The sequence below is a fragment of the Stutzerimonas kunmingensis genome, assembly GCF_014764705.1.
Lineage (GTDB): Bacteria > Pseudomonadota > Gammaproteobacteria > Pseudomonadales > Pseudomonadaceae > Stutzerimonas.
In genome coordinates, this window is the sequence record NZ_JACXXG010000002.1 from 110,171 (window position 1) to 335,231 (window position 225,061).

Consider the following 225,061-nt stretch of genomic DNA (forward strand, 5'->3'; position numbering starts at 1 on the left):
CGGCAGAGCTGGCCGACCTGCAGCCCAAGCTGGAGGCCAAGCACAAGATCAACAAGCTGCGAAAATTGCTCGACGGTCTTGCCGAGGACTATGACCGGATTTACCTCGACACCCCGCCGGCGCTGAATTTTTATACGGTCTCTGCGCTTATCGCAGCTGATCGCTGCCTGATTCCCTTCGACTGCGACAGCTTTTCCCGCCAGGCGCTGTACAGCCTGCTCGACGAGATCGAGGAGATGAAGGAAGACCACAACGATACGCTCGAGGTCGAGGGCATCGTGGTCAATCAGTTCCAGCCGCGTGCCGCGCTACCGCAGCAAATGATCGATGAACTGCTGAGCGAGGGTCTTCCGGTGCTACCGGTCTACCTGATGAGTTCGGTGAAGATGCGCGAGTCGCACCAGGCCTGCACGCCGCTGGTTTACCTGGATCCGCGGCACAAGCTGAGCCAGCAGTTCGTCGAACTGCATGAGCGGCTCGAAGCGAACGGCTGAGTCGGTTCGGCTTCAGTCCTCGGCACGCCGCTCCAGCTTCTTGCCCAGCCGCGAGGCATAGAGTTCGCCGATCATCCCGCGGCGGAACACCAGTACGCAGACCATGAAGATGATGCCGGTGACCAGCGTCACCGGTAGCTCCGAGGTGGCGAAGTAGTTGCCCAGGCTGGTCACCAGCGCGGCGCCGAAGATCGGACCGACCAACGTACCGATGCCGCCAAGCAGGGTCATCAGCACCACCTCGCCGGACATCTGCCAGCTGACGTCGGTCAGCGTGGCGAACTGGAACACCAGCGCCTTCAGTCCGCCAGCCAGTCCGGCCAAGGCAGCGGACATGACGAAGGCGCCGAGCTTGTAGCGCGACACCGAATAGCCCAGGGAAATGGCACGGTTCTCGTTCTCGCGGATCGAGCGCAGGATCATGCCGTACGGCGAGTTGATCACGCGCCAGATCAGCAGCATCCCGGCGAGAAACACCGTGAGCACGAAGAAGTACATGTACAGCGGCTCCTGCAGATCGATGAAGCCGAGCAGGTGCCCACGTGGAACGTTCTGAATGCCGTCCTCACCATGGGTGAACGGAGCTTGCAGGCAGAAGAAAAAGAACATCTGCGACAGCGCCAGGGTGATCATCGTCGAGTAGATGCCCTGCCGGCGGATCGCCAGGAAGCCGATGATCAGCCCGAGAAACGCCGCGCCGGCGACGCCGACGAGAATGCCCAACTCCGGTGGCAGCCCCCATTCCTTCACCGCGTGGGCGGTGAAATACGCCGCGCCGCCGAAGAATGCCGCGTGGCCGAAGGAGAGGATGCCGGTGTAGCCGAGCAGCAGGTTGAAGGCGCAGGCGAAGAGGGCGAAGCACAGCACCTTCATCAGGAAGATCGGGTAGAAGTAGAACGGTGCCAGCGCCAGCGCGACCACGCCGATCAGGATCAGCACGGTCTCCAGGCGCAGCAGCGGGCGTTTGGTGGTCGGCGTGACGTTCACCTGGCTGTTCATCAGGCGTCCCTCCCCATCAGGCCGGCCGGGCGCACCAGCAGCACAATCGCCATGATCACGAAGATCACGATGTTGGAAGCCTCCGGATAGAACACCTTGGTCAGCCCCTCGAGAATGCCCAGCATGTAGCCGGTGATGATGGCGCCGAGAATCGAGCCCATGCCGCCGACCACCACCACCGCGAACACCACGATGATCAGGTTCGAGCCCATCAGCGGGCTGACCTGGTAGATCGGCGCGGCGAGCATGCCGGCCAGGCCGGCCAGCGCTGCGCCCATGCCGTAGGTGAAGGTCAGCAGCAGCGGCACGTTGATGCCGAAGGTGCGCACCAGCGTCGGGTTTTCCGTGGCGGCACGCAGGTAGGCGCCGAGCTTGGTCTTCTCAATCAGCAGCCAGCTGGCGATGCAGATCACCAGGGAGGCCAGCACGACCCAGGCGCGGTACTTGGGGAGGAACATGAAGCCCAGGTTGTAGCCACCGGCCAGTTCTTTCGGCACGGCGTAGGGCTGCCCGGAGGAGCCATAGAAGTAGCGAAACGCGCCTTCCAGGGCGAGCGCCAGGCCGAAGGTGAAGAGCAGGCTGTAGAGGTGGTCGAGGTTGTATAGCCGCGATAGCGCGAGGCGCTCGATCACCGCGCTGCACAGGCCGACGATGATCGGCGCGAGGATCAGCGCCGGCCAGTAGCCGATGCCGAGGGTCGCCAGCAGCAGATAGCCGGCGAAGGCGCCGATCATGTATTGCGCGCCGTGGGCGAAGTTGATGATCTTCAGCATGCCGAAGATGATCGCCAGGCCCAGGCTGAGCATGGCGTAGAACGAGCCGTTGATCAGGCCGATCAAGAGCTGGCCGAGGAACGCCTGGATCGGCACATCGAAAATCGTCGTCATCAGACCCCCAGGGCTTCGTTGAGCATGGTCATGCGGCCGGACAGATCGGCGACGTCGAACGAATCGATGACCTTGCCGTGATCGACTACATAGAAGCGGTCGGCCACCTTGCTGGCGAAGCGGAAGTTCTGTTCCACCAGCAGGATGGTCATGCCGCGCTGCTTAAGTGTCTGCAGCACCTCGCCGATGCGCTGGATGATCACCGGCGCCAGGCCTTCGGTGGGTTCGTCGAGCAGCAGCAGCTTGGCGCCGGTGCGCAGGATGCGCGCCATCGCCAGCATCTGCTGCTCACCACCGGATAGCTTGGTGCCGGGGCTCTTGCGGCGTTCCTCGAGGTTGGGGAACAGCTGGTAGATCTCGGCCAGGGTCATGCCGCCCTTGGCGATCACTGGCGGCAGGGTGAGGTTCTCCTCAACCGTCAGGGTGGAAAAGATGCCGCGTTCTTCCGGTACATAACCGATGCCGTGGCGGGCGGTGCGGTGCAGCGGCACTCGCAGCATGTCCTTGCCGTCGAAGCGGATGCTGCCGCTGCGCTTGCGGATGATGCCGACGATCGAGCGCAACGCGGTGGTCTTGCCGACGCCGTTGCGGCCAAGCAGGGTTACCGTCTCGCCCTGGTGCACGTCGAGGTCGATGCCGTGCAGGGCATGGCTTTCGCCATACCAGGCGTTGAGGTCGCGCACGCTGAGCAAGGGTTCAGTCATCGTCGGTCCCCATGTAGGCCACGCGCACGCGCTCGTCCTGGCTGACCGTGCGGTAGTCGCCGGAGGTAAGGATTTCTCCGCGCTGCAACACGGTCACCTGATGGCAGAGGTCAGCGACCACCTTGAGGTTGTGCTCGACCATCAGCACCGCGCGCTGGGTGGCGACCTCGCGGATGATCTCTGCCACCACATGCACGTCTTCGTGGCCCATGCCGGCCATGGGCTCGTCCAGCAGCAATACCTTGGGCTCCAGCGCCAGGGTGGTGGCGATCTCCAGTACGCGTTTGCGACCGTAGGAGAGATCAGCCGCCAGCTCGTTGCGCTTGTCGGCCAGGCCGACCGACTCGATCAGCTGCATGGCGCGCTCGTTGAGGCGGTTGAGCGAGCGCATCGGCAGCCAGAACTGCGTGGCCAGCCCGCCCGGCCGCTGCAGCGCGACGCGCACGTTGTCCAGCACGGAGAGGTGCGGGAATACCGCCGAGATCTGGAACGAGCGCACCAGCCCCATGCGTGCCACCTTGGCCGGGTCGGTGCGGGTGATGTCATGGTCGAGCAGGCAAATGGTTCCGCTGGTGGGCTGCAGGAACTTGGTCAGCAGGTTGAACACCGTGGTCTTGCCAGCGCCGTTGGGACCGATCAGGGCGTGCACCCGTGCATGGCGCACGTCCAGATCGACATCGTTCACCGCGACGAAGCCGCCGAACTCCTTGCGCAGGCCGCGGGCAGAGAGCATCACCGGCGAGCCCGTGGCTGTGCCGGCGGCCGAACCGTCGGCGTCCAGACCTTGCACTTCCGCCATGCTCACTGCCCGACCAGATCACAGCCACTCTCGGCCGGATCGATGTAGGCCTCGTTGCCCGGCACGGTCGCCAGCACCTTGTAGTAGTCCCACTCGCGCTTGCTCTCTTCGGGCTTCTTCACCTCCATCAGGTAGACGTCGCTGATCAGCCGGCCGTTGGCACCGACCTTGGCGTTGCGCGCGAAGACATCGTCCACCGGCATCTCGTGCATCGCCTTGGCGACCGGCTCGGTGGCGTCGGTGCCGGCCTTCTCGATCGCCTTGAGGTACTGCATGACGCCGGAGTAGGTGCCGGCGTGGACCATGTTCGGCATGCGCCCGGTGCGCTTGAAGAAGCGTTCGCCGAACTCGCGGGATTTGTCGTCGCGGTCCCAGTAGAAACTTTCGGTCAGGGTCAGGCCCTGGGCGGCGTCGAGGCCCAGGCCGTGCACTTCGGCGAGGGTGAAGAGCAGCGCGGCGAGGCGCTGTCCGCCGGCGACGATGCCGAACTCGGCGGCCTGCTTGATGCTGTTGGCTGTGTCCAGGCCGGCGTTGGCCAGGCCGATGACCTTGGCACCGGAGGATTGCGCCTGCAGCAGGAACGACGAGTAATCGGTGCCCGCCAGCGGATGGCGTACCGCGCCCTTGATTTCGCCGCCCTTGGATTTGACGAACTTGCCGGTCTGCTCTTCCAGCGAGTAGCCGAAGGCGTAGTCGGCGGTGAGGAAATACCAGCTGTCGCCACCCTGGGAAACCAGTGCGCCGCCAGTGCCGACCGCCAGCGCATGGGTGTCATAGGCCCAGTGGAATCCATAGGGTGAGCACTGCTTGCCGGTCAGCTCCGTGGTGGCGGCGCCGGTCACCAGGTTAATCTTCTTCTTGCTCTTGGAAATGCCCTGTACCGCCAGCGCCACCGAGGACGTGGTCAGCTCCATGATCGAGTCGACCTGCTCGCGGTCGTACCACTGCCGCGAGATGTTGGAGGCAATGTCCGGCTTGTTCTGGTGATCGGCGGTCACGATCTCGATGGGGGCATCGAGTACCTTGCCGCCGAAGTCCTCGGCAGCCATCTTCGCTGCCTCGAACGACCACTTGCCGCCGAAATCGGCATACACGCCGGACTGGTCGTTGAGGATGCCGATCTTCACCTTGCCGTCGGAAATCTCGGCCGAGGCGGGTACGGCGGCCACTGCCGTCAGGGTTGCCGCTGCGATTGCTGAAAGCTTCATGCGTATCTCCTTGCACGGTTTGCTCGGCATACGGGCTCGCCCCATGCGAAGCGGTCCGTATGGGCGGGTTAGGGGAAATCTGGGCAGGCGGTCAGGCGCGCAATGCCGTGGATCGCCGGCGGGCTGAATGCAGCGGCCAGGCATTGATGCACGCACGGCGAACGCACTCGTGCGCGGGGCATCACGTCGTCGTGGAAAGTCGCAGAGATGGGAGCTGGAAAGCGGGACCAGAAACGAGTCGAAGCGAGGCTCATGGGCGTCTTCTTCTTATTGTTGTTCTGGCTCTAAACGTAGCAGGGGTTTGCAAGGACGCAACCTGATGGCGGCGTGCCGATCAGTGATGCTGTGCTTGCATGCACCTGCGCCGTCGGGCGCAGGCGGGCAGAGACGCGCTTCAGCGCGCGATCAGGATGTCGCAGGGCGGGTTGTCGATAAAGTGCCGGGCGAGGCTGCCGAGCAGAGCGCTGCTCAGTTCACCGCGGCTGTGACTGCCAAGGGCCAGCAGCTGCGGTTGCAGGTCGCGCAATGCCGCGTCCATGCAATTGTTGCGCTCGCCCTGATGCAGGCTGTAGCTCAGCAGCGCGCCGGTATCCGGCAGCTGCGGCTGGATATCTTCGATCAGCTGGTCGAACAGCTCCTGCTGCAGCGACAGGCCTTCGTAATCGGGGCCATGTACCTCGGCCATCTCGTCGATATGCAGGGCATGCAGCTCGGCACCTTCGCCCAGCAACTCCCAGGCGCAGTGCATAGCGCGCGTGGCGCAGCGGGAGAAATCCAGCGCAGCCACGGCGCGATAATACGGGGCGTCCGCCGGGGTTATGGCCAGCAACAGCGGCGCCCGGCTTTCCAGCATGATGCGCTCCAGCGTGGTGCCGGCGAATCCCTGGCTCGACCCCTTGTGATGGCGGCCCAGCACCAGCAGATCGGCCTCCAGCCCCTCCGCCTGGGTGAGGATCTCCTCCACCGGCTGCCCGCGGCGAATCCAGGGTTCGAGCTGACCCAGCCCGTTCTCCTGCAGGCGTTGCTGCAGGAGTGCGCGTGCCTGCTGTTCGTCGCTCCCTGCGTCGCGCTCGTCGAGTACGTAAAGCAGGCTGATGCGAGCACCGGTCTGGCGCGCCAGGCCGGCGGCACGTTGCAGCGCGAGATCGGCGTCCGGGCTGAGATCGTGGGCGACAAGAATGTGCTGAACCCGATTGTGCTGAAGCATGGGCGGCCTCGCGAAGCTGGCGAAAGGCGCAAGTATGCCGTGGCAGTGGGAGCATGTCCCGTCCGTGACCCGTGTCGCTGGGTTGATCGGGCGCAACAACTTCATGGGCAATGGTCACTCGTGCTTTTGTCGATCCGATCCTGCGGCTATGCTTGCCGGCATTCGAGCAGGAGTTAAGGATGAGCAAGGTCAGTGTGCTGGTAGTGGATGACGCGCCCTTTATTCGGGATCTGGTGAAGAAGGCGCTCCGTAGTCACTTTCCCGGCATTCGCATCGAGGATGCGGTCAACGGGCGCAAGGCCCAGCAGATGCTCAGCCGCGAGCGCTTCGACCTGATTCTCTGCGATTGGGAAATGCCGGAGATGTCGGGGCTGGAGCTGCTGACCTGGTGCCGCACGCAGGATGCGCTGAAGACCACGCCGTTCATCATGGTCACCAGTCGTGGCGACAAGGAGAACGTGGTGCAGGCCATTCAGGCCGGCGTTTCGGATTTCATCGGCAAGCCGTTTTCCAACGAACAGCTCACCAGCAAGGTACGCAAGGCTCTCGGCCGCGCCGGCAAGCTGGATGCCCTGGCCGCCAGTGCGCCGACGCGAAGCCTGGCGACCGGCATGGCCAACGACTCGCTGGCCGCGCTGACGGGCGGCAAGGCCGAGGTGGTACGACCCGCCGCTCCGGCCGCCGAAGCCAAGGCCTCGCCGCTGATTCAGCCCAGTGCAGCGCCTGCCAGCGCACCAGCCGGTGCCGCGTCCGGTCGCGGGCAGGGCCAGTTGCGCCTGGCCAACGGCAGTGTCGCGTGCGTGATCAAGGCACTGAGCCTCAAGGAAGCGCTGCTGGTGGTCAAACGCGGCGAGCAGTTGCCGCAGGTGCTGGAAAGCGCCGTGCTCGATCTCGAGCAGGGCGAGGGCGGTGAGGTCGCCCGTCTCAATGGCTACCTGCATGCCGTCGCCGCGTTCGAACCCAAGCCCGACAGCGAGTGGCTGCAGCTGTCGTTCCGCTTCGTTGATCGCGATCCGCAGAAGATGGACTACCTGTCGCGCCTGATCGCCCGTGGTACCGCGCAGCGGCACTTCGTCCCAGGCGCCTGATTCGATCCGGCCAGGTGACCGTTCGGCGCCTGGCCACGCAGACAAACTGACGAGCATCACACCCCGACGGTCGGTGGCTCGCACAGGTTCTTCGGCACTGCTAGTCTTCCCGCTCTAACACTATAACCACTAGAAAAACTGCCGTTATGCTGGGGCGCATTCTTATGTTGCTCGGGCTGCCGCTGCTGGCTACGCCGGCGCTGGCCCTGACCATCTACAAATACACCGACGCCAATGGGGTCGTGACCTACAGCGATCAGGCTGCGCCTGGCGCGCAGGTTTTCGTCTTCAGTGACCGCATGGTGGAAAAGCTCGACACCCAGGTCAAACTGGAAACCCACAAGCACGCGGCTGGCGAGACGCTGCTGGTGCGTAACGACCTGTTCGCGCCGGTCGATATCGAGCTGAAGCTGGAAAACGTCGTCAATGCCGTCGGCGCACCGGCCAAGCCGATTCGCTGGGTATTGCCGCCGCGCAGTCAGATTCGGCTGGCCACGCTGGCCCCGCGCGATGCCAGCAAGCCACTCAAGTACACGCCCAAGCTTCGCCATGCCCTGGGCGATCCGCGCCTGCTGCCCAAACCTTACAAGTATCCGCTGCCATGGCGCGGCGGTCCGTTCCGCCTGACCCAGGGCGCCAACGGCCAGTACAGCCATTTCACGCCCAAGGGTCGCTACGCCGTCGACATCGCCATGCCCGAAGGCACGCCCATCGTCGCCGCGCGCGGCGGCATGGTAGTAAAGATCGAGAACGAACAGAGCGGGCGGGGCAACAATCCGGCCGGCAACTTCGTGCGCATCATGCATGACGACGGCACCATGGGTGTCTACCTTCACCTGATGAAGGGCTCGGTGGCGGTGCGTGAAGGGCAGCGAGTCGAGAGCGGTACGCGCATTGCACGCTCCGGCAATACCGGCAACAGCACCGGCCCGCACCTGCACTTCGTGGTGCAGCGCAACGTCGGCCTGGCGATCGAGTCGATTCCCTTCGACTTCTCCCAGCCGGTCAACAGCCTGCCGAATTTCGCCGTGGGGGGTGAGTAGCCGCGCTGGCCGCTCACCGGTCCGTTCATGACAGGTCGGCAACTTCAGCGACTCAGAATGCCAGGCCGACCTTCAAACCGACCTGTTCCTGCTTGAGCTTGCTGTTTTCGGCGAACTCGCTGTCACTGTCGATCTCGTAGCGGGTCTGGGTGTAGTACAAACTGGCGCTGATTGGCATGTTGTTGATGCCCTTGTTCCACAGCACGCTCAGCTCACCGTAGGGGTTGACCTTGTCCTTGAGGTCGACGGTGTCGCTTTCGCCGCCAACCTTCAGCTTGCTGTCCGCTTCAATGGAATAGCGGGCGCCCACTTCAAGGCGCACGGTGTAGTCGGGCGTCAGGTAGTTGTAGCCGATACCTGCCTTGGCGAATGGCGAGCGGGTGGTCAGCTTGACGTCTTCCTCGAAGATGCCGACGCGCACGTCATCCTGCTCGATGCGTCCCCAGTCGTAGCCGCCGCCGACAATCAGGTCGACATAGTTGTTGGTACTCAGGGCTGCGCGCAGGCCCAGGTCGAGATCGGCGCGAGCGGACAGATATTCCACATCGTCTTTTTCACGGTACTGACCTTCGATTCCGGCCTGGTAGATGAAGCCTTCGTGTCCGGTCATCTTGTTGCCGAAGTTGTAGTACAGCCCGCCCTGGTTGAGGCGCTCCTTGTCGCTTTCGTCGTTCACGGTCAGCTTGTACTGATTGTGCGAGCCAATGACGCCGAACGTGGAGATCGGGCCGGTGGCCGATTGAGCGAAAGCCTGAGAGGTGGCTGCCAGGCACAGGGCCAAGGCGGTTGTGGTAGTCAAACCATTGATGCGCATGCGGGAAGCTCCATCGTCATTCGATAAGAAATCGGTGGCGGCTCAAGCGAGCCGCCTATGGCGTGGACTGGCGCTGTCTGAAAATAATTCTGCGTATCACGATGGGCGGTCGTTAATACTTGTAAATCAAGGATTAGCGAGCGGTATGTAAACGAAAAGGTAACTGTGATTGGCCAGCAATGGCGGGCGATCTATCCCGGAAAACGAAGAACCTTGGCCAAAACGATCTTCGGTCCGCGCATTTTCTTGATGACGATCTGCAGGCCATCGACCTGGAGCACTTCGTCTTCATCGGGGACACGTTTCAGCGTCTCGTAAACCAGACCGGCAAGGGTTTCGGCCTCGACGTGATCGAGATCGATCTCCAGCAGGCGCTCCAGCTTGAACAGCGGGGTGTCGCCGCGGACCAGCAGCTTGCCGGGCTGGTAGGCAAGCACGCCGCGTTCGGTCTTGCGATGTTCGTCCTGGATGTCGCCAACCAGCACTTCGAGCACGTCTTCCATGGTCAGGAAGCCAATCACCTTGTGGTCGCCTTCCTCGACCAGTACGAAATGCGCCCCTCCCTGACGAAACTGCTCGAGCAGGCTGGCCAGCGGCATGTGCTTGGACACCCGCTCCAGTGGGCGCAGCAGCTCGTTCAGGCAGAAGTGCTCGGGCAGGTGATCATCGGCGGCCAGCGCCAGCAGCAGATCCTTGATGTGCAGCAAGCCGACGTACTCGCCCTGCTGGTTGTCGTAGACCGGGTAGCGGCTGTACTTGTGGCGGCGAATGACCTCGAGGACCTCGCTCAGCGGCGCATCGTGCTCGAGTTGCAGCAGATCCTCGCGGGAGTTGGCCCAGTCAACGACTTCCAGCTCGCTCATTTCCACCGCCGAGGCCAGCACCTGGATCTGCTGGTTGCCGGGGTCGCGGGCGCGGTTGGAATGCAGGATCAGCTTGAGCTCGTCGCGGCTGTAGTGATGATCGTGGTGCGCCCCCGGCTCGCCCTGGCCGGCAATGCGCAGAATGGCGTTGGCACTGGCATTGAGCAGGTAGATGGCCGGGTACATCAGCCAGTAGAACAGGTACAGCGGAACGGCCGTCCACAGCGATAGCAGCTCCGGCTTGCGGATCGCCCAGGACTTCGGCGCCAGCTCACCAACCACGATATGCAGGTAGGAAATGATGAAGAAGGCAGTGAAGAAAGCGATGCCGTGCACCAGCGCCTGGGACTGGATGCCGATGCTGGCCAACAGCGGTTCGAGCAGGTGCGCGAACGCCGGCTCGCCGACCCAACCGAGGCCGAGCGAAGCCAGTGTGATGCCTAGCTGGCAGGCCGAAAGGTAGGCGTCGAGCTGAGCGTGAACGGTGCGCAGAATGTGCCCGCGCCAGCCGTGCCGGCTGGCAATCGCTTCCACCTTGGTGGAGCGCAGCTTGACCATGGCGAACTCGGCGGCAACGAAGAAGCCGTTGAGCAGCACGAGGAACAGGGCAAAGAGAATCAGGCCGAAGTCGGCGAAGTAGGACGAGGCGGCGTAACTGGGGGAGGGGTCCATGAAGGGGTCGGGTAGCCAATGATCGCGACAGGATGGCGGCGGCGGGCCGGCTTTTCAAGCGATGAGCCGGGATTTTTCCGGCTCGCGCAGGCAGCGGGTCAGCGTTCGGACACCTGGCTGTTCTGGAAGTGGCAGGAGAAGCGGCTGCCTCGGCCAGGTGTACTGCTGATATCCAGGCGGCCCTGGTGGCGCAGCAGCACGTGCTTGACGATGGCAAGCCCCAGTCCCGTGCCGCCGGTGCTGCTGGCACGGCTCGAGTCGACGCGGTAGAAACGCTCGGTCAGGCGTGGCAGGTGCTTCTGCTCGATGCCGATACCGCTGTCCTCGACACTCAGGTGCGCGCCCACCTCGTCACTCCACCAGCGCACATGCACGCTGCCACCATCGGGCGTGTACTTCACTGCATTGAACACCAGGTTGGAGAAGGCGCTGCGCAGCTCCGTCTCGCTGCCCTTGAGCAGCAGCGCCGGGTCGGCATCGAGGCTGATCAGGTGGCCGCGGCTGCCAGATAGTGCGCGGGCATCGCTGATGATCGATTGCAGCAGCAGGCCCACCGCCACCGGCTGGTTGTCGGTCGGGCGACTGCTAGTTTCCAGACGAGCCAGCAGGAGTAGGTCATTGAGCAGGTGCTGCATGCGCCCGGCCTGCTGATTCATTTGCTGCAGCGCCCGGAGCCAGCGCGGGTTCACCGCGTCGGCGTTTTCCAGCAGCGTCTCCAGATAGCCGGCGATGACGGTGAGCGGCGTGCGCAGCTCGTGGGATACGTTGGCGACGAAGTCTTTGCGCATCTGCTCCAGCTGGTGGAGGCGGGTGACGTCGCGGACCAGCAGCAGGTGCTCGCGGTTGCCGTAGCGAGTGATGTTGAACTGCAGGCGAATGCGGTCATCGACGGGAGATGCCAGCTCCAGCGGCTGGTCATAGTTGCCGCCGTCGAAGTACTCCTTGAACGCCGGATGACGCACCAGGTTGCCGATCGGGTGACCGGCGTCCTGCGGCTTCTTCAGCCCCAGCAGGCGGTTGGCGGCGGGGTTCCACCATTCCAGATTGCCATCGCTGTCGAGCATGATCACCGCATCCTTGAGTGCGGCGGTAGAGCCCTGGGCGCGATCGATGATGCCTTGCAGTTCGCCGCGCAGGCGCAGGTCGCGGCGCTGCAGCTGGTAGAGGCTGTCGAAGATATCGCCCCAGATGCCGGCCGAATCCGGCGGCGCTTCGTCCGGGTCGGCACGCCGCAGCCAGCGCTGAAGGCGCAGCAGCTGGCGCAGGGTCCAGATCAGGTAGCCGGTCAGGCCAAGGACCAGCGCCCAGGCATATTCGCCGGTCAGCAGTCCCAGTAGCAGGCAGCCGCCCAGCAGAAGCAGCAGGCGACGCACGAGGGCTCCTTGCCAGTCCTGATTCAACCGATGTACTCCAGAAAGGTGGCGATGATGGGGTGGAAGACGCCGGGACGTATGCTCACCCGGCGTGCTCAGCTTTTGCTGGAGAAACGATAACCGGTGCCGCGTACCGTCTGCACCAGGTTCTCGTAGGCTTCGCCGAGCGCCTTGCGCAGTCGGCGGATATGCACATCGACGGTGCGCTCTTCTACATAGACATTGCCGCCCCAGACCTGATCGAGCAGCTGGCTGCGGGTGTAGGCGCGTTCCTGGTGGGTCATGAAGAACTGCAGCAGGCGGTATTCGGTTGGACCCATCTCGGCCGGCTTGCCGTCGATGGTGACGCGATGGCTGACCGGATCGAGCAGCAGGCCGCCGATCTCGATCGGCGATTCGCTGTCCACTGGCGTCGCTCGGCGCAGCACGGCCTTCAGGCGGGCGACCAGCTCGCGCGGCGAGAAGGGCTTGGTGATGTAGTCGTCGGCGCCGACTTCCAGGCCCTGGATCTTGTTGTCCTCTTCACCCTTGGCGGTGAGCATGATGATCGGCGTGTCGGCTGTCAGCTCGTCGCGCTTGAGGCGGCGCGCCAGTTCGATGCCCGAAGTTCCGGGCAGCATCCAGTCGAGCAGGATCAGGTCCGGCTTGCGGTCGATGATCAGCGCGTGGGCCTGCTGGGTGTTCTCTGCTTCGAGACAGTCATAGCCGGCCATTTCCAGGGCGACGACGATCATCTCCCGGATCGGCGCCTCGTCATCGACGATCAGTATGCTCTTGCCGTTCATGGTCAAGCCTCGGGTCTGTTCTTGTCGTCCGGCATTAGATAACGGAATTATTGCAGCCATGTGACAGGCAGACGGCAGCAGGCTGCCGTGCTCCGGCGCTCTAGCCCGGCGCGCCTGGGCTTAAGCCTTGGTAGCGTAGTCCAGCACGATGCCCGCCAGGATCGCCAGTCCTGCCCAGTGGTTGTGCAGGAACGCCTTGAAGCAGATCTGTGGTTTGCGCGATTGGGTTTTCCAGAACTCCCAGGCGAAGCAGCCGGCGGCGACCACCAGCCCGAGGTGGAACCACTGGCCCAGCTCGAAGCGCACGCCGGCAAGGAGCAGGCAGAACAGCGCCAGGCCCTGCAGGGTGACGATGATGACGCGGTCCGCTTCGCCGAAGAGGATGGCGGTGGACTTGATGCCAATCTTCAGGTCGTCCTCGCGGTCGGCCATGGCGTAGTAGGTGTCGTAGGCCACCGTCCACAGCAGGTTGGCGATGAACAACAGCCAGGCCTCGGGCGGCAGGCTGCCGGTCTCGGCGGTGAAGGCCATCGGCATGCCCCAAGAGAAGGCCGCGCCGAGCACCACCTGCGGATAGAAGGTGTAGCGCTTCATGAACGGGTAGCAGGCGGCCAGCGCCAGGGCGCCGAAGGACAGGTAGACGGTGGTCGCGTTGGTCAGCAGCACCAGGCCGAAGCTCAGGCCCACCAGCACGGCGAACAGCGTCCAGGCCTCGCGCGAGCTGATCTTGCCGGTGGCCATGGGACGGGCCTGGGTGCGTTGCACGTGGCCATCGAAATTGCGGTCGGCGAAGTCGTTGACCACGCAGCCGGCGGCGCGCATCAGGATGACGCCGGTGACGAAGATGAACAGATTCTTCGCGCTGGGCACGCCTTCGGCGGCGATCCACAGCGCCCACAGCGTCGGCCATAGCAGCAGATAGGTGCCGATGGGCCGGTCCAGGCGCATCAGCTGGATGAAGTCCCAGGCGCGCGGGTGCAGGCGATTGCACGATTGCAGCAGTTTTAGATACATCAACGGCTCTCCTTGGCGGAAGGGGCATGCAGAGCGGCGCGCTCAGGGCGTGACGGCGGCGGCCTGCCACAGCTCGGGGAGGAACACCTCGGCGACCAGCACGCCGAGCCGATTCTGGCGGAAGCACGAGCGCCGCGCCCAGAGGCCGTCGACACGGCACGCATCCGGTAGCCAGCGCGCGGGGTAATGACAGGCCTCTAGCGTGCCGCGGGCAAAGGCCGGATCGCTGAACAACAGCTCACCCAGGGAACGATTGCCCAAGCGCTGCAGGTCGAGGCCGGAGTCCTCCAGCTGCGCTCGCGCGGCGACGCTGCGGGCGAACACCCAGGGCTGGCCATGACCGCACAGATAGACCTCACGCACCCAGCCCTCGCTGTCGGCCGGAACGCCGAGCGCGGCGCACTCGTCGGCGCGCAGGGGCTGCCAGGCTTCGTGTAGCGGCGTCACGCTGAAGGCGCCATCGGCCAGCTCGGTCAGGCGGCGGGTGAGCGAGCCCTTGTCGACGTAGAGCCAGTCGTGCAGGGCGGGATCGAGGGGGGAGGGGAGGCGGTCGGCACTTAGCCAGTCATGAATTTCGGACACGGTGCGTCAGAGCTAGCGGAAAAGAGCGGCGAGTCTAGCATGCGACTTGGGCGCGGCACGGGTGCGGCTCTCCGGCCAGGGCTGTAGCCGCGCTCGGTAAACGCTACATACGCCTCAGGTCCAGCCTTCAAGGCGCATGGTGGCGCGCACCAGGCGCTGCTCTTCCTGCTCGATCTCCTTGAGATTGTCGCGAATGCCGTGGATATGGTCGCGCGCGGCGCGCTGGGCCTGTTCCGGCAGACGCTCGATCACCGCGTGATAGAGACGCGAGTGCTGGCGGTCGATCTGCCTCTTCTGCGCCGGTCGGTGGTAGAGGTTGTTCACCGAGGCGAACACCGTGCTGAGCATCAGGTCGGTCAGCGACTGCAGCGTGTGCACCAGCACCGGGTTGTGCGAGGCCTCGCAGATTGCCAGATGAAACGCGTGGTCGAGGCGGGCGTGCTCGCGGGGGTCGGCGCCGTCCTCGCTGGCGTGGGCGGCGAGCATTTCCTCGTAGCGGCGGCCGAGCAGCACGAAATCCGCATCGGTGCCGCGCAGTGCGGCCAGCCGCGCCGACTCGCTTTCCAGCAGCGCGCGTACTTCCAGCAGGTCGTAGAGCGTGCGCGGTTGCGAGTTGAACAGGTGCATCAGCGGGCTAGCGTCGTGGTTGCCGGACAGTTCGGCGACGAAAGAGCCACGGCCCTGGGACGTCTCGATGATGCCGCGTCCACGCAATACGCGCAGGCCCTCGCGCAACGCGGAGCGGGAAATGCCCAGCTTCTCGCACAGGCGGCGTTCCGATGGCAGCGCCTGGCCAACCTTCAATACGCCGTCGACGATCAGCCGTTCGATACGCTCGGCGACGACATCGGCGACTTGACGACGGTCATTGTGGTTTTCGTTCTGCATGTCCTTCGTTCTCCCACTGGTAGGACCAGTTTGGCGTGAGTTTACCCTGAATGCCTGAATACCAGTAACAGCACCGTCTGGAGGGCTGTTCGGTAGTGCCTTTCATCAGGCGACTACAAAAAACTGGTAGGACCAGTTGTCTAGGTCATGGACTGGGGACCATCTTCGACGTTAAAGATGCGTCATTCCACCGCAGTCGTTCGCGCTGGCTGCAACCCACGAGAACCGGAACCTGCCATGAACATTCTCTACGACGAACGCGTCGATGGTGCGTTGCCCAGGGTCGACAAGGCCGTCCTGCTGGCCGAGCTGCAGGCGCAGTTGCCCGATCTGGACATCCTCCACCGCAGCGAGGACCTCAAGCCCTACGAGTGCGACGGGCTTTCCGCCTACCGCACCACGCCGCTGCTGGTGGTGCTGCCCGAGCGCATTGAGCAGGTCGAGACGCTGCTCAAGCTCTGCCATCAGCGCGGCGTGCCGGTGGTTGCCCGTGGCGCCGGTACCGGCCTTTCTGGCGGCGCGCTGCCACTGGAGCAGGGCATCCTGCTGGTCATGGCGCGCTTCAACAAGATTCTCGAAGTCGACCCGGCTGGGCGCTTCGCCCGGGTCCAGCCCGGCGTGCGCAACCTGGCGATCTCCCAGGCCGCGGCCCCCTACGAGCTGTACTACGCGCCGGACCCTTCGTCGCAGATCGCCTGCTCTATCGGCGGTAACGTCGCCGAGAATGCCGGTGGCGTGCATTGTCTGAAGTACGGCCTGACCGTGCACAACCTGCTCAAGGTGGACATCCTCACCGTCGAAGGCGAGCGCATGACGCTCGGCTCCGACGCCTTGGATTCGCCAGGCTTCGACTTGCTGGCGCTGTTCACCGGCTCCGAAGGCATGCTCGGCATCGTCACCGAGGTGACGGTCAAGCTGCTGCCCAAGCCGCAGGTGGCCAAGGTGCTGCTGGCCGCCTTCGACTCGGTGGAGAAGGCCGGGCGTGCGGTGGGCGACATCATCGCTGCCGGCATCATCCCTGGCGGGCTGGAGATGATGGACAACCTGTCGATCCGTGCTGCCGAGGACTTCATTCACGCCGGTTATCCGGTGGATGCTGAGGCGATTCTGCTCTGCGAACTGGATGGCGTCGAAGCCGACGTGCATGACGACTGCGCGCGAGTCAGCGAAGTGCTCAAGCTGGCTGGCGCCACCGAAGTGCGCCTGGCCAAAGACGAAGCCGAGCGCGTGCGTTTCTGGGCCGGACGCAAGAACGCCTTCCCGGCGGTCGGGCGCATCTCGCCGGACTACTACTGCATGGACGGCACCATTCCTCGCCGCGAGCTGCCGGGTGTGCTCAAGGGCATCTCCGATCTCTCCGAGCAGTTCGGCTTGCGCGTGGCCAACGTGTTCCATGCCGGCGACGGCAACATGCACCCGCTGATTCTCTTTGATGCCAACCAGCCCGGTGAGCTGGAGCGCGCCGAAGACCTCGGCGGCAAGATCCTCGAACTCTGCGTGAAGGTCGGCGGCAGCATCACCGGCGAACACGGCGTCGGCCGCGAGAAGATCAATCAGATGTGCTCGCAGTTCAATGCCGACGAGCTGACGCTGTTCCACGCGGTCAAGGCGGCATTCGACCCGAGCGGCCTGCTCAACCCGGGCAAGAACATTCCGACCCTGCATCGCTGCGCCGAATTCGGCCGCATGCACATCCACAACGGCCAGCTGCCTTTCCCTGAACTGGAGCGTTTCTGATGTCCGTAATCGCCAACGACGCCAGCGCGCAGTTGCTGGACCAGGTCAACCAGGCACTTGCCGCCAACACGCCGCTGCGCATTCAGGGCAGCGGCAGCAAGAGCTTTCTCGGGCGGCAGGCCGACGGTGTGCTGCTCGATACCCGCGAGCACCGCGGCATCGTCAGCTATGACCCCACCGAGCTGGTGGTCACCGTTCGCGCCGGCACGTCGCTGACGGAGCTGGAAGCCGCGCTGGATGCTGCAGGGCAGATGCTGCCTTGCGAGCCGCCGCACTTCGGCGAAGGTGCCACGGTTGGCGGCATGATCGCCGCCGGGCTGTCCGGCCCGCGTCGCCCGTGGAGCGGTTCGGTGCGTGATTTCGTCCTCGGCTCGCGCGTGATTACCGGCCAGGGCAAGCACCTGCGTTTCGGTGGCGAAGTGATGAAGAATGTCGCTGGCTACGACCTGTCACGTCTGATGGCCGGCAGCTTTGGTTGCCTCGGCGTGCTTACTGAAGTCTCGCTCAAGGTGCTGCCCAAGCCACGCCTGTGCACCAGCCTGCGTCTGGAAATCGACCTCGAACGCGCGCTGCTCAAGCTCGCCGAATGGGGGCAGCAGCCGATCCCGATCAGTGCAGCCAGCCATGATGGCCAGGCGCTGCACCTGCGTTTGGAAGGCGGCGAAGGCTCTGTTGGTGCGGCCCGCGAGCGCATCGGTGGCGAGGATCTCGACCCCGGCTACTGGAACGATCTGCGCGAGCAGCGCCTGGCCTTCTTCGCCGACCCGCGCCCGCTGTGGCGCCTGTCGCTGCCGAACAACACGCCAGCCGTGGCGTTGCCGGGCGACCAGCTGGTGGACTGGGCCGGTGCCCAGCGCTGGCTGAAGTCCGACGCCGATGCGGTGACCATCCGCGGCATCGCCATCGAGGTCGGCGGCCACGCCACCTGCTTTACCGCAGGCGCCACGAGCAATCCGTTCCAGCCGCTGTCGGCGCCGCTGTTGCGCTATCACCGCCAGCTCAAGGCCGCGCTGGATCCGCAGGGGATCTTTAACCCCGGCCGCATGTATTCCGAGGTCTGACGACGTATGCAAACGAATCTGAGCGAAGCCGCGAAAAAACTGCCGCGCGCCGAGGAAGCCGAAAGCATCCTGCGCTCCTGCGTGCACTGTGGCTTCTGCAACGCCACCTGCCCGACCTATCAGCTGCTCGGCGACGAGTTGGACGGCCCGCGCGGGCGGATCTACCTGATGAAGCAGATGCTCGAGGGCGGTGAGGTGACCGAGAGCACCCAGCTGCACCTGGACCGCTGCCTGACCTGCCGCAACTGCGAGACCACCTGCCCGTCCGGGGTGAAGTACCACAATCTGCTGGACATCGGCCGCGACTTCATCGAGCAGCAGGTGCAGCGCCCGTTGGGCGAGCGCGTCGTGCGCGGCGGCCTGCGCACGGTGATCCCGCGACCGGGCCTGTTCAAGGCACTGCTGGGTGCCGGCAATGCGCTCAAGCCGTTGATGCCGGCCTCGCTGAAGGACCACCTGCCGCGCGAGATTCGCCCGGCCAAACCGCGCCCGCAGGTCATGCACCAGCGTCGCGTGCTGATGCTCGAAGGCTGCGTGCAGCCGAGCCTGTCGCCGAACACCAACGCCGCCGCTGCACGGGTGCTCGACCGCCTGGGCATTAGCGTCAGCCCGGCGCGTGAGGCCGGCTGTTGCGGTGCGGTGGACTACCACCTCAACGCCCAGGAGGCCGGCCTAGACCGCGCGCGGCGCAATATCGACGCCTGGTGGCCGGCCATCGAGGCCGGTGCCGAAGCCATCGTGCAGACGGCCAGCGGCTGCGGCGCCTTCGTCAAGGAATACGGCCATCTGCTCAAGGACGACCCGGCCTACGCGGCCAAGGCCGCGCGGGTCAGCGAGCTGGCCAAGGACCTGGTCGAAGTGCTGCGCAGCGCCGAGCTGGAAAAGCTCGACGTGCGTGCCGACAAGCGCATGGCCTTCCACTGCCCGTGCACCCTGCAGCACGCACAGAAGCTCGGCGGCGCGGTCGAAGACGTGCTCACCCGTCTGGGCTACCAGCTCACTGCGGTGCCCGATGCGCACCTGTGCTGCGGCTCGGCCGGCAGCTATTCGATCACCCAGCCGGAGATTTCCCACCAGCTGCGCGACAACAAGCTCAACGCGCTGGAGAGCGGCAAGCCGGAAGTGATCGTCACCGCCAATATCGGTTGCCAGACCCACCTCGATGGCGCCGGCCGCACGCCGGTCAAGCACTGGATCGAAGTGGTCGAGGAATCGATGCAGTAGCAATGCCTCATGGTTCGGCCGCCCAGACAGGGCGGCCAACGAACAACCGAAATACGAAGACAGGAGAATCGAGATGAAAAGCAAAGCCGTACTGAGCCAGACCGAAGTCGCCACCATCCTCGCCGCCGCCCGTGCCGAAGCGCAGGCCAACGGCTGGGCCGTGACCATCGTCGTCGCCGACGACGGCGGCCATCCGCTGGCGCTGGAGCGTCTGGACGGCTGTGCGCCGATCGCCTCCTACATCGCCACCGAGAAGGCCCGCAGCTCGGCCCTCGGCCGTCGCGAAACCAAGGGTTACGAAGACATGGTCAACGGCGGACGCAGCGCCTTCCTCTCGGCGCCGGTGGTCTGCTCGCTGGAAGGCGGCGTGCCGGTAGTGGTTGACGGCCAGGTCATCGGTTCGGTTGGCGTCTCCGGCGTGACCGCCGCGCAGGACGCCCAGATCGCCAAGGCCGGCGTTGCCGCCCTGGCCAACTGAACAGACAAGGAGAACGACAGATGACCGAGCGCGTAACCCTGGGCCGCCTGCAAGTCGCGGCCAATCTGCAGCGTTTCATCGAAGACGAAGTCCTGCCGGGCAGCGGTATCGAAGCCGCCGCCTTCTGGCAGGGCTTGGACGCCCTGGTCCACGACCTGGCACCGAAGAACCGTGAACTGCTCGCCGAGCGCGACCGCATGCAGGTCGAGCTGGACACCTGGCACAAAGCCAATCCCGGTCCGATCAAGGACATGGCCGCCTACCGCGCCTTCCTCGAATCCATCGGTTACCTGCTGCCGGTGCCCTGCGAGGTGAAGATCGAAACCGCCAACGTCGACAGTGAGATCGCCACCCAGGCCGGCCCGCAGCTGGTGGTGCCGATCATGAACGCGCGTTATGCGCTGAACGCCGCGAACGCCCGCTGGGGCTCGCTGTACGACGCGCTCTACGGCACCGACGCCATCTCCGAAGAGGGCGGCGCGCAGAAGGGCCCGGGCTACAACGAAGTCCGTGGCGCCAAGGTCATCGCCTACGCGCGCAATTTCCTCGATCAGGCCGCGCCGCTGGCCGAAGGCAGCCACGCCGACGCCACCGCCTATCGCGTGCAGGATGGCCAGCTGAAGGTCACCCTGGAGAACGGCAGTGTCACCGGCCTCAAGCAGCCGGAAAAATTCGTCGGCTTCCAGGGTGAAGCGGTAGAGCCGAAGGCCGTGCTGCTGAAGAACAACGGCCTGCACGTTGAGATCCAGATCGATCCGAACAGCCCGATCGGCCAGACCGATGCTGCTGGTGTTAAGGACCTGCTGGTCGAGTCCGCGGTTTCCACCATCCTCGACTGCGAAGATTCGGTCGCCGCGGTGGATGCCGATGACAAGGTGCTGGCCTACCGCAACTGGCTGGGCATCGTGCAGGGCACCCTCAGCGAGGAAGTCGCCAAGGGCAGCTCGAGCTTCGTCCGCCGCCTGAACCCGGACCGCGAATACAGCGCACCCAACGGCGGCGAGCTGAAACTGCATGGTCGTTCGCTGCTGTTCATCCGCAACGTCGGTCACCTGATGACCAACCCGGCGATCCTGCTGGAAGACGGCCGCGAAATCCCGGAAGGCATAATGGACGGCGTGTTCACCAGCCTGATCGCCAAGCATGATCTGGCGCGCAAGGGAAACTCGCGCACCGGCAGCGTCTACATCGTCAAGCCGAAGATGCACGGACCGAAGGAAGTCGCCTTCGCCGACGAACTGTTCGGTCGCGTCGAGGAGCTGATCGGTGTACCGCGCTACACCCTGAAGATGGGCATCATGGACGAGGAGCGCCGCACCAGCGCCAACCTCAAGGCCTGTATCGCCGCAGCTAAGCACCGTGTGGCGTTCATCAACACCGGCTTCCTCGACCGAACCGGCGACGAGATGCACACCTGCATGGAAGCCGGCCCGGTGCTGCGCAAGGGCGACATGAAGTCCACTCCGTGGATCCAGTCCTACGAGCGCAACAACGTGCTGGTCGGCCTGGCCTGTGGCCTGCGCGGCAAGGCGCAGATCGGCAAGGGCATGTGGGCCATGCCGGACCTGATGGCAGCCATGCTCGAGCAGAAGATCGGCCATCCGAAATCCGGCGCCAACACCGCCTGGGTGCCGTCGCCAACTGGCGCCACCCTGCACGCGCTGCACTACCACCAGGTGAACGTGCAGGCCGTGCAGAGCGAGCTGGAAAAGGTCGATCTGGCCGCCGAGCGCGATCAACTGCTCAACGACCTGCTGAGCATCCCGGTGGTCGCCGAGGACAAGTGGAGCGCTGAGGAGAAGCAGCAGGAGCTGGACAACAACTGCCAGGGCATCCTCGGCTACGTGGTGCGCTGGGTCGAGCAGGGCGTCGGCTGCTCCAAGGTGCCGGACATCCACAACGTCGGCCTGATGGAAGACCGCGCCACCCTGCGTATCTCCAGCCAGCACATTGCCAACTGGCTGCACCATGGCGTGGTGACCCGCGAGCAGGTGCAGGAAACCCTGGAGCGCATGGCCAAGGTGGTCGACCAGCAGAATGCCGGTGATCCGCTCTATCGCGCCATGTCTGCCGACTACACTCAGTCGGCGGCGTTCCAGGCGGCCTGTGATCTGGTGTTCAAGGGGCGCGAGCAGCCGGCCGGTTATACCGAGCCTCTGCTGCACGCCTGGCGCCAGCGTTTCAAGGCGGCCCAGGGCTGACAGGCAGGATCGGCCGCGTGCTGCCGGAAGCCCGGCGCATGCGGTAAAGGACAGAAGCCCCAGGCGCTCCACGGCGCCCGGGGCTTTCGAGCATGAGCGACGAGGTTTCGGCCTGGTCGCTGCGAGGCGCGCCGTGTGGGGGCGTTTTATGCGAGGCACCGGGCATGCCCGGACACAATAGAAGCGGTTCACAACAAAAAAGCAGGGACCCAACAAATGAGTCAAACACTACTGTCCATCCTGGCCTTCGTGCCGCTGGTGCTGGCGGGTGTGCTGCTGATCGGCTTTCGCTGGCCGGCCAAGTACGCCATGCCGCTGGTTTTCGTCCTCACTGCAGTGATCGGCCTGCTGGCCTGGGACATGACCCTCAACCGGGTCATCGCCTCGACCTTGCAGGGCCTGATCCTCACCGCGGCGATCCTCTGGATCATCTTCGGTGCGATTCTGCTGCTAAACACGCTGAAACATTCCGGGGGGATCAGTTCGATTCGGCGTGGCTTCTCCAATGTCAGTCCTGACCGTCGCGTTCAGGTGCTGATCGTCGCCTGGCTGTTCGGTTGCTTCATCGAGGGGGCGTCGGGCTTCGGTACGCCGGCTGCGGTGGCGGCGCCGCTGATGGTCGCGCTGGGCTTCCCGGCTCTGGCGGCAGTGGTCATGGGGATGATGGTGCAGTCCACGCCGGTATCCTTCGGCGCGGTGGGCACGCCGATTCTGGTCGGCGTCGGTGCGGGGCTGGACAAGACCGGTATCAGCGAGCAGCTGGCAGCGGTGGGCAGTAACTGGGAGGTGTTCTTCCACCTGATCTTCTCGCGCGTCGCGATCATCCATGCGCTGTGCGGGATTCTCATGCCGCTGATCATGGTCAGCATCATGACCCGCTACTTCGGCCGCAACAAATCCTGGACCGAAGGTCTGGCGGTTGCGCCGTTCGCCGTGTTCACCGGTCTGGCCTTCGTCATTCCGTATGCCGCGGCGGGTGTGTTCCTCGGTCCGGAATTCCCGTCGATGATCGGTGCGCTGGTCGGTCTGGCCATCGTTGTACCGGCGGCCAAGGCCGGTTTCCTGCTGCCCAAGGACAGCTGGGATTTCGCCCCGGCGAGCGAGTGGCCATCCGAGTGGATGGGCAAGATCGAGATGAAGATCGAGGACGTCGCCGGCAAGACGCCGATTTCGGTGCCGATGGCCTGGGCGCCGTATCTGATCCTCGCAGCACTGCTGGTGGCGTCGCGGGTGTTCCCGGATTTCAAGGCGCTGCTGATGTCGTTCAGCTTCGGCTGGAAGGACATCCTCGGTGAGACCGGCGTGTCCGGTACGCTGGAGCCGCTGTACCTGCCGGGTGGCATTCTCTGCATCGTGGTGCTGATCACCTTCTTCCTGCATCGGATGAAGGCAGGTGAGCTGGGCGCGGCGATTTCCGAGTCGAGCAAGACCCTGCTTGGCGCGGGCTTCGTGCTGATCTTCACTATCCCGATGGTGCGGATCCTGATCAACTCGGGCGTGAACGGCTCCGATCTGGTGTCCATGCCGGTGGCCATGGCGCAGCTGGTGGCCAACAGCGTGGGTAGCGTCTATCCGTTCTTCGCTCCGGCAGTCGGTGCGCTGGGCGCCTTCATCGCCGGTTCCAACACCGTATCCAACCTGATGCTGTCGCAGTTCCAGTTCAACACCGCGGGGCTGCTCGGCCTGTCCGGTGCACTGATGGTAGCGCTGCAGTCGGTGGGTGCGGCGGCGGGCAACATGATCGCCATTCACAACGTGGTGGCGGCTTCGGCCACGGTAGGCCTGCTCGGTCGCGAGGGGATCACCCTGCGCAAGACCATGCTGCCGACCCTGTACTACCTCATCCTGGCCGGCACCATCGGCCTGATTGGGTTCTACGTGATGGGCATCAGCGATCCGCTGGCGGGTACCGCAGGCTAAGCCTGGCGGTATCGCGACGGGCGGCTCAGGCCGCCCGTTTTCATTTGTGGGATTGGTGCGGCGCGCTGTTCTGGTATAGCGTGCGTCGCAGTCGAAAGAGCATCGAGGTTACCTATGAAGAAATGGCAATGTGTGGTGTGCGGCTACATCTATGACGAAGCGCTGGGCGTACCGGAAGAAGGCATCGCGCCCGGGACGGCCTGGGAAGACGTGCCGGAAGACTGGGTTTGCCCGGACTGCGGTGTCGGCAAGATGGACTTCGAAATGATCGCCATCGGCTGAAAACCGTATCGCCAACCACCCATACGAGGACATGACGTGAGCGCACCTGTAGTCATCATCGGTACCGGCCTGGCCGGCTACAACCTGGCCCGTGAATTCCGCAAGCTGGACACGCAGACGCCGCTGTTGCTGATTACCGCCGATGACGGGCGCTCCTACTCCAAACCGCTGCTGTCCACCGGTTTCGCCGCCAACAAGAACGCCGAAAGCCTGGGCATGGCCACCGCCGGTGCCATGGCTGAGCAGCTGAACGCCGAGATTCGCATCCATACCCGCGTCACCCGCCTCGATCCGGCGAATCGGCGCGTGTGGATCGGCAATGAACCGGTCTCATATCGCGATCTGGTACTGGCCTGGGGCGCGCAGACGATCCAGGTGCCGGTCGCAGGCGATGCCGCCGACGCGGTATTCCCGATCAACGACCTGCACGATTACGGCCGCTTCCGCGCCGCCGTCGCCGGCAAGCGCCGCGTGCTGATCCTCGGTGCCGGGCTGATCGGCTGCGAGTTCGCGAACGACCTGCTGCTTGGCGGCCATGAGGTCGATCTGGTCGCGCCGAGCGAGCAGGTCATGCCCGGCCTGCTGCCGCTGCAGGCGGCCCAGGCGGTAAGGCGTGGCTTGGAGGGCATCGGCGCGCGCTTCCACCTGGGCGCAACGCTGCAGCGCCTCGAACGCAGTGACGACGGCCTGCAGGCGCAGCTTTCCGATGGCAATCGGCTGGCCTGCGATCTGGTGGTCAGCGCCGTCGGCCTGCGCCCGCGCACCGAGCTGGCTGCCGAGGCGGGGCTTGAGGTCAAGCGCGGCATCGTCGTTGATCGCCTGCTGCAGACCTCGGCGGCCCACGTCTACGCCCTCGGCGATTGCGCGGAAGTGGAGGGGTTGAACCTGCTCTACGTCATGCCGCTGATGGCCGGTGCGCGCGCCATGGCTAAAACACTGTTTGGCAATCCTACCTTTGTCAGTTATGGCCCCATGCCGGTCACCGTAAAGACCCCGGCATGCCCGGTGGTGGTCTCACTGCCCGCTGCCGGTAGCGCAGGCGAGTGGACCGTCGAGGCCCAGGGGAATGATGTGAAAGCGCTCTATCTCGGTGCCTCCGGGCAGCTGCTCGGCTACGCCCTGACCGGCGCGGCGGTGCAGGAGCGGCTGGGGCTGAACAAGCAGCTGCCGCCGGTGCTGGCGGAACTACCGCAAATTCTGTCGCTAAAGTCCCCCGGCTGAGCTGGCGAGCCGCCTACAGGGACTGGCGCAGGTGCTAGCGCCGTGCCATTCTCCATGGGTCTGCCCCAGCCTAGAGCTGTTGCAGCGCCTTTAGCGCTGTTCTTGTGAACAGTACGGACACAACAACAAAAACGTCTCAGAGGCTCCCAATGCGTAAACCGGAACTCGCCGCAGCCATTGCCGAGAAGGCCGATCTGTCCAAGGACCAGGCCAATCGCGTACTCAACGCCGTGCTGGATGAAATCACCAACGCGCTGAACCGCAAGGACAGCGTGACCCTGGTTGGTTTCGGCACCTTCGTTCAGCGCCACCGTGGTGCCCGCACCGGGAAAAACCCGCAAACCGGGCAACCGGTAACCATCAAGGCCAGCAATACCGTCGCCTTCAAACCGGGCAAGATGCTCAAAGACGCCGTCAACTGACGCTGCGCCGACCCGGAGCCGATCGGCTCCGGGTAAACCTGACCAGCCGGTCCGCCCCGGACCCGTTCGTACCCGTCCTTCCCCCCGCCGATCAAGCCACTACAATGCGGCCTTCCTCTCGTACCGGTCGGGACTACACGTTATGAAATTCCGCTTCCTGCTTTGGATGCTGGGCCGCCTGATGGCCAAGGCCAGCCGCACCAATCCCGACTTCCAGCAGCAGCTGGGCGACAAGGACCTGAGCTTCCAGCTGCACACTCTGGACGGCAAGGTCGCCCGGCATTTCGTGGTGAAGAACCAGCGCGTCACCAGCAAGCGCGGCCCGGCGAGCGAGCCGGCTTTCTCCCTGGGGTTCAAGGATGCCGCCTATGGCTTCGCCACCATGACGGCGAAGAACAAGCAGCTGGCGTTCATGCAGGGAATTCAGAACAAGGACATCCAGATCCAGGGGAATCCGGCGCTGGTGATGTGGTTTCAGGGGCTGATGAAGTATCTGAAGCCTCGTAAGAAGAAGTAGTTTCGCCTGTGCCCGCGATTCGGCGCGCTCATTCTGGATGTCCTGGCACCTGGCTCGTCAGACCCAAACCTGCACGCCACCTGTGGTGGAAAACGCTGCGCGGTTGCCACCCTACGGCCCTTCAGGTGCCAAATTCCTCACGTCCCTACGCCCCCTCCCGCCAATCCCTCGCTTCCTCCTTCAACCAATCCCGAAACGCCACCAGCCCCGCCGACTCCACCTTGCGCTCCGGAATCATCAGGTAGTACGCCCGCGTCTCGCTGCGATAGGCGTGCGGATGCGCCAGCACCACCCGCCCCTCGGCCAGTTCCCGCTGGATCAGGAACGGCGGAATCAGCGCTACCCCCATGCCATGCTCGGCCGCCTGCGCCAGCATGGAGAACAGCTCCAGCCGCGGGCCGGTCATGTCGCGGGCGACTTTCAATCCCAGTGAATCGAACCACTGCCGCCAGGCATAGGGTCGGGTGGTCTGCTGCAGCAGCGGCAGTTCGGCCAGGGCTTGGGTCGTGAACGGCTGACCGTCGTGCAGCAGGGCGGGGCTGCAGACTGGCTGCAGGTCCTCGGGCATCAGGTAGTGCGCCTCGGTACCGGACCAGTCGGCATCGCCGAAGTAGATGGCAGCATCGAACTCGGTATCGGCAAAGAGAAAGGGCCGGGTGCGGTTGGTCAGGTTCACCGTGATTTCCGGATGCAGCGCCTGGAAATGCCTGAGGCGCGGCACCAGCCACTGGGTGCCGAAGGTCGGCACCACGGCCAGCTCCAGGCTCATGGCGCCCTGCTGGCCCATCACCGACAGCGTGTCGCGCTCCACCGCGTCCAGCTGCGCTGCGATGCGGCGGGCGTAGGACTGGCCGGCGGCGGTGAGCTTCACGCCGCGCCGCGAACGGCGGAACAGCGCCAGGCCGAGGAATTCCTCCAGCCCGCCGATCTGCCGGCAGATGGCGCTCTGGGTCAGTGCCAGCTCGTCGGCCGCGCGGGTGAAGCTCTCGTGGCGGGCAGCGGCCTCGAAGGCGATCAGCGCGGCGGTGCTGGGAATCTTGCGGCGCATTATGCAAAGACCTCACGGGATAAGCCTGACAATGGCCAAGGAGCTTATCTCGGAATGAGCAAAACGCACAATTTGGTGCGAAATCCTCGTTTGCGACGCACCGGTGCGGCGCCTAGGATCAGCTCATCCCGCCCGCGCGCCCGCGGTGCCGAAGACAACAAGAGGAGCCTCCGAATGGCCGACAAAGCAAGCTTCAACTGGATCGACCCGCTGCTGCTTGACCAGCAGTTGACCGAGGAAGAACGCATGGTGCAGGCCAGCGCCGCGCAGTTCGCCGCCGACAAGCTGGCGCCGCGGGTACTGGAAGCTTTCCGCCATGAGCGCACCGATCCGGCGATCTTTCGCGAGATGGGCGAGACCGGCCTGCTCGGCGCGACCATTCCGGAAGCCTACGGCGGCAGCGGGCTGAACTACGTGTGCTACGGCCTGATCGCCCGCGAGGTCGAGCGCATCGATTCGGGCTACCGCTCGATGATGAGCGTGCAGTCGTCGCTGGTGATGGTGCCGATCTTCGAGTTCGGCAACGAGGCGACCAGGCAGAAGTACCTGCCCAAGCTGGCCAGCGGCGAATACATCGGCTGCTTCGGCCTCACCGAGCCGAACCACGGCTCCGACCCTGGCTCGATGGTCACCCGGGCGAAAAAGGTCGACGGCGGCTATCGCCTGTCCGGCAGCAAGATGTGGATCACCAACAGCCCGATCGCCGATGTCTTCGTGGTCTGGGCGAAGGATGACGCCGGCGAGATCCGCGGCTTCGTGCTGGAAAAGGGCTGGGAAGGGTTGTCCGCCCCGACGATTCACGGAAAAGTCGGCCTGCGCGCCTCGATCACCGGCGAGATCGTCATGGACAACGTGTTCTGCCCGGAAGAGAACGCCTTCCCCGACGTACGCGGGCTGAAGGGCCCGTTCACCTGTCTGAACAGTGCCCGCTACGGCATCAGCTGGGGCGCACTGGGCGCCGCCGAGTTCTGCTGGCACACCGCGCGCCAGTACGTGCTCGACCGCCAGCAGTTCGGCCGGCCGCTGGCGGCCAACCAGCTGATCCAGAAGAAGCTGGCCGACATGCAGACCGAGATCAGCCTGGCCCTGCAGGGTTGCCTGCGCCTCGGCCGCATGAAGGACGAGGGCACCGCCGCGGTGGAAATCACCTCGATCATGAAGCGCAACAGCTGCGGCAAGGCACTCGACGTGGCGCGCATGGCGCGCGACATGATGGGCGGCAATGGCATCAGCGACGAGTTCGGTGTGGCCCGGCACCTGGTCAACCTGGAGGTGGTGAACACCTACGAGGGCACCCACGATGTGCATGCACTGATCCTCGGCCGCGCGCAGACAGGCATTCAGGCGTTCTTCTGAAACTGCACCCCTCTCCCAGAAGGAGAGGGGGCTTGCTCCGTCCAAACGCCTTCGAGGTTTCGTCCATGCCCGGCGCCCTGTCCCATATCCGTGTTCTCGACCTGTCGCGAGTGCTCGCCGGGCCCTGGTGCGGGCAGATCCTCGGTGATCTCGGCGCCGAGGTGATCAAGGTCGAGCGCCCTGGCACGGGCGACGATACCCGCCATTGGGGCCCGCCCTATCTCCAGGACCAGCACGGCGAGAACACTTCGGAGGCCGCCTATTACCTGACCGCCAACCGCAACAAGCAGTCGCTGACCGTCGACTTCACCCGGCCCGAGGGCCAGCGCATCATCCGCGAGCTGGTGGCGCAGTGCGATGTGCTGCTGGAGAACTTCAAGGTCGGCGGGCTGGCCGCCTACGGGCTGGATTACGAAAGCCTGAAGGCAATCAATCCGCGGCTGATCTACTGCTCGATCACCGGTTTCGGCCAGGACGGCCCCTACGCCACACGTGCCGGCTACGACTTCATGATCCAGGGCCTCGGCGGGCTGATGAGCCTGACCGGCCGCAGCGATGCGGAGGAGGGCGCCGGGCCGGTGAAGGTCGGCGTGGCGCTGACCGATATCCTCACCGGTCTGTACGCCACCGTTGGCGTGCTCGCTGCGCTGGCACATCGCGAACGCAGCGGCGAGGGCCAGCATATCGACACGGCGCTGCTCGACGTGCAGGTCGCCTGCCTCGGCAACCAGGCGCTCAACTACCTCACCACCGGCGTGGCGCCCAGGCGCATGGGCAATGCCCATCCGAACATCGTGCCCTATCAGGATTTCCCCACTGCCGACGGCGACATCATCCTCACCGTCGGTAACGACGGTCAGTTCCGCAAGTTCTGCGAGGTGGCCGGGCGTCCCGAGTGGGCGGCTGATGCCCGCTTCGCCACCAATCGCGCGCGCGTTGCCCATCGCGCCGAACTGATTCCACTGATTCGCCAGGTCACGGTGTTCCGCACCACGGCCGAATGGGTCAGTGCGCTGGAGCAGGCCGGTGTGCCCTGCGGGCCGATCAACGATCTGGCGCAGGTGTTCGCCGACCCGCAGGTGCAGCATCGCGGGCTGAACGTCGATATGCCGCATCCGCTGGCCGGCCGTGTGCCGCAGGTGGCCAGCCCGCTGCGGCTGTCCGCTTCACCCGTGGATTACCGCATGCCGCCGCCACTGCTCGGCGAGCACAGCGAGGCGCTGTTGCAGAGCCTGCTGGGCATGAATGACGAGCAGATTGCTGGCCTGCGCGCGGCCGGCGTCATCTAGCTCAGAAACCTTCCAGCACGATCTTGCCCTTGGCCTTGCCGCTTTCCAGCAGGGCATGGGCACGGCGCAGATTGGCCGCGCTGATGGTGCCGAAGTGCTCGCCGAGGGTGGTGCGCAGCACGCCCAGATCGACCAGCTGGCTGACGCGCTGCAGCAGGTGGTGCTGCTCGATCATGTCCGGCGTCTCGAACAGTGAGCGGGTGAACATCAGCTCCCAGTGCAGGGACAGGCTCTTGCGCTTGAGCTTCATCACGTCCAGCGGTTGGGCCGGATCGTCGATCAGTGCCAGGCGGCCCTGCGGCGTCAGCGCCTCGACCAGCTGATCGAAGTGCTGATCGGTCTGGGTCAGGCTGGCGACATGGCTGACGCTGGCGAAACCGGCGCGCTGCAGCTCGGCGTGCAACGGCTGACTATGGTCGATGACATGGTGCGCGCCGAGTTCACGCGCCCAGGCCTGGGTTTCCGGACGCGAGGCGGTGGCGATCACGCTGACCTCGGTGAGCTGACGGGCCAGCTGCAGCATGATCGAACCGACGCCGCCGGCGGCTCCGACGATCAGCAGCTGCTGCCCGGCGCCATGGCCCTCCACCAGTTGCAGGCGTTCGAACAGCAGCTCCCAGGCGGTGATGGCGGTCAGCGGCAGCGCGGCGGCCTCGGCGAAGCTCAGGCTCTGCGGCTTGCGTCCGACGATGCGCTCGTCCACCAGATGGCGTTCACTGTTGCCGCCGGCGCGGGCGATGGAGCCGGCGTAGAACACCTCGTCGCCGACCTTGAACAGGCTGACTTCGCTGCCCACCCCGACCACCACGCCGGCGACGTCCCAGCCCAGCACCTTCGGCTGACCGGCCTCGGGCTGGGTGTTGCGGCGTACCTTGGTATCCACCGGGTTGACCGAGATGGCGCGCACCTCCACCAGCAGGTCCCGCGGGCCGGGCACCGGCTCTGGTAGCTCCACGTCCTGTAGGGCACGGGGATCGTTGATGGAGTGGGATTCGAAATAGGCGACCGCTTTCATGCTGATGCTCCATTGGGTTCGGTTGAGTGCGGGCATGCTCGTTTATTTGACTCGGCGGAAAAACGGGGTAATAAGCGAGGCTCTTTAAACAGGATTTTGAAAATGCTGCGTATCGACGACCTGCAGCTGTTCGTCCGTACCGCCGACAGCGGCAGCCTTTCCGCGGCCGCGCGCGGGCTCGACGTGTCGCCCGCAGTGGCCAGTGCGGCCTTGAAGCGCCTGGAAGCGAGCCTGAGTGTGCGGCTGTTCGTGCGCTCCACCCGCAGCCTGCGCCTGACCGCCGAGGGCGAGGCTTATCTGCTGCATGCCCGGGCAGCACTGGCCAGCCTGCACGAGGGGGCACAGGCGCTCGCTGGTGGTCGCGAGGCGATCAGCGGCGTGCTGCAGCTGTCGGCGCCATCGGACTTCGGTCGCAACGTCCTGCTGCCCTGGCTCGACGAATTCCAGGCGAGTCATCCGCAGTTGCAGGTGCGCCTGCTGCTGGGCGACGGGCTGACCGATCTGTTCCGTCAGCCGGTGGACATCGTCCTGCGCTATGGCGCGCCGGAGGATTCCAGCCTCGTCGCGCTGCCGGTGGCTGGCGAGAACCGACGGGTGCTGTGCGCTTCGCCTGCCTACCTGCAACGGCACGGCGAGCCACGACGGCTGGACGAGCTGGCGGCGCACAACTGCCTGCGCTTCATGCTTGCCGGGCGCGTGCATGACCGCTGGTGCTTTCAGGAAGGACGCCGGGCGGTCACCGTGCAGGTCAGCGGTGACCGGGTCAGTGACGATGCGGACGTGGTGCGTCGCTGGGCGCTGGCCGGCAGCGGGCTGGCCTACAAGTCCTGGCTGGACATTGCCGACGACGTGGCCGCGGGCCGTCTACGGGTGCTGCTGCCGGACTGCCTTGGCGAGGCGGCGCCACTCAGCCTGCTCTGCGCCCATCGCGCGCAGTTGAGCAAGCCGGTGCGGCTGCTGCATGGACATCTGCAGACACGTTGCAAGGCGCTGTTGGCGCGCGCCCCCTGGCATCTCATTTAGACCCGTTATTCATGCTCGAGCTGTGAGCTTTTTGTTTGCGCCTGAACTCTTATGGCGTTTGGCTATTCTTATCTGAGTACTGGTTAACAGAATGGACAAGCGCATCATGCATACGCAGCGTTTTCGCTACACCTGGCAACTGACGGTTGTCGTCCTCCTGTCCTGGCTTCTGGCCGGCTGCGGGGTCAATAACATCCCAACCTATGACGAGCAGGTGAAGGCCGCCTGGTCGCAGGTGGAGAACCAGTACCAGCGCCGTGCCGACCTGATTCCCAACCTGGTCGAGACGGTCAAGGGCTTCGCCCGTCAGGAGCAGGAAACCCTTACCGCCGTGGTCGAGGCGCGGGCCAAGGCCACGTCGATTCAGGTCGATGCGAGCACACTCGATGATCCGCAGAAGCTGCAGCAGTTCCAGCAGGCGCAGAACCAGCTGACCGGCGCTCTGAGCCGGCTGATGGCGGTATCCGAGCGCTATCCGGATCTGAAATCCAATCAGAACTTCCTTGCCCTGCAATCGCAGCTCGAAGGCACCGAGAACCGCATCGCGGTGGCACGTCGCGACTTCATCGCCGCGGTCGAGCGCTACAACACCGAGATTCGAACCTTCCCCGGTCGCATCTGGCACACCCTGATGTACAGCGACATGCCGATTCGCGAGAACTTCGAGGCTACGGCCGAGAATGCCGAGCAAGCGCCACAAGTGCAGTTTCAATGACCTCCAGGTTTCCGCTACTGCTGATCCTGCTGCTCTGGGCCGGTAGCCTGGTCGCCCAGGAAGCCGAGGTCCCGGAGCTGACCGGGCGCGTGGTCGATCGTGCCGAGCTGCTCGACACCCAGGCCGAGGCGCGGCTGACCAGCATGCTGGCTGGCCACGAGCAGGCGACCGGTGAGCAGGTTGTCGTTGTCACGGTGCCGGACCTGGGCGGGCGCAGCATCGAGGAATTCGGTCTGGAGCTTGGCCGTACCTGGGGCATCGGCCAGAAGGGCGAGGACAACGGTGCGCTGCTGATCGTCGCTCGCGATGATCGCAAGATTCGCATCGAGGTCGGCTACGGTCTGGAAGGCCGGCTCACCGACGCGCAGTCCTCGGTCATCATCAACCGGATCATCGCGCCGGCATTCCAGCGCGGCGACTTCACGGCCGGGATCACCGAAGGTGCGGAGGCGATCGTCACCGTGCTCGGCGGCGACCCGCTGCCGGCCGAGCTGCGCCCGGTGATGCCGATGGTGCAGGAGCAACCCGGCGGCCTCGGGATTCTCGGTTTCTTCCTCATGCTGGTAGCAATCTTCGTTATCGGCGGCGGGCGCGGTGGCCGCGGTGGCGGTCGTCGTGCCTTGCTGCTGGGCGCCTTGCTTGGCGGTATGGGGCGGGGCGGTGGTGGTGGTTTCGGCGGCGGTGGCTTCGGTGGGGGCGGCGGCGGTTTCGGCGGCGGTGGCGCTTCCGGCGGCTGGTAAATCAATGATGGATAGACGATGACCTTACTGAGCGAAAGCGAACTGCAACAGGTAGCCGAAGCGATCGAGCGCGTCGAGCGCAGCACCGATGCCGAGCTGGTCACGGTGCTGGCCGCGCAGGCAGACGACTACCACTACATCCCGCTGCTGTGGGCCGGCCTGATCGCGCTGCTGTTACCCGGAGCGCTGCTGTTCTTCAGTGGCTGGCTTGGCGCATGGCAGCTGCTGCTCGTGCAGTGGGCGACCTTTATCGTGCTTGCGGTGCTGTTCCGCATGCCGGTGCTGACCAGCCACCTGATCCCCCGTTCGGTGCGCAACTGGCGTGCCTGCAATCTGGCGCGGCGTCAGTTCATCGAGCTCAATCTGCATCACACCGACGGCGACACCGGAGTGTTGATCTTCGTCTCCGAAGCAGAGCGCTATGTGGAGATTCTGGTCGACCGCGGCATTTCCAGCCGCATCGACAATGCCGCCTGGGAATCGGTCGTCGCCTGCTTCACCGATCGGGTAAAGCAGGGGCAGGTGCTCGAAGGCTTTCTTGGCTGCATCGAAGCCAGTGGGGCGCTGCTGGCGCAGCATGTGCCGAAGACCCATGAACGCAACGAACTGCCGAACCGGCTGGTGGTGTTGCCTTAACTCTCCAGCAGCGATGGCGCCCGTGGGCGCCATCCTTTCACTGCATGCGCCGTTGTTCGGCAAGTAGCTGGCGCTCGCGCTGCAGCGCGCGCGCAAGGCGCTGCTGACCGCCGCGCTCGGCCGCGGCGATCAGTGTCTGGTCGACCAGGTCGCGCTGTGCATGACTGCCGCCGAAACGCTGCGCCTGATTGCGGATCGCCCGTAGCCGCTCCACGCATCGCCCGTGGTCGCCCTCGACGAACGCCACCACAGCCTCGACGCCCGGAGCGCCGATCTGGCTGGTGAAGCGTGCGTTGTCGTCGTCCCGCGCGCATGCCCGTCGCTGGGCTTCGCGCAGCAGGCCCAGCAGGTCATCGCGGCCGGCGCTGGCGAAGGCCATCGCAGCGTGAAAGTCGTTGAAGGCATAGTTGCCGTCTGCTGCCATCGCTGCCCAGCGCTCGGCCACGCCCGCCCAGCGTTCGCCGACATCCACGCCACGCAGTTGCAGCCGCCAGAGCAGTGCGCTGGCGTCGATCAGCTCCAGCGCCAGGGTGTTCTGTCGGCCATTCACCGGGCCATCGAACAGGGCCAGCGCAGTATCGCAATCGTCCAGTTCGATATGATGCAGCGCCAGGTGCCACCAGTTGTGCACCCCCAGCATGCTGTCCTGCTGCCAGGTCGGGTTGCCGCGCATCCAGGCGATCCCTTCCTCGCGCCGCCCCTGCATCTCCAGCACATGCGCGACGGCATGCTGCGCCCAGGCATCGCTGGGTTGAAGCGCGATCGCTTCGCGGCCATAGCGTTCGGCGAGCCGATAATCGCCGGTCTCTTCCAGTCCGAACGCGTACAGGCCGAGCAGCGCATGGTAGCCAGGCACTTCCAGCGACCAGTCCGGCAGGACGCGGGCGATGCGGTCGCGCAGCATGCGTGCATCGCCGGTGAAAAAGTCGATCTGCTGTCCCGCCTGCAGCGCCAGCATGTCGTGGGGATAGTCGATGCTGAGGTCTTCCAGCACGCGTCCGGCGGCGTGCCAGCGGCCATCCAGCAGTTGCCGCAGCGCCTGCAGGTGGCGGGCCTCGCGGTCATTGTGCGGCAGCTCCAGGGCGTGCTCGTACGAGGTGCGGGCCACCGGCAGGGCGGCCGCCTCGGTGCCGAGCAGGTAGAGCCAGGCGTGCAGGACATGGCCCATGACCAGTTCCGGCGAGGCCTGCAGTGTGGCTTCGGTGGTCGCCAGCGATTCGGCGTGCAGGCAGCGGAACTGCGCGAGCGCCTGATCGAGCAGGGCCTGCGCCTCGCTATTGCAGCCGGTCAGTTGGTACCCGTGTGCGTCTTTCATTGTTCTATGCTCCATGAGTCCGGTTCGTTGGCATCGGCCAACGCGCCCATACTCGGGGTTTGGCTTACGTTGGACCCCAGTCATCCTGGAAACAAACCGGCTATTTCCGCCATGGCCCGCTCAGAGATCGCCGAACGCCCGCCGCTGACCGTCGCCCTGCTGGCGACGCCGGACAGTACGGCCTCGACGCTGTTCGGCCTCTACGATCTGCTGCTGGGTGCCCGTCGCGACTGGCAGCAACTGCTGCACCGCGCCGACGTGGCGTCGCCTTTCCTGCCGCTGATCGTCAGCCGCGACGGACACTCGCTGCGGGTCTACAACGATATCCCTGTCCACCCTTATGCCAGTCTGGACGACGCACCGCCTACCGACGTGGTGATCGTTAGCAACCTGGCGGTCAGCCCCTGGGAGCCGCTCGATGATCGCTACGCGCCCGAGGCGCAATGGCTGTGCGAGCGCTATGCGGCCGGCGCGACGCTGGCGGCGGCTTGCTCCGGGGCGATGCTGCTGGCGCGTACCGGGCTCTTGGCCGGCTGCGAAGGGACTTCGCACTGGGGCTACTGCGATTGCCTGCGTCGCGAATACCCGGACGTGCGCTGGCATCCGGACAAGGCATTGGTCAGCACCGGCGTCGGCCAGCGCCTGGTGATGTCTGGCAGTGGCAGCAGCTGGCATGCGCTGGGGCTGTTTCTCATCGCCCGTTTCGTCGGTGCGCGCGAGGCGATGGAGGTGGCGCGGCTGAACCTGTTCGACTGGGACGTGACCAGCCCGCTGGCCTACGCCGCGATGATGCGCACCGGCCAGCTGGCTGATCCGGTGATCGCTCGCTGCCAGGAGTGGGCCGCGCAGCATTACGAGGAAGAGGCGCCGGTGAGCGCCATGGTGCGCATCAGCGGGCTGCCGGAGCGGACCTTCCAGCGCCGCTTCGCCCTGGCCACGGGACTGACGCCGCTGGATTACATCCATACCCTGCGGCTGGAGGAGGCCAAGCAACTGCTGGAAAGCGGAGAGCTGTCGGTTGAAGCGATCGCCTGGGAGGTCGGCTATCAGGACGCCGGCTTCTTCGGTCGACTGTTCCGGCGCAAGGTCGGCCTCACGCCGGCGCAATACCGGCGACGTTTCGGCGTGTTGTCGCGGCGCCTGGACGGCATCGCCACGCTGCAGCAGGTGGCGCCGGCCGTGCACTGATCCCAGCGGATGTGCCGTCCGCCGGGATCGTTACGACCTCCGGCTCAGAGCCGGGTCGGGCCGTCGTCTTCCGGCTCGCTCGATACCACCGGCGACAGTTCGAAGCTGTCGGTGCTGTCCATGGCGCTGGCCGCGACGCGGTCGATGCTGTTCAGCGCATGGCCGATGATCGAGCTGACACTGGCTTCGTGATGGTGCACGGGCAACCGTTCGATGGCCGCCAGCACCTCTTCTCCAGGCACGGTTTCCACCGCGAGCAGGCGCTCGGTGATGTGGTCGAGCGCCGGTTTCAATCGCTGCAGCAGGGCCAGGCACTCCTGATTGAGCTGCTGCAGCAGCTCATCGGCCGCTTCCAGCGCTTCTCGCGGATCGCTGTCCAGATGCGCGTCTCGCACGGCCTGCAGGCTCAACAGCGAGCCGCGCGGGCCCATGCCGAGGGCGCCGACCATGGAAAGGGCGATCTTCGAGGCTTCCTGCAGATCCTGCCCGGCGCCGGACGACACCTCGTGGAAATACAGCTGCTCGGCGCCGCGCCCGGCCAGCAGCATCTGGATGCGATTGCGCAGCTCGGAATACATGTGCAGGCGCTTGTCTTCCACCGGCGTTACCAGCGTCACACCCAGCGCCTGACCCCGCGGCAGGATGGTGACCTTTTCCACCCGGCCGACATTCAGCGCAGCTGCGACCAGCGCGTGGCCGGCTTCGTGCACGGCAATGCGCTTGCGATCGGTCGGCGACATGGGTGTCACACCGGAGGGCTGCTCGCCGATGCGGCAGGTTTCCACCGCGTCGACGAAATGCGCCATATCGACCTGTCTGGCGCCCGCGCGGGCCGCCAGCAATGCTGCGTGGTTGACGATATAGGCGATCGCGGCCGGCGTCAGGCCGACCGTGTTGCGCGCCAGTTGCGGGAAATCCAGACCCGCCGCGGCAGTGATCTTGCCGGCGTACAGGCGGAACAGCGCTTCGCGGTCATCGAGGCCGGGCAGGCCGACGGCAATCGAGCGGTCGAAGCGGCCTTCACGTACCAGTGCCGGATCGAGCGAGTTGGGGAAGTTGGTGGCGCCCAGCACCAGCACGCCGGCAGCGCCATCGAAACCGTCCATCTCGGCGAGGAACTGGTTGATGATGCGGTTGCTTTCGGCATCGCTGGAACGTGTCTGCTCGGCGCGCTTGCCGATGCCGTCGATTTCGTCGATGAAGATGATGCACGGCGCCTGCTTGCGGGCGGTGCGGAACAGCGCCTTGACCTTCTGGATGCCAACGCCGAAATACATCGAGGAGAAATCGCTGCCGGTGACCTGGATGAAGCTGGCATTCGACTCACTCGCCAGCGCCTTGGCCAGCTGGGTCTTGCCTGTGCCGGGCTCGCCGGTCAGCAGCACGCCCTTGGGCGGGCGGGCGCCGAGACGGGCATAGGCGGCCGGATCGCGCAGGTAGGCGGTGACGTCGCTGAGCGCCTGCTTGGCCTCGGCGGCGCCGATGACATCAGCGAAGGTCACGCCGCTGCCTTTTCGCTGGACTTCAAAGCTACGGGTCTTCATGGCGAAGAACACCGCCGCGCCGATCAGCAGCAGGGCGATCGGTGAGTAGGGCAGAAGGATCTTGTAAAACGGCTTTTCCGCGTCGGTCTGGAACATTGCCAACGGGAACAGCTCGCCGCTGCTCTGCGCGTACTGCTCGAGCAGCAGTCTCGCGACGCGTCCGGACTGGTCCGGCACCCAGTAGCGCAGGCCCTCGTGCAGGCTGACGTAGACCGCATCCTTACCCAATGCGGCGCTGGCAATGCTGGCGCCACGCAGATCGTTCATCAGCACCGAGAGATCGCGGCGATTGGCCTGCCAGGGCTCGGTGGAGTCCTGCAAGGCTTCGAGCATGCTCGCCGCCGCGCCAGTGGCTGGCGTCGACGGGGCGCTGGGGCGCAACTGCCAATAGGCGACGCTGGCGGCGATCAGCAGGAGCAGGAAAATAAGAAGTACAGGGCCGCGGCGACCTTGTAGCAGACGTGGTGTTTTCATTTCACATCCAATCGGGAAACCCGACGTTTCGACAAACCACCGCCAGGAGGCGGACCACAGTTGTTCGCGGGAAACCCCGCGGCGCCATTTGCATGGCGCGCCACAGTTCGGATGTGTTGGATGCGATTTATATGCCCGACTGTGTCTCGGCTCGGCAGACTCCGATAGCCGGCGAGAATACGGCAAGTGCCACCATGGGGGCGGCTACGCGACGAACGGAGAGCAGGTTTTCGACGAATGACCCGCTGCGCGGGGAACGAAAGTGTGCGTCGGATGACGTGCCGCGACGCCCGGCGGGACTGGCGGAGCACGGCATCTCACGTAAGTGATCCGGCGCAGAGATTGTCCCGCAAGGCGCTGTTAGGGTTCATCGCCGCGCGGTCGCTTGTCCCGAACCGGGCGCAATAAGAACCTGCCGACAGCCGCCCGGAACCGATGCCGGTGCGGAAAAACAACGTCCGATCGACCCGAGACTTCAACATGCCGACCAACAAGAAGTATCTTCGCTGCGCTTTTCTGGGCGCGCTGATTAGCCTTCTGCCATTCGCCTCGGCCAGCGCCGACGGGGAAACCATCAACCTGCTCACGCAGAATTTCCCGCCGTTCAGCATGGCCGACGATGGCAAGAATTTCGCCAAGGAGGGTGCGATCAGCGGCATTGATGCCGAGGTGGTGGCCGCGCTGTTCAAGCGTGCGGGCGTGCCCTATGCGATGACGCTGCGTTTCCCGTGGAGCCGCCTGCAGCAGTTGGCCGAGAAGACCCCGGGCTTCGCTGTGTTCTCCCTCAGCCGTACCCCCGAGCGCGAGCCCAAGTACAAGTGGGTCGGTCCGCTCAGCGAGATCCAGATCGTGCTGCTCAAGACTCCGGAGAGCCAGATTCAGGTCTCCAGCCTGGATGCTGCCAAGCAGTATCGAATCGGCTCGAAGGATGGCAGCGTGGGCAGTCAGTACCTGATCAACCGTGGCATCGAGGTGCAGAGTTCGCTGATCGACACCCCGGCCAAGCTGAAGGCCGGTCAGTTCGATCTGTGGGCGACCACCAACCCCTCCGGCGAATACGAGGCGAAGCAGGCCGGCGTCGGCCCGCTGGCCGTGGCGCTGACCCTGAGCCGGGTCGACCTCTATCTGGCGCTGAACAAGGAAACGCCGGATGCAGTCGTCGAGAAGTTGCAGCGCACCCTCGACCAGATGAAGCAGGAAGGGCTGCTGCAGCAGGCGGCGCAGCGTTACGTGAACTGAAGGCGTTTCACGCTACCGGGGGACGGGTGATCGTCCCTTCGGCGAGTTCTACGTGCAATCGGATCGCATCACTCCCAGGCATGAATGAGGCGTGCCGGCGAGGCATCTGGCTAACGCAGGTTGCCGCCGTGGGGCCTGCCCACACTGCCTCTTAGATTTCGTCTGGCGGATTCTGATAAACGCCTGTTGGCCGAACTCATCGCCCCGGGGTAGCCGCGTGGCCCCGGTTCGATCAACAAGTCGCCGGAAAATGAAACGGCAGGGGATTTTTTGCCGGTTTGGACTGCCTTAGTCCAGTGGAGCGGTATCGCTCCAACCGCACTCCTGGCGATTCGAGAATTCGATGACTTGCTTCAATAACTACGTGCTGCGTGCCTTCTGCATGGCCGCCGCAGTCTGGATTGCGCCTACCAACGCCGAGAACCTACCCGAACCGGTAGGCCATGTGGCGCGGGTGGAAGGCGCTGCGTACATCAGTAGTCGCGGCTATACCAACGCCGCCAAGGTCGGCCAGGCAATCGTGCCGGGTGTGGCTTTGAGCACCGGCGCCGAAGGTGCGCTGGGGGTGATCCTCGGCGACGGCAGCGTTTTGGCTTTCGGCCCGCACAGCGAGCTGACCCTCGACGACTATCGCTTCGCCCCGGCATTGGATGAGCTGCGCCTGCGCGCGACGCTCAATCGCGGCACGCTCAACCTGATTGCGGGCGACATGGCCCGCCTCGATCCACAGGCCATCGCTGTCGACACGCCGGACGGCCGCATCGGCGTGCGCGGTGGCCAGGTGTTGATGAAGGTGAGCCCGTGAAGCCGATTACGCTGATGCAAACGATGGTGCTGCTGGCGATGACGGCAGTGGCGGGCTGCGCGCAGCATTCCTACGTGATGCTGGCGGACGACAGTGGTGGGCGCGGTGGTGTGATGCTTGGAGAGGAAGGGGAGCGTCGGTTGGACGCGTCTGGCCAGGGCATGGCAATTGCCGGTACCGGTCAGGCCTATGTCGTACCGGACATGCGCCGCAAGGCGGACTTCGACAAGGCGCTGGCTGCCCAGCCGGCATTGCCCGAGCGTTTTAGCCTTCATATCGCGCCATCCGGCGCGCTGGACAGCACGGCTGAACAACTGCTGGACAGCGTTCTGCTGGCAGCCCAGCGTCGGGACTATCCGGTGGTAACAGACATCGGCCATACCGATACGCTGGGTCATCGTGCGGCCAACGAGCAGGTCGGTTTGCGTCGCGCCCAGGCGGTCGCCGAGCTGTTGCGTACCAAGGGGCTGGAAGCGATGGAGTTGCGGGTGGAATCCCACGGCGAGCGCAATCTGCTGATAGCGACGCCGGATGCCACGGCCGAGCCGCGCAATCGGCGGGTCGAAATTCTGGTGCGTTGAGGTCGATGACGCGGCGACTGGCGCCGCGCCGACAGACGATCCGGTCAGTCGATGACCAGAACGGCGTCCATTTCAACCTGCGCACCCTTGGGCAGGGCGGAGACACCGATGGCGGCACGCGCCGGGTACGGCTGCTGGCAGTAGCGGCTCATCACCTCGTTGACGGTGGCGAAGTTGCCGAGGTCGGTGAGGAAGATGTTGAGCTTGACGATGTCCTTCAGCGAGCCGCCAGCCGCTTCTGCCACCGCCTTGAGGTTCTCGAAAACCTGCACCGCCTGCGCTTCGAAACCTTCCACCAGCTCCATGTTCTTGGGATCCAGCGGGATCTGCCCGGACAGGTAGACGGTGTTGCCGGCCTTGATGGCCTGGGAGTAGGTGCCAATGGCGGCCGGCGCCTTGTCGGTGTTGATCACGGTCTTGCTCATGGAGACTCCTCTGAGGGTTGGGCAACGGGCAGCCAGCATAATGGCTGATGGCGAGAGCGGCCAGCCGTGGCGTTTTGCAGACAGATCGAAGTTGACGGAGGAGGTCAGGCCTTGACGCGGGTGATGCGGGTGACGCCCTTGATGGCGCGCAGCTTCTTGATGACTCGGGCCAGGTGCACGCGGTCATGCACGCTGACCACCAGCTGGACGACGCTGATGCGGCCGTCGCGCTCGTCCATGCCGATCTTCTCGATGTTGCCGTCGGCGGCATTGACGCTGCCGGCGAGCAGGGCGATCAGGCCGCGCTGGTGCTCCAGCTCGACCCGGAGCTCGACATTGAACTCGCCGGTGACATCCTTCGACCAGGATAGCTGGATGCACTTGTCCGGGTTGTGGCGTACGTCGGCGATGTTCCGGCAGGTTTCCAGGTGCACGACCATGCCCTTGCCGGCCGATAGATGCCCGACGATGGGGTCGCCGGGAATCGGCGTACAGCACTTGGCGTAGTTCAGCACCAGCCCTTCGGTGCCGCGAATCGCCAACGGACCTTCGAGTGCCGGTACTTCCTCATTGTCGTGCGATATCAGACGGCGCGCGATCACATAGGCCATGCGGTTGCCCAGGCCGATATCCTCCAGCAGATCCTCGACGTACTCCATGTGGTATTCGGTCAGTACCTGCTGGATGCGCTCGGCGCTGATCTTGTCCAGGCTGGTCTCGAAGCCGCTGAGCGCCTTGCTCAGCAAGCGCTCGCCGAGGTTGATCGACTCCGAACGACGCTGCAGTTTGAGCGCATGGCGGATATGCGTGCGTGCCTTGCCGGTGACGACAAAATTCAGCCAGGCCGGATTCGGCCGCGCACCTGGTGCGGTGACGATCTCCACCGTCGAGCCACTCTCCAGTGGTTGCGACAGCGGCGCCAGGCGACGGTTGACGCGGCAGGCGATGCAGGTGTTGCCGACGTCGGTGTGCACCGCGTAGGCGAAGTCGACGGCGGTGGAACCCTTGGGCATCTCCATGATGCGGCCCTTGGGGGTGAAGACGTAGACCTCGTCGGGGAACAGGTCGATCTTCACGCTCTCGATGAATTCCAGCGAGTTGCCGGCGCGCTGCTGCAGTTCCAGTACACCCTTGACCCACTGGCGGGCGCGGGCGTGGGTGCCCTTGGGCACTTCGTCCTCGGGGGACTTGTACAGCCAGTGCGCGGCGATGCCGTTGTTGGCCATCTCTTCCATCTCGCGGGTGCGAATCTGGATCTCGATGGGCACGCCGTGCATGCCGAACAGGGTGGTGTGCAGGGACTGGTAGCCGTTGGCCTTGGGAATCGCGATGTAGTCCTTGAAACGGCCCGGCAGCGGCTTGTACAGGCTGTGCACCGCACCGAGCACGCGGTAGCAGGTGTCGACCTTGTCCACCACGATGCGGAACGCGTAGACGTCCATGATCTCGTGGAACGCCTTGCGCTTGCCGCGCATCTTCTTGTAGATGCTGTATAGGTGCTTCTCGCGGCCCAGTACGTCGCCTTCCAGGCCTTCGCGCTCTAGGCAATGGATCAGCGATTGTTCGATCTTCTCGACGATCTCGTTGCGGTTGCCGCGGGCGCGGCGAACGGCTGCGCGGATGCGTTCGGAGCGCATCGGGTGCATGGCCTTGAAACCGAGATCCTCGAACTCCACGCGCATGGTGTGCATGCCCAGCCGGTTGGCGATGGGCGCGTAGATCTCGAGGGTTTCCTTGGCGATGCGGCGGCGCTTTTCCCCGGCCAGCACTTCCAGGGTACGCATGTTGTGCAGGCGGTCGGCGAGTTTGACCAGGATCACGCGGATATCGCGAGCCATGGCCATGGCCATCTTCTGGAAATTCTCGGCCTGTGCCTCGGCCTTGGTCTCGAAGTTCATCTGGGTCAGCTTGCTGACCCCGTCGACCAGTTCGGCAACGGTTTCGCCGAACTGCGCGACCAGCGCTTCCTTGGGAATACCGGTGTCTTCAATGACGTCATGCAGCATCGCGGCCATCAGGCTCTGATGGTCCATGTGCATGTCGGCGAGGATGTTGGCTACCGCGAGAGGATGGGTGACGTAGGCTTCACCGCTGCGCCGGCGTTGACCGTCGTGGGCCTGCTCGGCGTAAAAATAGGCACGACGGACCAGATTGACCTGATCCGGGCCGAGGTAGGTCGATAGGCGATCCGCAAGCGCGTCTATGGCTGGCAAGACAGTGCTCCTTGCCAGCGGGCTTCGATGTTATCGGTTCGACTTCGACCTGGCATTTATTCAGATGGCCTCGTTCGGCTCTTCCTCGTACTGGGTGAAGAGAGGCTCGTCGTCAACGATCTCGTCTTGTGCAATGACATCGTAGTCGACCAGGCCGGAAGCGATCTCGCGCAGGGCGACGACGGTCGGCTTGTCATTTTCCCATGCGACCTTGGGCTCCTTGCCACCGGTGGCCAGCTGGCGCGAGCGCTTGGTAGCGAGCATGACCAGCTCGAAGCGGTTATCGACGTTGTCCAGGCAATCTTCAACGGTAACGCGGGCCATGGTGTTCCTCATCAATAGCGGTAGAGCGTGCCCGAATGGGCGAGCGGACGGAGTAGTCTAAAAAATCACCAGCCTTAATGGAAGCGCTGTTTCTGCGGGCTGTGCGTCAACCGACCTGCGCGAGCAATTCGCCAAGAAGGCGGGCGTGGCGCTGTTGCTGGGTCTTCTGTATCAGTTGGTTGGAGCGGAAGATCGACTGCAGGTCAATCAGGGCGTGGGCGAAGTCGTCGTTGATCACCAGGTAATCGTATTCGACGTAGTGGCTCATTTCGCTGACCGCTTCGCGCATGCGCTTGTCGATGATCTCGTCACTGTCCTGGCCGCGGTTGTTGAGGCGTTGGCGCAGTGCTTCCTGTGTCGGCGGCAGGATGAAGATCGATTTGGCCTGGGGCATCAGGCGGCGCACCTGCTGCGCGCCTTGCCAGTCGATCTCCAGGATCAGGTCGAAGCCTTCGGCCAGGGTGTCTTCCAACCAGCGCTGGGAGGTGCCGTACAGGTTGCCGAACACTTCGGCATGCTCGAGAAACTCGTTGCGCTCCAGTCGCGCGAGAAAATCCTCGCGGCTGACGAAGTGATAGTTAACGCCGTCGACCTCGCCCGGCCGCATGGTACGGGTGGTATGGGAAACCGACACCCGCACCTGCGGTTGTGCATCGACCAGCGCCTTGACCAGGCTGGTCTTGCCGGCCCCGGAAGGCGCGGAAACGATATAAAGCGTACCGGTGGTGGCGGACATGACGGGTTCCTGAAAAGCGCTGTTAATGCTGTGGGACAAAATAGACCAGCCGTTGTGGTGGCTGATGGTTATTCGAGGTTTTGCACCTGCTCGCGCATCTGCTCGATCAATACCTTGAGATTGACCGCGGCCTGAGTGCTGCGCGGGTCGAACGCTTTCGAGCCGAGGGTGTTGGCTTCGCGATTGAGTTCCTGCATGAGGAAGTCGAGCCGGCGTCCGGCCGCGCCGCCGGTCTTGAGTACGCGTCGCACTTCGGTCACGTGGGTGTTCAGGCGGTCCAGTTCTTCGGCAACGTCACTCTTCTGTGCCAGCAGGACCATTTCCTGTTCGAGGCGCTGTGGGTCGAGTTCTGCCTGCATTTCGCTGAAGCGGTCGAGCACCTTCTGGCGCTGGGCTGCGAGCATCTGCGGCACCTGTTCGCGCAGCGTGGCAACTTCTTCGAGGATGCTGTCCAGACGCTCGTTGAGTAGCTTGGCCAGTTCGTCGCCCTCACGCCCGCGGCCTTCCTTGAGCTGCTCGAGCGCACTGTGGAAGAGCTGCAGGGCACTCTGGTTGAGTGCTTGTGGGTCGACTGCGTCGCCGACCAGTACGCCCGGCCAGCCAAGTACCTGCAGCGGGTCAATCGGTGCGGGTTGGCTGATCAGTGCGGCAACGCTTTCGGCGGCGGCGATCAACTGGCTGGCGCGCTCGCGGTCGACCTGCAGGGCGGTGCGGTTGTTTTCCTCGGCGAAGCGCAAAGTGCACTCCACCTTGCCGCGCGAGATGCCTTTGCGCAGGGCATCGCGAACCGCGCCTTCGAGGTCGCGGAAGGCGTCCGGCAGGCGCAGGTGCGGCTCGAGATAGCGATGATTGACCGAGCGGATTTCCCAACTGAGGGTGCCATGGGTGCCGGCCTGCTCGCTGCGGGCAAAGGCCGTCATGCTGTGGACCATCGGGGATACCTCTCGATTGCGGGCTGCGAAAGGCGAAGGATTGTAAAGGAAAACAGGGTGTCGCGGCAGCGATGGCCGGACGGTCGCGACCCTTTTCCACGCCAATGGGCTCTATAATGCCGGTCAATTTCTTATCTAGCAGGACCTATACATGAAGCGACCCAGTGGCCGTGCCGCCGATCAGCTGCGCTCGATCCGCATCACCCGCAACTACACCAAGCATGCCGAGGGCTCGGTGCTGGTGGAGTTCGGCGACACCAAGGTGATCTGCACGGTCAGCATCGAGTCCGGCGTCCCGCGTTTCCTGAAAGGGCAGGGGCAGGGTTGGCTGACCGCCGAGTACGGCATGCTGCCGCGCGCTACGGGTGAGCGCAACCAGCGTGAAGCCTCGCGCGGCAAGCAGGGTGGACGCACTCTGGAAATCCAGCGCCTGATCGGTCGTTCGTTGCGTGCGGCGCTCGACATGAGCAAGCTCGGTGAGAACACGCTGTTCATCGACTGCGATGTGATCCAGGCCGACGGCGGTACGCGCACGGCGTCGATCACCGGTGCCATGGTGGCGGTGATCGATGCGCTCAAGGTGCTAAAGAAACGTGGCGGTCTGAAGGCGGGCGATCCGGTCAAGCAGATGATTGCAGCGGTATCGGTCGGTATCTACCAGGGCGAACCGGTGCTGGATCTGGATTACCTGGAGGACTCGGCGGCCGAAACCGATCTGAATGTGGTGATGACCGACGCGGGCGGCTTTATCGAGGTGCAGGGCACGGCCGAGGGGGCACCGTTCCATCCTGAGGAACTCAATGCGATGCTGGCTCTGGCCCATGATGGCGTGCGCCAGCTGTTCGAGCTACAGCGCGCGGCGCTGGCGGACTGAGCAAGAGGTAGCGCGAAATGACCGATCAGGATCTGGTGCCGTTACCCAGTCGCGAAGCGCGGCAGTGGGCGATGTTCTGCCACTACTCGGCGTTCTTCTGGTTTCTGGCGCCGATGATCGGCAACGTGATCGGCCCGCTCATCGTCTGGCAGCTGAAGAAGGACATGGATCCCTTCGTCGATCAGCAGGGTAGGGAGGCGCTGAATTTTCAGCTGACCTTCAGCATCGCAATGATGATCTGCGGCGTGCTGGCCTGGATCCTCATCGGCTTTCCGCTAATGGTGTTGGTGAGCGTGGTGGCGCTGGTGCTGGTGGTGATCGCCGGCATTCGCGCCAACGAGGGCAAGCCCTACCGCTATCCGTTCTGTTGGCGGCTGGTCAAGTAGGGCAAACCGCTGAGCCTCAGAGGCTCAGCGTCCAGTCGTAGTCAACGATCAGCGGCGCGTGCTGGGAGAAGCGTGGCTGCCGTGGCAGGCGAGCAGTGCGCACGAAGCGGCGTAGACCGGATGTCAGGATCTGGTAGTCGAAACGCCAGCCGAGGTTGAGCATTTCGGCCTGCTCGGTGTCCGGCCACCAGCTGAACAGATCGCCTTCGCGATTGACTTCGCGCAGGGCGTCGATATAGCCCATATTGCCGAAAATCTCGTCCAGCCAGGCGCGCTCGGGCGCCAGAAACCCTGGGTCCTGCTGACAATCGCGCCAGTTCTTCACGTCCAACTTCTGGTGGGCGACATACAGTGAGCCACAATAAATGTACTCGCGGCGCTTGCGGCGCTGCTTGTCCAGGTAGTGGGCGAAGTCGTCCATGAACTTGAGTTTGTGGTTCAGGTTGGCATCGCCGCCGTGGCCGGACGGCACCAACAGGCTGGCGATGCTGACCTTGTCGAAATCCGCCTGCAGGTAACGCCCGTAGCGATCCGCCGTCTCGAAGCCCAGTCCGGTGATGACGGCCTTCGGCTGCAGCCTGGAATAGAGCGCCACGCCTCCCTGCTCCGGAATCTCGGCATCGCAGGCATAGAGAAAGTAACCGTCCAGCTGGTAGGCCGGATCGTCGAGTTCCAAGGCAGAGGCGCGGGTATCTTGCAGGCAGATGACATCGGCATTCTGCGCTTGCAGCCAGCTGAGCAATCCCCGCTGTGCCGCCGCTTGAATGCCATTCACGTTGACGCTGATGATCCGCATAAATGGCCCCTAAAAACACGTGCGTGTATGATAACCCAAGCTCTTCGCAATTAGCTAAAACAGTGGTTTTCCGGGAAATTTCTTCATGCAGGCGTACCAGCGCGAGTTCATTCGCTTCGCCATCGAACGCGGTGTTCTGCGTTTCGGTGAGTTCACTCTCAAGTCGGGACGCACCAGCCCCTATTTTTTCAATGCCGGGTTGTTCAACAGCGGCAGCGCGTTGGCACAGCTCGGGCGGTTCTACGCCTCGGCGGTGATCGAGAGCGGCCTGGATTTCGACGTCATCTTCGGCCCGGCCTACAAGGGCATCCCGCTAGGCGCAGCCACCGCCATCGCGCTGGCCGAGCAGCATCAGCGCGACCTGCCTTGGTGCTTCAACCGCAAGGAAGCCAAGGATCATGGTGAGGGTGGCACGCTGGTCGGTGCACCGCTGGTGGGGCGTGTGCTGATCGTCGATGACGTGATCACCGCCGGCACCGCGATCCGCGAAGTGATGCAGATCATCCAGGCGCAGAAAGCCGAGGCCGCCGGCGTACTCATCGCCTTGAATCGACAGGAAAGAGGGCAGGGCGAGCTGTCGGCGATTCAAGAAGTTGAACGTGATTATCGAATGCCGGTAATCAGTATTGTGTCCCTTGAGCAAGTGCTGGAATATCTCGCCGACGACGCTCAGCTGAAACAGCACCTGCCCGCGGTACAGGCTTATCGCGAGCAGTACGGAATCTGACCCAGGGTAGGTAATGCGCCATGCGTAAATCGGTAGCCGCTCGTACGTTGCTCCTGCTGGGAGTCATATGTCCGGTATTGGCCTCGGCTGCCGAGCTGTATCGCTATGTGGACGACCGCGGCGTGGTCGTACTCGATCGCCATGGCGTGCCGCCGCAACACATTTCGCGTGGATATCAGGTGCTCAACGAGCAAGGGCGAGTGGTCCGCGAGGTGCCGCCGGCACCGACCGCGGAGGAATTTGCCCGGTTGCAGGCACAGAAGGCCCGTGCTGCATCGGATGCGCAGCTGCTGCGTCTGTATGCCAGTGTCGAGGATGTGGAGCGGGCCGAAACGCGCAAGCTTTCCGAGCTCGATAGCGTGATGGGCTTGGCCCGCGGCAACCTGCAGTCGATACGCAACCAGCATGCGAGCTTGCGCAAGCAGGCGGCGAACCATGAGCGCGCCGGTCGCAAGGTTCCGGGCAACCTGTTGGCGCAGATCGAGAACCTTGAAAAGGAAGAGCAGAGTCTGCAGCGCGACCTCAAGCGTTTCGAAAAGGCGCGCGCTGATGCGGAAGTCAGCTTTGCCAGTGATCGCCAGCGGATTGCCGAATTGCTAGGGCAAAAGCAGTAAAACGCTGATACCCGTTCCCTTGTTTCAAAATACTTGGCGTGGCTATTTGCTATGCCAATAGCTCGATGAGTAGCTTGCTTGCTATCACAAAAGACCGCTCTAGCTCAATAGTTTCAAGGTCGTGATGAGTTGCTTGGGGTCAGTCTGTACCGTGGCGCAAATTTTTCGGTATGGCTGACTAGCATGAATGGTAGGGACCTACGCAGTTATCGGGAGCTTCACAAGCCGAAGGGAAATTTCGCGACTCGCTCTGAATACCTCGAGCATGAACTGGAGATCATGGCGCCGAAGCGCTGGGGAATAAACCTGCCGTTTCGTGACTACCGTTTCGAGTACGAAGATTGGGTGCCGGCCATGGCGGCGACCATCGGCAAGATCGTCATGGTGGCGGCTGTTGTTGCGGCTTTCGCCGGCCCGATGGGGCTTTCCAACGAGTTCGTGATCGAGAACGCGCGCTACGAGATGCTGATCGCAGCACTGCTGTTTGTCGTGGTGTTCTCCGGTTTCCTCAATCCCACGGCCAACCTGGCCGGGACCCATGGCCCGCTGATTCCGTTGATTCCCTTGATCGTCGCATCGGGCGGGCATCCTATGGCGCTGGGGATCATGGTGGGTGTGCTCGGTTTCACCCTCGGTGTCTTCAAGGGCGGCAGTCTGTTGGCGCGTCTGACTAGTGATGGCGTTTGTGGCGGATTGCTGCTGTATCTGGGTTTCATCGGCATTACCTCGCAGATCAAGAAGCTGTTCGGTTGGGCCGACAGCTTCGACATGGGCTACATCGCGTTTATCGTGGTGTTCGCCACCATCGTGATGTACGCCTATCTAGAACATATCCGCATGCGCTGGCTGGCGATTCCGCTGGGTTCGGCGCTGGCGGCCGTGATCGCATTTGCATTAGGCGCTCCGTTCGAGTTCACCACCGAGCCGGGTGTGCCCAACCTGAATCCGATGTACTGGTGGGGCGAGACTACCGGCTGGCAGATCGGTCTGCCCGAGCTGCATCACTTCATTGCTGTCGCGCCATTTGCCGTGCTGGCGGTAGCCATGTGGTCGCCGGACTTCCTTGGACATCGTGTGTTCCAGCAGCTGAACTATCCGCCGAAGGCGAAGAAGGTGCTGATGAACATCGATGACACCATGTGCGTTGCGGCGGCACGGCAGATCGTCGGCACGTCGCTGGGTGGCGGTAACCTGGCCTCATCCTGGGGCACCTTCATGGTGCCGGCCGCCATCGCCAAGCGCCCGATTCCCGCCGGTGCATTGCTCACCGGCCTGCTCTGTGTGGTTGCGGCGCTTTGGGGTTACCCGATGGATCTGGCGATCTGGCCGCCGGTGCTGAGCGTGGCGCTGATGGTCGGCGTGTTCCTGCCGCTGCTGGAAGCCGGTATGCAGATGACCCGTGAAGGCAAGACCTCGCAGTCGGCGGCCATCGTGATCTTTTCCTCGGCGCTGGTTAATCCGGTGTTCGGCTGGTCGCTGACGGTGCTGCTCGACAATCTCGGGCTGATCGGTGACAAGGAGCGTGGTCAGTCCCTGAGCCACCTGCATCGTTGGGTCATCCCGACGATCGTCTTCATCGTGCTCTGCGCCGTGATGCTGGGTATCGGCATGTTCCCGGGCATCCCGGCGATGCTCGAGTCGTTCCGTATCGATCTCTGATTGGCTGACGGCACGGCATGAAAAAAGGGAGCCTAGGCTCCCTTTTCTTTTGCGTCTGCTTCAACCCTGACTGTTGGTGATCAGTGTGCCGACGCCGACATCGGTGAAGATCTCCAGCAACACCGCGTTGGGCACGCGACCGTCGATGATGTGGGCGCTGTTGACACCACCTTGCACCGCTTCCAGCGCGCAACGGATCTTCGGCAGCATGCCGCCGTAGATGGTGCCGTCGGCGATCAATGCGTCGACCTGGGCCGTGGACAGGCCGGTCAGCACGCTACCCTGCTTGTCCATTAGGCCGGCAATGTTGGTCAGCAGCATGAGCTTCTCGGCCTTCAGCGCCTCGGCCACCTTGCCGGCGACCAGGTCGGCGTTGATATTGTAGGACTCACCGTTCTCGCCCACGCCAATCGGCGCGATCACTGGGATGAAGTTGCCCTGCACCAGCATTTCCAGCAGCTCGGCATTGACGCCGGTGACTTCGCCGACATGGCCAATGTCGATGATTTCCGGCTTGGTCATCTCCGGTGTCTGGCGGGTCGCCTTGAGCTTCTTGGCGCGGATCAGGCCGGCGTCCTTGCCGGTCAGGCCAATGGCGCTGCCGCCATGCTGGTTGATCAGGCTGACGATGCTCTTGTTTACCTGCCCGCCGAGAACCATCTCCACCACGTCCATGGTCTGGCTGTCGGTGACCCGCATGCCGTCGATGAAGTGGCTTTCGATGTTCAGCCGCTTGAGCAGGTCGCCGATCTGCGGACCGCCACCGTGCACCACCACCGGATTGATGCCGACCGCCTTCATCAGCACGATGTCGCGCGCGAAGCCGGTTTTCAGCTCCTCGCTTTCCATCGCGTTGCCGCCGTACTTGATGACCAGCGTCTTGCCGACGAACCGGCGGATGTAGGGCAGCGCCTCGGAAAGTACCTTGGCGAATTGGGTGGCAGCTTCACGGCTGAGGGTCATGCAGGGCTCCGCAAATCAGAACGGCAGTTTGAGATCGGGTGCAACGTTGAGCAGCTGTGCGCGGAAAACGTCCTGAATGCGGCTGAGTTCTTCCTCGCTGTCGGCCTCGAAGCGCAGCACCAGAACCGGTGTGGTGTTCGAGGCGCGGATCAGGCCCCAGCCCTTGGGATAGTCGACCCGTACACCGTCGAGGGTGATCAGGTTGGCTTCGCCCCACTGAGCGTCACGTTGCAGGGCGTCCATGATGGTGAATTTGCTTTCCTCTGTCACCGTGATGTTGATCTCCGGTGTCGAGATATCGCAGGGGAACGCGGCGAACACCTGCTCGGCGTCACGCTTGTCCTGGCTGAGGATTTCCAGCAGGCGCGCGGCGCTGTAGATGCCGTCGTCGAAGCCGAACCAGCGTTCCTTGAAGAAGATGTGCCCGCTCATTTCGCCAGCGAGCAGCGCACCGGACTCCTTCATCTTCTTCTTGATCAGCGAATGGCCGGTCTTCCACATCACCGGCCGGCCGCCGTAACCGCTGATCAGCGGAGTGAGGCGACGGGTGCATTTGACGTCGAAGATGATGTCGGCGCCGGGATTGCGCGATACCACATCCTTGGCGAAGAGCATCAGCAGGCGGTCGGCATAGATCATTGTGCCGGCATTGGTCACCACGCCGACGCGGTCGCCGTCGCCGTCGAAGGCCAGACCGAGATCGGCCTTCTCCGACTTCACCTTGGCGATCAGGTCGACCAGGTTCTCGGGCTTGCCCGGATCCGGGTGGTGGTTGGGGAAGTTGCCGTCGACGTCGCAGTACAGCGGGACCACGGTGCAGCCCAGTGCTTCGATCATGCGCGGGGCGATGACGCCGGCGACGCCGTTGCCGCAGTCGACCACCACCTTCATCGGCTTGGCCATGGCGATGTCATTGCGAATCTGCTGGAAGTAGCGTTCCAGTACATCGACCTGCTCGACCTTGCCCACGCCGCTGGACAGGTCGTTGGTCTCGATGCGCTTGCGTAGGGTCTGGATCTGTTCGTTGGCCAGGGTGTCTCCGGCGATGACGATCTTGAAGCCGTTGTAGTCCGGCGGATTGTGGCTGCCGGTGAGCATCACGCCGGACTTGCCGGCGAGAATGTTGGCGGCGTAATAGAGCACCGGCGTCGGCACCATGCCGATATCGCTGACGTCGCAGCCGCTGTCGAGCAGACCTTGAATGAGATGCTGGACCAGTTCGGGACCAGACAGGCGCCCGTCGCGGCCAACCGAAACGTTGGGTTCACCCTTGGCGAGGCTCTCGGACCCGATGGCGCGGCCGACCCAGTAGGCGGTCTCGGTAGTCAGGCTGTCGCCGACAACGCCACGGATGTCGTAGGCGCGGAAGATACTGGCGGGCAAATTCGGGGCTTTGGCACTGCTCATTGCGGGTTCTCGCTCCTTGGTGTCGAGGCCGAAGATGTCCTGGTCCTCGTCGAGAATATCGATGTCGAGAATATCGGTGTCCGGCAAACGCGGATCGACGTACTCGGTAGGTTTGGCGGGCCGAACGGCTGGAGCCGCGGCGGGTGCCTGAGTCGGAGCCGGTCCAGCTTGGCGGACAGGCAGTCGGACCATGTTCCTGGCCAGTGCGTCGAGGACCGGCAGGCTCAAGGCCGGTAATTGGATGGTCTTGCCGGTGGAGAGTTCCTGTAGCAGGCGGCTCATCTGCAACACGTCTTCGCGCAGCCTGCGCTGCTGGCCGCCGAGCACCAGCTGCAGACCGATCAGCACGCCGGCAATCGCCACCAGGGCGGCCGCGAGCAGGAGGAGCGGCATTAGGGTCAGCTGATCGATGGCACCGGGCAGGTAGGCCAGCTTCCAGTTGGCGTTGCCGCTGGCGAGGGTCAGTGCCGAAGCATTGTCGGCCGCGGTGCCGCGCTGCAACAGCACCTGTTCGGGTGCGCCGGAGAATTGCTGGGTCAGTCGCAGCTGGCCGGCTTCGTCGGGCAGCGTCGGGAGTGTCGCGAACAGGTGCTGGAGATCGCTGACCAGCAGCAGCGTGCCGCGAATCGCCTGCTCACCCTCGGCGCGCAGCGGAATCGCACTGTAGAGCAGCCAGCGGTTGTCGACCTTGTAGGCTTCCGGAGCTGCCGACTGGCCTGCTTCGACCCGCTGTAGCAGATCGAGCGCAGCGAAGTTCAGCGGGCCCGGGCGGCTGGTGTCCGGCACCACCCGGCCGCGTGGATTGAGGTGCGCGTCGACCACGCCGGGCAACTCCAGCAGGCGCTGTTCGGCTTCGCGTCTGAGCTCGGTGTCAGCACGGACGACGTCCACCAGGCGTTGCTGCTCCACCGCTGTCTGGGTATCGGCACGCAGCCGCCGCAGCGCCTGCTGCAATGCGCTTGCCTGGCTCTGGCTCCAGGCCTCGGCGAGTTGTGTCTGTTGCTGCTGCTGAGCGCCCTGCTGACCGAGCCAGATCAGCGCGGCGGCGGCGCCGAGCCCGATCAGGCTGGCTGCGAGGCCACCGAGCAATGGCTTGAGGGTGAAACCGCCACGCTTGCTGCGGGTGTCGGCCGGGTTCAGAACGCCTGAATCCTTGGCGGTGCGCTTGAAGAGTGCCATGAAGCTCCTCGAATCATCCTGAAAGGTAAGCGGTGCGCGGTGACTCAGTGGCTGCCGGAGTGCCCGAAGCCGCCAGCGCCGCGGTCGCTGCTGTCGAAACTGTCGACCAGTTCGAAGCGGGCCTGTACCACCGGTACCAGCATCAGCTGCGCAATACGCTCGCCGACGGCGATGGTGAAGGCGCTCTGGCCGCGGTTCCAGCAGGACACCATCAATTCGCCCTGGTAGTCCGAGTCGATCAATCCGACCAGGTTGCCGAGCACGATGCCGTGCTTATGGCCCAGGCCCGAACGCGGCAGGATCAGCGCCGCAAGTCCCGGGTCGCCGATGTGGATGGCAATGCCGGTGGGAATCAGCAGCGTCTGGCCCGGCTCGAGCACCGTGTCGCTCTGCAGCATGGCGCGCAGGTCGAGGCCGGCAGAGCCCGGTGTCGCATATTCGGGAAGGGGGAAGTCTTGGCCGAGGCGAGGGTCGAGAATCTTGGCTTGGAGTGCGTGCATGTCAGGACTCTTTGTAGCGGTCGGCGATGAAGGCCACCAGCGCGCGGGCGATATGTCCCTTGCTGGCCTGGCCGAAACGGGTTTCATGTTGCTGGCGGTCGATCACGCTGACGGCGTTGTCTTCGCTGTTGAAGCCGATACTGGGGTTGGCCACGTCATTGGCGACGATCAGATCGAGATTCTTGTCGCGCAGCTTGCGCGTGGCGTACTCCAGCAGATTCTCGGTTTCTGCGGCGAAACCGACGCAGAACGGGCGGTCCGCTCGGCTGGCCAGCGTGGCGAGGATGTCCGGGTTGCGCACCATCTGCAGCAGCAGGCCGTCGCCGGTCGTGGGGTCTTTCTTCAGTTTGTGTGGTGCCACCACTTCCGGGCGGTAGTCGGCTACCGCCGCAGCGGCAACAAGAATGTCGCAGGGCATCGCCGCTTCGCACGCGGCGAGCATGTCGCGGGCGCTGACCACGTCGATGCGCTGCACGCGATCGGGCGTCGGCAGAAACACCGGGCCGGTCACCAGCGTCACTCGCGCGCCGGCTTCGGCGGCCGCTTCGGCCAGAGCGAAGCCCATCTTGCCGGAGCTGTGGTTGGTGATGTAGCGAACCGGGTCGATGTTTTCCTGGGTCGGACCTGCGGTGATCAGCAGGTGCTTGCCCGTCAGCAGACCGGTCGCGAAGCAGTCCGCGGCGGCCTGGGCGAGTTCGTCGGCCTCGAGCATGCGGCCCATGCCGACGTCGCCGCAGGCCTGGCTGCCGGAACCGGGTCCGAACAGACGAATGCCGCGTTCGAGCAGCAGTTCGCGATTGGCCTGAGTGGCCGGATCGGCCCACATGGCCTGGTTCATGGCCGGTGCCAGCGCGACCGGGGCGTTGGTCGCCAGCACCACGGTAGTCAGCAGATCATTGGCGACGCCTTGGGCCAGGCGTGCCATGAGGTCGGCGGTGGCCGGCGCGATCAACACCAGGTCGGCCCAGCGCGCCAGTTCGATGTGACCCATCGCCGCTTCGGCGGCGGGGTCGAGCAGGTCCAGATGAACCGGGTGGCCGGAGAGCGCCTGCAGGGTAAGAGGCGTGATGAACTCACGTCCGCCCTGGGTCATAACAACCCGGACTTCGGCACCGTGGTCGCGCAGGCGACGGACCAGTTCGGCGCTCTTGTAAGCGGCGATGCCGCCGCCGACGCCCAGGACGATGCGTTTACGATACAGCCGCTGCATAGGCCTGCCTTGTTATCTCGTAGGGACTCTCCGGAGTGAGAACCAGGTCAGAACACGCCCGATACCCCGGAAAAATGACGGGCTAAGATAGCACAGCGCCCACAGCGGAAAAGTGGGCTTGCTCGACAGGGAGAGGACATGAGCATACGTGACTGGCCGGCGGCGGAGCGGCCGCGGGAAAAGCTACTCGAACAGGGCGCTGCCGCGCTTTCCGATGCCGAATTGCTGGCGATATTCCTGCGCACCGGGGTCGCCGGCAAAAGCGCGGTGGACCTCGCCCGCCATCTGCTCGCCGAGTTCGGCAGCCTGCGGGCGTTGCTGGAGGCGGAGCTCGATCAGTTCAGCGCGCACCTGGGCCTGGGGCCGGCGAAATTTGCCCAGCTGCAGGCGGTGCTGGAGATGGGCCGCCGGCATCTGGCCGAGCGGCTGCGCCGCGATTCGGCACTGGAGTCGCCGCAGGCGGTACGCGACTACCTCAAGGCGCGGCTGCGGCATGAGCAGCACGAACTGTTCGGCTGCCTGTTTCTCGACTCCAAGCATCGCGTGCTGGCCTTCGAGGTGTTGTTCCACGGCACCATCGATGGCGCCAGCGTCTACCCGCGGCAAGTGGTTAAACGTGCCCTTGCGCAGAATGCGGCGGCGGTCATCCTCACGCACAACCATCCATCGGGCGTGGCCGAGCCGAGTCAGGCGGATCGTCAGCTGACCCTGAGGCTGAAAGAAGCGCTGGCACTGGTCGATGTGCGGGTGCTCGATCACTTCATCGTCGGGGACGGCGAGCCCCTGTCGATGGCCGAATACGGCTGGATGTGAGTGCTACGCCAGCAGCGGCACCAGCAGCAGTGGGCCGAGCACCAACAGCACGAAACGGCCGTTCCAACCGAAGGCGATGCGCCACGGCGATAATTGCGCGTGGCGCGCCAGCATCAGTGCCGAAGGGCCATAGGGCGACAGCAGCATGGCCAGCGAAAAGCCGATCAGCAGCGCCACTGCCGGCTGCATGATCGCAACGCCGTGTCCGGCCAGCTGCGCGAGCAGTGCGGCGCACAGGCTCAGGGAGATGATTGGCGCGACACCGAGCAGGGCCAGGGCGATGATCGCCAGCATGCCGGCACTGCCAAGACCGAACAGCGCCAGCGGCGTGCTGCTGAAGTGGCTGGCGAGTCGTTCGACCGGGATCAGCACGGCCGTAAGTCCGCCAAGCAGTGCCGAGCAGGCGAAGATGAAGGTTTCGTTGCGCATGCCGGCCAGGGTGTCGCGTACTTCGACATAGGCCGTAGTCGGCGATCCACCCTGATACAGCAGCAGCCCGACCACCGCGAGCGGCACCAGCAGCATGGCGGCCTGGGTCGCCGACAGTGGGGTCAGGCTGGCCAGCAGCGCGATCAACAGGATGCCGAGCAAGCTGCCGTATAGCAGGTTGCGCAGCCCCTTTGCCGACCCGGTAGCGCTCGAGCCACGTGCCGGGGCAGCGGTCTCCCGCAACTGCCGCAGACGATGGTTTTCCATCGGCCAGCCCACCAAAAGCAGGATTGCCCCGCAGACCAAGCCGAATGGCAGCAGCGCGCTCCAGCTCAGTCCCGGCAACTCGCGGGTGAGGATCGCCACCGCCACGCTGGTCGGTGCCAGCAAGGGCACCAGGGCGAAGCCGCGCAGGGCTGTCACCATCACGCCCCTGGCGCCCTCGCGGCGCTGGCTCGGGCTATGCGACTGCCGATCCAGATAACGTTCCAGTGAACCGCAGACCAGATTGAGCATGCCGAAACTCAGCACCGAGCTGATCGCAAAGGTGCTGAACAGGTAGCTTGGATAGAGGCTTGTACGGGGTAGCCGCAGTAAGAGCCGATGCAGCTCGCCGAGCTGCGGCATCCGCTTGACCGCGCAATGGGCAAGCCCGAGCGCGCCGATGAACGCGCCGTAGTAGGCCGCGGCGCCGAGCATCCGCTGGGTCTGCTGCCAGTCGGGGTCACGGAGCAGTGCCCAGTAGGCGAACAGCCCCAGCGTGACCAGCCCGAGCCGGCGCGGATAGGGCATCAGCGAGCGCCAGTGCCAGGCGAAGAAAAGCACCAGCAGCGCACCACTGATCACGCTCGGCAACTGCAGGCGCGTTACCAGCGCGAATAGCTCGCAGACGAGCGCCAGCGGGAGCAGGGCAAGCATCGCTCAGGGCAGCTCGCTGCGCAGTTTGCCGCGCTTGTATACGCCTTCGCCGAAGGCCAGCAAGTGGCCCTTCTCGTCCAGCAGGTCGCAGCTGGCCATGAACACCTTGTGCCCGGCGGAGCGGCAGACTGCGACAGCTCGGATGCGGCTGCCGACTGGTGCCGGTGCGCTGAAGTTGACGTTCATCGACAGCGTGGTCGCCACGCGGCGCTGTTCCGGCTGTTCCACCCAGGTTCCGCAGAGGCCCATCGCCACGTCCAGCAGGGTCGCTGTGACGCCGCCGTGCAGGTTGCTGGCGTTGTTCAGGTGGCGCGGCAACAACAGCAGTTCGACCACCGCGCGCTCCGGGCCGTACTCCTTGAGCTGGCAACCGAGGTCCTGGAAGAGCCCGGTCAACGAGCTTTCGACCTGTTGCAGTGTGGCGGCGGGATAGGGCTGATCGGACATGAGCGAGTGGGTTCGGCGGCTGACTTGCGCTGGAGATTGGCAGTCTTTACGCTCATGGTCAATTCGATGGAATCGTGTTCCGCACTGCGGAATATCGCATTGCTCGTTAGGAGGTTTGCATGTTTGAGCGTATCGGCATCGTCGGCGCGGGCGCCATGGGCCGCGGGATCGCGCAGTTGTTCGCCAGCGCCGGCAAGCAGGTCTGGTTGCACGATGCACGCAGCGCGTCGATCAGCGAGGCGCTGCGCTTCAACCGCGAGCTGCTAGAACGCGGCGTGGCCAAGGGGCGGCTGAGCGTCGCCGAGCTGGACGCCACGCTGGCCCGAATGCAGGCGGCGCCTGCGCTGGCCGATCTGTCCGGCTGCGATCTGGTGATCGAGGCGATCGTCGAGAATCTCAAGGCCAAGCAGGCGTTGTTCATCGAGCTGGAGTCCTTGCTCGCCGAGGACACGGTGCTGGCGACCAACACCTCATCGCTTTCCGTCACACGCATCGCTGCTGCCTGCCAGCATCCAGAGCGGGTGGCGGGTTTTCACTTCTTCAACCCGGTGCCGTTGATGAAGCTGGTGGAAGTGGTGCGCGGTGAGCGCAGCGATCCGCAGGTCATCGAGCGGCTGGTCAAACTGGCCGAAGAGGCTGGGCATTTTCCGGCAATCACGCCGGATACTCCCGGCTTTCTGGTCAACCACGCCGGTCGCGCCTACAGCACCGAGGCGCAGCGCATCCTTGCCGAGGGTATCGCCGATGCCGAGCAGATCGACCGCATCCTGCGCGACGGCCCGGGCTTTCGCATGGGGCCGTTCGAGCTGTTCGATCTCACCGGGCTGGATATTTCCCATGCGGTGATGGAGTCGGTGTATCAGCAGTTCTATCAGGACCCGCGCTATACACCGTCCTACCAGGCGGCGCAGCGGGTCGCCGCGGGGTTGCTCGGACGCAAGACCGGACAGGGTTACTACCGCTACGAGAACGGCCAGCAGATCCGCACGCCGGAGCTGCAATGGCGGCCGATAGTCGTCGAGCGCCCGTTCTGGCTGGACAGTCAGGATGCCGAGCTGCGTGGCCGGCTGGCGGCGTTGTTGTGCGGGGCCGGTACCCAGCTGGAAACCGGTGAGGCGCCGTCTGAGCGCGCCATCTGCCTGATCACCCCGCTGGGCGAGGATGCCAGCACGATGATCGCCAGGCTTGATCTGCCCGCCACCCGCAGTATCGCCTTCGACCTGTTCGCCGACTTCGATCGGCGCCGGGTACTGATGCGCCAACCGGCGCTCGACCCCGCGCTCGAAGCACAGGCGCAACAGGCCCTGAGTCACGATGGCGTGCCGGTGGAGGTGATCAACGACTCGCCCGGTTTCGTCAGTCAGCGGGTGGTGGCTAGCATCGTCAATCTCGGTTGCGAGATCGCGCAGAAGGGCATTGCCGACCCGCAGATACTCGACCGCGCAATCACCCTGGCGCTGGGCTATCCGAAAGGGCCGCTGGGCTTTGCCGAGCATTACGGTGCGGGACGAATTCTCGCCATCCTTGAGGCGATGCAGGGTTGCTATGGCGGCGAGGCACGTTATCGCCCCAGTCCCTGGCTGCGCCGGCGCGTGCGGTTGTGCCTGCCGCTGACCGCGCCTGATCGTCCGGTCGCCGGCTGACGACCGACGGTGACTCGAGATGAGGTGGATCGCTTCAGTTTGTGCGGCGGCGGCCGTTAAGACTGGGGTGAGCCTCCGATGACGGCACGTTGCTACTAAGGCACTACTGTTCTTTATTGGAGGGTATGCGTACAACGTCGGATCGATCCGACAAGAACAAGAGGCCGACCATGAGCCCCGCCAACCGCCACCCCAAGGCCGCCGTGTTCCATGCCGTGTTGATCATCGGTCTGCTGCTCGTGCATTACTGGCTGGCACCGCCCCTGCTTGTGACCGGTGCGCTGCTGATGGTGGCGGCGCTTTGGCCCTGGTTCACCTCGTGGGGTGTGGTGGCCGGCGGCGCCCCGCCAGCCGACGGGGCGCCGCAGAGCTTCGCGGAGCTGACCAAGAATCTCTCGCGCAGTACCTGCCACAACGCCCTGTCTGCTGCCCAGGTTGCCTTCAGCGCCGAGCAGCTGGCCATCCGCCTGAAGTCGCAGCTGCAGGCTGTCAGCGAAATTGCCAATGGTGCCCAGGCTATCGCCGCCACCGAGCAGGATAGCGCCGAGCGGGCCCGCCACACACTGGATGCCGCGCAAGCGGTGCGCGAGCGCAGCGATACCGGGCAAGCCGAACTGCAGCGCGCCATCGAACGCATGCAACAGCTGAGTGCTCAGACCCACGCCAGCCGCGAGCTGATTGACGGGCTTTCGGCGCGGACGGAGGAAATCCGCCGCATTACCGACGTGATCCAGTCCATTGCCAGCCAGACCAACCTGCTGGCTCTCAACGCAGCCATCGAGGCCGCCCGTGCCGGTGAGGCCGGCCGCGGCTTTGCCGTGGTCGCCGACGAAGTACGCAGTCTGGCGGCGCGCACCTCCAGCGCTACCGAGGAGGTCGGTCGCATGGTGGCCGACATCCGCGAGCAAAGCGAAGCAGTGGTCAGCTATATCCAGCGCCAGGGCAACGAGCTGGACGCCGCGGCCGAGCAGATCGCGACCACCGGTGAGCAGCTCAGCGGAATCGCCGAACTGGCCGGCAGCGTCGAAAGCCAGGTCGAGCAGATCACCACAGGCACCGCCGACAACCATCAGCGCCTGACCGGACAGTTCGTCGCCCTCGATCAGCTGCGTACCGATGCCCTGGACAGCGAGGAGCAGACCCGCCAGCTCGAGCTGGCGGCGGAACGCCTGGTGGCTCAGGCCGAGAGCGCCAGCGAGCAACTGGCCGAGGTCCAGCTCGACGATTATCACCAGACCATGTTCGACCTGGCTCGTCAGGGGGCTGCGGCCATCAGCGCGCGTTTCGAGGCCGATATCCAGGCCGGCCGCATCAGTCTCGATGACCTGTTCGACCGCAATTACCGGGCGCAGGCCAATACCGATCCGGTGAAGTATCAGACCCGCTTCGACCGCTATGCCGACGAGGTTTTGCCGGCGATTCAGGAGCCGGTGCTGCAGAAGCATGCCGCATTGGTCTACGCCATCGCCACGACGCCGGAGGGCTACGTGCCGACCCACAACCGCGCGTTCAGCCAGCCACCGGTGGGCAACCCGGAAATAGACCGGGTCAAGAGCCGTAGCAAGCGCCTGTTCAACGACCGCACCGGCGGGCGCTGCGGCAGTCATCAGCGCCGCCTGCTGTTGCAGACCTACAGTCGCGATACCGGGGAGCTGATGCATGACCTGTCCGTGCCAATCATGGTCGGTGGGCGTCACTGGGGCGGCTTGCGGCTGGGCTATCGTCCCGAGCAATAGCCCGGCAACCACCGATGTTGGCGCGATCGCCCTGTGTCCGGCGGCGCTCCAGTCGCTGCGACCGGCTAAGCTTGGTGAGACGCGACTTCCGGAGATGCCGCCAATGAAGACCCTCACCGATCATTTGGCACAGTACGCGGCCTATCATCGCGATCCACGCAACCTCCTGACCCATTTCATCGGCATTCCGCTGATCGTGCTGGCGGTGGCGATCCTCCTGTCGCGGCCGGGCATCGAATGGGCCGGGTTGTGGTTAAGCCCGGCGGCACTGGTGTCGCTCGCCGCTGCGGTTTTCTACCTTCGTCTGGATCTGCGTTACGGCTTGCTGATGAGCGCCTTGCTGCTGCTCTGCGTATGGCTGGGCGCAGTTCTGGCCGGCGCAACGATGGCGCTGTGGCTGGGCGTTGGCGCGGGATTGTTCGTGCTCGGCTGGATCATCCAGTTCATCGGGCACTACTTCGAGGGTCGCAAGCCGGCGTTCGTCGACGATCTCACCGGGCTGATCATCGGGCCTTTGTTCGTCGCTGCCGAGCTTGGATTCATGCTCGGTTTGCGCGACCCGTTGCGCCTCGCCATCGAGGCGCGGGTCGGTCCTGTGCGTCTGCGCGACTCAGCCGCCCACGGCTGAGTCAGGGCTTGGCCGCCATCCACTGATCGCTGAGGCTGCGTGCATGGCGGTCTACCATGATCGGCGCGAAGGGCCGGCCTGAGGCGGTGGTGAAGTTGTTGCTGCCGCTGTTCATGTCTTCCAGCGCCACCTTGAGGAAATCCCAGCGGGTCTTGAGTTTGGCCAGCGCGGGATCGCGCTTGCCATCCAGTTCGGCCAGCTGAGCGTCGATCGCCGGCACCAGGTGACGCTCGTCCTGCCCGAGATAGGTGTCCGGCTGTTCGCGAGCGATCTCGAACGAGCCGATGTAGGCACGGCTGAGGTATTGAACGGCCAGGTATTCAACCTTGGCTGGCAGTTCGGCCTGAGCGTCCGCCCCTTGCTGAGCGCGAACGGCGGTGAGGAAGTCGCGCAGTGCCTTGCTCATTTCCAGCGGCCAGCCCCAGGGCATGTCGTCCTCTTCGTAGCCGAAGCCGGCGCCTTCGCGCAGCCGAGCCTGAAGCGCCTGGTGACTTTCGCGCAGGGCGCTGGTGGGATTGGCGACATTGAGCAGGGCTGCATTCAGCGCGCGGATGTCGTCTTCCAGACGCAACAGGTGCGCCTTCTGAAAGCCTTCGCCGCGGTAGAGCAGCAGGCTGCTGGTCGCGCGATTGGCGTGGATCTGCAAGTTCTGCAGCGCAGAGATGGTTTCGGGCGGGGCCGCCTCGGTAAAGCCGGGCAGCATTACGAGTATCAGCAATAGCCAGAAGCGAGTTAAACGGTCCATTGTCGTGCTCCTTTTTATTTTTATAGAAGCTATGCGTGCATGGCAGCAGCACGCTGGAGCCTAACGGACTGCTGGCCGAGTGGTATCACCCCAAAGAATGATTTGTGACGGCTTGTAGCCAAACGGACGACATCGTGCGGCAGCTTGTTGCGAACCTAGTAGCCTGTGCGGTGAGTTGGTTGAGGCAAGTTCGGCTGAACTCGGCTCCGGGACAAGGCGCTGCGACGGTTCATAGCGGGCCTATCGCAAGGAGCAGCAACGCGGTATCGGGCCATGGGCGCCGAACTTACCAAACAGGCCACTAAAGCATCTTCTCCAGGCCGATGACGTCGGCGAACCAGGCGTTGAAGCGTCGCCAGAGCCCGCCTGGCTCCTTTTCGATGGTGCGCAGACGGCCGCCGTCCTCTGCGATCCACGTGAGCTGCTTGCGGCCGTCGCGCTCCACCAGGCGAACTTCGTAGCTCAGTGCCGGCGACATACCCTCCAGCGTCAGGCGGTGGACCTCGCGGGCCAGTTCGTCGCTTTCCACCAGAATCCCCACCTCGGTGTTCCACAGCACCGAGCGCGGATCGAGATTCAGCGAGCCGATGAAAACCTTCTGCTGGTCGAATACCGCTGCCTTGCTATGCAGGCTGGATTCCGACTCGCCGAGAAAACTGTAAGAGGCTTCCTGCTCCGGCTGCCGGCGCAGTTCGAACAGGCGCACGCCGAGTTCCAGCATGGCCTCGCGGTAGGGCGCATAGCCGCCATGCACGGCCGGCACGTCAGTGGCCTCCAGTGAGTTGGTGAGGATACGCACGGTCACGCCCGCACCGGTGCGATCCGCCAGGTAGTCCACGCCGCTATCGGTCGGCACGAAGTAGGCCGAAACCAGTGTCAGCTCGCTGCTCACGGCCTGCATGGTCGGTGCAAGTTGCGTGGTCAGCAGCAGCGATGCCGCCGGTACACCTTCGGCGAGCAGTTTTTCCGGCGCGTCCCACATCGCCCTGCCTGGTGCCCAGATCAGTTCGTCCAGCCACTGCTGCAATTGCGGGCGCTGCTTGTACTGCATCAGGCGCTGGTACTGCTCGCTGTTTTCCTGTTTGGCCTGCTGCAGATAGTCGCTCAGCTGCTGGCGCGCCTTGTCCAGCTGGCGCGGTTTCGGTTGCCACCAGAGAAAATGCTGGATAGGCACGCTCAGCTGGTTGTTCCAGTAGCGGTCGAAACTCTTGCCGAGCTGCTCGGCGACCGGACCGGCGCCAAGCAGATCAATGTCGGTGAAGTTCATCGCCTGGTCGGCCTCGAAGTACTCGTCGCCGAGGTTGCGTCCGCCGACGACGGCCAGGCTGCCATCGACCAGCATCAGCTTGTTGTGCATGCGTCGATGCTGCAGCGAAAGGTGCAATAGGCGTCCCATGGATCGGGTGATGGCGTTGCTGCGGCCGAGGTGAAGCGGGTTGAAGACGCGGATCTGAATGTTGGGGTGCGCGGCCAGAGTGCCGATGCGGTAGTCCTCGCCATGGCTGGTGGTGTCATCCAGCAGCAGCCGCACGCGCACGCCGCGGTCGGCGGCTTGTAGCACTTCGTCGATCAGCGCACGTGTGGTGAGGCCGTCATGGACGATGTAGTACTGGATATCGAGGCTGACCTGCGCCGCGCGGATCATCTCGGTGCGTGCGGCGAAGGCTTCGGTGCTCTCCGGTAGCAGGCGAAAACCCGAGTGGCCGTAGGCGTGTTCGGTGGCGAGCTGCTGGATGCGCCGGCCAAGCGGCGACGCGTCCGGTGCCACGGAATAGGACTCGGTTGGCGTGGGGTGGCTGGCACAACCGGTCAGCAGCAGTAGCAGCAGGAGCGTCAGGTAAGTGCGCAAGGTTTCTCCGGGTATGCATCCTTTCATTCATGCTTGGACGTTGCGCTTCGTCCGAAAATTCAGAATCGGTCCTTCAGTCGATACCAGAGCATGCCCAACGCCAGCAGTGGCGAGCGCAGTGCCGGCCCGCCGGGGAAGGTCGGATGCGGCACTTTGGCGAACAGATCGAAGCCGCTGCTTTGCTGGCCGGCAATGGCTTCGGCAAGCAGGCGACCGGCCAGGTGCGTGGCATTCAGCCCGTGGCCGGAATACGCCTGGGCGTAGAACACGTTGGGATGTTCTGCCAGGCGACCGATCTGCGGCAGCCGGTTGGCGCCGATGCCGATCATCCCGCCCCACTGATAGTCGATGCCGATGCCGACCAGCTGCGGAAATACCTCGAGCATCTTCGGCTGCATGTAGGCGGCGATGTCCTGTGGGTCACGGCCGGAATAGTGACAGGCGCCGCCGAACAGCAGACGGCCATCGGCGCTGAGACGGAAGTAATCGAGCGCCACGCGCTGATCGCAGACCGCCATGTTCTGCGGCAACAGCTCGCGGCAGAGCGGCTCAGGCAGGCGCTCGGTGGCGATGATGTAGCTGCCGGCCGGCAGCACCTTGCCGGCGAGCTTCGGTTGCAGGCCGTTGAGGTAGGCATTGCAGGCCAGCACCAGGTTGTCCGCGTGCACCACGCCCTGAGCCGTATGCACCTTGACCTGCGGGCCGTACTCGATGCGCTCGACTGCCGACTGCTCGAACAGCCGCACGCCCAGCGACTGCGCCGCCGCCGCCTCGCCGAGTGCCAGATTCAGCGGGTGCAGGTGGCCCGAGCCCATGTCCAGCAGGCCGCCGAGGTAACGCTGCGAGCCCACCACCGTGACTAGGTTGGGACGTGACACGCGCTGCAGTGGGTGCGGATAGCCGAGGCGCAGCAGGTCGGAATACTCCTCGTCGAAGCCTTTCAGATGCCGTGGCTTGGTCGCCAGGTCGCAATAGCCCCAGGTCAGGTCGCAGTCGATGGCGTAGCGCTCGATGCGCTGGCGGACGATATCGACGGCTTCGAAGCCCATGCGCTTGAGTTCATCGACGCCTTCTGCGCCAATGATCTTGCTGAACTGCTCGACGTCATGGCCGACGCCGCGGATCAATTGCCCGCCGTTGCGCCCGCTGGCGCCCCAGCCGATTTGGTGCGCTTCCAGCAGGATGACGCTGAGGCCCCGCTCGGCCAGTTCGATGGCTGTGTTGAGGCCGGAGAACCCACCGCCGACAACGCAGACGTCGGCCCGCTGTTCGCCCTGCAGCGGCTCGAAGGCCAGTTCGCGATTGACGCTTGCGGCATAGTAGGAGGGTGCATGTACGGCGCCGTTCGGCGCGGATGCGCGGTGATTCATCAAGGTGTCATGAGAGGTCTGCATGCGCCTAGGGTAGACCGGAGCGAGGCCGTGGAGCAAAGCCGGGCATGACCAGCGGTGCCTCGCAGGCTGCCCGACGAGGCCGCAGAACTGGCCGTCATCGGCTCTAGTCCGGGACCGGCAGGTCGAGGGATTCCTTGATCTCTTCCATCACGATATAGCTCTTCGATTCGCGAACATGCGGCAGCTTCAGCAGGATGTCGCCGAGCAATTTACGGTAGGAGGCCATCTCCGAGATCCGCGCCTTGACCAGGTAGTCGAAGTCACCGGACACCAGGTGGCATTCGAGCACGTGGGGCAGCTTGAGCACGGCGCGGCGGAACTCCTCGAAGATGTCGCCGGACTTGTACGCCAGGCTGATCTCGACGAATACCAGCAGCCCCGCCTTCAGATGCTGCGGGTTCAGCCGCGCCGAGTAGCCCATGATGATGCCTTCGCGCTCCAGGCGCCGGACGCGCTCGGTGCAGGGCGTGGTCGACAGGCCGACGCGCTCGCCCAGCCCGGTGAAGGGCAGGCGCCCTTCGGCTTGGAGAATGCGCAGGATGTGGCGGTCGATCTTGTCCAGTTCGCGGCGCGTCTGATGCCGGGTTCTCAAGGGATATGCCCTCCAAATAAAGCGTCGATGGCGTGAATAACAGCCAAAGATAGCTTCTTATATGGTGAATAACACTGCTTGAGCATTTTTATACTCCGTTCCAATAGTGATCCGGAAAAGCCCGTTCTAGCGGGTGGGAGGCTGCAATGCGTGTACTGGTATTGGGTAGCGGCGTGGTCGGCACTGCCAGCGCCTATTATCTGGCGCGGGCCGGTTTCGAAGTGGTGGTGGTCGACCGGCAGCCGGCGGTGGCGATGGAGACCAGCTTCGCCAATGCCGGGCAGGTCTCGCCCGGCTATGCTTCGCCGTGGGCGGCACCTGGCGTCCCGCTGAAGGCGATGAAGTGGCTGTTGCAGCGCCATGCGCCGCTGGCGATCAAGCTTACCGGAGACGTCGACCAGTACCTGTGGATGGCGCAGATGCTGCGCAACTGCACGGCGGCCCGCTACGCGGTAAACAAGGAGCGCATGGTGCGCCTGTCCGAGTACAGCCGTGACTGCCTCGATGAGCTGCGCGCGGAAACCGGGATCGCCTATGAAGGTCGTCAGCTCGGCACCACGCAGCTGTTCCGCACCCAGGCGCAGCTTGATGCCGCCGCCAAGGACATCGCTGTGCTGCAGCGCTCCGGGGTGCCCTACGAGCTGCTCGATCGCGCCGGCATTGCACGGGTAGAGCCGGCTCTGGCGAAGGTTTCGCACAAGCTCAGCGGTGCGCTGCGGCTGCCCAATGACCAGACCGGCGACTGCCAGATGTTCACCTCGCGCCTGGCGGAAATGGCCGTGGCGCTCGGTGTCGAGTTCCGCTTCGAACAGAATATTCAACGCCTCGACTACGCCGGCGACCGGCTGGCCGGTGTGTGGATCGACGGCAAGCTGGAGACGGCCGATCGCTACGTGCTGGCGCTGGGCAGCTACAGCCCGCAGATGCTCAAGCCGCTGGGCATTCGTGCACCGGTCTACCCGCTCAAGGGCTATTCGCTGACCGTACCGATAAGCGATCCGGCGATGGCACCGCAGTCGACCGTGCTCGATGAAACCTACAAGGTCGCCATCACCCGCTTCGATCAGCGCATCCGTGTCGGTGGCATGGCGGAGATCGCCGGGCACGATCTGTCGCTCAACCCGCGCCGGCGGGAAACCCTGGAAATGGTGGTGGGCGACCTCTATCCGCAGGGCGGCGATCCGTCTGACGCGGTATTCTGGACCGGCCTGCGACCGGCCACGCCAGATGGCACACCGATCATCGGCGCGACACCCTATCGCAACCTTTTCCTCAATACCGGCCATGGCACCCTTGGTTGGACCATGGCGTGCGGCTCCGGCCGTGTGCTCGCTGACCTGCTGGCGTCCAAGCGTCCGCAGATCAGCACCGAGGGACTGGATATCTTCCGTTACGGCAAGCACAAGGAGACCCGTAAACATGCCCGTCCGGCGGCTGCACACTGAAACCCGCTATAGCGAAGCGGTGATCCACAACGGCGCGGTGTATCTCTCCGGGCAACTGGCCGATGACCTGACCGGTGATATCCGCGAGCAGACCCGCGAAACGCTGTCGAGCATCGAACGCTTGCTGGACGAGGCGGGTACCAGCAAGACGCGCCTGCTTTCGGCAACCATTCACCTGAAGGACATCGCCGCCGATTACGCCGGTATGAACGAGGTGTGGGATGCATGGATCACACCGGGCACGGCGCCGGCACGGACCACGGTTCAGGCCCTGATGTATTCGCCGGATGTGCGGGTCGAGATCACCGTCGTCGCTGCCATGCCGGATCTCGCCGGCCCGGTCCTCTGACCCTTGGGAGAGCCGCGCGTGCCGGGCGACGGCTCGTCCGGAGCCAGTGTTGTAAATTCTGAACGCCATTGCCATGATAGCCCCCTCTTCGCATCGCTCTTGAAAGGGGGCTCCCGTATTGGACGTTGGCGTTCGACTGCAAACCATCCGCAAGCTCAAGGGTCTGTCCCAGCGTGAACTCGCCAAGCGTGCCGGCGTTACCAACAGCACCATTTCCATGATCGAAAAGAACAGCGTCAGCCCCTCGATCAGTTCGCTGAAGAAGGTGCTGAGTGGGATTCCCATGTCGCTGGTGGAGTTCTTTTCCCCCGACTTCGAGCAGGACAGCGACACCCAGGTGGTCTACAAGGCCGGCGAGCTGATCGATATATCCGACGGCGCGGTGAGCATGAAACTGGTGGGAAAGGCGCATCCGGGACGAGCCATCGCCTTTCTCGACGAGACCTATCCGCCGGGCTCCGACACCGGAATGGACATGCTCTCGCACCAGGGCGAGGAGGCCGGGATGCTGGTCGAAGGCCGTCTGGAGCTGACCGTGAACGGTCAGGTGTACGTGCTGGAGAGCGGCGATAGCTACTACTTCGAGAGCAGCAAGCCGCATCGTTTCCGCAATCCGTACGACGCGCCGGCACGGTTGATCAGCGCGACGACGCCGGCGAACTTTTAACCGCATCGGCCTTGGTTCATCCGAAAGTTGCGCTGCGACAAAGCGTCGCGGAGAAACGCCGGGCCTTTCGTATTGTTTCGGCTGGCATGGCTTGCCGTTATACTGACCGCCGCTCGCGATACCGTGGCCGCGGGCGTGTCTAGCCACAATGAGGGTGTAAGGTGAACCTGATTAAGAAGATCCTGGTAGCACAGACTGCCGTATTGGCCCTGTGGGCAATGAGCGCTCAGGCTGCGACCGACGAAGCAATCGCCGAGCGCCTCAAGCCGGTGGGCGAAGTATGTATTCAAGGTGAAGAGTGCGCAGCCGCTGGTGCCGGCGCTGCCGCAGCCGCCGGTGGTGCCGCCCGTAGCGGTTCCGACGTGTACGGCAAGTTCTGCACTGCCTGCCACGGCTCCGGCCTGCTGAACGCGCCGAAGACCGGTGACAGTGCAGCCTGGACGGCCCGTGCCGATGCTGCCGGTGGTCTGGACGGCCTGCTCAAGCACGCCATCAGCGGTATCAATGCCATGCCGCCGAAGGGCACCTGTGGCGACTGCTCCGATGACGAGCTGAAGGCCGCCATCCAGCACATGTCCGGCCTCTGATCGAGAGCCAGGCGTCACCAGCAAAGCCGCCTCCGGGCGGCTTTGTCGTTTCTGCGGTGAGCAAAGCAGGCAGCTCTCGAGTCGAATTCGATACGGCCTACCGGTCGGATTCCCGTGACGACAGAGGAGCCCCGCATGCCCAGTTCCGCACCACAACCCGAACAGCTGCACCTGGCCAGTGACGGGCGCACGCCCAACAGCCCGCATCCGGTGCTGATCTACCGCCAGCTGCCATTGGCCGGACCAAGCCCCGCAGAAGCCTTCGAGCGACTGTTCGACAGCCATCTGTGGCCGTCTGCCTGGCGTGGGACGGTTTACGACTACCATCACTACCATTCCACCGCCCACGAAGCGCTCGGCGTGGCCAGCGGCTGGGCGCGGGTCATGTTGGGTGGTGATAACGGTCAGGAGGTCGAGCTGAAGGCGGGCGACGCGCTGGTGCTGCCGGCCGGGACGGGGCATTGCGCGCTTGAGGCCAGCGCAGATTTCCAGGTGGTGGCGGGTTATCCGGTCGGCCAGCAGTACGACATGCAGCGGCCTGACGCGGCCACCCATGATCAGGCGCGTGAGCGAATTGCCCAAGTCGGCGTGCCCATCAGCGATCCGCTGGCAGGCACGCAGGGTGCGCTGGTGGCGCTATGGCGCGCAGAGGCGCCGCCGGCCGGTTGAGCCGGGTTCAGCTTTTGAGCTGCGCCCGGACTATGACCTGCACTCAGTCTATGAATTGCACTTGCCCATCAGCCAGCGAGGCGACACGGGCCAGGGACTCGACGCGGTAACCGGCTTCTTCCAGCTCCTGGCGACCGGCCTGGAAGGCCTTTTCGATGACGATGCCAAGGCCGGCGATGCTGGCGCCGGCCTGGTTGATGATCGAGATCAGGCCCTTGGCGGCTTTGCCGTTGGCGAGGAAGTCGTCGATGATCAGCACGCGGTCGTTCGAGGACAAGTGCTGGGTGGACACGGCGATGGTGCTTTCCACCTGCTTGGTGAACGAATAGACCGTGGCGGTTAGCAGGTTGTCCTGCAGCGTCAGCGACTGGTGCTTGCGGGCGAAGATCACCGGCACGCCCAGCTCCAGGCCGGCCATGACGGCCGGCGCAATGCCGGAGGCTTCGATGGTGACGATCTTGGTGACGCCGGCATCGCGGAACAGGCGGGCGAATTCCTGCCCGATGGCCTGCATCAGCACGGGATCGATCTGGTGGTTGAGGAACGCGTCGACCTTGAGTACCCGGTCGGAAAGCACGATGCCCTGACTGCGAATCTTATCTTTCAGCTGTTCCACGAACGCTACCTCAAGCGTGGGCGGCCGCGGCTTGCCTGACGCTTGGCGCCGGGGCGCTTCTGCCGTCACTGCGTTTCGCAGCCTGGAAAAGCCGCGCATTCTCGCTCAATTCGGCGTGCCGATCCAAGGCCGACGTTCAGCGCAGCGCTTCGATCGACAGGCGGCGAAAGCGCACCGCCTCGCCGTGGTGCTGCAGGACGATATGCCCGGCTGGCGCCTTGGCGAACAGCGGCTTGTCGCCGAATTTGCTGGACTCGATCAGCGTGTGCAGGGCCGGGTCGTCCAGGCGATAACTCAGCACCATACGATTGCCCAGCCAGTGCTCGACCGTACCCTGGCGCACGACAAGCGCTGCGTGCATGAAGCTGCCGGGTTCGATCCGGGTTTCCTGTTCGGGCGCGAGCAGGCCATACAGGGCACCGTTGCGGGTGGTTGGTTCTTCGCCGTCGGGGTGAACGGCATCATCCAGCAGCTGCATTTCCGGCCCGCTGTGCCAGGCGAGGCCGGCGCTTTCGTCGACGCGGTAGAAGACCCCGGAATTGCCGCCCACCGGTAGGGCGAACTCGAACTGCAGGATGAAATCGCCATAGCGCTCGCGCGAGACCAGGTCGACCCGCGGGGCGCCGACAATGGCACACAGCTGTTCATCGTCGTCGCGGTACCAGCTTTCGTCGGGAAAGGTTGCGCCATGCCAGGCGTGCCATTGTGCTGCGTCGAGATTCATCAGCCGCTCCTCATCCGAACAGTTGCTGCTTGCGCCGCAGCCAGCGATAGCCGTAGGGCCCGAGGCGAATCTTCAGCGGTGAGCCTTCCGGCTGCCCGTAGTCGCAGTCGGCGAGCACATCGACCATGTCCTGAAGGTCGTCCGCGGTGATCTCGACGGTGGTTTCCTTGTCGGCAAGATTGACCAGCATCAGCACCGACGAGCCGTTGTCATGGCGGATAGCAAAGACGGCGGGGTCGTTCACCTCGACCGTTGTGCGCTTGCCGATGCCGATCTCGCGCAGGCCTATGCGCGTGCGGATCATGTTGCCGGTGCGCGCCATCAGCGAGTCGCTGCGCAGGGTTTGAGCGAACACGTTGATCTTCTCGTACGAGAAGGGCCCTTCGTCGATCACCGGTGCGGCCAGCTCACCTTTGGTACAGGAGAATCCGGCGTTGGGTTCGTTGGACCACTGCATGGGCGTGCGTACGGCCAGTCGCTCGGGGCGGTCGAGGTCATCGCCCATACCGATTTCCTCGCCGTAGCGGATGATCGGCGTGCCGGGCAGCGAGAAGAGCAGGGCGTGGGTGGCCGCGATGCGTCGCTCGTCGCCGTCGAGCATCGGCGCGAGACGTCGACGAATGCCGCGATCGTAGGCGCGCATGTTCTCGTCGGGGGCGAAGGTGTCCATCACCTCGTTGCGCTCATCCTCCTCCAGTCGGTCGAGGCTCAGCTCGTCGTGGTTGCGGATCCACAGCGCGTATTGCGAATGACTGGGCGGCAGCGGTTGGCTGTTCAGGGCGCGCACCAGCGGCTCGGCCTGCTGCCGTGCCAGGGCCAGGAACAGGTGATTGTTGGTCCAGAAATCCAGCAGCAGAGTGACGCGATCGGCCTCGTCGCCGAAGTATTCGACGTATTTTTCCGGATCAGTGTCGATCTCGCCGAGCAGCACGGTCTCGGGCCGGCGCATGGTCACGAAGTCGCGCATGTGTTCGAGTAGCCAGTAGCCCTTCTCCAGTTCACCGCCGCCGGCCTGGCGCACCATGTGCACCGCGGCGTCGATGCGGAAACCGGAGACACCCAGACGCAGCCAGAACGACATGATCCGCTCGATCTCGTGGATGACCTTCGGGTTGGTCAGGTCAAGATCCGGCTCGTGCTTGTAGAACAGATGGCGGTAGTATTGGCCGGCTTCCTCGTCCCAAGTCCAGATGCTGTCCTCGACCGTCGGGAAAATCGGCTCCATGAAATCGTCTGGCTTGTCGGCCCAGATGTAGTAGTCGCGGTAGGGCGAGTTGCGGTCGCGGCGCGCCTCCTGAAACCACTTGTGCTGGATGGACGTGTGCTGCACTACCAGCTCGATGATGACGTGCAGGCCCAGCTCTTCGGCCTTCTCCAACAGAGCGACGATGTCGGCCAGATCGCCGAAGCGTTTGTCTACCTGTAGATGGTCGGTGATGTCGTAGCCGGCATCCTCGAAGGGCGACTGATAGAACGGCATGAGCCATACGGCCGTGCAGCCGAGGCCGCGAATGTAGTCGAGGCGCTCGGTGATGCCGCGCAGATCGCCGCAGCCGTCCCCGTTGCTGTCACGAAACAGGGTGGGATCGATCTGATAGATCGCCGCGTTGCGGTACCAGAGTGGACGCATGCTCAGTTCTCCGTTGGGCGCAGCACGACGGCCTGCCCTGGGTTAAGAGTGCCGTTATAAGCATCGCCTTCACCGACGCCGTCGCTGGCGATCTCGACCTGCCATTCTCCGGCGTGCGGGTGGGCGTGGGGCTGGTCGGAGAAGTTGATGCAGACCAGACGGTGGTCGCCGCCGAAATGCCGGCGATAGGCAAGCACCTCGGGGTGCGAGGGCAGTTCCTCGAAGTCGCCGTGCAGCAGCGCCGGGCTGGCCTCGCGCGCTGCGAGCAGGCGCTGATAGAGGGCGAACATCGAGTTCGCCGCGCCGACCTGCCGTTCCGCGGCCAGCTCGTCGGCATCGGGCGGAAAGGGCAGCCAGGGTGAGGCGCCATTCCAGTCATGGGGCGGTTCGGCCAGCCAGGGAATGGGAGCACGACAGCCGTCGCGGCCGCCCGGGTCGATGCGCGCCTCGTCGGCGATGTGTGCGTCTTCCAGGCCCAGTTCCTCGCCCTGGTAGATGAACGGCGTGCCGCGCAGCGTCAGCAACAGCACCGCGGCAGCGCGGGCAGCGCGCTCGGAGCCTTGGTAGCGGCTGCGCTGGCGCACATTGTCGTGGTTGGACAGCACCCAGGTCGGCCAGGCGCCGGCCGGCTGCAGCCAGTGCTCGACCTCACGGATGCAGGTGCGAAACAGCACCGGGTCCCAGGGCGCATCGAGCGGATTGAAGTTGAAGGCCAGGTGCAGCTCGTCGCCGGCGCCGTAGTACTGCAGCACCCGTTCGGTGGAGCGAATGTTCACTTCACCCACCAGCATGCGGTCGCCGGGATAGCTGTCGACGAGCTTGCGCAGGCCGCGCAGCACTTCATGGCTGTAGGGCTGGTCGTTGAAGTCCGACAGCGGCTGGCCAGCCTGGCAGCGCGGGTCGTCGGCGAAGCTCGGGTCCTTGCCGGTGCAATGAATGACGTCGATACGAAAGCCGTCCACGCCGCGGTCGAGCCAGAAGCGCAGCACGTCGTGCATCGCCTCGACCACCTCGGGGTTGCGCCAGTTCAGGTCCGGCTGCTTGGCCAGGAACAGGTGCAGGTAGTACTGCTGGGTGTGCTCGTCCCAGGTCCACGCGCTGCCGGCGCCCAGCGCGGCGCGCCAGTTGTTCGGCTGGTCGCGCCAGATGTACCAGTCGCGCTTGGGATTGTCCCGCGAGCTGCGCGACTCGACGAACCAGGGGTGTTCATCGGAGGTGTGATTGGGCACGAAGTCCAGCAGCACACGGATGTCGCGGGCATGGGCTTCGGCAATCAGCCGGTCGATATCGGCCAGCGAACCGAACAACGGGTCGATATCACAGTAGTCGCTGATGTCGTAGCCGGCATCGGCCATCGGCGAGCGGAAAACTGGCGACAACCACAGCGCATCGACGCCCAGTTGTTGCAGATGATCGAGATGGCGCAGCACGCCATTGAGGTCACCGATGCCGTCTCCGTTGCCGTCGGCAAAGGATCGCGGGTAGATCTGATAAACGGTCGCGCCCTTCCACCACGGTGTCTGGGTTGTCTCGCTCATGCCTCACACCCCCTGATTCGTCTCAGGTCGCGGCCGATCCTGCACGGCCGCTCTGTCAGGTTTACGACTGGCCAACGGCACATGGGTTCGCCGGTTAATTGATCCTGGTCGGCCCGCGATGAACGCAAGGGTGGATACTCCGCCTAAGCTAACGACAGACTTCAACCCCTCCGAGGAGATTTGCATGCTACGTATTGCCATCAACGGGTATGGACGTATCGGCCGCGCCGTCGTACGAGCGCTGTTCGAGCGTGGATTGCAGGATCGGGTACAGGTGGTCGCGATCAACGATCTCAGCGACCACAAGACGCTGGTGCATCTGACCCGCTTCGATTCGACCTTCGGTCGTTTCCCCGAGCCGGTAGAGCTGCAGGGCGAATCGATGGTGGTGCGTGGCCAGGCGATCCGCCTGCTGGCCGAGCGGGATGCGACCAAGCTGCCGTGGAAGGAATTGGGCGTCGACGTGGTGCTCGAGTGCACCGGCAAATTCAAGAAGCGCGCGCTGATCGAGCAGCACCTGCAGGCCGGGGCTGGTCGCGTATTCGCCTCGCACCCGCTCGATGGCGGCGACCTGACCGTGGTCTACGGCGTGAATCACCAGCTGCTCGGCGATCAGCGCGTCGTCTCCAATGCCTCCTGCACCACCAATTGCCTGGCGCCGCTGGCCAAGGTGCTGCACGAGGCGGTCGGCATCCGCCAGGGCCTGCTCAACACCGTGCACTCCTACACCAACGATCAGAACCTGCTGGACAAGGCGCACAGCGATCTCTACCGCGCGCGTGCCGCGGCGTTGTCGATGATCCCGTCCACCACCGGTGCGGCCAAGGCCATCGGTCTGGTGCTGCCGGAGCTGGCCGGGCGTCTGGACGGCCTCTCGGTGCGGGTGCCGACGCCGAACGTCTCGCTGGTCGACCTGACCTTTATCGCCGAGAACGCGCCGGAAAGCGTCGAGGCGATCAACGATATCCTGCGTGCCGGGGCGCAGAAGCTGCCGGCCGGCGTTATGGAGTGCAATGAGGAAGCGCTGGTCTCCTGCGACTTCAACGGCTACCCGGCGTCCTGCGTTGCCGACCTCAGCCAGACCCGCGTGCAGGGCGAGCTGGTCAAGGTGATGGCCTGGTACGACAACGAGTGGGGCTTCTCCAACCGCATGCTCGATGTGCTGCTGCATTGGGACGGCGCCAAGTCGGCCTGATGGGCGAAGCCTACCGGCCGGGCGCGGGGCTGGGGCTCTGGCAGCTGAGCCTCGCGCAGTTTCGCCATTCCGTGGCCGAGCGTGCGTTGCCCGGCTGCGGTGCGGTTACCGCAGTCACGGCTGACTTGGCCGTGGCGCTGATCGTCAAGGCGCTGCGGGTCAGCGCCGCGCACGACGATGCCTCCTGTAACGCGCTGCTGGTCGATGCCCGCTCGCTGCTGGGTCGTCCTGGCGCCTTTGCCGACGACGACGTGGCGGTCTTCTCCGAATATCTGAAGGAAGACGAGGGTCGAGCGCCTGAATTGTCGCGGCAGGCATGCGCGGTGCCGCTGGCGACGGCACACGCCTGCGTCGAGGCGCTGGGCATCGCCGAGCGTGCCTTGCCGATGGTCGAGCCGTGGCTGCGCTGTGATGTCGAGGCGGCGGTGTTGCTGCTGAGCGCCTGCGTCGATGCTGTGCTGCTCAACGTCGAGGCTGATATGGACGAGATGGATGCCCAGGCGCGGGCCGATGTGCAGTCCGCTTGTGAACGCCTTCGCCAGCAATCGACTCAGCTTCGCGATCGTCTGAACGCGCGCTGATCCTGTTTTCCAATAAGCACATCCCTGACCCCGAGACGAAAGGTCTCGTTTCGGGTTGACGGCGGCTGCCTGCTCTACCTACTCTCCAACTCATAGTGAGACATTTAGTCTCAAAATAAGAAGCTGCCAGCTCGCCAGGCAGTCCATTTTCGGAGAGTGCCCATGAGTCATCGCATCGTCCTGCCGCGCCTGATGGAAGTCGGCGCCGGCGCCAGCCAGCAACTCGCCCGCGTGCTGAAGGAGCTGGGCTGTAATCGCCCGCTGATCGTCACCGACCGCATGATGGTCGAACTGGGCTATGTCGCCCGTATCGCCGGTCAGCTGGAAGAGGCCGGCATCGCCAGCCAGTGCTTCGCCGATACCCTGCCCGAACCGACCGCTGCTTCGATTCGAGCGGGCGTGGAAATGGTCCGCCGGGGCGATTTTGATTCCATCGTCGCCCTCGGCGGCGGCAGCCCGATCGATTCGGCCAAGGCCATCGGCATACTCGGCAAGTTCGGCGGCGAGATGCGCGACTACCGCTTCCCGCGCGACGTCAGCGAAGCCGGCCTGCCGCTGATCGCCATCCCCACCACTGCTGGCACCGGCTCGGAGGCGACGCGCTTCACCATCATCACTGATGAGACCAGCGACGAGAAAATGCTCTGCGCGGGCCTTGGTTTCATGCCCATCGCCGCGCTGATCGACTACGAGCTGACCCTCTCGCTGCCGCCGCGGGTCACCGCCGATACCGGTATCGACGCCTTGACCCACGCCATCGAGGCCTATGTCAGCCGCAAGGCCAGCCTCTATAGTGATGCCCAGGCGCTGCAGGCCATGCGCCTCTTGGCGCCGAACCTGCGCGCGGCCTTCAATGAGCCTGGCAACCGTGCCGCCCGCGAGGCGATGATGCTTGGCGCGACCCTGGCCGGGATCGCCTTCTCCAACGCCTCGGTGGCGCTGGTGCATGGCATGAGCCGACCGATCGGTGCCTTCTTCCATGTGCCGCATGGGTTGTCCAACGCCATGCTGCTGCCGGCGATCACCGCCTTCTCTATTCCCGCGGCGCCCGAGCGCTACGCCGACTGCGCCCGCGCCATGGGCGTCGCCGCGCAGACCGACAGCGTCGGGGTGGCGAACGACAAGCTGCTCGCCGAGCTGCGTGCAATCAATCAGGAACTGCAAGTGCCGAGCCCCGAGCAGTTCGGCATCGCCCGCGAACGCTTCTTCGAGCTGCGCGAGACCATGGCCCGCCAGGCGCTGGCCTCCGGCTCGCCGGGCAACAACCCGCGCGTACCCACGGAAGCGGAAATCATCGACCTCTACGAAACCGTCTGGAACCAGGAGTGAAGCCATGCAGACCCTCGGCAACCTGATCAACAACGAGGCCGTCGCCGGCCGCTCCGAGCGCCATGCCACCGTCTACAACCCGGCCACCGGCGAGCCGCGCCTGTACGTCTCGCTGTCCTCGGCGGATGAGACCCGCGAGGCCATCGCCGCTGCCCAGGCCGCCTTCGAAGGCTGGTCGAAGACGCCGCCGCTGGTGCGTGCGCGGGTCATGTTCCGCTTCAAGGAACTGCTCGAAAAACGTCGCGACGACGTCGCCCGGCTGATCACCAGCGAGCACGGCAAGGTGTTTTCCGACGCCCAAGGCGAAGTGACCCGCGGGCTGGAAGTGGTGGAGTTCGCCTGCGGCATCCCGCATCTGCTCAAGGGCGAGTTTTCGTCCAACGTCGGCCGGGACATCGATTCGAACTCGCTGATGCAGCCGCTCGGTGTCTGCGCCGGGATCACCCCGTTCAACTTCCCGGCCATGGTGCCGCTGTGGATGCTGCCGGTGGCCATCGCCTGCGGTAACACCTTCGTCTTGAAGCCCTCGGAGAAGGACCCCAGCGCGACGATGCTGATCGGCGAACTGCTGGCCGAGGCGGGGCTGCCGGCCGGTGTGCTGAACATCGTCAACGGCGACAAGGAGGCGGTGGACGTGCTGCTCACCGATGAGCGCGTGCAGTCGGTCAGCTTCGTCGGCTCGACGCCCATCGCCGAATACATCTATGCCACCGCCTCGGCCAACGGCAAGCGCTGCCAGGCGCTGGGCGGGGCGAAGAACCACATGGTGGTGATGCCCGACGCCGATCCGCAGCAGGTGGTCAGCTCGCTGATGGGCGCGGCCTACGGCTCGGCCGGCGAGCGCTGCATGGCGATTTCCGTCGCGGTGTGTGTCGGCGACGAGGTGGCTGACAAACTGGTCGAAATGCTGCAAGACGAGATCGGCCAGATGCGCACCGGCCCGGGGCTGGGCATCGAGCCCGAGCCGCACATGGGCCCCCTGGTGACCCGCGAGCACCAGCAGAAGGTCAGCGGCTATATCGATCTGGGCGTGGAAGAGGGCGCGACGCTGGTCTGCGACGGCCGTGGCCTCAAGGTCGAGGGCCATGAGAACGGCTTCTATGTCGGCCCGACGCTGTTCGACCGTGTCACGCCGAGCATGCGCATCTACCGTGAGGAAATCTTCGGTCCGGTGCTGGCTGTGGTGCGGGTGAAGAGCTTCGACGAGGCGCTGCAACTGATCAACGACCATGAATACGGCAATGGCACCTCGATCTTCACCCGCGACGGCGACACCGCGCGGCAGTTCGAGGAAAACGTCAAGGTCGGCATGGTCGGCGTCAACGTGCCGATCCCGGTGCCGATGGCCTTCCACTGCTTCGGCGGCTGGAAGCGCTCGGTGTTCGGCCCGCTGAACATGCACGGCCCGGATGGGGTGCGCTTCTTCACCCGCATGAAGACCGTGACCCGCCGCTGGCCCACCGGTATCCGCGCCGGTGCCGAGTTCGCCATGCCGACCATGAAGTAACCCGCGCGGCACCGTTGCACAGATGGTGCCGGTCGCTACACTCTTGCGCGCCCTGCGGGGCGCTCATCTCATTGAACGACAAGGCAGACGATGCGCAGCATTCCCCGCGAGAAAGGCTCCTCCATCACCCGCGTGCTGGAAATCATCGAGGCGGTTGCTGCGGCGAAGGAGCTGCTCAGCCCGACGGCCCTGGCCGAACGGCTGGACATTCCCAAGGCCAGCGCGCACCGGCTGGTGCAGACGCTGGAAAAGGAAGGCTTCCTGCAGTTCGGCCTGCGCGGTGGGCTGTTGCCGGGCGAGCGCCTGCACGTTGCGGCGCTGAACATCCTGCGCAGCAGTCGGCACAAGGCGTTGCGCCAGGCGATCCTGCGCCAGCTCTCCGAAGCCATCAGCGAGACCTGTGGGCTAGCGATCCCGGATGGGCTGGACATGCTCTATTTCGACCGGGTGCAGACCAACTGGCCGCTGCAGATCAACCTGCCCATCGGCAGCCACACGCCGCTCTGGTGCACCGCCAGCGGCAAACTCTATCTGGCCTCGCTGCCGCCGGAGCAACTGGAGCGGGTGCTGCCGCGCCTGCCGCTGCAACGGATGGCGCGCAATACCCTGACCGACCTCAGCGCGCTGCGTGACGATCTGGCGCGGGTGCGGGAAGAGCAGCTGGGTACGGATTCCGAGGAGTTCATCGACGGCATGGTCGCCTGTGCGGTGCCGGTGCGGGATGCCGACGGCGAGCTGCTGGCCTGCCTGTTCAGCCATGCGCCGGTGATTCGCTGCTCGATGGCGCAGCTGCTGGAGTTCGTGCCACGGCTGCGCGCCGCGGCGAGCGAACTGGAGGCGGTGCTCGGCAGCGCGGCGGCGCTGGAGGCCGATCAGAGCACGTAGAACAGAATGGCGATGAAGTGCAGCAGGCTGCCGACCATCACGAAGATATGCCAGATGCCGTGCCAGTGGCGGAAGCGGTCGTCGAAGACGAAGAAGATGATGCCCACCGTGTAGCAGATGCCGCCGGCCAGCAACCAGCTGAAACCGGCGCCACCCAGGGCGGCGAACAGCGGCTTGACCGCCACCAGCACGATCCAGCCCATCACCGCGTAGATCACCAGTGACAGCACGCGCGCCTCGGAGCGCGGCTTGATCTCCTGCAGCATGCCGATCACGGCGAGGCCCCAGACGATGCCGAACAGCGTCCAGCCCCAAGGCCCGGCCAGAGTGACCAGGCAGAACGGCGTGTAGCTGCCGGCGATCAGCAGATAGATCGACAGGTGATCGAGCTTGCGCATGACCACCTTCGCCCGCCCGCGCAGGCTGTGGTACAGCGTCGATATGCTGTAGAGCAGGATCAGGCTGAGGCCGTAGATCGCGGCACTGACGATCTTCGCCAGCTCGCCGTCGAGCGCCGCCAGCACCAGCAGCCAAATGGCGCCCAGACAGGCCAGCAGCGCACCGACCAGGTGCGTCCAGGCATTGAAGCGTTCACCGTGGTACATCGAATCCCTCCAGAAACCGCAATCGGCAAAGCATGCCGCGGTTGGGTTACGGGATACAAACCGGTGCTGAATGCCCCTCGAAAAGAAGGGCGTGGCGATCAGCGCTTGAGCATCGCCCGCATCGCCGCCAGGGCGTCGTTGCCGCGCGCGGCCTTGACCTCCACCGGCGCGTCTTCCTGGCCTTCCCAGACCAGGTCCTCCGGCGGTAGCTCGTCGAGGAAGCGGCTCGGCGTGCAGTCGATCACCTCGCCGTACTGCTTGCGCTTGGCGGCAAAGGTCAGCGCCAGGTTGCGCTTGGCACGGGTGATGCCGACATAGGCCAGGCGCCGCTCTTCCTCGATGGTGTCGGCCTCGATGCTGGAACGGTGCGGCAGGATTTCTTCCTCGAAGCCGATGATGTACACCGACGGAAACTCCAGGCCCTTGGAGGCGTGCATGGTCATCATCTGCACGCCTTCAGCACCTTCTTCCTCTTCCTGCTGACGCTCGAGCATGTCGCGCAGCACCAGCTTTCCGATGGCGTCCTCGATGGTCATGTCGCCGTCTTCGTCTTTTTCCAGCGTGCTCTTCAGCGCGTCGACGAGAAACCAGACGTTGCCCATGCGCGCGTCGGCCACCTTGTCGCTGGAGGCGTTCTGCCTGAGCCAGTTCTCGTAGTCGATGTCCATCACCATGCTGCGGATGGCGGCGATCGGGTCGTTCTGCGCGCACTGCTGTCGCACGTTGTCCATCCAGTGCTTGAAGCGCGACAGGCGCTCGGCGTAGCGGCTGTCCAGATGGGCGCCGAGGCCGATCTCGTCAGCGGCGGCGTACATGCTGATGCCGCGCTCGCTGGCGTAGTTGCCGAGCTTCTCCAGGGTGGTGGAGCCGATCTCGCGGCGCGGCACGTTGATCACCCGCAGGAAGGCGTTGTCGTCGTCCGGGTTGACCAGCAGGCGGAAGTAGCTCATCAGGTCCTTCACCTCCTGGCGGGCGAAGAAGCTGGTGCCGCCGGACAGGCGATAGGGAATCTGGTGGTGCTGCAGCTTCAGCTCCATCAGCTTGGCCTGGTAGTTGCCGCGGTAGAGGATGGCGAAGTCGCTGTAGGGGCGCTGAGTACGCAGGTGTTCGGTGAGGATTTCAAGCGCCACGCGCTCGCACTCGGCGTCCTCGTTGCGCGTGCGGATCACGCGGATCTCGTCGCCATGGCCCATCTCCGACCACAGCTGCTTCTCGAACACGTGTGGGTTGTTGGCAATGAGGATGTTGGCGCACTTGAGGATGCGGCTGGTGGAGCGGTAGTTCTGCTCCAGCATCACCACCTTCAGTGAGGGGTAGTCCTCCTTCAGCAGCATCAGGTTTTCCGGACGCGCGCCGCGCCAGGCGTAGATCGACTGGTCGTCGTCACCGACCACGGTGAACTGGTTGCGCATGCCGACCAGCAATTTGACCAGCAGGTACTGGCTGGCGTTGGTGTCCTGGTATTCGTCCACCAGCAGGTAGCGGATGCGGTTCTGCCATTTCTCCAGGATGTCGGCGTGCTCCTGGAAGAGTTTCACCGGCAGCAGGATCAGGTCGTTGAAGTCCACCGCGTTGTACGCCTTGAGCGTGCGCTGGTAGTGCAGATAGACGATGGCGGCGGTCTGCTCCTTGGGGTTGCGTGCGTTGGCCAGGGCTTCGTCGGGCAGGATCAGGTCGTTCTTCCAGCTGTCGATGTAGTTCTTGATTTCGTCGGCACCATCGTCCCCGGAATATTCCTTCTGCATGATGTCGGTGAGCAGCGCTTTGATATCGCCGTCATCGAAGATCGAGAAGCCGGGCTTGTAGCCCATCCGCGCGTATTCCTTGCGGATGATGTTCATGCCCAGGTTGTGGAAGGTGGACACGGTCAGGCCGCGTGCCTCGGCGCCCTTGAGCAGGCTGCCGACGCGCTCCTTCATCTCGCGCGCGGCCTTGTTGGTGAAGGTCATGGCGACGATGTGGCGGGCCTGGATGCCGCAATGCTGCACCAGATAGGCGATCTTGCGGGTGATCACGCTGGTCTTGCCGGAGCCGGCACCGGCGAGCACCAGAAGTGGGCCGCCGACGTAGTTCACGGCTTCCTGCTGCCGAGGGTTGAGTCGGGACATGGTGTTCAGGTCATTCGAAGCGGGGGCGGGAGTTTAACAGGCTGCCGCGCCGATGCTGGCCCGTTGCAGGTTCAATAAATCACCGATCGTCGCCGTTGGGGCTTGGCTGATCTAAATAATGGATTAGTCTTGTGCGCGCTGCAGGAGGCAGGGCGTTTGCATAGGGCTGTGCGGGAAATCGGGCGTGTAGCGCCGTCTTGCAAATCACCGAGTCCGGAGGCCGCTTGCCAGCGCCCGCTCAATCCATGCCGCTGTTGCTGTTGGCTGATCGACCCGAATGGGCCGAGCGCCTGCGCGCCTGCCTGCAGGGCTCGCATGGCAAGGAACAGCTGATCATTGCGGCGGATTGGGGCACGGCCAGTGCGTATCTGGAAACGCCCTGCCTGCTGCTGGCGACACCGGAATGCCAGGCGCTCGCCGAACGCTTCCCCTGGCCGCTGATCCTGCTGCTCGACGACGAACCGACGCAGATGCCGGAAGGCGCGGTCGACTGGCTGGTGGGCGACCAGCTCAGTGCCGAGGTGTTGCGCCGCTGCCTGCGCTACGTGCGCGAGCGCTGCAACCTGCAGGGAACCTTGCAAAGGCTGGCCGAGCAGGACCCGCATACCGGCATCGTCAACCGCCAGGGCTTCCAGGCGCTGCTGTTCGATGCCCTGGCCGAACATCAGGAACAGGACCTGGTGCTTGGCTATCTCGATCTCGACAACTTTCGCCACGTCAACGATGCCCTCGGCCACAAGGCCGGGGATCGCCTGATCCTGCAGGTGGTGGCGCGGCTCAAGGCGCAGCTGGAGGTCGGCGACATGCTAGCGCGGCTGGGCGGCGACGAGTTCGCCCTGCTGCTCGATACCCGCGACGATCCGGAGCGCGCTGTGGCGGTCGCCGATCGCATCGTCGAAGCACTGGCGGAGCCTTACTGGGTGGAGGGCGAGAGCCTGATGCTGGGCTGCAGCGTCGGGCTGGCGCGTGCCAGCGAGGGGATCGACGCCGATCCGCTGCTCTGGCACGCGCAGATCGCCATGCGCCAGGCCAAGGCGGCCCAGGGCTGCACCTGGTGTTTCTACGATGAACAGGTCAGCCGCAGCGCGCGCAGCCTCGCCGATCAGGAAGGCGAGCTGCGCCGTGCGTTGCGTCGCGGTGAGCTGGAGCTGCACTACCAGCCGCGGCTGTGCCTGGAAAGCGGGCGCATCGTCGGACTGGAGGCACTGGTGCGCTGGCTGCACCCGGAAAGAGGGCTGCTGGGGCCGGATGCCTTCATTCCCATGGCTGAGGAGAGCGGCCTGATCGTGCCGCTCGGCTACTGGGTGATCGCCCGCGCGCTGCGCGATCTGCAAAGCCTGCATGAGGGCGGCGCGGATTCACTGCACATGGCGATCAACCTGTCGTTCCGCCAGTTTCAGGACAGTCAGTTGCTACCGACGCTCAACCGGCTGATCGACGAGCGCGGCATCGACCCGCACTGGCTGGAATTCGAACTCACCGAAACCGCGGTGATGCGCCGCAGCGAGCAGGTGCAGAGCGCCATGCATGCGCTGGGCGAGCTCGGCGTGCGCTTTTCGCTGGACGATTTCGGCACCGGCTTCTCGTCGTTCGTGCACCTGTCCAGCCTGCCGATCACCCTGCTGAAGATCGACAAGAGCTTCGTCGCCGGCATGGTCGTGCGGCCCGAGAAGTCGCAGCTGGTGCAGGCGATGGTCGGCCTGGCGCACAACCTCGATCTGGATGTGGTGGCCGAGGGCGTCGAGACCACCGAGCAGCTCGAGCTGCTGCGCCAGTTCGGCGCGCAGCAGGTGCAGGGCTATCTGGTCAGCCAGCCGTTGCCGCTGGCCGAGCTGCTGCATTTCATGAGCGCCGAGCGACTGGCAGCCGGCCTGGCGCACTGATCGGCCGCGTCCTGGCCGGCGCCAGGACGCAGCTCGGGCTTCAGCGAACCATGTGCAGGAAGTGCATGTGCTTCTCGTACTGGCCGAGGATGTCACTGATGACGTCCTCGCGGCTCCAGCCCATCACGTCATAATCCTGGCCGCCTTCCTTGAGATGCACCTCGGCGCGGAAGTACTTGCGCTCCTCGCGCTCGTCGTCCTCGCTGGTGGCGACGAAACTCGGCATGGCGTAGGCTCGCGGGCGCACTTCGTAGATGAAGTCTGGCTCACCTTCGTGGGTGATCTCGAAGCGCAAGCGACGATCATCACCTTCGCTGATGTCCACCGCATAGCCCTGCTTGCGCATTTCCTCGGCGATGTCCTCGTAGGCCGGACGCACCACTTCGGTGATGAAGCGCACCACATGGGCGCGTCGCGGGAACAGCATCAGCGTACGCAGGCGACGTTGCCAGCCACCGGCACTGCGCGGTGCGCTGGGCGAGGTGCTCAGGGCCTGGTAGCGCAGCCCCTGCTTCGTGGCATCCAGGCGCAGCGCCTTGAGCAGACCCCACATCGAACAGAGCAACGCGATGGTGAAGGGCAGGGCGCTGGCGATGGTCGCCGTCTGCAACGCGGTCAGGCCATCGGCGAGCAGCAGCGCGATGGCCACCCCGCCCATGGATGCGGCCCAGAAGATGCGTTGCCAGACCGGAGTGCCCTGCTGGCCGCCGGAGGCGAGCATGTCCACCACCAACGCGCCGGAGTCCGCCGAGGTGACGAAGAACACCACCACCATGATGATCGCGATCAGCGAGATGAAGCCCGAGAAGGGGAAGTGCTCGAGGAAGGCGAACAGGGCCAGCGAACTGTCCTGCTCGATGGCTTCACCGAGGCTGGAGACGTGTTCCCAGAGGATCATGTGGATCGCGGTGTCGCCGAACACGGTCATCCACAGCAGGGTGAATGCGGTCGGCACCAGCAGCACGCCGGTGACGAACTCGCGAATCGTCCGGCCGCGCGAGATGCGCGCGATGAACAGGCCGACGAAGGGCGACCAGGCCAGCCACCAACCCCAGTAGAACAGCGTCCAGCCGCCGATCCAGTCGTTCGGCTCGTAGGCATAGAGGTTGAAGGTCTTGTTGACGATATCCGACAGGTAGCTGCCGGTGTTCTGCACGAAAGTCTGCAGGATGAACACCGTCGGCCCCGCGATCAGCACCATCAGCAACAGCAGCGCCGCCAGCGTCAGGTTCAGCTCCGACAGCCGGCGCACGCCCTTGTCCAGGCCGGTGACCACCGAAATCGTCGCCAGCAGCGTGGTGGCGATGATCAGGCCGATCTGCACCGGCACCGATATAGGCAGGCCGTAGAGGTGGTTCAGCCCGGTGTTGATCTGAGTGACGCCGAGGCCCAGCGAGGTGGCGACGCCGAGCACAGTACCGATGATGGCGAAGATGTCCACGGCATGGCCGATCGGCCCATAGATGCGCTCGCCGATCAGCGGGTAGAGCGCCGAGCGCAGGGTGAGCGGCAGGCCGTGGCGGTAGGCGAAGTAGGCCAGGATCATCGCCACGATGGCGTAGATCGCCCAGGCATGCAGGCCCCAGTGGAAGAAGGTGATCTTCATCGCCTCATAGGCGGCAGCGCTGGTGCCGCCTTCGCCCACCGGCGGTGAGAGAAAGTGCATCACCGGCTCGGCGACGCCGAAGAACATCAGGCCGATGCCCATGCCGGCGGAGAAAAGCATGGCGAACCAGGTCAGGGCGCTGTAATCCGGTTCGCTGTGATCCGGCCCGAGCTTGATGTCGCCGTAACGACTGAACGCCAGTAGCACCACCATGAGCAGGATGAGTGCAACGGCGAGGATGTAGAGCCAGCTGACGTTTGCGATGATCCAGGCCTGGGTATCGCCAAACAGCGTTTGCGCATGGCTCTGGAAAGCGACGCTGTAGATCACCAGCGCCAGGATGATGACCGCCGAGCCGTAGAAGACCGGGGCGTTGAGGTGGGACGACGAGGGCTGTTTTGCCTCCATGCTGCGCTCCTTCGGGTTGTTTCTGGGGAGTGGCCGCCTGTGGCGAAAGCCATCCAACTTAACACAGACCGCAAAGGATGCCCGTTGTCCGCAGCTGATCGATGCGCACCGAAGCCCGGGCTAGAGCAGGCTCAGCCTTGACTGCCGGGCCGGTACTGCAGGGCTTCGGCGAGGTGCTGGCGGCTGATTCGCTCGGCCTGTTCCAGATCGGCGAGGGTGCGCGCCACCTTGAGCAGGCGGTGCGCGGCGCGCAGCGACAGTGCCAGGCGTTCGCAGGCGCGCTCCAGCCAGGCCTGATCCTCGGTGCCGAGCTGGCAATGGCTGCGCAATCCGGCGAGGTCGAGGAAGGCGTTGGCGCAGCCCTGACGGGCGAGTTGCAGCTGTCGCGCCTGGGCTACCTGGGCGGCGAGTACGGCACTGCTCTGGCCCGTCTGCGGCGGAGCGTTGAGGGCCGTCGCCTCGCGCGCCACGGTCAAATGCAGGTCGATGCGGTCGAGCAGCGGGCCGGAGAGCTTGTTGCGATAGCGCTGGATCTGGTCCGGCGTGCAGCGGCAGCGCCCGTTGGGATCACCGAGGTAGCCACAGGGGCAGGGATTCATCGCCGCCACCAGCTGGAAACGCGCCGGAAAACGCACCTTGTCGCGGGCCCGAGCGATGACGATATGCCCCGACTCCAGTGGCTCACGCAAGACCTCGAGCACCTTGCGGTCGAACTCCGGCAGCTCGTCGAGAAACAGTACGCCCTGATGCGCCAGGGTGATCTCCCCTGGCTGCGGACGGCTGCCGCCACCGACCAGCGCCGGGCCGGATGCACTGTGATGGGGCTGCCGAAAGGGCCGTTGCGGCCAATGCTCGAGAGGGCTGTGACTGGCCACCGAATGGATGGCGGCGACTTCCAGCGCCTCCTGTTCGTCCAGCGGCGGCAAGAGACCGGGCAGGCGGCTGGCCAGCAGCGTCTTGCCGGTGCCTGGCGGGCCGGAAAACAGCAGGTTGTGCGCGCCAGCCGCGGCGATCAGCAGCCCGCGCTTGGCCGCCTGCTGACCTTGCACGTCGGCCAGGTCGGGGTAAGGCTGAATCTGTCGTAGCAGGCCCTGGGCCACATAGGGTTCGAGCGGCGTGATGCCGTTGAAGTGCGCTGCGACCTCGAGCAAGTGCTCGGCGGCATAGACGGTGAGCCCCGAGGCCAGGCTGGCTTCCTCGGCGTTGGCCCGTGGCACCAGCAGCGCGCGCCCTGCCGCTCGAGCGGCGAGGGCAGCCGGCAGGACTCCCTGGACCGGGCGCAAGGCGCCGGACAGTGCCAGTTCGCCGAGGCATTCCAGGTTGTCGAGCCGCTCGGCCGGCAGCTGACCGCTGGCGGCGAGGATGCCCAGGGCAATGGACAGGTCGAAGCGGCCGCCGTCCTTTGGCAGGTCGGCGGGGGCGAGGTTGAGGGTGATGCGTCGAGCGGGAAAATCGAAGCCGGAGGTGAGAATGGCGCTGCGCACGCGATCCTTGCTTTCCTTGACCGCGGTTTCCGGCAGGCCGACCAGGGTCAGCGCCGGCAGGCCGTTGGCCAGATGAGCTTCGACGGTCACCGGCGGCGCTTCGACGCCAATCTGCGCGCGGCTATGAACTATGGCCAGGGACATCCGATCACTCCTTTGATCGTGTCGCCGGCCCGGTCTGTCAGGACGCGGGCGGCGTGAGCTTTTCTTCCAGTTCGGCAACCTTGGCTTCGAGCGCCTCCAGGCGCGCGCGGGTGCGGGCGAGCACCACCATCTGGCTGTCGAATTCGTCGCGGCTGACCACGTCGAGCTTGTTCAGTGCGCCCTGGACCACACCCTTGAGCTGGGCTTCGAACTCGCCACGCGGCAGCGGCGTCTCGCCGTTGAACAGGCGCGAGGCCTGGGAGCCGATGGCATCTAGGAAAGCTTTTGGCGGCAACATTGAAAACACCTGTGGTTGAACCGGGCGCAGTGTAGCACGGGCTTTTTCCGGTCTTTCTCAGGTGGCGTGCACAAAAAATGAGCAGCTGCTGGTGCATGCGCGCACCAATATTGTGCGTGTTCTGGACGCTACCGTCCGTCGGGCATCCATTCCATCCGTGCGCACCCCCGTAAAAACGGGCATTGCGTAAAGCTGGCACTGATTCTGCTTTGTCCCCAGCGACGCATGCACCAACGGGTTGCGGTGCATCGGTGATTCGCGACGCTTTGTCGGAGAGGTTGGTGGTGTCGGACTGCGGACCGGCTACAGCCGGAGCGTTACAAGAGCCAGACACTGAGCATAGACTTGAGCCGGGTTCGTACTTCTGGGGCAAGTCCACCTAAAACGGGAGAAGTTTTCATGAAACTAGTCACTGCCATCATCAAGCCGTTCAAGCTGGACGACGTGCGCGAGTCGCTGTCGGAAATTGGCGTACAGGGCATCACCGTAACCGAAGTCAAAGGCTTCGGTCGTCAGAAGGGCCACACCGAGCTGTATCGCGGTGCCGAATACGTCGTCGACTTCCTGCCGAAGGTAAAGATCGACGTGGCCATCGCCGACGATCAGCTCGATCGCGTCATCGAGGCCATCACCAAGGCGGCCAACACCGGCAAGATCGGCGACGGCAAGATCTTCGTGGTCAACCTGGAACAGGCCATCCGCATCCGTACCGGCGAAACCGATACCGACGCGATTTAAGCAGCACCTCCGAACCCCCACGCCCCAGGAGTAAAACCATGACTCTGCGAAAATTCGCAGGGCTAGGAGCCCTTTTGTCTCTGATAAGTCCAGGCCTGGCCCTGGCGCAGGAGGCAACGCTGGATTCAGGCGACACGGCATGGATGCTGACGGCCACTGCGCTGGTGCTGTTCATGACCATCCCTGGGCTGGCGCTGTTCTACGGCGGCATGGTCCGCTCGAAGAACATTCTCTCGGTGATGATGCAGTGCTTTGCGGTCACCGGCCTGATGAGCATCCTCTGGATGGTCTACGGCTACAGCCTCGCGTTCGACACCACCGGTATGGAAGCTGGGGTCACCAACTTCAATTCCTTCGTCGGCGGCCTGGACCGCGCCTTTCTCAGCGGTCTGACGCCCGACAGCCTGGTCGGCGCCTTCCCTGAAAGCATCTTCATCACCTTCCAGATGACCTTCGCCATCATCACCCCGGCACTCATCGTCGGCGCCTTCGCCGAACGCATGAAGTTCTCCGCGATGCTGGTGTTCATGGGCGTCTGGTTCACCCTGGTCTACGCGCCGATCGCGCACATGGTCTGGGGCGGCGACGGCGGCCTGATGTGGGATTGGGGGGTGCTCGACTTCGCTGGCGGCACCGTGGTGCACATCAACGCAGGTATCGCCGGACTGGTGGCCTGCCTGGTGCTGGGCAAGCGCAAGGGCTATCCGACCACGCCGATGGCGCCGCACAACCTGGGCCTGACCCTGGTCGGTGCCGCAATGCTCTGGGTCGGCTGGTTCGGCTTCAATGCGGGCTCGGCCATCGCCGCCAACGGTACGGCCGGCATGGCCATGCTGGTCACGCAGATCGCTACTGCCGCCGCGGCGCTGGGCTGGATGTTCGCCGAGTGGATCGGCCACGGCAAACCCAGCGCGCTGGGCATCGCCTCCGGCGTGGTTGCCGGTCTGGTCGCCATCACGCCGGCTGCCGGCACAGTGGGCCCGATGGGCGCTCTGGTCATCGGCCTGGTATCCGGAGTGGTCTGCTTCTTCTGCGCCACCAGCCTGAAACGCAAGCTCGGCTACGACGATTCGCTGGACGCCTTCGGTGTGCACGGCATCGGCGGCATCGTCGGTGCGCTGCTCACCGGCATCTTCGCGGCACCTATGCTGGGTGGCTTCGGCGAAGTGGAGAACATCGGCCTGCAGCTGTGGATTCAGTTCAAGGGCGTGCTGTTCACCGTGGTGTACACCGGCATCGTCACCTACCTGATCCTCAAGGCGATCGATCTGGTGATGGGCCTGCGGGTGAACGAGGAGCAGGAGACCATCGGCCTCGACCTCAGCCTGCATAACGAGCGTGGCTACAACCTGTAATCCATTCAGGGCACCCCGGAGCCAACCCCGGGGCCAATCCGAAAAGCGGCACCGGCCATCGACGCGGCATGCGATGGCCGGTGGACCGAACAGCGCACAAAGCGCGACAGCAAGAGGTGAAACATGGATAGCACTGCATTGATACCCGTCCAGTACGGACTCGATACCTTCTACTTCGTGATCTGCGGAGCGCTGGTGATGTGGATGGCGGCAGGTTTCGCCATGCTCGAAGCCGGTCTGGTCCGGGCGAAGAACACCGCCGAGATCCTCACCAAGAACATCGTGCTCTACGCGCTGGCGTCGATCATGTATCTGCTGGTCGGCTACTACATCATGTACTCCAGCCCGGACGGCGGCATCCTGCCGAGCCTGGGCTTCCTGATCGGCGACGAGAACGCCGTCGACGTGGTCGCCGCCGGTGGTGAGGACGCGCCTTACTACTCCGCGCGTGCCGACTTCTTCTTCCAGATCGTGTTCGCCGCGACCTGCATGTCGGTGGTTTCCGGTGCGGTGGCCGAACGCATGAAGCTGTGGGCGTTCATCGCCTTCGCGGTGGTGATGACCGGCTTCATCTACCCGGTTCAGGGCTTCTGGAAGTGGGGCGGTGGTTTCCTCGACGCGGCGGGTTTCCTCGACTTCGCAGGCTCGGGCATCGTACACATGGCCGGTGCGGCTGCTGCTCTGGCGGGTGTGCTGCTGCTCGGTCCGCGTAAGGGCAAGTACGGTGCGAACGGTCAGATCAACGCCATCCCCGGTGCCAACATGCCGCTGGCGACCCTCGGTGCCTTCATCCTGTGGATGGGCTGGTTCGGCTTCAACGGTGGCTCGCAGCTGAAGATGAGCACCATCGAAGACGCCAATGCCGTCGCTCAGGTCTTCGTCAACACCAACATGGGCGCTGCAGGCGGCCTGATCGCCGCGCTGATCACCGCGCGTCTGCTGTTCGGCAAGTCTGACCTGACCATGGTGCTCAACGGCGCGCTGGCCGGTCTGGTGGCGATCACTGCCGAACCGCTGACCCCGAGCGCTCTGCAGGCGACCCTGATCGGCGGCGTGGGTGGTGTGCTGGTGGTGTTCAGCATCCTTGGCCTGGACAAGCTCAAGCTCGATGACCCGGTCGGTGCCATCTCCGTGCACGGTGTTGCCGGCATGTGGGGCCTGCTGGCCGTGCCTCTGACCAACGCCGATGCCACCTTCGGTGCCCAGCTGCTGGGTCTGGTGTCGATCTTCCTCTGGGTGTTCATCGCCAGCCTGATCGTCTGGGGCATCATCAAGGCGGTGATGGGCCTGCGTGTCAGCGAGGAAGAGGAATACGAGGGCGTGGACGTCGTCGAGTGCGGTCTGGAAGCCTATCCGGAGTTCACTCGCCAGTAACGATTCGCTGGTTCATTACAAGGGCGCCTTTTGGCGCCCTTTGTTTTTTTTGGCGCCACGCTAGAATGCGCGCGACCAGCCGTTGAACATGAGTCTTCGAACATGTGGCAACAGACCCTGATCACCTTGCGCGCGCGGCCACGCGGCTTTCATCTCGTCACCGATGAGCTGCTCGACGCACTGCCGGAACTGCGGCAATGCCGGGTCGGTCTGTTACACCTGTGGCTGCGGCATACCTCGGCCTCGCTGACGATCAACGAGAATGCCGATGCAGCGGTTCGGCGAGATTTCGAGCGCTTCTTCAATCGCCTGGTGCCGCAGGGTGAGGGAGGCTATGAGCACGACTACGAAGGGCCGGACGATCTGCCGGCGCATTTCAAGGCCAGCCTGCTCGGCTGCCAGTTGAGCCTGCCGGTCAGCGATGGGGGGCTGGCACTCGGTACCTGGCAGGGCATCTATCTCGGAGAGCACCGCGACCAGGGTGGCGCGCGGCAGATTGTGGCAACGCTGCACGGGACGGCAAGTTGAATTTTTTTTGGCGGTGTCGGTCTTTCCGCATCGCTGGGCTATAACTTACTCCGCTTTGGCAAGGCCATGAGGTTGAACATGAGCGACGAAGAACTAGAACAAGACGATCTGGACGTTAGCGACGAGGAGGAAGGGGAAGAGCTGAACGCTGCCGATGATGGCGACGACAGTCTCGACGACGAAGGGACCGACAGCGAGCGCGCTACGCCGGCTAAGAAGGCCAAGGCGAAGGCCGTGGAACCGGACGAACTGCCGAGCCTGGAAGCCAAGCAGAAAGAGCGCGATGCACTGGCGCGGGCCATGGAAGAATTTCTCGCGCGTGGCGGCCAAGTGCAGGAAGTCGAGCCCAATGTGGTCGCCGACCCGCCGAAGAAGCCGGATAGCAAGTACGGCAGTCGCCCTATCTGAGCACCAAAAAGAATTGCGCAAAGCCCGCCTCCAAGGCGGGCTTTGCGTATCTGGCGTCTGGCTTCTCGCTCAGTCGCCGCGCCAGCCGAGCAGCAGCTTGGGCAATTCGGCCAGGCTCTGGATTTGCGCATCGGGATGGTAATCGTGCGGCCAGGCGGCGAGTTTGGGGTTGAACCAGATCGCCCGCATGCCCGCCTGTTGCGCGCCGGCGATATCATCCAGCGCGTGGTCGCCGACGTGCACGGCCTGTTCCGGGCGCGCATCGCCCAGGCGCAGGGCTTGCTGGAACGGATGTGGGTCGGGCTTGCCGACACCCAGCTCCTCGGCGCACAGGGTGAACTGGAAATAGTCGGCCAGGCCCAGGCGGCGCACGTCGGCATTGCCGTTGGTGATCACCCCGAGGGTGTAGTGATTGGCGAGAAACTCCAGGGTCGGTTGCACGTCCGGGAAAATCTGCACCTCATGGCGCGCGTCGAGAAATACCTGGAAGGCCCGTTCGGCCAGTTCTCCCGCTTCATCGGCGGGATAGCCGGCATCGTGCAGCGCGTGCTGCAGGATGCGCCGGCGCAGCTCGCTGATACGGTGGCGCAGCGCCGAGTCCTGCTCCACCAGCATGCGGCGGATCGCGCCGAGGGCTTCGACGGGAAATTCGCCCAGGCGCGGCGCATGCACACCGAGCCAGTCGCGCAGGGCGGTTTCGGCGCTCTGAATGGCCGGGGTGGTTTCCCAGAAGGTGTCGTCCAGGTCAAAGGTGATCAGGCGAATGCTCATGTGTCGGTGTCCTGCTTGCGCTTGGCGCGCGGATGCGCCTGATCGTAGACCTTGGCCAGGTGCTGAAAATCCAGATGGGTATAGATCTGCGTGGTGCCGATGTCGGCATGGCCGAGCAGCTCCTGCACCGAGCGCAGGTCCTGCGACGACTCCAGCAGGTGGCTGGCGAAGCTGTGGCGCAACATGTGTGGATGCAGGTGCTGGCCAAGCTCGCGCACGCCGGCCTGGCGCACTCGCACTTGCACGGCCCGCGCGCCGAGGCGACGACCCTGCTGACCGATGAATACCGCGCCATCGGCCGGGTTGGCCAGCGCACGTACAGGCAACCAGGCCTGCAACGCCTCGCGCGCCTTGCGCCCTACCGGCAGCTCGCGCACCTTGTTGCCCTTGCCGAGCACTCGCACCATGCCCGCGGGCAGGTCGAGCTGGTCGAGGTTCAGGCTGACCAGTTCCGAAAGCCGCAGGCCGGATGAATAGAACAGCTCGAGCATCGCCTGATCGCGCAGGCCGATGAAATCGTCCTCGACGCCACCATCGAGCAGCTGCATGGCGCGGTCGGTATCCAGCAGCTTCGGAAGACGTCGTTCACCTTTCGGCGCGGACAGGCCGATAGCCGGATCGTGCTGGCAGAGGCCTTCCTGATTCAGGTAGCGGTAGAGGCCGCGCACCGATGAGAGCAGGCGCGCTACGCTGCGGCTGGACTGGCCCTGGCGATGCAGCTCGCCGACCAGCTGGCGCAGGTGTCGGCCTTGCAGTGCATTCCACTCGGCGATGTTTTCGCGCTCGCAGTAAGTCAGCAGCTTGTTCAGGTCGCGGCGGTAGCCGTCCAGCGAGTGGCCCGACAGCTGCCGGGCGCTGCGCAGGTGTTCGAAGTAGGCGTCGAGTTCGTTCTGCATGAACAGGCTCCAGCCTCAGGCCGCGAGCAGGCGCGTGTGGTGCGTGGCGTTGGCCGGCAATTGCGCTCAGCGTACCGAGCGCAGCGGCGTACCGAAGCGCGGCAGCACGCGGGTCAGCACTTCGGCGATATAACCGAGGAACAGCGTGCCCAGCGAGCTCTTGTAGTGCTGTGGATCCGGGCTGCCGATCGCCAGTACGCCCAGCTGATTGTTCAGGCTGACTACCGCCGCGGAGCCCACGCTGCTGCTGTCTTCGGCGCCGAACAGAAAGCTCAGCTCGTGCGGGCGGAGCACGCCGCAGATGGTCTTGCCGCCGTCGAGCAGACCGCCGATGCTCTGCTGCGCCTCGCCGGTGCTGACGCAGCGGCCCACCGGCAGTGTCGCGTCGCTGAACAGGATCAGGCTGACGTAGGGCACCTGGAACTCGTGGCGCAGGCTGTCTTCCACCGCGCTGACCACTTCTTCCAGGCTGCTGGCGTCGAGCAGGTCGAGCACCAGGCGGCGGGTCTTGTCGAACAGACGGTCGTTGTCGCGCGCCACGTCCATCAGTTGCGACAGACGATGGCGCATCTCGATGTTGCGCTCACGCAGCAGCTTGACCTGACGCTCCACCAGCGACACCGCGGTGCCCGGCTGATGGGGGATGCGCAGCTCAGGGATCAGCTCGTCGTGATCGACGAAGAATTCCGGATGGGCGCGCAGGTAGGCGGCGACGGCTTCGGCGTCGGGTAGCGGGGTGCTGCCCTGGGTCTGGTCGGTCATAGGCGAACCTGTCCTTCAAATACACGAACGGCGGGGCCGGTCATCATAACCGGCTGCCCGGGACCTGCCCATTCGATGGACAGGCGGCCACCCGGCAGCTCGATCTGTACCGGCGAATCCATCCAGCCCTGGCGTATTGCCGCGACCGCAGCCGCGCAGGCGCCGGTACCGCAGGCCTGGGTTTCGCCGGCGCCGCGTTCCCACACGCGCAGCCGCGCATGGCGGCGATCGACGACCTGCAGGAAGCCGACATTGACCCGCTGCGGAAAGCGCGGGTGATGTTCGATCTTCGGTCCGAGTTCATGCACAGGTGCCTGCTCGACGCTGTCGACGCGCAGCACCGCATGGGGGTTGCCCATGGACACGGCGGCCAACTCGACGCGCTGGCCATCGACTTCGAGTGGATAGCTCAGGGCTTCCTGGTCGGCCTGGAACGGAATCTCGGACGGCACCAGTCGCGGCGGACCCATGTCGACGCGGATCTGCCCATCGGGACGGATATCCAGCTCGATGATGCCGCCCTTGGTTTCGACCTTGATCTTGCGTTTCACGGTCAGGCGCTTGTCGACCACGAAGCGGGCGAAGCAGCGCGCGCCGTTGCCGCACTGCTCCACTTCCGAACCGTCGGAATTGAAGATGCGGTAGCGGAAATCCACGTCCGGGTTCTGCGGCGGCTCGACGATCAGCAGCTGATCGAAACCGACTCCGGTGTGGCGATCGCCCCACTGCTTGGCGTGCTTGGGCTGGATGTGCGCGTGCTGGCTGACCAGGTCGATGACCATGAAGTCGTTGCCCAGACCGTGCATCTTGGTAAAGCGCAGAAGCATGATCTTGGCCTCAAGTGGGCAGCAGGCTTTCGCCGGCGTATAGCTCCTGAACGCTCTCGCGACGGCGCACTTCGAAGGCCTGGTCACCGTCCACCAGCACCTCGGCGGCGCGGCCGCGGGTGTTGTAGTTGGAGCTCATGACGAAGCCGTAGGCACCGGCCGAACACACCGCCAGCAGGTCGCCCTCGACCAGCGCCAGCTCACGATCCTTGGCGAGGAAGTCGCCGGTTTCGCAGATCGGTCCGACGATGTCGTAGCGACGCGTATCGCCTTCGTGCGGCTGCACCGCGATGACGTTCATCCACGCCTGGTACAGCGCCGGACGGATCAGGTCGTTCATCGCCGCATCGACTATGGCGAAATCCTTGTGCGCGGTGTGCTTGAGGTATTCCACGCGGGTCAGCAGCACGCCGGCGTTGGCGACGATGGAGCGGCCTGGCTCGAACACCAGCGCCAGCCCGCGGCCTTCGATGCGCTGGCGCACGGCCTGGATGTAGTCACCGGCCAAAGGTGGCTGCTCGTCGCGGTAACGCACGCCGAGGCCGCCACCGAGGTCAAGGTGACGAATCTGGATGCCGCGTGCGGCGAGGCGCTCGGTCAGTGCGAGCAGGCGGTCGAGCGCATCGAGGAAAGGCGGCAGGCTGGTCAGCTGCGAACCGATATGGCAGTCGACACCGACCACTTCCAGGTTCGGCAGCTCGGCGGCACGGGCGTAGACCGCCTCGGCATTGTCGATATCGATGCCGAACTTGTTCTCTTTGAGACCTGTGGAAATGTACGGGTGGGTGCCGGCATCGACGTCCGGATTGACCCGTAGCGACACCGGCGCCTTTTTGCCGAGCTCGGCGGCGACCTGCTGCAGGCGCTCCAGTTCATCGGTGGATTCCACGTTGAAGCAGTGCACGCCGACTTCCAGCGCCCGGCGCATGTCGTCACGGGTCTTGCCGACGCCAGAGAAGACGATACGGTCCGGCTGTCCGCCGGCGGCCAGTACGCGCTCCAGCTCACCGCGCGAGACGATGTCGAAGCCGGCGCCGAGACGTGCCAGGACGTTCAGCACGCCCAGGTTCGAATTGGCTTTGACGGCGAAGCAGACCAGATGCGGCATGCCATCCAGCGCATCGGCATACGCCCGGTACTGGGCTTCGATGTGCGCGCGGGAATAGACGTAGGTCGGGGTGCCGAAGCGTTGCGCAAGTGCGGGCAGTGCCACGCCTTCCGCGAAGAGTTGACCGTCGCGGTACGAGAAGGCCTCCATGAACAGCCTCCTTTAGAGTTCGAAACGGTCTTTGGAACGTTCTTTGACGGTTTTCTCGTCATCCGGCAGGTACAGCGGACCTTTCTGGCCACAACCGCTGAGCGCGGCGGCGAAGACGGCGAGTGCGATGAAGGGAAGCAGAAGGCGCTTCATGGGGACTGGAATCCTTGAAAAATCTAATCGCCGGAGTATACCCAGCACCCGGCGGATTGCCTATGCGAGCAGCACGTCACACGGCTGCCGTGCTGGCGGGCGGCTCGCTTGATCCGGCTGCGCCCTGCTAAGCTCGCCGCCATCGCATGCGGCCCGCGTCGCGTGCAGAACAATTCGAGGAAGTGTTGCATGAGCCTGAGCGAAGCCCGTTATCACGATCTGGTCGATGCTGTGCAGGAGAGCGTCGAGGACGTATTCGATGACACCAGTCTGGACGTCGACCTGGAGAACTCCGGTGGTGTGCTGACAGTGCGCTTCGATAACGGCAGTCAGCTGATCCTCAGCCGCCAGCCCGCGTTGCGCCAGCTGTGGGTCGCGGCGCGCTCCGGCGGCTTTCATTTCGACTACGACGAAGGCAGCCAGCTGTGGCTGTGCGATGCTAGCGGCGAGCGCCTCGGAGAGCTGCTCTCGCGGGTGACGCAGGAGCAGGGCGGCGAAGCGCTGGAATTCGAGGATATCTGACGCAATCTGCGTGCAGCCCCCGCGAGCCGGGCGCTGCCGGTGGGGGCCTTGCTTATTCGGGCTGCTGTGATAGTGTCTTCGCAGGTCAACAAAACCCCGCCTTCGGGCGGGGTTTTGCTTTTTTCGTGTTTTATTTTTTCGCAGGAGCTTGCCAGAACCCATGACCAGTGCACCGCCGATCATCCTTACCCAACTCGATCTGCAGCGCCTTGAGCGGCTGCTCGACAGTCTGGACGACTACGGTCCGGCCGCCGAAGCGCTCGAGCAGGAACTGTCGCGGGCGCAGATCGTGGAACGCAGCGAGATGCCTGCGGGCGTCGTGACCATGAATTCGCGCGTGCACTGCCGCGACGAAGGCACGGGCAAGGACTACCACCTGACGCTGGTCTATCCCCACGATGCCGGCAAGGAAGGCATCGTGTCCGTCCTCGCACCGGTCGGTACGGCGCTGCTGGGCATGAGTGTCGGCCAGCACATCGACTGGCCGACTCCATCCGGCAAGATGATCAAGCTCACTCTGCTCGCGATCGAATACCAGCCCGAAGCGGCAGGCGATCCGTTCTGACGGGCGACGCTTGCGAGATGATCAGCCTGGCCGCCGCTGCGATCGGGCTGGTAGCAGCTTTCCGCAGCTCTGCCTTTGTTGGCGCGAAAAGCGTTGGATAGCCACTGCGCAATGCAGCTGGTTCGTCAGGCCGGAACCTCGTCGAGACGCTGACTGAAGCCCCGTCAGCGCCCTCTTATGACTCCATTGCCGCGTTCAGCGCTGCCTCCAGGCGCGCCTTGTAGCGCAGGTACTGGACCGTCTGGCTGCGTCCGCTGCCGTGCAGGCCAGTGAGGTCGAGGTCGGTGATGTAGCAGGGGTAGCGTTCACCGTCGCGGCGCCGGGAAATGATCGTGCGTGTCACGGCGGCGAACAGCTCGGCACCATATTCCAGGCCGGAAAACTCCTGATGGTTACAGTACAGGGTGACCTGCGAGCGACCGTTTTCGCCCGCTTCGACAATCGCCTGCACGTCGTAGAACGGATCGTTGACCTCGCCCTGGGGCGCCGGTCTTCGTTCCAGTTGTGCCGGTCGCGCGCCTTGTCCCGGCTGAATGCGGTAGAAGAGGATCGCCGGGTCGACCAGCTCCTGGCTTTGGCCGGGCTGCTGCGCGTTACGCCGATACAGCATCGACTCGAGAAAGCGCATCAGCGGGCGCAGCAGGGTGCGCTCGTCGCGATAGGGCAGCTGCTGGCGCCAGAGGGCATTGCATTCATCGAGCACGCTGAGTTCGGCGATTTCCCCGGCCGTGCGGTAGAACACCTGCAGGCATCCCGGGCGGCCTTGCGCAAGAATCAGCGCCAGATCGTCACCGTCCAGCGCCGCACGATCGAGCCGGAGCGGGCTGTAGGCGTGGTGGGCCTCGCCAAGGTGTTCGAGCAGTGCGGCGCGATCGCTCAGGTGGGTGAGACGCAGCGCATTCGCCTCGCGCTGCAGCATGTGGAAATGCTGGCGAACCTGAAGCAGGTAGCGTCCATGAGCGATGCTGGCAAGGCTCTGGCGGGCATCCTCGAATATCTGCTCGACCCGCCGCGCGATGGCCTGTCCGCGATTGCGGGCGAAGCAGAAGACCTGCAGCTGCGGTGCCTGCACGACCTGCTCGAGGCTATCCAGATAATCGCGCAGGCACAGTGGCAGCGCCTTCGGCCCGTCGTAGCGGGTCACCAGCATCTCGTTCCAGCTGTTGAGCGTGACCTGATCCACGCTCAGCACCAGGCTTTCCGGCGCCGCGTTCAGCATCGACTGCTCGCCGATGGCAGATGCTGTCGGGGCTTGCTGGGTGGGGTCCAGGCCGATGTTGATCAGCAGCAGCACCCGGCTGGGTTTGCTCGCGGCCAGTAGAGCTTCTTCGTCCACCGGGCATAGCGGCATCGGCAGCGCACGGCGCAGGTCGCTGAACAGGGCGAACAGTTCCGCTTCGCTCAGGCCGCTGTCGCCAGGGAACAGGGACAGGTGGGTGCTGACATCCACCACGCCGTTGCGGTGACACCAGGCCAGCAGCGCGACCAGCTCGCGAGAGCGCTTCAATGGGGCGAAATTGCTCAGTTCCGGCGCGGTGAGCTGGCCCTGATAGAGCGACCAGCGCACGTCGCCCGCAGCGTCGTAATCGTGCACCAGGGTCAGGCTGTGTTCAGCCATATCCGGCGAGATACCAAGATTGACCACCTCGACCTTGCCGGCCTTGCGTTCGATCGCGGCGTACAGGCGACGACCCAGCACGCCGAGGTCGCGACTGGTGAGCGGACTGGTGGCCTGAAGGCGTCGGGTGAAGTCGCTGAGAAAGCGATAGCCGTAGGTCAGTTCGTTGACCAGCATGCGACGTTCCTGGCTGACCTGACGCACTTTCCAGTGGCTGCGGTTGTCGAGCAGTGCGAACTGCCGCTCGTCCCAGCGCCAGTCGTGGGTCAGCCGCTCGAGCAGGCTGCGCTGCCAGCTCTTGTTGCGGTTGACCGGTGGCCGGCTCAGTGGGCGATTGATCTTCAGGTACAGGCAGCGCCGCGCCAGCTCCAGGCGCTCGTGGTCGCCGCGCGCGCCGAGGTAACGCTCGATGGCAAGGTAGGCGGCGATATACGGGTCGAGCTCGTTCAGATCGAACCGCCCTTGATAGATGGCCTGTTTGAAGTCCAGGGCCAGGCAGCGCAGCTGCGGATACTGGCTGGCATACACCTCCACCAGCAGCAGCTTGAACAGCGATTTGTAGGGCGAGGCTATGGCCTTGTAGAGCTGCCAGAGTCCGGCGCCGACGAACTCGCCGGGCGGCACCTGGCCCAGGTGGCCGAGGTCGAGTACTTCGTCGGCGCGCACGAAGCGCTTGGCCAGCAGCGTCGCCACATATTCGTCGTAGCGGTGCTCCTCGTAGTCCGGCACCAGCCACCAGAGCGGGGTGCGCCCGCCGAGCCAGAGCGCCGTGCGGTAGAACTCGTCGAGCAGCAGGTAGTGCTGGGTGGTGCCACAGTCATCGGAGGTCAGCCTGGCTTCGCGCTGGCCCTGGGTGAAGCGTTGCGGATCGACCAGAAAGAAGTGCGCTTCGCTGCCCTGGCTCGCCGCCCAGGCTTGCAGCAGTTCGCACTTGCGGCGCAGTTCCTCGATCTGGCCGGCGTCCAGGGCGGGATCGTGGCAGACCCACACGTCCAGATCGCTGTGCTCGTCCTGCGCCACGGTGCCGAGGCTGCCCATGAGGAACAGGCCGAGTATCGGCTGCGGCAGTTTTCCGCGCGCCGGCTTGTAGGCGAACGAGCGGCTCAGGCGCTGTGCTTCGGCGAGCTGCTCGGCGTCCGGCACGAAGTGCGCGAGTCCGGCAGGGGTAGTCGCCGAGACATAGCCGGGGAGAATCGGATGGTTGACGTGAAACAGCAGCGGCAGCAGCTTGAGTACCTGCTGCTGGCGCGTCGACATGGCCTGCAGGGCCCGCTCCAGGCGTGCGGAGTTGACCGCGAGAAAGCGCGCCCGCAGCGTGGTCAGCACCTTGCGGTCGATGCCTTCTTCGAGAATCGGGTGGATGTGCTGGGTGCGGGTCATTGTGGTTCGTGCAGGCGAGGCTAACCCCTGTTCATCGGCCAATCGGCGTGCGGCTTGAGGTGCGGTGCAAGTTTGCCTGCAGTGAGCGACCAACGGCCAGGGCCGGCGTCATCCGTGCCCTGGACTGGTGAAGCGGAACGGCATGGCGATGTCAGGCCGTGACGGTTTCCGAGAGGATGGTATGCAGCGTTTGCGCCTGTTCGGCCGCGTCGCGGCCAAGGCTGGTGAGGTAACCGCCGTCGGCCTGGGTGATCAGGCCCTTGGCGTGGAGGCGGCCAAAAGCGGCGATGGTGGCGGGGCTGGCTTCGTGATGCACCTTCAGCCCTTCCTGCAGATTTTCCAGATTGAACTGTCGGAGTACGTCCAGTTCGGCAACCAGCTCAGGGGTGTACGACATGCTCGCTCCTCGGATGGTGGGCTCATGCCCTGTTTGCTGAGTGTAGATGCTGTCGGTGGCCCTGCCTTGATCCAGATCCTATTCGGATGCTTCCGGCAGTTCCGGCAGCTTGCGCAGCATGGCCTCGTAGGCGGCACCGTCGAAAGGGCGGTCCTCGCTGAGCATCGTGCGGATCTCATGGGCCAGAACCAGGGCCATCATCTGCAAGCATTCGTCCCGCTCGTAGCCGACCAGGGTGAGCTTGTTCAGCGTGGCCTGGGTAGCCGCGGGCTCGCCGGCTTCAAGCTGGTTCTCGATCGCCTGGATCAGGGTCTCTTCGGCGAACGCTTCATCTTCATCGTTGCTGGGGTTGTCTTGCGCCATGGCGGGGGTCTCGTCGAGCGGTGCCGGATTTTCTGCGTCCAGCTGGCAGATCGTGCAGCTGCCGTCATCCGGCCGGTTGGTTTCGACGTAGCGTACCCGGCGTTGGGCGGCCTGGCGATCAGCATCAACGCGATAGCGGGGGCGGTCTGAATCGGACATGGGTTCCTCCATACGGATGCGTCCAGCTAAGCAGCTGCTGCCGCGTGGAGCAATGCGGCGGTGTGCGGTGCGTCAGTCCATCAGGCTCAGGGCCAGGCAGAGCAGGCCAAATGCGCTCCAGACCAGCGAAAAGATGATTGGCGTGCGCAGCGAAAACAGCAGGGTGCGCTTGTAGCGAGGCCCACCGACCGGGCTGCTGCCTTCGCCGAACAGCGCCGATTCGTTGTTCGGAAGCATGCCGACGCGGCCTTCGAGCTGCAGCAGTTCGGACTGTTTCTGATGCCAGCGCTCGATGACGTCGAAATTGGACTTGATGCCGGGCATCGCGTGCAGCGATGTGATGAGGCCGAGCACCGAGAGAATCGCCGGCACCACCAGGCGGAACAGCTCGCCCCACTCAGGGTTACTGTTGGCCATCGACGAGGCGAAGGCAATCATCAGGAACGACTGCGACGACAGGTAGGCGCTGGTGCGTTCGGCCAGCAGGGAAGATTCGAAATGGATTTCGGAGCGGTAGAAGATCAGGCGTTCCTTGGGCGAGTCGAAGAGCTCGGCGCCCTGGGTGTCCTGATTCAGCAGCAGGGTGCGCAGATCGGTCATGCAGGCCTCGGCGAATGCGGCGGCGGAGATGGGAGGAATCGCCGGCGGTTGCATGTAGGTCAAGCGTAATGCGTGAGAGTTCCGGTTGATGACTCAGTTGTCAGCGTTGCCGCGAGGGCTGTCCGCGTGCGCGTCGCGACAACGCCAGAGCAGCAAGGTCAGCGCCAGAAAGGCCAGCGACCAGCAACCGGCGGCGAGCAGCAGCCAGGCTGGGTGAGGCTGACTCAGCAGGGCGGGCAGCACGCGAGCCAGCGCCGCCAGGGTGATCAGCAACGCCACGCCCTGTATCCAGGGCTGCGCCCCGGGATCGCGGAAACGGTAGATCAGCCGCGTGCGGGCCATGACCGCGAAAGTCAGGCTGCCCAGCGCGCCGACGGTCAAGGCGTGCAGCGTTGCGTTCAATGGCAGCGCCGGTAGCAGCGTACCCAGGCCAAGCAATAGCAGGCCAATGGCGAGCCAGGCATAGCCGAGCAGCAGGTTCAGCAACTCCGGCCGCGCGCAGCGCCAGGGTTGCCAGCGCAGCAGGCGGATGGTCGTGAGTACGGCAGCGGCAACCAGTACGGCGCCGGTGAGTTGCCGGGTGAGCGGCCAGGGCAGGAGATTCAACAGCAGGGCGAGGCCGAGCAGGATCAGCACGGCACCTTCGATCTGCGGCTGCACCCGCGCATCCAGTCGCCATCCCCCGCTCTGCGCGTAACCGGCGACGGCTGGCGCGATGATCCGTCCGCCCATGAAGAACATCAGGGTGGCGAGCAATAGTAGCGCCTCCTCCAGCATGAGGCGGTCGAAGCCAGCTCCAAAGCCACCGCTGGCGATGGCGCTGAGCAGACTCAGCCCGGCGACCACGGGTGCGACGCTCTGGTTACGCCATTTCTTCGCGGCGCCGAGAAAGCGCGGCAGCACTTTCCAGGCAAGGGCGGTGGCAAAGATCGCGGCGCAGATCAGTGCCAGCCACGAGCCCGGCCACAGCAGGAAGCTCAGTCGTGCCAGCGCCCAGCAGCCGAGCAGCGTCAGGGTAAAGCGCAGTCGCTGCGGGCCGAGCAGGTAGCCGGCGATCACCGCCAGGGCGAAGCCGAAGAGCATTTCGTGGGCGTGACCGGCGGATGTGGCGAGCCCGGGCAACGCGGGAAGCAGGCCAAGTAGTGCCAGGACCGAATACGGCAGGATCAGCGCCGCGTAGAGCGCGGCAGCCGGAAAGAACCAGGCATTGGCAAAGGGTAGGCGCGCTTTTCGCGGCGGCATCGCGGCTGGTGGCGCAGGCGTGCTGGAACGATTGCTCAACCTGCCGCGAACTCTGACAGTGCGTTGCCGGCAAGGCGGTAGCCGATCCACTCGCTCTGCGGCCGGGCGCCGATGGATTCGTAGAAGTCGATGGCTGGCTGATTCCAGTCCAGCACCGACCACTCGAAGCGCCCGCAGCCGCGTGCCACCGCCAATTTGGCCTGATGACGCAGCAACGCCTTGCCGGCACCGACGCCACGCTGCTGCGGGGTGACGTAAAGGTCTTCCAGATACAGGCCGTGCTTGCCCAGCCAGGTCGAGTAGTTGAAGAAATACACCGCATAACCGATCGGCACGCCGTCCAGCTCGCAGATCAGGCCATGGGCGGTGCTGCCGTCAGCGAACAGGCTGTTCTCGATGCCGGCGACGTCTGTCTTGACCTCGTGCTCGGCCTTTTCGTAGATGGCCAGGTCGGTGATAAAGCGCAGGATCAGCGCGGCGTCTTCGCGAACCGCGGGGCGAATGTGCAGAAACATTACAGGCTGGCCCTCAATAAGGTTTAACGGGACGACAGGTTTGCCAGAAAGGCGTTGATGGCCTGCCGTGAGTCCAGTCGTAGGTATTGGCAGGATGGCGGTGCGTTACGCATTTCCTCGGCGTAGCGCTGCCGGTAAACCGGGTGGCGGGTCCACGACCAGGCCAGGATGGATTGGCGTGGGTTCAATTTGAATAAATTGCTCCAGCGCTCGCGGTTGCCATTCCACAACTCCTCACGGCAGGCCAGGCGTCGCAGGGTGCGCCAGATGACCTGGCGCATTACCTTGTGGCGTGGCAGATCCAGCCAGATCACTATGTCCGAGCGCTCTCGCACCAACGGGCGCACCGCCGAATAATTGCCTTCTGCTACCCAGCCGTCGCCCTGCAGCGCATCACGGGTCGCCTGCTGAAACTGCTCGGTGGGCAACGGCTGCCAGCCCGGTTGATGGAACAGGGCATCCAGCTCGATATGGCGATAACCGAGCTGCTGCGCCAGACGGCGCGACAGCATGGCCTTGCCGGCACCTGAACAGCCGACCACCGAAATACGGCGGCCAGACGTGATCATCTAGTCGCCAGCAGATTCTTGCCACGAGCCACCGCGGCGCGTACCTGGTTCGGCGCGGTGCCGCCGATATGGTCGCGGGCGTTGACCGAGCCTTCCAGGGTCAGCACGGCGAACACGTCGTCAGTGATCTGGTCGCTGAACTGGCGCAGCTCGTCGAGGCTCATCTCGGCCAAGTCCTTGCCGGTCTGCACGCCGTACTTCACCGCGTGGCCGACGATCTCGTGGCAGTCGCGGAAGGGCAGTCCCTTGCGCACCAGGTAATCGGCGAGATCCGTCGCGGTGGAGAAGCCGCGCAGCGCCGCTTCGCGCATGATTTCGCGCTTGGGTTTGATCGCCGGAACCATGTCGGCAAAGGCGCGCAGACTGTCGCGCAGGGTGTCGGCGGCGTCGAACAGCGGTTCCTTGTCTTCCTGATTGTCCTTGTTATAGGCCAGCGGCTGGCCCTTCATCAGCACCAGAAGGCCTGCCAGCGCACCAAATACGCGGCCGGTCTTGCCGCGCACCAGCTCAGGTACGTCCGGGTTCTTCTTCTGCGGCATGATCGAGGAGCCGGTGCAGAAACGGTCGGGCAGGTCGATGAACTGGAACTGCGCGCTGGTCCAGAGCACCAGCTCTTCGGAGAAGCGCGACAGGTGCATCATCGCCACCGAGGCGGCGGCACAGAATTCGATGGCGAAATCGCGATCGGACACGCCATCCAGCGAGTTGCCGGAGATCGCTTCGAAACCTAGCAGTTCGCAGGTGATCTCCCGCTGGATCGGATAGGTGGTGCCGGCCAGCGCGGCCGAACCCAGCGGCATGCGGTTGGTGCGCTTGCGGCAGTCGACCAGGCGCTCGTAGTCGCGGCTGAGCATCTCGAACCAGGCCAATAGATGGTGGCCGAAGGTCACCGGCTGCGCGGTCTGCAGGTGGGTGAAGCCGGGCATGATGGTGTCCGCTTCGGCTTCCGCCAGACCCAGAAGGCCTTCTTGAAGACGGGTAATTTCGCCGAGGATCAGGTCGATTTCATCGCGCAGCCACAGGCGGATGTCGGTGGCGACCTGGTCGTTGCGCGAGCGGCCGGTGTGCAGCTTCTTGCCGGTCACTCCGATGCGGTCGGTCAGGCGTGCTTCGATGTTCATGTGCACGTCTTCCAGGTCGACGCGCCAGTCGAAGGTGCCGGCTTCGATTTCGCCTTGGATGTCTTTCAGATTGGCGATGATCTGGTCACGCTCATCGGCGTTCAGCACGCCGGCTTTTTCCAGCATCGTCGCATGGGCGATCGAACCCATGATGTCGTGGCGGTAGAGGCGCTTGTCGAACTCGACGGAGGCGGTGAATCGGGCGACGAAGGCGTCGACGGGCTCGCTGAAACGGCCGCCCCAGGACTGGTTGGTCTTGTCGGTGCTCATGTATGCGCTCGCTGAAATCCGAAGGCTGAGGAAAGGCGGCGATGATAACAGGGATGGTGCCGCTGTCGGGGACATCGCCGCCACGGCGGCGAAGGGTGAGCTGGCTGGCAATTCCGGATTATTCCACTTGGCTGACCGGCACCCGGCTTGCCGTTGACCGGGTGTGCAAGGAAACTGCCGGGCAGGTAAACCACAGGCTGAAGCGCGTGAAATCCACTGCCGTATCCGATGACTTCTTCGTCCCCGAGCTGTGCCAGCCCGATGCCTTGCTTGGCCTGGTCCTGCTCGCCGAGTTGCTGGTGTTCGTGCTGGTGCTGGCCGAGCCGATGCAGCCTGGCTTTGACTGGATGCGGCTGGCGCTGACGTCGTTGTTCGTGCAGTGGATCGTGCTGCTCTCGGCCGGCACCATGTGTCTGCTGCGGCCCGTGCTGGCGCGTATGCGCACTGCCTTCGCCGGGCTGGCCTGCTGCGCCCTGGTGGTCGGGCTGACCCTGGCCTGCACCGCGGTGGCCGATATCTACCAGCTCGGCGGCCCGCTTTCGCGCGACGGGGAGGTCAATCTCTACCTGCGTCACGCGCTGATCAGCCTGATCATGTCCGGGCTGTTGCTACGCTATTTCTATCTGCAGAGTCAGTGGCGCCGCCAGGAGCAGGCCGAGCTGCGGGCGCGGATCGAGTCGCTGCAGGCGCGCGTCCGTCCGCATTTCCTGTTCAACAGCCTCAACAGCATCGCCGCACTGGTGGCCAGCGATCCGGTCAAGGCCGAGCAGGCGGTGCTGGATCTGTCGGACCTGTTCCGTGCCAGCCTGGCCCGACCCGGCACGTTGGTGGCCTGGAGCGAGGAGCTGGAGTTGTCGCGGCGCTACCTGTCGATCGAACAATATCGCCTGGGCGACCGTCTACAGATGGACTGGCAGGTCGCCGGCGTACCGGACGATCTGCCGATTCCGCAGCTGACGCTGCAACCGTTGCTGGAGAATGCGCTGGTGTATGGCATCCAGCCCCGTATCGAGGGAGGTGTGGTGAGCGTAACCGCCGATTATGTCGATGGCGTGTTTCAGTTGGTGGTCAGCAACCCCTTCGACGAAACCGCTCAAGCGCAGGCTTCACGCGGGACACGGCAGGGTCTGCAGAACATCGACGCACGATTAGCGGCACTTTTCGGTCCGCTAGCGAGTCTCAGCGTGGAGCGCCGTGAAGGCCGCCATTACACATGTCTACGCTATCCATGTGCGAGACAAACGCAGGAAGCCAGATCTATATGAATGTCCTGATTGTCGATGACGAACCTCTAGCCCGCGAGCGCCTCAGCCGACTGGTAGGTGACCTCGACGGCTATCGTGTCCTCGAGCCCGCTGCCAGCAATGGCGAAGAAGCACTGACGCTGATCGAGGAACTGCGCCCTGATGTCGTGCTGCTGGATATCCGCATGCCGGGGCTAGATGGCCTGCAGGTTGCAGCTAGGCTTTGCGAGACGGATGCGCCGCCTGCCGTGATCTTTTGTACTGCCCATGATGAGTTCGCGCTGGAGGCTTTCCAGGTCAGCGCGGTTGGCTATCTGGTCAAGCCGGTGCGCCCGGAACACCTCACCGAGGCCTTGAAGAAGGCGGAACGGCCGAACCGAGTGCAGCTCGCTGCGTTGACCCGGCCGGCAGCGGTTTCCGGTGCCGGGCCTCGCACCCACATCAGCGCGCGCACCCGCAAGGGCATCGAGCTGATTCCGCTGGACCACGTGATCTACTTCATCGCCGACCACAAGTACGTCACCCTGCGCCATATCGGTGGCGAGGTGCTGCTGGACGAGCCGTTGAAGTCTCTGGAAGACGAGTTCGGCGAGCGCTTCGTGCGTATTCACCGCAACGCGCTGGTGTTCCGTGATCGTATCGAGCGCCTGCAGCGCACGCCGCTCGGGCATTTCCAGCTGTTCCTCAAGGGGCTCGAGGGTGAGGCGCTGACGGTGAGCCGTCGCCATGTCGCCGGTGTGCGCAAGCTGATGCAGAACCTCTGAACCAGTACGGCTCGCTGCGTTGGAGGCCGTCAGCTCGTGCAGCTGGCGGGCGCCGGCGCGGTGGCGTGACACCACCTTTTACTTGATTCCGGCCAACCCAGGCTGGTTGTCCGGCCTGTTATCATCGCCGGCAATTCACTGTTCTGGAATTGCCCATGTCTCGCGAAATTCGCATCGCTACCCGCAAGAGTGCCCTGGCCCTGTGGCAGGCCGAGTACGTCAAGGCGCGCCTGGAGGCGTCGCACCCAGGGCTGAAGGTCAGCCTGGTGCCGATGGTCAGCCGCGGCGACAAGCTGCTTGACGCGCCGCTGGCGAAGATCGGCGGCAAGGGCCTGTTCGTCAAGGAGCTGGAAACGGCGCTGATGGAGAACGAGGCGGACATCGCCGTGCACTCCATGAAGGACGTGCCGATGGAGTTTCCCGAGGGGCTGGGCCTGTACTGCATCTGCGAGCGCGAAGACCCACGCGATGCCTTCGTCTCCAATCATTTCGACGACCTCGATGCGCTGCCGCCCGGCAGTGTGGTCGGCACCTCGTCGCTGCGCCGTCAGGCCCAGCTGCTGGCGCGTCGGCCGGACCTGAAGATCCAGTTCCTGCGCGGCAACGTTAACACCCGACTGGCCAAGCTCGATGCTGGCGAGTACGACGCCATCATTCTCGCTGCCGCCGGGCTGATCCGCCTTGGCTTCGGTGAACGCATCCGCTCCAGCATCAGCGTCGACGAGAGCCTGCCGGCCGGCGGTCAGGGCGCGGTCGGCATCGAATGCCGTACCACCGACAGCGAACTGCATGCGCTGCTGGAATGCCTGAATCACGCGCCGACCGCGACTCGTGTCGTCGCCGAGCGCGCGTTGAACAAGCGCTTGAACGGCGGCTGCCAGGTGCCGATCGCCTGTTACGCGGTGCTCGAAGGCGAGCAGCTGTGGTTGCGCGGATTGGTCGGCCAGCCGGACGGCACCGTGCTGCTGCGCGCCGAGGGCCGTGCGCCCGCCGCCGATGCCGAGGCGCTGGGTGTGCAGGTTGCCGAAGCGCTGCTGGATCAGGGCGCGGAGCAGATTCTCCAGGCAGTCTACGGCGAGGCTGGTCACGCGTGACCGGCTGGCGCCTGCTACTGACCCGGCCGGCCGAGGAGTGTGGCGCGGTTGCGGCGGTATTGGCTGAAGCCGGGATTCACAGTGCCAGCCTGCCGCTGCTTGCGATCGAACCCTTGCCGGAAACCGCCGAGCAGCGCGCGACGGTTCTCGAGCTGGATCGCTACTGCGCGGTCATTGTGGTCAGCAAGCCGGCGGCCCGGCTGGGCATCGAGCTACTCGACCGCTATTGGCCGCAGCCACCGTTCGCCCAGGCCTGGTTCAGCGTCGGCGCCGCCACCGGCGCCATACTCGCCGACTACGGACTGGACGCCAGCTGGCCGGAGCGCGGCGACGACAGCGAGGCGCTGCTGGCGCTGCCGCGGCTCGGCGAGGCGTTGGCCCGACCCGATCCGAAGGTGCTGATCCTGCGTGGGGAGGGCGGCCGCGAGCTGCTCGCCGAGACATTGCGCGCGCGCGGGGTGCAGGTGGATATCCTCGAGCTGTACCGGCGCTACCTGCCCGATTACCCCGCGGGAACACTCGCCGCCACGCTCCGCTCGGAACGGCTCAACGGCCTGGTGGTCAGCAGTGGGCAGGGTTTGCTGTCGCTGCGTGAGCTGGCGGCCGATACCTGGCCCGAAATGCTTGAGCTACCCTTGTTCGTACCCAGTCCGCGGGTGGCGGAGATGGCTCGGCAGCTGGGCGCCAAACGAATTGTGGATTGCCGCGGCGCCAGCGTCGCGGCCTTGCTGGCGGCGTTGCGGGAAACCGCGGTGACCGCCTCCTGAAGCAAAGGATGGAAACGTGAGCGAAGCAGACTCCAAGAAAGAACCGCTGCAACCCCCCGCCAGTGAGCCGACCCCCGCCGTCGATCCGGTCAAACCCGCCAAGCCTGCGCCATCCAGGCCGGCGTCCAGCGGTGGCGGGAAGTCTCTTGCGGCTCTGGCCTTGCTGGTCGGCCTGGGCGGTGTGGCGCTTGGCGGCTATGGCGTCTGGCAGCTTCAGCAGCTTGGCGCCGACGAGGATCGTCAGCTCGAAGCCCTGCAGAGTGCCGATGAGAAGACTCGCCAGCTGGCCGAGCGTGAGCGTGAGCTGGCGGCACGTCTGGGCCGGCTGGAGCAGCTGCCTTCGGCTAGCGAGCTGGAGGAGCGGCGGCGCTTGCTGGCGACATTGCAGAGCGATCAACAGCGCCTTTCCGGGCGTGTCGAGCAGGTGCTCGGTGCCAGTCGCGAAGAGTGGCGCCTGGCCGAGGCCGAACACCTGCTGCGCATGGCGATGCTGCAGCTCTCGGCCATGCAGGACGTGAACAGCGCCGAGATGCTGGTGCACGAAGCTGACCTGATTCTGCAGAAACAGGACGATCCCGGCGCCTACAGCACGCGGCAGAAGCTGCTGGAAGGGCTCGAAGCCCTGCGCAGCCTGCCGGAGCTCGATCGCACCGGGCTGTTTCTGCAGCTCGGCGCCTTGCGCGGGCAAACCGCTCAGCTCAGCGCGCTGGCGCCGGAGTTCGTCAATGGCGAGGCGCAGTCGGAAAGCGCGCAGGACAGCCGCTGGCAGCGCTGGCTGAACGAGCTGACGCGCTATGTGCGTGTGGAGTTCGATGCCAGCGGCGACGTCAAGCCGCTGCTCGCCGGACAGACCCTGGGGCAGGTGCGACTGGCCCTTTCGCTGGCCATCGAGCAGGCCCAGTGGGCGGTGCTCAATGGCAATGCCGAGGTCTACCGGCAGTCGCTGGAACAGGCCAGCTCTGTGCTCAAGGATCACTTCAGCGAAGACAATGGCCAGGCGAGTGGCCTGCGCAAACGTCTCGACGAGCTGTCGCGGCGCGAGGTGGAGGTGACCCTGCCTGATCTCGCGCCAGCATTGCAGGCGCTGCAGGGCTATGTGCAGAAGCGTGAGCGCGGCGATGAGGCGCAAGCGCCGGAATCGTCTGAATCCTCAGATTCGCCGGCTCAGCCCGAGGCCGAGAATGAGGCGCAGGAGGCTCAGCGCACATGAAACGTCTGGCTCTTGTATTCATCCTTCTGCTGGCGATCGCGGGCTTTCTCGGCTGGGCAATCAGCCAGAGTGCCGGCTACGTGCTGATCACCTACGACCAGTTCCGTTACGAATCCAGCTTTTGGGTATTCCTCGCCCTGGTCGCCTGCCTCTGGCTGGTGGCCATGGTGGTGCACTGGTTGCTCGGGCTGCTGCAGGTCTCCGGGGCGCTGGTCAACCCCTGGTCGCGCCGGCACCGCGCTCGGCGGGTGGAGAAGGCTTCTCGCCGTGGGTTGCGCGAGCTTGCCGAGGGGCAGTGGGCGCCGGCGCTGGGGCATCTGCAGTTGGCGGCAGAAAAGGATCAGCAGCCGCTGGTGCATTACCTGGGTGCTGCGCGCGCAGCCAATGAGCTGGGTGAATATGCGCAGAGCGACGAGCTGCTGCAGAAGGCGCGCGAGCGCGAGCCCGAGGCGGCGCTGGCGATCGGCCTGACGCAGGCGCAGCTGCAGATCGCCCGCGGCCAGTATGTCGAGGCGCGCGCATCGCTTGGTGAACTGCAAAACGACCATCCGCGTCACCCTTACGTTCTTACCTTGCTCCAGCAACTCTACGTGCAGCTGGAGGACTGGTCGGCGCTGTGCCGGTTGCTGCCGGAGCTGCGCAAGCACCGCGTACTGCCACCGGCACGCCTGAACGAGTTGGAAGTGCTGGCCTGGACTGCCGCGGTGGAGCAGGCCGGTCAGCCCTCCGAGCTGCCTGCCGAGACCAGCCTCGAAGCGCTGAACCAGCGCTGGCAGACTGTGCCCAGCGCGCTGCGCAGCGAGCCGTTGGCGGTGCGTGCGTATGCGGATGGGCTCGCTCGTCTCGGCGCTCAGGCGAAGGCCGAAGAGGTGCTCTACACGGCGATCAAACGCCAGTTCGATGATCGCTTGGTCGAACGCTATGGAAGGGTGCAGGGTCGCGTTCCGGCGCGCCAGCTCGCACACGCCGAAGGCTGGCTCAAGGATCATCCACAGAACCCGGTGCTGCTGCTGGCGCTGGGGCGGATCAGCCTGCGCAACGAGCTGTGGGGCAAGGCGCGTGATTACCTGGAAGCGAGTCTGCGCTTCGATCATCGTCCGGAAACCTGTGCCGAGCTGGCGCGGCTGCTGGCTCAGCTGGGTGATACCGAAAGCAGCAATCGGCTATTCCAGCAGGGCGTGGTTCTGCTCGATCGCAATCTCCCGGCCACCTTGTGATCGGTTAGTCAGGTCCGCCATGTGGCGGGCCTGACGCTGCCGCGCAGCTTGTAAGCCTGTCGACGTTTCCACTACCGTAGCGAACTTTTCCAGCTAGTGGAGCCATCATGCGCCTGGCCAGCCCTCGTTCCCTGTTCGCTGTCGCCTCTCTGGGCAGCGCCTTGTTGATTGCCATCGCGCTCTACATGGAGCACGTGATGGGGCTTGCGCCTTGTCCACTGTGCATCGTTCAGCGTATCTGCGTCATCGGTTTCGGCCTGATCTGCCTGGCGGCGGCGATTCACGGGCCGGCGAAGACGGGGCGGCGTATCTACTCCGGTTTCGCCCTGCTCTTCGTGGCTGTCGGCGCGGCCACGGCGATTCGCCAGATCTGGTTGCAGAGCGTACCGGCCGATCAGCTGCCGACTTGCCTGCCGAGCCTCGAATACATGATGGAGGCGTTGCCGTTTCAGGAGATCGCGCGGCTGGTGCTGCACGGTACCGCCGAGTGCGCCGAGGTGAGCTGGACCATGCTCGGCCTGAGCATCCCCGAGTGGAGCCTGCTGGGCTTCATCGGCATGGCCATCGTCTGTGTGTGGCAACTGCTGCGTCGCGACTGAACCGATCTTTACCTTCCCCCGGCGAACTCCCGTCACGCTTGTGCGGTCTTCTTCTCGACGTGCGGCATCCACCCGGTGCCGCTGCGCTCGCAAGATTCGTCGGCATTTTGCTTGATGCTTCGAGCAGCGCGGCATAGTCTGCTCGTGCGGTGACGGATTCTTGCCACTTGTCACCGTCACTCACCCAAAGGCCGATACCGAAAGACAAAAACGTCTCGGAATGGCGTAAAGCAACATCGATTAGGGAAGTGAGGTCATCATGCTCGAGAGCTGTCGGAATGCCCAGGAACGCTGGGGTGGTGTACATCTGCTGATCGACCGTTGGTTGAACGAGCGCCACGCGCTTATCAATGCGTACGACGGGCTGCATACCGAGCGAGACGATGCCGCCGCTCGCCAGGCCCTGCAGCGGTTTTGCGAATATCTGGTCGACTACGTCTCTGCCGGCCACTTCGAAATCTATGAACAACTGCTCGCCGAGGCCGAAGCCTTCGGTGACGCTCGCGCCATCGAACTGGCCAAGCAGATCTATCCGCGTATCGAAACCATCACCCAGGTCTCGCTGGGCTTCAACGATCGTTGCGAGAAGGGCGATTGCCTGGGTAGCCCGGGCTTGGCCGATGAGCTCAAGAAACTCGGTCAGCTGTTGCATGAGCGGTTCGAGCTGGAAGACTGCCTGATCGAGGTGCTGCATACCGCGCACAAGCAGGCGGCTGCTCCGGCCTGAGATCTTCCATCCGCTTCGGCGGGTGTGGCGCTTCGCGTCCCCTGGCGGCCACCTGGCGGGCCGTCTAGTATGGGGGCATCGTTCCCGCCAGGAGGCACTTTCATGCCCGCGAAGAAGAAGTCGGTCACCACTCCGCTGCATCTGTTGCAGCAACTTTCCCACAGCCTCATCGAGCATCTGGACAAAGCCTGCAGCCAGGCGATCAAGGATGCGGAAAGTGCGCTCGCCAAGCTGCAAAAGCAGCGTGGCAAGGCGCAAGACAAATTGACCAAGGCGCGCGCCAAGCTCGACGAGGCCGGCAGCACGGGCAAGACCAAGGCGCAGACCAAAGCGCGCTCCCGGCTCGGCGAGCTGGAAGAGTCCCTTGCATTGCTGCAGAGCCGGCAGAGCGAAACCCTGACCTACCTGGCCGACCTCAAGCGCGATGCCGAGCAGAGCCTGAAGCTGGCTCAGGGCATCCGCAAGGTCGCAGATGACGCTGACAAGGCCTTGCGCGCCCAGCAGCAGGCGACGGCCGTCAAGCCCGCCGCAACCTCCCGTCCGGCAGCGCGCAAGCCGGCCAGCAAGGCAGCGACAGCGCCGGCGGCTAAAACGCCAGCCAAGGCTCCAACGAAAGCACCGACCAAGACAGCAGCGAAGACATCAGCTGGCGGTGCCGCGGCCAAGCCTGCAGCCTCACGTCCAGCAACGGCCAAGGCACCGACTCGCGCCCGCTCGGCTACTGTGGCCAAACCCGCTGCGGCCGCGCAATCAGCTGACAGTGCAGCGCCCGCCGCGGCTGACTCAGCGGCCAAGCCTGCGACTGCGAAGCCCGCCGCCAAGGTCGTGGCGAAAAAGCCTGCCACTCGCAAACCTGCAGCCAAGCGCACCGCGACTCAGACACCGGCCAGCTCCAGCTGAGTCTGATAGGCCGCGTTGCGCAGGGTTTCCAGCGCAACGCGGCAACTACCTTTCGGCGCAAGAGCGCTCAACCACTGGTTGGCGTCAGCGCTTTCGTCCCATTCGCGGCTTGCCGTCTGTAGCCGTTCCAGCAGGCTGCGCTCGGCTTGCAGTTCCAGTGTCTTGAGTGTTTTGCGCAGTTCTCGCAGCGCTTCGTCCTGTTCAGCCGGCGAGCGCCATGCCTGACGCAGTTCGCGCAGCGGCTCCACCACTATGTGTCGCCAGGGTGCAGCGACTTCTTCCAGCGCACACATCCGCTCCTGATTGCAGGCCACCCCGCGTGCTTCCAGCCAGGCCGCGCAGATCAGCACACAGACGTCCGCCCCCTGACTTTGCAGTTCCAGGCAGGCAGTCTCGACCCCCTCTCGTGCATAGCAGTTGAGGGCAAACGTCCAGAGATCCAGGTTGGGCATAAGTGGTACGCCTTTTTTTGCGGGTGGCCCGGCTGGCTTTCCAGGCGAACTGATAAACTCGCCGGCATTATGATCCGACTCCAGAACCTCACTCTACAGCGTGGCCCTCAGCGTTTGCTGGAAGGCGCCGAGCTGACCCTGCACCCCGGCCAGAAGGCCGGCCTGATCGGCGCCAATGGCGCTGGCAAATCCACCCTCTTCGCGCTGCTGCGTGGCGAGCTGGTGCCCGACGGCGGCGATTGCCAGTTGCCGCCGGACTGGCGCATCGCGCACATGCGCCAGGAGATCGATACCCTCGATCGCCTGGCCGTGGACTATGTGCTCGATGGCGACGTCGAGCTACGGCGCATTCAGCGCGAACTTGCCGCCGCCGAGCAGGCGCACGATGGCAACGCACTGGCGCGTCTGCACACTGAGTTGGACAACGTCGACGGCTACAGCGCCGACGCCCGTGCGCGCAAGTTGCTCGCCGGGCTGGGCTTTGCCAACGAGCAGATGACGCTGTCGGTCAGCAGCTTCTCCGGTGGCTGGCGCATGCGTCTCAACCTTGCTCAGGCACTGATGTGCCCGTCCGACCTGCTGCTGTTGGACGAACCGACCAACCACCTCGATCTCGATGCGATCCTCTGGCTCGAGGACTGGCTCAAGGGCTATCCCGGCACCCTGCTGCTGATTTCCCACGACCGCGATTTCCTCGACTCGGTGGTCGATCACGTCATCCATCTGGAACAGCGCAAACTGACGCTCTACCGCGGCGGCTACTCGGCCTTCGAGAGAACCCGCGCCGAGCGTCTGGCGCAGCAGCAGCAAGCCTTCGAGAAGCAGCAGGCGCAGCGCGCCCACATGGAAAGCTATATCCGCCGCTTCAAGGCCCAGGCGACCAAGGCACGCCAGGCCCAGAGCCGGATCAAGGCGCTGGAGCGCCTCGAGGAACTGGCGCCGGCGCACGTGGATTCGCCGTTCGACTTCCGCTTCCGCGAGGCGGACAAGGTGTCCAGCCCGTTGCTGGATCTCGCCGAAGGGCGCCTCGGCTACGGCGAAAAGGTGGTGTTGGACAAGGTCAAGCTGCAGCTGGTGCCCGGCGCGCGCATTGGTTTGCTGGGGCCGAATGGTGCCGGCAAGTCAACGCTGATCAAGACACTCTCTGCTGAACTGGCCCCGCTGTCCGGCCGCCTGCAGCGCGGTGAGAACCTGGCGGTCGGCTATTTCGCCCAGCATCAGCTGGATTCGCTTGATCCCAAGGCCAGCCCCTTGCTGCACCTGCAGCGCATCGCTCCGGCCAAGCGCGAGCAGACGCTGCGTGATTTTCTCGGCGGCTTCGATTTCCGCGGCGCGCGCTGCGACGAGCCGGTGCTGAATTTTTCCGGCGGCGAGAAAGCGCGCCTGGCGCTAGCGCTGATCGCCTGGGGCAAGCCCAACCTGTTGCTGCTCGACGAACCGACCAACCACCTCGACCTGGAAATGCGCCTGGCCCTGACGCTCGCCCTGCAGGATTTCGAAGGTGCGGTGCTGGTCGTATCCCACGACCGTCATCTGCTCAAGAGCACCACCGACGAGTTCCTGTTGGTCGCCGACGGTCAGGTGCAGAGCTTCGACGGCGACCTTGAGGACTACGCACGCTGGCTGGTGGATTACCGTGCGCGCCAGCAACCCATGGCCAGCAGCGAGCCTGCGGCGGACAGGACCGACAAGCGCGCCCAGCGTCAGGCCGCGGCCGCTTTGCGCCAGCAGTTGGCGCCGCACAAGCGCCAGGCGGACAAACTGGAGAAGGATCTAGCGATGGTGCACGAGAAGCTGGCGACGCTCGAGGCGCAGCTGGGCGACAGTGCGCTTTATGAGTCTGCTCGCAAGGACGAGTTGCGTGAGCTGCTGGCCAAGCAGGCCGAGCTGAAGGTTCGCGAAGGCGAGCTGGAGGAAGCCTGGCTGGAGGCGCTGGAAATACTCGAGAGCCTGCAGGCGCAACTGGAGGCCAGTGCATGAGCGAACCCTGGCTGACATTGGTTGAAGAATGGCGCTTGCAGTGGATGCTGGGCTTGCAGGTGCTGTTGATCCTGCTGGTCGCCTATGTCCTGCAACGCTTGGTCGCCCGTGGACTGACTCGGCTGTCGTCGCGTTACCCGTTGCCGCCGGAATTGCTGATCCCGGTGCGCGGCGGTATTCGCTGGTTCATCATCGGCGGCGCGCTGCTCATGGTACTGGAGCGCTTCGGCGTCTCTGCCACCGTGCTGTGGACAGCCATCTCCGGGTTCGTCGCGGTGGCGGCCATCGCCTTCTTCGCGATCTGGAGCGTGCTGTCCAACCTGCTCTGTGCGGTGCTCATCCTCACTGTCGGCCCGTTCCGGCTGGGCGATGTGGTGGAAATTGTCGAGGCGTTCGACAAGCCGATCGTCAAGGGTCGGGTCATAGACATCAATCTGGTCTACACCACCCTGGAAGAGGTGGCCGAAGCCGGCACCGGCGCCATCGTGCAGGTGCCCAACAGCCTGTTCTTCCAGAAGGCCGTACGCCGTTGGCGTGGCAGCGAAGTGCAACTCTATAACCGTAACTCCAACGAGTAAGAACCCTCATGGAATGGCTCAGCAACCCTGAGATATGGGTCGCCTTTCTGACCCTGACCGCCCTGGAAATCGTCCTCGGCATCGACAACATCATCTTCATTTCGATTCTGGTCAGCCGCCTGCCCAAGGAGCAGCAGCCGAAGGCGCGCTTCTTCGGCCTGGCGCTGGCCATGGGCACGCGGATCCTGCTGCTGCTATCCATCGCCTGGGTTATGCGCCTGACCAATGACTTGTTCACGGTGCTGGGCGAGGGCGTTTCCGGGCGCGACCTGATCCTGTTCTTCGGAGGCCTGTTCCTCCTGTTCAAGAGCACCATGGAGATCTGGCACAGCGTCGAAGGCGAGGAAGAGGAGCAGGCTGCGGGCGGCGCCGTGGTAAAGGCCGGGTTTATCGGGATCATCCTGCAGATCGCGGTGATCGACATCATCTTCTCGCTGGACTCGGTGATCACGGCGGTCGGTCTGGTGCAGAACGTCCCGGTGATGGTCGCGGCGATCGTCATCGCGGTGCTGGTGATGATGCTGGCTGCCGGTACCATCAGCGAGTTCATCGACCAGCACCCGACGCTGAAGATTCTGGCGCTGTCGTTCCTCATCGTCGTCGGCACGCTGCTCATCGCCGAAGCCTTCGATGTGCATGTGCCGAAGGGCTACGTCTACTTCGCCATGGCTTTCTCGCTGGGCGTCGAGGCACTGAACATTCGCATGCGCAAGGCGATGAAGCGCAAGCTCAAAGAGCCGGTAAAGCTGGGCAAGGGCTCGCCGGACTGAACCGAAGCGCCGGCCTGGCGGCCGGCGCTCGTTGAATGGAGGTAATCAGCATGTCCCTGGAATCCTGGCTCGCGTTCTTCGTTGCCTGTTGGGTGATCAGCCTGTCCCCGGGTGCCGGCGCCATCGCGTCGATGTCCTGCGGGCTGCAGTACGGCTTCTGGCGCGGCTACTGGAATGCCATCGGCCTGCAGCTGGCGTTGGTGCTGCAGATCGCCGTGGTCGCGGCGGGCGTCGGTGCGGTGCTGGCCACGTCGGAACTGGCATTCAGCCTGATCAAGTGGTTCGGCGTCGGCTATCTGCTCTGGCTGGCCTGGAAGCAGTGGCAGGCGCAGCCCGAGGCGCTGGATGATTCCGCCGCCCCGCGACCCATCGGCAGGCCGCTGAGCCTGATGCTGCGCGGGTTTGTGGTCAACGCCAGCAACCCCAAGGCAATCGTTTTCATCCTCGCCGTACTGCCGCAGTTTCTCGACCCGCAGCGGCCGTTGCTGCTGCAATACAGCGAGATGGCCGCGACCATGGTGGTGGTCGACCTGATCGTCATGGCCGGCTACACCGGGCTGGCGGCGAAAGTGCTGCGGCTGTTGCGCACGCCGCGTCAGCAGCGCCTGGTCAACCGCAGTTTCGCCGCAATGTTCGCCGGCGCGGCGGCGCTGCTGGCGACGGTAAGGCACGCGGTGGCATGAGCGAGGCAACCGCCATGCGCGTGTGGATCGATGCCGATGCCTGCCCGCGCGCAGCCAAGGACCAGGTGATCAAGTTCGCCCTCAAACGGCGGTTCGAGGTGCTGCTGGTTGCCGGCCAGAGCCAGGTCAAGCCGGCGTTCGCCTGCGTGCGGCTGATCGTGGTGCCGAGCGGGCCGGATGCAGCCGATGACTATCTGGTCAAACATGCCGAGCCCGGTGATCTGGTGATCTGCAGCGACGTTCCGCTGGCCGATCGACTGGTGAAGAAGGGCGTCGCGGCGCTCGACCCGCGCGGTCGCGAGTTCGACGAGCGCAACATGGGCGAGCGGCTGGCGGTGCGCAACCTGTTCACCGATCTACGCGATCAGGGCCAGATGGGCGGCGGCCAGGGGGCCTACAGCGAGCGCGACCGCCAGACCTTCGCCAATTCCCTGGATCGCCTGCTCACGCGATTGTCGCGCCCGCAGTGAGCGGCCGCCGCGCGGCCAGCCAGTCGCGCAGTGCCGACAATGGCAGCGGGCGGCTGTAGTAGTAGCCCTGGATGTAATCGCAGCCGTTTTCGCGCAGGTAGGCCAGCTGTACCTCCTCCTCGACGCCTTCGGCCACCACCTTGAGACCGAGTTTATGCGCCATGGCGATGATCGCCGCGGTGATGGCGCGGTCATTGGCCTGCTCGGCGATTTCCTGAACGAAGGCGCGGTCGACCTTGGGGGTGTCCACCGGCAGCTTGCGCAGGTAGGCCAGCGAGGAATAGCCGCTGCCGAAATCATCGATGGACACCTTCACCCCGAGCTCACGGACGGCATCGAGGGTGCGCACCGCCGCGCCAAGGCTGTTCATCAGTGCATTCTCGGTGACTTCCACGGTCAGCCGCGCCGGGTCGAGACCGGTACGTTCGAGAATGCGCGCGACGACCTCCGGCATCTGCAGATTGGACAGGTTGAGCGCTGAGCAATTGACCGCTACCCGCAGGTCGTAGCCCTCATCGAGCAAGGCGACCAGGTCGGCACAGGCGCGGCGCGCGACCCAGGCGTCCAGCTCGGCGACGAAACCGTGTTGCTCGGCCAGTCCGACGAAGCGCTCGGGGCTGATGAAACCCTGCTGCGGATGCTGCCAGCGCACCAGCGCCTCGAGGCTCACCGGCTCGCCGCTGCGGCCATCGACGATGGGCTGATAGTTCACGCTGAGGAGGTTTTCGTTCAGTGCCCGGCGCAGGTCCTGTTCCAGCGACAGATCCTCCTGGGCGCGCAGTTCCAGAGCGGGGTTGAAGCGCAGGCTGCGGTTGCGGCCGCTGGCCTTGCACTTGCCGACCGCGAGGCCTGCGTGGCGGAACAGCGCATCGAAGTTCAGGCCGTCTTCGGGGTACTGGCTGATGCCGATGCTGGCGGTCAGGCGCAGCTGGGTGTCGCCGAGGGTGAAGGGCGCAGCTGTTCGAGGATGTGGTTGGCCAGCGCTTGGGCCTGCTCCCACTGGCCGAGGGTCAAGACGCAGAACTCGTCGCCGGAGAAGCGCGCCAGCATGTCGTGCTGACCGAGTACCGCGCGGATTCGATGCGCCGCCTGTTGCAATGCCAGGTCGCCGCTGCGGTGGCCGAGGCTGTCGTTGATGCGCTTGAAGTTGTCCAGATCCACCACCAGCACGGCCAGCGCCTGACGTTCCTCGCGCGCGGCCAGGACCTGGGTGACCATCTCGGTGAAGGCGCGACCGTTGAACAGGTTGGTCAGCGGGTCGTAATGGGTCATCGCGTTTAGCTGGTGCTCGGCCTGGTCGAGTGCCTGGCGTTGCTCGCTGAAGCGCTGCTCGGCCCAGCTGGCGGCGATGCCGGTGACGATCACCAGCAGGGCGACCAGACCGATTGCCGAGGCGAGGACGGCATGCTGGCCGCCATGACTGCCGAACGGGGCGGTGTGCTCCAGCATGTGGGCGGGGACTGCCAGGGTCAGCGCATGCATGCCGGTGTAGTGCATCGAAACGATCGCCGCGCCCATCAACAGGCTGCAGAGCAGGCGCTGCCAGTGCTGATGCCGGCTCTGGCTGGCGCGGAAGTGAAACCCCAGAACCAGTGCGGCGATCGAGGCGACGATGGCGATCAGCACCGAGGCGGCGAAGGCCAGCGGCGCGTAGTAGAGCGTGGCCAACGAGCGGATCGCCGCCATCCCGGTGTAGTGCATGGCGGCGATGCCGATGCCGGCGGCCGTGCCGGCCAGCGCGTACTGCGGCACACTGAGGCGATCGCGGCCGAGCAGACGCATCACCACATAGGACACGGCCATGGCGATCAGCAGCGAAAGCAGGGTGATGCGATGGTCGTAGCTGATATCCAGTGGCGCGCTGAAGGCCAGCATGCCGATGAAGTGCATCGACCAGATGCCACCACCCAGAGCGAACGCGCCGACCCAACGCCACAAGTCGCGGCCGCGCGGGCTGCCGCTGCGGCTGACCCGCTTGGCCAGCGCCAGTGCGGTGAACGCCGGCGCGCTGGCGACCAGGTAGGAGAGAACGACCAGCAGAGGGTCGTGACTGTGGCCGAGCAGGGCAATCTGGTCGGCGGGAAGGTCGGAAAACAGAAGTCTGGACACGCGGCGGCACTCGAACAGTCGGGCGTCCTGCCTCGTGAGAATAGTGGCGCATGGCCATCTTCGGCAGAGTGTACGAGAGGTCACCCTGGCCGCCAATCTCCTATCGGCTGATCAACCGCAAAGATAAGTGCCGGTGCCCACGGCGATCAGGGTGCCCAGTTCGTTGTGCAGCTCAGAACGCACCACCGCGACCTTGTTGCCCGAGCGCAGCAGCATCGCACTGGCACTGAAGCGGGTGCCTCGGCCTGGGCGCAGGTAGTCGATGCGCAGGTCGATGGTGCCCAGCCGGGAAAGCCGTGTGGCGCGCTCCTGGGTGGTCAGATGGCGATGCTTGTCGAAGGCGCCGAGCATTGCCATTGCCCCGCCGGCCACGTCCAGCAGCGAGGCGATGACCCCGCCATGCAGGATGCCGTGGACGAAGTTGCCGACCAGCTCCGGCTTCATCGGCAGGTGCATGACGACCTGGGAGGTCGATACCTCGTCCAGTTCGATGCCCAGCGCCTGGTTGAAGGGGATGCGTTCGAACATCTGGCGTACCGCCTGGGCCTGCTCGGCGAGCAGGGCGTCGTCGTGGTTCATGGTCGGCGTTCCTGTGGATGAGCGATCAAGCTGCCCGAGGATGTTCGCGCTGAACAGAGTGGCGGCACGAGCAGCCGCGGCTTTGGCGGCTTTCGCGCAAAAAAATCCCGGGCGGACCCGGGATCATTCGGCGGCGTTCGGATCAGTCTTCGGTGGTCATTTCCAGTACCCGGTCGACCAGCTTGTAGATGCCCGAAGCGGCTTCGCTGATGGACTGCGCCAGCATGTACGCCGGTGTGGTGACCAGTCGATGCTGCTTGTCGACGACGATGTCGCTGACTTCGCACGCCTGATGCTCGGCGCCCATCTGCGCGACCGCCTTGGCGGCCTCGGCCTCGTCACTGCCAAGGGTACAGACCACGCCGGCGCCGAAGATCTGCGCGGCCATGGTCGGCGCGATGCACATCATCCCGACCGGCTTGCGTGCCTCGGCAAAGGCCTGCGCGAGCGCCACTACATCCGGCAGTGCCTTGCTGCTGGCGCCTTCGGTAGCGAAATTGGAGAGGTTCTTCGCGGCGCCGAAACCGCCAGGGATGATCAGTGCGTCGAAATCCTCGGCGCGCGCCTCGCGCAGATCCTTGATCTCGCCGCGGGCCAGGCGAGCGGACTCGGTCAGCACGTTGCGCGACTCTGGCATCTCGTCGCCGGTCAGGTGATTGATCACGTGCATCTGCGGGATGTTCGGTGCGAAGCACTGCACCTTGACGCCACGCTGGTCCAGGCGCAGCAGGGTGATGACGCTTTCGTAGATCTCCGAGCCGTCGTAGACGCCACAGCCGGAGAGGATCACGGCGACTTTCTTGTTCATGGTGGTACTCCTGGTCAAGTTCAGCGGCCCTGCGTCGGGCACGGCGGATGCGTTCGATGCTAATACCTGGGACGGTTCCAGGTAAGCCCCACACGTTCCGTTGGATTCGCGCGATGCGCCGGTGTTCATTGCCGCAGGTCTGGCGCGGCAGTTTGCGCCTGATCAAAGCACTGGCAGTCGCCGGCATGGCTGGCGACAATGGGCGCGGTTTCGGAGGCTCGGTGGCCTGGCGTTGTCATCATTTCGTCATGTGTCGGGCCTATAAACGTCATATTCGCCCGTTCTGCGGGCTAGGAGTCCGTCGTGAGTTTCGTTCCTGCCAGCCGGCTGTTCCCCGCTACTCGTCTGCGTCGCAATCGTCGTGACGATTTTTCCCGCCGTCTGGTGCGCGAAAATGTGCTGACCGTCGATGACCTGATCCTGCCGGTGTTCGTGCTCGACGGCGAGAACCGCCGCGAGCCGGTGCCGTCGATGCCGGGAGTGGAGCGCCTGTCCATCGATCTGCTGCTCGAGGAGGCTGAAGAGCTGGTGGCGCTGGGCATTCCGGCGCTGGCGCTGTTTCCGGTGACACCGCTGGAGAAGAAGTCCCTCGATGCGGCCGAAGCCTGGAACCCGGAGGGCATCGCCCAGCGCGCCACGCGCGCCTTGCGCGCGCGTTTCCCTGAGCTGGGGATCATCACCGACGTAGCTCTCGATCCTTTCACCACGCACGGCCAGGACGGCATTCTCGACGACAACGGATACGTGCAGAACGATGTCACTGTCGACGCGCTGGTCCGCCAGGCGCTGTCCCACGCCGAAGCCGGCGCTCAGGTGGTCGCGCCGTCGGACATGATGGATGGTCGTATCCAGGCGATTCGCGAGGCGCTGGAAGTGGCCGAACACCACAATGTGCGCATCATGGCCTACTCGGCGAAATACGCCAGCGCCTACTACGGCCCGTTCCGAGATGCGGTGGGCTCTGCCGCCAACCTCGGCAAGAGCAACAAGAATACCTATCAGATGGACCCGGCCAACGGTGACGAGGCGCTGCACGAAGTGGGCGCCGACTTGGCCGAAGGCGCAGACATGGTGATGGTCAAGCCCGGTCTGCCCTACCTGGATATCGTCTGGCGGGTCAAAGATGCCTTCAAGGCGCCGACCTTCGTCTATCAGGTCAGCGGCGAGTACGCCATGCACATGGCCGCCATCCAGAATGGCTGGCTGAGCGAGGCCGTCATCCTTGAGTCTTTGGTCGGCTTCAAGCGTGCCGGGGCCGATGGCATCCTGACTTACTTCGCCAAACAGGCGGCACATCAATTAAAACGGGGCCAGTGAGCCCTTTCGAGGCAAAGCGATGATCAACCAGGGACTCAGCGAAAAGGATCTGCAGGACGCCGTGGTCGGCGAGGTGCTGGAACAGACGTTGCCCGAGGTGGTGTCTGCGCCACTGGAAGTCGTCGAGGAGACGCCGGTCGCGCTGGTGACCAACCTGGACGACAGTGCGCTGTACATCCATCGCGAGCTTTCGCAGCTTCAGTTCAACGTCCGCGTGCTCGAGCAGGCGCTGGATGAGTCCTATCCGCTGCTGGAGCGGCTGAAGTTCCTGCTGATCTTCTCCAGCAACCTCGATGAGTTCTTCGAGATTCGCGTCGCCGGACTGAAAAAGCGCGTCACCTTCGCCCGCGAACAGGCGGGCGCCGACGGCCTGCAGCCGCATCAGGCGCTGGCGCGCATATCCGAGCTGGTCCACGAACAGGTCGACCGCCAGTACGCGATCCTCAACGACGTGCTTCTGCCGGTGCTGGCCGAGCATCAGATCCGCTTCATTCGCCGCAGGCACTGGACGGCCAAACTCAAGACCTGGGTGCGCCGCTATTTCCGCGACGAGATTGCGCCGATCGTCACGCCGATCGGTCTCGATCCGACCCATCCGTTCCCGCTGCTGGTGAACAAGAGCCTGAACTTCATCGTCGAGCTGGAAGGCGTCGATGCCTTCGGCCGCGATTCCGGTCTGGCGATCATCCCGGCGCCACGCCTGCTGCCGCGGGTGATCCGCGTGCCGGAGTCGGTCGGCGGCGCCGGCGACAACTTCGTCTTCCTCTCCTCGATGATCCATGCCCATGCCGACGACCTGTTCCACGGCATGCGGGTCAAGGGCTGCTACCAGTTCCGCCTCACCCGCAACGCCGACCTTTCGGTTGACACCGAGGACGTCGAGGACCTGGCACGCGCGCTGCGTGGCGAGCTGATCTCGCGCCGTTATGGCGATGCCGTGCGCCTGGAAGTGGCCGATACTTGCCCGCAGCACCTGGCCGATTTTCTGCTCAAGCAGTTCAGTCTGGGCGAGGGCGAAATGTACCGGGTCAACGGCCCCGTCAACCTGACCCGCCTGTTCAGCATCACCGGGCTGGACAGCCACCCGGAGCTGCAATACAGCCCCTTCACACCATCAATTCCGAAGTTGCTGCAGAACAGCGACAAGATATTCAGTGTGATCAACAAGCAGGACATCCTGCTGCTGCACCCGTTCGAGTCCTTCACGCCGGTGGTCGATCTGCTGCGTGAAGCTGCGAAGGACCCGTGCGTGCTGGCGATCAAGCAGACGCTGTATCGCTCGGGTGCCAATTCGGAGATCGTCGATGCGCTGGTCGATGCGGCGCGCAGCGGCAAGGAAGTTACCGCGGTGATCGAACTGCGCGCCCGCTTCGACGAGGAATCCAACCTGCAGCTCGCCAGCCGCCTGCAGCAGGCCGGCGCGGTGGTGATCTATGGCGTGGTTGGCTACAAGACCCACGCCAAGATGATGCTGATCCTGCGTCGCGAAAATGGCGAGCTGTGCCGTTACGCGCATCTGGGCACCGGCAACTACCACGCGGCCAACGCCCGGCTGTATACCGACTACAGTCTGCTGACATCCGATGACGCGCTGTGTGAGGATGTCTCCAAGCTGTTCAGTCAGTTGATCGGCATGGGCAAGACCATGCGCATGAAGAAGCTGCTGCACGCGCCATTTACCCTCAAGAAGACGCTGCTCGACCTGATCGCGCAGGAAACCCAGCACGCGGCCGAGGGGCGGCCCGCGCATATCATTCTGAAGATCAATGCGCTGACCGATCCGAAGATGATCAAGGCGCTGTACAAGGCCAGCCAGACCGGCGTGCGCGTCGATCTCATCGTGCGTGGCATGTGCTGCCTGCGGCCGGGCATCGCCGGTGTCTCGCACAACATCCATGTGCGCTCGATCATCGGCCGGTTCCTTGAGCACAGTCGGGTGTTCTACTTCCAGAATGACGGTGACGAGAAGCTCTACCTGTCCAGTGCCGACTGGATGGAGCGCAACCTCGATCGTCGGGTGGAAACCTGTTTCCCGGTGGAAGGCAAGAAACTGGTGATGCGGGTTAAGAAGGAGCTGGAAGGCTTCCTCAGCGACAACACCCAGAGCTGGATTCTGCAGCCTGACGGCAGCTACCTGCGCAACAGCCCCACCGGTAATCAGAATGCGCGCAACATCCAGAGTACGTTGCTGGAGCGTCTCACCGGGCCGCAGGTCGGCGTGCGCTGAGTCAGGTGTTTCCCGCGGCGCGTTTTCAGGCATGTGGCTGGCGCGCGCCGCGTCGGCCTGGCTGAGGAGGCGAAGACTGGTTACCTGTATCATCAAGGGCCCCTAGGGCCCTTGTGTCATTTCATCCGCAGTTCGTAGCCCACGCGCGCGAGCCAGGCGGCTTCGGCCTCGAAGTCGGCCCTGGTCAGTGGGTTCGCGCCCAGCCAGCCGGTCGGGAAGATCAGTTCCAGGCCCCGTTCGGTCGCCTTTAGCTGCACCTCGGAGACGGCGTTGGCACCGCGGATGTGGTGGAACAGGATGGCGAAGCGCAGCAGGATGCACAGTCGCACCAGTGCATCGGCATCGACCCCGGTCTCGCCGAACTTGTCCTGAGGAATATTGCGTCGGTGGCCGCGCACCAGCAGCGCCAGCATCAGCTGATCCTGACGGGAGAAGCCGGGCAGGTCGGAATGCTCGATCAGGTAAGCGCCATGCTTGTGGTAGTGGTAGTGCGCGATATCCAGGCCCACTTCATGCACCCGCGCAGCCCAGGCGAGCAGCTCCCGGTGCCAGTCCTGATCGAGGCTCCACGCCTCGGCCACCTGGTCGAACGCCTCCAGCGCCTTGGCTTCGACTCGCGCGGCCTGTTCCATGTCGACGTGGTAGCGCTCCATCAGGAAGCTCAGCGAGCGGTCACGGATGTCCTCGTCATGGTGACGGCCTAGCAGGTCGTAGAGCACCCCTTCGCGCAGGGCGCCTTCGGAGTGGGTCATGCTGCTGATCTCCAGCGCATCGAATATCGCCTCGAGAATCGCCAGGCCCGCAGGAAACACGCCGCGACGGTCCGGCTTGATGCCGTCGATGTCGATCTTCTCCACGTCGCCGAGCTTGAACAGCTTGCGTTTGAGCCATCCCAGCCCTTCGAGGTTGACCTCGCCGTTGCCGAAGCCGCCGCTCTTGATCGCCAGGCCTACGGCTCGGATGGTGCCGGACGCGCCGATGGATTCCTGCCAGCCGAGCCGGCGCAGACCATGCTCGATGCCCATCAGCTCCACCCGCGCGGCGGTGTAGGCCTGGGCGTAGCGTGCCGGGGTGATCTTGCCGTCACGGAAGAAACGCTGGGTGTAGCTCACGCAGCCCATCTGTAGGCTTTCGCGCAGCTGCGATTCGAACCCTTCGCCGATGATGAACTCGGTGCTGCCGCCGCCGATGTCTGCCACCAGGCGGCGGCCGGAACTGCTCGGGATGGTGTGCGACACGCCGAGATAGATCAGGCGCGCTTCTTCGCGGCCGGAGATGACCTCGACCTGATGGTTGACGATCTCTTCGGCGCGGCGGATGAAGGTGGCGCGATTGTGCGCTTCACGCAGTGCGTTGGTGCCGACGATGCGTACGGCGCCCTGCGGCAGATGATTGACCAGCTGGGCGAAGCGACGCAGACAGTCCAGCCCACGCTGCATGGCGGCCTCGTCGAGTAGACGGTTTTCGTCGATCCCGGCGGCCAGCTGGACCTTCTCGCCGAGCCGTTCGAGGATGCGCATTTCGCCATTGCTGGTGCGCGCAAGCACCATGTGAAAGCTGTTCGAGCCCAGATCCAGGGCGGCGATCATGGGAAAGGTCTCAGCGGTGTTATGGCGCATTGGGCAGTCTCGATGCAAAACTCAGACATCCTGACATGATCGCCCCCATCCGCCAACGCAGTCGTTGACGCACGAAGGCGCCGCTCGCGGGCGATCGTCGCCGACCCGAGGGTCTGCAGCTTTCGATCCGCTCACAGTAGGGCTATGATGGCGACCTTTCCGTTCCGACCCTGGAGAAAATCCATGAGCGAATACATCAACAATGTCAGCGACAGCAGTTTCGAGCAGGACGTCCTCCAGGCCGACGGTCCCGTACTGGTCGACTACTGGGCCGAGTGGTGTGGTCCGTGCAAGATGATCGCGCCGGTACTCGACGAGATCGCCAAGGACTACGAAGGTCGTCTGAAGGTTTGCAAGCTCAATATCGACGAGAACCAGGAAACCCCACCGAAGTACGGCGTGCGCGGTATCCCGACGCTGATGCTGTTCAAGAACGGCAACGTCGAGGCGACCAAGGTCGGTGCACTGTCCAAGTCGCAGCTGGCGGCGTTCCTCGACAGCAACATCTGACTTCGCCGAAGTTCCCCTCTAAAGCCCTCGCAGTCGCGGGGGCTTTTTTCATCGGCAGGGTGGACGCTTCGTCTGCACGGTGCTAAATTCGGCCTCGCGACGCATTCTTCCGTCGCCCTCTGCACGCCGTCGCCGACGCACTTCAGCCTCATAAAGCACAACGAACCTGTTCGTCTCTTGCTGCGCGGCTTCTCAAGCTAATCGCTTTCTACATCCTTCCTGACTCTCTCTATGAATCTGACTGAACTCAAGCAAAAGCCCATCACCGAACTGCTGGAAATGGCCGAACAGATGGGCATCGATAACATGGCCCGTTCGCGCAAGCAGGACGTGATTTTCTCCCTGCTGAAGAAGCACGCTAAAAGCGGCGAGGAAATTTCCGGTGATGGCGTGCTGGAGATTCTCCAGGACGGTTTCGGCTTCCTGCGCTCCGCGGATTCTTCCTATCTGGCCGGCCCGGACGATATCTACGTCTCGCCCAGCCAGATTCGCCGCTTCAACCTGCGCACCGGTGACACCATCATCGGCAAGATTCGCCCTCCGAAGGAAGGTGAGCGCTACTTCGCCCTGCTCAAGGTCGACTCGATCAACTACGATCGGCCGGAGAATGCGAAGAACAAGATCCTCTTCGAGAACCTGACCCCGCTGTTCGCCAACGAGCGCCTGAAGATGGAAGCCGGCAACGGTTCCACCGAAGACCTCACCGGTCGCGTAATCGACCTCTGTGCTCCGATCGGCAAGGGCCAGCGCGGCTTGATCGTCGCTCCGCCAAAGGCGGGCAAGACGATCATGCTGCAGAACATCGCCAGCAACATCACCCGCAACAACCCCGAGTGCCACCTGATCGTGCTGCTGATCGACGAGCGTCCGGAAGAAGTGACCGAGATGCAGCGCACCGTGCGCGGCGAAGTGGTCGCCTCCACCTTCGACGAGCCGCCAACCCGTCACGTGCAGGTCGCCGAGATGGTGATCGAGAAGGCCAAGCGCCTGGTCGAGCACAAGAAGGACGTGGTCATTCTGCTCGACTCCATCACCCGTCTGGCGCGTGCCTACAACACCGTGATCCCGAGCTCCGGCAAAGTGCTCACTGGTGGTGTCGATGCCCACGCCCTGGAGAAGCCCAAGCGTTTCTTCGGTGCCGCGCGCAACATCGAGGAAGGCGGTTCGCTGACCATTCTCGCCACCGCGCTGGTGGAGACCGGCTCGAAGATGGACGAGGTGATCTACGAGGAGTTCAAGGGCACCGGCAACCTCGAGCTGCAACTGGATCGTCGCATTGCCGAGAAGCGTGTCTTCCCGGCCATCAACATCAACCGTTCGGGTACTCGCCGCGAAGAGCTGCTGACCAGCGAGGAAGAGCTGCAGCGCATCTGGATCCTGCGCAAGCTGCTGCATCCGATGGATGAAAGCGCTGCGATTGAGTTCCTGCTCGACAAGCTCAAGGACACCAAGACCAACGACGAATTCTTCATGTCCATGAAGCGCAAGTAAGCAACTCGTCGTTGCCAACAAGGCCGGGGAAACCCGGCCTTCGTCTGTCTGCAGGTTTTGGAAAACCCGACGCGGGCGCTAAACTTTGCGCCTCGTCCCTGCCGGCCCCAGCGAGGCTCAAGCATGCAGTATCGCGATCTGCGCGACTTTATCAGCGGCCTGGAAAAACGCGGTGAGCTCAAGCGCGTCACGGCTGCTGTCTCCCCGGTTCTGGAAATGACCGAAATCTGTGACCGCACCCTGCGCAAGCAGGGCCCGGCACTGCTCTTCGAGAACCCGACGGGTTTCGACATGCCGGTGCTCGGCAATCTGTTCGGCACGCCGCAGCGGGTCGCCCTCGGTATGGGCGCCGAGGATGTCTCCGAACTGCGTGAGATCGGCAAGCTGCTAGCGTTTCTCAAGGAGCCGGAGCCGCCGAAGGGGCTGAAGGACGCCTGGAGTAAGCTGCCGATCTACAAGAAGGTCATCAGCATGGCGCCCAAGGTGCTCAAGGACGCGCCCTGCCAGGAAGTGATCATCGAAGGTGATGACGTCGACCTGGCGACAATCCCCGTACAGCACTGCTGGCCGGGCGACGCCGCGCCGCTGATCACCTGGGGTCTGACCATTACCAAGGGGCCGAACAAGGAGCGGCAGAACCTCGGCATCTACCGCCAGCAGGTAATCGGTCGCAACAAGGTGATCATGCGCTGGCTCAGTCATCGCGGCGGGGCGCTGGATTTCCGCGAATGGTGCGAGAAGTACCCGGATCGGCCGTACCCGGTCGCCGTGGCGCTGGGCGCGGATCCGGCGACGATTCTCGGCGCGGTGACGCCTGTGCCCGATACGCTGTCCGAATATGCCTTCGCCGGCCTGTTGCGCGGTTCGCGCACCGAGTTGGTCAAGGCGGTCGGCTCCGATCTGCAGGTGCCGGCGTACGCCGAGATCGTCCTCGAAGGGCATATCCATCCGGGCGAGATGGCCGATGAAGGACCGTACGGCGACCACACCGGCTACTACAACGAGGTCGACCGCTTCCCGGTGTTCACCGTCGAGCGCATTACCCATCGCCGAAACCCGATCTATCACAGCACCTATACCGGGCGTCCGCCGGATGAGCCGGCGATTCTCGGCGTGGCACTGAACGAGGTGTTCGTACCGATCCTGCAGAAGCAGTTCCCGGAAATCGTCGATTTCTACCTGCCGCCGGAAGGCTGTTCCTATCGCATGGCGGTGGTGACGATGAAGAAGCAGTATCCCGGCCACGCCAAGCGGGTCATGCTCGGCGTGTGGAGCTTCCTGCGTCAGTTCATGTACACCAAGTTTGTCATCGTCACCGACGACGACATCAACGCCCGCGACTGGAACGATGTGATCTGGGCCATCACCACACGCATGGACCCCAAGCGCGACACGGTGATGATCGACAACACGCCGATCGACTACCTGGATTTCGCCTCGCCGATCTCCGGGCTGGGCTCGAAGATGGGCCTGGATGCCACCCACAAATGGCCGGGCGAGACCAACCGCGAATGGGGGCGGGTCATCGTTCAGGACCCGGCGGTGAAGCAGCGGGTTGATGAACTCTGGTCGCAGCTGGGTATCGACTGACATATCCGAAGAGGCGGGCCCGAGCCCGCCCGAAAGCCTTGGCGGGTCATCCCGTTCACTGATAAGACGTGCACATGAAAGTTACTTTGCAGCCATCCGGCGCCGTGCTCGACGTGCGGCCCGGCGAACGATTTCTCGATGCCGCCAGGCGTCTGGGCTACGAATGCCCGCAGAGCTGTCGCAACGGCAATTGCCACATCTGCGCCTCGCTGCTGGTCGAAGGACGTGTGCGGCAGGCCGGCGAGGTGCGCGATCACGGCGAGCTGCTGGCCTGCCTGGCCGAGCCACTGGAAGACTGCGTGCTGCTCTGGGATGGCGTGCTGGCGCCCGGTGAATTGCCGGTACGCGAGCTGACCTGCCAGCTCAGTGGCTACGAAGAGGTCGGTGGCGATGTGGTGCGCTTGCGCCTACGCCTGCCGGCCGGTCGCCAGCCGCGCTATCACGCCGGTCAATATCTGTTGCTGCAACGGGAGGACGGTGAGTGGTCGGCGTTTTCCCTCGCCTCTGCTCCCGGCAGCGGCCGAGAGCTGGAGCTGCACGTGCTGGCGCGTGAGGAATCCGCGATCGAGCTGCTGGCATTCCTGCGGCGGCAGGGCTTTGCGCGGATCCAACTGCCATTCGGCGACACGCATCTGGCAGAACTGCCGGACGGTCCCTTGGTACTGGTTGCAGCGGGCACCGGCATGGCGCAGATGCACAGTCTGATCGAGTATTGCCGCGCAGCCGGGTTCTCGCATCCGGTGCATCTGTACTGGGGTGTTCGCCATCCCGAAGACTTCTATCAGCTGTCGCACTGGGGTGAATGGCAGGGCATGAGCAATCTGCATCTGCACCGTGTCGTCAGCGACGTCTGCGGCTGGGAAGGTCGCTGCGGCATGCTGCACGAAGCGATTCGCGAGGATTTCAACGATCTCAAACCGTTGCATATCTATGCCAGCGGCTCGCCGTCGATGGTCTATGGCACGCTGGATGCGTTGGTGGAGGCGGGGATGGACCCGCATCAGATGCGCGCTGACGTGTTTGCCTACGCGCCGCGGGAAAGCTGATCGCTTTGCTGCGCCAGAATGAAAAACGCCGGGTCGAAAGCCCGGCGTTTTTCGTTCAGCGCGTCTGCCGCTGTTGCAACAGCAGGTTCTTGTAGCCGCTGGCGGCCAGCGTCTTTTGTGCGGCATTCAGTTGCTCGCGGCTGCCGAAGGGTCCGACCAGCACGCGATACCAGGGCTCATCACGCACCTTGACGCTTTCCACGCGCACGTCCTGACCAAGCAGGATGATCTGCGCGCGTACCCGATCAGCCTCCGCCTGCTGGCGGAACGAGCCGGCCTGCAGAAAGAACTGGGTAACTGGTGCCTTGGCCACTGTGGGCGGCGGCGGTGGTACCTGGCCATTGAGTGCGGCCTGCGCGCGGGCTTCGTCGATCTTCGCTGCTTCCTCCGGCGTTACCGGCTTGGCCGGCGGTTCCGGCTGCTTGGCTTCCGGCGGCAGAATCACTTCCGACTCCGGCAGGAGCGTATAGAAGTCGTACTTCGGCTTGGCCGCCTGCTCGCTGGCTGGCGTGCGCTTGGGCTGCTCCTTGATCGCGGTCTTGGGTGCGTCCTTGTTGCGCTTGACCTCCTCGCCACCCGGCTCGAGGATCATCAGAAACATGATGAAACCGCCGATGACCAGGCCACAGACCAGCCAGATCCAGCCTGGTACGGCCTGTTTGGCGGGCGCCTGATAGCGGCTCGCGCCTCGTTTGGGCGCGGCTTTCTTCCTTGCAGCCACTTACATGCGCTCCAGAGTTTCCAGGCCGAGAAGTTCCAGGCCCTGCTTGAGGGTCTTGCCGGTCAGGGCAGCGAGGCGCAGTCGACTCTGCTTCTGCTCTGGCTGTTCGGCGCTGAGGATCGGGCAGTGCTCGTAGAAACTGGAGAACAGCCCGGCCAGATCGTACAGGTAAGCGCACAGCAAGTGCGGTTCGCCTTTCTCACCGACGCTGTTCAGCACTTCGCCGAACTGGGCGAGCTTGGCGGCGAGCGCCAGTTCCTGCTCAGCCTCGAGCTGAATCTGCCCGGCGATCTCATCGATGCCTTGACCCAGCTTGCGGAAAACGCTGGCCACGCGGGTGTAGGCATAGAGCAGGTAGGGCGCGGTGTTGCCTTCGAAGCTCAGCATCAGTTCGAAGTTGAAGCGATAGTCGCTGGTGCGGTGCTTGGACAGGTCGGCATATTTGACGGCGCTGATACCCACCGCGCGGGCGATCTGGCGCAGCTCGGCTTCATCGAGGTCCGGATTCTTGCCCTTGACCAGGGCATAGGCGCGCTGCTCGGCTTCGTCGAGCAGATCGATCAGCTTTACCGTGCCGCCGTCGCGGGTCTTGAACGGGCGGCCGTCGGCGCCGTTCATGGTGCCGAAGCCCATGTGCTCAAGCTGCATGCCGGCATGGACGAAGCCGGCGCGACGCGCCACTTCGAAAGCCATCTGGAAATGCAGGGCCTGGCGCTGATCGACGAAATACAGCGCGCGATCGGCATGCAGGACCTGGCTGCGGTAACGCATGGCCGCCAGGTCGGTGGTGGCGTAGAGGTAGCCGCCGCCGGCCTTCTGCACGATCACCGGGAGCGGATTGCCTTCGGCGTTCTTGAATTCGTCGAGGAAGACGCACTGCGCGCCGTTGTCCTCGGTGAGCAGACCTTTACTGCGCAGAGCTTCGACGATATCTGCAAGCTCGGCGTTGTAGGCGCTCTCACCCTTGACGTCGGCCGGGGTCAGCTTGACGTTGAGGCGGTCGTAGATCTTCTGGCAGTGCGACAGGGAAATATCGTTGAAGCGCGTCCACAGGCTCAGGCACTGTGCGTCCCCGGCTTGAAGCTTTACCACCAGTTCGCGGGCGCGGTCGGCGAACCCGGCGGACTCGTCGAAGCGCTGTTTCGCTGCGCGATAGAACTGCTCCAGGTCGGACAGCTCGCTTTCCGTCGCCGCCGGTTTCTCCTCGAGGTAAGCCAGCAGCATGCCGAACTGGGTGCCCCAGTCGCCGACGTGGTTCTGCCGGATCACCTCGTCGCCGAGGTACTCGAGCACACGACCGACGGCGTCACCAATAATGGTCGAGCGCAGGTGGCCAACATGCATCTCTTTCGCCAGGTTCGGCGATGACAGGTCGATCACCACGCGCTGAGGCGCCGACGCCTTGCGCACTGCCAGCTGTGGATCGGCCAGGGCCGCTTCGAGGCGCTCGGCCAGTGCGTCGCTGTTCTGGAAGAAGTTCAGAAAGCCTGGTCCGGCGATTTCCACCTTGCTGATCTGCGCATCCTGCGGCAGCGCGGCGATTAGCTTCTCGGCCAGGTCGCGCGGCTTCAGCCCGGCCGGTTTGGCCAGCATCATGGCGATGTTGCTGGCGAAATCGCCGTGGCTCTTGTCCCTGGTGTTTTCCACCTGAATCGCAGGGGTCAGCCCTTCAGGCAGGACGCCTTCAGCGGTCAGGCGGACGAGGGCTTGCTGGATCAGGTGGCGAATGCTGTCTTTCATGGTCGGCTCAGTCCGCAAGTGTGCGCGAAAACCCGGCATTATCGGGTCGCGATGGGTATCGCTTCAAGGTGCGTGGCGCGCAGGGCGGCAAAAGTCCGGGTTTCGATCAGGCGATCAGAACAGATCGATCGGGTCGACATCCAGGCTCCAGCGCACGGCACGACCGCCGGGCAGTTGTTCGAGCATCGGGACCCAGGCGCCCATCAGCCGGTGCAGGGTCGCCCGCGCGTTGCCCTGAAGCAGTAATTGCGCCCTGTAGCGGCCGGCACGCCGTTCCATCGGTGCGGGAACCGGTCCGAGCAGGTCGACGCCGTTGAGCTGCAGCTGGTCGAGCAACTGTTCGGCGAGGTTGCAGGCGTCGTCGAGGAAGGCTTCGGCCTGGCCGGGCTTCTGTGCCTCGGCGCGCAGCAGCGCCAGATGGCTGAACGGCGGCAGGCCGGCCGCGCGGCGCTCGGACAGGGCCTGCTCGGCGAAGGCGAAATAACCCTGTTCGGTCAGCTGCACCAGCAGCGGATGGTCGGCCAGATGCGTCTGGATGATGACCTTGCCAGGCTCCTCTGCGCGCCCGGCGCGCCCGGCGACCTGGACAATCAGTTGGGCCATGCGCTCGCTGGCGCGGAAGTCGGCTGAGAACAGCCCGCCGTCGGCATCGAGAATCGCCACCAGCGTGACGCGCGGAAAATGGTGACCCTTGGCGAGCATCTGCGTGCCGACCAGCAGGCAGGGTTCGCCGCGGTTGATGGTGCCGATCATCTGCTCCATCGCGCCCTTGCGCGAGGTGCTGTCGCGGTCGATACGCAGCACCGGATGGTCGGGAAAGAGGATGCCCAGGCGCTCCTCGGCGCGTTCCGTTCCGGCGCCAACCGGGCGCAGATCCACCTTGCCGCAGTCCGGACAGTTGCGCGGCGGTCGCTCAACGTGCCCGCAGTGGTGGCAGCGTAGTTCGTTGTGACGTTGATGCAGGGTCATCCGCGCGTCGCAGCGCGGACACTGGCTGAGCCAGCCGCAGTCATGGCAGAGCAGGGTGGGGGCGAAGCCACGTCGGTTGAGGTAGACCAAAACCTGCTGGCCGGCGCTGAGGGTCTGGCCGATGGCCTGTTGCAGCGGGCCGGATATGCCGGCGTCCAGCGGGCGACTCTTGACATCCAGGCGCAGGAAGCGCGGCGACTGTGCATTGCCGGCCCGTTGCGTCAGCTTGAGTAGCGCATAGCGGCCGCTGTGGGCGTTGTGAAGGCTTTCCAGCGAGGGCGTGGCCGAACCGAGCACAATCGGCAGGTTCTCCTGGCGCGCGCGCAGCAGGGCCAGGTCGCGGGCGTGGTAGCGCAAGCCTTCCTGCTGTTTATAAGAGGCGTCGTGCTCCTCGTCGATGATGATCAGGCCGGGATTCTTCATCGGCGTGAACAGGGCCGAACGGGTACCGATGATGATATCCGCCTCGCCATCGCGGGCGGCGAGCCAGGCATCGAGTCGTTCACGATCGTTGACGTTTGAGTGCAGCAGCGCGATCCGGGCGTTGAAGCGCTGTTCGAAGCGGGCAAGCGTCTGTGGCCCCAGGTTGATCTCGGGAATCAGCACCAGCGCCTGCTTGCCGGCTTCCAGTACGCGATGAATCAGATGCAGGTAGACCTCTGTCTTGCCGCTGCCGGTCACCCCCGCCAGCAGGAACGCCTGAAATCCTCCGAGGCCCGCGCTCACCGCCTCGAAGGCTGCGCGTTGCTGTGTATTCAAGGTGAGTTCGGCCTGTAACAGCCAGCCGCCACTGTGCCCGCGCGTCGGCCTGCTGCGGCGGGATTCGATACGCACCAGGCCCTTTTCCAGCAGCAGGTCGAGGCTGTCCTTGTTCAGCTGCAGTTTGCTGAGCAGCGCATGTGGCAAGCCGTGTGCGTGCTGGGCGATGGCCTTCAGCGCTTCGCGCTGCCTGGGAGCACGAACCAATCGCGGATCGTCAGGGCTCGCGCCTTCGGCTACGTGCCAGTAGCGCTCTTGTCGCGCTTCAGCGGGTTCGCCCTGACGCAGCAGTACCGGCAGTGCCCAGCTGAGGGTGTCGCCAAGGCTGTGCTGATAATACTGCGCGGTCCACAGGCAAAGCTTGAATAGCGGGGCGGGCAGGGGTGGTTTGCTATCCAGCAGTTCCAGAGCCGGCTTGAGCTTTTCCGCCGGCACTTCGCTGTGGTCGCTCAGCTCGACCAGAATGCCGACCACTTCGCGTCGACCGAAGGGCACGCGCAGGCGTACGCCTGGTTGAAGAGCGGCGGGTGACACGCCAGCCGGCGGCAGGTAATCGAACAGGCGACGCAGGGGTGAGGGCAGCGCCAGGCGGAGGATGCTGGAAGACACTCGATGATCCTTGGTGATGTGCGGCGATGGTAAACGATGACGCGATTCGGCGTCGTCGCGAGCGCGCCAGCGGCTCAGCGCGTCTGTCGCCCGCGCTTGCATCACCCTAGCGCTCTGGTATGATTCGCGCCCTACTTCGTGCGGTACTCGACATAGGGTCGGGTGGCGGCACACAATCCTAGAGGATTCACCATGAAAGCCGATATCCATCCTAATTACGTCGAAATCGAGGCCACCTGCAGCTGTGGCAACGTCATCAAGACCCGCTCCACGCTGGGCAAGAACCTGAGCCTCGACGTGTGCTCCGAGTGCCACCCGTTCTACACCGGCAAGCAGAAGGTGCTGGATACCGGCGGCCGTATCGATCGCTTCAAGCAGCGTTTCGGTGTGTTCGGCGCCAAGTAAGCTGGCGTACCGGGAATCCAATGGGGTTTTCCGAGCACATGAAAAAGGCGTCCCTGGTGGGCGCCTTTTTCGTTTCCGTCTTCTGGCAAATTCAAGCGCTTGCCTTCTGCCCGTCGCCGGGGCGCTTGTCGACGCTGGAAGTGGCCCAAGTCGTTGACGGCGATACGCTGCGTCTGGTCGATGGTCGCAGCGTGCGGCTGATCGGCATCAACACGCCGGAGCTGGGGCGTGACGGGCGCAAGGCCGAGCCTTTCGCGCTGGCCGCACGGCGCCGACTGCAGGCATTGGTGCAGGCCAGTGACGGGCGGGTCGGTCTGGTCCTGGGCCAGGAGCGGCAGGATCGCTATGGGCGCACGCTGGCCCATGCTTATGACGCGCAGGGACGTAATCTCGAAGCCGTGCTGCTTGCCGATGGCCTTGGCTTCATGGTCGCGGTGGCGCCGAATACACAGCTGGTGGCCTGTCAGCAGCGGGCCGAGCAGCAGGCGCGGCAAAACGGTCTGGGTGTATGGCGCGAGCTGAAGCCCGGCTCGCCGCAATCGTTGAAGCGTGGTGGCTTCGCGCTGCTCGAAGGCAGGGTCGAGCGGGTCGAGCGCAATCGCGGCGGCTATTGGCTGGAAATGGATGGTCCGCTGGTGGTGAACATACCGCCGCAGGCGCTTGACGCATTCGATGTCCGGACAATGACGGTGCTTGCCGGGAAGCGACTCGAGCTGAGGGGCTGGGTAGTCGACCGCCGCGGACGGGTGGGGGCCGGGCAGGCCCGCTGGATGCTGCGCGTCACCCATCCGGCGATGCTGGGGTTGTCGCGCTGATCGGCTGTTCGTAACGGCGCGTGAATCTACCCGGAAAGTCGTAGCGGCTTGGGCTTGACAGTCAGCCGGCCCGCTGGCTTGTGAGTGCGCTTGTTCTTGGCGTATGCTCGACCGCCTGTCTGTCCCAGTAAAATAAGCGGAAATGCCACATGACTGACCTGAAAACTGCCGCGCTCGAATACCATGCCCAGCCCCGTCCAGGGAAATTGAGCGTCGAGCTGACCAAGCCCACCGCCACTGCTCGTGATCTTTCCCTGGCCTACAGCCCGGGTGTAGCTGAGCCTGTGCGCGAGATCGCTCGCGATGCGGAACTGGCTTACCGCTACACTGGCAAAGGCAACCTGGTGGCTGTTATCTCCGACGGCACCGCTATTCTCGGCTTGGGCAACCTTGGCCCGCTGGCTTCCAAGCCGGTGATGGAAGGCAAGGGCGTGCTGTTCAAGCGTTTCGCTGGCGTCGACGTATTCGACATCGAAGTCGATGCGGAAAGCCCGCAGGCCTTCATTGATACCGTCAAGCGCATCTCGATCACCTTTGGTGGCATCAATCTGGAAGATATCAAGGCGCCGGAGTGCTTCGAGATCGAGCGGGCGCTGATCGAGCAGTGCGATATCCCGGTTTTCCATGACGACCAGCATGGCACCGCCATCGTGACGGCTGCCGGCATGCTCAATGCGCTGGAAATCGCCGGCAAGACTCTCGAGCAGGCCAAGATCGTCTGCCTCGGTGCTGGGGCTGCCGCAACCTCGTGCATGAAGCTGCTGGTCAGCATGGGTGCGAAAATCGAGAACATCTTCATGATCGATCGCAAGGGCGTCATCCACGCCGGCCGTGACGATCTGAACCAGTACAAGGCTGTGTTCGCCCATGAGACCGACAAGCGCACTCTGGACGATGCGCTCGAAGGTGCCGACGTTTTCGTCGGCCTGTCAGGCGCCAACCTGCTGAGTCCGGAAGGTCTCAAGCGCATGGCGGCCAATCCGGTTGTCTTCGCCTGCTCCAATCCTGATCCGGAGATCAGCCCGGAGCTGGCGCATGCGACGCGTTCGGATGTCATCATGGCAACTGGTCGCTCGGACTACCCGAACCAGGTCAACAACGTATTGGGCTTCCCGTTCATCTTCCGTGGCGCGCTGGATGTTCGCGCCAAGCGCATTAACGAGGAGATGAAGATCGCGGCCGCCATTGCGCTGCGCGATCTCGCCAAGTTGCCAGTGCCGGCTGAAGTGGCTGCTGCGTACGGTGTGGATAGTCTGGAATTCGGCCGCGAGTACATCATTCCGAAGCCAATGGATCCGCGTCTGATCACGTTGGTGTCTGATGCCGTGGCCAAGGCAGCCATCGAAAGTGGCGTGGCGACATTGCCTTACCCGTCGCATTATCCGCTGCAGTCGGTTAACGACGTTTTCAACGGCTGACCGCGCTGAAAAAACAAACCCCGCCAAGGCGGGGTTTTTTGTTGGCTGGCGAAAATCGGTCGATCAGAACAGATCCAGCGGGGCGGCTTCATCGGCCGGAAGAGGGCTTCCAGGTGCCTGGGTTCCAGAGTCGAATTCACCCATGGGGGGCGGCGAATCCTCGCTCTTGAAGACCTCGAAATAGGCGTCAGGCGTGCTGGGTGTGGCAGAGCGACCGCTGACCGGATCGATGCGCAGCTTGAGCAGTCCGTCCGGCTCCGCTGGCGGGTGTTCGGGCATGTCCTTTAGCACTGCGCTCATGTAGCTCATCCAGATCGGCAGGGCGACCGTGCCGCCATACTCGTTGCGCCCCAGGCTTTGTGGCTGGTCGAAGCCCGCCCATACCGTGGTTACGATGTCGGCGTTATAGCCGGAGAACCAGCTGTCGATGGAGTCGTTGGTGGTGCCGGTTTTGCCTGCGATGTCACCGCGACCCATGGCCAGCGCACGTCGCCCTGTGCCGCGCTTGATAACGTCCTGCAGCATGCTGGTCATGATGTAGGCGGTACGTTCATCGAGTACCTGCTCGGCAAGGCGTGGTTCGGCGTCGAGTGCCTCGCCGTCATTCAGGGCTCTAGTGTCAGGCGCTGCGTAAGCCTCGGCCTCTGTTTCCTTGGTCTCGGTATTCCGTGATGGCACGCGTGCCGGGTTGGCCTCGAAGAGCAGCTTGCCTTCACGGTCTTCTATGCGCTGGATCAGGTATGGCTCGATCTTGTACCCGCCGTTTGCAAAGGTCGTCCAGCCGGTGGCGATCTCCATAGGTGTAAGCGTCGCGGTACCCAATGCCAGAGATAGGTTGCGCGGCAGGTCCTGCGGATTGAAACCGAAGCGGCTGATGTAATCGACCGTGTGGTCGATGCCCATTGTCTGCAGCAGACGAATCGAAACCAGATTCCTCGATTTGTACAGCGCCTCGCGCATGCGGATCGGCCCGAGGAACGTATTGTTGTCGTTCTTCGGGCGCCAGATGCGGTCCATGCCCTGTTCGACAAAGACGATGGGGGAATCGTTGACCAGGCTCGCGGCGGTGTAGCCCGCGTCCAGCGCTGCGCTGTAAATGAACGGTTTGAAGCTCGACCCGGGTTGGCGCTTGGCCTGGATGGCGCGGTTGTAGTTGCTCTGGCCAAACGAGAAACCGCCTGCGAGCGCTTCGATCGAACCATCCTGGGGGTCGAGTGAAACCAGTGCCGCCTGCGCCTGCGGCACCTGGCTGAATACGGCTGTTTCATCGTCCTGCCAGCGAATGCGGACCACGTCGCCTAGCTTGACCACGTCGGCTGGGCGCTGCGGCCTTGGCCCCATGCTGTTGATGCCGAGGTAGGGACGGGCCCACTTCATGCTGTCCCAAGCGACTGCGTGCTCGTTTCCGTCGCGCGTCAGCACCAGAATCCCGCTGGTCTCTACCTGCGTGACGACGGCCGGCTGCAGCCCGGAAAGGCTTCGGTACTTGGCCAGCTCGCTGGGCCAGCTATCGCGCGGCAGTTCTGCGAGGCGCGCTTCCGGTCCGCGGTAGCCGTGCCGCTGGTCGTATTCAATCAGTCCGTTGTCGAGTGCGAGGTTGGCAGCAAGCTGCCGCTCGCTGGACACCGTGGTCTTTACCCGGAAGCCATCCGTGTAGGCAGCGCTGCCGAAGCGGCCCACCATCTCGGCGCGCGCCATCTCCGCGATGTAGGCGGCATCCAGCTCGGGGGCTGCGCCGTGGTACCGAGCGGTCTCAGGTTCGGCGAGTGCTTGCCGATAGCTAGTTTCATCCAGTGAGCCAAGTCTGTGCATGCGGCCCAGGATCCAGTCGCGTCGTTCTTTGCTGCGGGTCGGATTAACCAATGGGTTGAATGCAGAAGGTGCCTTCGGCAGGCCGGCGATCATCGCCAGCTGTGCGACGCTAAGCTCCGAAATGGGCTTGCCGTAATACACCTGAGAAGCCGCCTCGATTCCATAGGCACGATTGCCAAGGTAGATCTTGTTGACGTACAGCTCGAGGATTTCGTTCTTGCTGAGCTCGCGCTCTATCTGCAATGCCAGCAGTATCTCGTTGATCTTGCGCGAGAAACTCCGCTCACTGGTAAGGAAGTAATTCTTCGCCACCTGCATGGTAATGGTGCTGCCGCCGGTCTGAATCTGCCCACTTTTCAATAATTGCGTGGCAGCGCGCATCAGGCCGGTTATGTCGACGCCATAATGATTAGCGAAATTGTCGTCCTCGGCAGCCAGCAGTGCGTGGATGAATTCCTCAGGGATGTCCTCGAAGTGGATCGGTGAGCGTCGCATTTCCCCGAACTCGGCGATCAGCTTGTCATCCGCGCTATAAACCCGCAGCGGAATTTGAAGCTGTATGCTCCGCAGGGAATCGACGGAGGGGAGGTTGGGGCTGAGGTAGAGAAATGCGCCGCTGATGCTCAGCAAGAGTGCGCAAAAGACTGCGAAGCACGACCAGAGAAAAAATTTCAAAAAACGCATCAGGGTTCTTGGAATCCAGGATTTGGGGGAGGAAGACTGCGGCGATGCTGAAAGGGAAAACCGTTCACATTATATGCGGTTTTTTTGCCGGGTAGCCATTTGCGCTTCTGTCAAGGCTGTTATCTAATGTGGATAAACATAATTAATCCGTAAGTTGCGGATAAAGATAGGAAATCGGTCGTGCTAGGGCTCTTCACTAAGAAAGCGAACACGCTGCTTGGGATCGATATCAGTTCGACCTCAGTCAAGCTCCTCGAATTAAGTCGATCAGGTAGTCGCTACCGCGTCGAGGCGTATGCTGTCGAGCCGCTCCCGGCAAACGCCGTAGTTGAAAAGAACATCGCCGAGCTCGAGGGCGTCGGCCAGGCATTGCAGCGGGTGGTTGCCAAGGCCAAGACCGGATGCAAGTCGGCGGTAGTGGCTGTTTCAGGCTCCGCGGTAATCACCAAGATCATCGAGATGGATGCTGGTTTGTCCGACGAAGAACTCGAGAATCAGCTGAAGATCGAGGCGGACCAGTACATTCCCTATCCGGTGGAAGAAGTGGCGATCGACTTCGAAGTCCAGGGGCCGGCTCCTCGCTCTCCTGGCCGAGCAGAAGTCCTGCTCGCCGCTTGCCGCAAGGAAAACGTCGAAATTCGTGAGGCAGCGCTTGCGCTGGCGGGGCTCACTGCCAAGGTGGTTGACGTCGAAGCCTATGCGCTTGAGCGGTCTTACGGGCTACTCGCTCCACAGTTGGGTGCGGCGCATGGAGAGCTGACCGTCGCCGTGGTGGATATCGGTGCCACCATGACTACCCTCAGTGTTCTGCATAACGGTCGTACTATTTATACCCGTGAACAGCTTTTTGGCGGGCGTCAGCTGACGGAGGAAATTCAGCGACGCTACGGCCTTTCACAAGAAGAAGCTGGTCTAGCCAAAAAGCAAGGCGGCCTCCCAGACGACTACGACAGTGAGGTTTTGCTTCCGTTCAAAGAGGCAGTTGTGCAGCAGGTTTCTCGCTCGTTGCAGTTCTTCTTTGCGGCAGGACAGTTCCATGATGTCGACTGCATCCTGTTAGCGGGCGGGACGGCATCGATACCTGGGTTGGATCACATGATTCAGCAGAAGATCGGTACTCAGACTCTAGTTGCGAATCCATTCGCCGATATGGCTTTGAGCAGCAAAGTGAATGCTGGAGCGCTGGCTAGCGATGCGCCGGCCTTGATGATTGCTTGTGGCCTGGCGCTAAGGAGCTTCGACTAATGGCGCAAATCAACTTACTTCCGTGGCGTGAACAGCTGCGTGAAGAACGAAAGCAGCGTTTCCTAGCGTCTCTGGTCGGTGTGCTGGTCATAGCGGCTGGTCTGGTCTTTCTTGGAGATCGTTATTTCCAAGCTGCGATTGAGCAGCAGAGTGCGCGCAACGAGTTTGTCAAAAAGGAAATTGCGGTTCTTGATGCTCGTATTAAAGAAATCAAGGAATTAAAAGAGCGCCGTCAGCAACTACTGGAGCGAATGAAAATCATCCAGGACTTGCAAGGTAATCGACCTATTATCGGGCGAGTTTTTGATCAGCTTGTAAGAACTCTGCCGGATGGAGTGTATTTCACTTCGGTAAAAATGACCGGAAAGAACATTGCGATCATTGGTGCCGCCGAATCGAACAATCGTGTCTCCAACCTTATGCGCAATCTTGATGCCTCTGATTGGCTCGAGGCGCCGAATCTGAACGAGGTGAAAGCCGTCACCGCCGGTGCCGTGGATCAGGAAAATGTGTTCCAGCTGACGGTTCAGCAAACGCAGCCGGTTGCCGCTACGGAAGGAGCAAAGCCATGAGTCTGGCTGAATCGTTAGATAGTTTTCGCAAGATAGACTTCGCTGATCTCGATCTTAATAACCTCGGTTCTTGGCCTGCGCCGGTCAAGTTCATTGCTGGCGTTATGCTTCTCGCAGCGGTGCTTGCTATAGGTTATTACTTTCATTTGCAGGATATGCAACTGCAATTGGAGCAGCAGCGCGCTCAGGAAGAAACCTTGAAGCAGCAGTTCTCGACCAAAGCCTTCCAGGCCGCCAATTTGGAAGCTTATAAAGCGCAAATGGCCGAGATGGAAACGTCGTTTGGTGCGTTATTGCGGCAACTGCCAAGCGATACCGAGGTCCCTGGGCTTCTGGAAGACATCACTCGAACGGGTCTCGGTAGTGGGCTGGAGTTCGAGGAAATCAAGTTGCAGCCAGAGGTGGCTCAGCAGTTTTATATCGAGTTGCCTATAAATATCAAGGTCGTTGGGGGGTATCACGATCTGGCAACTTTCGTGAGTGGTGTGGCAAGCCTTCCGCGTATCGTCACGCTACATGATTTCGAGATCAAGACTGAAAAGAACGAAGCTACATCAAAATTGCGGATGAACATCGTCGCTAAGACTTATCGTTATAACGACAAGGGGCTGCAGAAATGAATCGCGCGAGACTTACTGCGTTGGGCTTAAGTCTGGTTGCGCTGACTGGCTGCGGCAGCAGCAACGACTTCGGCGATCTGCAGCAATATATGAATGAGGTCAGGGCGAAGCCGAAAGGGACAATTGAGCCGCTACCGGCATTCATTCCCTACGAAGCCTTTACCTATAGCGCTGCCGCCCTGCGACATCCGTTTCAGCCTCCCGTCAAGCTTGATTTAACCCAGCGGCAAAAGGGCTCAAAAGATATCCAGCCCGATGAGTCGCGAGTTAAGCAGTTTCTTGAGGGGTTCAATATCGAGAACTTCACGATGGTAGGCACGTTAGCCAATGGTGGGGGGCGGTACGCCTTGATCAAGGGCGGCGACGGGGTTCATCGCGTCAAGATTGGTGACTATTTGGGGCGCAACCATGGCCGTATCGTCGAGATCAGCGATGCGGGAGTGGATGTAGTGGAAATCGTACCTGATGGAGAGGGTGGGTGGCTCGAGCGCCCGCGCAGTCTGACCTTGAAAGAGCGCACCTAGCGCGGGGCAAAAGCATGGAAAACCTTTACCGGTCTGCACAACGGAAGCAATTTATGAACACTACCCTTTCACGCCTAGGTATCTCTTTGCTTGCGGCGTTTATTTCTCCAGCCCTGCTGGCGGCCAACCTGAACGCCCTCGATGTCGCTGCGCTGCCTGGCGACCGTGTTGAATTGAAGCTTGCGTTCGACGAACCGGTGGCTGCACCGCGTGGTTATACCCTCGATCAGCCTGCGCGGATCGCGCTCGACCTGCCCGGCGTATCCAATAAGCTCGGAGCGAAGAATCGCGAGCTAGGAGTTGGCAATGCGCGGAGCGTGACCGTCGTTGAAGCCCAAGGCCGTACCCGACTGATCGTTAATCTCAATACTCTGGTGCCCTACTCCACTCGCGTAGATGGTAACAATCTCTTTGTGGTATTGGGCGAAAGTTCGGGTGCTGTACGTGCCCCAGCTGTTTCAGCTGCGCCCGTTGCTCCAGTGGTTGCGCCTGCCAAGGCGATGGCTGTAGGTAAGGCGATCGAGAACATCGATTTCCGTCGGGGTGAAGACGGTGCCGGAAACGTCGTTATTACGCTCTCTGACCCATCGGTAGGCTCGACCATTGAGGAGCAGGGCGGAAAGATTCGTGTCCTCTTCGACAAGGCTCAACTGCCGGAGGCGCTGCGTGTTCGTCTTGATGTTCAGGATTTCGCTACGCCCGTAAAGTTTGTCGATTCGTCCGCTCAGGCCGGTGGAGCTAGTGTCGCCATCGAGCCGACCGGTCGATACGATTATCTGGCGTACCAGACAGACAACAAACTGACCATCAGCATCAAGCCTCTGACCGAGGATGAAGCCGAGAAGCGCAAGGCTGAGCGCTTCGCTTATTCGGGCGAGAAACTCTCGCTCAACTTTCAGGATATCGACGTTCGTTCCGTACTGCAGCTGATCGCTGACTTCACCGATCTGAACCTGGTGGCGAGCGATACCGTCGCTGGCAACATAACCCTGCGTCTGCAAAACGTGCCTTGGGACCAGGCGCTGGATCTGGTGCTTAAAACCAAAGGTCTGGATAAGCGCCAGGTTGGTAACGTGCTGCTGGTCGCGCCTGCCGACGAGATTGCTGCCCGTGAGCGTCAGGAGCTTGAGTCGCAGCGGCAGATCGCCGAGCTTGCTCCACTTCGTCGCGAGGTCGTTCAGGTCAATTATGCAAAAGCTGCCGATATTGCGCGGCTGTTTCAGTCGGTGACCAATTCCGAGGGGCAGGCAGACGAGCGTGGATCGCTCGCGGTTGATGACCGTACGAACAACATCATTGCCTACCAGACTCAGGAGCGCTTGGACGAACTTCGGCGCATCGTGGCGCAGCTGGATATTCCAGTCCGACAGGTCATGATCGAGGCTCGAATCGTCGAGGCGAACGTAGATTATGACAAGGCGCTGGGCGTACGTTGGGGTGGGACGCAGCTGTTCGCTAACGGGCGGGGCGCTGTTTACGGCAGCGACGATTTTGGCGATGAGGCTGGTGAAAGTGGCGAAGATGGCAACGGTAATTATCCGTTCGTTGACCTTGGCGTAGCGAATCGGACTGCCGGAATCGGAATTGGCTATATCACAGATAATCTGATTCTTGATCTCGAGCTTTCCGCGATGGAAAAGTCGGGTAATGGCGAAGTGGTTTCTCAGCCAAAGGTCATGACGGCTGATAAGGAAACGGCAAAGATTCTCAAGGGGTCGGAGATTCCTTATCAAGAGGCGAGTTCAAGCGGTGCTACTTCCACAACCTTCGTGGAGGCCGCGCTTTCGCTGGAGGTGACGCCCCAGATTACCCCTGATAACCGGATCATCATGGAGGTGAAGGTCACCAAGGACGAGCCGGACTTTGCAAACGACGTCAACGGCACTCCGACCATCCGCAAGAATGAAGTGAACGCGAAAATCCTTGTGAATGACGGCGAGACTGTCGTTATTGGTGGGGTTTTCTCCAACACGCAAAGCCGGTCGGTGGATAAAGTTCCGTTCCTGGGTGATCTGCCTTATCTTGGGCGTATGTTTCGAAGGGACGTCGTGGCAGACTCAAAATCCGAGTTGCTGATATTCTTGACTCCCAAGATTCTCAATCACCAAGCTGTTGCTGTGAGTCGCTGACCTCATTGAAGAACACTATCCTCGTAGGCCCGATGGGTGCTGGCAAAAGCACCATCGGGCGTTTGCTTGCCAAAGAGCTTCGTCTCCCATTCAAGGATTCCGATAAGGAGATCGAACAACGGACCGGTGCCAGCATTCCACTGATCTTTGACGTGGAGGGTGAGGGCGGCTTTCGTGAGCGGGAGCGGGCGGTGATCGCCGATCTCTGCCAGCTCGAGGGAGTGGTGCTGGCCACTGGCGGTGGTGCGGTGTTGCGAGAGGATAATCGGCAGGCCCTTCGTGCGGGTGGGCAAGTCGTCTATCTTTGCACGTCGGTCGACCAGCAGCTCGAACGCACCGCCCGCGACCGCAACCGGCCGCTATTGCAGGCTAGTGATCCCCGCAGCGTTCTGTCCGCCCTCATGGCCATTCGCGATCCGCTATATCGCTCGATAGCGGACGTCATCATCGAAACCGACGAACGTCCGCCGCGGATGGTTGTGACGGAAATTCTCGACCGGCTCGCGTCTTTACCGCCTCGTGAAAGCCGGGATGAATCTGCGCTATCCTAGACCCCTTTATTGTTGGGGGCCCCATGCAGACTCTTCAGGTCGATCTCGGTGAGCGTAGCTATCCCATTCATATTGGCGAGCGGTTGATTGATCGCGCCGAGCTGTTTTCCGACAGGATCCGCGGGCGGCAGGTGGCAGTTGTCACTAATGAAACTGTTGCGCCGCTGTATCTCGATCGACTGACTCAGACCCTTTCCGACTACTCTGTCACTCCGGTGATTCTTCCCGACGGGGAGGAACACAAGAATTGGCAAACCCTGCAGCTCATCTTCGACGCTCTGCTCGGAGCTAGGCACGATCGCAATACCACGGTCATCGCGCTGGGTGGCGGCGTCATTGGCGATATGGCGGGCTATGCAGCTGCCAGCTATCAGCGTGGCGTGGACTTCATTCAGGTTCCCACCACGCTATTGTCGCAAGTGGACTCTTCGGTCGGCGGCAAGACCGGTATCAATCACCCTCTAGGCAAAAACATGATCGGGGCGTTCTATCAGCCCCGAGCGGTCATCATTGACACCGCGACCTTGAAGACATTGCCGCCTCGTGAGCTTTCTGCGGGGCTGGCTGAGGTGATCAAGTATGGGCTTATCTGCGACGAGCCCTTCCTTGGCTGGCTTGAGGCAAATGTTGATCGACTTCGAGCGCTTGATCCTGTGGTGCTGACGGAGGCGATCCATCGCTCCTGCGCTGCAAAGGCCAAGGTGGTGAACGCTGATGAGCGCGAGTCCGGCGTGCGCGCGATTCTCAATCTAGGTCACACATTTGGCCACGCGATAGAAACACATATGGGCTATGGCGTCTGGTTGCATGGTGAGGCCGTGTCGGCGGGAACCGTGATGGCGTTGGAGATGTCGTGTCAGCTGGGCTGGATCACGCGGATGGAGCGTGACCGGGCCATCAGGTTGCTGCAGCGCGCGGCGCTTCCGGTCGTGCCCCCCGCGCAGATGAAGCCGCAGGACTTTCTCGAGCACATGGCAGTCGACAAGAAGGTTCTGGACGGTCGGCTGCGCCTCGTTTTGCTACGGCGAATGGGCGAGGCTGTTGTGACCGGGGACTTCCCTCGCGACGTGCTGGAAACCACCTTGAGCGCCAGTTACGGTGCAATGACGGAACACCTTGGAGCATAAGAAAATTTCCATGACCAGTTTGTCTGCGGACGACGCGTTTCTGAATCACTATGGCTTCAGCCATGACCCGTTTGCTGCTCGCGTTCCGGGCTTCAAGTTCTTCCCCGCGCAGCGCAAGCCGGTGCTTGGGCAGCTTCATCATCTGGCGCGCTACAGCCAGTTGCTGCTGCTGGTTACCGGGCCGGAGGGAAGTGGAAAAACCCTTTTGCGTCAGGCACTGGTTGCCAGTAGCAACAAGCAGGCGGTTCAGAGCGTAGTCATTACCCCTCAGGCTACGATGGATGCGAGCGCGCTGTTGGCACAGATCGCTCAAGCACTGAACAGCCAGGAGGCCGATTTCGACGGCGTGATGGCCCAGGTCATCCAGCTGGCGTTGACAGGTCAGGAAGTCTATCTATTGGTCGACGACGCCGAGCAGTTGACGGGTGCTGCGGTGGAAACCCTTCTGCGTCTAGCTGCGGGCACCCCTGAGGCCAGGCCGCATGTGTTCCTGTTCGGTGAGTCTGCGCTTGGCGGGCGGCTCGAGGCCTTGAGTGATGGCGAGGAGCGCTACCATGCCATCGCGCTGCAGCCGTATGAAGAGGACGAAACCAGGGAGTACCTGGCATTGCGGCTGGAGGGTGCCGGTAGCGGCCTAGAGTGTCTGAGCGAAGAGCAGATTGGTCGTATCCATGAGCAGTCTGGTGGTTGGCCGGGGGCGATCAATCAGTTGGCCCGAGACGAGCTCATCGCCGCGATGCAGAGCAAGCGCGGGCGGCGGAAATCGGGCGGTATCGGATTTCCGCTACCCAAAAAACATTTGGTTGCTGTAGTCGCAGTCCTTGTTCTTATAGCGGTCGGCTTTCTTTTCTTGCGTGGCGGCGATTCCGAGCGCCCTTCGGCCCCCGAAGTGACTTCCCTGCCGCTCGATGGTTCGTCTGCCTCGGGGCCGGCTGCTGAGTCCGCGGAGCAGGACCCGACTGCCATCGAGTTCGATGGACAAGAGCGGCCGTTGTCCCTGCCGCTGGGTGGCGACGCACAGCCGGTGGTGCGCGAGCCGCTGGCGGCCGCTGCTGGTGGCGAGAGCGAGGACGAGAATGGCGGGCCCACCGCGAATGCCGCAGTCCCTACAATTCCTGCACCTGCACCTGCACCTGCACCTGCACCTGCACCAGCACCAGCGCCAGCACCGAGCGAGCGTGTTCAGCCCGCACCCGCTCCGCAAGTTGCTGCTCCGGCTCCCGCTCCGGCGCCTGCGTCACCCCAGGTGCGGCCGAATGCCGCAGAGCGTGCGGCTGCTGCAGCAACTGCCTCGGGTTCAACCAATAGCTCTTGGTATGCGAGCCAGCCGGGAAGCAATTATCTGGTTCAGATCCTGGGGACCCGTGTCGAGAAGAACGCTCAAGCAATCGTCCAGCAGCATGGCGGTAACTACCGATACTTCGCCAAAGTGCATGAAGGCAAGCCGCTCTACGTCGTGACTTACGGCAACTTCGCGAGTCGTGCTGCTGCGGTCGCAGCGGTCAAGACGCTGCCCGTCTCGTTGCAGGCTGGCAAGCCGTGGGTGCGAAATTTGGCAAGCGTGCAACAGGAAATCAAACAGGCTCGATAGAAAAATGCCCCAAAAAAGTGCGCAATGCACCTTTCTGGGGCTTGCAAAAATAAATTGTGTCGCTCTAGCTGGCTTTGTAAACTGCTCCCCCTTTTGCCCACGTGAATGACGGGGTGAGTCTCTGCCCGTCAATAAGGGGTTGATTTACAACGCATTTAGCTGGTGGAGTGCCTATGAGAGCAGGTCTTTTTCGTCCTGAAGAGTTCAAGGATAACTGCGGCTTCGGTCTGATTGCCCACATGCAGGGCGAGGCTAGCCATCACCTGCTAAAGACTGCCATTCAGTCCCTGACCTGCATGACTCACCGCGGTGGCATCAACGCTGACGGCAAAACCGGTGACGGTTGCGGTCTGCTGATGCAGAAGCCCGACGCATTTCTGCGTGCCCAGGCTCTGGAGCATTTCAACGCCGAGCTGCCTGCGCAGTATGCCGTCGGGATGATCTTTCTGGATCAGGACGCCAGCAAGGCGCACCAGGCCCGCGCTCGTCTCAGTGAAGAGATTATTGCCCAAGGTCTGACGCTGGTCGGCTGGCGTGAAGTGCCAATCGATACCAGCGTGTTGGGTCAGCTTGCTCTTGAGCGTCTGCCGCGGATCGAGCAGGTCTTTGTCTCCGGCGATGGCTTGGACGAACGCGAGTTCGGCATCAAGCTGTTCTTCGCACGCCGCCGCGCCGAAGTCGCGCTCGCCGACGACAGCGCCTTCTACGTTTGCAGCCTCTCCGACAAGGACATCATCTACAAGGGCCTGATGATGCCCGCCGACCTGGCGCAGTTTTATCCTGACCTGGGCGATGAGCGTCTCGCCACTGCGATCTGCGTATTTCACCAGCGTTTCTCCACCAACACCATGCCGCAATGGCGCCTGGCTCAGCCGTTCCGTTTCCTCGCGCACAACGGTGAGATCAATACCATCACCGGCAACCGTAACTGGGCGCAGGCACGTCGCCTGAAGTTCGCCAACGAGCTGCTGCCCGACCTGGAAAGCCTGTCGCCGCTGATCAATCGCACCGGCTCGGACTCTTCCAGCATGGACAACATGCTTGAGCTCTTGGTCACCGGCGGAATGGATCTGTTCCGTGGCCTGCGTATGATCATTCCGCCGGCGTGGCAGAACGTCGAGACCATGGACCCCGATCTGCGGGCGTTTTATGAATTCAACTCCATGCACATGGAACCCTGGGATGGTCCGGCTGGCGTGGTGCTGACCGACGGTCGCCATGCAGTCTGCCTGCTCGACCGCAACGGCTTGCGCCCGGCGCGCTGGGTGACCACCAAGAACGGCTACATTACCCTCGCCTCCGAAGTTGGCGTCTGGGATTACAAACCGGAAGACGTCCTGGCCAAGGGCCGTGTCGGGCCGGGGCAGATCCTCGCCGTGGACACCCACACCGGCAAGGTGCTGCACACCGACGACATCGACAATCGCCTCAAGGCACAGCAGCCCTACAAGAAGTGGCTGCGGCAGAACGCCCTGCGCATCCAGTCGACCCTGGACGACAACGACCATGGTTCGGCCTTCTACGATGCCGACCAGCTCAAGCAGTACATGAAGATGTACCAGGTCACCTTCGAGGAGCGTGACCAGGTACTGCGTCCGTTGGCCGAGCAAGGCCAGGAAGCGGTCGGCTCGATGGGTGACGATACGCCCATGGCGGTCCTGTCGCGTCGTGTGCGCTCGCCCTACGACTACTTCCGCCAGCAGTTCGCGCAGGTCACCAATCCGCCGATCGACCCGCTGCGCGAAGCCATCGTCATGTCGCTGGAAACCTGCCTGGGTGCCGAGCGCAATGTCTTCGAGGAAACCGCCGAGCACGCCAACCGCGCGATTCTGACCACTCCGGTGATCTCGCCGGCGAAGTGGCGGACGATCATGAACCTGGAGCGTCCGGGATTCGAGCGTCTGGTCATCGACCTGAACTACGACGAGGCCGTCGGCCTCGAGGCGGCGATTCGCAATATTGCCGATCAGGCCGAGGAAGCCGTACGTGGCGGCAAGGTCCTGCTGGTACTCAGCGATCGTCATATCGCGCCAGGCAAGCTGCCGGTGCATGCTTCGCTGGCCGTGGGCGCGGTTCACCATCGTCTGGTGGAAACCGGCCTGCGCTGCAGCTGCAACATCTTGGTCGAAACCGCCACCGCCCGTGATCCGCACCATTTCGCGGTGCTGATCGGCTTCGGCGCGACTGCGGTCTACCCGTTCCTTGCTTTCGAAGTGCTGGGCGACCTGATCCGCACTGGCGAAGTGCTGGGCGACCTCTATGAGGTGTTCAAGCACTATCGCAAGGGCATCTCCAAGGGGCTGATGAAGATCATCTCCAAGATGGGCATCTCGACCATCGCCTCCTACCGCGGCGCGCAGCTGTTCGAAGCTGTTGGCTTGGCTGAAGAAGTCGTGGACCTCAGCTTCCGCGGCGTGGCCAGCCGTATCAAGGGCGCGCGCTTCGAGGATCTGGAGGCCGAGCAGAAGGCCCTCGCCGCCGAAGCCTGGAGCAGCCGCAAGCCGATCCAGCAGGGTGGCCTGCTGAAGTTCGTCTACGGTGGCGAATACCATGCGTACAACCCGGATGTAGTCAGCGCGCTGCAGGTGGCGGTGCAGAGCGGCGATTACAGCCGCTTCAAGGAATACACCGCGTTGGTCGACCAGCGTCCGGTGGCCATGCTCCGCGACTTGCTCAAGGTCAAGGTGGCTGAGCAGCCGCTGGCGCTGGAAGAGGTCGAGCCGCTTGAGGCGATTCTCAAGCGGTTTGATTCCGCTGGTATTTCGCTGGGCGCCCTGTCGCCGGAAGCCCACGAAGCCATCGCCGCGGCGATGAACCGCATCGGCGCGCGCTCGAACTCTGGTGAGGGAGGTGAAGACCCGGCTCGCTACGGCACCGAGCGCAGCTCGAAGATCAAGCAGGTAGCGACCGGCCGCTTCGGTGTCACGCCGGAATACCTGGTCAATGCCGAAGTACTGCAGATCAAGGTCGCCCAGGGCGCCAAGCCCGGTGAAGGCGGCCAGCTGCCCGGTGGCAAGGTCAATGGCCTGATCGCGCGGCTGCGTTACGCGGTACCGGGCGTCACCTTGATCTCCCCGCCGCCGCACCACGACATCTACTCCATCGAGGATCTGGCTCAGCTGATCTTCGACCTCAAGCAGGTCAACCCGCAGGCGCTGGTTTCGGTCAAACTGGTGGCCGAGCCGGGCGTGGGTACCATCGCCGCCGGTGTGGCCAAGGCCTATGCCGACCTGATCACCATCTCCGGCTACGACGGCGGCACCGGCGCTTCGCCACTGACTTCCATTCGCTATGCCGGCTCGCCCTGGGAGCTCGGCCTTGCCGAAACCCACCAGACCCTGCGCGGCAACGACCTGCGCGGCAAGGTCCGGGTGCAGACCGATGGCGGCCTGAAGACTGGCCTCGACGTGATCAAGGCCGCGATCCTCGGCGCCGAAAGCTTTGGCTTCGGTACTGCGCCGATGATCGCCTTGGGCTGCAAGTACCTGCGCATCTGCCACCTGAACAACTGCGCCACCGGCGTTGCCACGCAGAACGAGCAGCTGCGCAAGGATCACTTCATCGGCACCGTCGACATGGTGGTCAACTTCTTCCAGTTCGTCGCCGAGGAAACCCGCGAGTGGCTGGCCAAGCTGGGCGTGCGCAGCCTCGGTGAGCTGATCGGGCGTACCGATCTGCTCGAGGTGCTGCCGGGCGATACCGCCAAGCAGAACAACTTGGATCTGTCGCCCCTGCTCGGCAGCAGCAACATCGCCGCCGACAAGCCGCAATTCTGCTTGGTCGAGAAGAACCCGCCGTTCGACCAGGGCCTGCTGGCCGAAGAAATGGTCAAGCTGGCCAAAGGCGCCATCGATGCCAAGAACGGTGGCGAGTTCGAGCTGGAAATCTGTAACTGCGACCGCTCCATTGGTGCCCGTGTCTCCGGCGAGATCGCTCGCCAGCATGGCAACCAGGGCATGGCCGGTGCGCCGATCACCTTCCGCTTCAAGGGCACTGCCGGCCAGAGCTTCGGCGTCTGGAACGCCGGTGGCCTCAATCTCTATCTGGAAGGCGATGCCAACGATTACGTCGGCAAGGGCATGACCGGCGGCAAGCTGGTGGTCACGCCGTCGCAGGGCGCCAGCTATCGGTCCCAGGATTCGGCGATCATCGGCAACACCTGTCTGTACGGTGCTACCGGCGGCAAGCTGTTCGCTGCAGGTACCGCGGGTGAGCGTTTCGCGGTGCGCAACTCTGGCGCCCACGCAGTTGTCGAGGGTACTGGCGACCATTGCTGCGAGTACATGACCGGTGGCTTCGTCTGCGTGCTTGGCAAGACCGGACACAACTTCGGCTCGGGCATGACCGGTGGTTTCGCCTATGTGCTGGACATGGACAACAGTTTCGTGGACCGGGTGAACAACGAGCTGGTCAACTTGCAGCGCATCACCGGCGAGGCGATGGAAGCCTATCGCAGCCATCTGCAGGACGTGCTGCGCGAATACGTTGTTGAAACCGCGAGTGAGTGGGGGGCTGAGCTGCTGGATAATCTCGACGACTACCTGCGTCGGTTCTGGCTGGTCAAGCCCAAGGCGGCCAACCTGGCTTCGCTGCTGTCGAGCACCCGGGCCAATCCGCAATAACAATAAGCCGCTTCAGGCAGCGGCCCCAGCAACGCGGGGCCGCTGCTCACCCTGATTGTCTTGCAGCCGTATGTATTGCCTACGGCTGCTGTTGAGAGGTTTTGAAATGACTGAACGTCTGAATAACGACTTCCAGTTCATCGAGGTCGGGCGCAAGGATCCGAAGAAGAAGCTGCTGCGCCAGCGCAAGAAGGAGTTCGTCGAGATCTACGAACCCTTCAAGCCGCAGCAGGCCTGCGAACAGGCTCACCGCTGCCTGGGTTGCGGCAACCCCTATTGCGAGTGGAAGTGCCCGGTCCACAACTATATTCCCAACTGGCTCAAGCTGGTCTCCGAGGGCAACATCCTCGCGGCCGCCGAACTGGCGCACCAGACCAACACGCTGCCGGAAGTCTGCGGTCGCGTCTGCCCGCAGGATCGTCTCTGCGAGGGCGCCTGTACCCTGAACGACGGCTTCGGCGCCGTGACCATCGGCTCGGTGGAGAAGTACATCGCCGATACCGCCTTCGCCATGGGCTGGCGGCCCGACATGTCCAAGGTCAAGCCGACCGGCAAGAAAGTCGCGATCATCGGTGCCGGCCCGGCAGGACTGGGCTGTGCCGATATTCTCGTGCGCAACGGCGTGACCCCGGTGGTGTTCGACAAGAACCCCGAGATCGGCGGTCTGCTGACCTTCGGCATTCCCGAGTTCAAGCTGGAAAAGACCGTACTCAGCCGTCGTCGCGAAATCTTCGGCGGCATGGGCATCGAGTTTCGTCTTAACACCGAGGTAGGCAAGGACATCACCATCGACCAGCTGCTGGCCGATTACGATGCCGTGTTCATGGGCATGGGCACCTACACCTACATGAAGGGCGGCTTCCCCGGTGAGGACCTGCCGGGCGTGTACGACGCGCTGGATTTCCTCATCGCCAACGTCAACCGCAACCTCGGCTTCGAGAAGTCTGCCGAAGACTTCATCGACATGAAGGGCAAGAAGGTCGTGGTGCTGGGCGGCGGTGATACCGCGATGGACTGCAACCGCACTTCCATTCGCCAGGGTGCGAAGAGCGTGACCTGCGCCTACCGTCGTGATGCGGCGAACATGCCGGGCTCGCGCCGCGAAGTGAAGAACGCCAAGGAAGAGGGCGTGAAGTTCCTCTTCAACCGCCAACCCATCGCCATCGTCGGCGAAGGCAAGGTTGAGGGTGTAAAGGTGGTCGAGACACGTCTCGGCGCACCAGACGCACGCGGTCGCCGCAGCCCGGAGCCGATTCCGGGTTCCGAGCAGGTGCTGCCGGCCGATGCCGTGGTCATCGCCTTTGGTTTCCGTCCGAGCCCGGCGCCGTGGTTCGAAGCCCAGGGCATCCAGATCGACAACCAGGGCCGCGTCGTAGCACCCGAGGTGGGTCAGTTCAAGCACCAGACCAGCAACCCGAAGATCTTCGCCGGCGGCGACATGGTCCGCGGCTCCGATCTGGTGGTGACGGCGATCTTCGAAGGTCGTCAGGCTGCTGAAGGCATCATGGATTATCTCGGCGTCTGATTGGGCGTTGCCGGGCATCGAAGGGCGCCCGGAGTGGCCTGATTTGAATCAAGCCCATAGCTAAATGGCACGGCGCTCGCCGTGCCTTTTTTTTTCTGCTTTGCGACAATGCACGGCACTTTTACGCTGGAACCCTGCCATGACCGTCTTGAAGAACGACCGCTTCCTTCGTGCCCTGCTCAAGCAGCCTGTCGACGTCACCCCGGTGTGGATGATGCGCCAGGCCGGCCGCTATCTGCCCGAGTACCGGGCCAGCCGCGCCAAGGCCGGTGACTTCATGAGCCTGTGCATGAATCCCGAACTCGCTTGCGAGGTGACGCTGCAGCCGCTGGATCGCTATCCGCTGGATGCCGCGATCCTCTTCTCCGACATCCTCACCGTGCCGGACGCCATGGGTTTGGGGCTGTACTTCGAGACCGGCGAGGGACCGCGCTTCAAGAAGGTGGTGAGCACCGTTGCGGACATCGAGGCGCTGCCGATTCCCGATCCGGAGAAGGACCTGGGCTATGTGATGGACGCAGTGCGTACCATTCGCCGTGAACTCAATGGCCGCGTGCCGCTGATCGGGTTCTCCGGCAGCCCCTGGACCCTGGCGACCTACATGGTCGAGGGCGGCTCGTCGAAGGATTTCCGTAAGTCCAAGGCGATGCTCTACGAGAACCCGCAGGCGATGCACGCCCTGCTGGACAAGCTGGCGCAGTCGGTCACCAGCTACCTCAATGGCCAGATCCTCGCCGGTGCCCAGGCGGTGCAGATCTTCGATTCCTGGGGTGGCAGCCTGTCGGCGGCGGCCTACCAGGAATTCTCCCTGGCCTACATGCGCAAGATCGTCGATGGTCTGATTCGCGAACATGACGGCCGCCGCGTGCCGGTCATCATGTTCACCAAGGGCGGCGGCCTCTGGCTGGAATCGATGGCCGACTCGGGCGTCGAAGCGCTGGGGCTGGACTGGACCTGCGATATCGGCGAGGCACGCCGCCGCGTCGGCGGCAAGGTCGCACTGCAGGGCAACATGGACCCGAGCGTGCTCTATGCCAAGCCCGACGCCATCCGCGCCGAAGTGGCGCGCATTCTGGCCAGTTTCGGCCATGGCGAAGGCCACGTGTTCAACCTGGGCCACGGCATCACGCCGGAAGTCGATCCCGCTCATGCCGGCGCCTTCATCGAGTCGGTCCACGAGCTGTCGGCGCAGTACCACGGCTGATTTGCCAGCGGCTCCAGGAAAACGCCCCGCATTTGCGGGGCGTTTTGCTTTAGCGGCTCAGTGCGCCGCCTGCGGCTCCGGCAGTGGGCGCAGGCGCGCGAGGTGCAGGGCCACGGCGAGGGCGATCAGCAACAGCGAGGCGATGAACAGACCTACGCCGTCCCAGCCGGCAGCGTGCCAGAAGACGCCGCCCAGCGTGCCGGCGATGCTCGAGCCCAGGTAGTAGCTGAACAGATAGAGCGACGACGCCTGGCCCCGAGCCTGTTGCGCGCGGCGGCCGATCCAGCTGCTGGCCACCGAATGGGCGCCAAAGAAACCGAAGGTGAACAGCAGCATGCCCAGCAGTACTAGCGGCAGTCGGTCGAACAGGGTCAGGGCCACGCCTGCCAACATGAGGGCGATTACCAGCCAGAACACTCGGCGCCGGCCGAAGCGATCAGCGAGCGCGCCCACCTGTGCCGAACTGTAGATGCCCGACAGATAGAGCACCGCCAGCAGGCCGATCATGGTCTGGCTGAGGTGGAACGGCTCGGCAATCAGCCGATAGCCGATGTAGTTGTACAGCGTGACGAAGCTGCCCATCAGCAGGAACCCCTGCAGGAACAGCCACGGCAGGCCGGCATCGCGAAAATGCAGCGTGTAGCCCTGCAGCAAGCCGCGTAGGCGCAACGGGCGTGGGTGGAAGTGCCGCGACTCCGGCAGGAAGCGCCAGAGCAACAGCGCCGCCAGTAGCGCCAGACCGCCCATCACTCCGAGCACGCTGTGCCACGACAGGTAGTCCACCAGCACGCCGCTCAGCAAGCGTCCGCTCATGCCGCCGATGGCATTGCCGCCGATATACAGCCCCATCGCCAGGCCGAGGTGGTGCGGGTGGATCTCTTCGCTCAAGTAGGTCATGGCCACCGCAGCCACCCCGCTGAGCGCCAAGCCCACCAGCGCGCGCATCAGCAGTACGCCTTCCCAGCTGGGTGCGAGTGCACTGCCGACGGTGAACACGGCGGCCGCGAGCAGGGAGACGACCAGCACCTGCTTGCGGCCGATGGCATCGGAGATCGGTCCGGTGATCAGCAATCCGACGGCCAGTGTCAGGGTCGAGAGCGAAAGGATCAGGCTGCTCTGCGCTGCGTTGATACCGAACGCCTGCGACAGCATGGGCATCATCGGCTGCACGCAGTACAGCAGGGCGAAGGTGGCGAAGCCGCCAGCGAACAGGGCCAGGGCAGTGCGCGCGAAGCGCTGCGTGCCTTTCTCGGTATGGCTGATGGGCGCGCCAGGCGCGGGTATCTCTGCTGACGCGCCACTGGCGCCGTGCGTACTGCTCACGATGAAGACCTCTGTCCGATTCGCTTTTTCCGGCCAAAAGCGGCCCGTTACGCCTGTGATCATTTTTCGATCGGCGGGCGCAATTGCTGTTGTTCGGGTTTATGGGCGAAATGATAGGAAGCTTTGTTTAAGCTATCCAATATATTATTCGACCTTATTGATATGTTTTGCGAATCGTTTGGAGCGCACTTGGAACTGAGACATCTACGCTATTTCGTGGCGGTGGCCGAAGAGTTGCACTTCGGACGGGCAGCCGAACTGCTGCGCATCTCTCAGCCGCCGCTGAGCCAGCAGATCCAGGCCCTTGAACAGGAACTGGGCGTGCGCCTGTTCGATCGCACCAACCGCCGGGTGTCGCTGACCGATGCCGGCCGGCTGTTTCTCGACGAGACACGGCGCACGCTGGCTCAGGTGGACAAGTCGGTCGATGTGGTGCGGCGTGCCGAGCAGGGTGAGATCGGCGAGTTGCAGGTCGGCTTCACCTCGTCAGCGCCCTTTACGTCGATTCTGCCGCGGGCGATTCTGGCCTTCCGCCAGGCCTTCCCAGCGGTGCACCTCGCGCTGCAGGAGATGACCAGTAAGCAGGTGATCGACGCGGTGCAGGACGAGACGCTGCAGGTCGGCATGATCCGTCCCTTTGCCTTGCCGCCGGGCCTGCAGACCGTCGAGCTGTTCAGCGAGCCGCTGGTAGCGTTGATGCATACAGGACATCCGCTTGCCGAAGCAGGGGAAGAGGGTCTGGCGCTGGCGGAACTGGCCGAAGAGCCCTTCGTGTACTTTCCGCGCAGCTACGGCACCGGGCTCTACGATCAGTTGCTCAATCTGGCGCGACAGGCGGGATTCAGCCCGCGAATCGCGCAGGAAGCGAACGAGGCACTGACAATTATCGGACTGGTTGCGGCGGGATTGGGCGTGTCGGTGCTGCCGGCATCCTTTCGCCGCATCCGTATCGACGCAGTGCGCTTCCGCACCCTGTCGGATCAGGATGCCACCACGGCCGTGTGGCTGGTCAAGCGCCGCCAGGAGCAGTCGCCCCTGGCACAGGCTTTCATGGATCTGGTAACGCGCGAGGCGCTGGGCCAGCGTTAACGCTGCAACCGCAACGGTGGTTCAGGGCTGCTTGTAATGAGCGGGCGTTTCGCCTTTTTCCTGTTTCGGAACACGGGTGACGCGGATGTCGGTGATGCCCATGACCTCGGCCTGCTCCGGCAGTCGCGCCTCGTCAGCATCGGCCTTCGGCATCACCAGGCTGTTCTCGGCATCGGCATTGTGCAATTGGATGAGATGGCGCGCGGCTTCACCCTGGGACAGGCTGTCGACATCCGCGTCGTAGGTCTCGGCGCGTGGGTCGTTCTGGTAGATGTAGTTGATTTCGAAGGTGTGCGAAGACTTGCCGAACATGAGGCGCTCCAGTCGAGTTCACTGATGTTCAGTGGACTCGACGGCGCCGCCAATCGTTCCGACGGGCATCGATGGAGGCATGTAGAGCCGATGCTTAGCCCGCGCATCGGCCCGGGATGATCAACGGACGTTGGCGAGATCAGCCTTGATCGCGACGCCAGCCATGATGGCGCCGGCATGGCATTCGTATTTCTCGCTGTCCTTGTACTCGACGTGCTTGTAGTTGCTGGCGATGTTCACCACGGCATTGGCGCCGGCAGCCTTGGCGGCCTGCTGCATGGCGATCAGCGCCGATTGCAGCGCCCAGCTGCAGGCGCCTTCGTCCGTCTTGTTGAAGGCGTTGGTCTTCTTGCTGGTGGTAACACCGCTACGCACGACCTTGGCATTCTTCGGCGTCTTGCCGGCCAGGTAGAACTTGACGCTGCCATCCAGGCGGCCGGCCTGGGTGGCTTCGGCGACAACGGCGTCGAACGGCAGGTAGTGGGTGGTATCACGGGCCTGGCTGATGCCTGGCAGTACCAGAAGCGCCAGCGCTGTGCCTATCCATGCGGTTGTTCTCATCGGCTTTTTCCTTGCGGTTGTGGGTGAAGATCAGGCCCAGCGGCGGAAGATCAGCGAGGTATTGATCCCGCCAAAGGCGAAATTGTTGTTCATTACATATTCGTGCTGCATGACGCGCGGCGCACCCTGCAGATAGTCGAGCTCGCCGCAGCGCGGGTCGACCGAATCCAGATTGAGCGTATGGATGTAACGATCGCGGTTCATCATCTCGATGCTGAACCAGGACTCCAGCGCCCCGCACGCGCCCAGTGTGTGGCCGAGATAAGACTTCTGCGAGCTGATCGGCATGCTGCTGCCGAACAGTGCCTGGGTCGCCTGGGTTTCGGCGATGTCGCCCTGCTCGGTGGCGGTGCCATGGCCGTTCACGTAACCGATGGCCGCCGGTGCGAGCCCGGCATCTTCCAGAGCCAGCTCCATGGCCCGGCGCATGGTCAGCTGCTCGGGCTTGGTGGCGTGCTGGCCGTCGGCGTTGCTGCCGAAACCGACCAGTTCGGCGTGAATCGTCGCGCCCCGGGCGAGCGCATGTTCCAGCTCCTCGAGCACCAGCATGCCGGCGCCTTCGCCGATCACCAGGCCGTCCCGGTCGCTGTCGTAGGGGCGTGGCGAGGTATGCGGTGCGTCATTCTTCAGGCTGGTGGCGTAGAGCGCGTCGAAGACCATGGCCTCGGTGGCGCACAGCTCCTCGGCACCTCCGGCGAGCATCAGCGGCAGCCGACCGAATTTGATCGCCTCATAGGCGTAGCCGATGCCCTGGCTGCCACTGGTGCAGGCGCTGGAGGTGGGGATCACCCGGCCGGTGAGGCCGAAAAAGATGCTGATATTGGCCGCGGTGGTGTGCGGCATCATGCGGATGTAGGAATTGGCATTGAGCCCGTCTGCCACCGAATTCAGCAGCATGTTGCCGAACGCCTTGATCTCCTCGGTGCTGCCGGTGGACGAACCGCAGGCGACACCCATGCGACCATCTCGGATCGAGGCGTCGTCCAGCAGGCCGGCATCGGCCAGTGCCCGCTCGGCGGCCAGCACCGACAGCCTTGATACGCGCCCCATGCTGCGCAGTTGCTTGCGCGTCCAGTGCGCCGGTACGACGAAGTCGTCCACGGGACCGGCCAGCCGGGTGTTCAGCTCGGTGAAGCGATCCCATTCATGCATGCGGCGGATGCCGCTACGGTTAGCGCTGAATTTGGCTTCGATGCTTGCCCAGTCACTGCCCAGCGAGGTGATGCCGGCCATGCCGGTGACGACTACACGTCTGCCGCCCATCAGCACAGCCCTCCGTTGACGGCGATGACCTGCCGGGTGATATACGCCGCCTCGGCGGACATGAGGAAATTCACCGCACCGGCGACCTCTTCCGGGGTGCCCATGCGCTGCGCCGGAACCATCTTCAGCATTTCTTCGATGGGCAGTTCGGCATCGAGTATATCGGTATCGATCAGCCCGGGTGCAACGCAGTTGACGGTGATCCTGCGCTTGCCCAGCTCCACCGCCAAGGCCTTGGCCGCACCGATGACGCCGGCCTTGGACGCGCTGTAGTTGACCTGGCCGCGGTTGCCGATCAGGCCGGAAACCGAGGTGATGCAGACGATGCGCCCCGGCTGGCGGCGGCGAATCATCGGCATGCTCAGCGGCTGCAGCACGTTGTAGAAACCGTCCAGGTTGGTGCGCAGTACCTGGTCCCAGTCATCGTCGGTCAGCGCCGGGAAGGCGCCGTCGCGGGTCAGGCCGGCGTTGCAGACCACCCCGTAGTAGGCGCCGTGGACTTCGACATCGGCTTCCAGCTCACGCCGGCAAGCGGCGCGGTCGGCGATGTTGAATTGGAGGATGCGCGCGCTGCGACCCATCGCCTGGATCTCGGCCTGGACCGCTTCGGCCTGGTCGCGACGCGAGCGGCAGTGCAGCACGATGTCGTGGCCAGCCTGGGCCAGACGCAGCGCGATGGCGCGACCGATGCCGCGACTGGAGCCGGTGACGAGGACGGTTTCACTCATGGGGCAGACTCTTGTAGGTAACTCGCCACTTCGGGCGGGCGGAACACGTTCAGGCGGGCCTCGGCATGGATGCCGGGCCCCTCGAGATGACATTCGAAGACGCCCATGCCGTTATCGTCCTGCAGAGAGCGATGGGCACGGACGCGCAGGTCGGCGCCAGCCGGAAATGCTTCGACATTGCACTGGTAGCTACGGGTACCGAGTAGAAAGCCCAGCTCCACCGGTTGGCCGGCCTGGCGTGCATGGCAGCCGGCGAACGCGGCGACGCTCTGCGCCATGATCTCCACGCCGACCCAGGCCGGCAGGCTGCCGTCGGTGGTGCTGAGCAGGCCGTCGGCACGCACCTGCAGTACGGTTTCCACACTGTCGTCGTCGAAACGCTCGACGCCGTCGAGCAGAATCATGTCGCCGGCATGCGGCAGCAGCTCGGCGATGGGCCAGTCGATCACCGTGCATCCCCCAGAATCAGGCTGATGTTGTTGCCACCGAAGGCGAAGGAATTGCTCATCATCCGTCGCGGCCTTGTTGGATTCATTCGGATACCCGCTGCTACCAGGTTCAATGCCGGCAACGCCGGATCGGGCTCGCCATCCCAGCGGTGCGGCGGCAGCTGCTGATCGGGATTCAGGGGAGATAGCGACAACCAGCAGAACGCCGCCTCCAGCGCGCCGGCCGCGCCGAGGGTGTGACCGGTCAGCGGCTTGCTCGATGAGCAGGGCACCCCATGGGGGAACAGCGCGGCGACGGCGACGCTCTCCATGGCGTCGTTGTGGGGCGTGGCAGTGCCGTGCAGGTTGAGGTAGGCGATCTGCTCGGGTGTGCAGTTGGCGCGGGCCAGCGCCTGGCGCATCGCGCTCAGGGCGCCGCGGCCGTCGGGATCGGGCGCTGAGATGTGATGGGCGTCGGAACTCGCAGCGCCGCCGAGCAGGGCGATGTCGGCTTCGCCATCGGTATCGCGGGTCATCAGGAACAGCACTGCTGCCTCACCGATGTTGATGCCGTTGCGGTTGCGCGAGAACGGGTTGCACAACGTCTCGCTGGTGGCTTCCAGCGCGGAAAAGCCCTGCAGCGTGAGATCGCTCAGGCTGTCGACGCCGCCGCAGAGCACCGCATCGCATAACCCGGCATCAAGCAGGCGCTTGGCGCTGAGCAGCGCACGGGCGCTGGAGGTGCAGGCCGTGGAGATCGAGTAGCAGGGGCCGGCCAGTTGCAGCCATTCACCGAGAAAGCTCGCCGGTGCCGCCAGCTCCTGATGCGCGTAGTGGTAGCCGGGTGGAAAGGCGCCGTCGTGCAGCAGGCCGGCAATACCTTGCGCAGCTTCCTGGATGCCCGTGGTGCTGGTGCCCAGCACGACGCCAATACGATTCTGGCCGTATCGGCTGATGGCCGTTCGGATATCGCTTTCAATCTCCAGTGCGGCAGCTAGCAACAGCTGATTGTTGCGCGTGGCATGACGCGGATCGTCGCAGGGCAAAGCCGGTAGTGCGCAGCGGGCCGCTCCCACTGGTAACCGACGGCCGGCCACCAGTTGCGGGTGAACCTGCATGCCCGATGTATCGCTGGCAAACAGCCGTCCGGCGACCTCGGCCTTGCCGCTGCCGAGCGCACAGATCACGCCGAGGGCGTTGAGGTAGGCGGTCATCGGTGCTGGCTTCCGGTCGTGTCGGGCAAGGGGGCGACACCATAGGTCAGACCCGGCGCCACGTCGAGTTCGAAGCTCTGTGCCGATCGATAGCGCACCTGCCAACGCACGTCGCCAGCCTGGCGCAGCCTTCGCTCAGAGGGATCATGCTGTTCGGCCGCGCTGCCATACAAGGCGGCAAGTTGATCGTGCCCGGTCAAGGCGAACAGCAGTGCGGCGAACAGTTCGCGTGCCTCCGGATTGGGTCGTAGCAGCCCATCGGCGTGCCAGTCGCCGTCGCGCAGTTGTTGCCGCGCGAGCGGAATGCCCAGCGGATCGAGCAGCGTCCAGCGCAGTGCGGCGTCTTCGCGCTGGACCACCAGCAACCAGTCCGCTGGCTTGCTACCCCGGCGCTGAACATGCAGCTGCAGTGGCACCTCCAGTGTCGGCGTGGTCGCCGGCAGCGGTGCGCGCGTGGCGCAGCCCGCCAGCAGCACGAAGCACAGGCCGAGCAGCAGTCGCCTCATTTCAATCCGCTCAGACACCGGCACCCGCCGAGCAGAGTTCGGCCAGTACGCGCAGGCGGCGTTTGGGTTCGGCGACATAGGGGTTCTTTTCGTCCCAGGCATAGCCGGCGAGGATCGAGCTGATCATCCGGCGGATCTCCGGCTGGGCGTGTTCGTAGTAGATCACGTCCTGGAAGCTGCAATCGTACCAACCCTCCACGTAGGTCCGGAAGGTATCGACCCCGCGCTTGAGTGGAGTGGCGAACTCGGTCTCCCAGTCCACCGTTTCTCCGTTCAACTGGCGGTGCAATACGGCTGCTGCCATATGCGCCGAGCGCATGGCGATGGTTACGCCGGAAGAGAACACGGGGTCGAGGAACTCGGCGGCATTGCCGAGCAGGGCGAAGCCCTGACCATGCAGGCTCTTGACGTTGGCCGAGTAGCCGCCGATCAGGCGAGCTGGCGTGTCCCATTCGGCATTCTTGAGTATGCTTTTGAGGTTTGGCGCCTCCTGGACGAACTCGCGCAGGCAGGCATCCAGATTCACCGGTCGGCCTTCGTAGCGCTCGGCACTGGCGACCACGCCCAGCGAGCAGCGGCCGTTGCTGAACGGAATGGTCCAGTACCAGACGTCACGCAGCTCGGGATGGGTGGTGATGAGGATCTTCTCGCGGTCGAAGCGCGGATCGTCGATACGGTCCTCGATATGGGTGAAGATCGCCCGGCGTACCGGGAAGCCCGAAGGTGCTTCCAGGTCCAGCAGCTGCGGCAGCACGCGGCCGTAGCCACTGGCATCGAGCACGAAGGCGGCGTCGACGCGGTACTCGCTGCCGTCGGCCCGACGAATCTGCAACCACGGCCGTTCGCCGCCGAAGTCCACAGCGGTGACTTCTTCCTCGTAGCGAATCTCCACACCCTGCAGCTCGGCCTGGTCGGCCAGCAGCTTGTCGAAGTCGGCGCGCTGGACCTGGTAGGTGCTGCCGTGGCCGGCAGTGAATTTGTCGCGGAAGTCGAAATCCGTATAGCGCTCGCCCCAGCCGAAGGCCGCGCCGTGCTTGGTCTGGAAGCCCGCGGCGCGCACCGCCTCAAGCATGCCGGCTTCCTCGATGAAGTCCAGGCAGTGCGAGAGCAGACTCTCGCCGATGGAGAAGCGCGGAAAGCGCAGGCGTTCGATGATCAATACATCGTGGCCCTTGCGCTTGAGCAGCGCGCCGGCGATGGCGCCGGACGGCCCGGCGCCGATGATCACGACTTCACGGTGTTGCAACTCAAGCGGCGCCATAGGGCCTCCCTGCATGTGGTGGTGGATCTTGCTCGATGGTGGCCCAGGGGGCCAGGAAGAAACTGAACGCCAGCCCGAGGCTGACCGTGAGGCCGAAGTTGCTCACCGCCGGCGTGCTGGAAATCGCCAGCAGGCCGAACGATAGCCAGGTGGTGGTGGCCGCCAGCAGCGTACCGACCAGGCTGACTGCAACACCGCCGACCCGCTCGCGCATGAGGATCGCGTAATCGACGCCGATCGCCGTGACCAGCAGCAGGCCGAACAGCCCGAACAGGGTCAGCGGCTGACCCAGCCAGCCGAGGCTGGCCAGGCTTGCCAGGGCGGCCAGCAGCGGCACGGCCAGGCAGCGCAGGGCGCCGCCCGGCCCGAAGGGGAAGCAGAGCAGGGCAAAGATCAGCAGGCTGGCCAGCACCTTGAGTTCGGCGGCCTGCAGTTTGGTTGCGGCGAACAGCTGGTTGAGCCTGGCGGGTTGATCGACCAGCGTCGTGCCGGGCACGGCTTTGGCGATGGCTGCCAGCGCTGTGCTGTCGCGCAGTCCCTGCAGGCTGATCAGCCCGGCTACGCCATCGCTCGTTTTGCCAAGCCAGAGCGCTCGCCAGGCTTCGCCCAGCGGGCCGGCCAGCGCCGCCTCGATGGTCACCGGCGGTTGCGCCTGCAGGTGCTCGATCTCGACCCGCAGGGTGTCGACGTCGACGCCAAGCGCGGTCAGCGGCTGGCCTGCCGCGAGTAGTTGAGGCAGGGCGGCGCGCAGCTGCGCCTGCTCGGATGCTGGCGCGAGCAGCTGGCTCAGGGCAAGGTAGCCAACCAGCTGCTGCTCGGTCTGCAGAGCGTCCAGGCGGTGGCTCAGCTGCGCCTGACGCTCGAGCAGGGTGTCGGCATTTTCCGCACGCACGAGGAAATACTGACTGGTGGGCTGGAAACCGGTAATCGCAGCGATGCGCTCAGCCTGTTGCTGCAGTTCGGGTGCGCTGCTGACCCACTGGCGCAGATCGTCCTTGAACGACAGCTGCAGCACGCCGCCGAGACAAAACAGTCCCAGGCCGGCCAGCAGCCAGGGCGTGGCGATGCGCGCCAGTAACGCCTGCCTCAGCTGCAGCCAGCGCTGCGCCCAGCCCAGCGGGTGCGGCCAAGGAGTCAGATGGCCGCTGAACAGCACGGGCAGCAGGCAGGTTGTGCAGAGGAAGGCGCCGAGCAATCCGGCCGCAGAGAACACTGCCACCTGGGTCAGTGCCGGGAAGGGCGTGAAAGCCAGCGCCAGATAGCCGATCAGGTTGGTTAACAGGGCCAGCGCCAGTCCCGGCAGGATCAGACCAAGTGCGCGCCGGCCGTGCCAAGGCTGCAGCGTCCAGCTCTTGGACAGGAAGTGCAGCGGGAAATCCAGGCTCACGCCGATCAGGCTGGCGCCGAGCACCAGCGTCAGTACGTGCATCTGGCCGAACAGCGCGACGCAGGCGGCGGCCCCCGCCAGCGCACCGATCAGCACCGGCAAGGCGGCGAGCAGGATGCGCGGCGTGCGGAACAGCCAGAGCAAGAGCAGCAGGGTGGTACCCAGCGACAGGCTGCCGATCAGGCTCGCCTCGGCGCGGGCCGTGTGTTGGCCATGGGCGGCATGCAGCACGCCGCCGGCACTCAGCAGCTCGCCCCCCGCCGCTTCGATGTCGTCACGAGCCCGTTCGACGAGAGCTGCCACCTGCGGCGGCACACCCTCGTCGAAGGCATCGCCCTGCGCGCGCGCGTGTACGACCAGCCAGCGCTGACCTGCATGTTCGGCGACCAGGCTGCCGTCGTTCTCGGCGCGAACATTGCCCAGCTGCGGCAACCGTTGCAGGGCCAGGCCGGCGAGGCCGAACCAGTCCTGCCCGAGCGACAGCGGGCTGGCGGCGAACGGATCATACAGGCGCTCGAGGCGCTGCTGGATGAACGACTCCGGATGTTCGATCAGCTGCTGGCGATCAGCGCCGGCAAGCAGACCGAGGGACTGCTCGCGCAACTGGCGCGCGACGGCCGGCAGATCGGTCTGCAGCGTGTCGCGCACCTGGGCGAACAGGCCGCTGCTGCGTAGTTCGGTGGCCAGGCGCGTGGCCAGCTGCCGGGCCTGTCGCTCGTCGGCGTGGCGGACGAGCAGCATCAGATCGCGCCTGAGGGGTTCCTGCATGCGCTCGGTCGCCAGCTCCTCGAGCGCGTCGTGGCTGTCGCTTGGCAGTAGCTGCAGCAGGTTGGCGCTCAGCGGCGGACCGTCGCGCCATTGCCAGGCGCTCAGCGCCAGCAGGCCGAGCAGCGCCAGGCAGAACAGCGCGGCCGGCCAGCGCCGGGGCTGCAGGGGTTCAGTCGGCAAGATCGCGTTGCTCGCGGGCCGTGAGGGTGTCGTCGATCCGGCTATCGAGCAGACGGATCAGCGTGCGATCGCCCTGGGCTTCGTGAAGCTCGATCTGAGTCACCGTCTTGCCGCCTTGGATATCGATGTCAGCGAAGATCTGCTTGAGCAACGCGCCGCGTGGCGTCAGCAGCAGACGCCACGCATCGGTGTCGCCTTTCAGCTGCAGGTCGAAGTCGCGCTGCAGCGCCTGGGTGTCGCCACTCAGTACGGCGAGGAACAGCTGGTTCTGTCGGGCCGAACTGCCCTGCGGGTCGACGGCTTGCCAGCCCTGCTCGCTGCGCCGCGCGATGCCCTGGGCGGTGATGCGATAGTCCTGGCGGATCGGCTGCTGCAACAGCCAGAGCAGGCCGTGGTCGCGGGCGAGCACGAACTGGCCCCGGCTGGTCAGGGGCTGCGGCAGGGCACGGAGATGCTTTTCCTGAATGAAGTCGCCACGCACCACGGCCGGCCCGCTCAGCTGTTCGGCAAGCTGTGGCAGGTCGAAAGTCTGCGCCGTGGTCATGTTGGACACCATCAACAGGGCGATGGCGGTCAGCCATTTCTTGAAGGTCGGTGTCATGTCAGGGCGCGCTCCACCGCTTCGACGAACACCCGTGGCGAGGCCAGCAGCATCTCGCGGCTGGCGATCTCCACAGCGACCTGCACGGTGCTGCCGCGGGTCATGCGTTCGCCGGTTTCGGCATCGCGGATCAGGTAGTTGATCTTCAGGCGGCTCTCCCACTCCACCAGATCGGCGCGCACCACGATGCGCTGGTTGAAGCGGGCGCCGCGCATGTACCGCAACTGCACGTCGATGATTGGCCAGGCATAGCCGGCTTCGCGCATCTGCTGGTAGTTGTGGTCGATGCGTTCGAGCAGCGCACAGCGGGCGACCTCGAAGTACTTGACGTAGTGGCCATGCCAGACCACGTCCATGGAGTCGACATCGAAGAACGGCACGAGCATCTCGACCTCGGCCTGCAGTACGCCATCCTTACGCATAAAGGCTCCAGTGTCGGTTGCGGATCTGTTCGAGACACAGGCGCAGTTCGCCTTCCTGCGCGCGGTCTTCGATCAGCGGCGGGAAGGCCTCCGCCAGTTCGCCGTGCATGGCCGCCAGTGGTGCGGGCAGCGGGCGCGCGCCTTCCTGGCGCTGGCGTAGCCAGACGCCCTGCTGGGCGGCGAGCAGCGTGGCCGCGGCGACCTGCTCGGTCAGCTCCAGGCTGCGCAGGGCATCGCGGGCGGCGATGGTGCCCATACTCACCTTGTCCTGGTTGTGGCACTCGGTGGAACGTGAAAACACGCTCGCCGGCATGCTGTTTTTCAGCGCTTCGGCGGTCCAGGCGCTGGTGCCGATCTGCACCGCCTTGAAGCCGTGGTTGATCATCGCCGTGGCGGCCGGCGCGCCAGAAAGGTTGCTCGGCAAGCCGTGGTTGTAGCGCGTGTCGACCAGCAGGGCGAGCTGGCGGTCGAGCAGATCGGCGACGTTGGCCACCAGGTTCTTCAGGCTGTCCATGGCGAAGGCGATATGCCCGCCATAGAAGTGCCCGCCGTGTAGCACGCGCTCGTTGTCTGCATCGATGATCGGGTTGTCGTTGGCGCTGTTCAGTTCGGTCTCGATGAACTGGCGCAGCAGGCCCAGGCTGTCGGCCAGCACACCGAGCACATGGGGCGCGCAGCGGATGGAGTAGCGGTCCTGCAATCGATGCAGCGGCGCCGCGGGCGCATCGATGGCCAGGTCCTGACGAATCCAGGCGGCGACCTGAGTCTGGCCAGGATGCGGCTTGGCGGCGAACAGGCGCTCATCGAAGTGCTCGGGGTTGCCCTGCAGGGCGATCACGTTCAGTGCGGTGATACGGGTCGCCAGCTGCAGCAGGTAGTCGGCGCGGGCGTAGGCCAGGCAGGCGAGTCCGGTCATCACCGCGGTGCCGTTCATCAGCGCCAGCGCCTCCTTGGGACGCAAGGTCAAGGGTGTCCAGCCGAGCTGGCGATGCACTTCGGCGGCGCTGCGGCGCTCGCCGCGATACAGCACCTCGCGCTCGCCGGCGAGGGCGGCAGCTACATAGGATAGTGGGGTCAGGTCACCGCTGGCGCCGACCGAGCCTTCCTCAGGAATCAGCGGCAGCACATCGTGTTCGAGAAATGCCTGCATGCGTTCCAGCAGCTCGATGCGTACACCGGACATTCCATGGGTAAGCGAACGCAGGCGCGCGGCGAGCACGGCGCGGGTGGCTTCGGCGTCCAGCAACTTGCCCAGCCCGCAGCCATGAAAGGTGAACAGGTGTTGCGGCAACGCCTCGACCTGATGCAGCGGCACCGCCACCACGCAGGAATCGCCATAGCCGGTGGTAACGCCGTAGATCACGCCTTCGCGGTCCAGCAGGGTGTCGAGAAACTGCGCGCCGCGGATAATGCGGCTGCGAAAAGTCTCGTCCGCCTGCAGCCGTGCCGGCGCACGGCGCTGCGCCACGGCCAGCACGTCCTCGATGCGCAGAAGGTGTTCGCCAAAGATCACGGGCTCAGTCACGACGCGGGTCCTGTGTGTTCCAGAAGGGATAGAAGTTGAACCATTGCAGCGGCGCCTCCAGGCAGCGCGCGGCGAGGCGGTCGGCGTAGCGCTGCACTGCCTGCGCGATCACCGCGTCGCGGTCGGCGCGGCGCCAGCGGATGCGTTCGGCGAAGGGCTCGAGATGCACATGGAAGCGTTCGTCCTGCTTGAGACAGAACAGCAGATTCACCGGGCATTCCAGCAGGCCGGCGAGCAACCAGGGCCCCTGGGGAAACGCCGCCGGCTCGCCGAGAAAGTCCGCCATGGCGGTGCGCCCACCGTGCAGCGGCACCCGGTCACCGGCGATGGCCAACCACTCGCCACGCTCCAGACGCTGGGACAGCTGCAGCATGGTCGCCGGGTCCAGCTCGCTGACCTGGATCAGGCGCAGGTTGTCGGCGCCGGACTGGTCGAGCAGCCGGTTGAACTGCTCGGCGTGACGGGTGTGCACCAGCACGTTCATCCGTACTTCGCCGCCCATTTCCGCCAGTGCCCGGCAGATCTCCAGGTTGCCCAAGTGCGAGCCGACCAGCAGCTGACCGCGCGGCCCGGCGAGACTGGCGTGCAGGTTGGCCGGATCGTGGATCACCAGGCGTTCCCGCCCGACTCGCCCGCTCCAGACATCCAGCTTGTCCAGCAGCGCGTCGGCGAAACTCATGAACTGGCGATAGACCGAGCGGGTGCTTGGCTGCAGTTCGGCGCGACCGCTCCAGCGCGCCAGGTTGCCCTGATACTGGCGCGCGCTGTCACGGGCGCTGCGGCCGAAGAGGTAGAAATACAGCACGATCAGATACAGTAGCGGCGCCATGGTGCGCCGGCCAAGCACCCGTACCGCCCAGGCGGTCAGGCGCATCAGCGCGAAACTGCCGCGCTCGCGCTGCGCCGCCCAGTGCGAGGGCATCGGGGCTTCGCTCATCGTTGCAGGCGCCGGGCGAGCAGTTTCGGCGCGCGCAGCAGCATGCCGAAAAACAGTCGGGCATGCATGGCCGAGATCAGCGCATTGTCCAGCCAGAGGCGGAAGTGCGAGACGCCGTCGGCCGGATAATGCACCCGCGTCGGCAGCCAGACCATCGGCTGCTGCTGCCAGTGCAGACGCACCAGGATCTCGGTGTCGAAATCCATGCGCTGGCCCAGGTGCACGCGGTCGATCAACGCCAACGTCGGCTCCAGCGGATAGACGCGAAAGCCGCACATCGAGTCGCGGATCGACAGCGACAGGGTGTTGATCCAGACCCAGACGTGTGTGAGGTAGCGAGCATACAGACGGCCCTTGGGCACGCTGGCGTCATAGTGCGGATAGCCACAGATCAGCGCGTCCGGTGCCTGGCTGGCGCGATCGAGAAACAGCCCGACGCCGGAGAGATCGTGCTGGCCGTCGGCGTCGACCTGCAGCGCATGGCTGAAGCCCAGGCGCCCTGCTTCGCGCAGGCCGCTGATCACCGCGCCACCCTTGCCCTGGTTGCGCTGATGACGGAGCAGGAAGACCTCCGTTTGCTCGGCCAGCTCGTCGATGACCGCCGCAGCGGCAGGGGAGGAACCGTCGTCCACCAGCACGCAGGGAAGGTCCGCGGCACGCAGCGCCGCGACCACTGCGGGCAGGCTGCGCTCGTGGTTGTACACCGGGATCACCGCGCAGGGCTTGAACCAGTCGTCTTCCGGCTGCAAGGGCGTTCGAACCACCGCGGTTGCAGCCGCTACGGGTGGCAGCTCGTTCAAAGTGGTCATGGCTGCGCTCCCAGCAGAATGCGCCCGGACGAGCAGGGCTTGTCGTCGTTGTGATAGCTGAAGTACAGCTTGCCGCGCTCGCGATCAAATCGCAGGCTCAGTTGCAGCCGGTCGCCGGGCCGGGCGAGCTGCTGGAATTTCAGCACTTCCAAGCCACCGAAACGTGGCGGCAAGTCGTCGATCAGTTCGCGCGCGAGGTCCATCGCCCACTCGATCTGGACGACGCCAGGCAGCACCGGCGTGCGCGGGAAATGGCCGCTGAAGTGCGCCAGATCGAGCGGCACGCGCAGCTCGATCTGCCAGTGATCGTCTTTCCACTGCAGCGCCAGGCGCTCCGGTTGACGGGTGCGAGGTGCTTGCAGCCATGCATCCAGTTCGGCCTGTGGCAACTTGCCCTGAGGATTGACCGGTAGCTCGCGCACCAGCCGCCAGCGGCGCGGCAGGGCGAGTGCCTCGCAGTGGGTGCTCAGCTGTTTGCGCAATGCCTGGGTGACGCTGCGGCGCCCCTGATTGCGTAGCGCGAACACCCCCGCATCGCTCAAGGCCACGAGCGCGCCGAGATAGGCCCGGTTGTCCTGAATCACCTCCAGGCGCGCTTCGCGGACGAACGGATGCTCGGCCAGCGCACGTTCCAGCATCGGCAGCGAGATGCGTTTTTCTTCCAGCTTGACGATGCGGTCCAGCCGGCCGCGCAGGGCGAAACGACCATCGGCGTGCAGCTCGGCGCCATCGGCGGTCTGCTCCACATGGCCGCGCCCAAGCCACGGCGACGCCACGCGCAGCGCGCCTTGGTCATCCTGGGCAAGCTCGACGCCCGGTAGCGGCTGCCAGAGTTCGCCACTCTGGCGCCAGGCGATGCCGCCGGTTTCCGAGCTGCCATATATCTCCGTGGGCCACTGGCCAAGGCGCTGATGCAGAAATTCACCAGCTTCTGTTGGCAGCGGGCCGCCGGAGGAAAATACCCGGCACACCTGACGCAATGCCGGCCAGTCGAGGTTGTCGCCCATGCGCTTGAGCAGTGCGGGGCTGGCGACCCAGCAGAACGATCGCTGCTCACGGCTGGCCCGTTGCATGTCTTCGGCGAACGGCAGGGCGCGTCGCAGAAAAGGGCGGCCAGCACAGAGTGGCCAGAGCACCCGAAACAGCAGCCCGTAGATGTGCTGCGTGGCGACGCTGCCAATCACCGCGGAATCGCCGAGATCGGCGCCCCACAGGACCTCCAGTGCTTCGACTTCACTGGCCAGCTGATGCAGGCGCTTGTCGATCAGCTTGGGCTCGCCGCTGGAGCCCGACGTGCAGAGCGTCAGGCCAAGCAGATCTGAATCGAGCTCGGCCGCGGCAAGCGGAGCCGCCTGCAGATCGGCGAGGGCTGCGTCGCCCGCCTGATCGGTCAGCCAGAGCTCCGCCAACGGGCTCAGCCGTGCCCGACTGGCCGGCTGGAGGTCGGCAGGCAGCAGCACGCGCACCCCGGCGCGCCAGGCGCCAAGCATAGCGGTAGCCAGTTGCCCGGCATCTTCCAGGTGCACAGCGATGGTTCGCACGCCGCGCTGCTGCAGGCCGCCGGCCAGTTGCAGCGCTTCCTGCTGCAGCTGATCGAGCGCAAGCGTGGGGGTGTCGGTTACCGGGCGCGGCCCGCTTCGAACCAGCAGTTCGCACAGCCCAATCCAGTTCACGGGCGCCCCCTCACACGCTGACGCACCAGCCACTCGCCGGAGAACAGCAGGCCCATCAACAGATAGGCGATCAGTCCGTTGTACAGCGTCCACCAGGCCAGCGGCGCCCACAGCGTCAGCGCTGTAGCAATCGAGCCGTTGAAGATGAAGAAGCCTACCCAGACCCTGGTCACCTGCCGCGTATAGCGCACACCTGAAGGCGACAAATCCGGGTCCTGCAGGCGCGCCAGGCGCTCGATGACCGGCATCCCGCTGAATAGGCTGCCGGCAAACAGCACCAGCATGGCCGCGTTGATCAGCACCGGATACCAGCGCAGCAGGGCGGCGTTATCGAGCAGCCCGAGCAGCAGACAGAACAGCAGCGCGATGCCGGCCGTCCAGCGGCTTGCAGCACCGCCGTTACTCAGCAGGCGGGTCAGCCAGAGCGCTCCTAGGAGCGCCGCGAAGATCCGCGGCGAGAGGTGCTCGATACCGAAATAGACGGCGAAGGGATATGCCAGCCCGATGAGGAGCAGCACGAAACCCGCCATCCGCGTCACGCCGGCCGGGATCTTGGAAAGAGATGTCAGCATCAGAAAAGTCCGGAAATGCCCTAGGTACGCCGTGCGCCACTCGTGTGGTGAGGTCGCTCGCGTCGGTCAGGCTGTCTCCGCATTGGTCAGGCGGTAGACCGCCTCGACTACATCGCCCACAGTGCGCACGGCCTTGAATTCTTCCGCGGCGATCTTCTTGCCGGTCTGGCGCTTGATGTGGTCGATCAGGTCAACGGCGTCGATGCTGTCGATCTCCAGGTCCTGATACAGGTTGGCTTCTAGGGTGATGCGCTCGGGCTCGAGCTCGAACAGTTCGACCAGAGCGTCACGCAGGGTCTGGAAAATCTCGTTGCGGCTGTTCACGGGAGATACTCCTCAGGCGATGGCGCGGTTGGCGCTGACGAAGGCCGCCAGGCTGTCGACGCTGACGAAATGCTTGCGAGTGTCCTTGGCGTCCGCATCGATCTTGATGCCGAAGCGCTTCTGGATCGCCAGGCCCAGTTCCAGCGCGTCGACCGAGTCGAGCCCGAGGCCTTCGCCGAACAGTGGTTGATCGGCGGCAATATCGTCCGGACCGAGGTCTTCCAGCCCCAGCGCGTCGATGATCAGTTGCTTGATTTCACGTTGTAGTTGTTGGCTCATCGAGTGCGAGCTCCTTTATGAAGTGTCGGTGCAGATGGTCATTCAGTCGCCGCGAGGCGATCGGGGCAGCGCCTTGGGCGGCGAACGCCTGTGGGTCGATGTCGCTGCCCACGCGCAGATGAAAGTGAAAACGCCGTGATGGTATGCGATACCAGGGCTCGGCCTTGGTCAGCGTGGTTGGCGTGACGCTGATCACTACCGGCGTCACCAGCCTTGCGCCGCGCAGGGCGATGGCCGCTGCGCCGCGGTGAAACTGCGGCGGCTGCCCGGGCGTGGTGCGGGTGCCTTCGGGAAAGATGATCAGGGTCTGACCTTGCTGCAGGGCCTCGGCGGCTTCGTCGAGCATTTCGGCGCTGCCGTTGTTGCTGATGTACTGCGCGGCGCGAATCGGGCCACGGGTAAAGGGGTTGTCCCACAGGCTCTGCTTGACCACGCAGTTGGCGTCGCGGATCAGGGCGATCAGCACGACCACATCGATCAGCGACGGGTGATTGGCAATAATCAGCTGGCCCGGACGCCCCAGCCGCTCGGCGCCTTCGACTTCATAGGTCAGTACGCCGCTGCGGTACATGAACTGCACGAATAGCCAGAACAGCCTGCTCACGGTCTGTCGCGCGCGGCGACGGTGGGTGGCGGCATCACCTGGGAGCAGTGAAAGCAGCGGGAATATAATCAGCCGCAGGCACAGGCCGCCGATGCCGAACAGGGCGAACGACAGGCCGGTGGCGATGAGTCGCCACAGCCACGGCGCGTTGGGCCGCTTCAGCGAGTCCGCTGCCAGTTCCATTTGCGCGTCTTCCAGTGATGCGTGAATTGGGAGTGGTCGTGGAGCAAGGCCCGGATCAGTTGCAGAGCATGGACTTGCGGTTGCGACGGGCTTTCATCGGTGGGCTGCAGTTGCAGCTGCCAGCTGTCGCCCGCGGTCAGGCGTAGCGCCAGTGCATAGGGAATGCTGCAGTCGTCTATCCAGGGGCGGTAGGCCTCGGGAGGCGATTCTTCGGCGATCACCAGCAGCACGGCCGGCGCGCCTTCGTTCAGCAGCAGCGCAGCTTCGAGCACCGCGTGTTCCAGGCCATCGCCCTCTGCTGCGATCGCGGTCATTTCGCTGGGGTCGCCCTGAAAGATCGACCAGAGCCCGACGATCGCATTGTGCACGGAAAGGCTGAACTGGGTTGGCGAGAGCGGCTGCGCGTTGGCCAGATCGCTGAGCAGGGCGAAATTGCGGGTGGTTTCCCCGTGGCGCGAGGCGTACACCAGCGGCATCGGGGCACGGCCTTCGCTGAGCGGCTGGGCGACGGCGAACACCATTCGCGCCAGTCGACTCAGGCGGCGGCGCTGCATCGCCGGCAGAAAGGACACATCCGGCTGCGCTTCGGGATCGTTCGGCCACTGACTGGCACTCGCCCAGCGCAACCAGTCGGCCTGGCAGGCGCGGCCCGGAGCCCAGGCCTGCCATTGGTCGATGTCGAAGCGTATAGCGCTCATGCTCGCGCGGCTCTCGTAGCGAGACCGGCGTGCAGACGTCCGTGTAGTGCTTGCATTGGAAGTGCCGCTCGAAAAGTGCGGGCATTATCCAAGTGCGATGAACGCTAGGCAAACATTGCGATACATATCCTGATGGGAGGTCGCAGTTGATGTGGAACTCGTCACCCCGACGGCTGTCCGCGGCCAGCGGCTGTGATCAGCTCACGCCGTGCTGCGCCAGCCACGCCATCAGCTGCGGCAACGGCATGTCGCCGCTCTGCCGGGCGACTTCACGACCGTTGCGGAACAGGATCAGGCTGGGAATCGAGCGGATGCCAAGTTGTGTCGACAGCTGCGCATTGGCTTCGCTGTCGAGCTTGGCCAGGCGGCAGCGGCCCTGGAGCTGACTGGCAGCCTGCGCAAAGGTCGGGGCGAAACTGCGGCAGGGCCCGCACCAGCTGGCCCAGACATCTATCAGTAGCGGCAGGTCGCCCTTGATCTGGTTGGCGAACTGGCTCTGTTGCAAGTCGAACGGAGCGTTTGGCAACGCCTCGGCCTTGCAGCGACCGCAGCGCGGTGCGTCGTGTAGCCGGTCCGCGGGGATACGATTGAGGCTGGCGCAGTGCGCGCAGGGGACGATCAGTGATTCGGTCATGACGAGGCTCCACGGCGGTATGCCATTAATGTGGAGCCTCCGCGGCGGATATCAAGCGCGAGTCAGCCCTTGGACGCGCTCAGCGCCTGGGCCAGATCGGCGAGGATGTCGTCGATGTGCTCGATACCGATGGATAGCCGGATAAGGTCCTGTGACACACCGGCGCGGGCCAGTTCCTCGGCATTCAGCTGGCGGTGCGTGGTGCTGGCTGGATGGCAGGCCAAGGACTTGGCGTCGCCGATGTTCACCAGCCGCACCACCAGCTTGAGCGCGTCGATAAAGCGCGCGCCGGCTTCCATGCCGCCCTCGATACCGAAGCAGAGGATCGACGCCGGCATGCCTCCCATATAACGGCGAGCCAGTTCGTGCTCGGGGTGATCCGGTAGCCCGGCGTATTTGACCCAGGCCACTTGCGGATGGGCCTGCAGGAACTCGGCGACCTTCAGTGCATTCTCGCAATGGCGTTCCATGCGCAGCGCAAGGGTTTCCAGCCCCTGCAGGATCAGGAACGAATTGAATGGCGAAATTGCCGCGCCCATGTTGCGCAGCGGCACCACGCGGCAGCGGCCGATGAAGGCGGCGGGACCGAACGCTTCGGTGTAGGTGACGCCGTGGTAGGACACATCGGGCGTGTTCAGCAGCGCGAAGCGCTCCTTGTGCTGCGCCCAGGGAAACTTGCCGGAGTCGACCACGATGCCGCCGATGCTGGTGCCGTGGCCGCCCATGTACTTGGTCAGCGAGTGCACGACGATGTCCGCGCCATGCTCGAAGGGGCGGCAGAGCATCGGCGTGGCGACGGTGTTGTCGACGATCAGCGGCACGCCGTGGCGGTGTGCGGCTTCGGCCAGGGCGGCTAGGTCGATGATGTTGCCCGCCGGGTTGCCGATGGATTCGCAGAACACCGCCTTGGTGCGTTCGTCTATCAGCGCTTCCAGGGCGGCGATGTCATCGTGGGCGGCGAAGCGTACTTCGATGCCCTGGCGCGGCAGGGTATGGGCGAACAGGTTGTAGGTACCGCCGTAGAGCTTGGCGACCGAGACGATGTTGTCGCCGACTTCGGCGATGGTCTGGATGGCGTAGGTGATTGCCGCCATTCCTGAGGCAACGGCCAGTGCCGCCACCCCGCCTTCCAGTGCCGCGACGCGCTGCTCGAGCACGTCGGTGGTGGGATTCATGATGCGTGTATAGATGTTGCCCGGCACCTTCAGATCGAACAGGTCGGCGCCGTGCTGGGTGTCGTCGAAGGCATAGGATGTGGTCTGGTAGATCGGTACCGCCACCGCCCGGGTGGTCGGGTCCGGGCTGTAGCCTGCATGGATGGCGAGGGTTTCCAGTTTCATGGCGCGCTCCTTGTTCTTGTTCGTCGGGGGCAAAGGCCCGAGAGCATGAAACTGAACGCCTGGACGGTCAATGATCCAGGGCAAGCCTTATCGTCAGAGTGGCGTGAGCGGCCAGAACAGCGGAATCACCAGCGTCGCCACGACCCACAACAGCAGGTTCAGTGGTATGCCCACCTTGAGGAAGTCGGTGAAGCGGTAGCCACCGGCGTTGTAGACGAAGGTGTTGGTCTGATAGCCGATCGGCGTGGCGAAACTGGCGCTGGCGGCGAACATCACGGCTACCACGAACGCGCGCGGGTCGACCCCCAGATGCTGGGCCAGGCCGATTGCGATCGGGGTGATCAGTACGGCCACCGCGTTGTTCGACAGCATCTCGGTGAGCATCGAGGTCAGCAGGTAGATGAACGACAGCATGAACAGCGGGCCGGCCCAGGGGGTAATGGCCGTCACGTTCTGCACGACCAGCTGTACCAGGCCAACTTTGTCCATGGCGATGCTGATTGCCAGCATGCCGAAGATCAGGCTGAGGATCTTCCAGTCGACTGCCTTGTAGGCGTCCTCGACGTCCAGACAGCGCGTCGCCAACACCGCGGCCGTACCAATGATCGCCAGGCCTTCGATCGGCATCACGCCAAAGGCTGCCAACACCATGACCGCCAGGGTGGCGATGATCGCGATCGGTGCCTTGTCGCGGCGAAAGGCGCGCTCCTGTACCGCGTTGAGGCTGATCAGTTCGCCGTTGTCGGCAAAACGCTTGATCTGCGCGGGCGTGCCCTCGACCAGCATCACATCGCCGAACTGAAGCTGGAAATCGTCGAAGTTGCCCTGAATGTTCTCGTCCTGCCGGTGCACGGCCAAGACGCTGATGCCGTAGCGCGCGGACAGGTCGAGGTCGCGCATCGGTCGGTGGCTGTAGCGCGAGCCGCGGCCGACGATGGCTTCGGCAAGGATCACGTCTTCGCTGCTGATGGTTTCGAAGGCGTCGCCCCGGTTAAAGGTCAGGTGGCCGCTTTCGCGCAGCTCCACCACGTCCTTTACCTGGCCATGGATCATCAGCAGATCGCCGGCGGTCAGGGTGAAGTCATGCTCCGGGCGGCTGAACAGCTGCGCGTTGCGGTTTACCTGCAGCACCTGCAGTCCGCTGCCGCCGTTCAGGTTGGCCTCGGCGAGGGTCTTTCCGATCACTGGTGAGTTCGACGGCACGCGCAGCTCGGTCATGAAGTTGCGATCAAGGCGCGGGCCGAGCAACTTGGACAGGGTGTCGCGTTCCGGCAGCAGATGCTTGCCGATGGTCAGCAGGTAGGCCATACCTGCAGCGGCCATGATCAGGCCTGCCGCGGTGATCTCGAACATGCCGAACGGCGCCAGCCCAGCCTTGCGCGCCACACCATCGACGAGGATGTTGGTCGAGGTGCCGATCATCGTCAGCGTGCCGCCGAGAATCGTGGCGTACGACAGCGGAATCAGCAGTTTCGAGGGCGTCGTGCCGGCGCGCTTGGCCAGGGAAATCGCCACCGGCGTGAGGATCGCCACTACCGGCGTATTGTTCAGGCAGGCGGAAATCACCAGTGCGGTGATCGTCAGGCCGAACAGCACTCGTGTCGGGCTGGTGCCCACCAGATTACCGAGCCAGTTGCCCAGCGCATCGATGCAGCCAGTGCGTTCGAGCGCCGCCGAAATGATGAACATGCAGGCGATGGTGACCGGGGCCGAGTTGGACAGCACGCCGAGCACTTCGCCGGGCGTCAGCAGCTGCGTCGCCAGCAGCACCGCCACGGCAATCGCAACGACGATATCCGGGCTCCAGCTCTCTCTTACGAACGCCACCAATACCCAGATCAGCAAGGCGCAGACGAACAACAGCGGCAGCGATTCTGGAAGCATGGACGTCCTTAAGGGTGGCGACTGAGGCGCGTCGAAACAACGGGCCCGCGGCGCAAGATAGAGACGTCAGCTTAGAGAGTCCAGAAACCTTTCCTGCTGTTTATATGCGATCTGGTTATTAATGGAGAGCGGGCGCGGCCGGCGAGCGGAGGGCTGGACCCGGCGACGTCGCTGAGTTGTCCGTCAGCAACGAATAAACGAAGAAGCCACGCAGTGCGCGGCTTTGAAGGTGGTGGGCCCACACGGACTCGAACCGTGGACCAAAGGATTATGAGTCCTCTGCTCTAACCAACTGAGCTATAGGCCCCCAGAAGGCCGGCGGATTATACCGGCGGTATGGCGGCTGCGCCAATCGAAGCTAGCTGCTCCGAGGCATACGACAGAAAAAAGAACCCCCGGCATGCCGGGGGTTCTGGTCTTACTCGTCGAGGAAGGAGCGCAGGTGCTCGCTTCTCGTCGGGTGGCGCAGCTTGCGCAGCGCCTTGGCTTCGATCTGACGGATTCGCTCGCGGGTGACATCGAACTGCTTGCCGACTTCCTCGAGGGTGTGGTCGGTGTTCATATCGATGCCGAAGCGCATGCGCAGTACCTTGGCTTCACGCGCCGTGAGGCCGGAGAGCACTTCGCGAGTGGCTTCCTTGAGGCTTTCCACAGTGGCTACGTCAATTGGCGACTGCATGGCCGAGTCTTCGATGAAGTCACCCAGGTGCGAGTCTTCGTCGTCACCGATTGGCGTTTCCATGGAGATCGGCTCTTTGGCGATCTTCAGTACCTTGCGGATCTTGTCCTCGGGCATTTCCATGCGTTCGCCCAGCTCTTCAGGTGTGGGTTCGCGACCCATTTCCTGCAGCATCTGACGGGAGATGCGGTTGAGCTTGTTGATCGTCTCGATCATGTGAACCGGGATGCGGATGGTCCGCGCCTGGTCGGCAATGGAACGAGTGATCGCCTGGCGAATCCACCAGGTGGCGTAGGTAGAGAACTTGTAGCCGCGGCGGTATTCGAACTTGTCCACCGCCTTCATCAGGCCGATGTTGCCTTCCTGGATCAGATCAAGGAACTGCAGGCCGCGGTTGGTGTACTTCTTCGCGATCGAGATGACCAGGCGCAGGTTGGCTTCAACCATCTCTTTCTTCGCACGGCGGGCTTTGGCCTCGCCGATGGACATGCGACGGTTGATGTCCTTGATGTCAGCGATGACCAGGTCGCATTCCTGTTCCAGCTCGATCAGCTTCTGCTGGCAGCGAACGATGTCTTCCTTGCGGGTGCCGATGGCTTCGGCATACTTGCCTTTGCCGGAAGCCAGTTGCTCGGCCCAGTCGAGATTGGTCTCGTTGTTCGGGAACTGACGCAGGAAGTCGGCGCGCGGCATGCGGGCGTCACGCACGCACAGCTGCATGATGGCGCGCTCCTGGGCGCGGATCTGGCTCAGGGCGTTGCGAACGCGCTCGACCAGTGCGTCGTACTGCTTGGGTACGAGCTTGATCGGCATGAACAGAATGGCGAGTGCTTCGAGCTCCTCGACGGCCTGCTGGCTGGCGCGGCCGTGCTTCTTCAGCGCCTTCTTGGCTTTCTCCAGCTGCTCGGCGACTGCGCCGAAACGCATACGCGCGACCTCGGGGTCGGGGCCGCCATCGCCTTCTTCCTCTTCGCTGTCGGAATCGTCCTCTTCCTCATCATCCTTGTCGTCGGCCGCCGGCTTCGCGGTGGTCTGCGGGGTTTCCGGCTCGACCTCCTGAGGACCAGCGGCGCCGTCGTCGTCAGGGTCGATGTAACCGCTGAGGATGTCGGACAGGCGGCCACCTTCGGTCGTCACTCGCTCATAGTCGGCGAGAATGCTGTCGACGGTGCCGGGGAAGTGAGCGATGGCGCTCATCACTTCGCGAATGCCTTCCTCGATGCGTTTGGCGATTTCGATCTCGCCTTCGCGGGTCAGCAGTTCGACCGTGCCCATTTCACGCATGTACATGCGAACGGGATCGGTGGTTCGACCGATGTCGGTCTCGACCGCAGCGAGTGCGGCGGCGGCCTCTTCGGCAGCGGCTTCATCGGTATCGGCTTCGGCCAGCAACAGGGCATCGGCATCCGGGGCAACCTCGAATACATTGATACCCATGTCATTGATCATGCGAATGATGTCTTCCACCTGTTCCGGATCGGAAATATCCTCCGGTAGGTGGTCGTTGACCTCTGCGTAAGTCAGGTAACCCTGCTCACGGCCACGCTGGATCAACTCTTTGAGGCGGGACTGCTGTTGCGCTTTTCCGGACATATAACCCTATCCACTGAAGGTTCTGGCGGGCTGAAAACAAGCTGAGCATTATAGCCGAGCTAGGACCTCAGACGCCAGTTGAGGTCGGTGTAGCGGGTATTGCATTACGGCTCAGCAGGTTACGCAGTTGGTCTTTTTCCTCTGCGCTGAGTTCACCTTGGCGAGCCTTACGCAGCAGGCTTTCGAGTCGGCGTTCCCGCTGTCGGGCGGCAAGGCTATTAATGGTGTCGAAAAACTGCTGTTCAAGGTTATCGGCCGAGATCAGCCATTCTTTCTCTGCAAGTGCGCGTAAAAGTCGCCCTTGGTCGGTTCCATGCCAGCGGGCGATCAGCTGCAGGCTACGCAGCTTCGGGTTCTTCTGCAGCGTGCCAAGCAGGGCGACAAGCAATTGTGCGTATGTGTCGTCTTCTGCGGCGAAATGGCTGACGTCCTCGACCTTTTGTGCTAGCTCCGGGTGGTGCAGCAGCGTTCGCAGCGTGGTCAGGGTCGGCGGCTCGACGGTAGCTGGCGTACGCGGACCGCGAGGTTTGAAGTCTGGTCGCTGCCCGGATTTTTTCCAGTCTTTCTTCCATTCCTTTTTTTCGCCGCGTTGTGGCTTGGGCGCTTCGGGAGGTTGGAAGTAGTCGGTCTCGGCGTAGTGCGAACCCGTGTCGTAATATGCGGCGTCGTCGTACTCGGCCGAGTTGTTGCTGGGTGCGGTGGTTGGCGCTGCTGCCATATGCTGCAGTGCTTCCCCGTTCAGACCAGTGATCTCGGTGAGACGCTGGCGCATCAATGCGCGCAGGTTTGCACCGGGAATCTTTTCGATAAGCGGCGCTGCCAGGGTGGCCAAGTGGGCCTTGCCTTCCAGTGAGCGTGGATCGGCTTCGTCGCTCAGTTGCTGGAAGAAGTAATCGGCCAGTGGCTGTGAGTGCTGCTGAATGCGCGCGCGAAAAGCATCGGTGCCCTCGGCGCGGACCAGTGTGTCCGGGTCCTCTCCGTCGGGCAGGAACAGAAAGCGCGCCCGGCGGCCATCCTGCAGGTTCGGTAGCGTGGCTTCCAGTGCTCGCCAGGCGGCTTTGCGTCCGGCCGCGTCGCCATCGAAGCAGAACAGCACGCTGGGTACGATGCGGAACAGGCGCTTGAGATGCTCTTCGCTGGTTGCCGTACCAAGGGTGGCCACGGCGTTGCGCAAGCCTTGCTGGGCCAGTGCAATGACGTCCATGTAGCCCTCGACCACCATGATCTCGTCGAGATCTCGGTTGGCCTGCCGCGCTTCGTAAAGGCCGTAGAGTTCCTGGCCCTTGTGGAATACCGGGGTTTCCGGCGAATTCAGGTACTTGGGCTTGTCGTCGCCCAGAACGCGACCGCCGAAGGCGATGACCCGGCCGCGGCTGTCGCGGATGGGGAACATTACGCGATCGCGGAAACGGTCATAGCGTTTGCCGTTCTCGGCGTTCTCGATCAGCAGGCCGGCGTCGATCAGCGCTTTCTGCTGAAGCGCATCGCCGCCGAGATGCTTCATCAGGTTGTCCCAGCCGGGCGGGGCGAAGCCCAATCCGAAATCCCGGGCAATCACGCCGGACAGGCCGCGGCCCTTGAGGTACTCCACGGCCGACTTGCGGGTCGCGTGGCTTTTCAGGGCTTGGCGGTAGTAATCGGCGGCGGCAGCCAGCAGTGGGTAGAGTGGCGAATCGACCGGCTGGCGTGGCTTGTGTTTGCGGCCGCTTTCCTCGTGGGGGACTTCCATTCCCGCGCGCTTGGCCAGTTCCTCGACTGCCTGGGGGAAGTCCAGCTGGTCGTGGTCCATGACGAAGCCCAGCGCATTGCCGCCAGCGCCGCAGCCGAAGCAATAGTAGAACTGCTTGTCCGGACTGACGCTGAACGAGGGCGTCTTTTCCTTGTGAAAAGGGCAGAGGGCGCTGTAGTTCTTGCCGGCCTTTTTCAGTTGGATGCGCGAGCCGACCACCTCGACGATGTCGGAGCGATTGAGCAGGTCGTCGATGAAGGATTGGGGGATCAGGCCGGCCATAGAGGTATCTGATTACGCTCGCATTGCATGAGCCGGAAATGAAAAAACTCCGGCCTTTCGCCGGCTGGCGAAGCGGAGTAAGCATGCAATGCAAAGCCCGGCCTGAGCCGGGCTTGATGCGACGTCAGCTGTACTGGATTAGTACAGGCGGACGCTGCGGCGCTGCTCGCGCTGCACTTTCTTGGCGTGACGCTTGACTGCAGCGGCAGCCTTGCGCTTGCGCTCGGAAGTCGGCTTCTCGTAGAACTCGCGCGAGCGGACTTCGGCCAGAACGCCTGCTTTTTCGCAGGAACGCTTGAAACGACGCAGTGCTACGTCGAAGGGTTCATTCTCTTTAACTTTGACAGCGGGCATCCAGGACTTACCTTCACTTGATTACCGGTGGCAACGCGCTTCGGCAATGACTCGCAAGCACGCTGGTTTTAAGGGTTGCGGATGTTACCCGCTCCAATTGCGGAATGCAAAGCCCCTGATCGAAAAGCGCTGGTCGGTCGGACGGCCCGACGATTAATATGCACGGCTTCATTCGCCCTCCGGAAAGGTTGAACCCATGCTGGTGCTGGGGTTGGAAACGTCCTGCGACGAGACTGGTGTCGCGCTTTACGACAGCGAACAGGGCCTGCTGGCCGACGCGCTATTCAGCCAGATCGACCTGCATCGCGTCTATGGCGGCGTGGTGCCTGAGCTCGCCTCGCGCGATCACGTGAAACGCATGCTGCCGCTGATTCGCCAGGTGCTGGAGGAGGCGGGCCGCGAGGCCGGCCAGATCGATGCGGTGGCCTATACGGCCGGTCCCGGACTGGTCGGTGCGCTGCTGGTTGGGGCCTCCTGCGCCCAGGCGCTGGCGTTGGCCTGGGGCGTACCGGCTGTCGGCGTGCACCATATGGAAGGTCACCTGCTGGCACCGATGCTCGAAGCGCAGCCGCCGCAGTTCCCGTTCGTCGCCTTACTGGTGTCGGGTGGCCATACGCAGGTTGTTCGCGTGGATGGCATTGGCCGGTACGAGCTGCTCGGCGAATCGGTGGACGATGCCGCCGGTGAAGCCTTCGACAAGACCGCAAAGCTGATGGGCCTGCGTTATCCCGGCGGGCCGGAAATCGCCCGTCTGGCCGAGCAGGGCACTCCGGGACGCTTCGTCTTTCCGCGGCCGATGACTGATCGGCCCGGTCTGGATTTCAGTTTCAGCGGCCTGAAGACCTTTACCCTCAATACCTGGCAGCAGTGCCGCAGCGCGGGCGACGAATCCGAGCAGACCCGCTGCGACATCGCGCTGGCGTTCCAGCAGGCTGTGGTCGAAACCCTGACCATCAAATGTCGCCGAGCCCTTAGGCAGACGGGCCTGACGTCGCTGGTCATCGCCGGCGGGGTCAGCGCCAATCAGTCTCTGCGCCAGGCGCTGGAGCGGATGCTCGGTGAGTTCAACGGTCAGGTCTTCTATGCGCGGCCACGTTTCTGCACCGACAACGGTGCGATGATCGCTTACGCTGGCTGTCAGCGCTTGCTCGCCGGGCAGCATGATGGTCCGGCGATCACCGTACAGCCGCGTTGGTCGATGGACACACTGCCGGCGATCTGATGAGCGTCAGAGCGGTCAGAAATGCCGTTCCCGGCCGGCGAAAAGGTCGCGCACGTTGCTGCGATGGCGCCAGACGATCAGTGTGGCGAGCAGGCTCATCGGCAACAGCGCGCCGGGTTGCTGCCAGGCCAGCAGTGGCAGGCATAGCGGCAGGGCGATAAGGGCAGCCAGCGAGCTGGTCCGGGTCAGGCGGAATACCAGCAGCCAGGCGACGATGGCCAGCAGTGCGGCCGGCGGGTAGAGCGCGAGCAGGGTGCCGGCGGCGGTGGCGACACCCTTGCCGCCACGGAAGCGAAAATACAACGGATAGAGATGGCCGCAGACCGCTGCCAGACCGATCCAGGCCTGTTGCTGGACGGACATGTCCAGCGAGGCGGCCAGCAGTACGGGCAGCAGGCCCTTGAGCAGATCGCCGAACAGCGTGCAGATCGCCAGTCGCTTGCCTGCCAGACGAAGCATATTGGTGGCGCCGGGATTGCCGGAGCCACCGACACGCGGGTCGGGCATTCCGGCCAGGCGGCTAAGCAGTATGGCGAATGACAGCGAGCCGATCAGGTACGCGAGCAAGGTCAGCAGCCAGAACATGGAATCCATCCGGGGCAGGGAGCCTATGAGTCTAACGGCGCGTTTCGAGCTTGTCGTGCCGCAGGAGAACGTTGCGTGGATACAGTCTTCATCGAAGGCCTGGAAGTGGATACGGTAATCGGCGCCTACGACTGGGAGCGCGGGATTCGCCAGTGCCTGCAGCTCGACCTGACGCTGGGCTGGGACATACGACCGGCCGCCGATAATGATGAGCTGGACAAGGCTCTGGACTATGCCAAGGTCGCTGCGGCCATCGATCAGTTCGCCTGCGCGGCGCGCTTCGAGCTGGTCGAAACCTTCGCTGAGCGTCTGGCGCGAAAGTTGATGAGCGAGTTCGGCATCGTCTGGCTGCGCCTGCGGGTCACCAAACCAGGCGTCAATGCGCGTGCCCGTGCGCTGGGCGTGGAGATCGAACGCGGATGTCGCTGACCCCCGTCATGCTCGGCCTGGGCAGCAATGTGCAGCGCATCGAGCGCCTGCATGCCGGGCTCGATGCGCTGGCCGAGCTGCTGCAGGATATGCGTTGCTCACCAGTGTTCGAGAGCCTGGCGGTGGGCTATAAGGGCGACAACTTCTACAACCTGGTGGTCGCCGGCTACACCGACCTGCCGCTGACGGAACTGGACCGCCGGCTCAAGTTCATTGAGGCGGACAATGGCCGTTACGCGCCGGATCGCAAGGGGTTGCCGCTGGATATCGATGTGCTGCTGTATGGCGAGCTGGTCGGCAACTTCCATGGCTTGCTGCTGCCGCGTGCGGAGATCCTGAAGAACGCCTTCGTGCTCTGGCCGCTGGCGTTATTGGCGCCGACCGTCAAACATCCCGCTGCAGGCGAGGTCTTTGCCGATCTGTGGGCGCAGTCATCCATCGACCAGCAGCTCTGGCCAGTGCCGTTTCAGTGGCGCGGCAGCGAGCTGACGCCTGCCGATCTGATCCGCAACCATCCTCCACAGCGCGCCTGAATGCCTTACCGCGAATATTCCCGGCAGTAGATGCTCAGGGCATCGAGGCGCGCAGCACCGAGCGCTTTGCCCAGCTCGGCACCTTTGAATCCTTGCTCCAGCAGCGGTTTGACCGACACGGCACGGGCTGCGCTGGCCGCGCCGTGCAGATAATCGGCTTCGAAGAGCAATTCGCCGGGCGTGCCTGCCAGGGCGCGCATTTCACAAGCCGCGACGAACTGCTCGAAGCGCTCCGGCCGCCGGTAGATGTCGAAATGCTGCAGCATGTCGAGCAGTGCATCGGCATGCAGTTTCTTGGCGTTGAACGCGTCATCCTGATATCTGCCGAGCAGCATCGCCAGTTCCTGGCAATCTTTCGGTGCCTTGCAGCGCTGGTTGAGTGTATCGATGGCGGCCAGACGTGGTTGCTGGCTATCGGCCGACGTCATGCAGCCAAGTAGCAGGCAGGCCCAGCGTACCGGCAGTGGCTGGTCATGTTCGGCGCACTGCCGAAGCGTGCCAAGCAGGTGCCCACCGGCAGCATTGCCCTTGGCGAAGGTGGCGGCCAGTTCCGGGAACAGCTCGGCCAGCGCGTCACAGTTCTGTAGCACCTGAATGAATACTTCCGGCCGCGGCTCCATCAGCGCACGTGAAATTTCTTTCCAGCTGCGCTCCGCCGTCAGCGCCGACAACTCGCCGGAGCGTGCCAGTCGGCGCATCAGTTCCAGCGTTTCGTCGGCGATACGGAAGCCAGTCTCGGCGTAGCGTGCGGCGAAGCGCGCCACGCGCAGAACACGCAACGGATCTTCGGCGAAAGCGGGGGAAACGTGGCGCAATAGCCGTGCCCGCAGGTCGCGCTGACCGCCGTATGGATCAATCAGCTGGCCCTGGTCATCTTCGGCGATGGCATTGATGGTGAGATCGCGGCGCTGCAGATCTTCTTCGAGGGTGACGTCGGGGCTGGCATGGAAGGTGAATCCGCCATAGCCACGACCGCTTTTGCGCTCGGTGCGCGCCAGGGCGTATTCCTCGCCGGTCTGCGGGTGCAGGAAAACCGGGAAGTCCGCACCGACCGGGCGGAAGCCGCTGGCCTGCATTTCTTCCGGCGTGGCACCGACCACCAGCCAGTCGACCTCGGTCACCGGGCGCCCCAACAGGCGGTCGCGTACTGCGCCGCCGACTTTGTAGATCTGCATGTCCACCTCCGTTGGCGCGGAGGATAAAGGATATCGGCGCTGAGGCTACAGCGTGGCGGGTAAGGAAGGGCCTCGGAGGTGGGCCGCGGCCCACTGTCAGGCGAAGTTCATGCCGGGAAAACGGTTGTCGGTCTCTGCCTCGCTGCTGGGTCTTGCTGGTATGTGATGAGTATTGACCAGCTTGTCGTCCTGCATCGACTGCAGGTGAACATCGAAGCCCCACAGCCGATGCAGATGCTTGAGCACCTCTTCGGTGGACCCGCCCAATGGCTTGCGGTCGTGCTGCATGTGACGCAAGGTCAGCGAGCGATCGCCGCGACGGTCGACGCTCCATACCTGGACGTTGGGCTCGCGGTTGCCGAGGTTGTATTGCGCGGCGAGCAGTTCGCGAATGGTGTGGTAACCACTTTCATCGTGGATCGCCGGGACCAGCAGCTCGTCCTTGCGGTCATCGTCAAGGATGCTGAACAGCTTGAGGTCGCGGATCACCTTAGGCGAGAGAAACTGCAGGATAAAGCTCTCGTCCTTGAAGTTGTTCATGGCGAACTTGACGGTGGTCAGCCAGTCGCTGCCGGCGATCTCCGGGAACCAGCGCTTGTCCTCCTCGGTGGGGTGCTCGCAAATCCGGCGGATGTCCTGGTACATGGCGAAGCCCAGGGTGTAGGGGTTGATGCCGCTGTAGTAGGGGCTGTCGAAGCCTGGCTGGTAGATCACGCTGGTATGCGACTGCAGAAACTCCATCATGAAGCCGTCGGTGACCAGGCCCTCGTCATACAGATCGTTTAGCAGGGTGTAGTGCCAGAATGTCGCCCAGCCTTCGTTCATCACCTGGGTCTGGCGCTGTGGATAGAAGTACTGCGCGATCTTGCGCACGATACGCACCACCTCGCGCTGCCATGGCTCCAACAGCGGGGCGTGCTTCTCGATGAAATAGAGGATATTTTCCTGCGGCTCTGCCGGGAAACGCTGACTGTCCGCCAACCCATCGCCCTTGTCCGTGCCCTTGGGAATGGTGCGCCAGAGGTCGTTGATCTGCCGTTGCAGATGCTCCTCGCGATCCTTCTGGCGTCGGCGCTCTTCTTCTGCAGAGATGGGGTAGGGACGCTTGTAGCGGTCGACACCGTAGTTCATCAGTGCGTGGCAGGAGTCGAGCAGGTCTTCCACCGCATCGATGCCGTGCCGCTCCTCGCATTGCATGATGTACTGCTTGGCGAACACCAGGTAGTCGATGATCGAGCTGGCGTCGGTCCAGGTGCGGAACAGGTAATTGCCCTTGAAGAAGCTGTTGTGCCCGTAGCTGGCGTGGGCGATCACCAGTGACTGCATGCACATGGTGTTCTCTTCCATCAGGTAGGCGATGCAGGGATCGGAATTGATGACGATCTCGTAGGCCAGACCCATCTGCCCGCGCTTGTAGTGTTTCTCGGTGTGCAGGAACTGCTTGCCGTAGGACCAGTGGTGGTAACCCAGCGGCATGCCAACCGAGGCGTAGGCGTCCATCATCTGCTCGGCGGTGATCACCTCGATCTGGTTCGGGTAGGTGTCCAGCGCGTAGCGCTCGGCGATGCGGCCGATCTCGCGGTCGTACTGCCGAATCAGGTCGAAGGTCCATTCCGAGCCGGTGGAAATGGGCTGTCGCTTCATGCTGCACACCTCAGCTGGTCATGCGCCGCTGGAAGAGTTCGCGGAACACTGGGTAGATGTCCCCGGCGCTGACCAACTGCTGTTGGGCGAACGCATCGGAAAAGGCTTCTGCGACCTGGTTGTACTCGTACCAGAGCGCCTGGTGTTCGCGCGGGGTGATTTCAACGTAGGTGAAGTACTGCACGAACGGCATGATCTGGTTGATCAGGATGTCGCGGCACAGCGGCGAATCGTCGTTCCAGTTGTCGCCGTCGGAAGCCTGAGCGGCGTAGATGTTCCACTCGTTGGCCGGGTAACGCTCGGCCATGATCTCCTGCATCATCTTCAGGGCGCTGGAGACGATGGTGCCGCCGGTCTCCCGCGAGTAGAAGAACTCTTCCTCGTCGACTTCCTTGGCGCTGGTGTGGTGACGGATGAATACCACATCGATCTTGTCGTAGTTCCGCTTGAGGAAAAGGTACAGCAGGATGAAGAAGCGCTTGGCGATGTCCTTGGTGGCCTGAGTCATGGAGCCGGAAACGTCCATCAGGCAGAACATCACCGCCTTGGAGCTGGGGTTGGGATGCTTGACCAGCAGGTTGTATTTCAGATCGAAGGTGTCGAGGAATGGCACGCGTTTGATGCGCGCCTTCAGCCGTTCGATCTCCTCCTCGGTGGCCTTGATGTCGCCGAAGTTGTTCGGCTCCTCAAGACGTAGTCGCTCCAGCTCTGCCTTCAGTGTGCGCAGTTGTGCACGGCTGCTGCCAGATAGCGCAATGCGTCTGGCATGGGCCGAGCGCAGCGTGCGCACGATGTTGATGCGCGACGGGTTGCCCTCGTTGCTGATGCCGGCCCGCACGGTTTTGAAGGTATCGGTGCCGGTCAGGTGACGCTTGACCAGATTGGGCAGTTCGAGGTCCTCGAACATGAAATCGAGGAATTCTTCCTGGGTGATCTGGAAGACGAAGTCGTCCATGCCGTCGCCGCTATTGCTGGCCTGGCCGGCGCCCTGGCCACCGCCGCCGCCCTGCGGTCTGGGGATGCGTTCGCCGGCAACGAACTCCTTGTTGCCCGGATGGACGATGGTCTGGCGGCCGCCGCGGCCGTGATGCAGCACCGGCTCATCGATGTCGCGGCCGGGAATGCTGATCTGCTCGCCATGTTCCATGTCGGTGATGGAGCGCCGGCCGACGGCTTCCTCCACCGCCTTCTTGATATGCCCACGGTACCGCTGCAGGAAACGCTGGCGGTTCACCGTGCTCTTGTTCTTGCCATTCAGGCGACGATCGATCACGTAGCTCATAGGCCCTCCGGGCTTGGCTGAAACCATAGGCCTGAAGCTGGAAGCGTGCCGCGATGCTTCCAGCTTCAGGCTTCCAGCCACTTACTGCGATTTACGCACCCGCAGATACCATTCGGACAGCAGGCGAACCTGCTTCTCGGTGTAGCCACGCTCGACCATGCGCACGACGAAGTCGTTGTGCTTCTTCTGGTCTTCCTTGCTTGCCTTGGCGTTGAAGCTGATGACCGGCAACAGGTCCTCGGTGTTTGAGAACATCTTCTTCTCGATCACCACGCGCAGCTTCTCGTAGCTGAGCCAGGACGGGTTCTTGCCGTTGTTGTTGGCCCGGGCGCGCAGCACGAAGTTGACGATCTCGTTGCGGAAATCCTTCGGGTTGCTGATGCCGGCGGGTTTCTCTATCTTCTCCAGCTCCTCGTTGAGGGCCATGCGATTGAGGATTTCGCCGGTTTCCGGGTCGCGGTATTCCTGGTCCTGAATCCAGAAGTCGGCGTAGAGTACGTAGCGGTCGAAGATGTTCTGGCCGTACTCGCTATAGGACTCCAGGTAGGCGGTCTGGATTTCCTTGCCGATGAATTCGACGTAGCGCGGCGCCAGGTATTCCTTGAGGTAGCGCAGGTAGCGTTCGCGTACCTCGGCGGGGAACTGCTCCTGCTCGATCTGCTGCTCCAGCACGTAGAGCAGATGCACCGGGTTGGCGGCGATCTCGTGTGGGTCGAAGTTGAAGACCTTGGACAGGATCTTGAAGGCGAAGCGCGTGGACAACCCGTTCATTCCCTCGTCGACGCCCGCGGTGTCGCGGTATTCCTGGATCGACTTGGCCTTGGGGTCGGTATCCTTGAGGTTCTCGCCGTCGTAGACGCGCATCTTGGAGTAGATGTTGGAGTTCTCCGGTTCCTTCAGGCGCGAGAGCACCGAGAACTGAGCGAGCATCTTCAGCGTATCCGGCGCGCAGTGAGCGGTGGACAGCGAACTGTTGAACAGCAGCTTGTCGTAGATCTTCACCTCGTCCGACACACGCAGGCAGTAGGGCACCTTGACGATGTAGATGCGGTCGATGAAGGCCTCGTTGTTCTTGTTGTTGCGGAAGGTATGCCATTCCGACTCGTTGGAGTGGGCCAGCAGGATGCCGCTGTAGGGAATCGCGCCCAAGCCCTCAGTGCTGTTGTAGTTGCCTTCCTGGGTGGCGGTCAGCAAGGGGTGCAGCACCTTGATCGGCGCCTTGAACATCTCGACGAACTCCATCAGGCCCTGGTTGGCCCGGCACAGTGCGCCCGAGTAGCTGTAGGCGTCGGCGTCGTTCTGCGGAAACTCTTCCAGCTTGCGGATATCCACCTTGCCCACCAGCGCGGAGATGTCCTGGTTGTTCTCGTCGCCCGGCTCGGTCTTGGAAATGGCGATCTGGTTGAGGATCGAGGGATAGAGCTTCACCACGCGGAACTGACTGATGTCGCCGCCGAACTCCTGCAGGCGTTTGGTGGCCCAGGGCGACATGATCGAATTGAGATAGCGCCGCGGGATGCCGTAGTCCTCCTCGAGGATTTGCGCGTCTTCGGCCGGGTTGAACAGCCCCAGAGGCGACTCGAACACCGGCGAGCCCTTGATGGCGTAGAAGGGCACCTTCTCCATCAGCTGCTTGAGCTTCTCGGCAAGCGACGATTTACCCCCGCCCACCGGACCGAGGAGATAGAGGATCTGCTTCTTCTCTTCCAGCCCCTGCGCGGCGTGACGGAAGTAGGAAACGATCTGGTCGATGCACTCCTCCATGCCATGGAAATCCTCGAAGGCCGGATAACGGCGGATCACCTTGTTGGAGAAGATGCGCGACAGTCGCGAGTCGACCGATGTGTCGACCAGTTCGGGCTCGCCGATCGCCATCAGCAGGCGCTCGGCGGCGCTGGCATAGGTACCTGGGTCCGCCTTGCACAGATCGAGATATTCCTGGAGGGAATACTCCTCCTGGCGGGTCGCTTCGAAACGTTGTTGGAAGTGGCTGAAAATGCTCATGACTTCACCTCGATCGATACACGAATAGGCGCGTCATCAGGCACTCTGGGCCCGGCCGAAGTGGCGGCCAGTGGAGTTCCCCCGAACACCTAATGGTCGAAACCCTGAAATCCGTCAGCCGTTTCCCGGCTTCGTTTATTTGGATGGCCTGAACTCAAGGATAGTTCGGATTCGGCAAGATCAAGGGCGGGGAGGGGATTTAGGCGCTGCCGTTCGGCTGTTGATAGCGCCTAGCCCGCGGATGGCGGGCTATCGGGGGGAAATAAATTTTTACGCTTGTTCTTCGCCGCGCTCGACATCGGCCGGATAGGTGTGGCGCCAGAGTTCGAAGCCGCCGTCGAGGCTGTAGACGTCCGAAAAGCCCTGATTGACCAGATAGGCCGCTGCGCTCTGGCTGGAGTGGCCGTGATAGCAGGTGACGATCAGCGGCTGGTCGAGATCGGCGGCGGCAATGAAATCCGGCAGCGAGTGGTTGTCCAGATGCAGCGAGCCGCTGATGTGGCCGTTGGCATAGCTGTGCGGATCGCGGATGTCCACGATTACGGCGCCGCTGCTGCGCATGGTCTGCGCCTGTTCCGGTGGGATGCGTTTGAAGTCGGTCATGCGGGTTTCCCGTGTTCACATTCGCAGCGGTGCATTTCGCCGCTGTCGAGGTTCATCAAGGTCATGGCGTTGCCCCAGACGCAGCCAGTGTCCAGCGCGAAGACGTTCGGTTCGTCGCATTGACCCTCCAGCGCAGCCCAGTGACCAAAGATCAGTTTGACGTTGCGGGTCTTGCGATTGGCGTGGCTAAACCAAGGCGAGTAGCCGGCGGGGGCGCTGTCGGCGCCTTCCTTCGCTTCCAGATCGAGGGTGCCGTCGGCCTTGCAGAAGCGCATGCGGGTGAAGTAGTTGGTGATCAGGCGCAGTCGCGGCACCCCGTGCAGCTCCTTGTTCCATTTCGCCGGTTGATTACCGTACATGCCGTCGAGGAACGGCATCAGCAGTGCGTCGTCCTGCAGTGCCTGCTCGACTTCCGAGGCGCGCTTGAGTGCCTTTTCCAGCGACCACTGCGGCGGAATGCCGGCATGCACCATTGCGGTGTGACGCGCGGCTTCGTAATGAATGAGCTTCTGCTGGCGCAGCCAGTCGATCAGGTCGGTCCGATCCGGCGCGGCCAGAATTGCTTGCAGCGTGTCGGACTTGCGCATGCGCTCTATGTTGTGAGCCACAGCCAGCAGGTGCAGGTCGTGATTGCCGAGGACGGTGATTGCGGACGACCCGAGATCGTGTACGAAGCGCAGTGCCTCGAGCGATTGCGGGCCGCGGTTGACCAAGTCGCCGGCCAGCCACAGGCAGTCTCGCGAAGGGCTGAAGTCGACGCGCTCCAACAAACAGGTCAGTGGTTCGAGGCAACCTTGCAGGTCGCCGACGGCATAGGTCGTCAATGCAATGCTCCGGGTACGGCCAGGCGGAACGGCGCAATGAGCGCATCGAAACTGTGACCATCCTCGGCCAACATCTCATAGCTGCCTTGCATGCTGCCGACACCGGTGGCCAGCAGCGTTCCGCTGGTGTAGACGTGGTGTTCGCCTGGCGCGATCAGCGGCTGCTCGCCAATGACGCCGGCACCGCGCACCTCCTGCACCTGACCGTCGCCATCGGTGATGATCCAGTGTCGCGACAGCAGCTGCGCTGCCACCTCGCCATTGTTTTCGATGGTTACGGTGTAGGCAAAGGCATAGCGGTTTTGTTCCGGCTCCGATTGCGCGGCCAGATAGCGAGGCGTGACGCTGACGTCGATGCGGTAGCGGTTATCGTCGGACATGAGTCTGCTCGCTGTTGAAGGCAGGGTAGAGACCGAAGCCTCAGCTGCGTTCTGTCAGTTGGTCGGAAAGGCGAACGAAGGCCGCCAGATCCAGTTGTTCGGGACGCAGGCTGCCATCCACATCCGCCGCTGCGATGGCGTCGGCGTCCAGCAGCCCCTTGAGGGTGTTGCGCAAGGTCTTGCGCCGTTGGTTGAACGCCTCGCGCACTACGCGCTCCAGTTGATGGTGATCGCGCGCTGGATGCGGCAGCGTCTCATGTGGCACCAGGCGAACGATCGCCGAATCGACCTTTGGCGCCGGGTTGAACGCACCCGGCCCGACGTTGAACAGGTGCTCTACCCGGCAGTGATACTGCACCATGATCGACAGTCGGCCCCAGTCGCCGCCGCCCGGCAGCGCGGCCAGGCGTTCGACCACTTCCTTCTGCAGCATGAAATGCATGTCGCGGATCAGGTGCGCGTGGTCGAGCAGGTGAAAGATCAGCGGGGTAGAGATGTTGTAGGGCAGGTTGCCGACGATGCGCAGGCTGTTCGGCTCTGCGCTGAGGCGACCGAAGTTGAACTTCAGCGCGTCGCCCTGGTGCAGATTGAAGTTCTCGCGCCCGGCGAATTTGCCCTGCAGGATGGGGATCAGGTCGAGGTCGAGCTCGACGACATCCAGATGTGCGCCGCTGTCGAGCAGTCCCTCGGTCAATGCGCCTTGGCCTGGGCCGATCTCCACCAGTCGTTCACCCGGCTTGGCATGAATCGCCCGCAGAATGCGGTGAATGACGCCAGCGTCGTGCAGGAAGTTCTGGCCAAAGCGCTTGCGTGCGCGGTGCTGATAATCGGACATCGGGGCTCCAGGGCGCAGCTTGAAGCCTGAAGCTCAAAGCTGAAAACGAATAAGGCGCGTATTTTAGCAGGCGAGGGCGGCAAGAAGATCGTTCGAGCCGCGTGGGGTGCGTGCTAGCTCTGGCTGCCAACCATCTGGTAGGCCGTTTCCAGTGCGACCCGCAGGCTGCCAGTGTCGATCTTGCCGCTGCCGGCCAGATCCAGCGCGGTGCCATGATCTACCGACGTGCGAACGATCGGCAGGCCCAGGGTCACGTTGACCGCGGCACCGAAACCCTTGTACTTGAGTACCGGCAGGCCCTGGTCGTGGTACATCGCCAGCACTGCGTCGCAGAGCTCGAGATTTTTTGGGGTGAACAGCGTATCGGCTGGCAGCGGGCCGATCAGATCAAGCCCCTCGTCACGCAGCCTGGTCAGCACGGGCTCGATGATCTCGATTTCTTCGCGGCCCAGGTGGCCGCCCTCACCCGCATGCGGGTTCAGGCCGCAGACAAGAATACGTGGTTGGGTAATGCCGAACTTGCTGACCAGATCGTGGTGCAGGATTCGCGTAACCCGCTCCAGGCGCTCCGCGGTAATCGCCGCTGCGACATCCTTGAGCGGCAGGTGGGTGGTGACCAGCGCGACACGCAATCCGTGCGTGGCCAGCATCATGACCACCTGATCGGTGCGGGTCAGCTCGGCGAGAAACTCGGTATGGCCTGAAAAGGGGATGCCGGCCTCATTGATCACACCCTTGTGCACCGGCGCGGTGATCATGCCGGCGAAGCTGCCGTCGAGGCACCCTTGTCCAGCTCGGGTCAGCGTTTCCAGTACGTAGCGGCCATTGCGTGCGTCGAGTTGGCCCGCGACCGCTGGTGCATCCAACGGCGTATCCCAGACATACAGGCAGTTGGCCGGCGCCGGCTGGCTTGGCCAGTCCTGCGGGCCGACGTCCCGCAGCTCGATCGCCAGGCCCAGTTGCGAGGCGCGCTCAGCCAGCAGGGCGCGACTGGCAATAGCGATCAGAGCTCTGGCCTGGACCTCGAGTGCCAGCAGCAGGCACAGGTCCGGGCCGATCCCAGCCGGTTCGCCGGGTGTGAGAACGAAGGGGCGGGGAGCGGTCATCAGGCTTCTCTCTGCGTGGCGTGTGGCGTTCAACCGCCTGAAATGAAAACGGGGTGGCGACCCTTCGGCCATCACCCCGCATTCCTGTTGCTTGTAGGTACAGCGTGCAGCTTAGAGCTTGATCTCGACGTAGGCTTCGTCGCGGATCTGGCGTAACCACGCCTGCAGCTCTTCGTCGTACTTGCGGTTGCGCAGCAGGCTCAGCGCCTGTTGCTCGCGGAACTGCTCACTGGCATCGGTCGCGCGGCGGCCGAGCACCTCGAGGACGTGCCAGCCGTAGGGCGACTTGAACACCGGGGACAGTTCGCCGCTTGCCGTATTGGCCATGACTTCGCGGAACTCGGGCACCAGAGATGCCGGGTCGATCCAGTTCAGGTCGCCGCCGTTGAGCGCCGAACCAGGGTCTTCGGAAAAGCTCTTGGCCAGCTCGGCGAAGTCTTCGCCGGCGCTGATGCGATCACGCAGGCGCTGCACCAGCAGGCGGGCCTCTTCTTCGCTACGGATTGCGCTGGGCTTGATCAGGATGTGGCGGACATGCACTTCGTCGCGCACCTGTGTTTCGCCTCCGCGCTTCTCCAGCAGCTTGACCATGATGAAGCCTGGCGGCGTACGGACCGGTTCGGTGACTTCGCCAACCGCCAGCTCGCGCACGGCGGTATCGAAGGGCGGTGGCAGCTGAGCCGCTTTGCGCCAGCCCATGTCGCCGCCCTCGAGAGCGTTCTCGCTGGCCGAGCGGGATACGGCCAGGCGAGCGAAGTCGGCGCCCTGCTGCAGCTGCTGATAGGTATCCATTGCAGTGCGTTCGGCTGCCTGGATGGTGGCGGCATCAGCAGATTCCGGAACCGGAATCAAGATGTTGGCGAGGTGGTATTCCTCGGACAGCTGCAGCTTGCCGAGGTCCGAGGCGAGGAAGTTCTGCACTTCCTGGTTGGACACCTGGATGCGTTCGGCGACGCGGCGCTGGCGCACGCGGCTGATGATCATCTCGCGGCGGATCTGCTCGCGGGCGGTTTCCAGGCTCAGACCATCACGGGTCAGCGCCTCGCGGAACTGCTCCAGTGACATGTTGTTGCGCTGGGCGATGGTGCCCATGGCCTGGTTGAGTTCTTCGTCGGAGATGCGGATGCCGGAGCGCTCGCCGATCTGCAGCTGCAGGTTCTCGGTGATCAGGCGCTCAAGCACCTGCTGTTGCAGGACGTCGGTCGGCGGCGCATCGGCGCCGCGCTTCTCGATGGTCTGCTGGACTTCGCGCATGCGCTGGTCCAGTTGGCTTTGCATGATGACGTCGTTATCGACGATCGCCACCACGCGATCCAGTGGTTGAACCTGGGCGAGGGCCGCAGGCGCGAGGGTTGCACCGCTCAGCAGCAGTGCGCCGAGCGCGAGCGGGCGCAGTACTTCAGAAAGCTTGGTCTTCACGTTCACGGTAGCCTTGGATGCCTTCGTCGAGGAAAGTTTCGGTCGCATTGCCGACTACGCCGCCGAGTCCCTTGAGGACGATCTGCAGGAAAATGCCGCGGTCGGGCTCGTCGTTGCGTTCGGGGTTGAGGCTGGTCTCGTCGTAGTGGATCCAGTAGCGATTGATCAGGCGCAGCTTCCAGCAGCAGCTGTCGTACTCGAAGCCACCGAAGGCTTCCAGTGTGCGGCTGCGGCTGTAGTCATGCTGCCAGCGGGCAATGACGCTCCATTGCGGGACCACCGGCCAGATGACCGAGAAGTCGTGCTGGTTGATCTTGTAGTAGTCCTTGATGTACTCCGGATTCGGATCGCCGTTCTCAAGCAATTCGTTGCCATAATCCCCGCCATATCTCCATTCGCCGGTCGCCTGGTCGAAACGTACTGTGTCGTTGCGGTAGCGATAGCCGAGGTTGACGATCTTGCCTGGGTTGTCTTCCGGCTGGTAATGCCACATGGCGCTGCCCGAACGTGTTTGGCCAGCATCCGGATCCCAATTGAAGGTTGAGGTGAAGCGCCAGTCGCGGTTGTAGCGATACATATACTCCAGTGCGTAGGGCGACACGTCTGCCCTGGCATCGGCGCGGTCCGCAACGGTCATGCCAGGCAACTGGACTTCGCGGTCCCGGAAGTAATAGCTCTGACCGATGCTGAAGCGCTGGCGCTCAAAACCGTTGGGCTCGACCCAGCGGCTGGTGACACCGAGCGAAACCTGATTGGCATCGCCGATCCGATCATTACCGGAGAAGCGGTTCTCGCGCCAGAGCGAGGAATAGCTGAAGCTGCTTTCACCGGTATCGAAAACCGGAATATCGTCCTGATCTTCCTCCGGTACGTAGAGATAGAACAGGCGCGGCTCGAGAGTCTGGCGATAGTCTTTGCCGAACCACTGGGTGTCGCGGTCGAAATACAGGCCGCTGTCAACGCTGAGAATCGGCACGCTGCGGTTCTGGCTGCTGTCGAACGATTCGTAGCTGGCCAGTGTGCTCTGGCCCCGGCTGTCCAGGTCCAGGTCGTATTGGGTGTAGGCATATTTCAGCGAAGGCTTGAGGAAGCCCCAGGACCAGTTCAGCGGCAGGCTGACGCCAGGCTCGAGGTGCAGGCGTTCGCCTTCCGCACGGGTCAGGCCACGCAGGCGATCGTCATACCACTGCTCCGGGTTGCCATCTTCATTGATGAAGTTGCCATCGCGCAGGCTGCGTTGGAAGCTGACGAACTCGGTCTTGTAGGCGAAGTTCAAGCCGCCCGGCTGGAAGGGCAGGCGTCCGTCCAAGGTCAGCTGCGGCAGGCGCTCGTACGGCGTGATGTCGGCCACCGTGGCACGCTCATAGGCGTGCATGTTCAAACGCGCGGTATAGGTGTCGCCGCGGTAGGAGAGTGTGCCGCGCTGATCGAGATGATCAGGTTGGTCGATGTTGAGGTTGGTATCCAGATCCTGGAAGTAGTAAGGATCGCTGATATCTGTGTAGTCCACCTCGGCGAGCCAGCGCGAATCCAGACCAGTACGGTTCTGCCAGCTGTACATCCAGCGCTGGTCCTCGTACTCGGACTGCAGCTTGCGGTCGTCGTTGCTGTCGTCCAGGTAGGCGGCGCCGAACTGTCCCTCGCTGCTGCGCGTCAGGTAGCGGAACTCGCCTTCCATCAGCAGGCCGCGGTCAGTCATCAAGTGCGGATACAGCGTGGCGTCGAAATTCGGCGCCAGGTTGAAGTAATAGGGCGTCTGCAGCGAGAAGCCGTTGTCGCTGGACGAGCCGATGCTCGGTGCGAGGAAGCCGGACTGGCGACGATCATCGATGGGGAAGTGGATATAAGGGGTGTAGAACACCGGAATATCCTTGACCCGCAGCGTCACGTTGGTCGCCGAACCGAAGCCGGTGGCCGGGTTCAAGGTGACGTTGTTGCCCTTCAGGTGCCAGCTGTTCTCGCCCGGCTCGCAGCTGGTGTAGGTGCCGTCCTTCAGGCGAATGATCGCGGTCTCTTCACGCTTGGCGTATTGCGCGCTGCCACGCACCTTGCCGGAATGCACGACGTACTCGGCGTTTTCCACCTTGGCTTCGCCGTTGTCGAGGAAGATCTCGGCGCGGTCGCCGACCAGCAATGCATCGCGGTCGCGGAAGCGCACATTGCCGGTCAGCTCGCCGCGATTTTCCAGCTGGTGCAGGCTGGCTTCGTCCGCCTCGACCTGAATGCTGCCCTGACGCAGTAGCACGTCACCGGCGAGGGTGGCGACTTCCTGTTCCTGCTCGTAGCGGGTGGCTTTGGCCGACACATAGGTCGGCGCTTCGCTCATCGGGGTGGTGTCGAACTTGCCGGGACGGTCGGGCTCGACATAGGTACCGGCGCAGTAAGGACCGGTTTCGGCGAGCTGAGCCGGGGTCAGCTGCTCGCGCGGAACCCAGTCGAGATGGCTGTAATCGGCGCTGCGAGAGGCGAGGGCGCGGCCCTTGCTTTCGGTGACCAGCTTGGTCGTCGCCGTTGGCGCTTGCGCCTTGCTGCTCGTCGACTTGGCGGTGCTCGATGTGCTCACGGTGCTGCCGCTGTGTACCGGGCGCGGTGGCAGGGTCTGACTGGCTTCATTGGACGCGCAGTTCCAGCCGCCGGAGGCGTCGGGCTGGCAGGCGAACTGTTCGGCTGCGAAGACAAAAGGTACAGCTACCGGTTGCAATGCAAGCAGACCGCCAGTAACCAGTAGAGGGAATTTTTTACGAAACGCGGGGTATTTGACTGCCATCTTGTTTTTTGGTCCGTGCTTGCGGCGAGCCATCGGCCGGCTGGGCCGCACGCCTCTCGATGGGCTGAGAAAGATGCAGGATAATAAAGCATGACCCGCCTATCGGCTAGCGCCGTGGAGACCCCCTGGATGCCGCATCAAGATCAACGTCTGCTGGACCTTAGCGCCTGGCTGGAACAGCAATTACCCGAAGTCTTCGTCCGTTGCGGCTGGGGCGAAGTGCCGGCGGCGCAGCTCACTGCGGCCAGCAGCGATGCCAGCTTCCGCCGTTACTTCCGCTGGCAGGGTGGCGAGCGCAGCCTGATCGTGATGGACGCACCGCCGCCCCAGGAAGACTGCCGACCCTTCGTCAAGGTCGCGCAGATGCTGGATCAAGCCGGCGTCCATGTGCCGCAGATACTGGCCTCCGATCTTGAGCGCGGCTTCCTGCTGTTGACCGATCTGGGCCGCCAGACCTATCTGGATGTCATCGATCAGAGCAATGCCGAGCAGCTGTTCGAGGATGCCGTGGAGGCCTTGCTCAAGTTCCAGCTGCATCCGGTGGCGCAGCCGATGCCGGCATACGACGAGGCGCTGCTGCGCCGTGAACTGCAGCTGTTCCCCGAGTGGTATGTGCAGCGCCACCTTGGCCACAGCTTCAGTGAAGCGCAGCAGGCCGCGTGGGAGCGTATCTGTCGGCAACTGATCGACTCGGCGCTGGCGCAGCCACGGGTGCTGGTGCATCGGGACTACATGCCGCGCAATCTGATGATCAGCGAGCCCAACCCTGGTGTACTGGATTTTCAGGACGCGGTGCTCGGCCCGGTCAGCTACGACATCACCTCGCTGTTCAAGGACGCCTTTCTCAGCTGGCCCGAAGCGCAGGTGCGGGCCTGGCTCGAAGGCTACTGGCACAAGGCGCGCGCTGCTGGTGTGACGCTGCCCGAATCGCTCGACGAGTTCCTGCGTGCCAGTGACCTGATGGGACTGCAGCGCCACCTAAAGGTGATCGGCATTTTCGCGCGCATCTGCCATCGCGACGGCAAGCCGCGTTACCTCGCTGACGTGCCGCGCTTCTTTGCCTATATCGAGGCCGTGCTGGCGCGCAGACCGGAGCTGGCCGAGCTGCAACAGCTGCTGGAAGAGCTGCCGCAGGCGCCGCACGCATGAAGGCGATGATTCTGGCCGCCGGCAAGGGCGAGCGGCTGCGCCCGCTGACGCTGCACACGCCCAAACCCTTGGTTCGCGCCGCCGGCGTGCCGCTGATCGAGTACCACGTTCGTGCGCTGGCCGCCGCGGGTTTCGATGAACTGGTGATCAACCACGCCTGGCTCGGCCAGCAGATCGAAGACTATCTGGGCGACGGCAGCCGTTTCGGCGTGACCATCCGCTATTCGGCCGAGAGTGAACCCCTGGAAACCGGAGGCGGGATTCACCGGGCGTTGGGGCTGCTCGGCGATGAGCCGTTCCTGGTGGTCAACGGCGATATCTGGACCGACTACGATTTCGCCCGGTTGAGACGGCCGCTTCACGGGCTCGCGCATCTGGTGCTGGTGAACAATCCGCCGCACCACCCCAGGGGTGATTTCAGCCTGGGCGAATCGGCCGTCACGGAGCCCGAGGCCAATGGCGACGCGCTGACCTACAGTGGCATTTCCGTTTTGCATCCGACGCTGTTCGAAGGCTGCCAGCCGGGAGCCTTCAAACTGGCGCCGTTGCTGCGACGTGCCATGGCTGATGGACAGGTGAGTGGCGAGTGCCATGCCGGGCTCTGGGTGGACGTAGGCACCCACGAGCGCCTGGCTGAAGTCGAGCAACTACTGGAGGCGCGACGCTGACATGTTCTGGCCCATCACGCTGTTGGGGCTGCTGATCGGCTGGTTGCTGGCCAGCATTCCGGGGGCTTTGCTCGGCGGTCTGCTGGGTCAGGTGCTCGATCGTCGTCTGGGGCTCGATTCCTGGGCCAGCCTGCGTGCGCGCCTAGCCGGCAAGCCGGTGCTGCAAGGCCGGGATTTGCTGTTCTTCCTGTTGGGGCGTCTGGCCAAGAGTGGCGGTCGCGTGAGCCCGGCGCATATCCAGGCCGCACGTGACGAGATGCGCCGGCAGGGGCTCGATGCCGCCGCGCAGCAACAGGCCATCGCCGCCTTCAACCGCGGCAAGTCGAGCGGTGACGGCCTGCGCGATACCCTGCAACGGCTGCGCAGCCAGCGCGAGGAAAGCCGCCGCCTGATCCAGGCTTGCTGGCGCATGGCACGTGCGCAGGGAAGCATGGGCGCACGCGAGCACGAACTGGTGCTGCTCTGGGGCAAGTGGCTGGGTTGGGATGCCGCCGAGGTGGCCGCGCTCGATCCGGGCGCGGCTCGACGCAAGGAGGCGCCGGCCGGGCGGGGTGGTGCATACGAGCAGGCCATGCAGCTGCTGGGTGTGCGTCCGGATACCGACCCGCAGCTGATCAAGCGCGCTTATCGGCGCCTGCTGAGCAAGCACCATCCGGACAAGCAGGCGGGGGCTGGTGCGAATGCCGCCCAGGTGCGCGACGCAACCGAGCGCACCCGCGAGTTGCACAGTGCCTATGCATTGATTCGCGAGCGCCGCGGCTTTCGCTGAGCGGGCGTCACTGTGGCGGCTTGCGCTCCAGCCAGCCCCGCACGCGACGCACCAGTTGTTCCTGTTCGGTATTGCGGTCACCGGTCAGACCTGGCAGTGCGACCAGGCGGTAGTCCGGGTGCCCAGCACGGCGCGCTGCATTGCGCCGCTGCAGTGCCTGCTGATTTGCGGCTGCTCCGGTGCCCGTATAGAAGTCGCCGATGGCGGCGGGTAGCGTTGCGAGATAGCTCTCCAGCGGCTGTTCCGCCTGCAACGGTGCGCGTGGATCGATCACTACCAGTTGCCCGACATCCTTTGGCTGAAGCTGTGCCAGGTACTGGCTCGCCCAGTAGGCGCCGGTGCCATGGCCGATCAGAACAATCGTCGACGCCTGCAGTGAGCGCGCATGCTCGATGGCAGCATCCAGGCGCGCCAGCATGCGCTCGGCATGAGTTGGGGGCGGCGTGTCCTGCTCGGCTTGTGTCGGCGTAGATTCGTCGTTGTCCGTGGCTGCCGTCTGCTCAGGCAGGTAGCCCGCCGAAGTGGTTTGCGCCGCGGCCGGCTGGGTATCGGTGGCGTCAGGCTCAGCGTTTTCTTCCGTTTCGGACTTTTCTTCCGCAGCCGGGGCTTCTGGCGCTGGCGGGCGCGGGCCAGGGCTAAGCGCCGGATCAGCGGGTGTCAGGCTGAGGGTATGCCAGCCATGTTCGGGAAGGCCGCGCCGGAGCGGGCCGATTGCGCGTGGCCAATCGGCGGTCTCGCCTTCGCTCGGCATAATGACGAGCACGCCGCGGGCCTTCGCAGTATTGGCCGGGTGCCAGAGCGCGAGGAATTTGTCTTCGTCGCCGAGCTGCAGCTGGGCGGTGGCCTCAAGCTGTCGTTGCAGCCCTGCGGCCAGCGCCTCGCTACGAGTTTGTGGCGATGGTCGTGGCGTTGCTGCTGGCTCCTCCGCCGGTGCTTCCTGAGGCGCCTCCGGTTCCTGCGCCGCTGCGATGTACGGCACGCCGCCGCCAAGCGCGACGCCGAACAAAAGCACGAAAGCAGACAAACGACGCATGGATTGTCTCCGCTATGGATGCCGGTACCACGCTGGCGCCGGCAGGGGTTATGCATTACAACAGCGTGTCGGCACGCCCATCAATTGCGTGAATATATGCTCGCCTTATACCTGCGTTTCCTTCTCCTCCTTGGCCTGACGCTGCCTTTCGCGGCTGGTGCCGTGTCGCTTGACGACGATAGCCGCGCCTGGCTGGAGCAGCATCCGGAGTGGCGGGTCGGGGTGGTGATGGGCGCGCCCTATGCCGAGTATGACCAGCGCCAGCGGCGCCTGTCAGGGTTTCATGTGCGGCTGATGGAGCAGCTGGCGACCGACCTCGGCGTGCGCCTGCAGTGGCGCCGCTTCAATGACGAGGCCGCGCTGGAGCAGGCCGCTCGGGAGGGCTTGATCGATGTGGCCCCCGGCTTACGGCAGACGCCGGCAGGCTTGCGGCTGTGGCGATATAGCGATCCCTTTCTGCGTATCCCGCGTCTGCTCGTCGGTGATCGTGGCGGCCCGCGTGCAATCGATCTTGAATATCTGCACCCGAGCGAACTGGTCTCCGCCGTCGGGCCGGGGCCGATCACCGAGTTCCTCGCCAGCAACTATCCCAATATCACCGTGCTGACCGCGACCAGCCAGGGCGATGCGCTGCGTCAGGTACTGGAAGCCAAGGCAAGCTACGCCGTCATTGACGAGCCGGTGTTCGGCCGCCTTTCGCAGCAGGTGGAGTACGACTCGCTGGCGGTGGTGGGTGATCTGGGCAACCCGCAGCTTCTGCGTATCGCCTCGCGGCGTGACAGCCCGGAACTTGCCGCCGTGCTCGAGGCGGCGATACGGCAATTTCCGGCGCGGGAATTCAGTCAGCTGCAGGAACAGTGGCTCAAGACCCGCAGCATCGACCTCGGTCGCGAGGTCAGCTACTGGCGCAGTCTCAGCCTTTTGCTCGGCGTGTTGTTGCTGGCCTGCCTGCTGATGCTGGCCTGGCAGCGCCATCAGCATGGCCTGCTGGAAAGCCGGCTGAAGACCGCCCGGCGCGATATCGAGCTGCGCGAGGCGGCCGAAGAAGCGCAGCGTTTGACGCAGTTTTGTCTGGATCACAGCACCGTCGGCATCCTCTGGCTCAACTGGGACAGCCGCGTGCGTTACGCCAACCAGGCCGCCGAGGTGCTGCTCGGGCATTCCTCCGGCGGACTGCTGGATCACCCGCTGGAAACATTCGACCCGGCGCTGGGCATGGATGCCTGGCTCGCGCGCTGGCGCGCTGCCCGCACGGGCGAGGATGATCGCCAGGTACACGAATGCGAATGGCTGCGCGCTGACGGCCAGCGCTTTCCGGCGGCCGTCACCTACAGTTTTCTGCGCTTCGGCAGCCGTGAATATCTGGTGGTGTTTCTCGCCGACATTACCGAGCGCCGGCGCGCCAGCGCCCAGCTGCAGGAAAGCGAGGCGCGTCTCAAGGCAATGGCCGGCAACGTGCCCGGGCTGGTGTTCCGCCTGGAGCGGGACGGGCCGCAGGAACCGGTGCGAGTGGCCTATATCAGCGAAGCCAGTCAGCGCCTGGTGGGCTATTCCGCCGAGCGCTTGCTGCAGCCGGGACTTGGCATCCGCAGCCTGGTGCACGCCGATGACGAGGCAGGCTACTGGGCCAGCCAGCAGCTGGCATTGGAGAAAAGCCAGGACTGGCGCTGGCAGGGGCGCATTCTCAACCGCGATGGCGACGTGCGCTGGGCCGATATCCGCGCCTCCGTGCGCGGCCAGCCGGATGGCCGCCAGGTATGGGACGGCATCGTCTGGGATATCACCGACAACAAGCGCATCGAGCTGGAGCTGGATGCCTCGCGTGTGCAGTTGCGCGAGCTGGCCGCGCACCTGGAGACCGTACGCGAGGAAGAGAAGGCGCATATTGCCCGCGAAGTGCACGACGAGCTGGGCCAGGTGCTGACCGTACTCAAGCTGGAAACCTCGATGTGCGAGCTGGGCTTCGCCGACCTCGACCCGGCCCTGGCGCAGCGGCTGGAAAGCATGAAGCGGCTGATCGCCCAGCTGTTCCAGCGGGTGCGTGATGTCGCTACCGCGCTGCGCCCGCCGATTCTCGATGCGGGCATCGCCTCGGCCGTGGAATGGCAGGCGCGGCGCTTCGAGGAGCGCAGCGGAGTGGCTTGTCTGGTCGAAGTGCCGGAATGCCCGCCGTTGCTGGGTAACGCGAAAGCCATCGGCCTGTTCCGCATTCTTCAGGAGTCGCTGACCAACGTGATGCGTCACGCCCAGGCGCAGACGGTCAGCGTGCAGTTACTGCTCGAAGGCAACATGCTCTGTCTGCGCGTCAGCGACGATGGTTGCGGTTTTCCTGTGGCCGCGCGCGGCGCCGGCAGTTCGTTCGGCCTGGTCGGTATGCGCGAGCGGGTGCAGATGCTCGGCGGGCAACTGATAATCGACAGCCAGCCCGGCGAGGGCACCACCATCACGGCGCGGGTTCCACTGGACCCGGTGCCGCTTCCATCAGCCGCAAGCACTGGAGCATTGCCGACATGATCAGGGTCATGGTCGCCGAAGATCACACCATCGTCCGCGAGGGCATCAAGCAGCTGATCGGCATGGCGCGTGACATGCAGGTGGTCGGCGAGGCTGCCAATGGCCAGCAGTTGCTCGACCAGTTGCGCCAGATCAGTTGCGATGTGGTCCTGCTGGACATCTCCATGCCCGGCGTCAACGGCCTTGAGGCGATTCCACGGATTCGCGCGCTGAACCAGCCGCCGGCGGTACTGGTGCTGTCGATGCACGACGAAGCGCAGATGGCAGCGCGGGCGCTGAAGATCGGCGCTGCCGGCTACGCGACCAAGGATAGCGAGCCAGCGCTACTGCTGACCGCCCTGCGCAAGGTGGCCGGTGGCGGGCGCTACATCGACCCGGCGCTGGCCGACCGCATGGTCTTCGAGGTTGGCCTGACCGATTCGCGGCCGCCTCACGCGCTGCTTTCCGAACGCGAATACTCGGTATTCGAACGGCTGGTGCAGGGCGATTCGGTGAACGACATTGCCGGCAAGCTGGCGCTGAGCAGCAAGACCATCAGCACCCACAAGGCCCGCCTGATGCAGAAGCTGGCGGCGCATTCGGTGGCCGATCTGGTGCGCTATGCCATGGAACACAAGCTGGTCTGAGCACCGGCCACCGACCCGCCGTGTAGGGCGTTCCCTACACGCGACTCTCCCTCACGCCTAGGCCAATCGCTCCGCTGTACCGATTTTTCCGCCGCCGCTGCGCTTCTACGCTGTGGCCACGGTTCAACGGTTACGCAGGTGCAGCAGCATGGTCGAGTCAACGGCGAACGATATCCTGGTGAGCTTTCGCGGCATCCAGAAGAGCTATGACGGTGAGTCGCTGATCGTCAGGGATCTGAATCTGGACATCCGCCGCGGCGAATTCCTCACCCTGCTCGGGCCGTCCGGCTCGGGCAAAACCACCAGCCTGATGATGCTGGCTGGCTTCGAGACGCCCACGGCGGGGGAAATCCTCCTCGATGGCCGGGCGATCAACAACGTGCCACCGCACAAGCGCGACATGGGCATGGTGTTCCAGAACTACGCGCTGTTTCCGCACATGACCGTGTCGGAGAACCTGGCGTTTCCGCTCAGCGTCCGCGGCATGGCCAAGCCTGATATCAAGGAGCGGGTCAAGCGCGCCCTGGCGATGGTCCAGCTAGAGGGCTTCCGCAACCGTTATCCGGCGCAGCTCTCCGGCGGCCAGCAACAGCGCGTGGCACTGGCCCGGGCGCTGGTGTTCGAACCGCAGCTGGTGCTGATGGACGAACCCCTGGGCGCGCTGGACAAGCAGTTGCGCGAGCAGATGCAGATGGAGATCAAGCATCTGCACGAACGCCTCGGCGTCACCGTGGTGTACGTCACCCACGATCAGGGCGAGGCGCTGACCATGTCTGATCGGGTGGCGGTGTTCCATCAGGGCCAGATCCAGCAGATCGAAGACCCGCGCACGCTCTACGAAAAGCCGGTGAACACCTTCGTCGCCAACTTCCTAGGCGAGAACAACCGCCTGCCGGCGCATCTGCTCGACCGTCGTGGCGATAGCTGCACGGTCAAGCTCGGCCGCGGCGAAACCGTCGAGGCGCTGGCCGTCAACGTCGGCGCGACGGGGTCGCCGGTCAGCCTGTCGATCCGCCCGGAGCGGGTGCTGCTCAACGGCGCCAGTGCCAACTGCCCGAACCGCTTCACCGGGCGCGTTGCCGAGTTCATCTACCTCGGCGACCACATCCGTATCCGTCTCGAGGTATGCGGGGTCAACGACTTCTTCGTCAAACAGCCGATCGCCGAGTTCGACAGCGCCCTGCGTGTCGGTGACGTGGTGCCGATCGGCTGGCATGTCGAGCACGTTCGTGCGCTCGACCCGCTGCAGGCGGCCTGAGGCGATGCCTGGAAAAACCCACACAACTGCATCAAGGAGCGAACTGGTATGAGCAACTACCTGAAACTGTCCGCGCTGGCGCTCGGACTCGTCTGTGCCGGGCAAGCGGCTGCCGAGAATCTCACCGCGGTGAGCTTCGGCGGCGCCAACAAGCAGGCCCAGGTCAAGGCCTTCTACGAGCCGTGGGACGCGGCGGGGCACGGGCGCATCATCGCCGGCGAGTACAACGGCGAAATGGCCAAGGTCAAGGCAATGGTCGACACCAACAGCGTGTCGTGGAACCTGGTGGAAGTGGAGTCGCCGGAACTGTCCCGCGGCTGTGACGAGGGGCTGTTCGAGGAACTTGACCCAAGCTTCGTCGGCAATCCGGACGATTTCGTCGAAGGCGCAATCCAGCCCTGCGGCGTTGGTTTCTTCGTCTGGTCGACGGTGCTGGCCTACAACGCCGACAAGCTGAAAAGCGCGCCGGCCAGCTGGGCGGATTTCTGGGATACCGAGAAATTCCCCGGCAAGCGCGGCCTTCGCAAGGGCGCCAAGTACACCCTCGAATTCGCGCTGATGGCCGACGGCGTGCCGGTCAAGGACGTCTACAAGGTGCTGGCCACCAAGGACGGCCAGAACCGCGCCTTCAGAAAGCTCGATCAGCTCAAGCCGCACATTCAGTGGTGGGAAGCCGGCGCGCAGCCGCCACAGTTCCTCGCCTCCGGCGACGTGGTAATGAGCAGCGCCTACAACGGCCGCATCGCTGCCGTGCAGAACGAGAGCAACCTGCAGATCGTCTGGAGCGGCGGCATCTATGACTTCGATTCCTGGGCTATCCCCAAGGGCGCGAAGAGCCAGGAGCAGTCACGCAAGTTCATCGCCTTCACCGTCGAGCCGCAGCAGCAGAAGGCCTATGCCGAGAACATCGCCTACGGCCCGGCGAACACCCAGGCCGTTTCGTTGCTGGATGAAAAGCGCCTGGCGCAGATGCCCACCGCGCCGGAGAACATCGCCGACCAGGTGGCGATGGACGTGACCTTCTGGGCCGACTACGGCGAGCAGCTCGAACAGCGTTTCAACGCCTGGGCAGCACGCTGACCTGAGCGCCCCGCCGCATTGGCGGGGCCTGCCCCAGCTATCGCAACGAATCGCGGAGTCATCATGGCCACAGCAATTTCCCTGCCGGCGAGCGGAATCGCCGAGCCCAATCTGAAGCAGCGGCTGGCGCGTGCCGAACGGATGAACAAGCTCAAGTCGCAGGCGCTGATCGTGCCGTTGCTGCTGTTCGTGCTGCTGACCTTTCTGGTGCCGATCGCCTCGCTGCTCTGGCGCAGCGTCGAGAACCCCGAGGTGGTGAACACGCTGCCTCGCACGCTGGCGGCGCTGGCCGAATGGGATGGTCGTGGGCTGCCGGCGGAGCCGGCCTATCAGGCGCTTGCCGAGGATCTGTATCAGGCGCGTCGCGAGCAGAGCCTGGGCGATCTGTCCAAGCGGCTGAACATGGAGCTGGCCGGTTACCGCAGCCTGCTGACCAAGACCGCACGGGCGCTGCCGTTTCGCGAGGTGCCGGCGTCCTATCAGGAGGCGCTGGAAGCGCTCGACGAGCGCTGGGGCGACCCGGCGTTCTGGCAGGTCATCCAGCGTAACGACAGCGCGGTGACCGGCTACTACCTGCTGGCGGCGCTCGATCACCGCATCGACGAGCTCGGCGAGCTGGCCAAGGTTTCGCCGGATCAGGCGGTGTACCTCGACATCTTCGCCCGCACCTTCTGGATGGGTCTGGTGATAACCGCGATCTGCCTGCTGCTGGCCTATCCGCTGGCGTATCTGCTGGCCAACCTGCCGGCGCGGCAGAGCAACCTGCTGATGATCCTGGTGCTGCTGCCGTTCTGGACCTCGATCCTGGTGCGCGTGGCAGCGTGGATCGTGCTGCTGCAGTCCGGCGGGCTGATCAATGGTGCGTTGCTGAAGATGGGCCTGATCGACGAGCCGCTGCAGCTGGTGTTCAACCGTACCGGCGTGTACATCGCCATGGTGCACATCCTGCTGCCGTTCATGATCCTGCCGATCTACAGCGTGATGAAGAACATCTCGCCGAGCTACATGCGCGCCGCGGTGTCGCTGGGTTGTCATCCGTTCGCCAGCTTCTGGCGGGTGTACTTCCCGCAGACACTGGCCGGCGTCGGCGCCGGCAGCCTGCTGGTGTTCATCATCGCCATCGGCTACTACATCACCCCGGCGCTGCTCGGCAGCCCGAACGACCAGATGGTCAGCTACTTCGTCGCCTTCTACACCAACACCACCATCAACTGGGGCATGGCCACGGCTCTCGGCGGCCTGCTGCTGCTCGCCACGCTGCTGCTGTACGTCATCTACAGCTGGCTGGTCGGTGCCAGCCGACTGCGGCTGGGCTGATGACGGTCGCGACTTCCATGATGCATCTGGCAGGAGAACATTCATGCTGAGCCCCTACATGTCGCCCGTCGAACGGGCCTGGTACTACGCGCTGCGCATCCTCTGCGCCCTGGTGCTGCTGTTTCTGATCGTGCCGGTGCTGGTCATCGTGCCGCTGTCGTTCAATTCCGGCTCGTTCCTCGTCTATCCCTTGCAGGGCTTTTCCATGCGTTGGTACGAGGCGCTGTTCAGCTCGGCCGACTGGATGCGCTCGCTGAAGAACAGCATGCTCATCGCGCCCGCCGCGACCTTTCTCGCTGTGGTGCTCGGCACCCTGGCGGCGGTCGGCCTGACCCGCGCGGAATTTCGCGGCAAGGCGCTGCTGATGACCATACTGATCTCGCCGATGGTGGTGCCGGTGGTGATCATCGGTGTGGCCAGCTACCTGTTCTTCGCACCGCTGGGCATGGGCAACAGCTACCTGTCGCTCATCCTTGTGCACGCGGTGCTCGGCGTGCCCTTCGTGATCATCACGGTCTCCGCGACGCTGCAGGGCTTCAACTACAACCTGGTGCGTGCTGCGGCCAGCCTCGGCGCATCACCGCTGACCGCGTTCTTCCGCGTGACCCTGCCGCTGATCGCGCCGGGGGTGATTTCCGGCGCGCTGTTCGCCTTCGCCACCTCGTTCGATGAAGTGGTGGTGACGCTGTTCCTCGCCGGCCCCGAGCAGATCACCCTGCCGCGGCAGATGTTCAGCGGCATCCGCGAAAACCTCAGCCCGACCATCGCCGCCGCGGCGACGCTGCTGATCGGCTTCTCCATCGTGCTGCTGCTGACCCTGGAATGGCTGCGTGGCCGTGCCGAAAAGCTGCGCACCCAACAACCTGCCTGACGGAATTCGCACATGACTCTGCAACTTGGGCAACCCGATCTGTTGCGCCAAACGGCCTATCTCAATGGTGAATGGTGCGAGGCCGACAGTGGCGCGTGCACCGAGATCTTCAACCCGGCCACCGGCGAGCTGATCGGCGCGGTGCCGAACATGGGGCGCGGTGAAACCCGTCGCGCCATCGAGGCGGCCCGGGCGGCACAGCCGGCCTGGCGTGCGCTCACCGCCAAGGAGCGCGCGGCGCGGCTGCGCCGCTGGTACGAACTGATGCTGGAGAACCAGGAAGACCTGGCGCGGATCATGACCGCCGAACAGGGCAAGCCGCTGGCCGAGGCCCGGGGGGAGGTGGCCTACGCCGCATCCTTCCTCGAATGGTTCGCCGAGGAAGGCAAGCGCCTGTACGGCGACGTGATCCCTGCCCATGCCGGCGACAAGCGCATCCTGGTGCAGAAGGAGCCGGTCGGCGTCACAGCGGCGATCACGCCGTGGAATTTTCCCAGCGCCATGATCACCCGCAAGGCCGGGCCTGCGTTGGCTGCGGGCTGTGCCATGGTCCTCAAACCGGCACCGCAGACACCGTTCTCGGCACTGGCGCTGGTCGCGCTGGCCGAGCGTGCGGGCATTCCGGCGGGACTGTTCAGCGTGATCACCGCCGATGCCGCCGCGTCCCGTGAGGTGGGTGCCGAACTCTGTGAAAACCCTATCGTGCGCAAGCTCTCGTTCACCGGCTCGACGGCGGTGGGCATCAAGCTGATGCAGCAGTGCGCGCCGACGCTGAAGAAGCTCTCGCTGGAGCTGGGCGGCAACGCACCCTTCATCGTCTTCGACGACGCCGATCTGGATGCGGCGGTCGAGGGCGCAATGATCTCCAAATACCGCAACGCCGGGCAGACCTGCGTCTGCGCCAACCGCATCTACGTGCAGGACGGCATCTATGAGGCCTTCGTCGACAAGCTTTCCGCTGCGGTGGCGCGGCTGAAGGTCGGCAACGGTGCGGATGAGGGCGTGACCACCGGTCCGCTGATCGATGCCGCGGCGGTGGCCAAGGTGCAGCGCCATTTGCAGGACGCGCTGGACAAGGGCGCCACCCTGCTGGCCGGCGGCAAACCCCATGCGCTTGGCGGCAACTTCTTCGAGCCGACGCTGGTGGGTGGCGTCACCGCCGAAATGGTTGTGGCGCGCGAGGAAACCTTCGGTCCGCTGGCGCCGCTGTTCCGCTTCCGCGACGAGGACGAGGTGATCCGCCAGGCCAACGACACCGAGTTCGGCCTCGCCGCCTATTTCTACGCCCGCGACCTGAGCCGGGTGTTCCGCGTCGCCGAGGCATTGGAGTACGGCATGGTCGGTATCAACACCGGGGTGATCTCCACCGAGGTGGCGCCGTTCGGCGGGATGAAGGCATCCGGCCTCGGCCGTGAAGGCTCGAAGTACGGCCTGGATGAATACGTGGAAATCAAATACCTGTGCCTGGGCGGTATCTGACACCAGCGGCCTAAAACAGGCGTGCAAAATAATGCACGGAGTTTTACTGTAATCCGAACGCTCCGGATAGCGCGGCAGTCGATCATCGTATGCTGCCGCGCCCGCTTCCTGGCGTTCTTCATGACCCGTGCCGACGATGAGCGGCTACCGAGGAGCTTATGAGCAAGACCAACGAATCCCTGATGCAACGCCGTGTCGCCGCCGTCCCGCGTGGCGTCGGCCAGATCCACCCGATCTTTGCCAACCACGCGAAGAACAGCAGCGTGGTCGACGTCGAAGGCCGCGAATTCATCGACTTCGCCGGCGGCATTGCCGTGCTGAATACCGGACACCTGCACCCGAAAATCGTCAAGGCGGTGGAGGAGCAGCTGCACAAGCTGACCCACACCTGCTTCCAGGTGCTGGCCTACGAGCCGTACGTCGAGCTGTGCGAGAAGATCAACGCGCGGGTGCCGGGCAACTTCGCCAAGAAGACCCTGCTTGTCACTACCGGCTCCGAGGCGGTGGAAAACGCGGTAAAGATCGCCCGCGCCGCCACCGGGCGGGCCGGCGTGATCGCCTTCACCGGCGCCTATCACGGCCGCACCATGATGACCTTGGGGCTGACCGGCAAGGTCGCGCCGTACTCCGCTGGAATGGGCCTGATGCCCGGCGGTATCTTCCGTGCGCTGTACCCCTGCGCCATTCATGGCGTCAGCGTCGATGACTCGATCGCCAGCATCGAGCGCATCTTCAAGAACGACGCCGAGCCACGCGACATCGCCGCGATCATCATCGAGCCGGTGCAGGGCGAGGGCGGCTTCAACGTCGCGCCGAAGGATTTCATGGCTCGCCTGCGCGCACTGTGCGACGAACACGGCATCCTGCTGATCGCCGACGAAGTGCAGACCGGCGCCGGGCGTACCGGCACCTTCTTCGCCATGGAACAGATGGGCGTGGTCGCCGACCTGACCACCTTCGCCAAGTCTGTTGGCGGTGGTTTCCCGATTGCCGGCGTCTGTGGCAAAGCCGAGATCATGGATGCCATCGCCCCCGGCGGCCTGGGCGGCACCTACGCCGGCAATCCGCTGTCCTGCGCCGCGGCGCTGGCGGTGCTGGAAGTCTTCGAGGAAGAGAAGCTGCTCGACCGCTGCAAGGCGGTAGCCGAGAGGCTGACCACGGGCCTCAAGGCAATCCAGGCCAAGCACAAGGAGATCGGCGAGGTGCGCGGTTTGGGCGCGATGATCGCAATCGAGCTGTTCGAGGACGGCGATCATGCGCGACCGGCTGCCGCCCTGACCTCGCAGATCGTCGCCCGGGCGCGGGACAAGGGCCTGATCCTGCTGTCCTGTGGCACCTACTACAACGTGCTGCGGGTGCTGGTGCCGCTGACTGCCGAAGACGAACTGCTCGACCGTGGCCTGGCCATCATCGGTGAGTGCTTCGATGAGCTGACCTGATCCAACGGCGGGCTCGCCGGCATCCGCAATGGATGTCAGGCGCGCCGCAACCCTGACCCCTCGGGTACAATGCGCGGCATCTTGCCGTGCTACCCGAGGTCGTCATGCAGCCGTTCGCCATCGCCCCTTCGATTCTTTCCGCCAACTTCGCCCGTCTGGGTGAGGAAGTGGACAACGTGCTGGCCGCCGGCGCCGACATCGTCCATTTCGACGTGATGGACAACCACTACGTACCCAACCTGACCATCGGCCCCATGGTCTGCTCCGCGCTGCGCAAGCATGGCGTCACCGCGCCCATCGACGTACACCTGATGGTCAAGCCGGTGGATCGCATGATCGGCGACTTCCTCGAAGCCGGTGCCAGCTACATCACCTTTCACCCGGAAGCCTCCGAGCACATCGATCGATCGCTGCAGCTGATCAAGGACGGCGGCGCCAAGGCCGGTCTGGTGTTCAACCCGGCCACGCCGCTGGACGTGCTCAAGTACGTCATGGACAAGGTCGACATGGTCCTGCTGATGAGCGTCAACCCCGGTTTCGGCGGGCAGAAGTTCATTCCCAATACCCTCGACAAGCTGCGCGAAGCGCGTGCGCTGATCGATGCCAGCGGCCGCGAGATTCGCCTGGAGATCGACGGCGGTGTGAATCCGAAGAACATCCGCGAAATCGCTGCGGCGGGCGCCGATACCTTCGTTGCCGGCTCGGCGATCTTCAACCAGCCGGATTACAAGGCGGTGATCGACCAGATGCGCGCCGAGCTGGCGCTGGCGCGCCCATGACCCGCCTGGAGCAACTGTTCGACGGCAAATTGCCACGGCTGGTGATGTTCGACCTGGACGGCACCCTGATGGATTCGGTGCCGGACCTGGCCGCGGCGGTGGACAAGATGCTGATGCTGCTCGGCCGCGAGCATGCCGGCATTGCCCGGGTGCGCGACTGGGTCGGCAACGGCTCGCGCGTGCTGGTACGCCGCGCATTGGCCGGTGGGCTGGAGCATGAAGGTGTAAGCGACGAGTTTGCCGATGAGGCGCTGGCGCTGTTCATGCAGGCATACTCCGGCGGCCACGAGCTGACCACTGTCTATCCGGGCGTTCGTGAATGTCTGGACTGGCTGCGCGAGCGCGAGGTGAAGTTGGCGATCATCACCAACAAGCCGGCGCAGTTCATCGAACCGCTGCTGGAGGAGAAGGGGTTGGCCGGTTACTTCGATTGGCTGGTCGGCGGCGATACCTTGCCGCAGCAGAAGCCCGATCCGGCTGCGCTGTTCTGGGTGATGGACAAGGCGGGCGTTGCGCCCGGCGAATCGCTGTTCGTGGGGGACTCGCGCAACGACGTACGGGCTGCCAAGGCCGCGACAGTACGCTGTGTCGCGCTTACCTACGGCTACAACCACGGCGAGCCCATCGCGGATGAGCAGCCGGCGCTGGTGCTCGACGACCTGCGCGAGCTGGTTGCTTCGGCTCCGGGCCTGCGCTAGTGTGGCCGGACTCTTTTTGACCCACCGAAGAGATCCGCTCGTGGTGCTCACCCGCAGACAATGGATGAAAGTCATCAAGGCCCTGGCCCGTTGGCGCTGGCGCGCCTGACTTTTCCTGCCGGCCAGGCCGGCGCGTTTGCCGTTGTTCGTTCGAACCCTCCTCAGACCACGAGGCTGACATGACCCGCGAAGAATTCCTGCGTTTGGCCGCCGAAGGCCATAACCGCATCCCCCTGTCATTCGAGACCCTTGCCGACTTCGACACGCCGCTGTCGCTGTACCTGAAACTGGCCGATGCGCCGAACTCCTATCTGCTTGAATCCGTTCAGGGCGGCGAGAAGTGGGGGCGTTACTCAATCATCGGTCTGCCGTGCCGCACCGTGCTGCGCGTGCGGGATCACCGCATCAGCGTCACCACCGATGGCATCGAGACCGAGGCCTGCGAGGTCGAGGACCCGCTGGCCTTCGTCGAATCCTTCCAGCAGCGCTACCGCGTCGCGCCGGTCGAAGGCCTGCCGCGCTTCAACGGCGGGCTGGTCGGCTATTTCGGCTACGACAGCGTGCGCTATGTCGAGCGCAAACTTGGCAATTGCCCCAACCCGGATCCGCTGGGCACACCGGATATCCTGCTGATGGTTTCCGACGCCGTGGTGGTGTTCGACAACCTCGCCGGCAAGCTGCACTGCATCGTGCTGGTCGACCCGTCGCAGCCGGAAGCCTACGAGGCCGGTCAGGCTCGCCTGCACGCGTTGCGGGCGAAGCTGCGCCAGTCGATCACGCCGCGCCTGGGCCTGGATTTCGAAAAGAGCAATGGTGCCGAACCGACCTTCCGCTCCAGCTTCAGCCGCGAGGATTACGAGCAGGCGGTCAACCGCATCAAGGACTACATCCTCGCCGGCGACTGCATGCAGGTGGTGATTTCCCAGCGCATGTCGATCCCGTTCAAGGCCGCGCCGATCGATCTGTACCGCGCGCTGCGTTGCTTCAACCCGACGCCCTACATGTACTTCTTCAACTTCGGTGACTTCCACGTGGTGGGGTCGTCGCCAGAAGTGCTGGTGCGGGTCGAGGAAGGTCTGGTCACGGTCCGCCCCATCGCCGGCACGCGTCCACGCGGTGCCAACGAAGAAGCTGATCTGGCGTTGGAGCAGGACCTGCTCAGCGATGCCAAGGAGCTTGCCGAACACCTGATGCTGATCGACCTGGGCCGCAACGACGTCGGTCGTGTCGCCGAGACCGGCACGGTGCGGTTGACCGAGAAGATGGTCATCGAGCGCTATTCGAATGTCATGCACATCGTTTCCAACGTCACCGGCCAGCTCAAGGCGCCATTGACGGCGATGGATGCGCTGCGCGCGATCCTACCGGCCGGCACGCTCTCAGGGGCGCCGAAGATTCGTGCCATGGAAATCATCGACGAGCTGGAGCCGGTCAAGCGTGGTGTCTACGGCGGCGCCGTCGGCTATCTGGCCTGGAACGGCAACATGGATACCGCCATCGCCATCCGTACCGCGGTGATCAAGGACGGCGAGCTGCACGTGCAGGCCGGTGCCGGCATCGTGGCCGACTCGCAGCCGGCGCTCGAATGGGAAGAGACGCTGAACAAGCGCCGCGCCATGTTCCGCGCGGTGGCCCTGGCCGAACGCGACCAGCAGGAGAACTGATCATGCTGTTGATGCTGGATAACTACGATTCCTTTACCTACAACGTCGTGCAATACCTCGGCGAGCTCGGTGCCGACGTGAAAGTGGTGCGCAACGACGAACTGAGCGTGGCCGAGATCGAATCGCTGAATCCGGAGCGCATCGTCGTCTCGCCCGGCCCGTGCACGCCGAACGAGGCGGGTGTGTCGCTGGAGCTGATTCGTCATTTCGCCGGCAAGTTGCCCATTCTCGGCGTCTGCCTCGGCCACCAGAGCATTGGCCAGGCCTTCGGTGGCGATGTGGTGCGCGCCCGCCAGGCCATGCACGGCAAAACCAGCCCGGTCTTTCACCATGACCAGGGTGTGTTCGCCGGGCTCAATAATCCGCTGACCGTCACCCGTTACCACTCGCTGGTGGTCAAGCGCGAAACGTTGCCCGAGTCCCTGGAAATCACAGCCTGGACCCAGCTGGACGATGGCTCGGTCGACGAGATCATGGGCTTGCGCCACAAGACGCTGAACATCGAGGGCGTGCAGTTCCACCCCGAATCGATCCTCACAGAACAGGGCCATGAGCTGTTCGCCAATTTTCTGAAGCAGACCGGAGGTGTGCGCTGATGGATATCAAGGAAGCCCTCAACCGCATCGTCGGTCAGCTCGACCTGACCACCGAAGAGATGCAGGCGGTGATGCGCCAGATCATGACCGGTCAATGCACTGATGCGCAGGTCGGTGCGTTCCTCATGGGCATGCGCATGAAGAGCGAAACCATCGACGAGATCGTCGGCGCGGTGCAGGTCATGCGTGAGCTTGCCGCTCCGGTGCGTTTCGAGACCGACAAGCTTGTCGACACCTGTGGCACCGGTGGCGATGGGATGAATATCTTCAACGTGTCCACTGCCGCCTCGTTCGTCGTTGCGGCCGCTGGCGGCAAGGTCGCCAAGCACGGTAACCGCGCGGTATCCGGCAAGAGCGGCAGCGCCGACCTGCTCGAGGCGGCCGGGGTCTTTCTCGACCTGACGCCCGAGCAGGTGGCGCGCAGTGTCGATACGGTCGGCGTCGGCTTTATGTTCGCCCCGGCACATCATGGCGCCATGAAGCACGCGGCCGGCCCGCGCCGCGAACTCGGCCTGCGGACGCTGTTCAACATGCTGGGGCCAATGGCCAACCCGGCCGGCGTCCGCCATCAGGTGCTTGGTGTGTTCAGCAAGGCATTGTGCCGGCCCATGGCGGAGGTGCTGGCGCGTCTGGGCAGCAAGCATGTGCTGGTGGTGCATGCGCAGGATGGGCTGGACGAGATCAGTCTGGCTGCGCCGACGCATGTTGCCGAGCTGAAGGATGGTGAGATCCGTGAATACAGTATTCAGCCCGAGGACTTTGGCATCAAAAGCCAGAGTTTGATCGGCCTGAACGTAGAGGACGCTCAGGGCTCGCTGGCCTTGATCCGCGATGCGCTGGGGCGTCGGCAGAGCGAGAACGGGCAGAAGGCTGCCGACATGATCGTGCTCAACGCTGGCGCTGCGCTTTACGCAGCCGATCTGGCGAGCAGCCTGAAGCAGGGTGTCGAGATGGCGCACGATGCGCTCAGCACCGGACTGGCGCGTGACAAGCTGGAGGAACTGGTTTCCTTCACCGCAGTGTTCAAGCAGGAGAACCAGAAATGAGCGTGCCGACCGTGCTGGAGAAGATTATCGCACGCAAGTTCGAGGAGGTTGCCCAGCGCAGCCGCAAGGTCGAACTAAGCGAGCTTGAGCAGCGTGCGGCGCTGGCCGATCCGGCGCGCGGCTTCGCTGCGGCGCTGGAGCGCCGGGTGCGCAGCAAGGAGCCTGCGGTTATCGCTGAGGTGAAGAAGGCATCGCCGAGTAAAGGGGTCATTCGCGATCCGTTTCTGCCCGCCGAGATTGCTGCGAGCTACGAGGCCGGGGGCGCTGCCTGCCTGTCGGTACTGACTGACATCGATTTCTTTCAGGGCGCCGATGAATATCTGCAGCAGGCGCGGGCGGCTTGCTCGCTGCCGGTTATCCGCAAGGATTTCATGATCGACCCGTATCAGGTGGTCGAGGCGCGAGCGCTCGGCGCCGATTGCATCCTGCTGATCGTCGCGGCACTGGAAGATACCCGCATGCACGAACTGGCGGCAGTGGCCAAGCAGCAGGG

208 protein-coding genes, 1 tRNA gene and 2 pseudogenes (2 of these 211 cut by a window edge) are annotated in these 225,061 nt (G+C 63.9%); 105 read left to right on the forward strand and 106 right to left on the reverse strand.

What is annotated here, in order from left to right; translation table 11 throughout:
• Positions 1 to 494 carry the 3' portion of a ParA family protein gene (locus IEG05_RS02310; protein ID WP_046618450.1) on the forward strand. The gene continues 280 nt to the left of window position 1, outside the view, so only the last 494 of its 774 coding nucleotides appear in the window; its start codon lies beyond the left edge, outside the window; the stop codon is at positions 492 to 494.
• Between the two features lie 12 nt (positions 495 to 506).
• On the opposite strand, the gene IEG05_RS02315 is transcribed toward IEG05_RS02310, so the two are convergent.
• From IEG05_RS02315 to IEG05_RS02340, 6 genes are all read right to left on the reverse strand, one after another.
• Complete coding sequence (locus tag IEG05_RS02315) at positions 507 to 1,493, reverse strand: branched-chain amino acid ABC transporter permease (RefSeq protein ID WP_191121597.1); 987 nt, start codon at positions 1,491 to 1,493, stop codon at positions 507 to 509.
• A complete protein-coding gene (locus IEG05_RS02320; protein ID WP_013981555.1) occupies positions 1,493 to 2,380 on the reverse strand; it encodes a branched-chain amino acid ABC transporter permease in 888 nt (295 codons plus the stop codon). The genes IEG05_RS02315 and IEG05_RS02320 overlap by 1 nt, the downstream gene beginning before the upstream one ends.
• Positions 2,380 to 3,084: an ABC transporter ATP-binding protein gene (locus IEG05_RS02325; RefSeq protein ID WP_191121598.1), complete on the reverse strand. Its 705-nt coding sequence runs from the start codon at positions 3,082 to 3,084 to the stop codon at positions 2,380 to 2,382. The genes IEG05_RS02320 and IEG05_RS02325 overlap by 1 nt, the downstream gene beginning before the upstream one ends.
• On the reverse strand, positions 3,077 to 3,883 hold the full coding sequence (locus IEG05_RS02330; protein ID WP_376781361.1) for an ABC transporter ATP-binding protein: 807 nt from the start codon (positions 3,881 to 3,883) through the stop codon (positions 3,077 to 3,079). The genes IEG05_RS02325 and IEG05_RS02330 overlap by 8 nt, the downstream gene beginning before the upstream one ends.
• Positions 3,884 to 3,885: 2 nt before the next feature.
• Positions 3,886 to 5,091: an ABC transporter substrate-binding protein gene (locus IEG05_RS02335; RefSeq protein WP_191121599.1), complete on the reverse strand. Its 1,206-nt coding sequence runs from the start codon at positions 5,089 to 5,091 to the stop codon at positions 3,886 to 3,888.
• A 394-nt stretch (positions 5,092 to 5,485) separates the two neighbouring features.
• Positions 5,486 to 6,298 carry a universal stress protein gene (locus tag IEG05_RS02340; protein WP_191121600.1) on the reverse strand — a complete coding sequence of 271 codons (813 nt, stop codon included), beginning with the start codon at positions 6,296 to 6,298 and terminating at the stop codon, positions 5,486 to 5,488.
• 179 nt (positions 6,299 to 6,477) lie between these two features.
• Here IEG05_RS02340 and IEG05_RS02345 point away from each other — a divergent pair, with 179 nt between their 5' ends.
• On the forward strand, positions 6,478 to 7,386 hold the full coding sequence (locus tag IEG05_RS02345) for a response regulator (RefSeq protein ID WP_191121601.1): 909 nt from the start codon (positions 6,478 to 6,480) through the stop codon (positions 7,384 to 7,386).
• Positions 7,387 to 7,532: 146 nt separating this feature from the next.
• Positions 7,533 to 8,429, forward strand: a complete 897-nt coding sequence (locus IEG05_RS02350; RefSeq protein WP_191121602.1) for a peptidoglycan DD-metalloendopeptidase family protein — start codon at positions 7,533 to 7,535, stop codon at positions 8,427 to 8,429.
• A 52-nt stretch (positions 8,430 to 8,481) separates the two neighbouring features.
• Here the strand turns inward: IEG05_RS02350 and IEG05_RS02355 are convergent, their stop codons facing one another.
• The 7 genes from IEG05_RS02355 to glcC form a co-directional block, all read right to left on the reverse strand.
• A complete protein-coding gene (locus IEG05_RS02355; RefSeq protein WP_191121603.1) occupies positions 8,482 to 9,243 on the reverse strand; it encodes an outer membrane beta-barrel protein in 762 nt (253 codons plus the stop codon).
• Positions 9,244 to 9,434: 191 nt separating this feature from the next.
• Positions 9,435 to 10,778, reverse strand: a complete 1,344-nt coding sequence (locus IEG05_RS02360; RefSeq protein ID WP_023444552.1) for a hemolysin family protein — start codon at positions 10,776 to 10,778, stop codon at positions 9,435 to 9,437.
• A 98-nt stretch (positions 10,779 to 10,876) separates the two neighbouring features.
• Positions 10,877 to 12,178 (reverse strand): phosphate regulon sensor histidine kinase PhoR, encoded by a 1,302-nt coding sequence (phoR, locus tag IEG05_RS02365; RefSeq protein WP_042927859.1) that lies wholly within the window; start codon positions 12,176 to 12,178, stop codon positions 10,877 to 10,879.
• Between the two features lie 68 nt (positions 12,179 to 12,246).
• Positions 12,247 to 12,936 carry a phosphate regulon transcriptional regulator PhoB gene (phoB, locus tag IEG05_RS02370; protein WP_003283304.1) on the reverse strand — a complete coding sequence of 230 codons (690 nt, stop codon included), beginning with the start codon at positions 12,934 to 12,936 and terminating at the stop codon, positions 12,247 to 12,249.
• A 120-nt stretch (positions 12,937 to 13,056) separates the two neighbouring features.
• Positions 13,057 to 13,950, reverse strand: coding sequence for a 4-hydroxybenzoate octaprenyltransferase (ubiA, locus tag IEG05_RS02375; protein WP_090521878.1), 894 nt, complete (start codon positions 13,948 to 13,950; stop codon positions 13,057 to 13,059).
• Positions 13,951 to 13,992: 42 nt separating this feature from the next.
• Positions 13,993 to 14,532: a chorismate--pyruvate lyase family protein gene (locus IEG05_RS02380; protein ID WP_046618435.1), complete on the reverse strand. Its 540-nt coding sequence runs from the start codon at positions 14,530 to 14,532 to the stop codon at positions 13,993 to 13,995.
• 114 nt (positions 14,533 to 14,646) lie between these two features.
• On the reverse strand, positions 14,647 to 15,420 hold the full coding sequence (glcC, locus tag IEG05_RS02385) for a transcriptional regulator GlcC (RefSeq protein ID WP_041015224.1): 774 nt from the start codon (positions 15,418 to 15,420) through the stop codon (positions 14,647 to 14,649).
• Between the two features lie 237 nt (positions 15,421 to 15,657).
• Here glcC and glcD point away from each other — a divergent pair, with 237 nt between their 5' ends.
• From glcD to IEG05_RS02435, 10 genes are all read left to right on the forward strand, one after another.
• Entirely contained in the window at positions 15,658 to 17,157 is a 1,500-nt protein-coding gene (gene glcD / locus IEG05_RS02390; protein ID WP_191121604.1) for a glycolate oxidase subunit GlcD, read from the forward strand.
• Positions 17,157 to 18,218, forward strand: coding sequence for a glycolate oxidase subunit GlcE (gene glcE / locus IEG05_RS02395; RefSeq protein ID WP_191121605.1), 1,062 nt, complete (start codon positions 17,157 to 17,159; stop codon positions 18,216 to 18,218). Before glcD ends, glcE begins: the two co-directional genes overlap by 1 nt.
• A gap of 6 nt (positions 18,219 to 18,224) precedes the next feature.
• Positions 18,225 to 19,442: a glycolate oxidase subunit GlcF gene (glcF, locus tag IEG05_RS02400; protein WP_013981567.1), complete on the forward strand. Its 1,218-nt coding sequence runs from the start codon at positions 18,225 to 18,227 to the stop codon at positions 19,440 to 19,442.
• Between the two features lie 73 nt (positions 19,443 to 19,515).
• Positions 19,516 to 19,920, forward strand: a complete 405-nt coding sequence (locus IEG05_RS02405; protein WP_015278494.1) for a heme-binding protein — start codon at positions 19,516 to 19,518, stop codon at positions 19,918 to 19,920.
• 20 nt (positions 19,921 to 19,940) lie between these two features.
• A complete protein-coding gene (locus IEG05_RS02410; protein ID WP_191121606.1) occupies positions 19,941 to 22,121 on the forward strand; it encodes a malate synthase G in 2,181 nt (726 codons plus the stop codon).
• Between the two features lie 216 nt (positions 22,122 to 22,337).
• Complete coding sequence (locus IEG05_RS02415; protein WP_090521887.1) at positions 22,338 to 24,041, forward strand: L-lactate permease; 1,704 nt, start codon at positions 22,338 to 22,340, stop codon at positions 24,039 to 24,041.
• Between the two features lie 114 nt (positions 24,042 to 24,155).
• Positions 24,156 to 24,323 carry a rubredoxin gene (gene rd, locus IEG05_RS02420; RefSeq protein ID WP_003283319.1) on the forward strand — a complete coding sequence of 56 codons (168 nt, stop codon included), beginning with the start codon at positions 24,156 to 24,158 and terminating at the stop codon, positions 24,321 to 24,323.
• Positions 24,324 to 24,359: 36 nt separating this feature from the next.
• A complete protein-coding gene (locus tag IEG05_RS02425; RefSeq protein ID WP_046618423.1) occupies positions 24,360 to 25,544 on the forward strand; it encodes an NAD(P)/FAD-dependent oxidoreductase in 1,185 nt (394 codons plus the stop codon).
• Positions 25,545 to 25,693: 149 nt separating this feature from the next.
• A complete protein-coding gene (locus IEG05_RS02430; protein WP_003283322.1) occupies positions 25,694 to 25,966 on the forward strand; it encodes an HU family DNA-binding protein in 273 nt (90 codons plus the stop codon).
• A 142-nt stretch (positions 25,967 to 26,108) separates the two neighbouring features.
• Entirely contained in the window at positions 26,109 to 26,483 is a 375-nt protein-coding gene (locus IEG05_RS02435) for an SCP2 sterol-binding domain-containing protein (protein WP_046618421.1), read from the forward strand.
• Positions 26,484 to 26,628: 145 nt separating this feature from the next.
• Here the strand turns inward: IEG05_RS02435 and IEG05_RS02440 are convergent, their stop codons facing one another.
• Positions 26,629 to 27,531, reverse strand: a complete 903-nt coding sequence (locus IEG05_RS02440) for a LysR family transcriptional regulator (RefSeq protein WP_191121607.1) — start codon at positions 27,529 to 27,531, stop codon at positions 26,629 to 26,631.
• 174 nt (positions 27,532 to 27,705) lie between these two features.
• On the opposite strand from IEG05_RS02440, the gene IEG05_RS02445 reads away from it, so the two are divergent.
• Together IEG05_RS02445 and IEG05_RS02450 are read left to right on the forward strand one after the other, a co-directional pair.
• The gene (locus IEG05_RS02445) at positions 27,706 to 28,887 is read left to right on the forward strand and encodes an acyl-CoA dehydrogenase (protein ID WP_191121608.1); all 1,182 of its coding nucleotides are present in this window, start codon (positions 27,706 to 27,708) and stop codon (positions 28,885 to 28,887) included.
• A 65-nt stretch (positions 28,888 to 28,952) separates the two neighbouring features.
• Entirely contained in the window at positions 28,953 to 30,176 is a 1,224-nt protein-coding gene (locus tag IEG05_RS02450; protein ID WP_191121657.1) for a CaiB/BaiF CoA transferase family protein, read from the forward strand.
• A gap of 1 nt (position 30,177) precedes the next feature.
• Here IEG05_RS02450 and IEG05_RS02455 read toward each other — a convergent pair whose 3' ends face one another.
• Positions 30,178 to 31,191, reverse strand: coding sequence for a zinc-binding alcohol dehydrogenase family protein (locus IEG05_RS02455; RefSeq protein ID WP_046618415.1), 1,014 nt, complete (start codon positions 31,189 to 31,191; stop codon positions 30,178 to 30,180).
• A 102-nt stretch (positions 31,192 to 31,293) separates the two neighbouring features.
• On the opposite strand from IEG05_RS02455, the gene IEG05_RS02460 reads away from it, so the two are divergent.
• From IEG05_RS02460 to IEG05_RS02475, 4 genes are all read left to right on the forward strand, one after another.
• Positions 31,294 to 32,214 (forward strand): LysR family transcriptional regulator, encoded by a 921-nt coding sequence (locus IEG05_RS02460; RefSeq protein ID WP_046618413.1) that lies wholly within the window; start codon positions 31,294 to 31,296, stop codon positions 32,212 to 32,214.
• Between the two features lie 106 nt (positions 32,215 to 32,320).
• Positions 32,321 to 32,929 carry a LemA family protein gene (locus IEG05_RS02465; protein ID WP_031297351.1) on the forward strand — a complete coding sequence of 203 codons (609 nt, stop codon included), beginning with the start codon at positions 32,321 to 32,323 and terminating at the stop codon, positions 32,927 to 32,929.
• Positions 32,926 to 33,669 carry a TPM domain-containing protein gene (locus IEG05_RS02470; protein ID WP_041015212.1) on the forward strand — a complete coding sequence of 248 codons (744 nt, stop codon included), beginning with the start codon at positions 32,926 to 32,928 and terminating at the stop codon, positions 33,667 to 33,669. Before IEG05_RS02465 ends, IEG05_RS02470 begins: the two co-directional genes overlap by 4 nt.
• A gap of 18 nt (positions 33,670 to 33,687) precedes the next feature.
• Complete coding sequence (locus IEG05_RS02475) at positions 33,688 to 34,305, forward strand: TPM domain-containing protein (RefSeq protein WP_041015211.1); 618 nt, start codon at positions 33,688 to 33,690, stop codon at positions 34,303 to 34,305.
• A 37-nt stretch (positions 34,306 to 34,342) separates the two neighbouring features.
• Here the strand turns inward: IEG05_RS02475 and IEG05_RS02480 are convergent, their stop codons facing one another.
• The gene (locus IEG05_RS02480) at positions 34,343 to 35,620 is read right to left on the reverse strand and encodes a tetratricopeptide repeat protein (RefSeq protein WP_046618411.1); all 1,278 of its coding nucleotides are present in this window, start codon (positions 35,618 to 35,620) and stop codon (positions 34,343 to 34,345) included.
• Positions 35,621 to 35,731: 111 nt separating this feature from the next.
• On the opposite strand from IEG05_RS02480, the gene IEG05_RS02485 reads away from it, so the two are divergent.
• Positions 35,732 to 36,808, forward strand: a complete 1,077-nt coding sequence (locus tag IEG05_RS02485; RefSeq protein ID WP_046618409.1) for a GlxA family transcriptional regulator — start codon at positions 35,732 to 35,734, stop codon at positions 36,806 to 36,808.
• A gap of 44 nt (positions 36,809 to 36,852) precedes the next feature.
• On the opposite strand, the gene IEG05_RS02490 is transcribed toward IEG05_RS02485, so the two are convergent.
• Positions 36,853 to 38,826 carry an AAA family ATPase gene (locus IEG05_RS02490; protein ID WP_046618407.1) on the reverse strand — a complete coding sequence of 658 codons (1,974 nt, stop codon included), beginning with the start codon at positions 38,824 to 38,826 and terminating at the stop codon, positions 36,853 to 36,855.
• A gap of 480 nt (positions 38,827 to 39,306) precedes the next feature.
• Here IEG05_RS02490 and IEG05_RS02495 point away from each other — a divergent pair, with 480 nt between their 5' ends.
• The 3 genes from IEG05_RS02495 (at position 39,307) to IEG05_RS02505 (ending at position 41,451) form a co-directional block, all read left to right on the forward strand.
• On the forward strand, positions 39,307 to 40,065 hold the full coding sequence (locus IEG05_RS02495) for a substrate-binding periplasmic protein (protein ID WP_041015207.1): 759 nt from the start codon (positions 39,307 to 39,309) through the stop codon (positions 40,063 to 40,065).
• 343 nt (positions 40,066 to 40,408) lie between these two features.
• On the forward strand, positions 40,409 to 40,870 hold the full coding sequence (locus IEG05_RS02500) for a FecR domain-containing protein (protein ID WP_046618406.1): 462 nt from the start codon (positions 40,409 to 40,411) through the stop codon (positions 40,868 to 40,870).
• A gap of 14 nt (positions 40,871 to 40,884) precedes the next feature.
• Positions 40,885 to 41,451 (forward strand): OmpA family protein, encoded by a 567-nt coding sequence (locus IEG05_RS02505; protein WP_191121658.1) that lies wholly within the window; start codon positions 40,885 to 40,887, stop codon positions 41,449 to 41,451.
• 44 nt (positions 41,452 to 41,495) lie between these two features.
• Here IEG05_RS02505 and IEG05_RS02510 read toward each other — a convergent pair whose 3' ends face one another.
• The 5 genes from IEG05_RS02510 to IEG05_RS02530 all read right to left on the reverse strand — a co-directional run bounded on the left by IEG05_RS02510 (position 41,496) and on the right by IEG05_RS02530 (position 46,081).
• Positions 41,496 to 41,876 carry a RidA family protein gene (locus IEG05_RS02510; protein WP_090521916.1) on the reverse strand — a complete coding sequence of 127 codons (381 nt, stop codon included), beginning with the start codon at positions 41,874 to 41,876 and terminating at the stop codon, positions 41,496 to 41,498.
• Between the two features lie 104 nt (positions 41,877 to 41,980).
• Entirely contained in the window at positions 41,981 to 44,089 is a 2,109-nt protein-coding gene (gene spoT, locus IEG05_RS02515; RefSeq protein WP_046618404.1) for a bifunctional GTP diphosphokinase/guanosine-3',5'-bis pyrophosphate 3'-pyrophosphohydrolase, read from the reverse strand.
• 60 nt (positions 44,090 to 44,149) lie between these two features.
• Positions 44,150 to 44,413 (reverse strand): DNA-directed RNA polymerase subunit omega, encoded by a 264-nt coding sequence (gene rpoZ / locus IEG05_RS02520; RefSeq protein ID WP_003283345.1) that lies wholly within the window; start codon positions 44,411 to 44,413, stop codon positions 44,150 to 44,152.
• 106 nt (positions 44,414 to 44,519) lie between these two features.
• Positions 44,520 to 45,149 carry a guanylate kinase gene (gmk, locus tag IEG05_RS02525; RefSeq protein ID WP_042921757.1) on the reverse strand — a complete coding sequence of 210 codons (630 nt, stop codon included), beginning with the start codon at positions 45,147 to 45,149 and terminating at the stop codon, positions 44,520 to 44,522.
• Between the two features lie 68 nt (positions 45,150 to 45,217).
• Complete coding sequence (locus tag IEG05_RS02530; RefSeq protein ID WP_046618401.1) at positions 45,218 to 46,081, reverse strand: YicC/YloC family endoribonuclease; 864 nt, start codon at positions 46,079 to 46,081, stop codon at positions 45,218 to 45,220.
• A 151-nt stretch (positions 46,082 to 46,232) separates the two neighbouring features.
• On the opposite strand from IEG05_RS02530, the gene rph reads away from it, so the two are divergent.
• The gene (gene rph / locus IEG05_RS02535; RefSeq protein ID WP_046618399.1) at positions 46,233 to 46,955 is read left to right on the forward strand and encodes a ribonuclease PH; all 723 of its coding nucleotides are present in this window, start codon (positions 46,233 to 46,235) and stop codon (positions 46,953 to 46,955) included.
• 17 nt (positions 46,956 to 46,972) lie between these two features.
• On the forward strand, positions 46,973 to 47,341 hold the full coding sequence (locus IEG05_RS02540; RefSeq protein ID WP_046618397.1) for a DUF4870 domain-containing protein: 369 nt from the start codon (positions 46,973 to 46,975) through the stop codon (positions 47,339 to 47,341).
• Between the two features lie 16 nt (positions 47,342 to 47,357).
• Here the strand turns inward: IEG05_RS02540 and IEG05_RS02545 are convergent, their stop codons facing one another.
• Complete coding sequence (locus tag IEG05_RS02545) at positions 47,358 to 48,137, reverse strand: exodeoxyribonuclease III (protein ID WP_014821803.1); 780 nt, start codon at positions 48,135 to 48,137, stop codon at positions 47,358 to 47,360.
• A gap of 85 nt (positions 48,138 to 48,222) precedes the next feature.
• Between IEG05_RS02545 and pyrE the strand changes: the two genes are divergently transcribed.
• The 3 genes from pyrE (at position 48,223) to IEG05_RS02560 (ending at position 51,137) form a co-directional block, all read left to right on the forward strand.
• Positions 48,223 to 48,864: an orotate phosphoribosyltransferase gene (gene pyrE, locus IEG05_RS02550; RefSeq protein WP_046618395.1), complete on the forward strand. Its 642-nt coding sequence runs from the start codon at positions 48,223 to 48,225 to the stop codon at positions 48,862 to 48,864.
• 20 nt (positions 48,865 to 48,884) lie between these two features.
• Positions 48,885 to 49,478, forward strand: a complete 594-nt coding sequence (locus IEG05_RS02555; protein ID WP_224742652.1) for a DUF4124 domain-containing protein — start codon at positions 48,885 to 48,887, stop codon at positions 49,476 to 49,478.
• A 183-nt stretch (positions 49,479 to 49,661) separates the two neighbouring features.
• The gene (locus IEG05_RS02560; RefSeq protein ID WP_080902081.1) at positions 49,662 to 51,137 is read left to right on the forward strand and encodes a DUF3360 family protein; all 1,476 of its coding nucleotides are present in this window, start codon (positions 49,662 to 49,664) and stop codon (positions 51,135 to 51,137) included.
• 60 nt (positions 51,138 to 51,197) lie between these two features.
• Here IEG05_RS02560 and argB read toward each other — a convergent pair whose 3' ends face one another.
• From argB to coaBC, 4 genes are read right to left on the reverse strand one after another with little or no spacing between them, the layout of a single operon-like run.
• On the reverse strand, positions 51,198 to 52,100 hold the full coding sequence (gene argB / locus IEG05_RS02565; protein ID WP_003295449.1) for an acetylglutamate kinase: 903 nt from the start codon (positions 52,098 to 52,100) through the stop codon (positions 51,198 to 51,200).
• A 15-nt stretch (positions 52,101 to 52,115) separates the two neighbouring features.
• On the reverse strand, positions 52,116 to 54,686 hold the full coding sequence (locus IEG05_RS23545; protein WP_191121609.1) for a phosphohexomutase domain-containing protein: 2,571 nt from the start codon (positions 54,684 to 54,686) through the stop codon (positions 52,116 to 52,118).
• Between the two features lie 44 nt (positions 54,687 to 54,730).
• Positions 54,731 to 55,186 (reverse strand): dUTP diphosphatase, encoded by a 456-nt coding sequence (gene dut, locus IEG05_RS02575; protein WP_003283360.1) that lies wholly within the window; start codon positions 55,184 to 55,186, stop codon positions 54,731 to 54,733.
• 1 nt (position 55,187) lies between these two features.
• Positions 55,188 to 56,396, reverse strand: coding sequence for a bifunctional phosphopantothenoylcysteine decarboxylase/phosphopantothenate--cysteine ligase CoaBC (coaBC, locus tag IEG05_RS02580; protein WP_003297860.1), 1,209 nt, complete (start codon positions 56,394 to 56,396; stop codon positions 55,188 to 55,190).
• A gap of 138 nt (positions 56,397 to 56,534) precedes the next feature.
• On the opposite strand from coaBC, the gene radC reads away from it, so the two are divergent.
• A complete protein-coding gene (gene radC / locus IEG05_RS02585) occupies positions 56,535 to 57,209 on the forward strand; it encodes a RadC family protein (RefSeq protein WP_046618393.1) in 675 nt (224 codons plus the stop codon).
• A 3-nt stretch (positions 57,210 to 57,212) separates the two neighbouring features.
• On the opposite strand, the gene IEG05_RS02590 is transcribed toward radC, so the two are convergent.
• Together IEG05_RS02590 and IEG05_RS02595 are read right to left on the reverse strand one after the other, a co-directional pair.
• Positions 57,213 to 58,556: a hypothetical protein gene (locus IEG05_RS02590; RefSeq protein WP_046618392.1), complete on the reverse strand. Its 1,344-nt coding sequence runs from the start codon at positions 58,554 to 58,556 to the stop codon at positions 57,213 to 57,215.
• Positions 58,557 to 58,559: 3 nt separating this feature from the next.
• The gene (locus IEG05_RS02595) at positions 58,560 to 59,003 is read right to left on the reverse strand and encodes a PaaI family thioesterase (protein WP_046618391.1); all 444 of its coding nucleotides are present in this window, start codon (positions 59,001 to 59,003) and stop codon (positions 58,560 to 58,562) included.
• A 119-nt stretch (positions 59,004 to 59,122) separates the two neighbouring features.
• On the opposite strand from IEG05_RS02595, the gene IEG05_RS02600 reads away from it, so the two are divergent.
• From IEG05_RS02600 to IEG05_RS02610, 3 genes are all read left to right on the forward strand, one after another.
• Positions 59,123 to 60,646, forward strand: coding sequence for a 3-hydroxyacyl-CoA dehydrogenase (locus IEG05_RS02600; protein WP_046618390.1), 1,524 nt, complete (start codon positions 59,123 to 59,125; stop codon positions 60,644 to 60,646).
• A gap of 170 nt (positions 60,647 to 60,816) precedes the next feature.
• Positions 60,817 to 62,382, forward strand: a complete 1,566-nt coding sequence (locus IEG05_RS02605) for a methyl-accepting chemotaxis protein (RefSeq protein WP_046618388.1) — start codon at positions 60,817 to 60,819, stop codon at positions 62,380 to 62,382.
• Positions 62,383 to 62,485: 103 nt separating this feature from the next.
• Positions 62,486 to 63,010, forward strand: a complete 525-nt coding sequence (locus tag IEG05_RS02610; protein ID WP_046618387.1) for an Mpo1 family 2-hydroxy fatty acid dioxygenase — start codon at positions 62,486 to 62,488, stop codon at positions 63,008 to 63,010.
• A gap of 1 nt (position 63,011) precedes the next feature.
• Here the strand turns inward: IEG05_RS02610 and IEG05_RS02615 are convergent, their stop codons facing one another.
• The 4 genes from IEG05_RS02615 to IEG05_RS02630 form a co-directional block, all read right to left on the reverse strand.
• Positions 63,012 to 63,755, reverse strand: coding sequence for a hypothetical protein (locus tag IEG05_RS02615; protein ID WP_023444590.1), 744 nt, complete (start codon positions 63,753 to 63,755; stop codon positions 63,012 to 63,014).
• A 301-nt stretch (positions 63,756 to 64,056) separates the two neighbouring features.
• Positions 64,057 to 65,604 carry a phospholipase D family protein gene (locus IEG05_RS02620; protein ID WP_046618385.1) on the reverse strand — a complete coding sequence of 516 codons (1,548 nt, stop codon included), beginning with the start codon at positions 65,602 to 65,604 and terminating at the stop codon, positions 64,057 to 64,059.
• 59 nt (positions 65,605 to 65,663) lie between these two features.
• Positions 65,664 to 66,974, reverse strand: coding sequence for an NAD(P)/FAD-dependent oxidoreductase (locus IEG05_RS02625; protein WP_046618383.1), 1,311 nt, complete (start codon positions 66,972 to 66,974; stop codon positions 65,664 to 65,666).
• 127 nt (positions 66,975 to 67,101) lie between these two features.
• Positions 67,102 to 67,590 (reverse strand): Lrp/AsnC ligand binding domain-containing protein, encoded by a 489-nt coding sequence (locus IEG05_RS02630; protein WP_191121610.1) that lies wholly within the window; start codon positions 67,588 to 67,590, stop codon positions 67,102 to 67,104.
• 146 nt (positions 67,591 to 67,736) lie between these two features.
• Here IEG05_RS02630 and dadA point away from each other — a divergent pair, with 146 nt between their 5' ends.
• From dadA to IEG05_RS02655, 5 genes are all read left to right on the forward strand, one after another.
• Entirely contained in the window at positions 67,737 to 69,035 is a 1,299-nt protein-coding gene (gene dadA / locus IEG05_RS02635; protein ID WP_191121611.1) for a D-amino acid dehydrogenase, read from the forward strand.
• A complete protein-coding gene (locus IEG05_RS02640) occupies positions 69,010 to 69,384 on the forward strand; it encodes a RidA family protein (RefSeq protein ID WP_046618378.1) in 375 nt (124 codons plus the stop codon). Before dadA ends, IEG05_RS02640 begins: the two co-directional genes overlap by 26 nt.
• A 118-nt stretch (positions 69,385 to 69,502) precedes the next feature.
• Positions 69,503 to 70,051 carry a cupin domain-containing protein gene (locus IEG05_RS02645; protein ID WP_003297842.1) on the forward strand — a complete coding sequence of 183 codons (549 nt, stop codon included), beginning with the start codon at positions 69,503 to 69,505 and terminating at the stop codon, positions 70,049 to 70,051.
• A 161-nt stretch (positions 70,052 to 70,212) separates the two neighbouring features.
• The gene (locus IEG05_RS02650) at positions 70,213 to 70,638 is read left to right on the forward strand and encodes a c-type cytochrome (protein ID WP_014821785.1); all 426 of its coding nucleotides are present in this window, start codon (positions 70,213 to 70,215) and stop codon (positions 70,636 to 70,638) included.
• A 135-nt stretch (positions 70,639 to 70,773) separates the two neighbouring features.
• Entirely contained in the window at positions 70,774 to 71,307 is a 534-nt protein-coding gene (locus IEG05_RS02655) for a cupin domain-containing protein (RefSeq protein ID WP_042927483.1), read from the forward strand.
• Positions 71,308 to 71,350: 43 nt separating this feature from the next.
• Here IEG05_RS02655 and IEG05_RS02660 read toward each other — a convergent pair whose 3' ends face one another.
• The 4 genes from IEG05_RS02660 to IEG05_RS02675 form a co-directional block, all read right to left on the reverse strand.
• Positions 71,351 to 71,923 (reverse strand): xanthine phosphoribosyltransferase, encoded by a 573-nt coding sequence (locus tag IEG05_RS02660; protein ID WP_003297838.1) that lies wholly within the window; start codon positions 71,921 to 71,923, stop codon positions 71,351 to 71,353.
• A 136-nt stretch (positions 71,924 to 72,059) separates the two neighbouring features.
• Entirely contained in the window at positions 72,060 to 72,647 is a 588-nt protein-coding gene (locus IEG05_RS02665) for a 3-keto-disaccharide hydrolase (protein ID WP_046618375.1), read from the reverse strand.
• A 10-nt stretch (positions 72,648 to 72,657) separates the two neighbouring features.
• A complete protein-coding gene (locus tag IEG05_RS02670; protein ID WP_046618374.1) occupies positions 72,658 to 74,277 on the reverse strand; it encodes an alpha-amylase family protein in 1,620 nt (539 codons plus the stop codon).
• A 2-nt stretch (positions 74,278 to 74,279) separates the two neighbouring features.
• Positions 74,280 to 75,815: an alpha-amylase family glycosyl hydrolase gene (locus IEG05_RS02675; protein WP_046618373.1), complete on the reverse strand. Its 1,536-nt coding sequence runs from the start codon at positions 75,813 to 75,815 to the stop codon at positions 74,280 to 74,282.
• A 184-nt stretch (positions 75,816 to 75,999) separates the two neighbouring features.
• On the opposite strand from IEG05_RS02675, the gene gap reads away from it, so the two are divergent.
• From gap to IEG05_RS02700, 5 genes are all read left to right on the forward strand, one after another.
• Entirely contained in the window at positions 76,000 to 77,010 is a 1,011-nt protein-coding gene (gap, locus tag IEG05_RS02680; protein WP_046618372.1) for a type I glyceraldehyde-3-phosphate dehydrogenase, read from the forward strand.
• Positions 77,010 to 77,591: a cyclodeaminase/cyclohydrolase family protein gene (locus tag IEG05_RS02685; protein ID WP_046618370.1), complete on the forward strand. Its 582-nt coding sequence runs from the start codon at positions 77,010 to 77,012 to the stop codon at positions 77,589 to 77,591. Before gap ends, IEG05_RS02685 begins: the two co-directional genes overlap by 1 nt.
• Before the next feature lie 162 nt (positions 77,592 to 77,753).
• Positions 77,754 to 78,920: an iron-containing alcohol dehydrogenase gene (locus IEG05_RS02690; protein WP_046618368.1), complete on the forward strand. Its 1,167-nt coding sequence runs from the start codon at positions 77,754 to 77,756 to the stop codon at positions 78,918 to 78,920.
• A 4-nt stretch (positions 78,921 to 78,924) separates the two neighbouring features.
• Positions 78,925 to 80,427, forward strand: a complete 1,503-nt coding sequence (locus tag IEG05_RS02695) for a CoA-acylating methylmalonate-semialdehyde dehydrogenase (RefSeq protein WP_046618366.1) — start codon at positions 78,925 to 78,927, stop codon at positions 80,425 to 80,427.
• A 90-nt stretch (positions 80,428 to 80,517) separates the two neighbouring features.
• Positions 80,518 to 81,312 (forward strand): IclR family transcriptional regulator, encoded by a 795-nt coding sequence (locus IEG05_RS02700; protein ID WP_046618364.1) that lies wholly within the window; start codon positions 80,518 to 80,520, stop codon positions 81,310 to 81,312.
• Here the strand turns inward: IEG05_RS02700 and trhA are convergent.
• Together trhA and rep are read right to left on the reverse strand one after the other, a co-directional pair.
• On the reverse strand, positions 81,300 to 81,917 hold the full coding sequence (trhA, locus tag IEG05_RS02705) for a PAQR family membrane homeostasis protein TrhA (protein ID WP_046618363.1): 618 nt from the start codon (positions 81,915 to 81,917) through the stop codon (positions 81,300 to 81,302). The genes IEG05_RS02700 and trhA overlap by 13 nt on opposite strands.
• A 98-nt stretch (positions 81,918 to 82,015) precedes the next feature.
• Complete coding sequence (rep, locus tag IEG05_RS02710; RefSeq protein ID WP_046618362.1) at positions 82,016 to 84,025, reverse strand: DNA helicase Rep; 2,010 nt, start codon at positions 84,023 to 84,025, stop codon at positions 82,016 to 82,018.
• 245 nt (positions 84,026 to 84,270) lie between these two features.
• Here rep and IEG05_RS02715 point away from each other — a divergent pair, with 245 nt between their 5' ends.
• Positions 84,271 to 85,908 carry a putative bifunctional diguanylate cyclase/phosphodiesterase gene (locus IEG05_RS02715; RefSeq protein WP_046618360.1) on the forward strand — a complete coding sequence of 546 codons (1,638 nt, stop codon included), beginning with the start codon at positions 84,271 to 84,273 and terminating at the stop codon, positions 85,906 to 85,908.
• Positions 85,909 to 85,948: 40 nt separating this feature from the next.
• Here IEG05_RS02715 and IEG05_RS02720 read toward each other — a convergent pair whose 3' ends face one another.
• The 3 genes from IEG05_RS02720 to IEG05_RS02730 form a co-directional block, all read right to left on the reverse strand.
• Positions 85,949 to 87,922: a BCCT family transporter gene (locus IEG05_RS02720; RefSeq protein WP_046618359.1), complete on the reverse strand. Its 1,974-nt coding sequence runs from the start codon at positions 87,920 to 87,922 to the stop codon at positions 85,949 to 85,951.
• A 131-nt stretch (positions 87,923 to 88,053) separates the two neighbouring features.
• Entirely contained in the window at positions 88,054 to 89,550 is a 1,497-nt protein-coding gene (locus tag IEG05_RS02725; RefSeq protein ID WP_046618358.1) for a YifB family Mg chelatase-like AAA ATPase, read from the reverse strand.
• A 37-nt stretch (positions 89,551 to 89,587) separates the two neighbouring features.
• A complete protein-coding gene (locus IEG05_RS02730) occupies positions 89,588 to 89,848 on the reverse strand; it encodes an accessory factor UbiK family protein (RefSeq protein ID WP_013981620.1) in 261 nt (86 codons plus the stop codon).
• 399 nt (positions 89,849 to 90,247) lie between these two features.
• Here IEG05_RS02730 and glnK point away from each other — a divergent pair, with 399 nt between their 5' ends.
• The 5 genes from glnK (at position 90,248) to sutA (ending at position 94,251) form a co-directional block, all read left to right on the forward strand.
• Positions 90,248 to 90,586, forward strand: a complete 339-nt coding sequence (gene glnK, locus IEG05_RS02735) for a P-II family nitrogen regulator (protein ID WP_003096476.1) — start codon at positions 90,248 to 90,250, stop codon at positions 90,584 to 90,586.
• Between the two features lie 38 nt (positions 90,587 to 90,624).
• Positions 90,625 to 91,941, forward strand: coding sequence for an ammonium transporter (locus IEG05_RS02740; RefSeq protein ID WP_046618355.1), 1,317 nt, complete (start codon positions 90,625 to 90,627; stop codon positions 91,939 to 91,941).
• 123 nt (positions 91,942 to 92,064) lie between these two features.
• The gene (locus tag IEG05_RS02745) at positions 92,065 to 93,315 is read left to right on the forward strand and encodes an ammonium transporter (RefSeq protein ID WP_014821768.1); all 1,251 of its coding nucleotides are present in this window, start codon (positions 92,065 to 92,067) and stop codon (positions 93,313 to 93,315) included.
• A 102-nt stretch (positions 93,316 to 93,417) separates the two neighbouring features.
• A complete protein-coding gene (locus tag IEG05_RS02750) occupies positions 93,418 to 93,843 on the forward strand; it encodes a secondary thiamine-phosphate synthase enzyme YjbQ (protein ID WP_014821767.1) in 426 nt (141 codons plus the stop codon).
• 78 nt (positions 93,844 to 93,921) lie between these two features.
• Positions 93,922 to 94,251 carry a transcriptional regulator SutA gene (sutA, locus tag IEG05_RS02755; protein WP_003283413.1) on the forward strand — a complete coding sequence of 110 codons (330 nt, stop codon included), beginning with the start codon at positions 93,922 to 93,924 and terminating at the stop codon, positions 94,249 to 94,251.
• 69 nt (positions 94,252 to 94,320) lie between these two features.
• Here sutA and IEG05_RS02760 read toward each other — a convergent pair whose 3' ends face one another.
• From IEG05_RS02760 to lptM, 6 genes are all read right to left on the reverse strand, one after another.
• Positions 94,321 to 95,022 (reverse strand): HAD family hydrolase, encoded by a 702-nt coding sequence (locus IEG05_RS02760; protein WP_046618352.1) that lies wholly within the window; start codon positions 95,020 to 95,022, stop codon positions 94,321 to 94,323.
• A complete protein-coding gene (gene xerC, locus IEG05_RS02765) occupies positions 95,019 to 95,918 on the reverse strand; it encodes a tyrosine recombinase XerC (RefSeq protein WP_046618350.1) in 900 nt (299 codons plus the stop codon). The genes IEG05_RS02760 and xerC overlap by 4 nt, the downstream gene beginning before the upstream one ends.
• A gap of 66 nt (positions 95,919 to 95,984) precedes the next feature.
• Positions 95,985 to 96,680, reverse strand: coding sequence for a DUF484 family protein (locus IEG05_RS02770; RefSeq protein ID WP_014821764.1), 696 nt, complete (start codon positions 96,678 to 96,680; stop codon positions 95,985 to 95,987).
• The gene (gene dapF / locus IEG05_RS02775; RefSeq protein ID WP_041015177.1) at positions 96,677 to 97,507 is read right to left on the reverse strand and encodes a diaminopimelate epimerase; all 831 of its coding nucleotides are present in this window, start codon (positions 97,505 to 97,507) and stop codon (positions 96,677 to 96,679) included. Before dapF ends, IEG05_RS02770 begins: the two co-directional genes overlap by 4 nt.
• Positions 97,508 to 97,517: 10 nt before the next feature.
• Complete coding sequence (gene lysA, locus IEG05_RS02780; protein WP_041015176.1) at positions 97,518 to 98,765, reverse strand: diaminopimelate decarboxylase; 1,248 nt, start codon at positions 98,763 to 98,765, stop codon at positions 97,518 to 97,520.
• Positions 98,766 to 98,777: 12 nt separating this feature from the next.
• Positions 98,778 to 98,918 carry an LPS translocon maturation chaperone LptM gene (lptM, locus tag IEG05_RS02785; protein ID WP_014821761.1) on the reverse strand — a complete coding sequence of 47 codons (141 nt, stop codon included), beginning with the start codon at positions 98,916 to 98,918 and terminating at the stop codon, positions 98,778 to 98,780.
• Positions 98,919 to 99,107: 189 nt separating this feature from the next.
• On the opposite strand from lptM, the gene cyaY reads away from it, so the two are divergent.
• Both cyaY and rnk read left to right on the forward strand, forming a co-directional pair.
• Positions 99,108 to 99,440, forward strand: coding sequence for an iron donor protein CyaY (gene cyaY / locus IEG05_RS02790; protein WP_046618347.1), 333 nt, complete (start codon positions 99,108 to 99,110; stop codon positions 99,438 to 99,440).
• Positions 99,441 to 99,600: 160 nt separating this feature from the next.
• A complete protein-coding gene (gene rnk, locus IEG05_RS02795) occupies positions 99,601 to 100,005 on the forward strand; it encodes a nucleoside diphosphate kinase regulator (RefSeq protein WP_046618346.1) in 405 nt (134 codons plus the stop codon).
• 175 nt (positions 100,006 to 100,180) lie between these two features.
• Here rnk and IEG05_RS02800 read toward each other — a convergent pair whose 3' ends face one another.
• The 8 genes from IEG05_RS02800 to argH form a co-directional block, all read right to left on the reverse strand.
• Positions 100,181 to 103,003 (reverse strand): class I adenylate cyclase, encoded by a 2,823-nt coding sequence (locus tag IEG05_RS02800; protein ID WP_046618345.1) that lies wholly within the window; start codon positions 103,001 to 103,003, stop codon positions 100,181 to 100,183.
• A gap of 151 nt (positions 103,004 to 103,154) precedes the next feature.
• Positions 103,155 to 103,400: a TIGR02647 family protein gene (locus IEG05_RS02805; RefSeq protein ID WP_014821758.1), complete on the reverse strand. Its 246-nt coding sequence runs from the start codon at positions 103,398 to 103,400 to the stop codon at positions 103,155 to 103,157.
• A 78-nt stretch (positions 103,401 to 103,478) separates the two neighbouring features.
• Entirely contained in the window at positions 103,479 to 103,922 is a 444-nt protein-coding gene (locus tag IEG05_RS02810; protein WP_080950561.1) for a hypothetical protein, read from the reverse strand.
• A 72-nt stretch (positions 103,923 to 103,994) separates the two neighbouring features.
• Positions 103,995 to 104,522 (reverse strand): hypothetical protein, encoded by a 528-nt coding sequence (locus tag IEG05_RS02815; protein WP_031297359.1) that lies wholly within the window; start codon positions 104,520 to 104,522, stop codon positions 103,995 to 103,997.
• A gap of 93 nt (positions 104,523 to 104,615) precedes the next feature.
• Positions 104,616 to 105,764: an NnrS family protein gene (locus IEG05_RS02820; protein ID WP_046618339.1), complete on the reverse strand. Its 1,149-nt coding sequence runs from the start codon at positions 105,762 to 105,764 to the stop codon at positions 104,616 to 104,618.
• A 35-nt stretch (positions 105,765 to 105,799) separates the two neighbouring features.
• Positions 105,800 to 106,279 carry a GNAT family N-acetyltransferase gene (locus IEG05_RS02825; RefSeq protein ID WP_046618338.1) on the reverse strand — a complete coding sequence of 160 codons (480 nt, stop codon included), beginning with the start codon at positions 106,277 to 106,279 and terminating at the stop codon, positions 105,800 to 105,802.
• A 23-nt stretch (positions 106,280 to 106,302) separates the two neighbouring features.
• Entirely contained in the window at positions 106,303 to 106,848 is a 546-nt protein-coding gene (locus IEG05_RS02830; protein WP_191121612.1) for a P-loop NTPase family protein, read from the reverse strand.
• The gene (gene argH, locus IEG05_RS02835; protein WP_046618336.1) at positions 106,845 to 108,239 is read right to left on the reverse strand and encodes an argininosuccinate lyase; all 1,395 of its coding nucleotides are present in this window, start codon (positions 108,237 to 108,239) and stop codon (positions 106,845 to 106,847) included. The genes IEG05_RS02830 and argH overlap by 4 nt, the downstream gene beginning before the upstream one ends.
• A gap of 206 nt (positions 108,240 to 108,445) precedes the next feature.
• Here argH and IEG05_RS02840 point away from each other — a divergent pair, with 206 nt between their 5' ends.
• The 9 genes from IEG05_RS02840 to IEG05_RS02880 all read left to right on the forward strand — a co-directional run bounded on the left by IEG05_RS02840 (position 108,446) and on the right by IEG05_RS02880 (position 116,761).
• Positions 108,446 to 109,504 carry a histidine kinase gene (locus IEG05_RS02840; protein WP_191121659.1) on the forward strand — a complete coding sequence of 353 codons (1,059 nt, stop codon included), beginning with the start codon at positions 108,446 to 108,448 and terminating at the stop codon, positions 109,502 to 109,504.
• The gene (locus IEG05_RS02845) at positions 109,501 to 110,247 is read left to right on the forward strand and encodes a LytR/AlgR family response regulator transcription factor (protein WP_014821750.1); all 747 of its coding nucleotides are present in this window, start codon (positions 109,501 to 109,503) and stop codon (positions 110,245 to 110,247) included. Before IEG05_RS02840 ends, IEG05_RS02845 begins: the two co-directional genes overlap by 4 nt.
• 155 nt (positions 110,248 to 110,402) lie before the next feature.
• Positions 110,403 to 111,341 (forward strand): hydroxymethylbilane synthase, encoded by a 939-nt coding sequence (gene hemC / locus IEG05_RS02850; RefSeq protein ID WP_014821749.1) that lies wholly within the window; start codon positions 110,403 to 110,405, stop codon positions 111,339 to 111,341.
• Complete coding sequence (locus tag IEG05_RS02855; protein WP_191121613.1) at positions 111,338 to 112,108, forward strand: uroporphyrinogen-III synthase; 771 nt, start codon at positions 111,338 to 111,340, stop codon at positions 112,106 to 112,108. Before hemC ends, IEG05_RS02855 begins: the two co-directional genes overlap by 4 nt.
• Positions 112,109 to 112,124: 16 nt before the next feature.
• Positions 112,125 to 113,318: a uroporphyrinogen-III C-methyltransferase gene (locus IEG05_RS02860; RefSeq protein ID WP_191121614.1), complete on the forward strand. Its 1,194-nt coding sequence runs from the start codon at positions 112,125 to 112,127 to the stop codon at positions 113,316 to 113,318.
• Positions 113,315 to 114,535: a heme biosynthesis HemY N-terminal domain-containing protein gene (locus IEG05_RS02865; protein WP_023446099.1), complete on the forward strand. Its 1,221-nt coding sequence runs from the start codon at positions 113,315 to 113,317 to the stop codon at positions 114,533 to 114,535. The genes IEG05_RS02860 and IEG05_RS02865 overlap by 4 nt, the downstream gene beginning before the upstream one ends.
• Before the next feature lie 107 nt (positions 114,536 to 114,642).
• A complete protein-coding gene (locus tag IEG05_RS02870; RefSeq protein ID WP_046618331.1) occupies positions 114,643 to 115,134 on the forward strand; it encodes a disulfide bond formation protein B in 492 nt (163 codons plus the stop codon).
• Positions 115,135 to 115,393: 259 nt separating this feature from the next.
• Positions 115,394 to 115,861, forward strand: a complete 468-nt coding sequence (locus IEG05_RS02875; RefSeq protein WP_014821744.1) for an Rsd/AlgQ family anti-sigma factor — start codon at positions 115,394 to 115,396, stop codon at positions 115,859 to 115,861.
• Positions 115,862 to 115,963: 102 nt separating this feature from the next.
• Complete coding sequence (locus IEG05_RS02880; RefSeq protein WP_046618330.1) at positions 115,964 to 116,761, forward strand: AlgP family protein; 798 nt, start codon at positions 115,964 to 115,966, stop codon at positions 116,759 to 116,761.
• On the opposite strand, the gene IEG05_RS02885 is transcribed toward IEG05_RS02880, so the two are convergent.
• Complete coding sequence (locus IEG05_RS02885) at positions 116,737 to 117,213, reverse strand: TIGR02444 family protein (RefSeq protein ID WP_041015167.1); 477 nt, start codon at positions 117,211 to 117,213, stop codon at positions 116,737 to 116,739. The two genes, IEG05_RS02880 and IEG05_RS02885, sit on opposite strands and share 25 nt — an antisense overlap.
• A 69-nt stretch (positions 117,214 to 117,282) precedes the next feature.
• On the opposite strand from IEG05_RS02885, the gene IEG05_RS02890 reads away from it, so the two are divergent.
• Genes IEG05_RS02890 through IEG05_RS02910 form a run of 5 tightly spaced genes read left to right on the forward strand, consistent with a single transcriptional unit; the run spans position 117,283 to position 121,694 of the window.
• On the forward strand, positions 117,283 to 119,193 hold the full coding sequence (locus IEG05_RS02890; RefSeq protein WP_191121615.1) for an ATP-binding cassette domain-containing protein: 1,911 nt from the start codon (positions 117,283 to 117,285) through the stop codon (positions 119,191 to 119,193).
• Positions 119,190 to 119,771 carry a mechanosensitive ion channel domain-containing protein gene (locus IEG05_RS02895; RefSeq protein WP_191121616.1) on the forward strand — a complete coding sequence of 194 codons (582 nt, stop codon included), beginning with the start codon at positions 119,190 to 119,192 and terminating at the stop codon, positions 119,769 to 119,771. The genes IEG05_RS02890 and IEG05_RS02895 overlap by 4 nt, the downstream gene beginning before the upstream one ends.
• Positions 119,772 to 119,779: 8 nt before the next feature.
• Positions 119,780 to 120,541 (forward strand): TerC family protein, encoded by a 762-nt coding sequence (locus IEG05_RS02900; RefSeq protein ID WP_042926329.1) that lies wholly within the window; start codon positions 119,780 to 119,782, stop codon positions 120,539 to 120,541.
• Positions 120,542 to 120,591: 50 nt separating this feature from the next.
• Positions 120,592 to 121,224 carry a LysE family transporter gene (locus IEG05_RS02905; RefSeq protein ID WP_046618324.1) on the forward strand — a complete coding sequence of 211 codons (633 nt, stop codon included), beginning with the start codon at positions 120,592 to 120,594 and terminating at the stop codon, positions 121,222 to 121,224.
• 14 nt (positions 121,225 to 121,238) lie between these two features.
• Complete coding sequence (locus tag IEG05_RS02910) at positions 121,239 to 121,694, forward strand: YaiI/YqxD family protein (protein ID WP_046618599.1); 456 nt, start codon at positions 121,239 to 121,241, stop codon at positions 121,692 to 121,694.
• On the opposite strand, the pseudogene IEG05_RS23550 reads toward IEG05_RS02910, so the two are convergent.
• From IEG05_RS23550 to elbB, 3 genes and pseudogenes are all read right to left on the reverse strand, one after another.
• Positions 121,669 to 123,803, reverse strand: a pseudogene (locus IEG05_RS23550) (putative bifunctional diguanylate cyclase/phosphodiesterase). The gene IEG05_RS02910 and the pseudogene IEG05_RS23550 overlap by 26 nt on opposite strands.
• 111 nt (positions 123,804 to 123,914) lie before the next feature.
• A complete protein-coding gene (locus IEG05_RS02920) occupies positions 123,915 to 124,382 on the reverse strand; it encodes a thioesterase family protein (protein WP_046618322.1) in 468 nt (155 codons plus the stop codon).
• A gap of 142 nt (positions 124,383 to 124,524) precedes the next feature.
• Positions 124,525 to 125,190: an isoprenoid biosynthesis glyoxalase ElbB gene (elbB, locus tag IEG05_RS02925; protein ID WP_046618321.1), complete on the reverse strand. Its 666-nt coding sequence runs from the start codon at positions 125,188 to 125,190 to the stop codon at positions 124,525 to 124,527.
• Between the two features lie 303 nt (positions 125,191 to 125,493).
• Here elbB and hemB point away from each other — a divergent pair, with 303 nt between their 5' ends.
• Together hemB and ppk1 are read left to right on the forward strand one after the other, a co-directional pair.
• On the forward strand, positions 125,494 to 126,507 hold the full coding sequence (gene hemB, locus IEG05_RS02930; RefSeq protein ID WP_046618319.1) for a porphobilinogen synthase: 1,014 nt from the start codon (positions 125,494 to 125,496) through the stop codon (positions 126,505 to 126,507).
• A gap of 19 nt (positions 126,508 to 126,526) precedes the next feature.
• A complete protein-coding gene (ppk1, locus tag IEG05_RS02935) occupies positions 126,527 to 128,734 on the forward strand; it encodes a polyphosphate kinase 1 (protein WP_046618317.1) in 2,208 nt (735 codons plus the stop codon).
• A 116-nt stretch (positions 128,735 to 128,850) separates the two neighbouring features.
• Here ppk1 and ppx read toward each other — a convergent pair whose 3' ends face one another.
• A complete protein-coding gene (gene ppx, locus IEG05_RS02940; RefSeq protein ID WP_046618316.1) occupies positions 128,851 to 130,353 on the reverse strand; it encodes an exopolyphosphatase in 1,503 nt (500 codons plus the stop codon).
• A 183-nt stretch (positions 130,354 to 130,536) separates the two neighbouring features.
• On the opposite strand from ppx, the gene trxA reads away from it, so the two are divergent.
• The 4 genes from trxA (at position 130,537) to IEG05_RS02960 (ending at position 134,990) form a co-directional block, all read left to right on the forward strand.
• The gene (trxA, locus tag IEG05_RS02945) at positions 130,537 to 130,863 is read left to right on the forward strand and encodes a thioredoxin TrxA (protein ID WP_003283463.1); all 327 of its coding nucleotides are present in this window, start codon (positions 130,537 to 130,539) and stop codon (positions 130,861 to 130,863) included.
• Between the two features lie 231 nt (positions 130,864 to 131,094).
• On the forward strand, positions 131,095 to 132,354 hold the full coding sequence (gene rho / locus IEG05_RS02950) for a transcription termination factor Rho (RefSeq protein ID WP_014821732.1): 1,260 nt from the start codon (positions 131,095 to 131,097) through the stop codon (positions 132,352 to 132,354).
• A gap of 123 nt (positions 132,355 to 132,477) precedes the next feature.
• Positions 132,478 to 133,944 (forward strand): 4-hydroxy-3-polyprenylbenzoate decarboxylase, encoded by a 1,467-nt coding sequence (gene ubiD, locus IEG05_RS02955; protein WP_046618315.1) that lies wholly within the window; start codon positions 132,478 to 132,480, stop codon positions 133,942 to 133,944.
• A gap of 74 nt (positions 133,945 to 134,018) precedes the next feature.
• A complete protein-coding gene (locus tag IEG05_RS02960) occupies positions 134,019 to 134,990 on the forward strand; it encodes a CDP-6-deoxy-delta-3,4-glucoseen reductase (protein WP_046618314.1) in 972 nt (323 codons plus the stop codon).
• A 55-nt stretch (positions 134,991 to 135,045) separates the two neighbouring features.
• On the opposite strand, the gene IEG05_RS02965 is transcribed toward IEG05_RS02960, so the two are convergent.
• The 3 genes from IEG05_RS02965 to IEG05_RS02975 all read right to left on the reverse strand — a co-directional run bounded on the left by IEG05_RS02965 (position 135,046) and on the right by IEG05_RS02975 (position 139,788).
• On the reverse strand, positions 135,046 to 135,711 hold the full coding sequence (locus IEG05_RS02965) for an SPOR domain-containing protein (RefSeq protein WP_046618312.1): 666 nt from the start codon (positions 135,709 to 135,711) through the stop codon (positions 135,046 to 135,048).
• Positions 135,712 to 137,451 carry an arginine--tRNA ligase gene (gene argS, locus IEG05_RS02970; protein WP_046618311.1) on the reverse strand — a complete coding sequence of 580 codons (1,740 nt, stop codon included), beginning with the start codon at positions 137,449 to 137,451 and terminating at the stop codon, positions 135,712 to 135,714.
• A 114-nt stretch (positions 137,452 to 137,565) separates the two neighbouring features.
• Positions 137,566 to 139,788 carry a primosomal protein N' gene (locus tag IEG05_RS02975; RefSeq protein ID WP_191121617.1) on the reverse strand — a complete coding sequence of 741 codons (2,223 nt, stop codon included), beginning with the start codon at positions 139,786 to 139,788 and terminating at the stop codon, positions 137,566 to 137,568.
• 192 nt (positions 139,789 to 139,980) lie between these two features.
• Here IEG05_RS02975 and rpmE point away from each other — a divergent pair, with 192 nt between their 5' ends.
• From rpmE to IEG05_RS02990, 3 genes are all read left to right on the forward strand, one after another.
• Positions 139,981 to 140,193, forward strand: a complete 213-nt coding sequence (gene rpmE, locus IEG05_RS02980) for a 50S ribosomal protein L31 (RefSeq protein WP_014821726.1) — start codon at positions 139,981 to 139,983, stop codon at positions 140,191 to 140,193.
• A gap of 20 nt (positions 140,194 to 140,213) precedes the next feature.
• On the forward strand, positions 140,214 to 141,008 hold the full coding sequence (locus IEG05_RS02985) for a thermonuclease family protein (protein WP_046618310.1): 795 nt from the start codon (positions 140,214 to 140,216) through the stop codon (positions 141,006 to 141,008).
• Positions 141,009 to 141,157: 149 nt separating this feature from the next.
• Complete coding sequence (locus IEG05_RS02990; RefSeq protein WP_014821724.1) at positions 141,158 to 142,426, forward strand: malic enzyme-like NAD(P)-binding protein; 1,269 nt, start codon at positions 141,158 to 141,160, stop codon at positions 142,424 to 142,426.
• 63 nt (positions 142,427 to 142,489) lie between these two features.
• On the opposite strand, the gene IEG05_RS02995 is transcribed toward IEG05_RS02990, so the two are convergent.
• Entirely contained in the window at positions 142,490 to 144,922 is a 2,433-nt protein-coding gene (locus IEG05_RS02995; RefSeq protein WP_046618309.1) for a penicillin-binding protein 1A, read from the reverse strand.
• A 180-nt stretch (positions 144,923 to 145,102) separates the two neighbouring features.
• Here IEG05_RS02995 and IEG05_RS03000 point away from each other — a divergent pair, with 180 nt between their 5' ends.
• The 11 genes from IEG05_RS03000 (at position 145,103) to hemE (ending at position 160,632) form a co-directional block, all read left to right on the forward strand.
• Complete coding sequence (locus tag IEG05_RS03000) at positions 145,103 to 146,167, forward strand: pilus assembly protein PilM (RefSeq protein WP_046618308.1); 1,065 nt, start codon at positions 145,103 to 145,105, stop codon at positions 146,165 to 146,167.
• Positions 146,167 to 146,739, forward strand: coding sequence for a type 4a pilus biogenesis protein PilN (gene pilN, locus IEG05_RS03005; RefSeq protein ID WP_014821721.1), 573 nt, complete (start codon positions 146,167 to 146,169; stop codon positions 146,737 to 146,739). The genes IEG05_RS03000 and pilN overlap by 1 nt, the downstream gene beginning before the upstream one ends.
• Positions 146,736 to 147,359, forward strand: coding sequence for a type 4a pilus biogenesis protein PilO (pilO, locus tag IEG05_RS03010; protein ID WP_046618307.1), 624 nt, complete (start codon positions 146,736 to 146,738; stop codon positions 147,357 to 147,359). Before pilN ends, pilO begins: the two co-directional genes overlap by 4 nt.
• Positions 147,356 to 147,883 carry a type 4a pilus biogenesis lipoprotein PilP gene (gene pilP, locus IEG05_RS03015; protein ID WP_003301042.1) on the forward strand — a complete coding sequence of 176 codons (528 nt, stop codon included), beginning with the start codon at positions 147,356 to 147,358 and terminating at the stop codon, positions 147,881 to 147,883. The genes pilO and pilP overlap by 4 nt, the downstream gene beginning before the upstream one ends.
• Positions 147,884 to 147,936: 53 nt before the next feature.
• On the forward strand, positions 147,937 to 150,012 hold the full coding sequence (locus IEG05_RS03020; RefSeq protein WP_046618306.1) for a type IV pilus secretin PilQ: 2,076 nt from the start codon (positions 147,937 to 147,939) through the stop codon (positions 150,010 to 150,012).
• Positions 150,013 to 150,017: 5 nt separating this feature from the next.
• Positions 150,018 to 150,563 (forward strand): shikimate kinase AroK, encoded by a 546-nt coding sequence (gene aroK, locus IEG05_RS03025; RefSeq protein WP_031298066.1) that lies wholly within the window; start codon positions 150,018 to 150,020, stop codon positions 150,561 to 150,563.
• Positions 150,564 to 150,586: 23 nt separating this feature from the next.
• A complete protein-coding gene (aroB, locus tag IEG05_RS03030; RefSeq protein ID WP_191121618.1) occupies positions 150,587 to 151,690 on the forward strand; it encodes a 3-dehydroquinate synthase in 1,104 nt (367 codons plus the stop codon).
• 10 nt (positions 151,691 to 151,700) lie between these two features.
• Positions 151,701 to 153,281: an AAA family ATPase gene (locus IEG05_RS03035; protein ID WP_191121619.1), complete on the forward strand. Its 1,581-nt coding sequence runs from the start codon at positions 151,701 to 151,703 to the stop codon at positions 153,279 to 153,281.
• Positions 153,282 to 153,454: 173 nt separating this feature from the next.
• Positions 153,455 to 157,903: a glutamate synthase large subunit gene (gltB, locus tag IEG05_RS03040; RefSeq protein WP_191121620.1), complete on the forward strand. Its 4,449-nt coding sequence runs from the start codon at positions 153,455 to 153,457 to the stop codon at positions 157,901 to 157,903.
• Between the two features lie 106 nt (positions 157,904 to 158,009).
• On the forward strand, positions 158,010 to 159,428 hold the full coding sequence (locus tag IEG05_RS03045; RefSeq protein WP_003283491.1) for an FAD-dependent oxidoreductase: 1,419 nt from the start codon (positions 158,010 to 158,012) through the stop codon (positions 159,426 to 159,428).
• 139 nt (positions 159,429 to 159,567) lie between these two features.
• The gene (gene hemE, locus IEG05_RS03050; RefSeq protein ID WP_023446025.1) at positions 159,568 to 160,632 is read left to right on the forward strand and encodes a uroporphyrinogen decarboxylase; all 1,065 of its coding nucleotides are present in this window, start codon (positions 159,568 to 159,570) and stop codon (positions 160,630 to 160,632) included.
• A 57-nt stretch (positions 160,633 to 160,689) separates the two neighbouring features.
• On the opposite strand, the gene IEG05_RS03055 is transcribed toward hemE, so the two are convergent.
• Entirely contained in the window at positions 160,690 to 161,955 is a 1,266-nt protein-coding gene (locus IEG05_RS03055) for an MFS transporter (RefSeq protein WP_125876964.1), read from the reverse strand.
• 189 nt (positions 161,956 to 162,144) lie between these two features.
• On the opposite strand from IEG05_RS03055, the gene IEG05_RS03060 reads away from it, so the two are divergent.
• On the forward strand, positions 162,145 to 163,044 hold the full coding sequence (locus IEG05_RS03060) for a LysR family transcriptional regulator (protein ID WP_191121621.1): 900 nt from the start codon (positions 162,145 to 162,147) through the stop codon (positions 163,042 to 163,044).
• A gap of 21 nt (positions 163,045 to 163,065) precedes the next feature.
• On the opposite strand, the gene IEG05_RS03065 is transcribed toward IEG05_RS03060, so the two are convergent.
• From IEG05_RS03065 to rpsU, 27 genes and pseudogenes are all read right to left on the reverse strand, one after another.
• Entirely contained in the window at positions 163,066 to 163,356 is a 291-nt protein-coding gene (locus IEG05_RS03065; RefSeq protein ID WP_191121622.1) for a hypothetical protein, read from the reverse strand.
• A gap of 120 nt (positions 163,357 to 163,476) precedes the next feature.
• Positions 163,477 to 163,917 (reverse strand): excinuclease, encoded by a 441-nt coding sequence (locus tag IEG05_RS03070; protein WP_191121623.1) that lies wholly within the window; start codon positions 163,915 to 163,917, stop codon positions 163,477 to 163,479.
• 30 nt (positions 163,918 to 163,947) lie between these two features.
• Positions 163,948 to 165,180 carry a beta-ketoacyl-ACP synthase gene (locus IEG05_RS03075; protein WP_125896747.1) on the reverse strand — a complete coding sequence of 411 codons (1,233 nt, stop codon included), beginning with the start codon at positions 165,178 to 165,180 and terminating at the stop codon, positions 163,948 to 163,950.
• Positions 165,180 to 165,908 (reverse strand): 3-oxoacyl-ACP reductase FabG, encoded by a 729-nt coding sequence (gene fabG / locus IEG05_RS03080; RefSeq protein WP_191121624.1) that lies wholly within the window; start codon positions 165,906 to 165,908, stop codon positions 165,180 to 165,182. Before fabG ends, IEG05_RS03075 begins: the two co-directional genes overlap by 1 nt.
• Positions 165,905 to 166,357, reverse strand: a complete 453-nt coding sequence (locus IEG05_RS03085; protein WP_125896749.1) for a hotdog family protein — start codon at positions 166,355 to 166,357, stop codon at positions 165,905 to 165,907. The genes fabG and IEG05_RS03085 overlap by 4 nt, the downstream gene beginning before the upstream one ends.
• Positions 166,354 to 167,550: a beta-ketoacyl-[acyl-carrier-protein] synthase family protein gene (locus IEG05_RS03090; RefSeq protein WP_191121625.1), complete on the reverse strand. Its 1,197-nt coding sequence runs from the start codon at positions 167,548 to 167,550 to the stop codon at positions 166,354 to 166,356. The genes IEG05_RS03085 and IEG05_RS03090 overlap by 4 nt, the downstream gene beginning before the upstream one ends.
• Complete coding sequence (locus IEG05_RS03095) at positions 167,547 to 168,056, reverse strand: DUF3261 domain-containing protein (protein WP_191121626.1); 510 nt, start codon at positions 168,054 to 168,056, stop codon at positions 167,547 to 167,549. The genes IEG05_RS03090 and IEG05_RS03095 overlap by 4 nt, the downstream gene beginning before the upstream one ends.
• 10 nt (positions 168,057 to 168,066) lie before the next feature.
• A complete protein-coding gene (locus IEG05_RS03100; RefSeq protein WP_191121627.1) occupies positions 168,067 to 169,317 on the reverse strand; it encodes an NAD(P)/FAD-dependent oxidoreductase in 1,251 nt (416 codons plus the stop codon).
• Entirely contained in the window at positions 169,304 to 171,652 is a 2,349-nt protein-coding gene (locus IEG05_RS03105; RefSeq protein ID WP_191121628.1) for an MMPL family transporter, read from the reverse strand. Before IEG05_RS03105 ends, IEG05_RS03100 begins: the two co-directional genes overlap by 14 nt.
• Complete coding sequence (locus IEG05_RS03110) at positions 171,642 to 172,253, reverse strand: outer membrane lipoprotein carrier protein LolA (protein WP_191121629.1); 612 nt, start codon at positions 172,251 to 172,253, stop codon at positions 171,642 to 171,644. The genes IEG05_RS03105 and IEG05_RS03110 overlap by 11 nt, the downstream gene beginning before the upstream one ends.
• Positions 172,250 to 172,675: an acyl-CoA thioesterase gene (locus IEG05_RS03115; protein WP_191121630.1), complete on the reverse strand. Its 426-nt coding sequence runs from the start codon at positions 172,673 to 172,675 to the stop codon at positions 172,250 to 172,252. The genes IEG05_RS03110 and IEG05_RS03115 overlap by 4 nt, the downstream gene beginning before the upstream one ends.
• On the reverse strand, positions 172,668 to 174,200 hold the full coding sequence (locus tag IEG05_RS03120) for an aromatic amino acid lyase (RefSeq protein WP_191121631.1): 1,533 nt from the start codon (positions 174,198 to 174,200) through the stop codon (positions 172,668 to 172,670). The genes IEG05_RS03115 and IEG05_RS03120 overlap by 8 nt, the downstream gene beginning before the upstream one ends.
• On the reverse strand, positions 174,193 to 175,137 hold the full coding sequence (locus IEG05_RS03125) for an LpxL/LpxP family acyltransferase (protein ID WP_125896756.1): 945 nt from the start codon (positions 175,135 to 175,137) through the stop codon (positions 174,193 to 174,195). The genes IEG05_RS03120 and IEG05_RS03125 overlap by 8 nt, the downstream gene beginning before the upstream one ends.
• Positions 175,134 to 175,946: a glycosyltransferase family 2 protein gene (locus tag IEG05_RS03130; protein WP_224742654.1), complete on the reverse strand. Its 813-nt coding sequence runs from the start codon at positions 175,944 to 175,946 to the stop codon at positions 175,134 to 175,136. Before IEG05_RS03130 ends, IEG05_RS03125 begins: the two co-directional genes overlap by 4 nt.
• Positions 175,943 to 177,619: an ApeI family dehydratase gene (locus IEG05_RS03135; RefSeq protein WP_191121632.1), complete on the reverse strand. Its 1,677-nt coding sequence runs from the start codon at positions 177,617 to 177,619 to the stop codon at positions 175,943 to 175,945. Before IEG05_RS03135 ends, IEG05_RS03130 begins: the two co-directional genes overlap by 4 nt.
• Positions 177,616 to 178,191 carry a COG4648 family protein gene (locus IEG05_RS03140; RefSeq protein ID WP_042926376.1) on the reverse strand — a complete coding sequence of 192 codons (576 nt, stop codon included), beginning with the start codon at positions 178,189 to 178,191 and terminating at the stop codon, positions 177,616 to 177,618. The genes IEG05_RS03135 and IEG05_RS03140 overlap by 4 nt, the downstream gene beginning before the upstream one ends.
• A 66-nt stretch (positions 178,192 to 178,257) precedes the next feature.
• Positions 178,258 to 178,515 carry an acyl carrier protein gene (locus tag IEG05_RS03145; RefSeq protein ID WP_003301004.1) on the reverse strand — a complete coding sequence of 86 codons (258 nt, stop codon included), beginning with the start codon at positions 178,513 to 178,515 and terminating at the stop codon, positions 178,258 to 178,260.
• A gap of 12 nt (positions 178,516 to 178,527) precedes the next feature.
• Positions 178,528 to 178,794 (reverse strand): phosphopantetheine-binding protein, encoded by a 267-nt coding sequence (locus IEG05_RS03150; protein WP_191121633.1) that lies wholly within the window; start codon positions 178,792 to 178,794, stop codon positions 178,528 to 178,530.
• On the reverse strand, positions 178,772 to 179,581 hold the full coding sequence (locus tag IEG05_RS03155) for a lysophospholipid acyltransferase family protein (protein WP_023446005.1): 810 nt from the start codon (positions 179,579 to 179,581) through the stop codon (positions 178,772 to 178,774). The genes IEG05_RS03150 and IEG05_RS03155 overlap by 23 nt, the downstream gene beginning before the upstream one ends.
• Positions 179,557 to 180,279: a beta-ketoacyl synthase chain length factor gene (locus IEG05_RS03160; protein WP_191121634.1), complete on the reverse strand. Its 723-nt coding sequence runs from the start codon at positions 180,277 to 180,279 to the stop codon at positions 179,557 to 179,559. Before IEG05_RS03160 ends, IEG05_RS03155 begins: the two co-directional genes overlap by 25 nt.
• Before the next feature lie 196 nt (positions 180,280 to 180,475).
• Positions 180,476 to 180,913, reverse strand: coding sequence for a thioredoxin TrxC (gene trxC / locus IEG05_RS03165; RefSeq protein WP_191121635.1), 438 nt, complete (start codon positions 180,911 to 180,913; stop codon positions 180,476 to 180,478).
• 62 nt (positions 180,914 to 180,975) lie between these two features.
• The gene (locus IEG05_RS03170) at positions 180,976 to 182,253 is read right to left on the reverse strand and encodes a bifunctional O-acetylhomoserine aminocarboxypropyltransferase/cysteine synthase (protein ID WP_014821707.1); all 1,278 of its coding nucleotides are present in this window, start codon (positions 182,251 to 182,253) and stop codon (positions 180,976 to 180,978) included.
• Between the two features lie 93 nt (positions 182,254 to 182,346).
• A pseudogene (locus IEG05_RS03175) lies at positions 182,347 to 184,149 on the reverse strand (SLC13 family permease); the annotation flags it as partial.
• Between the two features lie 218 nt (positions 184,150 to 184,367).
• Positions 184,368 to 184,444: transfer RNA gene (locus IEG05_RS03180), tRNA-Ile, on the reverse strand.
• Between the two features lie 111 nt (positions 184,445 to 184,555).
• On the reverse strand, positions 184,556 to 186,409 hold the full coding sequence (gene rpoD / locus IEG05_RS03185) for an RNA polymerase sigma factor RpoD (protein WP_046621574.1): 1,854 nt from the start codon (positions 186,407 to 186,409) through the stop codon (positions 184,556 to 184,558).
• A 67-nt stretch (positions 186,410 to 186,476) separates the two neighbouring features.
• Positions 186,477 to 188,420 (reverse strand): DNA primase, encoded by a 1,944-nt coding sequence (gene dnaG / locus IEG05_RS03190; protein ID WP_023445899.1) that lies wholly within the window; start codon positions 188,418 to 188,420, stop codon positions 186,477 to 186,479.
• A gap of 138 nt (positions 188,421 to 188,558) precedes the next feature.
• Complete coding sequence (gene rpsU / locus IEG05_RS03195; protein ID WP_003296736.1) at positions 188,559 to 188,774, reverse strand: 30S ribosomal protein S21; 216 nt, start codon at positions 188,772 to 188,774, stop codon at positions 188,559 to 188,561.
• Between the two features lie 196 nt (positions 188,775 to 188,970).
• On the opposite strand from rpsU, the gene tsaD reads away from it, so the two are divergent.
• Positions 188,971 to 189,996 carry a tRNA (adenosine(37)-N6)-threonylcarbamoyltransferase complex transferase subunit TsaD gene (tsaD, locus tag IEG05_RS03200; protein WP_046621580.1) on the forward strand — a complete coding sequence of 342 codons (1,026 nt, stop codon included), beginning with the start codon at positions 188,971 to 188,973 and terminating at the stop codon, positions 189,994 to 189,996.
• Positions 189,997 to 190,011: 15 nt separating this feature from the next.
• Here the strand turns inward: tsaD and plsY are convergent, their stop codons facing one another.
• Entirely contained in the window at positions 190,012 to 190,581 is a 570-nt protein-coding gene (gene plsY, locus IEG05_RS03205) for a glycerol-3-phosphate 1-O-acyltransferase PlsY (protein ID WP_046621584.1), read from the reverse strand.
• A 75-nt stretch (positions 190,582 to 190,656) separates the two neighbouring features.
• On the opposite strand from plsY, the gene folB reads away from it, so the two are divergent.
• Both folB and folK read left to right on the forward strand, forming a co-directional pair.
• Positions 190,657 to 191,010, forward strand: coding sequence for a dihydroneopterin aldolase (gene folB / locus IEG05_RS03210; RefSeq protein ID WP_046621586.1), 354 nt, complete (start codon positions 190,657 to 190,659; stop codon positions 191,008 to 191,010).
• Positions 191,001 to 191,543, forward strand: coding sequence for a 2-amino-4-hydroxy-6-hydroxymethyldihydropteridine diphosphokinase (folK, locus tag IEG05_RS03215; RefSeq protein ID WP_046621588.1), 543 nt, complete (start codon positions 191,001 to 191,003; stop codon positions 191,541 to 191,543). The genes folB and folK overlap by 10 nt, the downstream gene beginning before the upstream one ends.
• 5 nt (positions 191,544 to 191,548) lie before the next feature.
• On the opposite strand, the gene IEG05_RS03220 is transcribed toward folK, so the two are convergent.
• The 11 genes from IEG05_RS03220 to IEG05_RS03270 form a co-directional block, all read right to left on the reverse strand.
• Positions 191,549 to 192,718, reverse strand: coding sequence for a multifunctional CCA addition/repair protein (locus IEG05_RS03220; protein WP_046621590.1), 1,170 nt, complete (start codon positions 192,716 to 192,718; stop codon positions 191,549 to 191,551).
• 96 nt (positions 192,719 to 192,814) lie between these two features.
• Positions 192,815 to 194,362 carry a SpoVR family protein gene (locus tag IEG05_RS03225; protein WP_191121636.1) on the reverse strand — a complete coding sequence of 516 codons (1,548 nt, stop codon included), beginning with the start codon at positions 194,360 to 194,362 and terminating at the stop codon, positions 192,815 to 192,817.
• A gap of 10 nt (positions 194,363 to 194,372) precedes the next feature.
• Positions 194,373 to 195,644 (reverse strand): YeaH/YhbH family protein, encoded by a 1,272-nt coding sequence (locus tag IEG05_RS03230; protein WP_014821685.1) that lies wholly within the window; start codon positions 195,642 to 195,644, stop codon positions 194,373 to 194,375.
• Positions 195,645 to 195,725: 81 nt separating this feature from the next.
• The gene (locus IEG05_RS03235; protein ID WP_041015146.1) at positions 195,726 to 197,648 is read right to left on the reverse strand and encodes a PrkA family serine protein kinase; all 1,923 of its coding nucleotides are present in this window, start codon (positions 197,646 to 197,648) and stop codon (positions 195,726 to 195,728) included.
• Positions 197,649 to 197,918: 270 nt separating this feature from the next.
• Entirely contained in the window at positions 197,919 to 198,251 is a 333-nt protein-coding gene (gene glpE, locus IEG05_RS03240; RefSeq protein ID WP_003300975.1) for a thiosulfate sulfurtransferase GlpE, read from the reverse strand.
• The gene (locus IEG05_RS03245; RefSeq protein WP_125876943.1) at positions 198,248 to 199,075 is read right to left on the reverse strand and encodes a symmetrical bis(5'-nucleosyl)-tetraphosphatase; all 828 of its coding nucleotides are present in this window, start codon (positions 199,073 to 199,075) and stop codon (positions 198,248 to 198,250) included. The genes glpE and IEG05_RS03245 overlap by 4 nt, the downstream gene beginning before the upstream one ends.
• A complete protein-coding gene (gene apaG / locus IEG05_RS03250) occupies positions 199,072 to 199,455 on the reverse strand; it encodes a Co2+/Mg2+ efflux protein ApaG (protein ID WP_191121637.1) in 384 nt (127 codons plus the stop codon). Before apaG ends, IEG05_RS03245 begins: the two co-directional genes overlap by 4 nt.
• 40 nt (positions 199,456 to 199,495) lie before the next feature.
• Entirely contained in the window at positions 199,496 to 200,290 is a 795-nt protein-coding gene (gene rsmA, locus IEG05_RS03255; protein WP_191121638.1) for a 16S rRNA (adenine(1518)-N(6)/adenine(1519)-N(6))-dimethyltransferase RsmA, read from the reverse strand.
• 113 nt (positions 200,291 to 200,403) lie between these two features.
• Positions 200,404 to 201,396, reverse strand: a complete 993-nt coding sequence (gene pdxA, locus IEG05_RS03260; RefSeq protein WP_191121639.1) for a 4-hydroxythreonine-4-phosphate dehydrogenase PdxA — start codon at positions 201,394 to 201,396, stop codon at positions 200,404 to 200,406.
• 111 nt (positions 201,397 to 201,507) lie between these two features.
• Complete coding sequence (locus IEG05_RS03265; protein WP_191121640.1) at positions 201,508 to 202,815, reverse strand: peptidylprolyl isomerase; 1,308 nt, start codon at positions 202,813 to 202,815, stop codon at positions 201,508 to 201,510.
• Positions 202,796 to 205,582: an LPS-assembly protein LptD gene (locus IEG05_RS03270; RefSeq protein WP_191121641.1), complete on the reverse strand. Its 2,787-nt coding sequence runs from the start codon at positions 205,580 to 205,582 to the stop codon at positions 202,796 to 202,798. The genes IEG05_RS03265 and IEG05_RS03270 overlap by 20 nt, the downstream gene beginning before the upstream one ends.
• A gap of 129 nt (positions 205,583 to 205,711) precedes the next feature.
• Between IEG05_RS03270 and IEG05_RS03275 the strand changes: the two genes are divergently transcribed.
• Genes IEG05_RS03275 through IEG05_RS03285 form a run of 3 tightly spaced genes read left to right on the forward strand, consistent with a single transcriptional unit; the run spans position 205,712 to position 208,168 of the window.
• Positions 205,712 to 206,731: an aminoglycoside phosphotransferase family protein gene (locus IEG05_RS03275; RefSeq protein ID WP_191121661.1), complete on the forward strand. Its 1,020-nt coding sequence runs from the start codon at positions 205,712 to 205,714 to the stop codon at positions 206,729 to 206,731.
• Positions 206,728 to 207,399, forward strand: coding sequence for an N-acetylmuramate alpha-1-phosphate uridylyltransferase MurU (murU, locus tag IEG05_RS03280; protein WP_191121642.1), 672 nt, complete (start codon positions 206,728 to 206,730; stop codon positions 207,397 to 207,399). The genes IEG05_RS03275 and murU overlap by 4 nt, the downstream gene beginning before the upstream one ends.
• A 1-nt stretch (position 207,400) precedes the next feature.
• Entirely contained in the window at positions 207,401 to 208,168 is a 768-nt protein-coding gene (locus IEG05_RS03285; protein ID WP_104098020.1) for a TerB family tellurite resistance protein, read from the forward strand.
• Positions 208,169 to 208,175: 7 nt separating this feature from the next.
• On the opposite strand, the gene IEG05_RS03290 is transcribed toward IEG05_RS03285, so the two are convergent.
• A complete protein-coding gene (locus IEG05_RS03290; protein WP_191121643.1) occupies positions 208,176 to 209,201 on the reverse strand; it encodes an alpha/beta hydrolase family protein in 1,026 nt (341 codons plus the stop codon).
• 96 nt (positions 209,202 to 209,297) lie between these two features.
• On the opposite strand from IEG05_RS03290, the gene IEG05_RS03295 reads away from it, so the two are divergent.
• The 14 genes from IEG05_RS03295 to trpC all read left to right on the forward strand — a co-directional run.
• Positions 209,298 to 211,715, forward strand: coding sequence for a PAS domain-containing sensor histidine kinase (locus IEG05_RS03295; RefSeq protein WP_191121644.1), 2,418 nt, complete (start codon positions 209,298 to 209,300; stop codon positions 211,713 to 211,715).
• Entirely contained in the window at positions 211,712 to 212,341 is a 630-nt protein-coding gene (locus IEG05_RS03300; RefSeq protein WP_038663465.1) for a response regulator, read from the forward strand. Before IEG05_RS03295 ends, IEG05_RS03300 begins: the two co-directional genes overlap by 4 nt.
• Before the next feature lie 148 nt (positions 212,342 to 212,489).
• The gene (locus IEG05_RS03305) at positions 212,490 to 213,599 is read left to right on the forward strand and encodes an ABC transporter ATP-binding protein (RefSeq protein ID WP_041015138.1); all 1,110 of its coding nucleotides are present in this window, start codon (positions 212,490 to 212,492) and stop codon (positions 213,597 to 213,599) included.
• A 48-nt stretch (positions 213,600 to 213,647) separates the two neighbouring features.
• Complete coding sequence (locus IEG05_RS03310; RefSeq protein ID WP_191121645.1) at positions 213,648 to 214,679, forward strand: ABC transporter substrate-binding protein; 1,032 nt, start codon at positions 213,648 to 213,650, stop codon at positions 214,677 to 214,679.
• A gap of 63 nt (positions 214,680 to 214,742) precedes the next feature.
• On the forward strand, positions 214,743 to 215,996 hold the full coding sequence (locus IEG05_RS03315) for an ABC transporter permease (RefSeq protein WP_191121646.1): 1,254 nt from the start codon (positions 214,743 to 214,745) through the stop codon (positions 215,994 to 215,996).
• A 43-nt stretch (positions 215,997 to 216,039) separates the two neighbouring features.
• Positions 216,040 to 216,867: an ABC transporter permease gene (locus IEG05_RS03320; RefSeq protein ID WP_191121647.1), complete on the forward strand. Its 828-nt coding sequence runs from the start codon at positions 216,040 to 216,042 to the stop codon at positions 216,865 to 216,867.
• Positions 216,868 to 216,885: 18 nt separating this feature from the next.
• A complete protein-coding gene (gene gabD, locus IEG05_RS03325) occupies positions 216,886 to 218,346 on the forward strand; it encodes an NADP-dependent succinate-semialdehyde dehydrogenase (protein WP_191121662.1) in 1,461 nt (486 codons plus the stop codon).
• A 158-nt stretch (positions 218,347 to 218,504) separates the two neighbouring features.
• On the forward strand, positions 218,505 to 219,785 hold the full coding sequence (gene gabT / locus IEG05_RS03330) for a 4-aminobutyrate--2-oxoglutarate transaminase (protein WP_191121648.1): 1,281 nt from the start codon (positions 218,505 to 218,507) through the stop codon (positions 219,783 to 219,785).
• 104 nt (positions 219,786 to 219,889) lie between these two features.
• Positions 219,890 to 220,564: a ribulose-phosphate 3-epimerase gene (gene rpe, locus IEG05_RS03335; protein ID WP_015278319.1), complete on the forward strand. Its 675-nt coding sequence runs from the start codon at positions 219,890 to 219,892 to the stop codon at positions 220,562 to 220,564.
• Positions 220,561 to 221,262 carry a phosphoglycolate phosphatase gene (locus IEG05_RS03340; protein WP_191121649.1) on the forward strand — a complete coding sequence of 234 codons (702 nt, stop codon included), beginning with the start codon at positions 220,561 to 220,563 and terminating at the stop codon, positions 221,260 to 221,262. The genes rpe and IEG05_RS03340 overlap by 4 nt, the downstream gene beginning before the upstream one ends.
• A gap of 179 nt (positions 221,263 to 221,441) precedes the next feature.
• Positions 221,442 to 222,926 (forward strand): anthranilate synthase component I, encoded by a 1,485-nt coding sequence (gene trpE / locus IEG05_RS03345; RefSeq protein ID WP_179484928.1) that lies wholly within the window; start codon positions 221,442 to 221,444, stop codon positions 222,924 to 222,926.
• Between the two features lie 2 nt (positions 222,927 to 222,928).
• On the forward strand, positions 222,929 to 223,522 hold the full coding sequence (locus IEG05_RS03350) for an aminodeoxychorismate/anthranilate synthase component II (RefSeq protein ID WP_191121650.1): 594 nt from the start codon (positions 222,929 to 222,931) through the stop codon (positions 223,520 to 223,522).
• A complete protein-coding gene (gene trpD, locus IEG05_RS03355; protein WP_046621636.1) occupies positions 223,522 to 224,568 on the forward strand; it encodes an anthranilate phosphoribosyltransferase in 1,047 nt (348 codons plus the stop codon). The genes IEG05_RS03350 and trpD overlap by 1 nt, the downstream gene beginning before the upstream one ends.
• Positions 224,565 to 225,061, forward strand: the 5' portion of a protein-coding gene (trpC, locus tag IEG05_RS03360) for an indole-3-glycerol phosphate synthase TrpC (protein ID WP_046621639.1). Its footprint extends 346 nt past the window's final position; only the first 497 of its 843 coding nucleotides appear in the window; it begins with the start codon at positions 224,565 to 224,567; its stop codon lies beyond the right edge, outside the window. Before trpD ends, trpC begins: the two co-directional genes overlap by 4 nt.

What these genes read in the sequence shown, in the direction of transcription:
- IEG05_RS02595 (WP_046618391.1), bottom strand. Translation starts at nt 59,003, where the DNA reads ATGTCCGATCAGCCCTATCCCGCCGCCACACTGCAACAGGTCGAAAGC.
- xerC (WP_046618350.1), bottom strand. Translation starts at nt 95,918, where the DNA reads ATGCAGAACGAACTCGACGCCTACTTCGAACACCTGCGCAGCGCCCGG.
- IEG05_RS02670 (WP_046618374.1), bottom strand. Translation starts at nt 74,277, where the DNA reads ATGCGTCCACTCTGGTACCGCAACGCGGCGATCTATCAGATCGATCCC.
- IEG05_RS03315 (WP_191121646.1), top strand. Translation starts at nt 214,743, where the DNA reads ATGGCCACAGCAATTTCCCTGCCGGCGAGCGGAATCGCCGAGCCCAAT.
- IEG05_RS03295 (WP_191121644.1), top strand. Translation starts at nt 209,298, where the DNA reads ATGCTCGCCTTATACCTGCGTTTCCTTCTCCTCCTTGGCCTGACGCTG.
- IEG05_RS02625 (WP_046618383.1), bottom strand. Translation starts at nt 66,974, where the DNA reads ATGAATCACCGCGCATCCGCGCCGAACGGCGCCGTACATGCACCCTCC.
- IEG05_RS03300 (WP_038663465.1), top strand. Translation starts at nt 211,712, where the DNA reads ATGATCAGGGTCATGGTCGCCGAAGATCACACCATCGTCCGCGAGGGC.
- pilN (WP_014821721.1), top strand. Translation starts at nt 146,167, where the DNA reads ATGGCGCAAATCAACTTACTTCCGTGGCGTGAACAGCTGCGTGAAGAA.
- rph (WP_046618399.1), top strand. Translation starts at nt 46,233, where the DNA reads ATGAAGCGACCCAGTGGCCGTGCCGCCGATCAGCTGCGCTCGATCCGC.
- IEG05_RS02730 (WP_013981620.1), bottom strand. Translation starts at nt 89,848, where the DNA reads ATGTTGCCGCCAAAAGCTTTCCTAGATGCCATCGGCTCCCAGGCCTCG.
- rho (WP_014821732.1), top strand. Translation starts at nt 131,095, where the DNA reads ATGAATCTGACTGAACTCAAGCAAAAGCCCATCACCGAACTGCTGGAA.
- IEG05_RS02460 (WP_046618413.1), top strand. Translation starts at nt 31,294, where the DNA reads ATGCTGCGTATCGACGACCTGCAGCTGTTCGTCCGTACCGCCGACAGC.
- pilO (WP_046618307.1), top strand. Translation starts at nt 146,736, where the DNA reads ATGAGTCTGGCTGAATCGTTAGATAGTTTTCGCAAGATAGACTTCGCT.
- IEG05_RS02690 (WP_046618368.1), top strand. Translation starts at nt 77,754, where the DNA reads ATGAGTCATCGCATCGTCCTGCCGCGCCTGATGGAAGTCGGCGCCGGC.
- IEG05_RS02805 (WP_014821758.1), bottom strand. Translation starts at nt 103,400, where the DNA reads ATGTCGTACACCCCTGAGCTGGTTGCCGAACTGGACGTACTCCGACAG.
- IEG05_RS03095 (WP_191121626.1), bottom strand. Translation starts at nt 168,056, where the DNA reads ATGAGGCGACTGCTGCTCGGCCTGTGCTTCGTGCTGCTGGCGGGCTGC.
- IEG05_RS02675 (WP_046618373.1), bottom strand. Translation starts at nt 75,815, where the DNA reads ATGAGCGAGACAACCCAGACACCGTGGTGGAAGGGCGCGACCGTTTAT.
- IEG05_RS02510 (WP_090521916.1), bottom strand. Translation starts at nt 41,876, where the DNA reads ATGAGCAAGACCGTGATCAACACCGACAAGGCGCCGGCCGCCATTGGC.
- IEG05_RS03130 (WP_224742654.1), bottom strand. Translation starts at nt 175,946, where the DNA reads ATGACCACTTTGAACGAGCTGCCACCCGTAGCGGCTGCAACCGCGGTG.
- IEG05_RS02490 (WP_046618407.1), bottom strand. Translation starts at nt 38,826, where the DNA reads ATGAAAACACCACGTCTGCTACAAGGTCGCCGCGGCCCTGTACTTCTT.
- IEG05_RS03070 (WP_191121623.1), bottom strand. Translation starts at nt 163,917, where the DNA reads ATGAGAACAACCGCATGGATAGGCACAGCGCTGGCGCTTCTGGTACTG.
- IEG05_RS02360 (WP_023444552.1), bottom strand. Translation starts at nt 10,778, where the DNA reads ATGGACCCCTCCCCCAGTTACGCCGCCTCGTCCTACTTCGCCGACTTC.
- IEG05_RS02455 (WP_046618415.1), bottom strand. Translation starts at nt 31,191, where the DNA reads ATGAAAGCGGTCGCCTATTTCGAATCCCACTCCATCAACGATCCCCGT.
- rpoZ (WP_003283345.1), bottom strand. Translation starts at nt 44,413, where the DNA reads ATGGCCCGCGTTACCGTTGAAGATTGCCTGGACAACGTCGATAACCGC.
- IEG05_RS03155 (WP_023446005.1), bottom strand. Translation starts at nt 179,581, where the DNA reads ATGGAACTGGCAGCGGACTCGCTGAAGCGGCCCAACGCGCCGTGGCTG.
- IEG05_RS02600 (WP_046618390.1), top strand. Translation starts at nt 59,123, where the DNA reads ATGTTTGAGCGTATCGGCATCGTCGGCGCGGGCGCCATGGGCCGCGGG.
- rpsU (WP_003296736.1), bottom strand. Translation starts at nt 188,774, where the DNA reads ATGCCCGCTGTCAAAGTTAAAGAGAATGAACCCTTCGACGTAGCACTG.
- IEG05_RS23545 (WP_191121609.1), bottom strand. Translation starts at nt 54,686, where the DNA reads ATGGCACTCTTCAAGCGCACCGCCAAGGATTCAGGCGTTCTGAACCCG.
- IEG05_RS02825 (WP_046618338.1), bottom strand. Translation starts at nt 106,279, where the DNA reads ATGTTTCTGCACATTCGCCCCGCGGTTCGCGAAGACGCCGCGCTGATC.
- glcF (WP_013981567.1), top strand. Translation starts at nt 18,225, where the DNA reads ATGCAAACGAATCTGAGCGAAGCCGCGAAAAAACTGCCGCGCGCCGAG.
- IEG05_RS02815 (WP_031297359.1), bottom strand. Translation starts at nt 104,522, where the DNA reads ATGACCGATCTGCGCACCCTGCTGCTGAATCAGGACACCCAGGGCGCC.
- murU (WP_191121642.1), top strand. Translation starts at nt 206,728, where the DNA reads ATGAAGGCGATGATTCTGGCCGCCGGCAAGGGCGAGCGGCTGCGCCCG.
- ubiA (WP_090521878.1), bottom strand. Translation starts at nt 13,950, where the DNA reads ATGTATCTAAAACTGCTGCAATCGTGCAATCGCCTGCACCCGCGCGCC.
- IEG05_RS02335 (WP_191121599.1), bottom strand. Translation starts at nt 5,091, where the DNA reads ATGAAGCTTTCAGCAATCGCAGCGGCAACCCTGACGGCAGTGGCCGCC.
- glcE (WP_191121605.1), top strand. Translation starts at nt 17,157, where the DNA reads ATGTCCGTAATCGCCAACGACGCCAGCGCGCAGTTGCTGGACCAGGTC.
- ubiD (WP_046618315.1), top strand. Translation starts at nt 132,478, where the DNA reads ATGCAGTATCGCGATCTGCGCGACTTTATCAGCGGCCTGGAAAAACGC.
- IEG05_RS03235 (WP_041015146.1), bottom strand. Translation starts at nt 197,648, where the DNA reads ATGAGCATTTTCAGCCACTTCCAACAACGTTTCGAAGCGACCCGCCAG.
- trxC (WP_191121635.1), bottom strand. Translation starts at nt 180,913, where the DNA reads ATGACCGAATCACTGATCGTCCCCTGCGCGCACTGCGCCAGCCTCAAT.
- IEG05_RS03065 (WP_191121622.1), bottom strand. Translation starts at nt 163,356, where the DNA reads ATGTTCGGCAAGTCTTCGCACACCTTCGAAATCAACTACATCTACCAG.
- argH (WP_046618336.1), bottom strand. Translation starts at nt 108,239, where the DNA reads ATGAGCACCGACAAGACCAACCAGTCCTGGGGCGGCCGTTTCAGCGAG.
- IEG05_RS02890 (WP_191121615.1), top strand. Translation starts at nt 117,283, where the DNA reads ATGATCCGACTCCAGAACCTCACTCTACAGCGTGGCCCTCAGCGTTTG.
- dnaG (WP_023445899.1), bottom strand. Translation starts at nt 188,420, where the DNA reads ATGGCCGGCCTGATCCCCCAATCCTTCATCGACGACCTGCTCAATCGC.
- folK (WP_046621588.1), top strand. Translation starts at nt 191,001, where the DNA reads ATGTCGCTGACCCCCGTCATGCTCGGCCTGGGCAGCAATGTGCAGCGC.
- argB (WP_003295449.1), bottom strand. Translation starts at nt 52,100, where the DNA reads ATGACCCTCAGCCGTGAAGCTGCCACCCAATTCGCCAAGGTACTTTCC.
- IEG05_RS02320 (WP_013981555.1), bottom strand. Translation starts at nt 2,380, where the DNA reads ATGACGACGATTTTCGATGTGCCGATCCAGGCGTTCCTCGGCCAGCTC.
- IEG05_RS02555 (WP_224742652.1), top strand. Translation starts at nt 48,885, where the DNA reads ATGCGTAAATCGGTAGCCGCTCGTACGTTGCTCCTGCTGGGAGTCATA.
- aroB (WP_191121618.1), top strand. Translation starts at nt 150,587, where the DNA reads ATGCAGACTCTTCAGGTCGATCTCGGTGAGCGTAGCTATCCCATTCAT.
- ppk1 (WP_046618317.1), top strand. Translation starts at nt 126,527, where the DNA reads ATGATCAACCAGGGACTCAGCGAAAAGGATCTGCAGGACGCCGTGGTC.
- IEG05_RS02655 (WP_042927483.1), top strand. Translation starts at nt 70,774, where the DNA reads ATGCCCAGTTCCGCACCACAACCCGAACAGCTGCACCTGGCCAGTGAC.
- IEG05_RS03045 (WP_003283491.1), top strand. Translation starts at nt 158,010, where the DNA reads ATGACTGAACGTCTGAATAACGACTTCCAGTTCATCGAGGTCGGGCGC.
- rpe (WP_015278319.1), top strand. Translation starts at nt 219,890, where the DNA reads ATGCAGCCGTTCGCCATCGCCCCTTCGATTCTTTCCGCCAACTTCGCC.
- IEG05_RS02435 (WP_046618421.1), top strand. Translation starts at nt 26,109, where the DNA reads ATGAAATTCCGCTTCCTGCTTTGGATGCTGGGCCGCCTGATGGCCAAG.
- IEG05_RS02445 (WP_191121608.1), top strand. Translation starts at nt 27,706, where the DNA reads ATGGCCGACAAAGCAAGCTTCAACTGGATCGACCCGCTGCTGCTTGAC.
- rpoD (WP_046621574.1), bottom strand. Translation starts at nt 186,409, where the DNA reads ATGTCCGGAAAAGCGCAACAGCAGTCCCGCCTCAAAGAGTTGATCCAG.
- lptM (WP_014821761.1), bottom strand. Translation starts at nt 98,918, where the DNA reads ATGAAGCGCCTTCTGCTTCCCTTCATCGCACTCGCCGTCTTCGCCGCC.
- IEG05_RS02640 (WP_046618378.1), top strand. Translation starts at nt 69,010, where the DNA reads ATGCCCGTCCGGCGGCTGCACACTGAAACCCGCTATAGCGAAGCGGTG.
- IEG05_RS02715 (WP_046618360.1), top strand. Translation starts at nt 84,271, where the DNA reads ATGCCGCTGTTGCTGTTGGCTGATCGACCCGAATGGGCCGAGCGCCTG.
- IEG05_RS02995 (WP_046618309.1), bottom strand. Translation starts at nt 144,922, where the DNA reads ATGCGTTTTTTGAAATTTTTTCTCTGGTCGTGCTTCGCAGTCTTTTGC.
- IEG05_RS02345 (WP_191121601.1), top strand. Translation starts at nt 6,478, where the DNA reads ATGAGCAAGGTCAGTGTGCTGGTAGTGGATGACGCGCCCTTTATTCGG.
- IEG05_RS02605 (WP_046618388.1), top strand. Translation starts at nt 60,817, where the DNA reads ATGAGCCCCGCCAACCGCCACCCCAAGGCCGCCGTGTTCCATGCCGTG.
- IEG05_RS02695 (WP_046618366.1), top strand. Translation starts at nt 78,925, where the DNA reads ATGCAGACCCTCGGCAACCTGATCAACAACGAGGCCGTCGCCGGCCGC.
- IEG05_RS02500 (WP_046618406.1), top strand. Translation starts at nt 40,409, where the DNA reads ATGACTTGCTTCAATAACTACGTGCTGCGTGCCTTCTGCATGGCCGCC.
- gmk (WP_042921757.1), bottom strand. Translation starts at nt 45,149, where the DNA reads ATGTCCGCCACCACCGGTACGCTTTATATCGTTTCCGCGCCTTCCGGG.
- trhA (WP_046618363.1), bottom strand. Translation starts at nt 81,917, where the DNA reads ATGTACCACGGTGAACGCTTCAATGCCTGGACGCACCTGGTCGGTGCG.
- radC (WP_046618393.1), top strand. Translation starts at nt 56,535, where the DNA reads ATGAGCATACGTGACTGGCCGGCGGCGGAGCGGCCGCGGGAAAAGCTA.
- IEG05_RS02865 (WP_023446099.1), top strand. Translation starts at nt 113,315, where the DNA reads ATGAAACGTCTGGCTCTTGTATTCATCCTTCTGCTGGCGATCGCGGGC.
- IEG05_RS02875 (WP_014821744.1), top strand. Translation starts at nt 115,394, where the DNA reads ATGCTCGAGAGCTGTCGGAATGCCCAGGAACGCTGGGGTGGTGTACAT.
- IEG05_RS03320 (WP_191121647.1), top strand. Translation starts at nt 216,040, where the DNA reads ATGCTGAGCCCCTACATGTCGCCCGTCGAACGGGCCTGGTACTACGCG.
- IEG05_RS02415 (WP_090521887.1), top strand. Translation starts at nt 22,338, where the DNA reads ATGAGTCAAACACTACTGTCCATCCTGGCCTTCGTGCCGCTGGTGCTG.
- IEG05_RS03115 (WP_191121630.1), bottom strand. Translation starts at nt 172,675, where the DNA reads ATGCGTAAGGATGGCGTACTGCAGGCCGAGGTCGAGATGCTCGTGCCG.
- IEG05_RS03170 (WP_014821707.1), bottom strand. Translation starts at nt 182,253, where the DNA reads ATGAAACTGGAAACCCTCGCCATCCATGCAGGCTACAGCCCGGACCCG.
- IEG05_RS03020 (WP_046618306.1), top strand. Translation starts at nt 147,937, where the DNA reads ATGAACACTACCCTTTCACGCCTAGGTATCTCTTTGCTTGCGGCGTTT.
- glpE (WP_003300975.1), bottom strand. Translation starts at nt 198,251, where the DNA reads ATGACCGACTTCAAACGCATCCCACCGGAACAGGCGCAGACCATGCGC.
- argS (WP_046618311.1), bottom strand. Translation starts at nt 137,451, where the DNA reads ATGAAAGACAGCATTCGCCACCTGATCCAGCAAGCCCTCGTCCGCCTG.
- coaBC (WP_003297860.1), bottom strand. Translation starts at nt 56,396, where the DNA reads ATGCAGCGGCTGTATCGTAAACGCATCGTCCTGGGCGTCGGCGGCGGC.
- IEG05_RS03220 (WP_046621590.1), bottom strand. Translation starts at nt 192,718, where the DNA reads ATGCAGATCTACAAAGTCGGCGGCGCAGTACGCGACCGCCTGTTGGGG.
- trpD (WP_046621636.1), top strand. Translation starts at nt 223,522, where the DNA reads ATGGATATCAAGGAAGCCCTCAACCGCATCGTCGGTCAGCTCGACCTG.
- glnK (WP_003096476.1), top strand. Translation starts at nt 90,248, where the DNA reads ATGAAACTAGTCACTGCCATCATCAAGCCGTTCAAGCTGGACGACGTG.
- IEG05_RS03140 (WP_042926376.1), bottom strand. Translation starts at nt 178,191, where the DNA reads ATGCTGACATCTCTTTCCAAGATCCCGGCCGGCGTGACGCGGATGGCG.
- IEG05_RS02830 (WP_191121612.1), bottom strand. Translation starts at nt 106,848, where the DNA reads ATGATCACGTCTGGCCGCCGTATTTCGGTGGTCGGCTGTTCAGGTGCC.
- IEG05_RS02845 (WP_014821750.1), top strand. Translation starts at nt 109,501, where the DNA reads ATGAATGTCCTGATTGTCGATGACGAACCTCTAGCCCGCGAGCGCCTC.
- IEG05_RS03230 (WP_014821685.1), bottom strand. Translation starts at nt 195,644, where the DNA reads ATGAGCTACGTGATCGATCGTCGCCTGAATGGCAAGAACAAGAGCACG.
- IEG05_RS02880 (WP_046618330.1), top strand. Translation starts at nt 115,964, where the DNA reads ATGCCCGCGAAGAAGAAGTCGGTCACCACTCCGCTGCATCTGTTGCAG.
- IEG05_RS03270 (WP_191121641.1), bottom strand. Translation starts at nt 205,582, where the DNA reads ATGGCAGTCAAATACCCCGCGTTTCGTAAAAAATTCCCTCTACTGGTT.
- IEG05_RS02560 (WP_080902081.1), top strand. Translation starts at nt 49,662, where the DNA reads ATGAATGGTAGGGACCTACGCAGTTATCGGGAGCTTCACAAGCCGAAG.
- IEG05_RS03310 (WP_191121645.1), top strand. Translation starts at nt 213,648, where the DNA reads ATGAGCAACTACCTGAAACTGTCCGCGCTGGCGCTCGGACTCGTCTGT.
- IEG05_RS02920 (WP_046618322.1), bottom strand. Translation starts at nt 124,382, where the DNA reads ATGAACCACGACGACGCCCTGCTCGCCGAGCAGGCCCAGGCGGTACGC.
- IEG05_RS02895 (WP_191121616.1), top strand. Translation starts at nt 119,190, where the DNA reads ATGAGCGAACCCTGGCTGACATTGGTTGAAGAATGGCGCTTGCAGTGG.
- IEG05_RS02870 (WP_046618331.1), top strand. Translation starts at nt 114,643, where the DNA reads ATGCGCCTGGCCAGCCCTCGTTCCCTGTTCGCTGTCGCCTCTCTGGGC.
- IEG05_RS02800 (WP_046618345.1), bottom strand. Translation starts at nt 103,003, where the DNA reads ATGACCCGCACCCAGCACATCCACCCGATTCTCGAAGAAGGCATCGAC.
- cyaY (WP_046618347.1), top strand. Translation starts at nt 99,108, where the DNA reads ATGAGCCTGAGCGAAGCCCGTTATCACGATCTGGTCGATGCTGTGCAG.
- IEG05_RS02665 (WP_046618375.1), bottom strand. Translation starts at nt 72,647, where the DNA reads ATGAATCTCGACGCAGCACAATGGCACGCCTGGCATGGCGCAACCTTT.
- IEG05_RS02440 (WP_191121607.1), bottom strand. Translation starts at nt 27,531, where the DNA reads ATGCGCCGCAAGATTCCCAGCACCGCCGCGCTGATCGCCTTCGAGGCC.
- IEG05_RS02405 (WP_015278494.1), top strand. Translation starts at nt 19,516, where the DNA reads ATGAAAAGCAAAGCCGTACTGAGCCAGACCGAAGTCGCCACCATCCTC.
- plsY (WP_046621584.1), bottom strand. Translation starts at nt 190,581, where the DNA reads ATGTTCTGGCTGCTGACCTTGCTCGCGTACCTGATCGGCTCGCTGTCA.
- IEG05_RS02700 (WP_046618364.1), top strand. Translation starts at nt 80,518, where the DNA reads ATGCGCAGCATTCCCCGCGAGAAAGGCTCCTCCATCACCCGCGTGCTG.
- IEG05_RS03090 (WP_191121625.1), bottom strand. Translation starts at nt 167,550, where the DNA reads ATGACCGCCTACCTCAACGCCCTCGGCGTGATCTGTGCGCTCGGCAGC.
- IEG05_RS02465 (WP_031297351.1), top strand. Translation starts at nt 32,321, where the DNA reads ATGCATACGCAGCGTTTTCGCTACACCTGGCAACTGACGGTTGTCGTC.
- rd (WP_003283319.1), top strand. Translation starts at nt 24,156, where the DNA reads ATGAAGAAATGGCAATGTGTGGTGTGCGGCTACATCTATGACGAAGCG.
- gltB (WP_191121620.1), top strand. Translation starts at nt 153,455, where the DNA reads ATGAGAGCAGGTCTTTTTCGTCCTGAAGAGTTCAAGGATAACTGCGGC.
- IEG05_RS02740 (WP_046618355.1), top strand. Translation starts at nt 90,625, where the DNA reads ATGACTCTGCGAAAATTCGCAGGGCTAGGAGCCCTTTTGTCTCTGATA.
- IEG05_RS02480 (WP_046618411.1), bottom strand. Translation starts at nt 35,620, where the DNA reads ATGAAAGACGCACACGGGTACCAACTGACCGGCTGCAATAGCGAGGCG.
- IEG05_RS02330 (WP_376781361.1), bottom strand. Translation starts at nt 3,883, where the DNA reads ATGGCGGAAGTGCAAGGTCTGGACGCCGACGGTTCGGCCGCCGGCACA.
- IEG05_RS02530 (WP_046618401.1), bottom strand. Translation starts at nt 46,081, where the DNA reads ATGGTCCACAGCATGACGGCCTTTGCCCGCAGCGAGCAGGCCGGCACC.
- IEG05_RS03035 (WP_191121619.1), top strand. Translation starts at nt 151,701, where the DNA reads ATGACCAGTTTGTCTGCGGACGACGCGTTTCTGAATCACTATGGCTTC.
- IEG05_RS02720 (WP_046618359.1), bottom strand. Translation starts at nt 87,922, where the DNA reads ATGGAGGCAAAACAGCCCTCGTCGTCCCACCTCAACGCCCCGGTCTTC.
- IEG05_RS02750 (WP_014821767.1), top strand. Translation starts at nt 93,418, where the DNA reads ATGTGGCAACAGACCCTGATCACCTTGCGCGCGCGGCCACGCGGCTTT.
- IEG05_RS02770 (WP_014821764.1), bottom strand. Translation starts at nt 96,680, where the DNA reads ATGACCGACCAGACCCAGGGCAGCACCCCGCTACCCGACGCCGAAGCC.
- IEG05_RS02985 (WP_046618310.1), top strand. Translation starts at nt 140,214, where the DNA reads ATGGGGTTTTCCGAGCACATGAAAAAGGCGTCCCTGGTGGGCGCCTTT.
- hemE (WP_023446025.1), top strand. Translation starts at nt 159,568, where the DNA reads ATGACCGTCTTGAAGAACGACCGCTTCCTTCGTGCCCTGCTCAAGCAG.
- IEG05_RS02745 (WP_014821768.1), top strand. Translation starts at nt 92,065, where the DNA reads ATGGATAGCACTGCATTGATACCCGTCCAGTACGGACTCGATACCTTC.
- IEG05_RS03100 (WP_191121627.1), bottom strand. Translation starts at nt 169,317, where the DNA reads ATGGCGCCGCTTGAGTTGCAACACCGTGAAGTCGTGATCATCGGCGCC.
- phoB (WP_003283304.1), bottom strand. Translation starts at nt 12,936, where the DNA reads ATGAACGGCAAGAGCATACTGATCGTCGATGACGAGGCGCCGATCCGG.
- lysA (WP_041015176.1), bottom strand. Translation starts at nt 98,765, where the DNA reads ATGGAGGCCTTCTCGTACCGCGACGGTCAACTCTTCGCGGAAGGCGTG.
- IEG05_RS02325 (WP_191121598.1), bottom strand. Translation starts at nt 3,084, where the DNA reads ATGACTGAACCCTTGCTCAGCGTGCGCGACCTCAACGCCTGGTATGGC.
- IEG05_RS02610 (WP_046618387.1), top strand. Translation starts at nt 62,486, where the DNA reads ATGAAGACCCTCACCGATCATTTGGCACAGTACGCGGCCTATCATCGC.
- IEG05_RS02350 (WP_191121602.1), top strand. Translation starts at nt 7,533, where the DNA reads ATGCTGGGGCGCATTCTTATGTTGCTCGGGCTGCCGCTGCTGGCTACG.
- IEG05_RS02340 (WP_191121600.1), bottom strand. Translation starts at nt 6,298, where the DNA reads ATGCTTCAGCACAATCGGGTTCAGCACATTCTTGTCGCCCACGATCTC.
- tsaD (WP_046621580.1), top strand. Translation starts at nt 188,971, where the DNA reads ATGCTGGTGCTGGGGTTGGAAACGTCCTGCGACGAGACTGGTGTCGCG.
- IEG05_RS03075 (WP_125896747.1), bottom strand. Translation starts at nt 165,180, where the DNA reads ATGGGCGGCAGACGTGTAGTCGTCACCGGCATGGCCGGCATCACCTCG.
- IEG05_RS02485 (WP_046618409.1), top strand. Translation starts at nt 35,732, where the DNA reads ATGGCCCGCTCAGAGATCGCCGAACGCCCGCCGCTGACCGTCGCCCTG.
- IEG05_RS02450 (WP_191121657.1), top strand. Translation starts at nt 28,953, where the DNA reads ATGCCCGGCGCCCTGTCCCATATCCGTGTTCTCGACCTGTCGCGAGTG.
- IEG05_RS03285 (WP_104098020.1), top strand. Translation starts at nt 207,401, where the DNA reads ATGTTCTGGCCCATCACGCTGTTGGGGCTGCTGATCGGCTGGTTGCTG.
- glcD (WP_191121604.1), top strand. Translation starts at nt 15,658, where the DNA reads ATGAACATTCTCTACGACGAACGCGTCGATGGTGCGTTGCCCAGGGTC.
- IEG05_RS02885 (WP_041015167.1), bottom strand. Translation starts at nt 117,213, where the DNA reads ATGCCCAACCTGGATCTCTGGACGTTTGCCCTCAACTGCTATGCACGA.
- apaG (WP_191121637.1), bottom strand. Translation starts at nt 199,455, where the DNA reads ATGTCCGACGATAACCGCTACCGCATCGACGTCAGCGTCACGCCTCGC.
- IEG05_RS02910 (WP_046618599.1), top strand. Translation starts at nt 121,239, where the DNA reads ATGCGCGTGTGGATCGATGCCGATGCCTGCCCGCGCGCAGCCAAGGAC.
- IEG05_RS03350 (WP_191121650.1), top strand. Translation starts at nt 222,929, where the DNA reads ATGCTGTTGATGCTGGATAACTACGATTCCTTTACCTACAACGTCGTG.
- IEG05_RS02495 (WP_041015207.1), top strand. Translation starts at nt 39,307, where the DNA reads ATGCCGACCAACAAGAAGTATCTTCGCTGCGCTTTTCTGGGCGCGCTG.
- IEG05_RS02905 (WP_046618324.1), top strand. Translation starts at nt 120,592, where the DNA reads ATGTCCCTGGAATCCTGGCTCGCGTTCTTCGTTGCCTGTTGGGTGATC.
- dadA (WP_191121611.1), top strand. Translation starts at nt 67,737, where the DNA reads ATGCGTGTACTGGTATTGGGTAGCGGCGTGGTCGGCACTGCCAGCGCC.
- IEG05_RS02430 (WP_003283322.1), top strand. Translation starts at nt 25,694, where the DNA reads ATGCGTAAACCGGAACTCGCCGCAGCCATTGCCGAGAAGGCCGATCTG.
- IEG05_RS02900 (WP_042926329.1), top strand. Translation starts at nt 119,780, where the DNA reads ATGGAATGGCTCAGCAACCCTGAGATATGGGTCGCCTTTCTGACCCTG.
- trxA (WP_003283463.1), top strand. Translation starts at nt 130,537, where the DNA reads ATGAGCGAATACATCAACAATGTCAGCGACAGCAGTTTCGAGCAGGAC.
- IEG05_RS02540 (WP_046618397.1), top strand. Translation starts at nt 46,973, where the DNA reads ATGACCGATCAGGATCTGGTGCCGTTACCCAGTCGCGAAGCGCGGCAG.
- IEG05_RS02990 (WP_014821724.1), top strand. Translation starts at nt 141,158, where the DNA reads ATGACTGACCTGAAAACTGCCGCGCTCGAATACCATGCCCAGCCCCGT.
- IEG05_RS03305 (WP_041015138.1), top strand. Translation starts at nt 212,490, where the DNA reads ATGGTCGAGTCAACGGCGAACGATATCCTGGTGAGCTTTCGCGGCATC.
- trpE (WP_179484928.1), top strand. Translation starts at nt 221,442, where the DNA reads ATGACCCGCGAAGAATTCCTGCGTTTGGCCGCCGAAGGCCATAACCGC.
- IEG05_RS02355 (WP_191121603.1), bottom strand. Translation starts at nt 9,243, where the DNA reads ATGCGCATCAATGGTTTGACTACCACAACCGCCTTGGCCCTGTGCCTG.
- gabT (WP_191121648.1), top strand. Translation starts at nt 218,505, where the DNA reads ATGAGCAAGACCAACGAATCCCTGATGCAACGCCGTGTCGCCGCCGTC.
- dut (WP_003283360.1), bottom strand. Translation starts at nt 55,186, where the DNA reads ATGCACGCACTCCAAGCCAAGATTCTCGACCCTCGCCTCGGCCAAGAC.
- rsmA (WP_191121638.1), bottom strand. Translation starts at nt 200,290, where the DNA reads ATGTCCGATTATCAGCACCGCGCACGCAAGCGCTTTGGCCAGAACTTC.
- IEG05_RS02820 (WP_046618339.1), bottom strand. Translation starts at nt 105,764, where the DNA reads ATGCCGCCGCGAAAAGCGCGCCTACCCTTTGCCAATGCCTGGTTCTTT.
- ppx (WP_046618316.1), bottom strand. Translation starts at nt 130,353, where the DNA reads ATGCGCCATAACACCGCTGAGACCTTTCCCATGATCGCCGCCCTGGAT.
- IEG05_RS02545 (WP_014821803.1), bottom strand. Translation starts at nt 48,137, where the DNA reads ATGCGGATCATCAGCGTCAACGTGAATGGCATTCAAGCGGCGGCACAG.
- rnk (WP_046618346.1), top strand. Translation starts at nt 99,601, where the DNA reads ATGACCAGTGCACCGCCGATCATCCTTACCCAACTCGATCTGCAGCGC.
- dapF (WP_041015177.1), bottom strand. Translation starts at nt 97,507, where the DNA reads ATGCTTCTGCGCTTTACCAAGATGCACGGTCTGGGCAACGACTTCATG.
- IEG05_RS02475 (WP_041015211.1), top strand. Translation starts at nt 33,688, where the DNA reads ATGACCTTACTGAGCGAAAGCGAACTGCAACAGGTAGCCGAAGCGATC.
- IEG05_RS03125 (WP_125896756.1), bottom strand. Translation starts at nt 175,137, where the DNA reads ATGAGCGAAGCCCCGATGCCCTCGCACTGGGCGGCGCAGCGCGAGCGC.
- IEG05_RS02315 (WP_191121597.1), bottom strand. Translation starts at nt 1,493, where the DNA reads ATGAACAGCCAGGTGAACGTCACGCCGACCACCAAACGCCCGCTGCTG.
- IEG05_RS02470 (WP_041015212.1), top strand. Translation starts at nt 32,926, where the DNA reads ATGACCTCCAGGTTTCCGCTACTGCTGATCCTGCTGCTCTGGGCCGGT.
- IEG05_RS02760 (WP_046618352.1), bottom strand. Translation starts at nt 95,022, where the DNA reads ATGAGCATTCGCCTGATCACCTTTGACCTGGACGACACCTTCTGGGAA.
- pilP (WP_003301042.1), top strand. Translation starts at nt 147,356, where the DNA reads ATGAATCGCGCGAGACTTACTGCGTTGGGCTTAAGTCTGGTTGCGCTG.
- IEG05_RS02590 (WP_046618392.1), bottom strand. Translation starts at nt 58,556, where the DNA reads ATGCTTGCCCTGCTCCCGCTGGCGCTCGTCTGCGAGCTATTCGCGCTG.
- gap (WP_046618372.1), top strand. Translation starts at nt 76,000, where the DNA reads ATGCTACGTATTGCCATCAACGGGTATGGACGTATCGGCCGCGCCGTC.
- IEG05_RS02505 (WP_191121658.1), top strand. Translation starts at nt 40,885, where the DNA reads ATGCAAACGATGGTGCTGCTGGCGATGACGGCAGTGGCGGGCTGCGCG.
- IEG05_RS03150 (WP_191121633.1), bottom strand. Translation starts at nt 178,794, where the DNA reads ATGAGCCAACAACTACAACGTGAAATCAAGCAACTGATCATCGACGCG.
- IEG05_RS02615 (WP_023444590.1), bottom strand. Translation starts at nt 63,755, where the DNA reads ATGGACCGTTTAACTCGCTTCTGGCTATTGCTGATACTCGTAATGCTG.
- IEG05_RS03340 (WP_191121649.1), top strand. Translation starts at nt 220,561, where the DNA reads ATGACCCGCCTGGAGCAACTGTTCGACGGCAAATTGCCACGGCTGGTG.
- rpmE (WP_014821726.1), top strand. Translation starts at nt 139,981, where the DNA reads ATGAAAGCCGATATCCATCCTAATTACGTCGAAATCGAGGCCACCTGC.
- IEG05_RS03290 (WP_191121643.1), bottom strand. Translation starts at nt 209,201, where the DNA reads ATGCGTCGTTTGTCTGCTTTCGTGCTTTTGTTCGGCGTCGCGCTTGGC.
- IEG05_RS02725 (WP_046618358.1), bottom strand. Translation starts at nt 89,550, where the DNA reads ATGTCCCTGGCCATAGTTCATAGCCGCGCGCAGATTGGCGTCGAAGCG.
- pyrE (WP_046618395.1), top strand. Translation starts at nt 48,223, where the DNA reads ATGCAGGCGTACCAGCGCGAGTTCATTCGCTTCGCCATCGAACGCGGT.
- IEG05_RS02810 (WP_080950561.1), bottom strand. Translation starts at nt 103,922, where the DNA reads ATGTCCGATTCAGACCGCCCCCGCTATCGCGTTGATGCTGATCGCCAG.
- pdxA (WP_191121639.1), bottom strand. Translation starts at nt 201,396, where the DNA reads ATGACCGCTCCCCGCCCCTTCGTTCTCACACCCGGCGAACCGGCTGGG.
- IEG05_RS03110 (WP_191121629.1), bottom strand. Translation starts at nt 172,253, where the DNA reads ATGACACCGACCTTCAAGAAATGGCTGACCGCCATCGCCCTGTTGATG.
- elbB (WP_046618321.1), bottom strand. Translation starts at nt 125,190, where the DNA reads ATGAACAAGAAAGTCGCCGTGATCCTCTCCGGCTGTGGCGTCTACGAC.
- sutA (WP_003283413.1), top strand. Translation starts at nt 93,922, where the DNA reads ATGAGCGACGAAGAACTAGAACAAGACGATCTGGACGTTAGCGACGAG.
- IEG05_RS02960 (WP_046618314.1), top strand. Translation starts at nt 134,019, where the DNA reads ATGAAAGTTACTTTGCAGCCATCCGGCGCCGTGCTCGACGTGCGGCCC.
- glcC (WP_041015224.1), bottom strand. Translation starts at nt 15,420, where the DNA reads ATGCAGAACGAAAACCACAATGACCGTCGTCAAGTCGCCGATGTCGTC.
- hemC (WP_014821749.1), top strand. Translation starts at nt 110,403, where the DNA reads ATGTCTCGCGAAATTCGCATCGCTACCCGCAAGAGTGCCCTGGCCCTG.
- IEG05_RS02410 (WP_191121606.1), top strand. Translation starts at nt 19,941, where the DNA reads ATGACCGAGCGCGTAACCCTGGGCCGCCTGCAAGTCGCGGCCAATCTG.
- IEG05_RS03275 (WP_191121661.1), top strand. Translation starts at nt 205,712, where the DNA reads ATGCCGCATCAAGATCAACGTCTGCTGGACCTTAGCGCCTGGCTGGAA.
- IEG05_RS03160 (WP_191121634.1), bottom strand. Translation starts at nt 180,279, where the DNA reads ATGAGCGCTATACGCTTCGACATCGACCAATGGCAGGCCTGGGCTCCG.
- IEG05_RS02685 (WP_046618370.1), top strand. Translation starts at nt 77,010, where the DNA reads ATGGGCGAAGCCTACCGGCCGGGCGCGGGGCTGGGGCTCTGGCAGCTG.
- rep (WP_046618362.1), bottom strand. Translation starts at nt 84,025, where the DNA reads ATGTCCCGACTCAACCCTCGGCAGCAGGAAGCCGTGAACTACGTCGGC.
- fabG (WP_191121624.1), bottom strand. Translation starts at nt 165,908, where the DNA reads ATGAGTGAAACCGTCCTCGTCACCGGCTCCAGTCGCGGCATCGGTCGC.
- IEG05_RS03225 (WP_191121636.1), bottom strand. Translation starts at nt 194,362, where the DNA reads ATGAAGCGACAGCCCATTTCCACCGGCTCGGAATGGACCTTCGACCTG.